The following is a 230,686-nucleotide window of genomic DNA, read 5'->3' as shown; positions in this document are numbered from 1 at the left end:
GGACTGTTCTGGGAACTGGGGCCTTACCTGAAGGATTATAAAAACCTATCTGCCCAATCCGAAGCTTATTTTAACAATATCAAAATTGAAGGCAAGGTCTACGGTATTCCGAACTTCCGGGATATTGGACGGACTGCGATCGTATATCGCAAGGACTGGTTTGATACATTGAAGCTGGATATACCCAAAACGCTGGATGAGTGGTATGAAGTGATGCGCTCTATTCGTAAGGATGACCCTGACGGGAATGGGAAGGAAGATACGTACGGTGCACTGCTCTTCAAAAAGTATAATGAGGGTGTCTCTTCCCCACTGACGCGGATTGCTGTAAGTATTGGCGGCGTCAACAAATGGGGTGTGGATGAAGCAGGGAAACTGACCCCGGAGTTCTTGACCACCGAATACGTGGACACAATGAAGCTCTTCAAGCGTCTGTTTAGCGAGGGACTGATTAACAGTGATTTCCCAGCTCTTGACCCTTCTGATGCGGACAAAAAAATGGATTCCGGCCTGGTTGGCATGAAGCTTAACGGTGTGGCCCAGAACGGAAAGTCCTCTCAGCAGCGGCTTACACCTAACGCTCCGGATGGAGAGATTGACGTGGCTCCGTTCCAAGGAACCGATGGTATTCGCATCGCCGGAGAGCCTGGGAACTACGGAATGCTGGTCATTCCGAAAGCATCCGTTACGGATGAGGAGCAATTGAAGAAGGTTCTTACCTTCCTGGATCAGTTGATGGATGAGGAATTGAGCACGTTGCAGCTCCGTGGATTGCTCGATGTGCACTATACCAAGACTGCGGATGGCAAAACCGAACTCAAAGATTTCGACGCTTATCAGCGTGAAGTGAAGCCATATCGGGATAATTTGTTAAGCATTGAAGGTTATAACGTGGCTGAACTGGTCGATGTTCCCATTGGTATGAAAGGTACAAAGATGGCGCGTGAGAATGAGCAGTACGCCATTGCCAATCCGGCACTCACCTTGTCTTCGGCGATCTATACCGAGCGTGGTCAGGAGCTGGATCAGATGATATGGGATGCGCAGACCAAGTACATTATGGGTAAAATCGATGATGCAGGTTGGGAGCAGGAAATCGCAAGCTGGAGAAAAGCCGGTGGTGATCAATTGATCACGGAATTGGAAGCATCCTATAAGGAATTGAACGGAAAATAAAGCTGGATGAAATAAAAAAAGGTTGATCAAATGGAATGATATGGTTTATTCTATGAGTGAGTTCATTTTCCAATATCATAAGAAAGACCACACCCTTAAAGCATAAGGCTATGAATCTGCGGATTCATGGCCTTTTTTTGTGTTTTAAGCGAATGAAGTGGGTCTATGGAAGGAGCGTTGCACGCCTTGAAGTGATGGGGATGGACGAAAAATAATACCAATAGCCTAGTACAACATGGTAGAATATTGATTATTATGGCAAATTTAGGTTTTGGTTATGAAGAGAAGTGACTAGGTTGACCAAGTAAAGCATCCCCATACTAAGGTACATAGGAGCGTGAGTAGATTGAAGAAACAAATTGAAGGTCATGAGAAGAAGAAAAAACGGATTGTTTGGATCGTTGGATTGTTAACGACAGCTGTATTGGCAACAACACTATTACCGATTGGCCCCGTACATTTGACGTCAACAGCGAATGCGGAGTCGGTAACAAGTGATACTGCCCTTAGCAAGTTCAAGGATATCAAGGGGCATTGGGCTCAAGCAACAATTGCCAAAGCTTATGAAAAAAATCTGATCTCTGGTTACCAAGACGGAACGTTTCGTCCCAATGGCAAAATCACACGTGGGGAATATGCGACAATACTTGCCCGTGCGACTGGACTGGAAAAGGTACAGGTGCAGAATCCCTTTGCTGATCTCAAGGGGCATTGGTCTGAAGCAGCAGTTAGCCAGCTTGTAGGACAAGGATTCATTAATGCTGGTGATTACGCCAAAGGTTTCAATCCGAATGCGGAGCTAACGCGTTACGAGATGATGAAATGGATTGCCAATGGACTGATCAAGTCCGGAGCCAGCTTCCAGGATGCTTTTAAGGATACGACAAATACGCTACTTCCCACACCGGAAGTGAACCGCGGCACCATTCGTGCCGAGCAGATTCCGTATCTTGCCCTTGTTCGTGGGACAGGCATTGTCGGTGGATTCCAGGATGGCACATTAAAGCCTGCCGATTCTACCACTCGTTCAGAAGTATCGGCCATTTTGCTGCGTTATATGGACGTAGAGGGCACGGATGCCGGGAAGTATAGTGACTTGAATGAGATGAGAGAGGTCGGCACGACGGGTACGAATTTAACGACAATTAGTAATTATAAGTATAGTTCAGGTTCGATCATGATATCCGATTTATCCAAAGGAAATATAAATTTAAGCAATAAATCTGGTGTATTAAAAATTCATCGGTTTATCGTTGTAGACGCTACTCAAAATAAGCCGAGGGGTATTTACGCGAAGCTTTTTCTTCCGGATAAGTATGCAAGTGGCTCCTATAGAACTTTTGCAGATGTGTCATTTACATCTAATCTAGAAACCTCGAATTTAATTACATTTAACCAAGGTCTTTCGGATTCGTTAATACAATTCAATCGTCTTGATTTAGACTTAGCTAAGAAACAAAGTATTGTGACAATTCCTATGGATTCAGGAGAACTTATAAAAAAAGGATTACAGAAAAGATTTTGGACTACATCGACTTTAAGGAATAAATCCTGGTCTTATTTTTTGAAATCAGATACAGAAGGAGAATTTAGAATTCAAAGGTAGTCTTATCAGGATGGTGAGCAAGTTGTAATGAAAAAGCTTAATTATTTTTCAGCTAGTATTTTAGTGTGTATCTTTATTTCACAAATATTATTATTTTTCGTATTTTACTTTCCTATGAACGTTGTTCATGCTGCTACAGATGAGTATGGACCTAAATCTATGAAAAACCCTCGGAAGGTTACAATACTAGCCACTCCTACTGTAGGGAGGCCAGGAGTATATTGGTACCAAGTTGATAGTGGACAATTTAGAGCTGACCATGCTGGGGGACCAACTTATGCGAATAATGCAGGGAGCTGCTCCAGTCCATTCCCTGCTGCTGCAGAAGTTCCGGATAGTGTAGATTTCAGTAGATGGCCTGCAGAAAACTGGCCTGATTATAATTCTAGACGAGTTGAAGCCTCAAGCATCCTTAATGTCCGGATCCATGATGTTAATTATCAGGGGAGAGCAGATCAAGATTCATATACCGGTGTGGGAGACCCTGCCCCACCTTTTCCTTCAACAATTGTTGCAATAAGAACGATTACTGGAGGATACCACATACCAACAGACAAGAGTCCATTTGCAAATGGTGGGCAAACAACGGCGGGCTGTCCTAAATACAATGTTTCTTATTTTACGCCCATGGATATCATCTGGGAAGGAGATTTGGAAGAAGAAAAAGAAATCGATGTAACCCCAGATTCAACCCTCACAATAGGGCAAACCCAGCAGATGGAAGCCTTGGTGAAGACGAAGGGCTATGGTGCGGTAGCTTTTGGTGAGGGCATCGACGTATCCCGAAGAGAAGCAGAGATCAAATGGTTTTCTTCTGACGAGACAATTGCGAGTGTCGAGTTGAAAACAGGCATGTTAACGGCCGAAAGTCCAGGCACGGTTACTGTGCGTGCGATCTGGAACAATGGTACATACCTGATCTCCGATACTGCGACCATAACAGTCACGTCTGAGACAGGACTCGTTGTGAATCTGCCGAATGCTTGTAAAGCCAATACGACACCTCTACAGGCAGAAGCAGTTCTAACCAAACCGGATCGCACTGTTCATAAACTGACAGCTCATCCCAAATTGACGTGGCAGAGCTCGAATCCAACAATAGCCACGATCGGTGCTGATGGCAAAATTACGACAAAAGGGATCGTGGGCAGCACTACGATAAAAGCCCATTTTCTTGATTCTGCCCAGCAACTGGATGAACAAGGGACTCAGGTGCTTGAGGTGAAGGACTGCACGAATAATGGAGAAGGTGGTAATGATGGCGATCCGGGGGGCGATCCTGTGAACGCTTGCTCTGTGACCATCAGCCCACCTAGTAGAGGCACGGTTATTGAAGCATCGGTTATGGACCCGTCTGTTCGGGGTGTGTTGAAAGCAGACGATCGGGGATCTGAGAAGTTCGATGTTACCCGTGGTATTCCGACTTCGGAAGATCTCTATGCCAATGTCTTGACCAAGGAATATCTGTTTCAGCACCGTTGGGTTAACATGACAGGAACGGTGACTTACACGGTTCCTGTGAAAAGGGTTTATCATAAAACCTGGACGATTCCGGGAAGAGCGTCTAGTGGTGAGGGGGATCCAGGAACACCTCCTGAGCCCAGAGAAATTGATGTGCCTGGGGATAAGTCTATGCAAGTAACAAGGACATATAGCTATTGGCAGATCGATAACCTGGAGGTATACAAGTTAAATGAGGCCAAAGTATCTAACTATGCACTAGGCGGTTATGGTGACACCGTGACCCTGATGCCCAATGCATATACACCGCCGACTTTGCAATCGGCTATGGATACTACGGTTACCAATCATGTGAAACCTGCGCCATGTCAAGAAATTGATCTTGGCATCAGAGGGGTTCCGGGTGGTTCGGCTGAACCGCCTACGCCGGATGAAACGTCATTGTTTCAATCTGAAGCTGAAGCGAAGGTTAGAGAGAACACTGTTAATAACGACAAGGTGACCTTTAATAGAGCGACAATTATGGATCCTGCCCCATTGGAGAAAACCGCTCCAAGACCTGGGACGATCCCGCAACCTGGCATGATTGGAGATGATGTTCTGTACCAGAACCGTCTGACGATCAAGAACACATTGATGAACAAAGCTAACCAGTCGACCACGGGTGAGATTACGTATGGACTGCTCCCTGGCAATGTTAACGGAGGGCAGGATCAGAAGTTCCCCATCCAAGGTATCAACTCGGTGACAGTACATACTCCAGTTGTGAACTATGCTTGGGTGTCAGATGATCAGCCGCATAATCAGAAGACTACACCCGATCCGACCAGAGCTGCACTTATTCTAGAGCGTCCATTCATTGTGCGTATACCGACCTCAGGACAACATTTGGATGTGGCGAGTTACCCTGGTTATGGAAACCGTGATTATGCGAAATATTTCCGGATCAAACAGGTTCGTTTTCCATTCGATGTGTATAACGCTGCCAGAAGCCAGTTCATCCCGGCTCTGACATGGGTAGATATTCCGGTAAATCAGTTGGACACCCCTTTTTATCTTCCTGTATGGGTAGATGAAGGACATTATCAGATTGAGTTTCGTAATATTGCCGAGAATGCACCTGTAAACTTGACAGAACAACAGGATGCCAACACAAATCTGACCCATCATGTCGCAGCAGATACCGTTGCTGTAGAGGTTATCGGACGGTTGTATGATTTTCACATCACGGATATTTCAGACTACAACTGGGAAAATGTGTTCCGCAAGCGGATGGGCAGCCCCGAACCAACGGGTGTGAGCTACTGGACCGGTGGAAACAGTATCGACAGAGATCCCCGAGGTAATTTGGCTCCCTATGTCCTGCCTATTCGTCCCGGCAGTCATCCGGTACAGGGTTTCCGAAATGCAGCGGTGAAGACGGGTTACCATTTCAAGTTTGATCTGAAGACCAAAGGTAATATGTTTGGGAAACAGGACGGTATCCGAGTCACGCCAACGTTCTCTTTTGTGAGTAAAGATGGCACCACCCGACAAGAAGTAGATCTATACTACCATCGGGGACAGGAACGACTCATTCGTATTGGATCAGCACAAGATTTAGAAAAACGTTTTGTTGTCCTGAACTCACGGTTGCGGAATGTACCTGGTACAGAGTTAGGTGATACAGCTCGCTACCAGTATACTTATGAACTGACGGAAGAGGAACGCAATCAGAGTACAGTGGCTGAGCATATGGTTCGTTTCGTGGATCAGACCTCTCATCATAAAACGTGGGTAGGTCGTTATGACTGGATGATTCTTCCTTCACAGATCCGCACACTCATTGGCCCAAAAACAGATATTCCCTCCAGTGTTAATGTGGATCGGGCGAATGCAGCGATTCAGCGTTGGTATGGGGAATATAGCTTGCCAGCGGATGTATATGCAGTGCCCAAAGGAACCGATCTCGAATCACTTGCCAGACAAAACCGTTTGGATGACAAGGCAAAGGTATTTCTGAGGGAAGGTTACATTGCAGTCAACTTCAATATCGAAACTTTGCGCAGTGGCAATACGAATGCACCCCATCTGCAATATATTCATGCACCGTTGATGAATCAATGGCAAATGGAAGGTTTTGATTACAGTTCGATAGATAGTCAGGGGAGAAGCTGGCCGATGCAAGATGGGGACGTGGTCTTGTACCACGCCGATCAATCCAGTCGGAATGATTTCCAATCCCAGGTACCACATTAGAGAGAAGTCGTTTTACCCATAAAGAAGGCAGGCGTTATGTGAATCTACATGACGTTTGTCTTCTTTTGTGTAATTCGGATTATGGTTGGGCAGCAGAACGGGTATAAAGGGTAAGGAGCACTCGTTCCAGCCATATTCATTAATTTTCTCAACGAGAGGGGAACAACCACATGATTGAAGAGGGTAAGCAGGAACTATTGATTTTAGAAGATACATACAAAGGAAGAGATTTAGGTGTCACATTAGAAGCACAAGTCTGTCGCTTCAAAGTCTGGTCACCGTTAGCCGTTCAGATGGAACTACTTCTGTATCCACCTTTGACAGGGGGGACCCCGGAGGATGAGCCCAATCAACGGAAACAGCAGGCGTTACCTATGCAAAAGAAAGAAGAAGGCATCTGGGTCCTGGAACTGGAGGGCGATTTAAGCGGCTACCGTTACATGTACATGCCTACTTTCGAAGATGGACATTCAACCCAGGCAGTAGATCCCTACGCACGAGCCGTGACCATGAATGGAGAAATGGGTGTCATTGTCAGAATGGAGCAGACACATCCGAACGGATGGAGTGAGGATATTCGCCCCGAATTGACCAGTCCTGTAGATGCAGTCCTGTACGAACTGCATGTCCGTGATTTCTCCATTCATCCTTCGTCGGGAATAACGAATAAAGGCAAGTACTTGGCTTTTACCGAGACGGGTCTGCTTGATTCGAGGGGCAACACATTGGGAATCGATCATTTGGTTGAACTCGGGATTACCCATTTGCATCTGCTACCCGTATTTGATTTTGCGACGGTGGATGAATCCAGAGTAGATGGTGATACGACGGATGCCTCCAACTATAACTGGGGATATGATCCGCTCCATTATAATGTCCCGGAAGGTTCCTATGCATCACGTGCAGACGACCCGGAGACACGAATTCGTGAATTCAAATCCATGGTGCTTGCCCTTCATAACAAGGGAATAGGTGTCATTATGGATGTGGTATATAATCATACGTTTGATACGGCAGGCAGCTCTTTTGAAAAACTGGTACCAGGGTACTACTATCGTCAAAACGCCGATGGGACCTATAGCAATGGTTCAGGTACAGGCAATGAGGTGGCTACTGAACGCGCCATGGTTCGCAAGTTTATCATCGACTCGGTCCGTTACTGGGCAGAGGAGTACCATGTGGACGGTTTTCGCTTTGATCTGATGGGCCTGATCGACACTACTACGATGAAACAGCTTGCAGCGGAATTGCATACTGAAGTGTCACCTTCCATATTGTTATATGGTGAACCATGGGGCGCACTGGATTCGCCACTTGGGGATGATATGACCCTAAAAGGAACGCAACGCGGGGCGGGTTTTGCTGTATTTAACGATAATTTCCGCGGAGTGATCAAGGGAGACAGCGATGGCATGGGTACGGGATTTGCGACGGGGGCGGACGGGAAAGAAGACGAATTGTGGACTGGCGTCCGGGGAGCCGTTCAGGACTTTACGGATGGTCCATCCGAGACGATCAACTATGTAACGGTGCACGATAATCTCAATCTGTGGGACAAAGTCGCACGTACACAAGGACTCCACGATACATTGAATTTCCTCACCTATGACGATGATGGACGTATTCGAGGTTGCGAAAGTGTGGAAGAGGCTGTAGGGAAGGCTAAGCCTTACCTGCAGATTGATCCGGAACACATTCTGGGGAATGAGACCGTTAGGCGTTGTCTGCTTGCCAATAGTATTGTTCTTACCTCCCAGGGTGTTCCCCTGATCGCGGCTGGAGATGAGCTGCTTCGCAGCAAATATGGGGATGCCAACAGCCACCAAAGTGGAGACGCAGTCAATGCCATTCATTGGGAGCAAAAACAGCTGTTCAAGCCGGTATTTGACTATTATCGTGGGCTGATTCTTCTTCGGCGAGAGCACCCAGTATTTCGGTTTCGTACACGGGAAGAGATTGAGAAGCATGTTCGTCTAATCGAAAAAGGTAATGGGCTGCTGGCGTATGAACTGAACGGTACAGCAGCCAAAGATTCGTGGGATCGCATTGTTGTGATCTATAACGCGGCAAAGGAAAACCGTGACATCCTTATTCCCACAGGGACATGGAATGTGATTGTAGAGAAAGGACAAGCAGGCGTTGATACGATATGCACCGTACAGGACGGACAGGTACATGTGAGTGCACTATCCATAACGGTGATGTATTCCAATTCCTGATCGCGATCCTACTTGCCAGGCAAGGAAATGTAGTGTACTCGTAAGAGAAAGAGTGCTTACAAGGGCATGTCCAATTTCCTATAGCTTGGATGAAAAATGAAAATGAGTCGCCCTTCCAATTGGAAGGGCGATTTTTTGTCGAGTTAAAGAGCGATGGCTCGACCATAGCAGGAGTTTGTTATACTCGGAAGAACTAGAACGTCCATCAGTTCAATGCGTAGCTAAGTATAGCTTTGTTTAAAAGCAAATGACATCCCGCTGCAATATATTCTTGAATTTTTTGAATTTTTTTTGTCAGGACAGGTACAAATGCTGTCAATCTATGGCGCATGTTTTCATATCTATATTTTGAAAGCGATTGCTAATTGAATACGCAAATTGAACCGATATGATGAGTACAGACAACCCCGGGTTGACAAATCACGTCCCGCTCCGTAACATCGGGACAACACGAAAACAATGGATATAAAGGCGGTGGGAACGATGCCGGAATGGACTTCTTTTCGTTACGAAGGCAACGATCTTGGCTTAACATATACTCGTGCTGCAAGTACTTTTAAATTGTGGGCACCTACGGCACAACAGGTTGATATATTGATTTTTGAAGATGAAGGGCATTACAACGAGGAAGGTAAGGTGCAAGATCATAAGGGTGGAAGGGAACATTCCTTGACACGTGATGCGGACGGAATATGGACTTTAGAGCTTTCAGGCGATTGGGCAGGACATTATTATATGTACCGAATTATCCATGATGCTCAGCGGATTGAAGTCGTTGTTGATCCTTACGCCAGAGCGGTAACGGCTAATGGGCAACGAACGGCTATTATAGATCCTGAGACCACCAATCCGGTCGATTGGGACCTGGATGTCAAACCTGCTTTTCTGCGTCCTGTCGATGCCGTGTTATATGAGTTGCATGTCCGTGATTTCTCCTCTGACCCACATGCAGATATTCCGTATAAGGGAAAATATCTGGCATTCACAGCATCCGGTCTGACGGATCAAGTAGGCAATAGCATTGGCGTAGACCATCTTGCCGAACTGGGAGTCACTCATGTACATCTTCTGCCTGTGGCGGATTATCAGACGGTGAATGAACTCGCTACAGCGGATGTTGGTTCGAATGTCAGAGCACCATACAACTGGGGATATGATCCGCAACATTATAACGTTCCCGAAGGTTCCTACGCTACCGATCCTCGTGATCCGGCAGTTCGAATTCGGGAACTCAAATTACTCGTACAATCGCTGCACAGACAAGGCATTCGTGTTGTACTTGATGTTGTCTATAATCATACGTACAGCGTGGAAGAAGGACCTTTTGAACGGATTGTACCAGGCTATTATTACCGTTATCGGGAGGATGGCACCCTCAGTGATGGTTCCGGTGTAGGCAATGAATTGGCGACAGAGCGTCCAATGGTGCAAAAATATATTCTGGATTCTCTCCGATATTGGGCAGAAGAATATCATGTGGACGGATTTCGATTTGACCTTATGGCCCTGATCGATACGGAAACGATGAACGAATTGACACGCGAATTGCGGGAGCAGATCGATCCGGCATTTCTGATCTATGGGGAACCTTGGACGGGTGGAGATTCACCTTTGGACCGCAAAACATTAAAAGGAACCCAGCGTGGTCAGGGATTTGCAGTATTTAATGATCATTTTCGCAGCGCAATCAAGGGGGATAGTGATGGAAGTGGCAGAGGGTTTGTCACGGGTGCCGGAGGACAGGAATATGAGATTCTCAGAGGATTGGCAGGAGCACTGGATGATTTCACCTCTTCACCTGTGGAGGTTGTCAATTATGTAACTGCCCATGACAATCTCAATCTGTGGGATAAAATTGCGACAACCATGAATCTAAGACATGAATTAGGATTTCCCGTATGGAAGGACGGACAGCCCGTGGGTGGTGGGAGTGCTGAGTCCGCTGTAAAAGCAGCAGATCCTTATCGGTATGTGGATGCAGATGATGTTTTGGATCATGAGATGGTTCGTCGCTCGTTACTGTCTTCCGGCATTCTGCTTACTTCTCAAGGAATTCCGTTTCTGCATTCAGGGGATGAGATGCTCAGATCCAAAGCCGGTGACCATAACAGTTATCGGAGCGGGGATGCGGTGAACGCCATCACATGGGCCAACAAATCACGCTTCAGACCGGTGTTCGACTACTATTGTGGTCTTATTCATCTGCGTCGCACACATCCCGCTTTTCGCATGATTGATGCTGAACAGGTACGAAATCACCTTCGTGTAATTCGTGCGGATGGCAATGTAGTTGCCTTTATACTTCAGGATGGTGCGAATCAGGACACCTGGAATCAGATTATGGTCATTTATAACGGAACGGAACATGAGCAGCATGTGGACCTGGGGGAAGGGGACTGGCATGTCGTAGTCAATGATCATCAGGCAGGTACAGATCTGATCGAGACGGTTCGTGGTACTGTGCAGATAGAACGATGGTCATTAATGGTACTGTATGACACAGAGCGTGCTGGAGGCGCTGAGCCGTCAACAGTGGAGATTAGTTTTCCTCGCCAGGTATATAGTCCGAAGGAGACCACTCAACTGCGAGCGATCGTACGGGACAGCATTGGCAATGTGGTAGAAAAAGCTCCGGTTACCTGGACTTCTTCTGATCCGGATATTATTCAGATCCAGCCTGATGGAACAATCCATGCACTGGAAAAAGGGGAAGCTTCGATTACAGTCCACTGTGGGGACATAACGGCAAGCTGTATGTTACAAGTGGATTATCGTCATGCTGAACGAATCGAAATTGTGGGCGAACCAGTCATGTACATGACTCGAATCAGTCGCTTCCGTGCCTTGGTCCTTGATCAATTTGGTCAGCCGCTTCAGGATTCGAATGTACGGTGGAGCTCTTCTCATCCAGAACTTGCAGCGGTGAGTGCAGCAGGGATCGTACGTGCGATGACACCTGGAGTAACCCATATTATTGCTGAAGCTGGAGGAATTCGGGCAACTCTTGCCGTGACGATTCATAGACAGATTTCGCGAACTGTCACGCTTCGATACGAACGGGAAGACCAGCATTATGAAGGTTGGGATGTCTGGGTGTGGGGCACCGGTATGGAGGACGGAGCAGTACAGCTGGAACGAGTCGGAAATGCCGCTGAAGCCCGCTTCCGCGTTGCTCCGGGTCTGCATCATCTGGGATTGATCATTCGATTGAACGAATGGGAAGCTAAAGATACGTGCGGAGACCGTTACGTGGACATTGTACCTGAAGATGGGGATGTGCACATTATTGTCCGTAGCGGATCAGACGAGATGCAGATCATCCGCGAAAGCGAAAAAACGGAGGATCGTGATAGCGCATAGTTTCTTTATTTATAACTTCGAACGTAGTTCGTCAAAACCTTGATAAACCAGCAGTTGGAAGAGATTCCGACTGCTTTTTTTGGTCTGATTATACGAAGCATAGCTTAGCCAAAAATAAAAAATTGTCCTGTTTCGTGTTTGAGATCCTCTATCATTGGGGTAAATATAGATATGGCCCACGATTCGGCCAAAGGAAAAAAGACCATTATGGTCTATAAGCGAAGCTCTAGCGCTTTCCAACAAATATAATGTAGTGATCCCTTGAAGGAGGATGTTCAATCATGAAATCCAACGGAAAAATGGCTCAACTTACAGCAACGCCAAGAACGGAAAAGAAAGGTGCAGCACTGCGCTTGTTAAGACAAGGCGGACGAGTTCCTGCAGTCGTTTACGGCCCAGGACTTGAAGGTGCTTCAATACATGTAGATGAAAAAGAGATGCTGAAAGTGGCACGCACAGGCCGCTCCGAAATGTTCAACCTGAATGTTGAGGGTGGTAAAACGATTCCCGTACTGATCAAAGATCAGCAGGAGCGTAATGGACGTTTGCTGCATGTAGACTTCCTGCAAATTTCCAAGAACAAGCCGATCAGCGTAAGTGTATCGATCGACTTCCAGGGTACAGCGGCTGGCTCAAAAGCTGGCGGTGTATTCCAGACACAGGAGACACAGTTGGAAGTAGAAGGATTGCCTGCGGATCTGCCAACGTCCATTGAAGTTGATGTTAGCGGATTGGATATTGGTGATCGCTTGACTGCTGCGGATATCAAACTGGATAAAGGTTTGACACTCGTAACATCACCTGATTCGATCATCGCGTCCGTCATGCCGCCACAAGCGGCTGAGGAAGAGCCAACGGCTTCTGCTGAGGATGCTGAACCAGCAACTGAAGAAAAAGCTGCAGAAGAATAAGCCAAGCTTAGGGATCTCAGCAGATCCCATGCTTAGCCGAAGCCCAGTCCTAGTGACTGGGCTTTTTATATTTCCAGGACAAACATCTGGAAGTGAAAAATATGTGAAAAATATTGTAACACCCCAGCCACCAATCCACGAACTAACTGATTGGAAGCGTCATGTCAATTAGCGTTCCCCAGCCGGGCTTGCTCTTGATGCGAAGCTCACTTTTATGACCGTAAGCAAGCTGAATTCTTCTCTGTGTATTAATAAGGCCGATGTGGTTTGCATCCGTCGAATCACTAAACAACCTCGTGCGAAGCTCGACCATTCGCTCCTCCGATATACCGTTGCCGTTGTCAATGATGGCCAAGCGGAGGGAATTGCCACAACGCTGAATCTTGATCTTGACTGCCAGCTTCTGATCCGAACGACTCAATCCATGCTGTAGGCTGTTCTCGATCAGTGGCTGGAAGATCAGCTTGGGCACATGGTACTTCTCTAGCTCCGCGTCATACTCCCACCAAATGTAAAATCGCTCCCCATATCTTGTTTTCTGTATCGCTGTGTAGCTCTTCGTATTGGCGATCTCCACGTTAAGCGGCACAAGTCCATTTTGCCCGTCCAGGGAGTACCGCAGAATATCGGACAAATGCTCCACGATGCTCGTTAGCTCATTCGGCCCTTCTGTATAACCTGCTGCCTTCCAATGTATCGTCTCCAGCGTATTATAGAGAAAATGAGGGTTGAGCTGCGATTGTAGGGCGGCGAACTGGGCGGCTTGCGTTTTATACTGGCTCTCTGAAAGTTGAACGCGCATATAGTTGTGCTCGATAAAATTTTGAAGCAAGCTGCGGATGATTTGGCTGTGAACGCTGTTACCCTTTGTGCGGTGTAGAGGGAGTGGCTTGCCTTGTTCTGCTGCGCCGAGAATGGACATGATGATCTTAAGGTCCAAATAATTCTTCTTCGTCAAATGAAAGGCTAGCAGAAGCGCTGCGAGCAACGCCATGATCATCAGCACAGCCCCAATGCGAAGCAGGCGATTAAGCGCGGTGTACAGAGTTTGCTTTGGAGTGACGGAGATGAATACCCAGTCATAGGTCTTGGAGTAAATCATATTGATCAAGGCCTCGTCATTCGGAGTTTGTGTCGTAATAAAGTTGCTTTTACTTGAAATGACCTGTTCCAATTCCTCGGGACTTAGCTCGTACCGGGCGTTATTGCGGAATATAACAAAGCCCTGTTGATCGACAACGGCGAGCAGCTGCCCTTTTGCTGTAGAGAGATCGTTCAATCTGCGTTCAATATACTCCCGTTTGATATTAAGGACGATAACACCGCGAGTGTCATCTGACACCTTGAAATTGCGGTACATGGTAATGACATCTGCATATTCAATCTCTTCGTTCAGATTATAGCGCGGAACCGCCCGACTTTCCGTCCAAATTGCTTCGTGATGTTCATGCTTTAGATAGCTGTCGTACCATAAGTGGTCTGGATCCTCTCCAAGCTCGATGAAGCCTCCGGTAACGGAGGAAATGTAGCGCTGGTTGTCGTTATTTAGAAAAATATAGATGGAATCAATATAGGGGCTGGCAATGGAGGGTGAATCGATAAAATTTTTTAAGACCGCCAGTTGTTGGTAATCCTCTGCCGATGGCAGGGGCTTGTTCAGCATACCCTTGAGGTTCATGAACTGGGTCGTGCTGGCGATGATATGCAGGTTCAGGGAGTTCTGTTCATTGAACAGAAGTTCAATGTTCTCCTTGGTCTGCTTAAGCATGTTCATGTTGTTGTTGTTAATTCCGTGAACGACGTACTGCTGGATCAGGAAGGCGGACAGAGCACCGAGAACGAGGAGAGGGATCAGCATGGGCAAAAGGAAGGTCAACAGGTTCTTGATGAAAAAGCGGACGGTGGTCGTGATCATAAGTTATTCCTCGTTCCGATATTCTCTCGGAGTCATGCCGAAAAAGCTCCGGAACATTCGCGTGAAATTCTTTGCGTTACTGTACCCGACGATTTCGCTGATCTCGTATGTCTTGCAGTAGGTAGTCTTCAGAAGTACGGCCGCATGTTGCATGCGAAGCTTCGTCACATAATCCGAGAAGTTCTCACCGGTCTTGGTCTTGAAGTATTTGCTTAAATAGAAGGGGTTAAGAAAAACATGCTTTGCGGCGTTCTCCAGGGTGGCGGCGGACAAGTTATCCTGCAAGTAAATCTTAACCTTCTCGATGGTCTGGTCCGCCAGGCCGCTCTCTGCGGTTGATGCAGAGAGGGGAGGGGCAGGCATTTTTGCATTGTCCATTTCGCTTCGGAGATGTCCGAACACTTCGGCGATTTCCGTGTATTTAGTAGGTTTTGTCAAATATCTCTTGACTCCATACTGTACGGCCAACTGCGCGTATTCGAATTCCTTGAAGCCGCTTAGAAGAACAACCTTGACCTCCGAGCCTTGTCGGTATAGCCGTTCTGCTACATCAATGCCCGACAAGGAGGGCATGCGGATGTCACAGAGAAGCACATCCACAGGCTGCTCCTGGATAAAGGCGAGTGTAGCCTCACCGTCGCACGCTTGCCCGACAACTTGATAACCGAATTCATGCCATGGGAAATAGTTACTTAGACCGTTGCGAATTTCGCTCTCGTCATCGGTGATTAGAAGATTGTACACGGCCCACACTCCCTTCTTTTTTATTAATTCTTAAAATTTGATACCTTTCTGGTCTTACGGAGGCATGGATGCCAAGAAATGATTCCAAAAGCTAATGTAAAGTGTCTTTAATTAATCGTCATATTGACGTTAAATAAAGTTACAAGAAGAGAGACATGATTGAAATGTTAGGGGGCGTTCGCAAGAAAATGAATCTTATATTTGAAATATAGCATAAGTGTCCTATGAAAAATATGTAGTTTTCCCCAAGAAAAAAGAGAAAAAAGTGTGGGATTTCACAGGTGCCTTCATAATAGGGTTTTAGGATGTTCTTTCAAATGTTAATAAACATAACATAAAACTGCTTATCGGCATACCAAATATTGAGGCAAAGGAGGGGTTGCGCATGCTACTAGAGCTTAAGGACGTAAGGACCGTTTTCAAAACGGAAAAAGGGGAAGTCACTTCGGTGGACCGGGTCAGCCTTAAGCTGGAGAAGGGGGAAACCATCGGTATCGTCGGCGAATCGGGCTGCGGTAAGAGTGTCACTTCTCTCTCGATCATGAGGCTGCTCGGCAAGAACGGCAGCATCAGGGAGGGGGAAATACGGTTCATGGACAAGGATCTCGCGAAGCTGCCTGAGGCCGAGTTGCGCCTGATTCGCGGCGGAGATATTGCGATGATCTTTCAGGAACCGATGACCTCACTCAATCCGGTGTTCACTATTGGAAATCAATTGACGGAAGCCATCCGGCTACATACCGAATTGAGAGGCAAGGCTGCTGAAAGATACGCAGTCGAAATGCTTGAAAAGGTCGGCATTCCCCGTCCTGAAGCGATTATGAAGAGCTACCCACACTCTCTATCCGGGGGAATGAGACAGCGGGTGATGATCGCAATGGCACTTTCCTGTAAGCCGAAGCTACTCATCGCCGATGAGCCTACGACCGCACTGGACGTGACGATTCAGGCACAGATTCTGAATCTGATGAAGGAGCTCCGCGAAGAGATGGGTGCCTCGATCATGCTCATCACCCATGATCTCGGCGTTGTTGCGGAGATGGCGGACAAGGTTGTGGTCATGTACGCCGGTCAGGTGGTCGAGGAAACGGACGTGTTTACCCTGTTTGAGAAGCCGCTTCATCCTTACACGCAAGGATTGATGAGGTCCATTCCCCACATTGAAACTGATGCCGATGAGATGCTGACCTCCATCCCGGGTGCGGTGCCTCCACTTACCAACATGCCGAAGGGCTGCCGATTCCATACTCGCTGCGAGTTTGCCGCAGGGAAATGTCTTTCCGAAGCGCCGAAGCTGCTTCCGGTTCAGGAGGGACATCAAGTGCGCTGCTGGATGTCACAGGATCCCGGTGCCTGGAAGACGCGAGAGGAGGGGGGCATATGACGCTTGCGGAACGCAGAGTGGCCCAAGAACCTCTGCTTAAAATCGAAGGCTTAAAGACGTACTACCCCATCAAACGAGGATTGTTATCCCGTACAGTCGGGAATGTCAAAGCAGTGGACGACATTTCGCTGGAGCTGTACCAAGGAGAGACGCTAGGACTTGTTGGTGAGTCGGGCTGTGGCAAGTCGACCATCGGCCGGAGCATCATTCGACTCGAGAATCCAACGGCCGGCCGAATCTGGTTCGAAGGGCAAGAAATTACGACAAGCAAAATGTCGGACCTCCGCGAGGAACGAACGAAAATGCAAATGATTTTTCAGGACCCCTACTCCTCTCTTAATCCCCGGATGCGGGTGCAGGAGCTGCTGGCCGAGCCGTTGCGGGTGCATGGCTTGGCCAGTGGAGCAGAGCTAGAGGCAAGAATAGATACCCTTCTGGATACGGTTGGCATTCCCCACAGCTACAAGCAGAGATTCCCTCATGAATTCTCAGGCGGCCAGCGGCAACGCATCGGCATCGCCCGCGCACTCTCCATGAACCCGAAACTTATTGTGTGCGATGAGCCAGTATCCGCGCTCGACGTCTCCATTCAGGCACAGATCTTGAACCTGTTGAAGGAGCTGCAGCGGGAGCTCGGACTCACCTATTTGTTCATCGCTCATGGTCTAGGGGCGGTTAAGTACATCAGTACCCGCATCGCTGTTATGTACCTTGGCAAGGTGGTTGAGATCGGAACGAAGGAACGGATCTTTGCGAGTCCGCGCCATCCGTATACCCAAGCTTTGCTCAATGCTTATCCGGTACCGGATCCCCGCAAGCGTGGACAGGAGCGAATCGTTCTTCAGGGAGATGTGCCAAGTCCCGCTAGTCCGCCGTCAGGCTGCCGGTTTCATACCCGTTGTCCGTTCGTTCAAGCAAAGTGCAAGGAGGAGGAGCCTCTTCTGCAAGGAGGAGAACACGCAGCGGCTTGTCATTATCCATTGACTACAGGATAAATCGCAAGAGAGGAGAGAGAGCATGTTTACTTACGTCATTCGCCGCATTCTGATTGCGATTCCCGTCTTGTTTGGCATTACGATTATCAACTTTGTCATCATCAACCTTGCGCCGGGTAACCCGATCGACATGTACATGACACCGGACACACCTCCGGAGCTGCTTGAGTTGCGTAAGGAGCAGCTTGGATTGAACGATCCGATCATCATTCAATATTTCAAATGGCTAGGGCAACTGCTGTCCGGCAATCTCGGATACTCTTTCAGCACAAGCGAATCCGTTATTTCGCTCATCGGTGAGCGTCTGGGGCAGACGGTGCTGCTCGGCATCTGTGCTCTGCTTATTGGCCTTTTGATCGCGCTACCGATCGGTATTATGAGCGCTGTCCGGCAAAACTCGAAATTTGACTACCTCATGACTGGACTATCGTTTGTCGGAACCTCGATTCCCCAGTTTTTCCTTGGTCTCGTGTGCATTTATATTTTCGCTGTTCAACTGGGCTGGCTTCCCGTCGGCGGAACGGAGGATCTTGGTGGAGGAGGAGGGTTAGGCGACCGAATCAGTCATTTAGTGCTTCCTTCCATAGCACTAGCCGTCGGTATTGCGGGACGCAAAGTGCGTTATATTCGGGCCAGCATGCTGGATGTACTGAAGCAGGATTACCTGCGAACAGCGCGAGCCAAGGGGCTCAAAGAGTTTTATGTTACCAACAAGCATGCGCTACGCAACGCTCTGATTCCGATCATTACCGTCGTCGGAATGGAAATCCCGATGCTCTTCGGGGGAGCCGTCATTGTTGAGCAGTTGTTTCAATGGCCGGGCATCGGTCAGTTGACCATTCAATCGATCATGTCCCGCGACTATTCCACCATCATGGGCCTTAATCTGGTCGCTGCCATCATTGTGCTGGCCGCCAATCTGCTCACGGATATTTTCTACTCGGTAGCCGATCCTCGCATCCAATATCATTAAATTAAGGCTTATTACTGTGAAACGAACACGAATGAGAGGAGGCGGACTCGATGTCTGCTGTACAAACCCCAGTCGCCGGAGGAGTCATTCTTCCCATTCAACAAGAAGAGCCCGAGGGTGTCTTCCGGCAAATGGCCCGGCGTTTCCTGAAACATCGGCTGGCCGTCGCCGGTCTTGTCGTTACCTTGCTGCTTATCCTCATCGCCATCTTTGCCCCGTGGCTCTCCCCGCATAGCCCTTATGCGGTAACCGCCGAATTTTCTGCCGCGCCTTCATCTTCCCATTGGCTTGGAACTGACCAGGTGGGAAGGGACGTGCTGTCCCGTCTGCTATACGCGACGAGAGTCGCTGTCACGGTTGGGTTCGGAACGGTCGCTCTGTATGTGGCGTTCGGAACGATCATCGGTCTTTGGTCTGCTTATGTTGGTGGCTGGGTCGACATGATGGTCATGAGAATTACCGATATGTTTATGGCATTCCCCTACATGATGGTTATTCTCGTTGTCGTCAGTGTGCTTGGACCAACGCTTTGGACGCTCGTACTTGTTCTTGCTCTGTTTTCCTGGCCGTCCATCGCCCGACTTGTCCGGGGGAGTGTATTGACGCTCAAGCAAATGGATTACATTAAAGCTGGAGTCGCCCTGGGGCTCAGCACGCCGCGCATTGTCTTCCGTCACATCCTGCCGAACGCGCTGGCACCGATCATCGTAAATGCGACCTTTGGTGTTGCGGCGGCAATCATGGCGGAGTCAGGGCTGAGTTTCCTAGGCATGGGCGTACAGCCGCCGACCGCCAGTTGGGGCAATATGCTGACGGACGCTCAATCCATTAGCGTCATGACCGACCAGCCCTGGCTTTGGCTGCCTCCCGGAATCATGATTCTGGTGACGGTGCTCGCCATCAACTTCGTAGGTGACGGGCTGCGCGACGCACTCGACCCTAAACAATAAACCACAATGCATCTCTCAAATATGGCATTCAAAAAGATAATCAGGTGGAGGAGATCAGATGAAAAGGGTGCGTAAAGTTTGGATTTGCGGAGTACTGACATTATTAATGGTATTGGTCTCGGCCTGCGGTTCGAATTCTGGCAGCAATAAAACAACGTCTCCGGGATCGGATGGCGAGAGCGCTTCTGCTTCTGGAGGCTCCGGTCAGCCTCTTTATATCGGTCTTGTGAATCCGGTGACAACATTCGATGTCTTCAATCTGGATAATGCAGGTGTTTTCGTTAACTCGTTGATGAGCGATACGCTTGTTGCGATGAACAGCAAATATGGATTCGATCCGAAGCTTGCTGAATCAATCGAAACGACGGACAACCGGAACTTCACCATCAAGCTGAACAAGAATGCTAAGTGGAGTGACGGGGAATCGTTCACGGCGGACGACGTTGAGTTCACATTCCGGATGTTCACGGACGTTAACGTGAAGACACTCCTCAACATGACGTTTGTCACTGGACTGAACGAAGCCGGTAAGAGAGAGGAGGGGCAAACGGAGCTGGGATTTTATGAGAAGGTTGATGATTACACTTTTGTTATCAAAACGAAAAACCCGATGGAGACGAATCAATTCAAGAGTCAATTCGGCACGTACTTCCGCTTTTTGCCAGAGCATATGTTGAAAGATGTAGCCCCGGTGGACCTGAACAAAAATGAATTTATGATGAATCCTACGGTCACCAACGGGGCCTACAAGTTCGTCAAATTCGCCAAGGACCAGTACGTTCAGCTGACCGCGAACGAGCAATATTACGAAGGTGCGCCAAATATCAAGAATATTTACATCAAGATGATGCCGGCGACAAATCTGGCAGCGCAGCTCCAGACAGGGGACATACAGTTGACTTCTCCGGGTGTAGGTCTTATTCCAGTGCAGGATTTTGACAAGGTAGCCAATATGGCGAATGTGACTACGGGCTACGGCGATGCGAACAATCCGAACATTATGTTCATCAATTCGAAGAAGTTCCCGGATTCAAAAGTACGGCAAGCAATCGCTTATGCCATGAACCGCCAGCTTATTGTAGATCAATTGCTCAAAGGACAAGGCGAACTCGTGGATGGCATGCTCGGCCAAAACCACCCTTACTACAATAAGGAAATACCACTGTATGGCTACGATCCGGAGAAAGCGAAAGCACTGTTGGAGGAAGCGGGCTGGGACTTCAATCAGATGATTGAATTCGTCGTTCCGACAGGTAACAAGATCCGTGAACAAGCTTCTGACATCATTGCGGAGAATCTGAAAGCAGTCGGTCTGAAGGTACAAGTGACAAAGCTTGATTTTCCGACAACCTATCAAAGAGCACTTAAGCACGATTACGACTTGACGATAATTAATCTCGGATTCATTCTCGATCCGAACTCCGTGCTAGGGCTGTTCAAGACAGGAGTCAGCTTCAATATCGCAGACTATTCGAGCACCGAAGTCGACGAGCTGCTGGTCCAAGGAGCGGAGGAGCTGGAGCCATCCAAGCGTTTTGAGATTTATAAGCAGGTTCAGCAAATCCTGCACGACGATGTTCCGGTTATCGCTCTGTTCGCTGACAAGCAAATGTATGCTGCGGCCAAAAATCTAGACCTTGGCAAAGGCCTTGAGACCAGTACAGTCGGCCTGACGAACAATGTCGCCAAGTGGACGTTCAACCCATGATCGAATAACGACTAGCTTCGGTTCAGGGAGGAGCTGTAGATGCCAGGTTTGAAAAAGGAGAGACCACCTTTGCTAAGCGTAGAAAGTCTCAAGACGTATTATCCGATCCGGCAGGGCATTTTCTCTCAGGTCACAGAATACGTCAAGGCGGTCGACGGAGTCAGCTTCTCGATTCGCGAAGGAGAAACGCTCGGTCTCGTCGGAGAATCGGGCTGTGGTAAGTCGAGTGTCGGTCGCACGCTGCTTCAACTAGAGACTCCTTATGAAGGAAGGGTTCTCTATGCCGGCCGGGAATTGGCAGAACTTAGCAAGAGGGAACTTCGCCGAACCCGGGCGAGCATAGGGGTGATTTTCCAAGACCCATACTCCTCGCTTAACCCCCAGATGAGGATCAGTGATATTCTGGCAGAGCCTCTGCTAGCGCACCGACTCGAGAGTCGTTCGTCTGTTCGGGATCGGGTGGATATGCTGCTTGAAACAGTCGGAATTTCGAAAGAAGACAAAAGTCGTTATCCTTATGAATTTTCAGGAGGACAGCGACAGCGAATTGGCATAGCGAGAGCTTTGTCCCTAAACCCCAGGCTGATCGTGTGTGACGAGCCTGTTTCCGCTCTTGACGTCTCTATCCAGGCACAGATTCTGAATCTCCTGAAAAAGCTCCAGAAGGAGGAGGGTCTCGCTTATCTATTCATCGGACACGGTCTCGGCGCCGTCCGCTATATCAGTGATCGAATAGCGGTTATGTATCTGGGAAAGATCGTGGAGATTGCGAGCCGGGAGAAGCTGTTCAGGGTGCCGAAGCATCCCTATACGAACGCCTTGATTAGTGCAAATCCGGTAACAGATCCCAGGCTTCGTTCGCAGAAGCGGATTATCATCCAAGGGGATGTGCCAAATCCGGTTCGCCCGCCAGGTGGCTGTCGTTTCCATACGCGCTGTCCGATCGCCAAAGCAATCTGTCGCGAATTTGAGCCGGAGCTCAAAGGTCACGATCATGCCGTTGCCTGCTTCGCATTTGATTGACCGATAGCCGGTACTCAAAGTATTTGCTGCATCTGTTGCATCCTTTGCCTGTGAATAATGAAGATTAGCCAAAATGAAGGAGAGAGGTGTTTAGGATGAATGAGAAGATCATTGAAGAGGTTACTGCGTATATCGAAGGGAAGAGAGATTTATTTATTGATGTAAGTGACTCGATCTGGGGTTTCGCTGAGACGCGATTCGAAGAGTTTGAGTCAGCAGATTTGCTCTGCAAGGAACTGGAACGTGAAGGGTTTTCCGTTGAGAGAGGTGTTGCCGGACTCGCCACTGGCTTTATAGGCAGCTTCGGGAACGGTTCCCCGATCATTGCAATTCTTGGTGAGTTTGACGCCTTGGCCAGTCTTAGCCAGCAAGCGGGGGCAGCGGTATTCAATCCTGTTGTGCCAGGGACAAATGGACATGGATGCGGGCATAATTTGCTCGGAGCAGGATCTCTTGCGGCTGCCTTTGCGGTCAAGAATTATTTGCAGGAGCATCAAATCTCCGGCACGGTTCGCTACTATGGCTGTCCGGCTGAAGAGAGTGGATCCGGTAAAGCCTACATGGCCAGATCAGGCTTGTTTCAGGATGTCGACGTCGCTTTTTGCTGGCATCCTGCCACGATGAATGTTGTCATGCATATGTCCTCTCTTGCCAATCTACATGTGCACTTCAAATTCGCAGGCCGCAGTGCCCACGCGGCAGCCGCGCCCCATCTCGGACGAAGCGCGCTGGACGCGGTCGAGCTGATGAACGTGGGAGTGAACTACTTGCGTGAGCATATGATTTCGGATGCCCGAATCCACTATGCCGTGACGAATACAGGCGGCTTCGCACCCAATGTTGTTCAGGCGGAAGCAGAAGTGAATTATTTGGTTAGGGCGCCGAAGTCCTCCCAGGTGGCTGACCTGTTCGAACGGGTTCTCGATGTTGCTCGTGGAGCGGCTCTGATGACGGGAACCAAGATGTCATATCACTATGAAGGTGGAGCGTCCAATCTCATTCCGAATGCGACCCTGGAAGGCAAAATGCACGAGTTCCTTAGTGGGCTGGAGCTTCCCATTTATACGGAGGATGAATTGGCCTTTGCCCAAGAGATCTTTGCTGTGATCCCGGATGAGGATAAGGCGAGTGCATCGCGGCAAAATGGCAAGGGGGTTCATGACATGCTTTCGGCTCGCCCTCTTGCGAGCTTCGTTGCTCCACTTATGGAGACAATGCGCGTTATGCCGGCGTCGACGGACGTTGGAGACGTCAGTTGGAATGTGCCAACTGCGCAATGCGGCACGGCGACCTGGGCTTACGCGACGCCAATCCATGCCTGGCAGACCGTTGCGCAGGGCAAAAGCGGCTATGCCCACAAAGGCATGCTGCTCGCGGGGAAAGCGATGGCGTGTACTGCCATTGCAGCGCTGCTCGATCCTGTGCTCATCGAGATGGCAAAGGCTGAACTGACGGAAAGGCTGGACGGAGAGTCATACGTTAGTCCGTTCCCCGATGAGGTGATGCCTCCGAATCTTTCATTTTCTCAAAGTACTGGCGAAGCAGCAACTGAACAAACAACGATGAATGTGTAATTCCCATCCAAATGAATATAGAGAATGACAATGGCAGAGAAAGACCATCGAAGCAAAATAAAGCTTCGGGCACCGAAGGAGTAAGTCAGCGGCTGGCCAGCCGCTGGTTAAACCGAAGCTAAACGTACTGCCATCCGACGCAACTCTGGAGAGAGCGAATAATCCAACAGAGGGGTAACAACGGTCGGAGCTGCTGGACGCTGCGGAAAAAGTGCATGGAAAGTGAGAATATACTACAATAAACCTGAACATAGGCTTGATCAAGTGATGAGAACCAGTGCAGATGAAGTCAAAGGAAAAGAAAGTGGGTTTATTTCAATGTTTGATCCAACGGTGTATGACAATCTGAAAGTCGGGTTTGAGAATTATCTCTATGATATGGATAACCTGGATGAACGTGTTCAGATTACGGGGCGTAAAGATCAGCTGGAGATGGCTGTGATGTCCAGAGAGTTCACATTACAGTTCTGTCTCAGAGATCGTCCGGAAGTAACAGGAGAGGTCATATTAAGCAGTTCCCTTGAGGAGCTTGCAGCGGAGATACTGGAGACGCCTGGGGCACATCCGGGTTGCCGTTTGGAGATACGGTTTCGTATGGTTGTGAAGGAGCCTGAGACGCAGTGCCCGGTTATTCATTCGATTTTGCAGACGAGCTGGCCTGAGCAGAGGATGTGCCTGAACATCCGCTATATCTTTGATGAACAGCCGATCACATACAACGTCACGGCTCATGTATGTTTTGACCGCAGTGTGAATGAAGACCAGATGGGTGATATTCCTGAACTATGTGAGCATATGGTGAATGTGATGAATCAATTATTAAAGTTACATAACCAGTAATTCCAAGAAAGCCTTGTCTCTTTGAAGAGATTAGGTTTTTTTTATTTTTTTTTAAAAGTTTATGTAGGCTTTCAGGCTTAGGTTTAAGGCCTTTTAGGTTAATGTTTTACGCAAGCAAGTAAGAGAATGTATATTAAAGGGGGGTAAGAGTGCAATTGGACTATACAAAAATGGTGAAATTGCGAAAATAACATTGGGACTAAAGATTTAGTTCTGTACTAAAGGAACTAGTTTTCCTTGCCGATAAAATATCGAAGGGGAGAAACTACATGACAGAGAAATTAATTCGTCTGCTGCGTATACTTCAGGCTATACAAGCAAATCCTGGAATTTCGGCCAAGGAATTGGCACTGAAATGCGGTACGACTGTACGCACGATTTATCGTGATCTCCGGATTTTGGATAGGGTCGCCCCAATTATGAATGAAGGATACGGCAAAGGTTACCGATTTATTGGTGAGTTTGCGATGTATCCATTAGATTTTACTGAACAGGAAGCAATGGTTTTCTCCTTGCTCCCGTCCGTAGTTGATACCTCCAAGTTACCTGCTGAGTTTGATTCAGCTTTTGACAAGGTTATGTCGGCTCATACCAAACTAAAATCAAGAAACAGTGACATTGTAGAGAATATTGCGGGAATTATTCGGATGGGCACACCAGCTTATCGTGAGGAAGGAAAGGACCCTAATTTGCTGATTCCCATCATCGAAGCTATTCTAAGCCAGCAAACCATTCGTACTCAATATCATACGCTGACAAGAAATGAGATCACAGTTCGTGATATCGATCCCTATTATCTCATTCCACGTGATCAACGTTTTTATTTGATTGGATACTGTCATTTGCTGCAAAAAGTTCGATTGTTTCGAATTAGCCGTTTTTTGGATGTGACACGAACAAATACCGGTTTCGACATGGGTGATTTCAACATAACGCAGTATATGAAGAACACATGGTCTATTGACCGTGGCGACGAACATATCCATTTCAAGGTGAGATTCTCTGAGAAAGTGGCCCCCTACATAAAAGAAGAAGAAATGTTTGTTCGCCCGCGAATGACAAATATGTCGGATGGGGGATTGTTATTTGAAGTGACACTGAATAGCAGCAGAGAATTTTTGAAATGGTTGTATCAGTTTGGGCCTGAGGCTGAGGTACTTGAACCTCTTGAGTTTCGTCGAGAGATACGCAGGCAACTTGTGGAGTGGATGAAACATTATGAAACGGATGTACCAATGATAAAATTTTAATTATGGAGAAATACCGGAAAAGGAGCAGGTGATATGAGTACCAAATTATTCGCAGCTATGTATGGGATGGACCATTTCCATGGCGTGCAAGCTTTACATGTGGGGGATACCGTGTATCTCGTCAAAGATCCAGATAATCGTTTGGATCATCAAGCGATTAAGGTTGTTATTCCACCGATTGGAGCCGTAGGTTATATCGTTAATGATCCGCTTGTCGTACCTCATGGATGTTGGACCGGGACGGCATTCTACGATGTTTTTCATCAACTAACATGTGCCAAAGTACGATTCATGATGAGAGATATGGTTATTATGGAGTTAATTGAGCTGAGTCACATTCCTGTCCCGCAGATGGATTCTTTGATTACGGGATGGCAATTTCGTGAAAAAGCTTGATCATCCTAAAGAGCAGGGTTTACATGGGTCAAAAAGATCCTCTTAACAGAAGAAGGCTCATTTACGGATGAGCCTGGTATAGGTGGCTTCCAGATGCATGGCTGTTCTGGCCCAACTGAAATGTGCCCTTGCGCTGTCTCGGCCAGCCTTCCCTAACGTCTCGGCGAATGTGGGATTGCTTGCAAGTTTGTACAGGCAAGAGGCAAAACGTTGGGGACGCTTATAAGCGGTGACAAGGTATCCATTGATACCTGATTCAATAATCTCACGAATGCCTCCGTTATCCGAAGCAATGACGGGTAATCCTGAAGCCATCGCCTCAACATTAACCAGGCCAAAAGCTTCATGTTCTTGAGATGGACAGACCAGACAATCGACGGCCCGATACAACTGATCGATATGCTCATGGTTTATCTGACCACGGAAGGAAACATGGATTTTTTGTTTATGGGCAAGCTCGCGAAGTTTACGCATGTAATGCGGAGGGCCTTTGCCCGCGATTACCAGTTGGACAGGCATCTGTCGCTGAAGAAGGGCAGTCGCACGAATTAATACGTCTACGCCTTTTCCAGGGATGAGCCTTCCGACATACAGAATTGAGAATGGTTTAGTCACTCCAAATTGTGTACGCAGATGAATCTGTTCTTCGCTGGATTCAGCAGGTCTGAAGCGGCTTAGATCTGCACCCAATGGAACCACACTCATCCGGCGTTTTACCAACGGAAATCTGCGGCCAAGCCTTTGTCTCAGGGATTGGCTGTTGACGGCAATCCAATCCGCTTTTTTCATCAATATGAGTCTGGAAGTTCCAGGCTGAGCAAATGTTAACGAGTGAAGATAGAGTACAACGGGAGTGCGTGGAAAAGCTCGTTTGATGGTAGCCATACTTCGTGGCCTGTTGTCCACTTGAATTACATCGTAGGGTTGTTTGGATAACAGACGTATGACGGCTTTGGTGTACCTGAGAGGACTCGATGCAGGGACACGTTGAATGGTGATGCCATCGATCTGTTCTGTGGTAGCTAGACCTTCCATTTGACGAGTGATGATGGTCACCTGATGGCGGTGTGCAAGTTCACGGGCGATCCCCAGTATACAGATTTCCACGGAACCATTACCTGGTAAAGGTAATTTCTCGGGTGCAACCATAGCAATTTTCATTAACTAGCTCCTCCTTGTCCGACATCGGTAACAATCTTCGTCGTATATCTTATGAGAAGATGAGACGTTTGGCTCCTGCAAAAAGGTAGGTGAAACACCCATATGAGCGTGCAGGAATAATCTGCTGCATGGAATGAAGCGGAGATATCCGGCTTTTGTGATATACTGTACGGGAACAATTGAATTCGTTACATGTATAGAAGCAGGAGGAAAATAATGTTACATTCTATGCTGGGGCGCTTCCGGCTGATGTTGTGGTTGCAGGGCATTTCGTATGTGTTGTTACTGTTTGTTGCTTTTCCGTTGAGAGATGCCGGGGTTATGCCGCAGGCTGTCACATGGTTTGGAAATTTGTATGGTTTTTTATTTTTAATGTACTTGTTATTTATGGTGAGTATGTACACCTCACAGAAGTGGCGTTTGCGTCGTCCAATTGCTCTGTTCTTCGTTTCTTTCATTCCACTGGGGAATATGATCTACGATCTTGTCGTATTCCGTAAGTTGTACCGTCAACGAAATAAAGCTTGACTTTATTTAATGTTATGAAATATGATGGGTACAGGTTTAACAACCCGTTCCAACTAAAACTACATATTCCTGTTAAAGGGGAGTAGCTTTTACAGTAAAGTCGTCAATTCGGGATCGTATCCCCGGCTTTATTGGCAGCAAATTTGTTGTTAGCGAGACCTTTACCAAGTTTTCATGCTCGGTAAAGGTCTCTTTTTGTGGATATAAAAGGACCTTACCAGCGATGGTAAAGGTCCTTTTTTTTGTACATCATAAGGATATTAAGGAGGAGTCAACGTTGGAAGTTTCATTATTATTGGAATATGGGTGGGTGCTGGCTGTCTTAGTAGTTCTAGAAGGACTACTTGCAGCAGATAATGCGTTGGTACTTGCAATTATGGTTAAACATCTACCCGAAGAGAAACGCAAAAAAGCGTTGTTCTACGGTCTGATGGGTGCATTTGTTTTCCGTTTAGGTTCATTGTTCCTGATCTCATTCCTCGTCGATGTGTGGCAAGTACAAGCGATCGGTGCCTTGTATCTCCTGTACATTTCGATTAACCACATCGTTAAAAAGATACTGGGTAATCGGAATAAAACAGATGAAGCTGCTGATTCGACGCCAAAGAAACCGAAAAAACAATCTGGTTTCTGGATGACCGTATTCAAAGTCGAAGTAGCTGATATCGCATTCGCAGTCGATTCCATTCTGGCTGCAGTTGCCTTGGCTGTAGCGTTGCCACCAAGTGGATTGCCTGCAATTGGTGGACTTGACGGAGGACAGTTTATCGTAATCTTCCTCGGTGGATTCATCGGGCTTGTGATTATGCGTTTTGCAGCCTCATACTTTGTGAAATTGCTTCATTCCCGCCCAGGGCTTGAAGTTGCGGCTTTTGTGATTGTAGGTTGGGTAGGGGTTAAACTGGCAGTTATTACACTCGCACACCCTTCATTGGGTGTTCTGGATGAGCATTTCCCGGAAAATAAAATTTGGAAATTCGGATTCTATATTGTACTGATCACCATTGCGGTATGTGGTTGGTTCCTGTCTTCCAAAGTTCCTGAAAAAGAAGACGAAAATCCGGTTGAAGAGTTGGAAAAACAAGCAGGACTGTAATAATCATGTTACGCTAACAACATCATTATTATTAAGAAAAGAGGGGACTGTCCTAGGACGGTCCCCTCTTTTTGTTTACACATAAAAATCTGCACCATGGACCAATTTCCAAGAAAAGGGTTGACACATGAATTTCAGTCCCTTTATTATAAGACTTAACATTAACGAAGGGAGGCCGAGAGACATGATGTTTGCTTATGATCTGAATCAAACAGCGCGTAAGGTAGATACAACTGCATATCAGGCTCATCGTCTCATTGGCCTCATACGGTCGACATAGGGGATAGGCATATCGTTTAGCGGGTTTTATAATCGATATGCGTTCTCGCTTATATTATAGCGATGGATGACAGACACACAGCATGTTTAAGCTGTTCTGTTCTCCGTTATTGTCATTCAGTAGAAGTCATGGGCGACTAGCCTATGGCTTTTTTTAGTTTTATTTTATAGATGAATCAGCAAACCGAATTTGCTGAACGTACAGGAAGGATAATACACTTTTATGAATACAGACTTAAATTTATTTACTAATCAAAATGAAATCGCAGGTGGCTACCGCCATGAAGTGAAATTGCCTGCAGGCGACCTAACCGTATATGCAGCGCAACAACTCTTTTCCTCGCTCGATTACAAGGTATTCGAGATGGCGAACAATAATCTGCAGATTCCGGGAATCTCTTATATGAGTTACACGCCAGACGTACACGTCGGTGTAGGTACATGCATTGGAACGACAGCCGTGTGGGATGCACAGAGCGGATACGTTTCTCCCTCCATCGTTGGCAGTGACATTGGCTGTGGCATGCGAGTGCATATGACAAACTTGCACAAGGACGAATTGAAAGACATCAAGCTTCGCCGTAAACTCGTCAAAGCCATTGAGAAAGTATTGCCAATGGAGGCGAACCAACGAGGTCATTACTCGGATATAAGACTGGAGCATATTGTTCGTAAAGGGCTGCATGGTTTACCCAAAAAGTATATCCCTGACAGCTATACACCGAAAAAATCAACCTCGATGACCCATGTGGAAAGCAGCAAATTCAGTTACGATGAGGATGTGTTAAATCACGTTCCTGATATGACGTGGCATCGTTCGCATCGTCAGCTCGGTACACTGGGCGGAGGGAACCATTTTGCCGAGATCCAGGCGATTGAGATCGCTGAAGAGAATCGTGAAATCGCCGAAGCTTGGGGATTGTACGATGGACAAATCGTGGTCATGATTCATTCCGGCTCGCGTGCATGGGGCGGATATGTAAGTCAGACGAGTTCTTCAGCGATTGCCAAAGTCATGCAGCGCCTTAACCTGGGCACATCCGATCCAAGACTGGTATTTGCGCCGCTGGAGCATGCAGAAGGTCGTCATTATGTGAACATGATGTATTCTGCATTGAATTATGCGGTTGTCAATCGTCACCTGATTGCGTATGCTATTCGCGAAGCATTCCGGGATGTGTTTGGCCCCAAATGTGAATTTCGTACGTTATACGACCTGATGCACAACTACGCCTGGGAGGAATCCCATGCAGACCAAGATTCCGTTTTTGTACATCGAAAAGGAGCGACACGTGCGTTGCCGGCAGGTCACCAGGACAATCCCAAGCCTTATCTGGCAACTGGACATCCAGCGCTTATTCCCGGTTCGATGGGAACTGCTTCATATATCATGGTCGGTCAGCCACAGGGCGCTGATAATTATTATTCAATATGTCACGGCGCGGGTCGCATACGTTCACGAACAGCAACGAAACGATTGGTTACTGTAGAAGATTTTGCTACGGCTCTTGGCGTCGGCACAGAAGATGAGATCGTGGTAAACCAGCGCTCACTTGAATCCATTATTGATGAATCACCACAGGCTTATAAAAATGTAGATGAAATCATAGACAGTGTAACCGGCGCAGGCCTGGCTCAAGTTGTAGCCAAATGCAAACCGCTTGCTGCGGTAAAGGGAGCGAAATAATGACAATACACGAACAACAAGTAGATCCTACCCGGGCAATCTATAGCTACGACGAACAACATGATACCCGTATTCGAGTAGAAGGGTACGCCATCTATTCAAGGCTGATTCGTGGAATCAGTGAGGCACTCCATCAGCGATATGGGGTTGAATACAAGCTGTATGCCAGTTCTGACCCGAACAATGAATATTGGGAGTTACTCCGGGAAGACTTGCAAAATGGCAGTGCCGAAGTGGAATTGGTAGCCCGCATATTCGAGGATCTGGAGCTTCAGACGTTGCATTACGATGATGATGGTGATGTGCCTACTTATGGTGTGCATTACTCCATTCGCAACAACGTATTTGCCTATCCGAAATGGGGCGTTGCACTTGTGCGTGTTCCATTTTTCAGAGAGAACGGGATCTATAGCGAAGACTTCGTATTTGCTGTCGGGGACGAGGAGATGAAGCAATTTCTGGGAAGTGTCCGGGAACGTGAACGTCAGCAAAATATGAAAAAAGTGACGGTGTATACCGATGCCCGCAATGGCAGCGATCGTCATGTTGAATCCATTACTCGCTCCGTAGGAAGAGAGGATGTTGTTCTCTCGGCACAGATCAAGCAGGATATTTTCCGCTCGCTGGATCAGTTCTTCGAAGCGGATCGTTCCTTTTACAGAGATTATGATATCCCGTACAAACGGGGCATTCTATTGTATGGACACCCCGGAAACGGTAAGACCACATTGGTGAAATCCATTGCAGGAAGTATTCCGGGACCGGCTGCCTATTGGCAGATAACGGAGTATACCAACAGTGAATCAGTGCGTGAAGTGTTCGAAGCTGCCAAGCGGCTCGCACCGATGGTACTGATCATTGAGGACATCGATTCGATGCCGGATGAAGTCCGTTCCTTTTTCCTGAATACACTGGATGGAGCTACGTCCAAAGAAGGCATTTTCCTGATCGGTACAACGAATTATCCGGAGAAAATAGATCCTGGCCTTATGAACCGTGCTGGACGGTTTGACCGGGCTTACGAAATTCCGTTGCCAGATGAAGCGCTGCGCCTGCAATATTTACGCCAACGAGGCTTCACAGTATTCGCGGGTGAAGAGGGCACGATAGAAGCAGCTCGTTTGACCGACACGTTTTCTCTTGCACAGCTAGGTGAGTTGTATGTGAGCGCTGCGCTGGAATGGCATCAGAATGGACAGACAGACATTGTAAAAGTCATTCAGTCGATGCGTGGCGAGCTGGACAAGAGTCACAAACATACGTGGCTGGCGCAGCCAGGTAAGGGCCGTGCAGGCTTTTATTGATCAAATCTAACCCATCCATCCTATAATATGACGCAATTTTATAAATAATCCTACCTCAATTGGTGATACTAACCTTGTCTGCTCTAACATACAATGACTTTCGGGAGGTACATAACGCAGCCCTGAGCTGGTGAGATGCCGGAAAGTAACGCGATCTGTTTCCATACCTGACTATGGCTTGTTTTGCAGAGAAAGATGCATCGGGACAAAAGGTAATATGCAAAAATTTTTATGCCAATTGTTTAAATGCTTCTGTAGCGGTTAATAGTAGACAGACAACAACAAAAACTTTAATTAGAGGTGAATGATATGGGTTGGTTATGGTCATTAATTATCGGTGGTATCATTGGTTGGTTGGCAGGTTTGATCGTTGGTCGTGACATTCCAGGTGGTGTTATCGGTAACATCATTGCGGGTTTCATCGGTGGATGGTTAGGTGGAGTAATCTTGGGCGATATGGGTCCTGAGATGGGCGGATTCCACATTGTGCCTGCATTGATTGGTGCGATCGTTCTTGTAGCCATCGTAAGCTTGATCTTCCGTTCGATGGGACGTAGTCGCGGGTAACTTAATCAAGATAATTTCTTGAATTAGTTGTCAGCTATATGTATTACCAATGAAGAGGTTGATTGAGAGCCATAACCATGGCTTTCAATCAACCTCTTGTTGTTTTAGAATATATAAAGATATGCGTATTAAGCTATCTATATATATTGGACTAAACATTTACACAAGAACGTAGAGGACAGAAATAACCTGAAGAAGCAGAGCGTTCGCCTTTATCACCAGATTTTCTCCTTGTAAAGCCAAATATAAAAAATCTGGGGATAACAGCGATCAGAAGGTTGTTCTGTCATCGGAGTGGTAAGTGTAAAAGGTAGTTAGATAAGAGGGGATGAACGGAATGGAAAAAGCTACATTCGCTGGCGGATGTTTCTGGTGCATGGTTACACCGTTTGAAGAACAACCGGGCATTCATGGCATTATATCGGGTTATACTGGCGGTCACGTCGAGAATCCAACATATGAGCAGGTCAAAACAGGGGAGACCGGTCATGTCGAAGTGGTCGAAATTACATTTGATCCGGATGTATTTCCTTATGAACGACTGCTGGAGCTATACTGGCCTCAGATTGACCCGACAGATGACGGAGGACAGTTCCAGGATCGGGGAACACAGTATCGTACGGCAATCTTTGTGCATAATGAACGTCAACGTGAGCTTGCTGAACAGTCCAAGCAGGAACTTGCAGCCAGCGGACGATTCAGTCAACCGATTGTTACGGAAATTCGTGATGCAGCTGTGTTCTATCCGGCTGAAGACTATCACCAGGATTACCACAAGAAAAACGAGAAACATTATAAGGAAGACCGTGCATTATCCGGACGGGACGAATTTATAGACGAGAATTGGAAATAGGATGATTCTATCCTGCCAATGCAAAAAGCCGGGCGAGCTCCTTATGGAACTCGCCCGGCTTTTTGGCTGTATGGCGGCTGAAATCAGCCATAACGGTTATCTAATTGTTCGTTCCCACCAGTATTTCTACGTCAATGGTAATCTTCGACAAGGAAGCTTGAATGCCCATCCGGGATATTCCCGACAGATGCCAGGAAAGTGGTGTCATATGAACGAGTGAATCCAGCATGTTTGCGGTGACGGGCAGCGTGTAGGTCAGCGGAATGCTGGCGATGAGATGATGATGTTTGCGGAATCGGTCCAGCGTAAGTTCCCGGCCGTCTGCTCGATCAGGTCGATTCAGGAACAGCATTTCTCTCAGTTCAATTAAATATCGTTCACGGGGGATGACTTTGATGATCCATCCCCCGTCTTTCAGAATTCGTCCAAACTCTTCATAGTTGGAAGGAGAAAGTATATTCAGGATGATGTCCAGCTGACCTTCTGCAAACGGACTGCATGCCAGATCACCGACAAACCAAATTTGCTGGTTGTAGGCAGAGGAAGCCATGGCAATGCCTTCTTTGGCAATGTCGATGCCCCAGCCAACGGCTGGAGTATTCTGCGTAATCTGCTGCAGAAATGTTCCCTCTCCTGTGCCTGCATCCAGAATATGCACGGGACAGCTGATGTCAACGGAATAACGTGCAATCCACCTGCGTAGTACTTCGGTCAAAGGAGCATAAATACCGGTTTCCGATAAGATATTCCTTTTGGCTGTAAATAAACGTTTGTCATAGTTGCCCTTGAAAAAACGTGTCATGAAATTGATATAGCCTTGTCTTGCAAGATCAAAGCTATGCCTGGACACACATTGAATGCTCCCTGAGTTAATGGTTGCCATAGGGCTATGACAAATGGGACAGTTCAACATATGGATGTATAGATTAATAAACGCAGCGCTACGTTCTCTGCGATGGACTGACATGGAAAAACACCCCATTCATTCAGATTTGGATAACTGAAGAAAAGGGCATAACAAATAAACCTCTGCACAAAATTCAAAAAAAGAGGTTTATGGCTATGCCCCAAGTTATCTGTATCGAATGAACTGAATAATCATAGGAAGGTTAAGCTCCTTTGGCCTATCAAGATTAGGGTGAAGCAAGAGAACGTTACCAGTATAACAGGATGAGAAGAAATGACAAGTAAGGGGAGCCAGGCTGATTTGAAATAAAAGAGCGCCCTGTCAACCGTTTAGGCGGTCATACAGAAGCGCTCTGTTCATTATTTTGCAGCAACCTTTAATGCATATTTGGACAATGTCTCATCTTTTATCGAATAGATGACATCATCCACATAGGTAGAGATACCTTCTAATGAAGGAACGGAGGCACTGGTCGTGTAGATATGCACGTCTTCCAGTGTCTGCGGATCAAGAATGTATCCTTTTTTGGCAAAATCAAGTTGGTACTGACCATCCTGTGTCTGGTCGACATGCATCAATGCAGGCTGTGCGTCCTTGAATGTACGCTCGGTTACTTTGCCTTTCATCGTGTACAATTCCAGCTTCTGCCCTGTAAAGACGGTATAACCGTTGCCAGCTGTCTGAATGTAGGCATCCCCAGCAATGGCACGGCCCCAAGCAAGCTTGCCATCGATGCCAAAGCCGATCAAACGGTTACCCGTGTTCTCAAAATTGGCACGCATAATAATGGAACCATCGTCCAGAATGGCCAGCGATTCACCACCGCCATCTCCGAGTGTATTTGCATTGGCAGGGAATTGGTAGAAGGACAGACGATTCAATGTACGATCATAGATCTCCACTTTGGGATTCGTAGCTTGCTGCCAGAAGTTGCCTACCTTGGTTTGTTTGCTGGCATCCACTACAATTCGACCATGATCAGCCTTGAGCACGTTGCCGTTAATGGTCTTTTCGGTAATCAATTTGCCCTTTTTGTCATATAACGAGATGGCTGAGCGAACGGAACCATTCGATTGCACGCCCTGACTTGAAGCAACCATCAGCGTATCATTATCCAATAGGGATATGCTAGCAGGTGAGTTCACGGATTTGATCCAGTTGGTCTTACCGGATGTATTGAATGAGTACAACTTTTTGGTTTTGTCCGAATATTCCATATACACATAAGCTGTACCGTTGCTGGCATATACCGAATCAGAGTAGGTGGTATAAGGACCACTTTTCTCATGGAATATCGTATTCCACTTTAATTGTCCAGTTGTAGCATCGAATGCTTGGAGAGAGTCCAGTTGCCAGTCCAATGTTGTTTTGCTGCTTGTTTTCGTTACGGGCTGGGAGGCATGCACATATACAAGATTTTTGGATGGTACGGCATGGATTGCCTTGATCAGGACATCTTTCTCTGTATTGGCCTCAGATAACATCAGGGAAGATGATGTCCACGCCGGTTTGGGCATGGATTCGGTTGAGGCAGCGGCGTAACCTGTTGTATTCATGGTGAAGAGGAGCATGCCGCTAAAAATGAGGGCAGCCCATGTTTTGGACTTGTGTTTGGTCAATGTATGCAAGTGATAAACCACCTTTCTTCTTCGGTTCAAAAGAGAACCGATTGTTGAATTTTACCATTGATGTCACATTGAATTCAACCGAACGCACTGTAACCTTTTATCATTGGTTTGTCGGAATAACTATGTTTGGAGAAGTGTTGAGGTTACAGGGAATTCATCTTCTTTCGATGAAGGTGGAAGTCTGATATATTTAGTGCGGTGATAAGCCATATCTGCGTAAGATGTTGGATAGAACATAGGTAAAAGAACAAGGAGAAGAGCTATGAACTGGAGTGAAAATATGACCCTATGGGTCATAGGAATTATTGTCATATTACTACTGCTGGCCTGGATTATTCGGCGTGTTATCGGGCGCGGGCAGCGGATACGAAGTGAAGCCAATCCCAGGAAGATTACGATAAAGGACATCGACAAGATGGAGGATGGTTCGGAATTTGAATTATATCTCTATCATCTATTCGAAGAACTCGGGTACGATGAGGTTCATAAGACAACGAGCAGCCGGGATTTTGGGGCAGATCTGGTGTTTGTTGATAGACTCGGCAGACGAAGTGTTATACAAGCGAAGCGATATGGTGCGAACCATCCGGTAGGTTTGAGTGCAGTGCAGGAGATCTATACATCCATGCGTTATTATGAAGCCGACCGGTCAATTGTCTTAACGTCGGCCCGTTACACCGAAGCTTGCCGGACGCTTGCAGCAGTCAATGGAGTGAAGCTGCTTGACCGGGAAGACCTGATGGAATTAATCCTTTTATTCAAGGCGAGAAGAGTGGAAGAAGCATTGGAACTGATCGAAGAAGATGATCATGAACCAATCGAGACGTGGCAGTCCCGGCGAAAGCGGCAATCCCGCTAGGTTGCTTTGTATGACTACGACAGATGCAGATTGTAAAACGATAATAACCAATCGCTAGTTAGATACAGGCGACTGGTTATTTTTCTAGGTAGGTATTTCGAGCTCCGTTTGTTCATCACTTAGTTGTAGCATTTTGAATATTTGATTCAACCCCTCTGGTATCGACAATGTTCACCTCAAGGCCGTGACATTTAAAATTGTGGTTAGGATTTTTCCTAACCTCATCTTTTTGAAGTTCATACATAGCTAATTTATAATTTATTTCTTCCATATGTTTCAAACTTTCTTCGATTTTCTTTTGTAATTCATTTTTATGTTTCTTTAACATTTCCTCTCTTTCTAAATAGGTGGAGTTCCCCATCTCATAGGATTCCTTGTAGTCTTTAATTTTAGAAAGCGGCATTCCTGTTTCTTTGAGACAAAGAATAAAAGAAATCCAATCGATTTGTTGTTCGGTATAAACTCTATTCCCTTTTTCGTCGCGTGAAATATTCGGTAATATCCCTTGCTCTTCATAAAATCGAAGTGTCTTTGCAGTTATATTATAATTCTCCACCACATATTTCATTGAAAAAAACATCTGATCGCCTCCATGGTTACAGTTACTGTAACTATTATTTTATCACATAGATTATTATTAAAAGTAAATCGTTTTAAAATACGTGTCAATTCCTACTTTACTTCCCCTTAGGTTAACCTGATATTCTTGTGTAGAACTTGTAATTGGGATGGATGAGATAAGGTTATCTTCATCTGTTCCATGAATAAGCACTTAGAAATCAAAATATGAAGGAGAACGTACAATGAGTAAATTTAATAACCTGTTTGAACCTTTTACATTCAATAAAGGGATTACCTTAAAGAATCGAGTGGTTATGTCTCCGATGACGACATGGTCAAGTAATGATGATTACACGATTTCCGATGAGGAAGTTGCATATTATAAAAAAAGAGTGAATGGTGTAGGTTTAGTTATCACCGGCTGTACTCCTGTCCTACCCAATGGTATTGGATTTACACATGAATTTGCCGGATATAATGATTCATTTATCCCTAGTCTAAAAAAATTAGCAGATGCTGCTAAGAGTGGAGGAGCTCCAGCAATTCTCCAATTGTTCCATGCTGGAGATAAAGCGATTGCTGAATTAGTTCCTAATGGTGATGTGGTAAGTCCGAGCGGTGTTGCTCTGACTGAAGCTGTATCCCCTAGAGAGCTTAATCATGAAGAAATTCTGGAAATTATTCATGCGTTCGGCGAAACTACAAGACGTGCAATTGAAGCTGGTTTTGATGGTGTTGAACTCCATGGAGCCCACGGTTTTTTACTTCAAAGCTTTTTATCTCCATTCTTCAACAAACGTCAAGACCAGTGGGGGGGATCACTGGAAAGACGTCTGAGTTTTCCACTTGCTGTTATTCGAGAGGTTAAAAGAGCTATTGAAAAATATTCGACAAAACCTTTTATTTTGGGTTACCGCATTTCCCCAGAAGAACATCAACAAGATGCCCTTAGAATGAAAGATACCTACGCACTGATTGATAAACTGATTGAAGAAAATGTTGATTATGTTCATGGTTCCTTGGTACAAGCCCTTACGTCAAAACCAAAATATAACCAAGATAACAAAAAAACGTATCTTGAACTGATTGTTGAACATGCCAACAATCGAATTTCAGTAATTGCAGCCGGTTCCTTGGAGAGCCCAGAGGATGTCTCTGAAAGCTTGGAGAAAGGACTTTCGTTAGCGGTAGTTGGACGTGTATTAATCTCCGATCCAGAGTGGATTGAAAAAGTTCAACAAGGAAGAGAGTCGGAAATTCAAAGCGTGATTAAATCATCTAACGTTAAAGATCTTGTGTTGCCAGCGAAACTATGGGGTGTCATACAAAATGCAGGTCCATGGTTTAAACTTGAACAATAAAGAAGATGAAAGTTCAAAACAAGGTCGCTGATAATAGCGGCCTTATTTGATTTCAAGAACAGTTGTATTAATTTATCCGCTTCAACAAAAAAGCTTCACCTTCACTTGCGTAGCTGCACATGATATATTGAGAGTATATCAACCAAAGGAGTGTGTAACTCATTATGGCACGTACACAAACACAAAAAGCATTACGCAAAGCAGAGCGGTCAGGCAAGTGGTGCTCGGAACAGAGCCGAAGAGTTAACGGAGATTATGGTGCGTTATCCCAGCATGTACGGCTCATGCCTACGAAGCAGGAAAAATTGCAAAAGGTCAAACACAAGAAGCAGATCAGCCAGGATGGTGGTGCTTCTTTTTATTTTGTCCATAAGGACCGGATTGCTGGATAAGTAAGACATTGAATTCTTTCTTTGGTTGGAAAGTAATGATGTGGACTGTTAAAATCAATCTTATAAGTTGGACTACGATTCTTGTATATTTAATGAAGGGAAGAACCTATACATATGACAACAGCGCTGCACATGAATAAAAAAATCGTTCGGCGTTTTTTGCTGCAAACGCAAGCTTTGCTAGAACGTTGGCCCGCAGTTTCCTTACCATCGGGACCCGATCAAGTTTTGAGTTTGATTCGCTCCCTTGGTTGCGTGCAGATCGATCCTGTGGCTGCTGTAACCGGGAACCAGCATCTGGTGCTGGGTGCTCGTGACCCGGGTTATACGGCTGACAGCTTAAATTCGCTGCTGAGTGATCATAAGGTGTTTGAATATTTTGCAAATGCTGCCTGTGTCATTCCAATCGAAGATTATGCTCTCTTTGAACCTGTGCGTGCCCGATTAAGAGATCGTCTGGCTCCATCTTTGCAAGGTTTGGAGAAAACAGTGCAGCATGTGTTACAGCGTTTGAAGGAGGAAGGACCTTTACCTTCAAGAGCCTTCCGTGCTGTTGAACGGGTAAGTGGTTATTGGGACAGTGCAGATGTGCCAAAGACGAAGGATACCACACTTGCTCTGAATCTACTGTTAGACTCTGCTGTGATTCGTGTGGTGGCGAGGCAGGGGAATGAACGTTATTTTCATATTACCGAATCCGGATTGCAGCAACAGGGACTTCCGGTGAAAGAAGATATGGATGTGTTGGCCCAGAGGCAGGCTCTGCTGGATAAATACATTCATGCGTATCGTGTCGTAGATGCCCGTGATCCCCGTCTGGGTTGGCTAAAATCTACAGCGGCTGAACGACGCGCCGATATGGCTGCCCGTGTGTCAGATGGGAGAATGATCCCGCTTAATGTGGAGGACGTGGCGACGCCTTATTATATTCGAGCTGAAGATGAGGATATGCTATTGCACATGGAGAGGGAAGAGCCACACTATGATCCATCAGGCCCGGTACGTTTCCTGCCGCCACTGGACAACCTGTTATGGAGAAGAGAACGGATTGTCGATTTATTCGATTTTCATTATAAATGGGAGATATATACGCCAGAGGTGAAAAGAACCTACGGTTATTATGCCATGCCGATTCTTCACGGTGATCGGTTGATCGGACGTATGGACCCGCGACTTGATCGTAAAACTGGAGTACTTACCGTTCGTTTGTTATCAATGGAAGAGACTGCTCCACCTGTGGAGGAATGGCTTACGGATTTTCGGGAGGGGCTTCAATTCTTTGCGTCCATGCATGGAGCGCGTTCGATCACTATCGAGAAGACGGTACCGAAAGAGCTGAAAAAGCTGCTTAAATCGATTTGATTAGGGGATGGACATGAAAGCATGAAGAGGTACAGAAACTGGAATTGATAAAGGGAATGGAGACGGACTAAGAAGTAATAAAAAGCACAAAAAGAGGAGCCAATGGCTCCTCCCTCATTGATAGTACAATCAGATCTTTAGCATGACATCAGAAGTGCTAACGAAAAACCTAAGTTTACATCCACGCCAAAACTTCTTTAGTTCACCAGATGGGGCACTTCAACGTTTGGATCAACGTCTGCTTCATAATCCACACCATCGGTTTCAAAACCAAACAGTTGGAAGAATTCGCGACGATAACCTTCCAGATCGGACAGATCGTAGATGTTCTCTGTGGTCAATTCATTCCAGAGCTTAGCCACTTCTTCCTGAACATCAGCTCTCATCTCCCAATCGTCAATGCGAATGCGTCCTTCTGCATCGGTTGGAACTTCTCCCCCCGCATACAGGCGATCAGCGAACAAACGTTGCAATTGCTCGATGCATCCCTCATGCAAGCCTTTTTCTTTCATGACTTTGTACAATGCTGAGATGTACAGCGGCACCACTGGAATCGCGGAGCTGGATTGAGTCACCAGCGCTTTGGCTACAGTTACGTAAGCACGTCCGCCTTTGGCACTTAGACGATCATTCAGCTTGAGTGCAGTCGCTTCCAGATGATTCTTGGCCTGACCGATGGAACCATCACGATAGATGGCATGGGTAAGTTCAGGACCGATGTAGGAGAAAGCAATCGTTGTTGCATCATCCGCAAGTACGCCGCCTTGTTGCAAGGCATCCATCCACAGTTCCCAATCGTCTCCACCCATAACCGTTACCGTCTGACGAATTTCTTCTTCGGTTGCCGGGTCCAGCGTAACGGAACTGATTTCACCTGTGTGGAAGTTTACTGTTTTATTTGTGTAGGATTGTCCGATAGGCTTCAGCACAGAGTTGAATACTTCACCCGTGTTTGGATCGGTACGGCGTGCTGAGGCTACGCTGTATACGACCAGATCCACTTGACCGAGTTCACTGCGAATCAGTTCAACGGCTTTGTCTCGTGTTTCGTTTGCGAATGCATCACCTGTGATGCTATACGATTTGAGGCCTGCTTCTTCAGCGGCTTTTTCGAATGCAGCAGAGTTGTACCAGCCTGCTGAAGCTGTACGTTTTTCTGTAGAACTGCTGGGACGGTAGATTCCGATCGTATTCGCTCCCGCTCCAAAAGCAGAGACAACGCGTGACGCCAATCCGTATCCGGTGGAAGCACCGATCACGAGCACATTACGCGGTCCTTTCAGTTCCGGCTGTGATTTTACATAATCAATCTGTTCCTGCACTTGCGCAGCGCAACCTACAGGGTGGGAAGTGGTACAAATAAAACCACGTGTTCTTGGTTTAATAATCATTTATTTGCATCCTTTCATATTCAGCTCATGTTTCAGCATTTCGATAAAATGCTCGTATACATACCTCCTTATTGTAAAACAATTACCTCGGAAACGGAAACCGTTTCGTTTGATTTCGCCGGAAGGGTGGCGTTATATCTCTAATTTTGCGATGATGTGAATAGAATGTACTCGCTTGTTAGGATAGAAAGGACAGGGATACCATGCTGAAGGAACGCATTGAACTGCTAAGCAAAAGAAAACAAATCTCCCGTAAAGACCTAGTGGATGGTCTGGTCACGCAGGCCCACTTTGCAAATATTCTGGCGGATCGTTATCCGCTTCCTGAGGATTTGGCAGAAGCTATCGCCGGGCGTCTTGGGGTATCCCCTTCCTATATTATGAAGGCTGCGGCTCAGGACGAGGAAACACTCGAACGAGCAGAGGTCATCTTCGAACAAATGTCTGTTCCAGCGTCAGCGATATCCGAAGATACGGTGCATGCACTGGCAGATCGAGATGACACGCTGACTGTAGAGCTGACAACGGCCTTGATGAAGGCAGTCTATTATCAGCAGTTAAACGATGCAACGGCACATGAATATATACATACGTCCTACCTTAATTTTTACCTGGAGAAGTATGGTCGCCCAGACGATATTGATCTGCCGCGCCCGTTAGTCAAGGCACTTTTATTCTATAAAATACAATATTATCGCTCCAAAATGGCCTTTGTAGATGTACTAACTCACGCAACCAGGCTCAGTGAGCTGGCGCTTCCTGGCAGTGAATTCTGGCTGTCTGTGCAAAATATCAAGATGGAAGCCTACATCCAGGTTAAACAGTATGAAGAGGCGAAACAGGTATTTGAGCTTACGATGCGGCATGTATATGATCAACGGATGTTTCATCGGTTGTCCGGGCTATATGTGGCATATAGTGGCTATTGCTTCGCAATGGGGCTGGTTCAGGAGGCACTCTCGGCATTAACCATGGCAGAGGCAAACCTCGTGTATGCCGGCAACCAGGGAGATCTGGTGACGGCGATTGCCAACAATCGGATTGTCATGTTAACGATGACAGGTGAACTGGATCAGGCACAGGCTGAGATTGAACGATTTGAGTCGCTATTGCAGCAGGAAACCGAAGAAACACAGCTCGCGATGCGGCCGCTCGTCAATGTATATCAATGCGAAGTGGCTCTGGCGCGGAAGAACTGGGGCGTGCTCGCGCAAAGTGTAGATCAACTCTTGAAATGTGCAACAACACAGGATCAGCAGATGAGCGCAGCCTTCTACCAGAGCCATCTGGCTCTTGCGCATGGAGATCGCGAAGTTTTCATGGAGCGGGCGCTTGCCTGTCTGCCTTATTTTGAATCCGCACAGCATGTCATGCGACTTGAACCGTTATATGAGGGGATGGCCGTAGTATCCGAGGATCAGCGGAAATACAAGGAAGCAGCCATGTATTATCGGAAGCTGGTGTATCTGTTACGCAAAAAATAGAGCGGAAAAGAGCATGAAACTTCCTAAGTGAGGCATTATTTTGTCTACTGCCTACGTATTTTCCACAAAATATAGCTGCCAATCATGAAATGAAGATCGGTTAAGCAGATCTTTTTTTGTGAAATAAGTATAAGACTTTACCAAAGAAACGATTATCCGGTCATTCAATTACCGGATTTTTCGTTTTTTTTGTATGCCGCCAGAAGGGTATTCAAGGACAAGCCGCGGTGTTTATAATTTAACTATAAATTAAAATAAAACAAATGAGGTGTTTACTATGGGATGGTTCGGTAAAAAGAACAAACAGGAAGATGCGATTGCTAAAGCGGATAAAATGATGAATAAAGGACTCACTGGCATGATGATGAAAGGTTTCGTATCCAAGGAACATCGGGAGGCAATCAACCAAAGTCTGGATTCGGCAAAGCAGGCACAATTGGCCGCGAGTGGTTCGCTTCCATTAACGGCAACAGCAACGGTGGTGACAATCACCGATACAGGCAAACTGATCAATTTTGATCCGATTGTTGTGCTTGTATTGGATGTGACAGAGACCAACGGTAACCAGTATCAGCGAACCTTGGAGACACTGGTGTCCAAAATGCAGATTCCACGAGTTGGAGATCGGGTGGGATTGGGTCAGAATCCAGCGAATCCGTCCGAACTGATCTATATGGGACTAGTGTCCATTTAGAAGGTCTTTGCTTATAAGACAGTGATATCCCATGCGTATAATACGTATAACAACGATTAATAGATACATGAAACTAAAGGTATGGATAGAGATAGTAAGAGAAGGATTAAGAGAGGGTGGATCATATGGTAGGTTTCCTGAGATTCATTGGCGTATTAACTGTGTTCGGAGTGGGGTTCTCCCCATTTCTGGCACAGAAGATGTGGGATGATCCGTTTATGATTATGCAGGCATGGTGGTATACTCCGGCGATCTTTGCCGGGTTTGCACTGATCTTTGTTCCTGCGATTTTGAGCAATATTTTCGGCGTAGGTCGAGTCAAGACAGGTTTACCGGCAGTGGGGGTCATTAAGAGCGTACAACAGACAGGCACGTATATTAATGAACAACCGGAGGTTCGATTGGGTCTGACAGTTTCGCGTAAGGGGCGCGAGAAATACGATACGGAGATGAAAACCGTTATTCCACTGACCTCCATGGCGCAGTTCCAGCCAGGCAATTTCATTCCGTTAGTGGTCTCTGTGAAAGATGAGCGCAAGGTAGGGCTTGATATGAATGGGCAATTATCACAGGAGGATATGCAGCAATTGCTGGATGAAAAGATGGTACAGCAAGGGGTATCCCCTGAGATGATGGATATCGCAAGAACAGGCGAAAAAGCGATAGCCAAGATCCTCGATGTCACTCCACTTGGCAGTGGAGGCAGTAATAAGATCAAGCTTCAACTCAAACTCAGCATAACAAAGACAAATGGTGAAACGTTCAATGTGACAACGCAAAAAGAAATTTTGTCATCTGCACTGCCGCAGGTGCAGCAAGGCCATATCATTAACGTCATTTATTCAAGACAAGACCCGACAAAATTGGTGTTGGCATTGAATGTACAGGAGCGACAATTAAGTGACTTATTCTCTTCCTGATGAAATAGACAATAGGGAGGTCGTACACGTCATAACCATGACATGTACGACCTCCTTTTGGCATTTGGTATGTAGGAGAGATGCAAGCAACGTACTACTTTCAGACAATACCGAGGCGCATGCGATAAGAAAAGAGGACTCTTCTGGATTCTCCATCAAATATACGATTAGCCAGCGCTCTGAACTCGTCAGCAGCTTTTAAAAGATCATCCGCTCCGAGCTTCAACGCCGTTTGCAGGCCGCCTTGGCTTAGGGCGAGATTGACGTATCGATCGGCTGTGAATGTCTCGTGGTGATGAAACACGATTTCCCGAACATATCGGAATAGCCCGGACTGCTGAATCTGCTGCAAATGCCCATCCTTGCTCCATTTGTGTGCCTGACTATCCTGGGGAGCCAGACTCGCTGCTCGATGATCTGCTTCCTTATTGAGCTGCAGATAGGCTTGTTCCAACTGCCAGTCTAACATTGGCGGCCAGTCGCAATCGTAGGCTGCAAATATGCCCCCTGTACGAAGTACACGTGCAAACTCGTGTAGCGTGGGTTGCGGCTCCATCCAGTGAAACGATTGCGAGCAGGTCAGCACATCCACACTGCCATCGGGAAGTCCGAGGTCATGAGACAAGCCGGACACAAATCGGAGGTTATCCGGTTTCCCGGCAGCTTCCCACTTGGATTCTGCTACAGACCTCATGTCATCACTGGGTTCGAAGCCGATGATGCGTTCTGCCTCATTAAGCCAGATCCACGAAGATAAGCCGGTGCCACAGCCAACATCTGCGACCATGCGCGGTGTGCTGCCAAGATATGTCGTTAGAATATCCACCACTTCAGTTGGAGCAGCTGGTCGGTTCTGATCGTATAACGTACCAAAACCTTTGAAACGTTCCACATTGTTGCGTCTAATGTCTTGCATGGATAAACCTCCTTCGGTCAGATGGATGATGGAGAGTCAGCTGTGATCAAAATTTGTATAGGCCTATATTATATCATTCATTGTTGGGTAGTTTGTTCATGACGTTCTGCAAATGTTCAACGGCTCGGATATGACGTCTGAGCAATTCCTGTCCAACATGAACAGGCTCAATTACGGTCAGCTCCGAACCAAACGACAGCAGGAAAGAGTAGAGCCATTCCCCTACATTCAGTTCGAGAGACACACGAAGCCTGCCATCAGGCTCTTTTTTAATGAGGGATGGTTCGAAAAAATCATACACCCGGTATGCAATATTGTTGGAGAATGAGAGTGTCAGAGGAGTCAGGACAGGAGCTGCCTCTAATTCAGGATGTGTTGACCCCACATCAACAGGGTGATCGAGTTTTCTCGTTAGAAAGGTCAATTGGGTGATCCGTTTCATCTTGAATGTCTCGAATTCTCTCCGATCAGGATCATCATGGATATATCCTTTGAAGTACCATGTACTGTTTTTGAATATAAGCTTCCGTGGCTCCACCGTTGGAATGCTCTTCTCTCCATCCGAATTAACATAGTGGAACGTAATCAGTTGATTCGTTAAAATGGCTTGTTTCACTTGATTAAAAAGTTCTCTCTCTTGCAGGGGGATGCTGCCCCATGGTGAGAAATTGAATTCGATCCAATCCAGCTTATGATCAAACAGGGCGGTCAGCCGTTGCAGCATATGAGCACTATTAAGGTGTGGGATTGCACTGATGCTGTATAGTCCCATCAAAATTTCGTTCTGGTCTTCTTCCGACAACAGGGACTTGTCCATGACATAGTTGTCCATCAGATGAATACCGCCATGCTTTCCGGTCGTGGTATAGACGGGGATGCCTGCAGCGCTTAGCCGGTCGATATCACGGTACACCGTACGTACAGAAATCTCGAACATACGGGCGAGTTCGGGTGCAGTGGCCTTCTTTTTCTCCAATAACAAAAGCAACATTCGAAATAATCGGTTATTTTCCATGCTCTGATTATACCATGACAATAGGTGTCAGGGTATGGGTGGTACACTGGTTACATAGTCTTGTTGAGATATGAAGGAGGAACTGGTCATGACAATGAAAGAAGGATTTTACTGGGGGGGCGCAACGGCTGCCAATCAATTCGAGGGTGGATGGAACCAGGGCGGCAAAGGGCCAAGCACATCTGACATGATGACTGGGGGAACCCACACGATTCCACGCCGGATTACACCTGTATTGGAAGAGGGCACGTATTATCCAAGCCACGAAGCGGTTGATTTTTACGGGCACTACAAAGAAGATATTGCCATGATGGCAGAGATGGGTTTCAAAATGTTCCGCATGTCCATCAACTGGTCCCGAATCTATCCGAACGGTTACGATCTGGAGCCAAACGAAGAGGGATTGCAGTTCTACGATAATGTCTTTGCCGAGTTGAAAAAGTACAATATTGAGCCGCTCGTAACGATCTCCCATTATGAAACGCCATTCGGTCTGACACAGAAGTATAACGGCTGGGCTTCCCGTGAAGTCATCGACTGTTATATCCGTTATTGTACAACTCTCTTCAACCGCTACAAAGATCAAGTGAAATACTGGCTGACATTTAACGAGATCAACTGTCTGACGATGCCAATGGGTGCTTATATGGCTGCAGGTATTCTGTTTGAAGGCAAAGAAACGCTGGTCGATGGAGTGGATGATCCACAGACTCGTTTCCAGGCACTACATCACCAATTCGTTGCTAGTGCCAAAGCGGTGAAGCTGGGACACGAGATCAACCCTGATTTCCAGATCGGCTGTATGGTTGCGTTCATGACCACATATCCAAACACATGTAACCCGGACGACATGTTGCTTGCACAGAAGAAAGACCAAATTTCCAACATGATCTGTGGTGATGTACAGGTTCGCGGTGCGTACCCTGGATTCGCTAAACGTTTCTTCGCCGAAGAGGGCATTAAAATTGAAATGCAACCAGGAGACGAGCAGACACTGCGTGAAGGCTGCGTAGACTTCTACTCCTTCAGTTATTACATGTCTTTGGTTGAAAGTGCAGATGAGTCCCTGGAGAGAGCTGAAGGCAATCTGCTAGGGGGTATCAAAAATCCATATCTCGAAGCTTCCGATTGGGGATGGCAGATCGATCCAAAAGGACTGCGTTACACGCTGAATCATTTGTATGATCGTTACCAGATTCCACTGATGGTCGTTGAGAATGGCCTGGGTGCTGTCGATGTGGTTGAGGAAGATGGCTCCATTCAAGATGACTATCGCATTGATTATCTGAAAGGTCACATTGAACAGATGAAAGAAGCGGTAGCGGATGGCGTAGACCTCATTGCCTACACGATGTGGGGATGTATCGACCTGGTTAGTGCATCCACTGGAGAGATGAAGAAGCGTTATGGCTTCATTCATGTCAACAAGGACAACGACGGTAACGGAGATTTGAGCAGAACACCGAAGAAGAGCTTCCACTGGTACAAAAAAGTTATCGAATCCAATGGTGAAGAGTTGTAATTTGGTATAAAAATCAAGACCCGTCTGTTCCTTGAAATAGGACAGGCGGGTTCTTATAGGTTCTGAACTCGTTCAGGATGGATTAAGGATCAAATATAAGAATATAAAAATACCCGGCAATCCTTCAGTTAAGGAAAGCCGGGTATTTCTATGTGCGTGGGCTGTCGGAGATTATGCCAGCCTTCTGCTTTGCAGTTGGGACATGCGCTCCAAATGCCGACGATAAAACCATATGCATGTGGAGAGCCAGCATCCACTTAAGAAGTATCCGCCAACGATATCACTTGGATAATGAACACCCAAGTAGATACGACTTATACCAATGGTCAGTATAAAGACGGCACTGGCAATGATCATCAGTACACGTCCGGTGACGGTGGGTACATGTTTCCAGATGAGAAAGGCCAGTCCGCCATACAGGCTAAATGCGGCCATGGAATGTCCACTGGGGAAGCTATATCCGCTCACTTCAATAATTCGGTTAATGGTAGGTCTGGCACGTTGGAATACCAGCTTGAGCAAAGCATTTAACAGGGTTGAACCGGCGAGCACACAAGCGAGGAAGAGTAGTTCGCGTTTGTGTCGCAGCCAAACGTATAACACAATCATGGCAATGATTGTAATGAAAACTACAGGCATTTCACTGCCGATCCAGGTGAAAAACTGCATGAATTTCGTCATGCCGTGGGATTCCAACCCCTGAATCCAGCCGATCAGCGTATCATCAAATCGATGAATCTGGTTATCGCTGATGGATAGGGCGATGCTTATAAAAGCGATCATGCATAACGCTGCAACGAGCAGCGGGAATGAGATGTTCTTTTTCCAGTTGTGCATCAAATGTTGAGATCCTCCGTGATCGTTAATTTCGTTTGTTGTCTCCTTGCTTATGTTGGACATAACGATATTTGTATTGTGCTATAATTTTACAATAAATATAGCACCAATAAAAATATGTAACCTTTACAACGTTTGTTCAAGCAGAGCATGTAGGAGGGGCGGTCGGAATGAAACGACGGTTGGTGATGTTTATGTCGATCTTATTGTTGGTTACGTCTGGATTAGCTCTATTTCCCGGAGAGAAAGTGTATGCTTGCAGTTGTGTGGAGAGTGATGCTCAAAAGAGATTGGAAACGTATACCACGGTATTTACAGGAGAAGTGGTGAAGAAAGGCGGATCGCAGATATACCGGTATAATGGGGTAAGAGAGTATACCTTTGATGTAGATTCTGCATGGAAGGGAGTCAGTGCCAAAAAGATGAAAATTGTGGGGAAGGGCGGAGGGTCTGACTCCTGTGGCATCGAATTTGAACAGAATCAGTCTTACCTGATCTTTGCTAGTCTGGATGAACGAGACAACAGGCTACATACGAATCTGTGCAGTGGCAATGTTCCAATTGAACAAGCTGGAGACGATCTGAAACTGCTGGGTGCGGGAAAGGTTGTAAGTAAAGAAGATTTTGGAGAAACCAATGATGGTGATGGGCGAACTGGGCCTTTCTATCTTATCTTATACAGTGCAATCATTTTATTAGCAGCATTGGCAGTACTGTGGCTCTGGAGACGAAAGAAAAGAATCTGATTGCCCAACGAAAAAAGAAGCCAATCCCCGTACAGAGCGTTAAGATCTATTGGCGTTCCATACGGGGATTTTTAGGAGTGGCGTCAAAATTGTATCCATTTGGAGTCGAGATTATCGATCTTATGAAACTAGTTTAACTGCAACATGTATTCATAAGCTGTGACACCAAATACCCGTTTGAAATGCCGGTTCAGATGGGTCAGATCAACGAATCCGCAATCGGCAACAGCAGCGTAGACGTCCTTCTGCTTTTCGATGGATTGACGGGCACGCTCCACCTTGCAGTTTAAGAAAAACTGGTAGGGGGAAATACCTGCTTGTGACTTGAATTCACGGATAAATTGAAACTTGGACATGCCAAATTCGGCGCTCAGGTTGTCCAGCTTGAGCACATCTTCGGTGCTGCAGGACATCATTTCCTTAGCTTTTCGAACCAGGCTGTCCTGAGGCACCCAGAGCTTGGGATGCATCTCCTTCTGAGCCAAAAGGTGAACCAGATCGAAGACTCTTTCGCTGCACTCCGCTTCGTCCTGTCTGTGCTGAACGGCATCGTTCAGCATCAGGATCTTCCGTGCAAGCTCGGGATCATAGACGATTGGACTTCCAAAACGCAATTCCTTTTTGCCTATAATCTCCTCTACCAAATCCGGCTTCAGATACAGCATCACGTAATCAATGCCTTCTCTATCATAGGAGCTACCATCATGGGACTGCTCACGATTGAACAACATGACACCATTTTGGTGAGATGCCTGATATTGTCCATCCAGGTTGTATTGTTGAATGCCACGCAGGGTTACGCCAACCGCATACTCTTCGTGGCAATGTTTTTTGTATGCAAAATCAGTAAAGCTGGCGGATAGTGCCAGCACGTCTTGTGACTTTTTATAGTTGAACCGTTCCATGCAGCACACCTCCCAAGCTTTAGATCAATCCGGATACTATAATGGCTGAGTATAACAAAAAAAGGGCCATGAGAATACTCAGTAATTTTTGGTGCCGATTCAGCAACGTTCTGAAAACCGTGCCAAACACAACCCAACTGGAGTAGGCCAGAAAACCTATGAAGGTAATGAGCAATACGAACAGGAACGATGAAAATGAGCTTTGGTAAAAGGGAAATACATAGCTTGGAAGGACTGTGAAGGTGAACAAGACCACCTTGGGATTGACAAATTGCATGATAAAACCGTTCCCAAATCCGGTAACTTGTGTCGGTGCATCCTCAGTGGTACCCATCTTGTAGATCTGATACGCCAGATATACCATATAGATGCCGCCGACAATCTGCATCACCTTCAGAATTCCGGGCAACACGTCGGCAAGAAGATGATTAAGGAAAGCTGATGCGGTAAGCAGCAGACCAAATGCCAGCGTGGCTCCCCATACATAGTTCATCGTTTTTCGCGCGCCTACCTTCTGAGTGGACGATAGAATGACGATATTGCTAGGCCCGGGGGTAAAGGTAACGACGATGCAATAGATTAAAAAAGATGCAATATTCATGACGAAGCGCTCCTCTGGTTGTAGTCTAGTTCCATGATCATACGTCCAGAGGGAAAAACCATATAGTACATTATTGCAGCAGGTACACGGATAGCAGCAGGGCTCCGTTTAAAAGATAAGGAGTAGTTTTCTTTTTTTATGATTGCGTTTACAATTTAAACGGAGCACAATACGATCAGACCACTTGAGGAAGTGAACGTAATGAAGAAAATGCTGCTAGTCTATATTTTGCTAATCTCGGCATTTGCGCTGTATGTGTTGAGATTCGAATATACCAGTCAGGTTAACAGTTCATGGGAGGACCGGGGGCTGCGCGGTGATATCGGAGAGACGTATATCATGATTACATTCCAGTCCGGGCTGGAGTATTGGAAGAGCCCGCTTAAAGGCTTCGAGGATGCTGCGGATGCGCTTGGTGTGACCGTAGAATATCGCGGAGCTACCCGGTATGATGCGAAGGAGCAGACGATGGTAATCGAGCAGGCCATCGCTCGCAAACCGGCGGGCATTGCCATATCTGCAATCGATCCACAATCGTTAGTTCCAGCGATTAACAAGGCAGTCGATGCAGATATCCCTGTTGTATTATTTGATGCGGATGCACCGGATAGCCAGGCCTATTCTTTTCTGGGGACAGATAATTACAAGTCGGGTGTAATGGCCGCTGATAAAATGGCTGAACTGCTGGGGCGTGAAGGAGAGGTTGCGGTATTAACCTTGCCTGGACAACAGAATCATGAAGAGCGAACGAAAGGCTTCCGCGATACGATCGAGGCGAGATATCCTTCCATGCAGGTCGTTGAAGTTGCAGATGGGCACGGTGATGCGATGGTGTCCAGAGACGAAACACTGAGAATGATGAAGGAACGTCCGGAGCTGGCGGGTATTTTTGTGACTGAAGCCACCGGAGGAGCAGGATCGGGAGAAGCCGTTCAAACTGCCGGTGACAGACATCCTTTGCAGATTATTTCATTTGATACGAATAAGGCTACATTGGATATGATCAAGAACGGGACGATCTCGGCTACAATTGCACAGGGAACCTGGAATATGGGGTATTGGTCACTCCAATATTTGTTCCATCTGCATCACCAGTTGACGGTTCCTGCTCCATCGTCATCCGGTGAAAATGCACCGCTTCCCGTGATGGTGGACACGGGGATCTCCGTCGTGACACGTTCAAATGTGGATGATTACTATGCCAAATAACAAGGAGCATTTTAAGCGTCAGAGGCCTTGGAGCAGAATAGAGATTCTCTCCACTTTCAAGAACGGGATTCGGCGTTTGCGCTTGCGTAATATGCCCCTTCGCTATCAGCTAATGCTGCTTTTTTTGCTATTCGCCATTGTACCCTCTGTAGGACTCGGCTTGCTTGTGAACTGGACGGTGGAGCGGGTTGTTGAGCGACAGGTTGAAGGGCATACCATGCAACTGATTGGCAAAGTGAATGAAGCCCTGAACAGTAAGATGGAGAATCTGCAAAATATGACGTATCTGATTGCTTTTGACCCGGATATTGATGCTTTTATGAACGACAACATGCCGTTGAATGATGATGATGATGCAGACAGTGAACCGATGAACATGGACACCAATGCTGAAACGGAGCAAAATCGGTTATATGGCATCAAGCAAACCTTACAGGGGTTCACAACGTTGTATCCTGAAATAGCCGGAATTGTTCTCGTCAATGGAAGCGGTGACTATATTAGCAACGAGATGTATCCCCGAGCAGAGCAGAGCCTGATCCAGGAAAATTGGTACCAAGAAGCCGCGGCCAATCCGGGCATATTCATGGTATTGGGTCAGCCAAAAGAGCGTAATCTCACGACACATGTACGGTACAAGGATGATGAGATTGTATCGGTTGCGCGTTCCATAACGGATGAAGCGTCAGGACGTGTGCGGGGCGTTATTATGATTGATCTTAAACTAAGGTCCGTCTCTCAGGCTGCCCGTAATGTAACCTTGGGGAAATCCGGTTATGTGATGGTGACGGATGCAGAGGGTCAAAGTGTATACAAGCCGGAGCACCCGCTAATAGAACACATTCCCACAGACTGGTTCCCCTCTGGTGAGAGTGGAACATTTACCGCCGATACAGAAGGTGGAACGTTATTATTCATGTATCAGTCGTCCACCTTTACGGGGTGGAGAACGGTAGGGGTATTTCCCACAAGAGACTCGATATCCGAAGTACGCCAAATCCAGTTTTATGTGGTTAGCTTTGTATTTGTGGTGTGTTTATTCGGACTTAGCGCCTCTTTATGGTTCTCGCGTTCCATTGCCCAGCCGATTTTCCGGCTCATGTCCTATATGCGCAGGGCGGAGACGGGTAATCTCAGACCAGGCCGGTGGAGCGATCGGGCGGATGAGATTGGTATGCTTGGCAACAGTTATAACCGAATGCTGGCACAGATTCGAGAACTGATATCGCTGAATGAATTGCGAGAACGGCAGAAGCGAGATGCTGAAATGCGAAGTTTGCAGGAGCATATCAAACCTCACTTTTTGTACAATACCCTGGATACAATTCATTGGATGGCACGCAAAGAGGGTGCAGACGATGTATCCGGCATGGTTGGCGCGTTATCTCGATTATTTCGGATCGGGCTTAGTAAAGGACAGGATTACATTCCGCTGCACTCTGAGCTTGAGCATATGACCAGTTATCTGCAAATTCAGCAGACACGGTATCGCGATCGTCTTCAGTATACATTGAATATTCCAGAGGAACTGCGGGACCTTTTTGTGTTAAAGCTGCTGCTTCAACCCCTGATAGAGAATGCAATCTATCATGGAATCAAGGGCAGGCGTGGGCCGGGACACATTCGGGTGGAGGCCAGATTGGAACATAGCAGACTGCTGCTGACTGTTCAGGATGATGGAGCCGGGATGTCCAACGAACGGCTTGCCGAGATGTTGCATCTGCTCGAAGCTCCTTTGGCAAGTCTGGAAGCGTCTTCGCCTGGGATCACAGGCAAAAGTTATGGGATGTTGAACGTGCAAGCCCGTCTCCGGCTGTCCTTTGGCGATGAGTACGGTATTGTGCTGGAGAGCGAGGAGGGTCAAGGAACGAGTGTGACCATCATTCATCCGTTGATGCGAGAGCTGCCACCAATCCAACAAATCAATATCAAAGAGAGGCAGGAGAATGAATGGGAAAATTCATGAAATCGACCCCGACAACTTCCGCTGAAACGGACGAGACATCTGCATCGAACACGGTAATGGAGATTACGTCGGATAGCCACGTCGCGAAGAAGTATCGCGTGCTCATCGCTGATGATGAACCGATCATTCGTGAGGGAATTCGGGATGCAATTGACTGGACAACTCTCGGGATGGAGGTTGTAGGTGAAGCGGAAGACGGTGAGGAAGCGCTGGAACGGGCGGCTGACTTGGGTGTGGATATTGTTCTCGTTGATATGAATATGCCATTCCTGAACGGAATCGAACTAATCCGTGCCCTTCAGCAGAAGTGCCCAGGCTGTCGTTACCTGATCATCTCCGGACATGATGAATTTGCATATGCGCAGGAGGCGGTTCGTCTAGGCGTAGAGGATTACATCTTAAAGCCTGTACAAGCAGAACAATTACATGCTGCGCTTGAGCGATTACATCGGCGACTTACGGAAGAGCACCAGAGGACGGTCTATGTCCAACAGGCAGCTCATCAGATTGAACGGAATATCCCGCTGCTTCGCCAGCGATTTATGCTGGAGTGGCTGGAAGGTCAGGCTGCAGGGAAGGTTCTGACGGAACAGCTTGAGTTTTTGCGTCTGCCCGCAGTTCCACCTATGCAGATAGGGATTGTGCGGTGGCCTGCCGCTGAGGCACGTCAGACGATACTGAGAGAGAATGATCGTCAGTTGTTTCTGTTTGCAGTGGAAAATATAATCAGTGAACTGCTGGCTGACCTGCCACATGTTCTGTTTCGGGACGTAAGCGGGTTGATCGGCATGTGTCTGTGGCAGGAAGCTCCCGAAGACATAGAGTCCCTTCTGGAACAGCAGGTCAGTTCATGCCTGAATATTGCCATTCATGCTCATCTGGAGACACATGCAGGGACACTGGAAGAAACGCCGGATACGTACCGTCATTGCCGTGAACGGGTATACGAAGAAGTGCAGTTGTCCCCTCTGGTTCGCCGGGCAAAACAACTAATTCAAGAAGAGTATGCCGAGCGGGAACTAACGTTGGAATCGCTCGCTTCCCGCCTGCAAGTATCTGCCGTATATCTTAGTCGTGTGCTGAAGAAAGAGCTGAATGATTCTTTCGTCACGCTTGTCACGCATGCTCGCATTCGCAAAGCCATACAGCTGTTGGACTCCACAACACTGCCGATGCACACCATAGCCGAGCGTGTAGGTTACGACACCCAGCATTATTTCAGCACCGCGTTCAAAAAAACAATGGGCATTTCACCAGTACAGTATCGAAAGAACGGAGGAACGGCTTATCGTCCTTCGGCGAATTGATTATCGTAGTACAGTTGTTCATTCAGCCATGTGGTACGTGAGATGGATGTGTTCTACTTCGTGTGAAGCGAAGCGGAGCATGTCCTTTTTTTGATCCTAAACTGATTCTTTATGGACCAGGCTCACAACGGACAATTCCATCAAAAGTTAAATTTTTATAAAAAAGGTTCAAAACGTGCAAAGACCTTGGGGCTCCTGCAATGCTACCATTGATCTCAGACAGGGACAGCAAGGAACAGGATGCACTACATGTATTGTAAGCGTTATCTTATAACTCATTTAGAACCGTATGACGTGAGGAAAGGGGAACTTCATATGAAAAAAGGAGCAATGCTCATCTGGCTTCTGGTGATGACTCTGATGCTCTCGGCCTGCAATCTGGCAGAGAGTGGTCCAGGCAGCAAGGAAAAGGGATATGTCGGTATATCGATGCCGACCAAATCATCAGAGCGATGGGTGGGAGATGGGGAGAATATGGTCCGTCTCTTCCAGGAGCAGGGGTACAAAACCGATCTCCAGTATGCTGAGGATGTAGTCGAGAATCAGATTTCACAGATTGAGAACATGATCACCAAAGGTGTGGATGTGATGGTCATCGCGTCTGTGGATGGCAACACACTGACAGATGTAATCAAGAAGGCGCATGATGAAGGGATCCAGGTGATCTCGTATGATCGACTCATTCGCAATACGCCTTATTTGACCTATTATGCCACGTTCGACAATTTTAAGGTGGGTGTGCTTCAAGCCTCCTACATTGAACAAAAGCTTGGACTCAAGGATGGAAAAGGACCGTATAACATTGAGTTGTTTGGCGGCTCCCCAGATGATAATAATGCCTATTTCTTCTTCGACGGCGCGATGTCTGTGCTTAAGCCGTACATTGAATCCGGCAAACTGGTCGTACGCAGCAAGCAGATGACGATGTCTCAGATTGCGACCTTGCGCTGGGACGGTGCACTGGCCCAGTCACGGATGGATAACCTTCTGAGTGCCTATTACTCAGGTGATCATCTGGATGCCGTGTTATCTCCTTATGATGGAATCAGTATTGGTATCATCTCATCTTTGAAAGGGATCGGTTACGGTACTTCGAACAAGCCACTTCCTGTTATTACAGGACAGGATGCCGAACTTGCCTCGATCAAGTCGATTGTGGCCGGGGAACAGACGCAGACCGTGTTCAAGGATACGCGGAAGCTAGCGGAGAAGACGGTGGAGATGGCCAATAGTATTTTGCAAGGGAAACAGGCGGAAGTTAATGATGAAAAATCATATAACAACGGAATTAAGATTGTTCCAGCGTATCTCCTAGATCCTATCTCCGTGGATCGTACCAATGTGGAACAGGATATCGTGGGTACCCAGTATTACACGAAAGAAGAAATCGGACTGAAATAATAAATGAAAGGAGCACATCCCATGGCCGGAATCATTCTGGAAATGAAGAACATCACCAAGACCTTTCCTGGCGTTAAAGCGCTGGAAAATGTCAATCTGAAAGTCCGTGAAGGCGAAATTCATTCGATATGTGGTGAGAATGGTGCAGGTAAATCTACGTTGATGAAAGTGTTGAGTGGAGTATATCCACATGGCACGTATGAAGGCGACATTTTATTCCAGGGCAAAAAATGTGAGTTCAAGGATATCAAGCAGAGCGAGGATCTGGGAATTGTCATTATACATCAGGAGTTGGCCCTGATTCCCTACCTTTCGATCGCGGAAAATATATATCTGGGCAATGAACGTGCCCACAGAGGCATTGTGGACTGGAAAGAGACATTTGTGGGTACACGGGAGCTGCTCTCGAAGGTGGGGCTGAGCGAAAATCCGAATACACTCGTATCCAATATCGGGGTAGGCAAACAGCAACTGGTCGAAATTGCGAAAGCGCTCTCCAAGAAGGTAAGACTGCTCATCCTGGATGAGCCAACCGCTGCGCTGAACGAGGACGATAGTGAAAATCTGCTGCAATTGATGTTGGAATTCAAGAAGCAGGGCATCGCCTGTATCCTGATCTCGCACAAGCTGAATGAGGTATCCAAGGTGTCTGATTCCGTGACCATTTTACGGGACGGCAAGACGATTGAGACGTTGGATATGAAGAAGGAGAAAGTGACGGAGGACCGGATTATTAGCGGGATGGTAGGACGTGATCTCACCAGTCGTTACCCGGAGCGTCATGCCACCATAGGTGAAATTATCCTTGAGGTGAAGGACTGGACGGTATATCACGAACATCATGCCGAGCGGAAAGTACTGGATCAGATCCATATGAATATCCGACGTGGTGAGATTGTCGGGATTGCCGGGCTGATGGGGGCTGGGCGTACCGAGCTGGCCATGAGTATCTTTGGCAAATCCTATGGCCGGAATATTACGGGACAGCTCATCAAGAATGGTAAACCCATTCAAAACAATACGGTCACGGAGGCCATTCAGAATGGATTCGCTTATGTGACAGAAGACCGTAAGGAATACGGACTCATTCTGATGGATGACATCAAGCGCAACATCTCCTTAACGGGTCTCGGCAAGCTGACGCGAAACGCGGTAGTGAACGAGCGCGAAGAAGTGCTGGTAGCGGAAGAGATGAAGAAAAGCATGAACATCAAAGCCCCAAGTATTTTGCAGAAGACCGGTAATCTGAGTGGTGGTAACCAGCAAAAAGTGGTGCTCAGCAAATGGATTTTTGCGGGACCGGATATTCTTATTCTGGATGAACCTACACGCGGGATTGATGTGGGAGCGAAATTCGAAATCTATACCATCATTCATCGGCTTGCTGCGGAGGGCAAGGGCGTACTGGTAATCTCATCCGAGCTTCCGGAGGTTCTTGGCCTGTGTGACCGGATCTACGTAATGAATGCCGGACGAATTACCGGTGAAGTCAGCCGGGAGCAAGCATCGCAGGAAACGTTGATGAGATATATGACCAAGTCTGGAGGCGGCAAGCATGGAAATGATAACTAAACTGTTCAAAAATAATATCCGTCAATACGGCATGATAATTGCCCTGGTAGTGATTATGCTCTTGTTCGAGGTACTGACAGGCGGGCTGTTGCTCAAGCCGATTAATATAACGAATCTGATCTTGCAGAACAGCTACATTTTGGTGCTGGCGATCGGGATGGTGCTGGTCATCATTACCGGACATATTGACTTGTCTGTTGGTTCCATTGCAGCATTTGTTGGTGCTGTTGCCGCAATTATGATGGTAGATTGGCAGCTTCCGGCCTGGCTTGCGGTCATCGCATCCTTGCTGGTAGGCGCTTTGATCGGTGCATGGCAAGGCTTCTGGATTGCATATGTACGAATTCCGGCATTTATCGTGACGCTGGCAGGGATGCTTCTGTTCCGCGGTTTGACGATGATTGTGCTGGAGGGACAGTCGATCTCTCCTTTTCCGGGTGGATTCCAGAAAATAAGCTCGGGTTTCCTGCCGGACATTCACTTCTCAGGCTTTGGTCTGGTATCCATTATTGTGGGTCTTGTACTCACCGTCTGGTACATTGTCAATGAACTGCGGGAACGCCGTTCCCAGCGAAAATATGGCTTCGAGGTTGTGTCACAGGGACTATTTCTGCTCAAGTTGATTGTGGTGGCTGCCGTGACAAATCTGTTTACATTTGTACTCGCGAGTTACGCGGGGATTCCGAATATTTTGGTCCTGCTGTTTGTCCTGATCATCGTATACTCCTTTGTGATGAACCGTACCGTTATGGGACGGCATGTGTATGCACTTGGAGGTAATGAGAAGGCCGCGGGACTGTCCGGAGTGAAAACAAAAAAAGTAACCTTCTGGGTTTTCGTGAACATGGGTACGCTTGCCGCGGTATCCGGGTTGATCTTCGCCGCACGTCTGAATGCCGCTACGCCAAGAGCGGGTACCAACTTTGAACTGGATGCCATTGCAGCCTGCTTCATCGGAGGTGCTTCCGCTTCAGGGGGCATAGGTACAGTATTTGGTGCCATCATCGGTGGTTTGGTTATGGGTGTGCTGAATAACGGGATGTCCTTGATTGGTCTCGGTATTGACTGGCAGCAGGGAATTAAGGGATTGGTCCTGCTGCTCGCTGTAGCGTTTGATATCTATAATAAAAATAAAAGATCGGCGTAACACTGGACAAAATGAAAAAACAGACCTTGATCTCAGGATCAGGTCTGTTTTGCTGTATGCACAACTTATTTACATTAAGGCATCGAGAAAACGTGTGGCGATTCCAAAATAGATAAACAGGGACAAGATATCATTTAATGTGGTGATTAATGGGCCAGAGGCAACAGCCGGGTCGACTTTGAAACGACTAAGCAGAAGCGGGATGCAGGTACCGGTCAGTGTACCAATGACAAGAGTGAAGAACAGAGACACCCCAATAATGGCGCCAAGCAGCCAGTCCCCTTGCCAGACATAAGCAATGACGGTGATCAGCAATCCACAGACCAATCCAATCATGATGCCCACTTTGATCTCCCGACCAATCAGTGCGAGTACGGTGGCCTTGTCGAGTTTGCGTCCGATTAGTCCTCGTACCACGACAGCCAGAGATTGTGTACCTGTATTACCGGTCATACCCGCGATCATCGGCATAAAGAATGCCAGTGCGACAACCTGATTCAGTGTATCCTCGAAAAAATCCACGATGCTTCCCGAGATTAGGCCAATCAGCAGCAATAGAATGAGCCAAGGGAGTCTGCGTCTGACGGCAACGAGTGGTTTGGTATCAAAGTCAATATCCTTGCCGCCCCCACCCATCTTGGCCAAATCTTCACTGGCTTCATCCATAATAATATCGATGACATCATCCATTTGGATAATACCGCATAACCTGTGATTCTCATCTACCACTGGAAGCGCCATAAACTCATAGCGTTGCAGAAGCTGTGCTGCTTCTTCCTGGTCCATATCAACCGTTGCGTGGATTACCCGTCGGGTCATCAGTTCTTCAACCTGGGTCTTGTCGTCAGCCAAGGCAAGGGATCGATAACTCACAACGCCGACCAGTTTACCTTCATTATCGGTCACATAGAGGTAACTGGAGGCCGAGATATGCATGGTGCCTTGCGATTGACGTAAGGCTTCCCTGGCTGTCTCATGGGCGAGCAAGGTCCGATATCGGTCCGTCATGATGCGTCCAGCCGTCTCCGGCGGATAATTAAGCAGGGACCGAATAATGGCAGAGTGGTCCAGATTCATGGTGGACAGCAATTCTTCTCTGCGTTTGGCAGGCAAATCGTGCATGAACCGGATCAGATCACTTTTGTCCATCTGCTGCATGACTTCAAGCGTTCGTTCCGGCCCGAGTCGTTCAAACAGTTGAATCTGTTCGTGCAGCTTCAGGGTCTCGGCGAGATCCGCCAGAGCATCCGGTTTGAACAGGAGAAGAAAGCGATTGGTTTCTTCTTCAGGAAACTTTTTATATACGAGTGAGAGGTCGTAGGGATGCAGTTCTTTCACCAATTTATAGAAATCGGGAAGGTTCCGGGATTGCACATGTTGCACGAGTTGTTCTGTGATCTCCTCCACGGAGAAATCTTTCTTGGTATGAGATCCGTTCATCTCGACACTCCTTTCTAAACGGTCAGCTTCATATTTTTAAACGAAATGGGTTGGCGGTTAAACAAATGGAGGGAAAAGAGCGCACCCAAAATGATATTGTAATCTTGCTCAAACATTCGATATGGGCTTACAAACAGCCGCTGCAAGGATATACTTGTTGTACAGCAACAGACGAGGAGGACGTGAGCTAGTGGAAGTAGATATCAGAACACAATTGCTCAGCATGGTTGAGCCGGAGTATCAGAAATTCTCGGCTGCGCTTATTCCCAACATCACGAATGTACTAGGTGTAAGATTGCCAGCCTTACGAAAGATTGCCAAGCAGATTGCTGCCGGGGATTGGCGCACGTATCTGGAAACGGCAGAGGATAAATATTTTGAAGAAGTGATGTTGCAAGCCATGGTCATTGGACATGTACAGGCTGATCTGGACGAGCTGTTAAAGGCTATTGAAACATTTGTACCGAAGATTGACAACTGGTCGGTGTGCGACAGCTTCTGTGCGGGACTGAAATATACGAAGGTCCATTCGGAGCCCATGTGGGCGTTCTTGCAGCCCTATCTGAGATCAGATCAGGAATATGAAATCCGGTTTGGTGTGGTTATGCTGTTGAATTTTTATCTGAATGAGAGATATATCGATCAGGTTCTATCCGCATTCGATCAGATTAGGCACGAGGCGTATTATGTGAAAATGGCAGTTGCTTGGGCCATCTCAATGGCTTATGTGAAACAACCTGAAGTGACCATGCGTTATCTAAAGCATAATACCTTGGACGATTTTACGTATAATAAGGCACTTCAGAAAATCACGGAATCTTATCGCGTTGATCCAGAGAGCAAGCAGATGATCCGCAGTATGAAACGTAAGGTGAAAAAGCAGATTACCTCCTAGTTCTAGCATTAAGCATTCCACCGGGGAGAGGGCGGTAAACGAATGAGAAAAAAGTTGATGTACACCACGATGCAGTTGGACGGTCGTCCATGGGTGCTGCTCGCTACGGAACAGGGATTGTGCCGAGTGGTTATGCCCAACGAAACACTGGAAGATTGGAACGGCTGGATACAGAAAGTTGCACCTGGCGTGGAACTGGAAGAGAACGAACATGCGCTGAAACAAACAGGCATGATGGACTGGTTACAGTCCTATTTTGCAGGAGAACCGATGGCTTATACAGATGCAATCCCACTGGACTTGATCGGAACGAACTTCCAGCAGGAGGTATGGAGAGAGCTAGGGCGTGTGCCTTATGGTGAAATTCGTACCTATGGTGATATAGCTGCTGCGGTTGGAAGACCTTCGGCTGTGCGAGCGGTTGGGGCTGCCAATGGGGCCAATCCGATTCCGGTTCTATTACCCTGCCACCGCATTATCGGGGCCAATCGCAAGCTGACCGGGTTCCGTGGAGGTCTGGAGATGAAGCGCAGGCTGCTGGATATCGAACAGATTGAAGGTGTGACCGATGGAGGGCATGCGCGGTTTCATTTTTAATAGACTCGCGTAATCGAGAAGATTACGGTGATTGGACAGGGCAGGCACTTTATTGTGCCTGTTTTTTTGCATGTATTAAGGTAGCGTAATACAAACGTTCCGCATATGGAACGCCAACGTTTTACGTATTTTTGCCCGGTGAAACCGTATGGTACCATGGATCATAGATCAATCGGTATCCGGGGGACGAATGCCGGGTAAGAAAGAGGGATGATATGATGAAACAGGCTTATTGGTTAACAAACGTGACTGTGGAGCGGGGTTATGTTCGGGAGGGAGAACAGGTGACGGGGACACGGACAAGCCCCGCTCATCTTCGGATTGAAGATGGACGGATTGCCGCGATTGTAGAAGGAAACGACCCGCTGTCTATCGATCTGCCACAAGTAGATGGCAAGGGACTGCTACTGCTGCCTTCGTTCGAGGAGGCACATATTCATCTGGATAAAACGTACTACGATGGGCCGTGGACAGCGGTTAAACGTATCTACAGTATTTTCGAACGTATTGAAGAAGAGAAGGTTCTGTTGCCCAAGCTGCTACCAGATGCGAAGCGTCAAGCGGAGAGTATTCTGACCTTGATTCAGGGGCACGGCTCCACTCATGTGCGTAGTCATTGCAATATTGAACCCGTCAGTGGCTTGAAAAGACTGGAAGCTACACGGCAGGCTCTGGAATCATTTTCGGGCAAAATCTCTTCGGAGATCGTGGCTTTCCCGCAGCATGGACTGCTTCGCTCCCATTCAGTGGAGCTTATGGGCCAAGCGATGCAGGAAGGTGCAACACATGTGGGTGGGCTCGATCCCCATACCGTGGACGAAGACATCGAGAAATCACTGAATGCCATGGTCGAACTGGCTGTTCAGCACCAGGCGGGCATTGACATACATCTGCATGATGGAGGGCAGGCCGGCAAACAAACGCTGTTGGAACTCGTCAATTTGACCGAAGCAGCAGGGCTTCAGGGCAAAGTTACCGTGAGTCATGCGTTTTGGTTCGCCCGCGCAGAACAGCAGGAAGCGGAAGATATGGCGCAGCGAATGGCTTCGCTTGGGATGAGCATTGCTTCCACGGTGCCCATTGGCAGAACGATGATGCCTCTTCCCATGCTCCATCGTATGGGCGTGAACGTGAAGCTGGCCACAGACAGCCTGACAGATCATTGGTCTCCTTTTGGCAATGGGGATCTGCTTGAGAAAGCGGGACGCTTCGCAGAACTGTACGGATATAGTGATGAATTGTCCTTGTCTCAATCTTTGGCGTTCGTAACAGGGGGTGTGACACCGCTGGATTCACAAGGGGAACAAGTCTGGCCGAAGGTGGGAGACACAGCGAGTTTTGTGTTGGTCCACGCAAGTTGTTCGGCGGAAGCCGTTGCGCGGCGATCTGCGCGGCAGGCCGTATGGTACAAGGGGCAATTGGTGAGCGGATCAACAGCGGATTGAGGAAAATAGAGCGGGTAAAACCACGGGAAACCGTGGTTTTTTGGCATGGAAAAAAAAGAGGAAAGAACTGTTCGCAACTACCACATTTTGGGTTATGATGGACGTAGTTAATGAAGGGAGCACTACGAATGAAGATTGAATATGCAACGGAAGCTGACTACGACTATATCATGGATAGAGATCGGCATATCCATCATGCAATTGTGAAAACGAAGATCAATGAGAAAGAAATATTCATCCTATGGGACGAGGACGAGGGATCAAGAGTTGGATGGATGAGGTACGGTTACTTTTGGGACAACCTTCCCTTCATGAATATGATCTGGATAGATGAACCCTACCGAAACGGCGGATATGGCAAAAAAGTGGTGCATCACTGGGAAAGTCTAATGAAGCAACAAGGCTTTGATACCGTGATGACTTCAACGCAATCAGACGAGCATGCCCAACATTTCTATCGAAAGCTGGGGTATGTTGATGCAGGGGCTCTGTTGCTGGATACACAACCCTTGGAGATTATATTGATCAAGAAAATCTAGTGAATTAGCCTGCAAGGAGAGAGGATTGTGGGTATGGAACAAGTGACGTTACGACCTATAACCAAAGAAAATGAACTTGAGTGCATCCACCTTAAGCCCCGGGAAGATCAGCTAGATTTGGTAGCTAGCAATGCGGATTCATTGATTCATGCAACGAAGGAAATTACGTCCAAGCCATACGGCATTTTGGCAGAGGATCAGATGGTCGGTTTTATTTTATTTGACAACGAGATTTACAATGACGGGTATTACTGGATTCTGCGCTTCATGATTGATGAGAAGTACCAGGGGAAGGGTTACGGGAAACTTGCTATTCAAGAAGTGGTTCGTATGTTGCAAGAGAGAAGTGACTGCCAGCAAATCAGGGTATCCCATGTTCCACATAACATGGCGGCAAATGCGCTGTATAAGCGTTGCGGATTTCAGGACACGGGTGAATTCGAGGACAACGGTGATATCATTTTAAGTTATCAAGTGAAATAACAGGGAGGGGAAGCTTGATGATAAGAGAAGCAGAAGCTAGGGATGCAGCGGTTATCGAAAGACTGTATACAGAATTATTGCCAAACAACTTAAACACGAAGGTACTGGCAGAACGGATTGAAGAGGTTCGGAATAACCCAAACAGTTTCTTGTTTGTGTATGAACTGGGTGATCAGGTGATCGGCACGGCTCATTTACATATTTGTCTGGATGCTTTGGTGGAAAATAGACCATTTGGCGTAGTTGAGCGGGTTATCATTACGGAACATGTGCAGAGCAAGGGATATGGATCTGAATTGATGAAACATATAGAGCATGTATGTGTGCAGAAAAATTGTGTGAAGGTGTTTCTTACGAGCGGATCATCCAGAAACGAAGCACACCACTTTTACACGAAATTGGGGTACAACGGAGAATCCAGCAAGGTATTTAAAAAGTATTTATAACTTATAACATCATCAAAGAAAAGGACGTAGAAGCAAAGAAATGAAAGATAACAAACATCCGGTGCAAGATCCCCGACTCATCGTTACTTTGCTCGTGGCTACTCTTTGTTGTTTAGGTGTTGTGATGTATTTACGGGCCCAAACAGATACGAATATGTATCGCTTTTTAAGTTGGGATATGTTCCTGGCATGGGTGCCATTCATTATCTCATCCTGCATTAGATACATATTTCATAAGAAAGTAACCACAACGAGCGTTATATGTATGTGGTTGATGTGTGCAGTATGGCTCTTTTTTCTGCCCAATGCGGCCTACCTTTTTACGGAGATTCTGCATTCATTCCGATATTTTGATGCTCAAGGAGAGGTTAGATTTTGGGTTAATATTGATTTTTGGTATGGACTCACCCTGACGTTTGCCGTAGCGAACATCGGATTGCTGCTCTCGACTTGTTCGATTATTCAAATCCACGGCATGTTAAACCAATTAGTTAATAAGTACATTAGTATGATGGTTATCGGTGTTATTTTGCTATTGAGCAGTATCGGGGTCTACATTGGCAGATTTAATCGGTGGAATTCGTGGGATGTATTATCCAGGCCCGGGAGGATATTCGAGGATATTGTGAATGATTTTAATGCAGCGAACAGCATGATGGTTGAGTTTGTTGCCATTGTATTTACGGTTCAACTTTTTGGATACGTTATCGTATCTTTGCTAACCGCAAGGTCTAGAAGTTAATCTTCATTTGAAAGGGTAAAGGATCTGAAATGATGAAATCAATAACAAAGGAAATTACGGAAGAATTGTTGGCTGTGATGGATATGTACCAAAGAATCGCGCGGCAATTAATCGATCAATTGATATTGGAAACCGATCAGCCTGATCGCGAGGAAATTCTCGCAGGGGCGTATCATCTGCTGTCCAATGCGGATGTTATCCATGGTGAAGAAGAATTAACAGGAAATTGGTATTTTGATGTTCATGGCGAGCACTGTATGTTCAAGAATACCGAAACAGGGCAGACATTGGAGGTTTTCCTTGGTAGTCCAGCGGATGTGGGCAACATGGACCCCTACTTTTTTTACAATTTTATAAAAACAACGCCAGAGCTTGCCCACCTGACTTCGTATTTCGAGAATCCATTTAAGGACATGTTGGATTTCTTCGAACGTATGGAGGCACAGCATGTGTTAATTCATGTTCACGGGGTGGCGTATAGAAAGGTTCTTTGATTGCTGTACATGTAATTAGAATTGAGGAGGAATGACGTATGAGTTTAACGGAGTGGTCCACAGATATACTTCAATATGATCTGTCGGATGAATACTCGATTCGCAGAGCTGATTTTGCCGAATGGGGATTATATTGTACGGTTTATTATGATATGCGTTATGTCGGATTTTTCAGGGAGGAAGAGTTCAGTTCTTCCAAGATCAGTGCCTACTGGATTTACAAAGGGGAAAGCAAAATAGGTGGCGTGAGAATGGAGCCTAACCGGATGTATCATTTGTTTTTTATCCCGCCATTCCAGCAGTGCTTTGAGGTATTGAAACTTCTGAAGTATACATTAGTACAGTGGTCGGATCGCACCAAACGCATTCTGACCTTTGAGATCCTTCCGGACCAAGTCGATCTGTTCGCCCGAGCTGGGTTCTGGCCAGTGGAGTTCAGATGTCGCTGGATGCAGCGGCCTACAGATCACTTTGACATCGAATGGGACAGCAGGGTAACCGTGAAGAGTCCAGAGATTATCGAGAGCGAAACCGGCAACAGAAGATATGTGAATGAAGATGAGATTGCCAGATGTGACCTGGAGAGTTTTGCAGGAAGTCTTGAAGCTACACGAAGAAAACATACAACGCTTGCAGATTTTATTCCAAGCGATGACCCTAATTATACGAATGAGATTCTAACTCAGGCCTCTACACTTGTATACGATAAAGAGACGGGGCAGCTTATTGCCAACTGTCGTCTTTGTCTGCAGGATAATCAGGCTGCCGTATATAGCATAGGGGTTCGGCCGGCATATAGAGGCAGAGGGCTTGCTACACTGATGTTACAGAGAGCTTTGAATGAACTTAAGGGTAAATATCCCGTGCTGCGATTGTATGTGATGCAAGGGAATGATGCGGAGTCCGTATATCTGAATCTGGGCTTTATTCCAGGCGTACAGGAGATTCAGACGATGTATATCCCAGAGGAGGAGTCTCAATGAAGGTTGCTATCTTAACCGATATTCATGGGAATGTTCCTGCGCTTCAAGCGGTACTGGCTGATATGGATTCCAGAGGAGACATTGCGCACATATTTTGTTTGGGGGATATGATCGGTATTGGCCCTTACTCCAATGAAGTGATAGAGATGTTGTACAGCCGTAATAATATGATAGCGATTTCGGGGAATCACGAAGAGGCCGTATTGAGTTTGCTGCAACATAAGGGTCCATTAGAAGGGCATAAAGGCATGGCTGAACACCACGAATGGATAGGTCAACATTTGAGTGCGGAATCGATCAAGAGAATACAAGCTCTACCGAAATTTGTTGAAAAAGAGGTAGAAGGACGTCAGTTCCTTTTGACTCACTATCATATGAACAACGACAAGCTGGATGTTATCGATAAAGAACCATCCGGGACCAAATTGGACGCAAGGTATCAGGGAACGGCTCATGATTTGGTTTGTTTTGGTCATCATCACATTCTTCATTATTATAGGACAGATCAACGAATCTATATGAACCCGGGAGCTTTAGGCTGTAATGATCTCGCCATTGCCAGATACGGAATCGTGGATCTCCAAGAGGGGAAAATCGATGTGAAATTCATTGGCGTTCCATATGACAACAGAGAGTATCTGCAGTCGTATGAACGGTTGAACGTTCCGGATCGAGCTTTTATTTTGAAGGCATTTCATGGGAATCAGTTGGAGAGAGAGTACGGTGGAGAGTGATTCTCGTAACAGCGTTTTGTTTTTTTGGAAGGAGAAATACACATGGGAATGATCATTATGTTGGTGGTTTATCTGTTCCTCGGTATTTATGTTGTGAAAGTTGGAATAGATAACTCAAAAAATAGTAAGCACACAAAAGAAATATTATCAGAGTTAAGGGAAATAAAAGACTTATTGAAAGAGCGAAGGTAAAGGAGGAGTGATGACTATGATTCACGACCTACAAGGGGAAGCCAATATGGCACCTGTTGTGGGGATGTTATTATCCGCTGTAACAGAGAATAGTGAGCGACTTAAATCAATTACAGAAGGTATGTCGCAAGAAGAGGTAGATTACAAAGGGAGACGGAACCAGTTTAATAGTACAGCTCAATTAATCCGACATATTACGTTCGTTGATATGAATTGGATTTATAGAATAAAGGGAGTTGTCCTTCCGCAGCCATTAATAGAGCAATATGGTCCTATGATCGATGAAAATAATAGATTTCCCCTGGTTCAAGGTGTGTCACGTGACACACTTATCTCTCAATATGAGGGTGTATTAACCCTTCTAAAAGAGACATGCACACATTTAGCGGATGCTGATCTAGGTCGAGTCGTTACTTTTGGACATCAGAACGAAAAGCAAGCTACGATACGTTGGGGATTATGGCACATGGCTGACCATAACCGTTATCATCAAGCTCATATTAATCAGTTAAGAAGATGGTTCCAAACATAAACTGATTACCAATACGTTCTTTACCGATCCTCATCGACAGGTCATTCTTCTAATGTATTTGTGTAGAACTAAAGATCATCAAGTGAATCTTTCAGAAGAACATAGTGAATACAAGTTGGCAACCAGATCTGAATTATATCATTACCTGCCCTATGCAATTACTTCAGATCTGGAGAAAAATAATGTTTTTGAGAAAATCAAGTTAATCGATTAGGTGAAAAAATTAACCCAATACACGAATAACAATATCCTGATCATGATTACCAAAACCGGCACCATAGATCGTTAAACCTCCTACGTTGGGGCTTGTCTCGTCAACCGTAAATCGAAGCGTCCAGAACGGTTCGTCTAGTTTGACATCTTTGAGCGTAATGTCTGACATCCGCTCACCATCCATGTAAGTACCGGAGGTATCAATGCGGATGGTCTTTAATAATCCGTATTGATTCACATTGCGATGCCACCATTCTGGCGTATACTTGCCGCGCGCTGCCCTGCCGAAGTCGGCAGGGCTTGTCCATGTTCCAAGCGGAATACCGTTAAAGGTGAATTGAATATCTGAAGGCCAATGATCCCGCAATCCCGGAGCTTCAGAGGCTAGTTCCATCGAAATTTCGATAGCATCGGTAGTCTGATCCGGTAGTACAAAGTTAGGTGTTTTATATTCAACATAACCTTTCCCAAACCACAGAATTGCAGCGTGTACCCGCTCGGGATCAAGGAAGTAACGCGGATCATCCCAGACGCCGATTTCTTTCTCAAGTGTGCCTAGCCCACAGGTAGGGTGAATATCAAAAGCAGTATAGTGTCCGACAGATATTGTCTGTTCTCTGGTTCGTGAAGTTTGGCTTGCGGATGGCAGCTCGATCTCAATCTGATTTTGCTTGAGGTAACATAATTTGTGTGTTCCCCCGTTGATCCGAACTCGTCTGCTCCCAATTAGACCCGCATCCTCCAGTTTGCGAATATGCATCGTGACAATGGAGGGGCTAAGCTCTAATACTGCGGCAATATCCTTCACATTCATTTCGCGATCTGCAATCATATCCATGATTCTCCATCTGACTTCGCTTGCAAGTGCCTCATATAAAGAAAGGAACTGGGGATCCCCATTTGCTTTGATCATCTGTACAACTCCCTACCCTCAATTTTCTAAAATCACATATATATTAATTTAATGAAATTAACTCGAAGATGCAATCCAGATTCATTGCAAGTTAATCGCCAATAGTGTTTAATTTTTTTAGTTGATACGAAGTTAAATTCTTATATTTGTGAATTCTGAAATAAGAGATGGAGTGGAGTAATGAAATACAATAATCCTGTTGTAAAAGGTTTCTATCCAGACCCTAGCGTGATTAAAGTCAACGATACCTACTATATGGTGTGCAGTTCTTTTCAATACTTTCCGGGCGTGCCGCTCTTTGAAAGCAAGGATTTGTTGAATTGGAAGCAGATTGGTCATTGCCTCACTCGTAAAAGCCAGATTCAGCTCGAGACGGTGAATAGCTCCGGAGGCGTATTTGCTCCAACGATCAGGCATAATGACGGGCGTTTTTATATGGTCACAACGAACGATACGACGCATCAGAATTTCTATGTATGGACGGACGATATCTACGGAGAGTGGTCTGAGCCTATTTATGTGGATCAAGGCGGGATTGATCCCGATCTGTATTTTGAAGATGGAAAGACCTTGTTTATGAGTAACGGGGTTGATGATCAAGGCGTTGGCGGAATTGTACAGTGTGAGATTGAGATCGAAACCGGCCGCAAATTAACCCCAGGACGGACCATCTGGAACGGGACAGGTGGACGATATCTGGAAAGTCCGCATCTGTATAAAATGAACGGTTATTATTACCTGCTTGCAGCTGAAGGTGGCACCGAATATGGCCACATGGTTACGTATGCGCGGGGAACATCTTCTTCAGGTCCATTCGAGGCTTATGCGCACAATCCGGTTCTAACCAATCGTAATCTGGGTGGATATGAACTGCAGGGTGTGGGGCATGGTGATCTGGTTCAGGATGATCGGGGGAACTGGTGGCTCTTTCACCTGGGATTCCGACAGATTGGCAGATGGGCTACGTACCATCATCTGGGCCGAGAAGTATTTCTGACTCCGATTACGTTTGGTGAAGACGGATGGTTTACAGCCGGGCATGAAGGCACGACACTGACGAGTTTTGAGACTAATCGTATTCCTGAAACGGTGATCCAGCAGGATAAGAAGCATTATACGTTTGAAAATACAAACTGGAACCTCGACTGGTGTTACCTTCGTCATCCGAACACAGAGCATTATCAGCTTGAATCAGATAAGCTTACGCTAACAGGAACTGATGTAACGCTGGACGTTCCGGCATCCCCAACGTTCATTGGGCTACGTCAAAAAGACTTTAATGCAACAATTTCAGTGAATGTTAGTCTGACGAGTGGAGAAGCCGGGATCACGATCTACATGGACGAGAATCATCATTATGAAGTGGCTATTCGTGGGCAGCAGGATGGTTATAAGGTGATTGAGCGTCTAAATATCGGTGATATCAAATCGATAGAACATGAAGTGAATCTGGGAAATAAAAAGCATGCAACGCTGGTAATCCGCTCAAGCCAGGAACGCTACAGCTTCCTGTTTCAAGTAGATGGTGAAGAGGTTCTGCTGGGCACGGCACAGACGAGATACCTATCCTCGGAGGTGGCAGGAGGTTTTACAGGCGTACTTATTGGGTTATACGCGAGCGGGCAAGATAATTCAGCTGAGTTTACAAATTTCAAGTGTGATTATCATTGAGAAGTTATGAGGAGGGCCTAAGGGTCCTTCTCTTTTTTTTAATTTGTGGCAAAATATAGATATATTAATAAATGCCAATAGAAGAGAGGTATGCAAACGTGGAAGTACATTATAAAATGCCAGAATCCTTAGAAGGCATCGTTCGAATAGATAAGGAATTACGTAAACAACATGATGGGACCCTTCAGGATTATATGGGGTTTTATATTAGTTTTAACAATGATGATGATAGATACTATTGTACGCCAGATGATGCCATCATATTTGGAAGAACAGGGGCAGATGGTGACCATTTTGCTTTTTTCACTTTTAACAGATCCATTAGTGATTTGGAAGAAGCTCCGGTTATCTTTATTCAACCTACGGCGTTTGGTAATCAAGTAACTTTAGTGGCCAGAAATCTTAAGGATTTTGTAGCATTATTTATTAATCTTAAGGAAGTGTATGTTCTGGAAAGATTTCGATTTTATAAGAACAAATTAGATTTTATGAACGACTATAACGATAACTATATGGAAGATATAAAGATGCGAGAGAGTGATAATCAATTAATTATTGAACTGTTAAAAGAGAATATTAAAGGGATAACAGAAATTGATGATGTATACGAATACATGATTGAATCCAAAAAACAAATAGAACTAGGGATAAACAATGATGATTTTGCATGATATCTATATGGCATCACTAAATAATCTACATGTAACAAAAGGTTAAAAGAACGTGTTATTTAATTATATAGCTTGATTGGATACCAAGGAGGAGTTGTATGGAGGATCAATGGAGAATTGAAAAGTATGATCCGGCATGGCGTGATTTGTTTCTCGAAACGGGTTCGAAATTAAGAGAAGCGTTGGGAGAAAAGGCCGTGCAGATTGATCATGTCGGGTCCACTTCCATTGTGGGAATAGACGCCAAACCTATCATAGATATACAAATATCTGTTTCTAATTATGAGAATCTGTTGGACTACAAACGTGAGATCGAAACCGTCGGATTTGTATTCAGAGCAGAAAATCCGGATAAGACCAAACGTTACTTTCGTGAAGAACCCGGAAGCAGAAGGATACATATACACGTTAGACAGGCAGGCAGTTTCTCTGAGCAGATGACCTTGCTGTTCAGAGACTATTTAAGGGAGCATCCAGAAGATTGTTTGAACTATGCAGAAGAAAAGCACAGACTCATGTCATTGTATAAAGATCAGCGTCCCAAATATGTTGAAGGAAAAGGGCCAATGGTGTGGAGCATAATACAGAGAGCACATCGTTGGTCTCAAGATATCGGATGGCAGCCGGCAAAATCTGACGCATGAGCACATCCAATGAATAGAGATAACTTGTATTGGAGTGATGAAATGAGATGAACATGGGAAGAAAGCTGATAACAACCGTTCTAACCATCATTTGTTTTACTTTGGCTGCAAGTCTCATATCGATGAATGAATCCTACAGTTTTGATTTTTATATTCTTATTTATCTGGTATACGCGACTCCCTTGATCCTGTTGATTGGGCTACCTTTATCGATATTGCTAGACTATCTGCTCAGCCGAATACAATTCCCTAATCATGTGTTGTATCTAAGTACGAGGATATTAGGCTATGCATGTGCTGGAGTTCTAGGTATGTATATTTATTATGCGGTCATGGGCGCAGGAGAAGCAATCTTGGATTTCAAAGAGACGTTAGTTCTGACCTTATTTGGCGTCCTTGCTGCTATTCTATTTGTACTGATTGATATGGGATTGGAAGTTTTGTTAAAGATGCGAAGCAGAAAGAGCTGAATTAAATTGATTCGTCAGGAGGAGAGGTATTGGCGATTAACAAAAGAATAATGAATCTATCCGCCTGGCTTGCTGTATTAGCCATCATATGTATTCCTGGAACTTTACATACTGAGGATGGACCGCTCCGAACAGAGTATGGTTTCCCGATCCGATTCTTTACGGATTATCATGATGCCAACTCGGACGGAACAATCTGGTTTATATCTGGCATCTCTTTAAATGTACTTCTATATTTGTTCAATGTGCTGTTTATTTATGCAGGTATTCATGTAATCTTATATATTAAAAAGAGATTAACTAGAACGTAAAGATGGAGTGATGACGATGAAACAATTTCCAGTAGAATGGAAGTCAGACAGGCTCATGATTTCAGACGTGAAAGAGTCCGACATTCCTGAACTTCAGTCGATTTATGATACCAGTCGATACATGCATCAATGGGATGGACAAGAGCATGATCTGAATTATGTGAAGAAATGTGTTGAAGAAGGTCACCTTCCACCGGGAGGCAGGCTGGAGAATTATCGAATTCAATCCATTCGCACGCATGAAGATGATCGCTATATTGGGTTGTTAAGTGTGTACCATGGGTATCCCTCGGAGGATTCGATTTATCTTGAATTTCTATATATCCAGAGCGAGATCCAGAAGAAGGGGTACGGACGAGAATTAATTCAGGCACTTACACTCCAGTGTTCCGAGCTTGGTTACAAGGAAATTCGAATTAACGTGGCACTCAAAAATTGGCCTGCATTACGCTTCTGGATCAAATCCGGATTCAATCAGATTAGCGGAATGTATGGTGATCTTGAACATTCGGAGGATACCTTTGCCAATACAGAATTGATCAAATCTCTCTGAAAAAATAGCCGATAAAGGGGAATATACCGATGGAAACCTTCTTTCGTTATAACTGGATGGTGCGTGAGCAATGGTATGCGTGGTGTGAGGATATATCGCTTGAAGAATTGCTTCGGCCTCGCACGGGCGGAGTAGGCAACATATTACAAACGTTATTTCATATCATTGATGTAGAGTGGAGCTGGCTTCAGTTGCTTCAGGGTAAACCGGATGATGCCGAAAATTTTGCAAACTACCAGAATCTTGAGGCAGTAAGACGATTCGATCGCAAGTTACGTCCGGATGTGGAGGCATTTGTAACAGCATGGGAGCCGAGTATGGAAAAAAGAGCTTATATTGATCATCGCTCAGGTGGCAATGTCGCTACAGATTCATGGGGAGAAGTCATGCGACATGTGATCGCCCATGAGATTCACCATATGGGACAGCTATCGGTATGGGCCAGAGAATTGGGCAAGCAGCCAGTATCCGCCAATGTCATTGGCAAAGGACTTATTCTACCTGACTAAATGGAGAGATCGCCAGGAGATGGAAGGATGGAGGGGAACGATGATTACCGGACTCAGCCAGATAGATTGGATACAACTGGATGATCGTGTCCAGCAGGTGATTGAACAGGAGGTTCAGATCATTCCGTTGTCACCTGGACTGGAAGCTAGTGTAATGAGAATTGAAATGGGTGAGCAGCGGTACGTATTGAAGGTCTGGGACAAGGATTCCAAGCCGGATATCGCCAAACAATATCGATTATTATCCAAGCTCTATCAAAGTGGAATTGGTGTTTCTCAGCCCTGCGGTTGGGGATTTGACGACCAACAGAATCAGGTGTTGTTAACGAGCTATGATGGAGAGCCGGTTACCCTAGTAACACAACCCAAACTGACACAGTTGGCTGAGCGATTAATGGAGGTTCATCGTTATCCGGTGAATAGAGTGGGTGTTGGAGAAGATGAAGCATACATATCCAGGTACGATTTTGTTGAATACTTTTTTCCTCAGATTGAGTCGCATGGAGGTATAAATGATCTTCTAGCAAACTTGATCCAACATGTCCAGATCAGGCAGGAATGTTTGATTCATGGTGATTATAACCTGGGAAACATTCTTGAAATGGACGGTCATTACACCATTATCGATTGGACGAATGGGCAATACGGTGATCCAAGGTACGATATAGCATGGTCTGTTTTTCTGATCACCATCTATAATGGGGAACGTTACGGCGAGGTGTATCGCGCTCAATTTGCACGTTCTGCAAGTTATGTGTACACGCTGGAAGAGGAACAGATTTTTGGAGCAATAGCTTGCCTGCGCTGGATTCTGTTAAGGCGCGTTGGGCATGTACCCATGGGGCCAGATGTAATGGAAAGAGTTCACAGCATAGCTGTACATAATCCATATTTGAATGAACACCTGCTGTAATCCTAGTCACGGAATATCAATGACGACAGGATATGATTGAATGAGAGTGAGACCGCATGTGTGTGAATAAAATTAACAGCCAGTCCTAAACTAGCGATCCTCGCATACCTATGTTATAGAGGAGCGTGATCGATATGGAGCAGAAAGTTCAATCCTATTTTGAATTGAAGCAGCAGCAAAAAGATATTGAGCAGCAGTTGTCTGTACTACGAGACGAGATTGTTGCGTATTGTGCAGAACAAGGAGTTTATGAGACGCAGGTTGGTGGTTACACGGTGAAAACGGTGCTTCAGCACCGGAAGGAATACGATGATCAGAAGCTGTATGCTTCTCTTCCAGACCCGGACATCTGGCGATTGTTGTCCAAGGTAGACAGCCATAAGCTGAAAAGTCTCATCAAGCTGAACATTCTGTCCGAGGAGCAAATTAATCCGGCATGCACAGTGAAACAGGTAACCTTGTTACAGGTAGACAAGCTGTAACGTTTCATACCCTCTTTGTACATGAGTTAAATTTAACTGAACATCACAATCACAAAACACCTACCAAGAAATGTTCTGTTGCGATGAGCAGTGGCACAAACAGGGAGGTGTTTTTGTTGTGCCAACAGGGCTCGGGATTATAAATAGTTAAATATGAGGGGGAAGAAGTATAATTTGTTCATTGTAAGCGTATTCAACAAACGATATGATGAATAAAAAATGGGCAGGGAGGAATTGTAAATGCCAACCGAAATTCCATCACTACATGCTGCGTACGCTAATACGTTCAAAATAGGTGCTGCTGTACATACCAGAATGTTGCAGTCCGAAGGGAATTTCATCGCCAAACACTTCAATAGTATCACAGCTGAAAATCAGATGAAATTCGAAGAAATTCACCCGGAAGAGGATCGTTATACATTTGAGGCGGCGGATCAAATTGTTGATTTTGCCGTTGCCCAAGGGATTGCGGTTCGCGGGCATACACTGGTCTGGCATAATCAAACATCGAAATGGGTTTTCGAGGATACTTCGGGTGCTCCCGCTTCCAGAGAACTGTTATTGTCCCGCTTGAAGCAACATATTGATACAGTGGTAGGTCGATATAAAGGGCAAATATATGCATGGGATGTCGTCAATGAAGCGATTGAAGATAAGACCGACCTATTCATGCGGGACACGAAGTGGCTACAGCTAGTGGGAGAAGACTATTTGTTGCAAGCATTCAGCATGGCTCATGAAGCAGATCCCAATGCCCTTCTTTTCTATAATGACTACAATGAGACGGATCCGGTCAAACGGGAGAAAATATACAATCTGGTTCGGTCTTTGCTGGACAAGGGAGCACCTGTACATGGAATAGGCATGCAGGGACATTGGAATATTCATGGTCCTTCAATTGAGGAGATCCGAATGGCTATTGAGCGTTATGCTTCACTCGATGTACAGTTGCATGTTACAGAGCTGGATATGTCGGTGTTCCGTTATGAGGATCGTCGAACCGATCTTACTGCACCCACTCCAGAGATGGCTGAATTACAGGAACGTCGTTATGAAGAAATCTTCAATTTGTTCCGTGAGTACAAATCATCCATTACCTCTGTAACATTCTGGGGAGTAGCGGACAATTATACCTGGTTGGACCATTTCCCGGTACGTGGACGCAAAAATTGGCCTTTTGTTTTTGATCAACAGTTGCAGCCAAAGGAATCATTTTGGCGTATAATTAATCCTATGTCCTGAACATCAGGTAAGTGGAGAGAATCGGTCACGATGTGGCCGATTTTTTGCTGTACTCAATATAGATTATACAGTAAGGCTATCTCGTGCGTGATTGAATACTACGCTTGTATGTGTGTATGTATATGGATTTTTATGGAAAATTGTGATAGGGTAAAAGAAAGGAAATCTCGAAATAATATTCTTTTTCCGAAATGAGTTGAGAAGATGGATCGCACCCGCAATTATCTGTTAATATTTGCAGGAAACTTGGTCGCTGCCTATTATATTTTTGAAGAAGGTACTTTTGCCAAACCGCTGATGTTTGCTACATTCATGCTGTTGCTGATCTTGACAATCGATTACATGAAAAGTAGAAACAAATATACATTGGATTAGGGTATGTCCATGTTTTTAAACGATTCTGGAGCATAGGGTCGTTTTTTTATTGCAGATAGAACAGCTTCCATTTACATCAAGACCATTGTTCATTACACTTGATGAGTAGTACCTTTTTAACTCAGTTTTCGTTAACTCAATTCAGATCATCAGGAGGATATCATTATGCATCAATCCGCACATATTCAGGAAGCAAGAGATTACATATTAAACCGAATCCATACCAAACCTGCCGTAGGCATGATTCTGGGTTCGGGACTGGGAGCGCTCGCGGACGAGATTGAAAATGCGACCGTTATTCCGTATACAGATATTCCGTATTTCGCGCAATCGGAAGCCATCGGTCATGCCAATGAATTGGTTATTGGTGAACTGATGGGCAAAACGGTTGTAGCGATGAAAGGCCGCCTTCATTACTATGAAGGATTTACATTGGACGAAGTGACTTTCCCGGTTCGCATCATGAAGGCGCTGGGTGTCGAGCAATTGCTTATCACCAATGCCTGCGGAGCCATCAACACAAGCTTTGAGCCGGGACAACTGATGCTGATTACAGATCATATTAACCTGGTGGGCAACAACCCGTTGATGGGACCGAATAATGCTGAACTAGGTGTGCGCTTCCCGGACGTATCACAGGTATACAATCGCGAACTGCGCAGCATTGCCCTTAAGGTTGCAGAAGAGCAGAATGTTGGCCTGCAGCAAGGTGTTTATGCATGGTGGAGTGGCCCGGCATATGAGACACCAGCGGAGATTCGCATGATTCGTACGATGGGTGCGGATGCAGTGGGGATGTCTACGGTACCTGAAGCGATTGTTGCCATCCATGGCGGTATGAAGGTACTGGGCATTTCCTGTCTGACCAATATGGCCTGTGGCATTCTGGATCAGCCGTTAAGTCATGACGAAGTCATTGAAGTGGCTGCCCAAGTGAAAACAACCTTTATTGGTTTGGTAAAAGGTATCTTGAAAGAAATCTAATCGCGTGAATTATTTCTATTCTAGGCCGCGATGGATGGGATAAAGTTTCCATCCAGACAAGTCGAAACCACAAAAAAACGTATGCTTCACGAGTTGTTACTCGTGAGACATACGTTTTTTTATTTTGCCGAACCATGAACCATCTGAGCATGATCGGCCATGATTGCTGGTGTGGACTCCCTGATGATGGGTTTGGTCACAATGTGGGAGACCTGATACGGCTGTGTCGGGCTATTAATCCGGGATAACAGCATCTCCGCAGCTTTGATGCCCATCTCATTGCTGTAAATATGAACTGTCGTTAATGCAGGCTCAATAATTCGGGATTGGGGTGCATTATCGAATCCGCATATCGCAACATCCTGCGGAACGGAAACGCCTCTGGTTTTCAAAGCCCTGATCAGATCGACTGCTAAAAAATCATTAGCGCATACGTATGCGGAAGGTATGGAAGTTAGCTCTGCCACCCGCTGGTTCAACCATCCTGGCTTGGAGAAGCATAGGCGATCATTATCTAGGATGCAGTGGGATAGGTCGACCTGCAACCCCGATTCGAGCATAGCCCGGTGATATCCAACCCATCGTTCATTAAAGCTCTTACAGTGATTGTAGTCTCCAACAAATCCGATACTTGTGTAGCCGCTCTCAATTAATTTTGTGGTTATCTGATAGATGCTGTGTTCATTCTCCATAAGGAGCAAATCTGCATGGAATTCGGGATAACATATGTTGGAAGCGCAATCGATAAAGATCGTGGGGATGCCCAGATCGGTAATCAGCTGAGTGTACTCCAGATCAAATAATTCAATGCAAATGATGCCGTCTACTTTGGCAATATCAAAATTGTTGGGAAGTGTAAGCGCATCTTGATCTTCTTCACGCACGATATGAATCGAGAGATTGTATCCCTCCGCACTGATTCTTTTCTCCAAACCGCTGATTAACAACGAACCAAAGTGAGATGTATTAGGCAGGTTTTCAGTTAACAAGGCGATATTGCCCGGGGCCTTGGTTAAAACATGCTCATTTTCCATATAGGCAAACTGTTTATATTTGAGTTCAATTGCTTTTTTGATTACACGGTTTCTAGTCTCATCCGGGATGTTTCCGCTATCGTTCAATGCTTTGGAAGCCGTATTCCTGGAGATCCCCAAAGCATCAGCGATGTCTTGTATCGTGACTTTTTCCTTTGCCATCTCATGCTTCACCTCTAATCATCAATAGTCATCCATATTCTTCTCTAAGTCAAATGTATAATAGAACGGGACAAATAGCAATCTCTGTTTTACAAATGCACAATTGTGTTTACATTTACATGGGCGAATTCTATTTTCATAATTGTTCCAGAAGTTTCGTTAATTAGTGTAACAATGATGATCTATTACAATAATGATATAGAAATATCTATGCTGTTATTAACGATTCAGTGTTGTATATATGCAAATTTAATCCTCTTTAGTTACATTGATGCAAAGATAAAATGATCAAATGCACAAATATTTTTTTACAAAACGTATTGACTAAATCCGTTGAAACCTGATAAATTGTAAATTATTAAATAGGCAATTGTAAATATTGAAAGCCCTTACTGAAAACAATTGTCAACTTCTAGAATGAACGGGGGTATCGTGTTGGATAACATAGCCGACAGCAAAAAGGGCGAAGGAAGGGTACTGAAAGTGAGGACGACAAGCGGTCATAGGTTGCAGCAGCTCAAAAAAAATTACTTTTTATATATGTTGCTTGCACCAGCCTTAATCTTGACCCTTATCTTCAAGTACATTCCGATGTACGGAGCCATCATTGCGTTTAAGGATTTCAGTCCGATCAAAGGCATCATGGGAAGTGATTGGGTGGGACTGAAGCATTTTGAGAAATTTATAGCTTCACCCAATTTCGATATCATTTTAATGAATACGCTTAAACTCAGCTTTTTGGGATTGATATTCAGTTTCCCGGTGCCCATTTTACTGGCACTCATGCTGAATCAGGTACGCAAAGCTGGCATCAAGAAAAATATCCAATTGTTTCTGTACGCACCCAATTTCATCTCGGTTGTTGTGGTTGTGGGTATGCTGTTCATCTTCCTCTCACCGACAGGGCCAATTAATCAATTAGCCACATGGATTACAGGTCAGCCGATCATGTTCATGTCTGAACCGGAATATTTCCGCTGGATCTACATTTTGTCCGATATCTGGACCGGAGCCGGCTGGGCTTCCATCATATACGTTGCGGCTTTGGCCAATGTTGATCCGGAGCTTCATAATGCGGCTAATCTGGATGGAGCCAACCTCCTTCAGCGTATTCGCCACATTGACCTTCCAACGATTCGTCCAATTATGGCTATCGTCTTTATCCTTGCAGCGGGTGGCATTATGTCCATTGGATTTGAGAAGGCCTATCTGATGCAGACGTCCATGAACCTGCCTTCCTCCGAGATTATTGCCACGTATGTCTACAAGGTGGGGCTGCAGTCTGGAGATTACGCTTATTCTGCGGCAGTGGGATTGTTCAACTCAGTTATCAATGTGATTCTGCTGGTGACGGTGAATCTGATTGTGAAGAAATTGAATGAAGGCGAAGGCCTCTATTAGGAAAGGAGTATTATCCATGGTTGTTAAACACACGGGAATGGATCGATTGATCCTCACACTCAATGCCATCTTTCTCACCTGTGCTGTACTGGTTGTGGTTGTTCCCCTGATTTATATTGTTATCGCCTCATTCATGGACCCCACGGTGTTACTGAATCGTGGACTGTCCTTTAATGTATCGGACTGGAGTCTGGACGGATATCAGATGATTTTGTCCAATCCAGCCATGATCCGAGGGTTTGCAAATGCGGTATTGTACTCGGTTTCTTTTGCACTGATCACCGTGACCGTATCCATATTTGCAGGTTATGCATTGTCGGATGATAGGCTCGCGGGACGTGGATTTTTCATGATTATCTTTATCATTACGATGTTCTTCGGCGGGGGATTAATCCCTACTTATCTACTCATACGTAATCTCGGCATGCTGGATACGGTGTGGGCCATCATCATCCCTGGAGCCGTTAACGTCTGGAACATTATCCTTTCCAGAACCTTTTTCAAAGGAGTCCCTCGGGAACTGAAAGAAGCAGCGAATGTGGATGGTGCCTCCGAAATGAAGATTTTCTTCCAGATCGTCATTCCGTTGTCGAAACCGATCATTTTTGTACTCGCACTTTATGCGTTCGTTGGGCAATGGAATTCCTATTTTGATGCAATGATCTATCTCGATAACCCGAATCTGCATCCGTTACAGCTCGTTCTGCGTTCCATTCTGATTCAGAATCAGGCTGCACCGGGCATGATCAGTGATCAGCTCGCGATGGCAGAACTGAAACGGCTCTCCGAGATGATTAAATACTCAGCGATTGTCATTTCGAGTCTGCCACTCATCATCATGTATCCGTTCTTCCAGAAGTATTTCGAAAAAGGTGTCATGGTCGGTTCCCTCAAATAGTGAACAGCCTGCGATACAGTAAGTTGATCCAATCCAACTCATGGAGGTCATTATTATGAAAAAAGTGAACAAATCCAGAAAAGCCGTTACAACGGCGTCCATTTCCATGTTATCTGCAATGCTCTTTTTAACCGCCTGTGGCGGGGGTGGAGGCGGCGCGGCAAGTGAGGCGCAATCACCTGATGGCAAGGTGACATTGAATTTTATCACGCAGAGTTCTCCGCTGGCTCCCGCTGATCCCAACGACAAGCTGATTAATAAGCGACTCGAAGAGAAAACCAATGTGCATATCAACTGGAAGAACTATACGAGTGATGTATTTGCAGAAAAAAGAAATCTGGCGGTCGCCAGCGGTGATTTGCCGGATGCTATTTTTGATGCAGGTTACGGGGATTATGATCTCCTGAAACTGGCGAAGGACGGGGCGATCATTCCACTTGAGGACATGATTGAACAACAGATGCCCAATCTGAAAAAGGTGCTGGAGGAAGCTCCCGAATACAAGAGCATGATCACGGCTCCAGACGGACATATCTATTCATTCCCATGGATTGAAGAACTCGGAAGTGGCAAACAACGGATTCAGGCAGTAGATAACTTGCCTTGGATTAATGTGGAATGGCTGAACAAGCTTGGACTGAAGATGCCAACGACAACCGAAGAACTGAAAGAAGTATTGATTGCGTTCAAAACCCAAGATCCTAACGGCAACGGTAAGGCAGACGAAATTCCGTTATCTTTCATTAACAAACCGGGCGGAGAAGATCTAACATTCCTCTTTGCGGCATTTGGACTCGGAGAGAACTGGGATCATACCGTGGTAACCAATGATGGGAAAGTGGTCTTCACGGCAGCTGATGAAGGCTACAAAGAAGCGGTTAAATACATTCATGAGCTGGTTCAGGAAGGTCTCGTCGATGTTGAGTCGTATCAGCAGGATTGGAACACTTATCTTGCGAAAGGCAAGGACAACAAGTACGGCATGTACTTCACTTGGGATAAGGCTAACATTACAGGCATGAATGATACGTATGATGTTCTGCCTCCGGTTGCTGGACCTAACGGCGAAGTTAATGTCACAAGAACAAACGGGATTGGGCTTGATCGTGGTCGCATGGTCATCACCAGCAGCAATAAAAACCTGGAATCCACAGCGAAGTGGGTAGACCAATTGTACGATCCGCTCCAATCCGTACAGAACAACTGGGGTACCTATGGAGATGATAGTCAGCAAAATATTTTTGAATTCGATGAAGCCAAAGGCATGCTGAAGCATCTTCCGCTGGAAGGCTCTGCACCAGTTGAACTTAGACAAAAAACCAGTATCGCAGGACCATTGGCCATTCTCGACAGTTATTATGACAAATACACAACCAAACCGGAAGATGCGGCTTGGCGGATGGAACTTCTCGACAAGGTTATGGTTCCGCATATGAAAGCGGAGAACGTATATCCAAGTGTGTTCTTCTCCATTGATGAACTGGATCGATTGTCCACGATCGAGACCGATCTCTTTGCCTACGTGTTACGTCTGCGTACAGAATGGTATCAGAACGGGAAAATAGATCAGGAATGGGATGCTTACTTGAAAGAGCTGGATCGCCTTGGATTGCAAGAATGGCTACAGATTAAACAAGCGGGATATGACCGTAATAACAAATAAAGAAAAGTACGGAGGAGAGAAACCATAATGTCGACAATTCTTAAACAAGATTACAGAAATGAATACCATTTTTCACCGAAAGAGAAGTGGATGAACGACCCGAACGGCATGGTGTTTTTCAATGGGGAGTATCACTTGTTCTACCAGTATCATCCGTTTGGTACTACATGGGGACCGATGCATTGGGGTCACGCGGTAACCCGAGATCTCGTCACTTGGGAGGAACTTCCTGTAGCTCTGGCACCGGATGAACATGGCATGATCTTCTCCGGCAGTGCGGTGGTGGACTGGAACAATACTTCCGGATTTTTCGAAGATGAGCCGGGGTTGGTAGCCATTTTTACACATCATCTGGAAGTACCAAATGATCATCCTGTTCAGCGTCAGAGTCTAGCGTATAGCAAAGACAGTGGCAGAACCTGGACCAAGTACGAGGGGAATCCGGTATTAACGCACGAATCCTTTGTAGATTTCCGTGATCCCAAAGTGTTCTGGCATGAACAGACCAAGGAATGGATTATGATTATCGCTTGTGGTCAAACGGTATGTCTGTATCGTTCTCCCAATCTGAAGGATTGGAAACTAGGAAGTGAATTCGGCGAAGGGATCGGTTCACACGCTGGTGTGTGGGAATGTCCGGACCTGTTCCCACTTGCAGTGGATGGAGAATCAGGGCAGGAGAAATGGGTAATGCTCGTTAGCATCGGTGCAGATCCTGCTTGTATAGAAGGCTCCAGAACGCAATATTTCACCGGGGATTTTGATGGAAGTACATTTGTCCCAGATGAGGCCTCCCACACGATTCGCTGGATTGACCATGGTCGGGATAACTACGCAGGAGTTAGTTGGTCCGACATTCCGGCTGAAGATGGCAGACGCTTGTTTATGGGTTGGATGAGCAACTGGATGTATGCCAACCAGACGCCAACAGAAGATTACCGTGGAGCCATGACCATTGCCCGGGAGCTTACACTTGAGACAAGAGCAGGAGAAGTAAGACTGATTCAACGTCCTGCGCGTGAGCTTGAACAAGCCCGAACCGCAGTATTATCCCTACAGGATGTTTCGATTGAGCAAATGAGTGAGCAGTTGAACGCTTTGCAACTAGTGAACTATGAGATCCATGCAGAGTGGACTCCAAATCAGTCGTTCCATTTTGCACTAAGAAGCGGCGCAGATCACGAGACGGTCGTTGGTGTAGACGCCAATCGAGGTGAAGTATATATTGATCGTACTCGATCGGGCATCGGCAATTTTCATGAACTTTTCCTGAGCCGTCATACAGCTGAGTTAAAGGCGCCGAGTGCGAATCAAAGTTTGCGTATCTTGGTAGATCATTCATCTGTGGAGGTATTTGCAAATGACGGTCAGGCCGTTATTACGGATCTGATCTATCCGGATGTGGACTCCAAGGGCATCTCTGCTCATGCCGAAAATACCGATCTGGTATTCTCTTCACTTCATATCTATGAGATATCATCGCCCCAGGCTAAAGGTTAATTGTAATGAAGGGAAGGAGTGCAGAACGATGCGTATTGGAGCCATAGAAGCGGGCGGAACGAAGTTTGTATGTGGTGTAGGGAATGAGCATGGACACATAGAAGATTGGATCAGCTTTCCAACAGAACACCCTGAGACAACTCTGGCCAAGGTAATCGACTATTTTAGGGATAATGGTGTGGAAGCCATGGGGATTGGCTCCTTTGGTCCGATTGATCTGCAACCGGATAGTCCCACCTATGGTTATATTACAACAACACCTAAGCCAGGTTGGGAGAACTGTAATGTGGTTGGAACCTTGAAGCATGAATTTCCGGTTCCTATCGGATGGGATACGGATGTGAATGCTGCCGCGCTGGGTGAAGTGACGTGGGGAGCAGCGCAAGGACTGGACAATTGTGTATATTACACGATTGGCACAGGCGTTGGTGTCGGAATTGTGGCAGGGGGCCAACGAGTACATGGATTGTTACATCCCGAGGGTGGACATATTCGGACAAGACGCCATCCGGACGATCACTTTGCCGGATTATGCCCGTATCATGGCGATTGCCTGGAGGGAATGGCAGCAGGGCCAGCCATTGAAGCTCGATGGCAGATCCCTGGTAGTGAACTTCCAGCAGATCATCCGTCGTGGGAGATCGAATCCTTTTACATTGCGGAGTCGATCACCACGGCCATCCTGCTTCATTCGCCGCAGAAGATCATCTTGGGTGGCGGTGTGATGCAGCAAGATCATCTGTTTCCTCTGATCCGGGAGAGGGTTGTACGGAATCTCAATGGTTACGTGAATGCTGCTCCAATCACGCAACATATTGACCAATATATCGTCCAGCCCGGATTGGGCCAGCATGCAGGTCTATGTGGTGCGCTCGCATTGGGTCTGGAAGCATTGCAACATGCGGCACAAGTTTCACATGCTTCGTAGTTTTATTAAATAATGACATCCCGGAAGGGACGGCTGCGGGTTCGCTTATTTTGTTAAGCTATACAAGTTGAACTAAAGATTATTTACACGGACACTACGATGACAGAATAACCTTCCAATCGCTGTTATCCCCAGATTTTTTGATCCCCTTTTCTTAAGGGGAAATCCGGTGATAAAGGCGAACGCTTCGCTTTTTCAGGTTTTTTCTGTCCTCTCCGTTATTGTGTAAATGATTAGTTCAACTTATATAGCCTTTACTGTCCTTTTACTTTTTGGATGGAGGATCTAGCTGGAAAATATAATACGTTCTTAAATCCGATGTTGCTCAAGTCAGCTGCCAAAGGTATGATTTTGAGTGTCTATCTCTATCGTGCAATAAAACATTCAAAATTTATCGTGTCTTCAATGGAAAGGAATCCAATCAATGAACCAAATAACAATGCGTCAAGCTGTGCAGGCAGACCAAGAGCAACTCGCTGATTTGCGAGCGTTGGTATTATACGATGATCTAACCAGGTTGGGAAGGTACGATGATGTGAAAGTGCGTGAACGTTTCCGAAATACGTTCGACCCTGTTCATACGAGGATTATTGAAGTGGAGGGTTCAATGGTAGGTTGTGTAGCATTGAAGCCCAAGGCTGAGGTATATCTATTGGAACATTTCTACATACATCCCGATTATCAGGGTCAGAGAATAGGAACTCAGGTGCTGAACATGCTGTTGAAACAGGATGAAGTTCAGGGGAAACAGGTTGTTTTAAATGTGTTGCAGGGAAGTCCTGCGCGGCGATTGTATGAACGATTTGGATTTATATTGGACAGTGAAGATGAGGTCGATGTATTTATGTCGGTTCAATTGCAGTAATTTTACTGTACATCTATATAAGTTGAACTATTCTTTTACACAGAAACGGAGAGGGCAGAAAAAAATCTGGGGATTACAACTTATATAACAGACCCATTCATTTAATTCTTGAATGGGTCTATTGAACTTTTCTATTATACTTTCTGATGACGGTACCTTAACATGGATAATAACCTACTTTTTATATAGGAATTATATAGTATGGAGAATGCCAAGATGCCACAATGGAAGCGAAATCTGTATATTCTGTGGTTCGGCCTGTTTTTCAATCATATGGCGTACTCGCTGTCCGTTCCGTTCTTTCCCATATTTCTGCAAAACGATCTCGGTATCCAAAGCGGCCTGGAAGCTTGGTCCGGTATTTCGATTTCCATCAGCTTTCTGATCAGTGGATTATGCGCACCCTTCTGGGGATCCCTGGCTGATCGATATGGAAGCAAACTGATGCTGGTTCGTTCAGGAGTTGGGCTAGGCGTTGCACATCTGGCTAACTTCTTTGTTTACGATCCATATACGTTTATCGCAGTGAGGGTCTTTCAGGGTCTCATGGCTGGATTTCATCCCGCCTCGATCACACTGATCGGCACCAATACTCCGGAGAAACAGGTGGGTTATGCACTCGGCGTGATCTCCACGGCCAGCGCTGCGGGCGGAATTCTTGGTCCTCTTGCCGGTGGTGTGTTGAGTCACTGGATTGGACTGCGGGGGTGTTTCATTGCATCGGCTGTGATTACATTGATCGCGGCTCTGATGGTCTTAGGTGTTAAGGAATCACGGCAAGCTCGTACGGTGGTTCCAACAAGGATCATAGAGGACTTGAAAAGAGCGGTTTCCACACCCGGGTTGATGCGGATCTACGGTCTGATTCTGCTGGTTTCAACGTCTGTACTCATCATTGAACCGGTGCTGACACTCTATGTCGTCCAGATTGGCGGAGATATCGGTAGTGCAACACTTAGTGCAGGTATTGTCTTCTCGGCGATTGGTGTGGCAACTGTCATTATGGGACCGCGATGGGGGAAGATTGGTGGCAGGATCGGATACGAGAAAACCCTGTTTATCGGTCTGATTGGCGGCGGAATTGGCAGTCTGCTGCAAATGACAGCAACGAATCTGATTTATTTTGGCAGCCTGCGATTTGTCTATGGTCTGTTCTTTGCCGCGGTTTATCCGGCGCTTAATGCGCTGATCATCAAGTATGCTGATCACGACTTTCGTGGGAGGGCTGTCAGTCTGAGTCAGACGGCGAGTCAGTTCGGTATTGTACTCGGACCGTTAATCGGTGGTTTGCTCGGTGGATGGATCGGCATTCCGTTTATTTTTCTATTCACAGGGATTGTATTGCTGGGAGCGGCTTGGGCAGTCAGAGTTAGTGATGTGAAACAGGCGGATAAACGCGGATTAGGTATGGCAGCAGCAGAAGCTGGCGGAAACAGTATAAAGAAATGATGAAATGACGAAACAACTCTCAGAGATAAAAGGATATTCGAACTGAATGGTCATCACCACAACATAGGGAGGAATATATATGTCACAACGGCAATTGAAGTTGGGAGCCAATCTGAACGGAGTGGGGAACAGCATTTCCTTTTGGCGTCACCCGGATATTCCCATTAACGCGAGCGTTAGTCTGGAGTTCTACAAAAAGCAGGTGCGTATCGCGGAAAAAGGCAAGTTTGATCTGCTCTTTATTGCAGATGGCCTCTTCATCAACGAGAAGTCCAATCCTCATTTTCTCAATCGCTTCGAACCATTGACGCTTCTGTCCGCACTCGCCGGGGCAACTTCCCACATCGGGCTGGTTGCTACATTGTCTACTTCCTATAGTGAACCCTTCACGGTTGCGCGGCAATTCGCCTCGTTGGATCAATTAAGCGGTGGGAGAGCCGGATGGAATGTGGTTACTTCACCTCTGGAAGGATCGGCCCTTAACTTTGGCAAAGGCGAACATCCGAACCATGCGCTGCGCTACGAAATTGCAGAAGAACATCTCAATGTGGTCAAAGGTCTCTGGGATTCTTGGGAGGAAGATGCCTTTGTCGGAGACAAGGAACAGGGCGTATTCTTCGATCCTGCCAAATTACATACACTGAATCACAAGGGAAAGCACTTCTCGGTGCAGGGTCCACTTAATGTGGGGCGTTCGAAACAGGGTCATCCGGTGATTTTCCAGGCGGGCTCATCTGAATCTGGTAAAGATCTGGCCGCCCGATCGGCGGATGCCGTCTACACAGGACATGAGACGTTGCAGGAAGCAAGGGAGTTCTACCGGGATGTGAAGGCAAGAGCGGTGGCATATGGACGTCAGGCAGAGGATATCCTAATATTCCCGGGCATCGGCCCAATTGTGGGTAGAACCGCGGAAGAGGCGGAGCAGAAGTATCAGGAAATTGCCGAACTGGTGAGTATTGATCAAGCGTTGAACTATCTGGGGCGGTACTTCGATCATTATGACTTCTCCCAGTACGCGCTGGACGAACCTTTCCCCGAGATTGGGGAGATTGGCAGCAACAGCTTCCGCAGTACAACAGACAAGATTAAGCAGCAGGCACGGGAACAGGGGCTGACCCTGCGCCAAGTCGCGTTGTTGGCATCCACTCCACGTACATCGTTCATTGGTACACCGGATCAGATCGCAGATCAGATTCAGGCGTGGTTTGAAGGCGAAGCGGCAGACGGATTCAATGTTCGTACTGTGGTGCCCAATGGATTGGAAGATTTCGTGGAGCTCGTTGTTCCGGTTCTGCAAGAACGAGGGCTGTTCCGTACAGAGTATGAACATGAGACGCTAAGGGAGAATCTGGGTCTTGAGATTCCGCGAAACCGGTATACGTTAGAGACGGTAAAATAAATAAAATCACAATGATGGTGCAATCGAACTTGCTTCCAGTTCAGAATGCTTTATAAGCGATCCAGAAAGCTCTTATCCTAACGATCGACACGAAGAAACCAGCAGGTCGCCCATCATATGGGAACTTGCTGGTTTCTTCGGTTAAGCTGCTGCAGTTATAGGATTATACTCTCAGATCAATCTCAAACGTCTTGATTTCATAAGGTCGCTTTGGCTTCAACTTCAATCCTGATCCGGTGAAGACGGAAGTAGCTTCCATCTCCGCCATCGTGAAAGAATTCTACTCATCCATCATGACGGGGGCTGTTGACCCGGATGAGCATCTGCCAAAAGCAATACGATGAATGGAAAGGTGCAAATCCGAAATAAACCTGAAATAAAGAAGACACGGAAACGTCTGTCCGGTTTGGTGGGCGTTTCTTTTCCCCTTGTGGATTGTAGTTATGTATAGCTGTGAAATTAGCAAAAGAGGAACCATGCGGCCGATCCGGTTTCAACTACGTCTGGATATCCCTGAAGTAGCTCGTCTTCTAATGAGTGTATCGCATTGTATCAGACTACGAGCGAATGGGATCGAATATGAGGCTCACAGATCATTGGATCTTGTGAGTCTTTATACGTTTCTGCTGGATTCGGTTGCAAAGGTTTTCAAATCGTTGTTTTAGATAAAAAATCGGTTCTTCAATCAAAGACAATGCCAATGAGAAGTCTTAATATTGTAGTTAAAAAGATAAGAAGGGAGTGAAAACATGAATAATAGAAAGATCATGTTTGCTCGTCCGCTGCAAGTTGAAGCGGTAGAAGAGGATTTTATTTTGCCAGCCCTAGGGGAGAAGGAAGTATTGGTGAAATTGATCTATTCCCTCATCAGTCCGGGAACGGAGCTGGCCATGTTATCGGGAAAAGAAGAGTGGGCCAAGCTTCCCTTATGTCCGGGGTATGCGAGTGTAAGTAAAGTGATCGAGGTGGGACAGGGTGTACACCATGTTCAGCCAGGGGACGCTGTATTTCATTATGGTCAACATGCTGAATATCAAGTGGTATCCACAGATCATGTTTTCATCAAGGTACCTGAGCACTTGGATTTGAAGTGGGTTCCCTTCACCCGTATGGCAACCGTGGCATTCACCTCCATTCGTGTATCCAATATTGAACTTGGGGATGTTGTTGGCGTGACGGGGCTTGGATTGGTAGGGAATTTGGCCGCTCAATTGGCACGCCTTCAAGGTGCAACTGTGATTGGCGTGGACCTGTCACCAGAACGAATCCAAACTGCCCAGACCTGTGGGGTTGACTATACGCTTCATGGCGGAGAAGATAAAGTAAAAGAAAAGATACATGCCATAACGAATGGAGCAGGTGTATCTACTCATATTGAGGCGACGGGTGTACCTAGTGTAGGTGTTCAGAGTCTGGAGTGGATTGGGAAGTTGGGAGAGATTATTTTCCTGGGCAGTCCACGAGGCGAATATAACACGGATGTCACCGATATATTGAACTACTGCCACCTGTATGGACGAGGCTGCATTACGTTTAAGGGGGCACATGAATGGCGCTTCCCGGTTCAGCCGAACGAATTCGTGAAGCATTCCCTGGTGAGGAATTCGAACATTGTATTTGAACTGATGTTAAAGAACAAGCTGCATATCGAACCATTGATCAGTCATGTGATGAAGCCGGATCAAGCGCAAGAAGCTTACGAGGGACTGAGATTGAATAAAGACCAGTATAACGGTGTGCTGTTTGACTGGTCCTAGGAGGAGATTGGGATGATTAGAGGGTTAACAACTGCAGGCTTAGGGAACATCAAGTCCAATGAACAATATATTACGAATGCTGCAAAATACGGATTTCAGTCTGTAGATTTGAATCCGCTCTCATTGATTGAAGAAGTGGGCAAGGAACAAGCTATACACCTGCTGGAAAGCAATCATGTGATTATCGGTTCATCCGGTCTGACCGTAGACTGGAGAACCACAGATGAACAGTTTCGTGAAGGACTTCAATCGCTGGTACAAATGGCAGAAGCCTCTGCTGCATTGAACTGTTACAACTGTTGCACCTATATTTTACCTTCAACGGATCAGCCAGCAGCATCATTTATGGCGGCAGCTACCAAACGATTGAGATTGTGTGCAGATATTCTGGACGCCTATGGAATAAGGCTGGGCCTGGAGTTTGTGGGTTGCCATCATCTGCGTACTCAATGGAAGAATCCATTTATTTGGAGTGTGGAGGATACGCTTGACTGGATCGAAACAATCCATGCTCCGAATGTAGGTTTATTGGTGGATTCCTATCATTGGCATACGAATGGATTAAAGATCGAAGAGGTGTTGGATCTTAAGAAGGAACAGATTGTCCATGTTCACATCAATGATGCTTATGATCTGCCCATTGAAGAGTTGCTGGATCATGAGCGCTTATACCCTGGCGAAGGAGTAATCGATCTGCAAGGTTTCTTGAAGAACCTGAAGGCGATTGGTTACACGGGCGTCGTATCTCAAGAGGTGTTGGCTCCAACGCCAACCCTTGATTCAAGTGAATTGTTTGCCAAGTCCAAGGCAGGCTTCGATAAAGTGTTTGCGACAATATAACCGGATCAGTGAGAAGGCAGCGGGGAGGAATACATGTGTATGAGGCATGGATGAACAACATTTCGCCATTCGTAAGAGCGGCAAGAGTCACGGAATCATTTTCTTTGGCAGGGGAATGGATAGACCACGATCATGTGTATACCTACATCGAGCAAGGGGAAGCGGAGTTCTTCTTGAGTGGTGTGAAATACCTGGTCAAAGAAGGCGACATTGTGCTGATGCATCCATTCATGCCTCATATCATTCGGTCCACCTCCACGCAGCCATTGATTCAGTATATTTTTCATTTTGATCTGTACTATGAGGAAGAGCGTAGTTTATTGAAGAATACGAGTGCAGCTCATCGTGAAAGTCCCGATCTGGCGGATAGGGAAATGAAGCTGGCATCCATACGCCCCATCTCTCATTTGCAGTTAGCCGATCGAATCGAATGGAAAAAGAGATTTGCGCTCATGCATAAGGAGTTTCAGGAAAAGCGGGGAGGATCTTCGTTAATCACGAAATCCATATGTTTGGAGTTGCTGCATCTGTTTTTCAAAAATCAATCCGAAAATCAAGACCAAGAGGGGAATATGACCAAGGGATGGGCATTCATTGAAAAATCGATTCGTTATATTCATGAATGTTACGCTGACCCTCAATTAAATAATGTTGCTATCAGTAGACATGTCGGTGTGTCGACGAACCATTTATCACATTTGTTCAAAAGCAAGCTGGGGATAACCCTTCACAAATATGTGACACATATCCGAATAGAGCAGTCCCAGAAAAGAATTATGGAAGGAACACATAATTTAACCCGGATTGCCGAGGAGGTTGGCTTTTCGAGTATTCATCTGTTCAGTCGGTCTTTCAAGGCTGCTGTAGGTATCACTCCCAGTAAATATGCAGCGATGAAATCAAGGGTAGAGTGGAAATAGGCTGCTAGTTGCTAACTAGACATAAAAGATATATAGTATATTTAGACAAGAAATAGTTAGGATGAATCAAATGGCATACTCTACAGCCTTATCACAGGGAATCTCTATTCTTCTATATATCCACGCTTTATCCGAGGAGAACTGTTCGAATTATTTATCCACCAAGTTAATATCGGAGCAATTAAATATTCCGGTTCCGACGACGGTAAAAGTCATTCGCAACCTGAATAATGCCAAACTGACAATGGCCAAAGAGGGGGCCAAGGGCGGCATCTTGCTTGCTCAGCCGTTATCGGAAATCACGATGTTGGATGTATTCCTGGCGGTTGAACCCGGCAAAGACTTGTTTAAAGTTCATACCGATGTAACACTCCAGGGACAAGACGTGGATGACGTGAAACAAAAAGTCGTTCATCATCTTGAAGGCGCGGAGATCGCCATGCAGAATTATTTAAAAGACATACGGTTAACCGATCTGTTCCATGAAGAGAAGAAGGGTTAACCCCTTTTTTTGGCTTTAACTAGATATAATATATATCAAGTATATTACGATTTTTTTTTTGAGAGGAGTAGTCAAAATGAATTTGCATACTAAAGTGGTTGAAGCCAGAAACGGAGTTTCTATTCCTCAACTGGGATTCGGGGTTTACAAAATAACAAAAGAAGCAGAATTTGCAACAGCGACTCGGGAGGCCATTCAGGTTGGGTACCGACATTTTGATACTGCCCGAATCTATGGGAATGAGAAAGCGTTGGGAACAGAAATCCGGAATAGTCCAATTCCGCGTGAGCAATTCTTCATCACGTCGAAGGTCTGGAATACAGATCATGGCTATGAAGCGACCAAGAAAGCTTTCCAGAAAACGATAAACAAGCTGGGTGTTAATTACCTCGACATGTATTTAATCCATTTTGCTTCGCCAAAGTATATCGAAACATGGAAAGCCATGGAGGAATTATATGAGGAAGGCAAGATCAGAGTCATTGGGGTCGCGAACTTTGAGATTCAGCATCTGGAAGAATTAAGGAAGCACGCAAAAATCTTGCCGATGATCAACCAGATCGAGACGCACCCGGAATTTCCGCAGAATGAACTACGAGCCTATATGGACAAACATCAGATTTTACATGAGGCGTGGGGTCCGTTAGGTCAGGGGAATAAAGTATTATTGCAGCATCCGGTATTGAAGGAAATCGCGGATCATCATCGTAAGACGGGGCTCAAGTGATATTGCGATGGCATCTGGAACGGGGCGTTATCCTGATTCCCAAATCATCTAATCCAAAGCGGATCAGAGAGAATAGTGAGATCTTTGATTTTGAGCTGTCCGCTGAGGAAATGGAGAAGATCAATCGTCTGAACTCGAGTAAAAGGTATTCAATCCATCCGACAGGTTATATTGTAAATCCGATTTTTAATGCCTTGATGAAACTTTTCATTCGGTAGAACGAAGCAATCAATCAGTTTGCATTGGAATATCTAATTTTTATGAATAAATCATTAACGCTAGCTAGGGATGTCCCATACGTCATGAATATGACAAAGGGCATCCCTTGTTAGCGTACTGCATAACGGCAAGAAGGCAGCAGAAGCAGCAGAACGTGCCATGCTGCATTCCCCTTATGAAGAAGAAGCGTATCGTTGTGCCATGCAAGCATACTTGTCCATGGGTAATCATGACCATGTCTTACGTATCTATCGCGATCTTGAAGAACGCTTAAGTGAGTTGCATATTCGTCCTTCTTCAGTGAACACACGATTATATGAGCAGATTAAAGCTTGAACGGTAAGGAGTAGTAGCAATGATTCAACGTATGCATGATGATCTGAAATTCCCAAAAAACGTGTCTTGGAGAATGCCTTCCAGCACACGTTTTTTGTTTATATGAAAACATTGACAATGCGCTAACAATTCCAGGATTTCCCGTTTACAATTCGCTCCTATAATTACAAACGTAATAGGTCATTTTTACTATGAACGTGGAAGTTTGGGGGGATGAGGCAGACAAGCTCTCATATGGATGATACATGCAGCATACCAGACAGCAGGGCACGGCATACAAGGCAAATTATATGGAGAAAAGAAGGGTGACCAAAGCCAATGTCAATGAAAAAGGTGTTAGTAGTGTCCATGGTAGCCACAGTGTTAACCACTTCTGTGGTCAGTGCAGTATCAGCTGCTCCAGCAGTGAAACCTGCGGCTAGTACAGCTCAGGTGCAAAACTCCACGTTTACAATAAACGGAAGTAGCGTTATCGTTCGTTCCATCGTGAAGAATGGCGAGACACTTGTATCGCTTCGTGATGTGACCAAGGCCATCGGTGCGCAGGCGGAAGTACATAGTGGAACAACGGTGATCAAACTAAATGGTCACACGGTGACACTCCAGAATAATGCCAAACAACTCCTGGTTAATGGCAACAAAGTCAATTTGAATCAACCGGTTACGATCATTGGAGGTACAAGCTACGTTGCGCTCCGACCATTGGTATCCAGCGTTGGCGGTACAATCGTCAAGAAAAGTGGAATGCTTGAGGTTAGCACGGTAGCATTGCTCGAAGGTGCGGAGAATCCCCGTTTTGCCGGAGCGGACAAGCTGATCGTTTCCAAGAGTGATGACAATGGCCGAACCGATTATCTTGTGAATACCACTAGTGGTAAATATGAGCTGTTGTTAACGACAGATGGCGGATCGGATCTGGTCGTTTCTCCGAGTGGCGGTCAAGCGGCGTATACGAATGCGGAAGGGGCTGTCTACGTTATCGATCTGAAGACAAAGGCTTCGAGATTGGTCACAAGTGACACGAGTATCAAACCGGAATTGGTATGGTCTGCGGACGAAAGTGCAATTTATTTCCTGCAAGGAGATAAAGGGTCGGTGATTGCGAGTCTGAATCTGTCTGATGGCGCGATTAAGAAACTGGTTGAAGATAAAGTGGATTACAAAGAAAACCTGAATGTGTCTGCGGATGGCAAAAGATTCATTTACACGGTGACGACACTTGGCAAGGTAACCTCCGATGCTACCAATGTAGATGAAGACAACGTGTCTATCGACTTTTCAGCCAATCAACAGCATATATTTTCGTATAACAACGGTATATCGAAGCCTGAAGCGACGCAATTAACGACTTCAACCGATGACAAAGTGTTTGTATGGTCCGTTGACGGGCAGAAAGCCTACTACGTAAGTGTACCGTCCGAGGACGGCAATGCTTCGCTGCAATTGGTGGATTCATCCCAGGAGGCAACAACGGTGTATGGCGTTCACGATGTAGAGCAAGCGATTCTGTCGGGTGGCGTCGTGTACGTACTGGCTGCGCAGGATGACAGCAACAGCGTCATTATTTCCATCGACACGGTAACAGGAAAACAAACCAAACTGTATACCGTATCTTCCGATGTATCCTCCATTACCGTTGCTGGATCACAAATCGCCGTGATTGAAAACGACCGGGTTTTGGTTCAAGCGGGTGGTAGCTGGAGAGCCATTACGAAGTGATTTTTTTGATCCATGAGTGATAAGTACGTGTTGAAATTAAATAATGATTTATAATTTGAGAGGAGTTTCAACGAACATGAAAAAATGGATCAAACCCTTCACGGCCATGCTTATGGCTGTATCGCTAATTGGTGGACTTGGAGGCGCAACGACGGCATCTGCTGCCAAGAGCACGGAGAAAGGTAAAATTGTCATCAACGGTTCCTCGGCATTGCTTCCTTTAACGCTTCAAGCTGCGAGTGAGTTCAAGAAAGATCATCCCAAAGTCAAAATCTCGGCTTCCGCCGCGGGTTCCATTACAGGTCCTCAATCTGTACGTAAAGGGATTGCCGACATCGGTGCTGTGGACTGGGACGCATCCAAGGATGTGCCTGGCTTCAAGAAATTCGATGGAATGGTTGCTAATCCAGTAGCAGTGACAGTATTTACGGCAGTGGTTAACACGAATGTGGGTGTAAGCAGTCTGACCACGAAACAATTGCAGGACATCTTCTCTGGCAAAGTGACCAACTGGAAAGACGTCGGCGGTGCTAATGCCAACATCGTTGTTGTTAACCGCAAGTTCGGTTCTGGCACACGGGTCAACTTCCAGCAAAAAGCGCTCGACGGTAAAGATTTCATGAGCAAAGGCGACAACTACAAAGAAGTTGGCTCCAGCGGCGATATGAAAACAACCATTGAAACGACACCGAATGCGATTGGATATATTGACCTTCCTTATGTAACTAGCAAAATGAAGGCTGTATCCATCAATGGCGTTGCACCAACAGAGAAAAACGTATTGAACAAAACCTACAAAGTATGGGGTATCGGATATTACATGACCAAAGGTCAACCAACCGGTGCAACCAAAGCATTCATCGATTACATCCAAAGCAGCAAGTTCCAGAACGGTTCCCTGAAAAAGCTGAAATTCATTCCGCTTGCGGCTGTAAAATAACGGAGCTTCAAACGTTCGTCATTCTCACATTTCATAAGAAAAGGGATAGCCAGCTTCTGCGCACGGTCGCAAGCTGGCTTCTCTATGTGAAAGGAAGAGCACTTCATGATCGATTTGAATCCATCCCCGAACAGCCCAGCCCCCAGTGAGCTTGGTACGAGCATTGGTAAGGCCGCTAAATCGGGTACGCGGTTTAACCGTAAGACGCGTTTAAGGTGGTCCAATAACCTTTTTCGCATGGTATGTATCGGCAGTACGATCTTTGTATGTCTGGTTCTCTTATGTATCTTAATTCTCATGCTTCGTACGGGTGTGCTCACCTTTACGGATGTGTCGCTGCGTGAATTCTTTTTCTCCACCAACTGGGACCCGGAAAATGAACATTATGGTGCTCTGACCTTCATCCTCGGCACACTGGCTCTTACGGGTCTCACCATGTTGTTCGCCATTCCGCTCTCTGTCATCATTGCTGTGTTTCTGGCTGAAATGACACCCAAATGGCTTCGCCATATTTTGCGTCCTGTATTGGATCTACTGGTGGGTATTCCTTCTGTGGTATACGGTTTTCTGGGGCTGACGATCCTCATCCCTTGGCTAAGGGATATCAGTGGTCGTGATCTGGCTGACGGATTGCTCGCAGCGTCCATTGTACTGACTATTATGGTACTTCCCACGATTAGCCGGATTAGCGATGATGCCATATCTGCTGTGCCGAACAAATACCGTGATGCGGCCTATGCACTTGGTACGAACCGATTCCAGACCGTGACTCGTGTGGTCTTACCTGCTGCAAAAGGCGGGATTATGTACGCCGTCATTCTTGGCATGACTCGTGCGATCGGTGAGACGATGGCGGTGGTGATGGTCATTGGTAATACAGCACAACTCGCGAATAGTCTGTTCACGCCAACAGCCGTGCTTACGAGTAATATCGTCATGCAGATCTCCAGCGTTGAATTCGACTCCACCTGGAATCATGGTCTGTACATGATGGGCTTTATCCTACTCGCAATTTCGATTCTGATGATTGTTATCGTAAGACTGCTTCAGAAGAGAGGAGACCGCAACGTATGAGTGTGAAGAAGCAGGCGAACGCTATCATACCATCGTATTCTTTTGGCAAACGGAGAAGTTCATCCATGGTGATGGATCGGCTCTTTACAGGCATGGTATGGGGCGTTGGCATCGTCGTCATTTTGTTTATTGTGGGACTGTTATTTTTGCTGCTCAACAAAGGATTGCCTCTGCTAAGCTGGGATTTTCTCTATGGTGTTCCTAGTGAGATTGAAGAAGGGGGAGGGATCGGCCCGGCGCTATTCAACTCGTTCTATGTGTTGATTCTGTCCCTGCTCATCTCTATCCCTATTGGCATGGCGGCAGGCATATATCTCGCAGAGTTTGCACCAAACAATAAGCTGATCGAGACCGTTCGTATTTGCGTGGAGGGATTGTCCTCTGTGCCATCCATCATCTTTGGATTGTTCGGCATTGCCCTGTTTGTGGAGTTTTTCGAAATAGGTCTTACCATTCTGGGCGCAGCCGTCAGCCTTGCTTTCCTGAACCTGCCTGTGCTTACCAGGGTAACAGAGGAATCCGTCAGGGCGGTTCCGGTGGAACTTCGGAATGGATCGTTCGCACTGGGCTCAACGCATCTCCAGACGATCCGCCAAGTGTTGTTGCCGGTGGCTATCAACGGGATCATGACGGGGATTTGCCTGACGGCAGGCCGAGCATTTGGTGAGAGTGCTGTTATTATTCTGACCGCTGGAGTGTCCACCTCCGGGGAGATGTGGGACTTTAATTTGTTATCGCCGGGAGGAACCCTTGCGGTACATCTCTGGTACATTCAATCGGAAGCCATTGTACCGGATGCGCAGGAAATTGCGCAGAAAACAACAGCGGTGCTGATCTTTGTAGCGTTGCTCATTAATGTGCTGTTCCGTGTGCCCCTGTGGCTGAAAGCACGCAAAAATCAAGCACGATGAAAAGAGGATACTGTTATTCGGTATCGTCTCTGGATCAACGCCAACTGTCTAAGCTGAATCTGCAAAACAATCCATTTCAACCCGGGAGGGCACCTTGTGCAACCTATTATTGAGATCAACAAACTGAATTTGTACTACGGTCAGTTTCAAGCGCTGAAGGAGGTTTCCATTGAAATTCCTGAGCGGGCCATTACTGCTTTTATCGGACCATCAGGTTGTGGCAAATCAACCCTGTTGCGTACACTGAACCGCATGAATGACCGAATACCCGGCACACGGATTGAGGGTAAAGTGGCCGTAGGAGGAACCGACATCTACAGTGGTGAAGTTCATGTCGAGACCCTTCGCAAGAAGATCGGCATGGTCTTCCAGCAACCAAACCCTTTTCCCAAATCCATCTATGACAACGTGGCCTTCGGTCCCAAACAGCACGGTATTCATGGCAAGAAGAAGCTGGATGAGATTGTAGAGCAGAGCCTGCGTTCCGCAGTCCTGTGGGATGAGGTAAAGGACAACCTGAAGCGCTCTGCACTAAGCCTATCCGGAGGACAACAGCAACGTCTCTGTATTGCGCGTGCGCTGGCGGTGGAGCCGGATATTCTGCTGATGGATGAAGCGACTGCTTCGCTTGATCCCGTCTCAACCTTCAAGATTGAGGAGCTGACGCATGAATTGAAGGAGCGTTATACCATTGTGATGGTGACGCATAACATGCAGCAAGCCGCTCGCGTGTCCCAGCAGACCGTGTTCTTCCTGAACGGTGAAGTGGTGGAGTATTCCGCTACCCAAAGCATGTTCGCAGAGCCGGTCGATGTGCGTACACAGGATTATATTAGTGGCCGGTTTGGTTGATTGTTTTATTGTTGAGAAGTGTGAAAGTCTTTCAGATCTGATCTGAAAGACTTTTTTGCTGTTTGCAATTATTCCAGTAACCCCCGTTGTTCCAACAACTGTGTCGTAACCATCCACAGTTTGTTTTGCATGGCCTCATCTCCGCCAGGATGTATAGGAATAATAGATTCTCCATTTCCCACATTAAAATACCCTCCCGAAACTTCGCCATACTTCGATTCCACAGCCAACCGAGTTATGATATCCGCACCCCGTCGTGGGTCGCCAATGTGCAAAAAGGTTAACATGCGCTCAAGCACACTTGCAAACCATAGTTCTCGTCCAAGACCTGTCACATTAAAGCCTGGATTCAAGGCATTTACACATATCCCGGTTCCACGCCAATGTCTGGCTAGTTCACCAGTAAACATAATGTTGAGCAGTTTGGTTTTGCCATAGATTGCAGAGGAACCGCGTGCAGTAAAAGGTGTGATATCTGTTAAGTCATTTGGCAGCACCAGTGTGCCATGATTCCGTGAAGCTTCAGATGCAACATTGACGACTCGGGCTTGGCCCGACTGAATCAGGGAAGATTGTAATGTGTGCGTTAACAGCCAAGGTGCCAAATAGTTCACGGCAATCATCTCGGCATATCCTTCGGACGTGACTCTCTGTTCAAAAGCATGAAGTCCGGCATTATTCAAAAGTACGTCTATACGCGGATAAGCGGCTGCAATCTCAAGCCCCACACGTTTTACATCACTAAGTAAGGACAAGTCCCCATAGAAAAATTCGATGTTGGCAGAAGGCACGGTTTCCTTGATTTTGTACCTGGTAGCGTCTGCACGTTCCTTGCTTCGGGCTGTGAGTATAAGGTGTGCACCGCGTTTCGCGAGTTCGATTGCAGCAAGCTGCCCTAAACCGCTTGTTGCTCCGGTGATGACAATAAAGGGTTGTGTTGTTTCCATAATGTAGTCTCCTTTTGACACGAATAGAGTTAGAATATATAATGGACATAAATCAACTATAAATATTAATTGATATTTGTCAACTATATTCCGGGAGTTTACTTTCGTGTATTGAGGAGAGGAAATTAACAGTAATGAGTGAAAATCCAATCAAAACCAAAGACAGAGCAACCCTGGAGCTAGCGCTGGGTGAACAGATTCATGCACTGATCAGTGCTTCCCATGCGCTTAACGTTCGGTCTGCCGAGCGTTTTGATGCGAACCTGCAACCTGCCGCATTTCACCTGGTCCGGTGGCTTTACTCCTATGGCCCAACAAGCGCCGCTGCTTTGGCAGACGCTACTGCGATGGACCGCAGTTCGGTCAGCCGGTTAATCAAACAACTCGAAAAGTCGGGATATGTAAGCAAAGAGCCAGATCCCGAAGATCGGCGTGGGGTTCTACTCTCTCTTACAGAACTTGGTCAACAATCGACGATTGGTGCGCTCAAGGAGAAGGAATCAGCTTTTTATGACCGTATATCCAGATGGGATGATAAGGAACTGGAGCGTTTTACCACCATGCTTCGGCAGTTTAACGGATTGGATGGTTAGTGAGAGTTCTATGGTGGATTGTATTCGATACGCGAACTAAGTGGGATATGTCACCATTGAGCGAGAAAGGCTATAAAATCATAGCAAAAGCGGACATCTTGTGATGTCCGCTCGCGATTGTAAATCAAATTTAAATCATTTTATAGTTCCAAGGGAGCTGAGGGACCATATAACGGTATCCCTGATTGTTTTCTTTTCTCACATATACCCAAGGTGGTGGGACAGGGGTGCCTTGTGCTTTATACAAAACCGTCCCTTCATCGCTTAGAGAATATTCTTCGATACTACTTTGGATTTCCTCCCAATGAATCTTACCTTGGTAAGACAGTGTCTGCCCTTGAACGATAACATGAGGTGCACCTGAAATAACTCTCTGCGTTATGTTGAGAACCCCAACCTTCCCTGAGTACAACATCACGAATTCGCTCATGAAAAGGATGATAATCAAAATGACGATGCTAACAATCCATCGCTTTTTTCTCATTTTGTGACCTCCACTACCTAGGGATCATTCCCTCATAGTTAATGTCTTTTAATGACATAATCTCGTCAGAGATGGTATTGATTTTGACTGAATAGGGCTTAATAGCTTGCAGGAATTCATTTATGATTTTCTTGCGATCTTTATCAAAGGCTGTAGATGTTATGAGATTCTCCTTTAATACGTTATCGTTCATTATGACTTGTTTAGAATAACTAACTGAATTACTATAATCGATTAGATGCGTAACCCCCGTGAATTTGCCACTAGTTAATGTACCTTTGGAGAATTCGGATGGTTTAATCCCAATATATTTTTCAGAAGAACCGTGTTTCTTTTTATAATTGATAATCGTGTCAAAAAAGTCCTTATCCCCGGTTAACTTCTCGTTGAAATAATCATTTTTGAGAGCAATCGTAGTCGTATGATCAGTATATCCTAGTGAGACAGTATCTGAAGAGTGGATTGCGTAATATCCCTGAGACATCTTGCCCTGATTGAATGTTCCATCGTTAATGGTGTTGTTGTAACGGTCATGTACAGGGTAAACCTTGCCATCAGAAGTAAGATACTGTACTTCTAACCATTGCGTAATTTCTTTTCCTTTACCATGATATGTATCATTAATCCATGATCCGGTGTAGGTTTTTGTAGTGAATTCACCTGTTCCATGGCCCATATTAGATTCATTGTAATCCTCAAAGGGGACACCTCCACCTTCAACTAATGTATATGTATACTTGCCTTTTCCTTGCCGCGTACCACTCACCCAATCTCCAGAGTAAACTTCGGTTTCTCCCCATCTTGCGGTTCCTTTACCATGAGGTTTCCCGTTTAAAACTTCACCATAGTACGTCGCTCCATCTGACAATTTTAAGTTTACTTTCTTCGATGCTGCTTCTGTTGGAGTAGAGCTTGATAATAGTCCAATGATAATGGTGATCGTTAATCCAAAACCTAGATAGAATCTTTTCAAAAGTGTGCAACTCCTTCAATGAATAATGATCTTTGCGTTGTTAGCCATCTTCAACATTATCGGTTTATGTATCGTATTTTTCCAGTTTAAATATAAAGTGGAGATCGGTCTGATTTCACAAACAACTCGTCCTCAGTTCACAAAAGTAAAAATGTAAAGGCTGAAACAAAATCCCGCTCAACCTTAAGTACCTGCGGCTTCAAGGTGCATTATGCCTGTAGTTTGTGGGTGCTTTTTTCTATACTCAGCGTATACGCAACTCTGATCTTTTTACAAAACCTACTATGTTCTCGGTTTCAACATTCCTCCTACGCGTGTTCTCCTCCTAATGATCCACAGCAGTGGTGGGATTTTCCTGAATCGTGAACAATCTTTGAATTTTTATATCATCCTCTAGTGCCTTTATTATCCCTGGATTCACTATCCCAATATGGAGCAGCGCAGAGTATGACTCTGTTAGAAAAAGCTTGAGAAACCTTTAACGGAGTATGAAAGAATGCAGCTATATGTAAAATTTTAAATACACGCTCCCAGGTCGTTGACCCTGCCCCCAAAAGTCTCTTATATTTACTCCCGACACAACAACTCAGAACGGGTGGTGGGACGATTTTGTTCACTAATAAACGCAAGAAGATACTCGCTATGCTTACACTTATACCCTTGGCTACAGGGATGGTCATGGGAGCTTTCCCTGCTGCAATAACGTATGCAGATGCAGGAGAGAACACACCGACCAACAGCCTGGCAACAGGTTCTTGGCAAACGGGAGATTTGCATGTACATACGTTTGAGTCCGATGACGCACAGGTATCACTGGAGAACGTGCTCGATGCGGGTTTAACCAAATATGGGCTGGACTGGATCGCGCTTACGGATCATTTGCGGTTATCCAAGCGAGATCACAACGGGAACGACATTTCGGGTGGACCAATACCCATGTCCCAAGGAATGAATGAATATCAGGTACCACAGATCAAGGCACTTCAGGATGCAGGCAAATATGCAGGTAAAACGATCTTCTCCGGTTTCGAATGGGACATGCCAACACATGAACACGTTGGGGTGGGGATTCTTACAGATGAGCCGAACTCAACCGAAGCGCTGAACGCTGCCAAGGAATTCGAGTACCGTTTCACGAATCGCGCAGCGAACCTGTTTAATGCGGCAGACGTAGCGAATTGGGATCAGGACGGAGGGCGTGCCTACACGACTCATCAGGATGCGCTAACCGCCATCAATTGGCTCGCAACGAACTATCCAATGACAAGTTATGCGATGATCAATCATCCTTCACGCGGGAAAAACAAATATACGGTCGCAGACTTCCGTGAGTTCAACGATCTGGCTCCGCAAGTTGTATTCGGTATCGAAGGCATGCTGGGTAACCAGATGGAACCGGATCGTGGAGGGTACAACACAAGCTACAATGTAGCTAATCCGACCGCTGATGATGGATACAAATATCGTACATACGGCGGTGTAGACTATATGGTCGCCAAGGTTGGCGGACTATGGGATGCATTGCTTGGAGAAGGACGTCACTTCTGGAACTATGGCAATTCGGATTACCACTTCAAGACGATTGGCACGAATTCCAGTGGTTATTTCCCGGGCGAATATGCCAAGACGTATTCCTGGGTTGAGGGTACAGGTATGCAGGCTGTTCTGGATGGACTGCGTTCGGGGAAATCATTTTCCGTATTCGGTGACCTGATCAACGCACTGGACTTCACAGCTTCCGGAGCGGGTGCTCAGGTTGAGATGGGTGGAGACCTTAATGTGACCCAAGGCGATGAAGTAGAGCTGAAGATTCGTTTCAAGAGTCCAACGACGAGCAACAACTATGAAAATCCAATCAACAGTGGTACGTCCGCTGGACAAGTACCCGTGGTGGATCACGTCGATCTCATCGCTGGGGATGTGACAGCTAAAGCCCAGAAGGGTACAGCCGCTTATACCAAAGACACCAACGACTCTACCAAAGTACTGGCTACCTTCACATCCAACGATTGGACGACAGATGCCGAAGGCTATAATGTCATCACGTACAAGATCAAAGCTACAGACCAGGACAAGTATTTCCGCCTGCGCGGTACGAATCTGGGCATGAACGTGACAGGTGAGATTGTCAATGGTGAACCGCAGCTTGATCCGAAAAATACGACAGCCGATGCAACGACCCGTTTTAATCAAATTAACGATAGCAACTATCGCGATCTGTGGTTCTATTCCAACCCAATTTTCGTGAGTGCCACACCGTACAGTGACGCACAGGCGGTAACCGATACGCTTCAAGCAATCGATCTGGGCGATCTGAACGCGGTCCATTCCGATCTTACCCTTCCTGTTGAGGGGAAGCATGGTGCAACGATTAGCTGGTCCAGCTCTAACCCGGAACTAATGAATAACGAGGGCAAGCTACTAGCCCAACCTGACAATAATGAGCGATTGGAACTGACGGCAATCGTGCAACGTGGCACGGAATCTCAACTCAAAACGTTCACTGTCATTGTGGAAGGCACGAATAATCAGGCGCTAGTGTTGAAAAGTAACATGACTACCGCTGACGGCCAGCCGTATCACACGGATACATGGACGAACCAGTCCGTAACGGTCAGTGTAACCGCCGCAGTATACGCGCCTGCTACTTCTGCAATCATTGAGTTGTCCCGTAATGGAGGGCAGACATACGAGCCATATACAGAGAATACACCTTTGGAGATAACGGAGCCGGGGGAGCACAACCTTTTATTCCGAGCAACCGATGATCTTGAACAAACGTATACTCTACCTCTGGTCATTAAAATAGACCGTGAGATTCCCGTCATCACCCTGCAAGGTAGCAGCCAGATGACGCTGAATGTGGGAGACGCGTACAATGAGCCTGGAGCACAGGCTTCTGATAATGTGGGCATCCGTGGTTCCGTGCAGGTGGATGGCACGGTGAACACACAAGCAGCAGGAATCTACACCCTTCGGTATAACGTGAAGGATATCGCTGGTAATGCAGCACAGGAAGTTATCCGTACCGTGACTGTACAAGCCCGCTCGGGCAATGGTGGCGGGGGTTCAGGTGGAGGTAATGGAGGCAACTCTGGTGGGAATTCAGGGGGGAGTACACCAAGTGTGCCAACAACGCCTACCGTTCCAACCACACCAACGAACCCTGAAACGGGATCAGACTCATCCACTGAAGTGAAGGTTGAGGTGGAAGCGAATCAGCCGGTGCAAACGGGATTGAAAGACATCGTACAATTCAACGCTCCAGCGGGAGCCATTGGTTCCAAGGATACGTTGCAAGTGTCCGTGGTTGCCAAGGACAAGTTGCAGAATACAGCTTCCCTGTATGTACTTGGACAAGCTGTACAGATCAGCCGCAGTGGCGGAAGAACGTTGAATGATCAGGCGGTATTGAGCTTGAAAGTGGATTCGGCAGATCTGCCGAATGGCACTCAACCTGCAATCTACTATTATAACGAAGCTCGTCAGAGCTGGGTGTTTATCGGTGGCAAGACGAATGCAGCAGGAAGCATAACGGCCAATGTGAATCATCTGGGTACATTTGTTGTGTCAAGCTATGTACCAATGAATCTGTCTGACCTGAATGGACACTGGGCTTCCGACTACGCAGATCGTTTGCTGGGCATGAACGTGATTCAAGGGTACACAGATGGAACATTCCAACCTTCCAAGAAGATTACCCGGGCAGAGTTTGTTACGTTGCTTAGTAAGGCGCTGGCATTGAAGTCCGTGGAGTCGGATACAACGTTTGCGGATCAAGGTAATCTGCCAGACTGGGCGAAAGGCGACATTGCCGCAGCTGTGCAAGCCGGAATCGTGAAAGGGTACGGCGATAACACATTTAAGCCCGATCGGACCATTACCCGTGCCGAGATGGCAGTCATGATGGCGAATGCGCTGAAAGCAAGTTCAGATGCACAAGCCGGCATGTCAGGCGATACATCCGTTAAACCAAGTTTCACGGATGCATCGCAGACGCCTTCTTGGGCACAGGAAGCACTGAATGCAGCGGTACAGGCTAAGATTGTGAGCGGATATACGGACCATACGGTTCGTGCAGGAAGTGAAACGACCCGAGCGGAAGCTGCGACGATGATCTACAACTTGTTGCTCGCCATGTACGTGTAAGAAGTAACAAAGAGAATTAACCGTATTTACAGCAGATATAAAGTAGATAAAAAACTGATATCCTTTTAGGGTATCAGTTTTTTTGAGATTAAGACTTGCTCATCTTCGGGGGTGGCATGTAAGAAGGTCCATTGCTGTAATTCACGAGATGAAAGGGCAAGTTACTGTGATAGAATGAGTTAGGTTAGGATGATGAAACGGTGGGGGCTAGAAAATGAACAAAACGGAGCGGCAGCTTGCGATTACGCTTGAATTGCAGCGAAGAAAGATGTTAAGAGCAGAAGATTTAGCGGCTCAATTGGAGACAAGTGTACGTACAATATATCGAGATATTCAGGCATTAAGTGAGGCTGGTGTTCCGATTTTGGGAGCGCCGGGTCATGGGTATTCCCTCATGGAAGGATATTTTCTGCCCCCGGTAAGCTTCACCGCAGAAGAAGCCGTGTCCCTGCTCATGGGAGCTGATTTTATCGAACAGAGGTTGGATACAGAATACGCGATGGAGGCTAAGTCGGCTCAGCGGAAAATTGAAGCGATTTTACCAGAATCCGTTCGTAATGAATCCAGGCGTGTTCGAGAAACGATGCGACTGCTTCATACGGTTGAGCCTTTAACCCGAGCGCGGGTGAAAACATACCTTAACCAGATACGTAGTGCCATTCTGGAGAAACGTAAGATCAGCTTTATGTACCTGAAGAAAATGGCGGGATCGGATGGCAATCGGTATAACATGCGTGAGGTTTCACCCTATGGACTCTCACTTGTTCAAGAGAATTGGGTATTAATTGCACGTTGTGATCTAAGGCAAGACATTCGTCATTTTCGTTTGTCACGCATGACTGAACTCTCAGAGCTTGAGGATCACTTCACTTTACCGCCGGATTTTGATCTGAACAGTTATCGACCTCCTGACAACCGTAACGAACAGGTATTAATTCGGGCTAAACCTGAGATTGCTGACAAAATTATGGAAGCCCTTCATTTCTATATGGATGAATTTGAGGAGCAACAGAAAGGTGTGATTTTTCATTTTCGTGTCCGCTATCCGGAGGAAATATTGCATTATTTGCTTGGCTGGGGTGGGGATATCGAGGTTTTGGAGCCGGAGGCTTTACGCTTTCGAATGAAGGAAGTCGCCAAAAACATCTTAAAACACTACTGACATACACCTGTCAGTAGTGTTTTTTTATACTTGGATATATCACAGATCAAGAGGAATTGGAGTTGGTTGAAGGATGAGAAGTACAACGGAAGTATTGGAATCATTGGAAACGAGTGTAGAGAGATATTTGGCAGAACTAAGAAAATTGGATATGGATAGCTTACATAGAAAACAGAGTGAGGAGGAATGGTCCATTGGACAGATGTATGTACATTTGATTCAATCAGCGCTTTTCTTGCAACTGCATAATATTGAGCAGTGTTTGAGCAGTGAGGATTCGACGTTAAACTCGGGGGAGGAAAAAACAGAACTGGGTAGGCAAGTATTTGAATTAGGACAATTCCCTCCCGTGCCTGTTAAAGTACCTGCATCCCCGCAGTATACCCCGCAACCACCCGAGAGCAAGGATTCGTTGATCGATGGTCTTCACATGGTCGTGGAGCGGATGAGGAGTACAGAACCCCTTTTACACCAAGCATTGGTAAACAACAAAATACGTCATCCAAGGCTTGGCGCTCTAAACGCACAGGAGTGGTTTTTGTTGATAGAGATGCACTACAGACATCATTTTTTACAATTAGATCGATTGATATCGAATCTGGAGATGTATACGAGAGAAGGGGATGGGATGTATCTATGAAACCAAATCAGGCCAGTAGATATTGGATTGGTGTTGTATCAGCTTCTCATGTGAATGTAGCCGTAGAGGGAGGGTTTGCGCAGTTGTGCCATGGCAAGTCCGCACTGTTGTGCCAGATGTCCCCGGGTGATTGGATGATATACTATTCTCCACGTACAGAGATATCAACAGGGAAGCCACTTCAGGCGTTTACCGCTATTGGTCAGATTATCGACGACAGGGTTTACCAATATCAGATGTCGGAATCATTTGTACCCTTTCGCCGAGATCTCCGTTATCTTCCATGTCGAGAAGTAAAGATCGCAACGTTGTTAGACCAACTCAGTTTTACGCGCGGGAATCGCAATTGGGGGTTTCCATTTCGTAAAGGTCATTTTGAGATTGGGGCTGAAGACTTTATGATGATAGCTTCTGCGATGTTGGAAGATGAGACGCAGTTACTAATGGATAATAGTTTAAACCAGACATGTTAACCAAACGAAAAGGCCCATAGATTCTCTATGGACCTTTTGGCTTTATGGATAATCATACCCTCCACCGTGGATATTACATTTCCGAAGACGCTGGTCTTTGTTGCTATTAAGGTTTAAATTCAAGTGGAAAAGTCAATAAAAGCTCTGTAAGCAACGCTGTACAATCCACTGAAAACCAGTACAATTGAACCTATAAGAACATGAGATAAAGAGAGGTACTTCTCCATGACAGAAACAAGTGGAAATCGCAAAGTTGACGGCTATCTAAAGAAACTTAAAACGTGGAAGGAAGAGTCCGCGAAGCTGAGAGAGATTATTCGAGATTTTGACCTGACAGAGGATATGAAATGGATGCATCCTTGTTACATGCTCGATGGGAAAAACATTGTTCTAATTCATGGATTCAAAGAATACGTGGCCATTCTGTTTTTCAAAGGTGCTCTGCTTAAGGATACGTATGGCATTTTGGTGCAGCAAACAGAAAATGTACAGGCAGAGCGCCAGCTTCGCTTCACCAGTCTGGAGCAGATTGTGGAGCAGGAGGCTATGATCAAAGCCTATATTCAGCAAGCGATTGAAGTGGAACAAGCCGGATTGCAAGTGGAGATGAAAAAGACTGCCGAATATAGCGTTCCCGAGGAACTTCAGCAGCAGTTCGATGAGAATCCTGCTTTCCGAGATGCATTTGAAGCACTGACACCCGGACGGCAACGGGCATATCTCTATTATTTCTCACAACCAAAGCAATCCAAAACAAAAGTGTCACGAATCGAGAAGTACATGCAGCCGATCCTGGAAGGTAAAGGGTTGAATGATTGATCTAATAACAATATATTTGAGGGAAATTAAGAGTAAAAACGAGTTGAAAGCCTTTCAGATATAATCCGAAAGGCTTTTTGCCGTTTTTGCTAAAAGTATAGATAACAGGAGAGTGTCCCATATGAATCGAACTTACCAATACTACGCAATTTTTAATTTTGCTGAGGATGGAATTAATGTTACATTTCCTGATCTGCCTGGATGTATCACCTGTGGCGATTCAGTTGAAGAAGCATTGGTGATGGCGAAAGAAGCACTAGAATTATTTTTGGATGGAGAACCTGTTGAAGATATTCAGCCTCCTCAAAGCATAATGCCTGAATTATTGAACTCTAAAGAAAAAGCGTATTTAATTGAAGCCAATATTACGTATTACTGATCGACTCTATGTTTATATATCTGAATTCACCAAACTGAGATTAGAACATCGTCGACTTCTTTGATTCTTGTGACAGATGGTGTTTGAATTAGATTTCCTTTGACCATGACCATAGAGATATCCGACAAGGCCTCAATATGTTCCAGCGGATTTTGCTCCATGACAATCAGATCAGCATGTTTCCCGATATCCACCGTCCCTGTAACATCGTCAACACCGAGGATCTTCGCATTAGTTCGAGTCACCATGTCAATGACCTGTTTGTTGTTCAGGTTGGCCTGTCTCATGTAGTGGTCCATCTCTCTCCACATATCATAGTGAGTCACGTAAGGCATGGCGGCGTCGGTGCCGATCCCGATGGTGATGTCGTTTTCGATTGCTTGCTTGACGCCCTTGAGCATGGAATCATAGACCAGTCTGGAATTCTCTTTTACCGTTGCACTTACCTTCGTTACGCTGGTATCCAGTGAAGCGGAGGGATAGGCGGCTTGCAGGGTGGGGATGAGTGCGGTGTAGCCATGCAGGGCATTGGGATTATTTTTGTACAAATGAATGATTTCGTCGTCCATCTCCGAACCATGCTCAATCGTATCAACGCCACCTTGTAACGCAACGCGCACACCTTCCGTGCTCTCCACATGCGCTGCCACCCGCAAACCAATCTTATGCGCTTCATCACAGATCGCCGCAACTTCCCCCACTGTCATCTGTAAACGACCAGCTTCGCCAACCATTTTCGCATCCGTCACGCCTCCCGTCACACAGATTTTGATCAGATCCACGCCGTGTTTCACATTGATCCGTACATTCTTTCGTGCTTCCCACGGAGAGTCGCCCACCAGAGCGAGAAATGGAGCACCATGTCCGCCCGTTACACTTAGGAAAAACCCGGAGACAAGCAGATTAGGGCCGACAAAGTCGCCGTTATTAATCTCATCCCGCAGCTGGACGTCGGTGTAAAAGAATTCCCCCACACTGCGCATCGTGGTCACACCCGCATGAAGTGCGGTCAGCGCGTTACGTTTCATTCGTTTTTTCAAAACGTTTCTGCCGAACTTCGTGTTCAATATCCGATCATAGGCAAACTGCAACAAACCTTCACTGACCGAAAGACTGAATGGTTTACCATCTGCAAAGAGATGCACGTGGGCGTTGATCAGTCCTGGCATTACGTATTTTCCTGAGAGGTCGATTGTTGTGTAGTGACTTGGGATATTGAGTTCATGATCTCGGCCGATATCCTGAATAAGACCTTGTTCATTGACGAGAAGGGTCATGTTTTTTTGCAGATTGCGGCTTGAGTCGCCGTGGATCAGATTGACGTTTTTTAATGCGTAAGCGGTGTTCATGTTGTGTTCCTCCTTAGAGTGTGGGTGAAGCTATATAAGTTGAATGATGGGTATATACACTTATCACTCCGATGACAGAACAACCTCCGAATCGCTGTTATCCACAGATTTTTTTGATACCCTCTTATTAGGGGGAAATCCGGTGATAGCGTATGCTTCCGATGTAGCCTTCTTTCAGAAAGCTTTTAGGCGAACGCTTCGCTTCCTCTGGTTATTTCTGTCCTCTCCGTTATCGTGTAAATGTAGGTTCAACTTAAATAGTTTGGTAAATGGTAAATATCCAACTTAAAAATGAATTGTTAATTCGTTTTTGGGTCAAAAAAATAGAGCGACTTAATGTTAGATGTTTTTTTGCGTGCAAACCAAGTGAAGTTGATCTGATCTGCACGCTTTGTCTATCCGGCATAAGTGATGAGATGGAGCGTTATTCGTTGAGACTCTTCATACCGTACAGTCTGTATACATACAACGCTTCGAATATTTGCTTCCGGCTGTCCTCGCTCATATCCCGCTTCAATAGATCCAGGTTCATATCAATCACGTTGTGCGCGAGAATGTTTAGCAAGATCAGGTTCTCCTCAGTGCCAATCTCATATCGTTTATATTGGTTCTTCAGATAGGCCTTCTTAGTTTCGATCATCAGCTCAACAAGTTCATTTTTGGCGTTGGTGTAAATAGTACCTTTATTCTTTTCAAAGATGATTACAATCTGATTCCGGTATTTCCGTAATACGTCCACCTGCTCCTGCAACAGCGCCGACTTTCGCTCGCTATCCGTTTCCTCGAACAAGGTCTGGTTATCAAAGTGGATTGTCTCCACCAACACATTCTTTAAATAATCCACCAGATCCGGCGGGACGACAGCGTAGAATAGTTCTTTCTTATTCTTAAAATAAGTATAGATATTGCCCACGGAAATATTGATCTCATCCGCGATATCGCTCATCTTGGCATCCACATAGCCTTTTTCAAAAAAGACCTTGAGCGCCGCGTATTCAATCTCTTTCCTGACTTCGTCTTTCTTGGCTTGCGCCATTGGGAACGACTCCTTAATAGTGAATGGTTAGTTCGTTATTAGGTTATTCTTATTTTTTGGGTTTGTCAATGGGGAGGGGAGAAAGATAGGTAGTAGGATTAGGAGTTCGATCAGGAGACGGTTGCAGAGCTGTTATATAGGTAAACTAACAAAATGTCTTATAAAGTGAAGGATATTAATGGTAAGCGAGTAAAGAGAAATTTGGTACAGCAGCCGGTTCTGCTGGTGGTTTTGAAGTGTGTTACGAAGACAATACCTTTAAAGTCCATTCGAACCATTGTCTATCCGAGATGGCGGTGATGATGGCGAATACGCTGAAATTGAGTAATGTGGGTGCACAAGGAGGGAGTGGGGAGGCAATAGAAGCAAGCTTTATTGATGCACCGCTAACATACAGGAAGAGATAAATGTTCGTTAAGGAGAAGATCGTGAACCGGTAAACGAATAATATGGATCGGGTGGGGAGCATAGGATCTATCGGAAGCCGCGAGGATGATTTAAAAATTGTTATTGGACTTCAATGTGTAAATTAGACAAGAATAACAAAAAAAGATGTACCTCTGAAGACGCATCTTATTTATGTAAGAAACCAATACTCTCTAAAAGTATCTGGGAATTGGAGAAGATTGAGAAGATCTAGAATAAAATAGTTGCGTTAATTTCGGGTGTTCAATCTTACGTATTATGCTATTTCGAAACTAATTATCTGAATAATAAAAAAGACATGAACCAACAGCATTCGACAAATGAGATGAGATATAATGAATAAGTAATTAGGCCTATATTAATGGGTATAATAGCTTTCTTATTTGATGATCAATAGGTCTTATTCAATGAATTTATTGCTTTTTCTATGTAGGTTATGAATGAATTTTTGTATTAAGAGTTAGCTTCTATATATGATTTAACAGATGGAAAAAACAAAAAATATGAAAGTGAATTGGAACTCAATGAAATTAATAGAAAACGAGATGAATTTCTAGGAGTTTATGAATGATTTAATACCAAAAAACATATCTACAACATTAATCTAGGGAATGGAGTGAACAGTAGTATGAGTGTTATTCTAATACATCCTAATCTTACAATTGGCAACGATACTGTCGCTGAATCATTTTACCACGTGCTACGCACTGAATTAGAGGAGCACACAGATGTCAGAGGTCTCAAAACTGCGATGCATCTACATTCAGTTTCAATTCAATCTGATGAAGTACTTATTATTTTCAATAAACAAACTGAAGATTATTCACAGAATGTCTTGTACGTTTTAAGGCAAGCATTAGAAACGAATTGTACTATTATTCCAGTATCCTTGTATCAACAAACACGCAGTCCTGCCGATATGATTGGACATATTCAGAGTTTTGATGTTGTTGATCAACTTCGACAAAGAAGGCTAACAGAAAAGAATAGAGATACAGTAGCTTTTTCTCTAACTCGGTTGATTATGTCAAAAGTTCAGCCAACAATGTCAGTCGAGCGAATGGATCTATTTATAAGTCATCGTCGGGCAGATGGTGAAGAAATTGCCGCGGAATTCTACAATGAATTTAGAAAACGTGTCAATGAAGTAGAGACTTTTAGGGATTTAATTAGTATAAAAGTGGGACAAAATGCACAAGAGGAGATAGAGAAGAGTCTGTATAAAAGTGATGCTGTTATATTTATTGATACGCCTCTATGTGGTGAATCAATTTGGGTAGAAAAAGAACTTCAAATTGCTCTGGGGTTAAATCTCCCTATAATTTGGGTTAAAGTAGGTGCTGCTGAGAATAGAGTGGAGCTTAAAGTGATTCCTGGGGGGAGCCCTCACTATAAAATTGAAAATTCAGAAATAAACGATTTAGAATCATCGAATTTAATTGACGATATAATTCACAAGGCGTTCCAATTAAGCAGAACGAATGCTATGACTGTTATTGATCATTTTAATAGAATTCAACAACTTGCAAGTTCTAAACAAATAAATTTGATCCCTATCAACAAAAAAAATATGATTTATCGTGTTGAAATTCCTAGAGTTATTAAAGGATTAAATTATTATCAACGCCCCTTGAGTCATGTTTTTCAACTTTTCGGGAGAAATCCTAAAGATGAGGATAGAAACAGTTTCGAACCATTAATTTCGGATCTTGGTTTCCTACTTCATCCGGATTTGGGTTATCACTTTGATTCAGGGCTTTTGTTAGGTCCAAGTGCATCTTTGAGTACAGTTCCTCCCACACAACCTATTTGTATAGATTCAGTGGATGAATATGTAACCTCACTTCAAAAATATTTATCTTCTGATAAAAATAAGACTCCGAAAAAAGGAATAATTATATCTGGTGCTTTCCCAGATTATGAACCAGAGTTTCAGCAACAATTGACAGATGCTGTTTTCTCTTTTTCAAAAGCAGTATTGGATAAAGGAGGAATTGTTATTTTTGGAAGTCACCCAACTTTTCAACATTTGATTCTTGATTTAGCTAGAAGACAACGTCCAGATGATTACATAAATGCTGTTCATATGTATATTTCAAAATACTTTGTTACTCAAGCAACGATAAACGAATTGACTAACAAGGCAACTATATATGCAACAGATAATATTAAAGATAATCGAGCAGAGAGTTTGACCTCTATGCGCAAGGCGATGATCTCAGACGAAGAAGTAGCTGGTATAGTTTTGCTTGGAGGAAAGCAACATGTTGATATAAAGCCAGGCATTGATGAGGAGTTGGAACTGGCTAAACATAAAGGCATTCCAGCCTTTATTATTGGATCTGTGGGAGGACGTTCTTCAGAATTAGCACAAGAAATGATTGAAAGTGGTGGTAAATCTATTAATACGTTAACTAAGGAACAGAATCACAAATTATTAACAAGTTTAGATTACAGATCTTTAGCAGATGAAATTCTGCAAACTTTGGGTTTCTAATCTAATCTAATATTTAAACTAAACTGGAATATCGTAATATTCAACAAAGGGGAAAAAACGTGGCATATAAAACATTTATCTCGTATAAATATTCTGAGGCTAAAGAACTTAGAGATCGTATTGTGGGGGCTTTAAAAGATGATGCAAGATATTATCAAGGAGAAACAAGTGAATCTCCAGATATGTCGGATCGAACTACCGAATATATTAAAGAAAAGTTAAAGGATATGATCTACTCGACTTCAGTAACTATTGTTGTTATTTCTCCAAATATAAGAAAGAGCAATTGGATTGACTGGGAAATCGAATATTCACTAGAGCAAATTAAGCGAGGAGATAAAACTTCTGGTACCAATGGTGTTCTGGGAATTGTTATGAAATACAACGGAGGATATGAGTGGTTAAGGACGTCTATAACTAATCAGGATGGACATACTTCAACACAAACAAATAACAGTTATCTGTACAACATTATCATTAACAATCGTTTAAATCAGGAGCCGAAAGAGTATTTCTGTGAAATGTGTAAAACAGTAGATTCACTTCAGGGGTCATACCTTTCATTGGTAGATGAAGAGGCCTTCCTTAAGAATCCTAACCGATATATTGAGAACGCTTATGATAAAAGCAAAAAACTTAACCATTATAAGATTAATAAATCAAGGTAGAATTTGATAATTCTAATTTTTTTAGCAGTGAAATCAAGCTTCATTTGAAAGGAAAGATATGGATGAACCAGTTGAGATATGATATTACAAGGTATCTTTGTGCAGCAGCAGAAATTAGTCCGAGATTCCGCACTAAAGTATTCAAACAAATTATCGATAGTAGCGTACGATTCGTTGCTCCCTCATATGGTGTTGATGTTCCTCTCGTTGCTAGGCATTGTTTAAAAGGACAGATACGAGATTTTATCGTTGAAGCTGCGTTATCTGTCCTGTTGATTTGGTCACTAATTTCTTCACTTAATTCTTTTGGTGTTTTATTTGGAATATTTCAGTTTGTATTATCTTTGTTTACATACCCTTGGTTAATGGCAATCCTTCTAAGATGGTCTAATTTGTACATAGGTTACCAAATTGTTACGAAAGATTTAAAAAAAATACAAAATTCAGATTCCAATAAATCACTAATAGAATTGCAGTATGAAAAGCGAATTAATGAGTTGGAAAAACTACAGGATGGCAATGTTGTATATTACAGTGGCTACAATCCATTTGTAGGCTCGGGAATTCGTGTTGATGGTTGGTCATTTGTATGTAGTATTGAGAAAAAAGGAGAAGCACAGACTCAAGAAGATATTATTTCTTTATGTGATTTGTACGAATATGTTGATGGAAATATGAAATCCTTACAAATTCCAAAATTAACTGTTAAAGATATGCTTTATGTTAAGGGAAGTGAAGTACGGGGGGACATTCGTTTCCTTCCAGACGTACACCTTACTCCAATTTCGGTTGTGCCGGATTCATTACTTAATGAGTACAAAGAAAAGCAAGAGGAGAATGTACGATATTTTCAAACAGTACAAGTTGTTGGATGGCAAGGAAATGTTATTTTTTCTTCTTTTTTTAGAGTGAGTAAAAACGATAAACATTTATTCGTAGAGGCAAACTATTATGCGTTACCACCACTGAAATCTGAGTTCTATTTGATTGATGAACTTAATTCTCCAATTAAATTAGGAAGTATTTTGAAAATGGGGTTTTCTTCAATATTACCAGCTATTGTACTCTTACCTCTATCTCCTATTCGTGCTTATAAAAGTGGAATGGCATTCTTTGCTGGAGTTAAAGATAAGAAGGCTTTAATCAAGCAAGTAGATGAGAATCAAAAGTTTGATTATGGGGCTTCAGAAAGCATAAGAGAAATGGCGGCAAGCGATAGGTTACAGAATTTCTTTCAAAAGTCGGATTTAGATATGTATAGAAAACAAATTGAACGTTGTTTTACAGATAGTGTTATTGATTATTTAGAAGAACAGGGAGTGGACATTTCTGAATTTGTTCAACGTAAAGAATCGATCGTCAATCAAGGAATCACGATAAATGGTGGAGAGATTCACGGAGATGTAGTGTCAGTAGGAAGTCAAACAAACAAAATTATAAATCAAGCAAAAAATGTTCTTCAAAAAAGTTCAATTTAAAAGGAGAAATAAATGACTTCTATTTATAATAATGGAATAGTTATTAATGGTGGAAAGATCAATGGGAACGTAGTTTCCGTAGCTAAAATGAATGTTTATAAGGAGGAACAAGCTTTGGATAATGAAAGAGATATTGCGCAATATGAATATGATGTTGCACTATCCTTTGCTGGAGAAGATAGGGGCTACGTTGAAATTATTGCAAAGGAATTGGAATCAACAGGTATTAAAGTGTTCTATGATAAATTTGAAGAAGCTACTTTATGGGGGAAAGACCTACACCAGTACCTCGATTATTTGTTTGGTAAAGGTGCCGCTTTTTGTGTGATGTTTATCTCGGAAATGTACATAAAGAAATCATGGTGTAATCTGGAGCGAAATAGTGCTATACAGCGACAAAATGATGGTGGCGAATATATATTGCCGGTGTGCTTAGACCTGACAAGAATTGAGGGGATAACAGATAGATTTGGATATTTAGAAGCTAGAAATTACAGCCCTGTTCAACTGGTGGAAACAATTATCAATAAAATAAATACAAGAAAAGATGAGGAGAGGCCTCAATTTCAAAAAAAAATACAAAAAAAACCCGAAGGTCCGTTTTTTGTCTTTCACGCAAATAACCAACATCCGCGTTTTGGTAGAATATGGCATGAACTTTTAGGTGGGTCTTATAAACACACCTTTTTGAAGACAGAATTGAGCAAGGCGGCTATTAAGAGGCTTTTTAGAGCCAAAGAGAATAATGCTTTAAAAGATTTACTAGTAATAGGTCTATATTATAACGATGAAGTAGCCCCGTTGGATGGAGTTATTATAGAAATCACAGATTTTTTGGTAACTTCTGAAAAAGTGGAGTTTTCCTTTGAATTGGTTGAAAAAACTAATATTCCGAGTGGTTTAATCTTAAAATTGTTAGGAGACAGATATTCACATATTGTAAGAGAAGGCTATCACAAAAATCCTCCAATACCGCAATTTATTGTTTATTCAGACAAGAAGTTTGAAGAATTAATAAATGGTTGCATGAAAAATTTAGATGAATACAATATGATTTTGGAAAGAAATAAAATATTGAGTGCAAACTCTAATAATTACTGGAGATGAAATCTTAATTGATGAAATTTAAGTTTCAACTTGATTTAGGCAGGTATGTTACCATCTTTTGAATTATGATATATATGGTATATTATGGATTTGATCCGCTTTCACGTACCACATCCACTCTATAGATGTGTTAACCTCTTCCTTAATAAACAAAGGAGAGATTAACATGACAAGTACCAACAGCAAGGACCTTGCTTCGCAGTACGCACAACTAGTCCAACAGGAAGACGATTACGTCAACCAACTCATTACATGTAACAAACTCATCCAAGACGCTATGAACATCATCGCGAAGCAGGCAGGTGTGCTAGACATGGATACCGTGAAACAAGCAGCATATCACCTACATGCCATGGAACAGGATCTAAACCGAAAGTTATTTAAAGTCCGACTGGAGAAGAGCATCTTGGCAAATCAAATGGGCCAGTCTACATAAAACCACCTTAACCAAAGGACAGTGCAGGATCACACAAGATGATCTTGAACTGTCTTTTTGTCTTTCCATCCAAACGATTCCCGCTTCCAATTAAGCATTGACTTTCCCCACAAATCCCCCTACACTTCAATTATTAAAATACTTTTAAAAACTTTCATTGAATGGTTCGAAATGAACGGAAGGAGGCATATAACTAACGATGTTACCAACATCACACAACACTCAACAGGTGAAGCGCATCAACGTTGAACTTGTGAAGAATACGCTACGCTCCATGGGAGTGGGCACCAAGGCTTCCATTGCGAACCTGACCAAACTCAGCGTAGCGACATGCGGAACCATCCTTAATGAATTACTCCAAACTGGTGAGATTATCGATCTGGGTCCAGACGAATCGAGTGGGGGAAGACCGGCGAGTCGATATCAATTCAATGCGGACTACGCCAGCGTACTGTGTCTGATTATTCGAACAGAGGGCGGCATTCACTCGATCACACATACATATGCCAATCTGAACGGAGAGATGGCGGATGAACACACACTCATTTTGGATGAGATTAATGTCACGGTGGTAGAGGAACTGATTGCAAACCTGATCGAACAACACCACAATGTGCAGGCCATCGGAATTGGCATACCTGGGGTGGCGCACAACGGCGTGATTGGAATTTGCGATGTACCGGAGCTGATGTATCATCCGCTTGGGCCAAGGCTTAAGGAACAATATGAAGATGTGGAAGTAGTCATTGGCAACGACATGAACCTGACAGTTTACGGACTTTACAACCAGCAGCAATTTGAGGAAGAGAAGAACTTCGCGGTGGTGACGTTTCCGGAGAACCATTTTCCGGGTGCAGGCTTTATCATTGATGGTCGTCCGCTGACGGGGAATACGCAATTTGGGGGCGAGGTGTCCTTCTTACCTTTTGGAGTGTCACGGGAAGAGCAATTGCGCATGTTGAAAACGACAGAGGGTTTGCAGGAACTGGTGGTACAGACGCTGGTATCCATCATCGCGATCATTAACCCAGCTACGATTGTGGTTACAGGCGATACGATGGACCCGGCGATGCGGGATGGCCTGGCGCAAGGCTGTCTGGATCACCTGATCCCACAGGAGCATATGCCGGAGTTGATCATCCAAAGAGACACTCGGCGCGAATATGTGACTGGGCTGGTCGCAGTGACGCTGGAGAGCCTGACCTACCGCATTCAGGTGGTTGAGAAGCAGTGGTAAAGGGATATTGATCAGAAGGATGATCTCTCATCAGAACGGATAAGTTGTAGTAGACCTTTTATATAAAATGAACTATTTCATTAAACAGGTAACGGAGAGGACAGAAAAAACCTGAAAAAGCGAAGCGGTCGCCTTTATCACCGGATTTCCCCTTTGGAGAAGGGAATGAAAAAAATCTGGGGATAACAGCGATTGGAAGGTTATTCTGTCATCGGAGTGTCCAAGTTAATGACCCTTGTTTCAACTTATATAGACACAATGGAGGAACTTATTTTGAATCAGCAAGCAGGTACACAAGGCAACAAACGAAAGTTCAACAAGCTGTACGCCATGCAACTTGCAACGATCTTTCTGGGATTTATCGTATTTGGCATATCGGAAAATATTAAGGGGCCGGCTATTCCGCGCATTCAATTCGACTTTAATCTGGATGAGAAGCAGCTCGGAACGTTACTATCCCTGAATGCACTGGGGTACCTAATCGCCTGCTCCTTCACGGCTATTCTGGTTCGCAAATGGGGTATCAAGGCGGTTAGCATCATATCGTTTGCATCGATGATCTTATCGGGTGTGTTCATTTACATGTCTCATAACTATCCTCTCTTTGCTTCATCATACTTCTTCATGTACATCGGTAACGGCATGTTGGAGATTGCCCTGGCGATTCTGGGTGCAAGGATTTTTGTAAGAAACACAGGTACGATGATGAACCTGTCCCATTTTTTCTATGGGTTGAGTTCAACGGTGGCGCCTTTGCTGGCGACAGGTGTGATGTCCTTGAGCGTGTTCGGACACGTACTGGACTGGCGCGGCATGTATTTGGTGATGTTGTCGCTCTGTCTGCTGCCGATTATTGCGGCACTGCGCAGCAAGTTTCCGGGGGATGATCTTCCTCATGAAGATCGGACTTCACTCAGGACGTTAACACGTGATCCAGCCATCTGGCTGATGGTGCTCATTCTTTCTTTTGGCGTGGTATCGGAACTGGCGGTTGGGGGTTGGCTCGTTAACTTTCTGGAGAAAGCCTACACGTGGGACACCGTGAAAGCTTCGGGGCTACTGTCAGCATTCTTCCTCACGTTCTCGCTTGGACGTTTGCTGCTGGGTCCTCTAACAGACCGGATCGGATTTGTACTGTCGCTGATAATCTTCTCTGCGTTCTCGGCCATTTGTACGTTTATTGCGCTTGCCGGAGGAGAGGGTCTCGCCATCTTTTTTGCCATCTCGGGTGCGGGTATAGCGATGATCTATCCAACCGTTATGGCGTTTATCGCACGCAGATATCCAAACGGCAGTGACACGGCGATTACGTTCACAGTTACCCTGATGGGGGTCGGCAGTGTCATCGGTAACTATGTGATTGGCTGGGTCATTGAAGGTGTGAAGAATATATACGGTTCAACGACTCAGTTGGGACTGCTGCGCGGGCTTCAGGCGGGATATGGATTCATTGGATTATGTGCGGTGATCTGTGCGGCATCTGGTGTAGTGTTGTATGTGTATTTGAGAAAAAAGCAGGAACTGATTTAGAAATCAATTGCAAAGATAAAAGCCCCATTGATCGCCATGATCGGTGGGGCTTTGCATATGAATATACGAGTAGATTAGTACGGTATATCATCTATCAATAGCATTTTACCAAATCATAACCACAGGCCATGTAGAGTAAAAGAAGTTTTTCATCATATACAAGCTACTCTACTATACAGTCCGCATTCCCTCAGCAAGCCTATGACTCGCTTTGAGCCGTTCTTCTTTTCCAACGTTTCAAAAGCACATACAATCCAAAAGCACCTAAGAAAACAACCGCTGCCGGAACGATATAAGGTTTAACTATCTCGTCCACGTGCTCCCATTGAGAGCCTAGTTTAAATCCTAAGTAAATGTACAATGAGGTGATCGGAAGCATGGCCAAGAATGTAAAGATACTGAATTTAAACACATTCATCTTCGCCATACCGCATGGGATGGAGATCACGGTCCGAATGCCGGGTACAAAACGTCCAATGAAAGCTACCCCGCTGCCATATTTCTCGAAGAACTTATCGGAAGCGTCCAGATGGTGGGGGCGAATCAAGAAATACTTGCCGAATTTTTCGACCATCGGCCTGCCGCCGTATCGTCCCAGGGCATACAATGTCAGAGGTCCAAACGTTCCGCCTACGGTACCCGCCAGAATCGCCAGCCAAAGCTTCATATCTCCAAGATACACCCAATATCCCGCCATGGGCAGTACAAGTTCAGCAGGTACGAATTCAAACGACAAGGCAATAACGAGACCTGTGTATGACAAATCTTTAAAAAAGAGTATAAATTGCGTGATCCATTCTGTCATGCTTTCCCTCCATGAATCTATCTTTTTTATATATAAAAGAAACACTCCTGTACAAAGAGTAACAATAGCGAATAGAGCTTGTCAAAGTTCACATGAAAGGCCATTTCAGGACACACTGTGGCAATATGTTTACCCGTACATAAGGCATGGATTCATTGACACTTAATACAGAAGTGGATACCAGACAATGATATAATCATATGAAAACGCTTCCGATTATAGCGTGTTAAAACTATCACTAGCTTCTTCACCATCCTGTACATAAAGAGAAGGAGATCAGAACATGACCAAAACTTCGATTATCGACCAGATCCATATTATGGTTGAATACAATGTATCCTTTTATTGTTTCATGTATATCATATAGATATACAAACTTTAGGGAGGTGAGGTATAATTGGAGCATCAATCAAACGAAAGGCGTGGGATTGCCATGACTACAGCCACACTTAGCAAATGGGGAAATAGCAGTGCAATTCGCATTCCTAACCAATTGCTTAAGCGTCTTAATCTGGAAGAAGGCTCGGAAATCGAGATTTTGGTGACAGAAGATAATGAATTGTTGTTGCGTCCAAAAACCAAGCCTGTAGAGTCCAATGAGGAACTACGTAACCATCTAAAGACTCTGCTCTCTAAAGTGAAACAGGATACAAGACATGAAGAAATAGACTTTGGCACTGAAGGGAACGAGTTACTTTGATTATTCCCAAGCGAGGCGATCTGATATGGCTTGACTTTGATCCTCAAGCGGGTCACGAGCAAGCCGGGAGACGACCGGCTATTGTTCTATCGGAACTTGAATTCAATGAAATAACGGGTTTTGCCGTTGTATGTCCCATAACGAGCCAAGCCAAGGATTATCCTTTTGAAGTTACACTACCAGAAGAGCTGCCATTTTCAGGTGTTGTTTTGACGGATCAGTTGAAGAGTCTTGATGTGCGGCAACGACGTATCCAAATTGCGGGGCATGCCGAACCAACCTCTGAATTTATGAAATCAGTTCTACGCAATGTCCGTTCTATATTGGCATAATTGAAAATTAGTAGCTGATCATATTCCTAAATCCACGTCTAACTAAAAGACGTGGATTTTTTCTTTCATATCTAAATAGCTTCGTCCATCCTTGACGCTTCGAATAAGAGCTTCCGAAAGGCACTTATAAGTTGATAACAAAGTTTTTTAATCCTCTGAAAATGCTTCCAATTATAGTATGATAAGACTATCACTAGCTTCTTCACCATCCTATACATACAGAGAAGGAGATCCGAACATGACCGTAACTTCGATTATCGACCAGATCCATATTATTGAATACGATCCCTCTTACGCTGCCGCACTCGCGGATATGTGGAACCGTAGTAATGAGAGCTGGGGAGGCGGCACCAACCTTAGAACAGAGGAAACGGTTCGCCGCGAGATGGAGAGTTCGTCCAATCTTCATGCATTTCTAGCCGTTCATGAGAAAGAGGTTGTTGGCTTCTGCAGTTTTGCTCATTACCGCTATGATGAGAGAGCGTTATATGTACCGTTGCTTAACGTACGCCCCGACTATCACGGGTATAAGGTCGGACGCAACCTGATCCTGAATGCTGTGCGCAAGACCGTAGAGGCCGGATGGCCCCGTCTGGATCTGTTCACATGGGCAGGCAATACGAAGGCTGTACCGATGTACAAGAAGTGCGGATTCTTCTGGGAGAAAAAAGATGAGAATGTGCATCTGATGAATTTCATCCCCACCATCTTGCAGACCGAAGCACTCGCTCCTTATTTTGAGGAGTTGGATTGGTATGCAGACAGCACGCGTGAACTCGTTATCGAGCCGGATGGCCGACGGGAGCGTGGTTTTGATTTCTTTGACTATACGTGGAAAAAGGGAGAGGTCTCCCTGCGGGCTGAGTTTGAAAAGTCGGGTCGCGGGCTGACTGCCCTCGAAACACCGGATTACGAAATCGCTACAGAGGTCGATGATCATGATCTGGTTTTCGGTTCCAGCTATAAGGTTCGCTATCGCATCAAAAACACTTCTGCGTCTGAACTGGCGGTTGAAATCAAGGGTCAGGATAACAAAAACATTCGATTTGCGTTAGACGTTGCACGAGCAGTTGCACCGGGAGAAACCATTACCGTGGAAGGTGAGTTTCACCTTGATCCGATCACAGAGGAACAGAATAACAATAAGACCCATCCCGTTGTTGCCAGCACATGGTTGATCGGTGGTAAGAAAGCGGAGTTCAGGTTAGGTATTGCCCCGAAATTCCCGGCCAAGATCAAGACCGTTTTGCCCGTGAAAGAGCTCTATCCAGGCATCCCGTCGGAGTTGATTCTCAATGTGGAAAATAATGTCGATGCCGAAACGGAGTTCAGCTTGAACCTGCCTGAGGATGAATTCCTTGAATGGGCGGAGCGTTCGATACGCTTTACGGTCCCTGCCAAAGGCAAAGTGTCTGTGCCAGTACCCTTCACTTTGCGTTCATATGGTCTATATTTCCAAGAAGTAGAAGTGACGGCTGTCCCCGTGGGGAACCATGCGATCTCTTTTACAAGCAAAATTTCTGTCCTGATGAAGGGGATCGAGGGCAAATATGGCGGGCAAATAGAGGATCAATGGGTGGCCGTCAATGGCGCATTCTCGCTCCATATGAACAAGCATGATAACGTCATGTGGATTGAATACCCGGGCTCCCGTCATTCATTCTGGTGGACTTATCCGAAGCTGGGTAAGCCGTTTGCCGAAGAGTTATCCAAGAAACAAGCCAAAGAAGTGAATATTTATCCCGAAGGGGAGCGTCAGGTTCTTGAAGCATGGTATGACTCGGAGGACTTCCCGGGCTTGCAGATTAAGTCCGTGGTCAAGCTGTCTGCGAATGGAATCGCCGAATTCTACCACGAGGTTGAAAATACACGAGATACCGCCTGGGAAGAGGAACTGTATCTAATGAATAACTTCGGGTTCTATGGTAACAGGTTGATCCTTCCTTATCAGGGGCGCTTCGTGGACATGGGCGATGATTATGCGGGTGATCCGAACCATTGGAATAGCTCACAGATTACGGAGAACTGGCTGTTCTGCAAAGAAGAGTATGGGGCGTGTGGCATCTATTGGGACCCTTCCCTGAAGCTGCTTCGTCCGGAATACACGCTGGGGTTGCAGCATGAACTGGGACGTTTGGAGGCAGGGGCTGTAGCACGAACCAGAGAAACGGTGTTTGCTCTGAACACGTTCGCCAAATGGCATGATTTCCGTGCGTTTGCCCGGAAACAGCGTAACCCGGTCATTCCTTTGCTGGACAGTCATCTGGATCTGACACTGAGTGAGGGGAATCCATTTGCCCCGGATGTGCTGCAAGCAACCTTGACTGAACATAAACTGGTTCCGCTTGCGGGCAAGCTGGAGCTGTATGTGCAGCAGGGTAGCGAAACGGAGGTTATGGCAAAAGCGAAGGAATTCAATTCGGAGCAGAACCTAAACTCCGCCAAGCTGACATTTTCACCAGACGAAGTGGACCGCCACCAGCACGTGAGTGGTTGGAAAGTTCGTGGGCTGTACCGCGGCGAAGATCGGATTCAGGAGCGAACGGCTCTTTGGTTCCCGCAGAGCGGAACAGAGGTGAAGCAGAAGATTGAAGAAGGTTCTTCGGGACCTGTATACACGGTAGACAATGGCGTATTGTCGATCACCGTTGCTCCAGAATTCGGCAGTGTAGTACACTCACTGAAAGTTGCAGGCGAAGAATGGCTGGACAGCTCTTACCCTGAACCGGCTCCACGCTCGTGGTGGAATCCGTGGTACGGCGGGTTGGGAGTGGGAGTTCCGGGCATGAATGGTTTCAGCCGCCAGTTAGAACAGAGAGTCGCTTCCTGGACAGAGCAGAAGGATCAATACGGCAACGTCTGGAAGGGTATTAAGCTGACTACCCGGATTGAGAAGCATGAAGCGAATCGGGGAATCACGATCCAACAGCATTATCTGATGCTGCCGGGTGTTCCCGTGCTCTGCACGCTGCTTTCTGTGACAAACGAAAGTGGCCTGACGCTGACGGATTACTCGCTTGCGGAGGAACGTTTCCTCCAGCCTTCGTCTGTATTTGCGGAAGGTTGGATAGAGCAACCGGGTAAAGATCGATTCCCTCTAGGAAAGGTGGATGTGGGTCTGCCACTAGAAGACCTTTTGCGAGTAGGATCGGTTTCGCGCGAGAACATGCTGCATGCGGTCCATCGTTACCCGAATCAGAGTGCATGGGCTTTTGCTAATAATCAGGTGACGGGTCTGAACGTGAATCATCATCTGACAATCTATCAGGGGGAGACGGTCTGGACGGAGCCGACCTATCTTGTCCTGGGACCAATCCCGCTGAGTTCAGCGGATGTGCATGACCTTCTGAAACTGAATTTTGCAACTTCTACCGATGAAAAGGAGGCTTCACATGTCGATCATTGATATTCACATTCATCTGTCGGACATCGACAGCTTTCACCGAACAGCGATCGATCTGTCCAAAGTGGATTACTCAGCCGCAGGTCTTAAAGCGGAATTCGATAAAAACGACGTCATTATGGGGATCGGGATGGGGGTTACGGAGCAGACGAAGGGAGCGTTCCCGGATTCCAGTTCCCCCAACCCGATGGGGCTTGATTTGGAGGAAAAGGTTCCGTCATTTCTCATGGAATGCGTGGGTATTAATCCTAATGCGTTGGATGGAAAAAATGCTCAGGACGAGCTTGACCGGATTGAAGCTAGACTGCAATCCCCTGAGGTAGCCGGAATCAAACTCTATGCCGGATACTATCATCACTATGTGTATGACAAAATCTATACCCCGGTCTATGAACTCGCAGCCAAGTATAACTTGCCAGTTGTCATTCATACGGGAGACACGTACTCCATGAACGGGTTGCTCAAGTATTCGCATCCACTGACGGTGGATGAATTGGCCTTTCAGCAGCGCGGTGTGAACTTCATGATCTGTCATCTGGGTGATCCCTGGGTGATGGATGCAGCTGAAGTGGTGGCGAAGAATCCTAATGTGTATGCGGATCTGTCTGGTCTTGTGGTGGGGGATCGGCCTCATTTTGAACGCTTCATGAACGAGCCTTTGTTCATGGATCATTTCCGCCGGGCCTTGGTCTATTCGGATCATTACGAGAAAATGCTGTTTGGCACGGACTGGCCGCTTGCCCCTATCGACCTGTATGCCGAATTTGTCCGTCGACTTGTACCGGAGCAGCATCATGATAAGGTGTTCTACGAGAATGCTTTTGGGCTGTTTCCGCGTATTGGACAGCGGATTGCCGATCTGGTGTAGAACGTAAATAATGAAACTTTAATATTTGAGGGAATATCATCCGTGTAGGTCATTCAAGAAAGCATGCGATGTTCACGCTGAATTCCTGCCGTATAAGCTCCTGCCACCTTGCTGGCAGGAGCTTTTTGGGTTCAGGATGACAGTGAATTCATCTTACGTCTAATCTGAAATGAAGTGATCAGGAGAACAAAGGTTCAGTCACCATTTTCATATACTTTTTTAAGTCGTTTTTGGCTTGGGGGGAGTGTTGCCAAACTCCAAGGTTCCAACTCATATAACGAATTCCAAGATATCGGGATGCCGAGGAGAAGTACTTTTCAAATTGATTTTGTGGAATATCGTATCCTTGAGAACTAAGAGCCTCACGATAGATCTCAACTTGTCTCATATGTGCACAGCGCAGAGGGATATCGAAGAACAGGGAGCCATACCTTGCTTCCTCCCAATCAATAAAATAAACGTCCTCATTGTTGTGTACCAATACATTGCCGGGATTCAGATCATTATGAATCAGCGTATGCGTATGTTCGTCCTCGATAAGAGTTTCAAGATCATTTACGATGCTACTTGCTACAGCTTCAATCTCTCCAATGAGCGTTGATCCAAATTCCTCAATGAATGGTGGACTTTCTATGGCGTTTTTCCAAGAAGGTCTCCAACGAGTTTCTATCATATCAACGATATGAGATCGATCCACATTAGATATCCAGGGCAATTCTTTTTTTGCCCCCATATTCGTTCCGTGTATGTAAGCCAATGCTCGTAATTCTTTATTCTGAAGCAGATTTATATCCAAATGACTATAATCGGTTTGGTAGTCCACATCCTGGATACAGATCAGGCTGCGATCCTTGTTATGAGGTTCATTTGTTAGACTATAAGGTACATTTGCTCCTTGTAAAAATAATCTGGACAAGGCAGAGCGTTCAATAAACGTGGCCTTCTTGGTCACGAGAGAAATATCCCTGTTTACTCCATTTACAAGTAATTCAATATAATGTCGAAGCAATTCAACGGCTTGAAATCCCGTACCGACAGGGTTACTTTTGATACTTCGAATGTGAACATCCGAGGATACATATTGATGAATGGTTTGTTTTATTAGTTGTTGTAATGTGGTAGACTCCATACTCATCTGTTATCTCCTTTTTGGCTGTATTTGTTTTTACGAATAAAGAGAACTATAATGGTGGATGCACAAAATTTCAGACTTCTTTGGAGGAACATACGTAATGAGATCTTTTCAGTTTTATAATCCGACCCGGCTGATTTTTGGCAAAGGGCAACTTCAAGCACTACAAACCGAAGTTCCAAAATACGGAAATCGTATTTTGCTTGTATATGGTGGTGGAAGCATCAAGCGCAGCGGCCTGTACGATCAGGTGATCAGCCAGTTGAATGAGATTGGAGCAGAGGTGACGGAACTCGCTGGTGTAGAACCGAACCCTCGTCTGTCTACTGTTCATAAAGGTGTAGAGTTATGCAGAACACATAATATTGATCTCGTTCTTGCGGTTGGCGGCGGCAGTGTACTTGACTGTGGTAAAGCCATCGCAGTAGGGGCCAAATACGATGGAGACATGTGGGATGTTGTTGTGCGCGAAGCAACTCCGCAAGGCGGACTTCCACTGGGTACAATTCTGACAATGGCAGCGACAGGTTCCGAGATGAATAACGGTTCAGTGATCACGAATCAGGATACGCAGGAGAAATGGGCATGGTTCAGCGAGTATTCATTCCCAGCGTTCTCCATTCTTGATCCGGAGTTCACATACACCGTACCTTTGGATCAGACGGTATACGGCATGGTGGACATGATGTCGCATGTGTTTGAACATTATTTCCATCTGGATACGAATACACCGGTTCAGCTTGGATTCTGTGAGACGATTCTTCGTACGGTCATCGATACCGCTCCTCGCCTGATCAAAGATCCGGAAAACTATGAACTGCGCGAAACCATCCTTTACTGCGGAACAATGGCGCTTAATGATGTTCTGAATATGGGGCTTGCTGGAGACTGGGCATCTCACAATATTGAACATGCTGTGTCGGCCGTGTATGACATTCCTCATGGGGGTGGCCTTGCCATTCTGTTCCCACACTGGATGAAGCATAATCTGGATGTGGATGTAGATCGATTCAAACGTTTGGCTGTTAATGTATTTGATATCAATCCTACTGGAAAGTCGGACAAACAAGTTGCTGAAGAAGGCATTGAAGCGCTGCGCAAATTCTGGACTTCGATTGGTGCCCCTAGCCGTTTGGCGGACTATGACATCGACGACAGTCAGATTGATGTGATGGCTGATAAAGCGATGCGCTTTGGTCCGTTCGGATTCTTCAAAAACTTGCAGCGTGAAGATGTAGTACAAATTTATCAAGCTGCACTGTAATTGGAGATTCACTTATATAGTGAATGTAATAAACAAGGACCTTCCTGTACGACTGAGGAAAGTCCTTGTTTTTATTTTAACATCATCTATTGTACCTTCAACGGTATATTCCAGATTCATATCTTGCGAGCACTTTAAGATTGTTCAACCGCTTCATCATTGCCACCAGTATACATCCGTTTCAGATACAACTTGCTTGGACGGTGCAAGAGCACGATGAGCAGGGCGAAGAGATGAATCAGGATAAACAGGTTACTTTCATTGGGAATAGCAACAAGTAGCGCCAAACTTAGAAATGTGACGGTGAGCTTGAACTTTCTCTTGGTAATGAATATAACGGCGAGCAAGCTTGGTCCAATCATAAACAACATTCTGCCTACGATTACGCCAGAGGCGTAAGCCAGATCATCTCCTTTGCGTGAGAAAGCAAGATAAGCCTCCATGTTCTGGTTAAAATCGATGAGGAACACAATAAAGGACACAATCACGTAGATCAATTTTACACTCAATAAAATGCGCACGACATTTAAAAGTGTGGGTAAAGCTGTTTTTACCATACCACTTCTCCTCTTCTACTTCGAACCTATAACCTCAGATTCTCCTGGTTGTCATCTCGCGAAGGACCTTCCTGCTTAAGATACACCTTGCTGGGCTTGTGGAGCAACAGACAGAGCAACATGAAGATGTGAAACAAGACAAGGAAATTCTGAAAGAACACAATGTCAAACAATAGAGCCAGGCTCATAAACGTTATGGTTAGCTTATAGCTTCGTCTTGAAATCCATACGATGATCAGAATCGGGGACGATATGTATACAGCATTAATCGATGTTGATGTCATATTTTGTATTAACCCAAAGTCTATATTTTCCAATCGTCAACACCGATCTTGAACCTACAGTTATCCGCTTCCAAAGAATAAGGAAAATATTTTTGAAAGCGTTTTCTGTACTGGACGTTTATTTAATAACAACCGATATAAAGTTATCCCATATTATATGGGTCCCAACAAGAATGAGGATGGATGGTGAATGTATTCATGTTATTTGCAAAAGCGAGGCAACGCTTGACCAACATGTCTTTTCGGTTCAAATTGCCGATGATGATCAGTATTCTGGTCTGCATCGTACTGGCCGTGACGGCTGTGCTGTGTTACAAAGTGGCAGAAGAGATCACACTGGACAAAAGCAAGGATGAGATCCAGTCAACTTCTGACCGGATTGGAGCAGGTTTATTTACTTCACTAAGTCTGGAGGAGCAGTCCGCGTTTCTAATTACAACACATCGGACCTTCCAAGATTTGCTGGAGATTCGAGATACAGCAGGACAGAGTGATGATGCGTTTTTTTCGGAAAATAGCGAACTGGTGAACAAGGCCAATGGCATATTGGCAGACAGCCTGACAGGAATGGAGGGCAGTAGCGTTATCATTCTCCTGGATCGTGAAGGCGTTGTGGTTGCAGCAAACAATCCCGAAGTGGTCGGTGGGGAACGTGCCACACGCACGTATTTTCAGCAGGCACTTCAAGGGCACAACTATGTCAGCGAAGGTGTAATCTCTGAATCTCTGGGAACGCTGGGGACCGTCTTTGCGATGCCGATCTACGGTGATAACAAAGAAGTGAAAGGCGTGCTTGCGACGACTGCCTCGACTTCATTTTTCGTCAACCAGTTACAGAACGTCAAGATCAACGAAGAGGGAAAAGTTATTATTCTGGATCGTTTAGGCCTGGTTATTTTTAATTCAGCAGATGAGAAAATGATTGGTCAGAAGATGGATTCCTCTGAGTATCAGTCGCTGATTGATCTGCCTGCCAATGAGCAGTTGCAACAAGGGGAGGCGAGCACGGAGGAAAAAGTGGTTTTCTACTCCAAAATTCCGAAATCCGATTGGACTGTCATTGTGGAGGATACGTATGAAGATGTGAAAAGGCCGCTGACAGGGATGGCGAATCAAATGTACATTGTTCTGTTCAGCGCTATTGCGGTGTCGGTCATCGCAGGTATCCTAATCTCGCAACTGGTAACTAGACCGATTAGCCGAATCACACTGTTGTTCAAACAGTTGGCTGGAGGAGATCTTACTGTACAGGCACAAGGGAAGTATAGTGGGGAATTTAAAGTATTGGCAGACAGCTTCAATACCATGGCCGAGGGGAACAAACAACTGATCTCCAGCATGAACCATTCCATCGGCATCCTGAAAACAAGTACATCCGAGCTGGAAAAGTCCACTCAGCAAACCTCGACCACTATTGCCGAAACAACGACAACAGCATTTGAGATTTCACGAGCTATGGAGTCCCAGGCGAACGATACCGAATCCATTGTTGATAAATTCATGAATGTCGGTAACAAGATTGAGAACGTGAATGAGATGTCGCAGTCCGTTATGCTCAAGGCAGATGAAATTACAGATGCATTCAAAAATAATCATGAAGTTATTGATGCGCTCATTGCGGTGAACGGGCAGAACGAGATCGAAGTTGGCAACATCTCCAAAATTACAGTGCAACTCGCTGAAAGCTCCTCGGGCATTCACCAGATTACAGGTACCATTGCCGAAATTGCGAATCAGACGAAATTACTTGCGTTGAATGCTTCCATTGAGGCTGCAAGAGCGGGTGAGCAAGGGCGCGGCTTCGCCGTGGTTGCTTCCGAGATTCGCAAGCTGGCAGAGCAGACGACAGCGCAATCGGAGGATATCAACCGAATTGTCATGCAGACAATTAATCACGTGGAGCAGAATAACAGAAGTGTTCAGGCTATTGAGGATATTGCGGAACAGCATAAGAGCAGTGTGAGCCAGACCAAGGAGACATTCAATTTTGTCACCGAGAATATGAATGAGATGATGAGCCAGGTTCAGGCCATTGCCACTGAGATCCAATCCATTGAACGTGATAAGGATGACGTCATTGGAGCTGCACAGAATCTGTCCGCTTCCGGTGAAGAAGTATCCGCGTCTGTGGAAGAAGTCACAGCGACGATGCAGGAGCAGTCCGGTATGACAGAACATTTGGCGGATATGGTGCAGAGAATTGATGGGCTGACCAAACAACTTGCCGAGGAATCATCCCGATTCAAAATAAAGTAGGAATACGAAAGAAACCCGTTTCTCAAAAGAGAACCGGGCTTTTCCGACAATGTGAGCATCTGTACCTATCGTAGGGTACAGATGCTTTTTTTGTGTGATGTGCTACTCTCCACGAACGGATGGTGCATAAGCTAGCACTTCCATTTCAATTAAATAAGGGCCTAACCCGCTGAATACGGTAATACGGGCGGGATAGGGTTGTTTAATCATTCGCGCATATACCTCGTTGTATTCGGGCTGATCCTCCACTCGTGCCAGATGAGTCGTTGCCTTCACGATATGATCCAGTGTAAGTCCGGCTTCTTGCAGGATAACCTCAATATTGCGAATGCACTGCTCAGTCTGCTCTTTAATGCCGCCGATAGGCTCAAGTGTCTGTGGATCAACGCCTACTTGACCTGCGACGTAGACCATATCTCCTGCACGGACAGCGTGGGAGAAAGGAAGTGGGAACTTGGGTGCTGTACTGGCATGTATGATGGTAGACATAGAAGTTATCATTCCTTTCCTAGTGAGGGTGTATATTGGGTGTTAACTGATGCCAGTTCGTAGTCTTCTGATAATGATGGGCGATGGACAACAAGCGGTCTTCTCGCATGAGTGGACCAGCAAGTTGCATGCCGATTGGTAGTTGCTTCCCTGAGGAAGTATCGAATCCGATGGGAACGGTAATGGATGGTAGCCCTGTATTGGTAAATGGTCCGTTGAAAATGGGACTACCCGTCTTGTAGCCATAAGGGGCCACATACGGCGTTGATGGAGTCAATAACACATCCACTTCATCGAAAAGCATCATCATCTCGCTGCGGAATATCGTTCGAATGCGCTGTGCCTGCAAATAATCAACAGCACTCGTCCGGTAGCCGAGCTCAAGCTGTTCCCGCATTGTGTGGCCGTAACGATCAGAGGCTTCCGCGAAGCGTTCCTGATGGAAGGCGGCAGCTTCCGCTCGCATAACCGTACGATGAGCAGCAATGGTTTCTTCCATATAAGAAGGCAGGTCAACTTTCTTCCATTGCATGCCCAGCTTCTCAAGCACAGCGATTGCCGACTCTACTGCTAACAAAATCGCCGGTTCATCGGTCTGGAAGAAGTTGCTCGGTAGCCCGATCACCATTCCTGAAATAGGATGCTCAAGAGCACTTGTTAAGTCTGGCTTGCCATAAGGAAGCGTGAAGGAGTCCAGCTCATCTTGCCCGGCCATCGCTTCCAGAACGATTGCGTTATCTTGTGCAGATCGAGTGAAGGCGCCAATATGATCCAGGCTCCAACTGGCTGTGATGACACCATTACGGCTAACCCTGCCGTAAGTTGGCTTCATACAGGTTAATCCGTTGTAAGCTGCGGGTCTAAGCAGAGATCCAAAGGTCTGTGTTCCGAGTGTGAAGGAGGCCATGCCAGCCGCTACAGCAGCGGCGGAGCCTGAACTGGAACCGCCTGGGGTATGTTCTAGATTCCACGGGTTGCGGGTTGGCGGCTCTCCTCCCTGAAACGCATACTCCGTTGTTGTTGTCTTACCTAGGAGGATAGCGCCGGCAGCCTGCAACTTATCAATGACAGTAGCATTCGTCTCTGGTATGAAGTCAGGATAGGTACTAGATCCAGCCGAGGTGCGTATGCCAGCGGTATGGATAATGTCTTTCGCTCCATAGGGAATGCCATGCAGAGGGCCGAGATAGTTGCCATTCATTAGCTTACGCTCAGACTCTTTTGCGGCCTGCAAGGCTTGTTCCGCAGTGACTGTAACGAAGGCTTGCACAGCAGGCTCTAGATTCTCAATTCGTTTCAAATAGGACTCTGTAAGCTCAACAGGAGATATCGTCTTGTTTTTAATCAATGTTGCGGCTTCAGCAATGGTCAGCTCGTTCAGTGGTTTCGTAATCATCGCCGAGGCACCCTCCTATGCGGAGCATTGGGACCGACTTCTTCTGGCAACTTGAAACCTCGAATCAGCTCCAAGTCGGCTGTAAATAGAGCAAGCTCCTCGCTCGTAATAACTCCGTTCGTGTATTTCGCATTTTCCGTACGGCGGTGTGTGAGATAGTCGTCCTGTTTCAGAGTAATCACCCTTTCTCTCTCTATTTGGTGAAGCTTGAATCGATAATATCTTCGTAAGCGAGTTCTTCCTTCAGATTGCCGATGAAGCGCTGCATATCGATTGCGGTGTTAAAAGCTGATTCGTTGATGAGCCCCTCAGCAGGGTATACCTTGCTGTCAATCATACGTTGTACGGCTTGTTCCACGACTTCTTTGTCCAGATTGGGGAACTCCTTCACAGCGACTGCTTTGGCACCATCAGGATTCGATTGAATATAGTCCAGGGCTTGCTCGATGGAGGTGACGAAGCGCTGGGTGAGGTCAGGATTCTCCTCAATGAAGCTTGCGGTTGTATTCATCGTTGCAAAGGCGAAGTCAGGATAATCCTTCGTGAAATCATGGACGATATGCAGCCCCTCTGCGACGCCTTGATCCAGTTGGGGTTCGTAAACGATAGCAATATCGGCTTTGCCGGCTAATACAGCACCAAGCTCGGAGCCATTCTGAACCTCGGTGATCGTCACGTCTGTGTCGATATCAATGTTGTTGTCAGCGAAAAGCTTCCGCAGTAAGCTGTTGGAGCTTGTAGGTGCCAAACCTACAACAATGGTTTTACCTTTGAAATCCTCTGTTGTGTCCACCGTTACTCCTTCTCGTGCAACCGCCCATACAGGAGCACTGCCGGACAGAAGGACCAATGAGCGAGCATCGCCGCCCTTTGCATTCGCGAATGCGACATGCTCAGGACCGTGGAAGGAGAATGCAGACTCGCCTGAGATGACCGAAGACAATGCTGTTGGTCCACTTCCGGCAGCGCGGATGGAGGATAGCTCAATGCGATTCTCCTTTAGAAATCCTTGGTTATTCGCTACATAGAGCGGAAGGTAGAGCAGATTGTGATACACCTCGGACACCATGATTTTATCCACCTTCGCAGCATCTTGCCCCTCACTACTGGATGTACCTCCGCCACTCGCAGGTGTTGTAGCATTGCTTCCGCATGCACTGAGTAGTGTGGTCAATATCACCGTCATCGTTGCTAGGATAGCTATCTTTTTGAATGTACGCATTAGTCATCAGGCCCCTTTAATGGTCGTAGTTAAGTTAGTCGTTGTGGGTCAGCTTAGACAGATGTGGTTTTGCTGCTGGTCTTGTTATCGTTCCATGGAAGAAGTCGGGATTCAATATAACCGACACAGGTATAGAGGAGCATTGCGACAAGCATTAGCATGAACACGCCGACCCATACGGCTGGAAGGTTGAACAGGTTGCCTTCGACGAATACCATGTGTCCGAGTCCTTTGTCAGAAGAGATGAATTCTCCGCCTACAACAGATACCAGTGCCAGACCGATATTGATCCGGAAGGCCGAGATAATCCATGGCAGAGAGGAGGGGACGATAATTTTGCGGAAAATCTGTGATTTCTTAGCACCGAAGGATTTCATCAGATTAATCTGGGATTCGTCGATCTGATGCGTCGCTTGGTAGGCGGATAATAGCGCTACGATAAACGTTGCGACAGAGGCGAGAGCAATCTTGGAGAAGATGCCTGAACCGAACCAGATAATAATCATGGGGGCAAGGGCAATTTTCGGGATACCGTTCATGGCTACAATGAAGGGATCGAGTACACGGGCAATGGATTTGGAGTACCACATGAGCAATCCTGCCAACGAGCCGATTAAGCTTCCGGCTACGAAGCCGATAACGGTGGCATTCACCGTTGCGAACGCATCTGTCAACAGTTGTCCTGAGCTGGCCATCGTGATGGCAGCATCGAGAATGGCGCTCGGTGACCCCATAAGGAATCCGTTAACGAGCTTCAAACGAACAGCCGATTCCCAAATGACCAGGATGACTGCAACAATAATGGATCGCCACAGCATCGTGAGCAGCCATTCTTTGGAGAAGGTGGATTGTCTACGTTTGCTCTTGTTCTTCGTAACTCCGGCAGACTTCCCGGCAAGGGCGATTTTAGGTGATGTGCTCTTCATTAGCTGATCCTCCCCATTTGGATATCAAGCTCTGCCCAGATCGATTCAAAATACTGTTTAAACTTCTGGTCGGAGCGGGCTTTCAGTGCTGAACCGTATTGCGAGGCGAGACCAATGTCATACACCTGCTTCACGGTCGTTGGTCGTTTACTCATAACGGCAATACGGTCGGAGATGGCGATGGCTTCCTCAATGTCATGTGTGATAAGCACGCCTGTCTTGCCCTCGGATTTGAGAATGGATAAGATTTCATCTTCCAGAATGAGTCTGGTCTGATAATCAAGTGCGGAGAAGGGTTCGTCCAGTAATATAATATCGGGCTGGGTAACGAGGGTACGTATGAGGGCTACACGTTGGCGCATACCGCCTGATAGTGTGGAAGGATAGGCTTCTGCGAATGAAGCCAGGCCATAACGATCCAAGTAATCCATGGCAATATCGCTGCGATCCTTTTTGGACATGCCCTTCACTTCCAAGCCTAACGTGACATTGTCCAGGATGCTTCTCCAAGGAAGTAACAGGTCCTTCTGCATCATATAACCGACATGTCCGGTGGTCTGATCGATCTCTTCGCCACAGACGATAACCTTGCCATTTGTTGGCTTAAGCAGACCTGCGATAATGTTGAAAATCGTGCTCTTGCCGCAACCGCTCGGTCCCACGATACTGAAGAATTCCTGTTTCTTGATTTGCATCGAAACCTCAGCCAGGACCTGAATATCTTCTCCGGTTGCACTGACAAATGATTTGGATACGCCTTGTATCTGTATAGCCATGATAGGTAGCCCCTTTCCTACAGCCTGATGGTAGTTCGTTTCTTGATGTGAATTGATGTTAATTAACGTGACATTTATGAATATATTCCTAATCATATAGACTGTGGGTTCTGTTGTCATTAGTTACTTTGAACATAAAAATACAATTAAATCAGTTAAAATGAACAATTGAAGATTGGATATGAAAAGAAAAACAAAAGAACGTGTTATTATATATGACACGTTCTAGGTTCAAGACGTATGATTAACTTCACTGGGAGGTGAATTAAGCTTCAGAAGGGACTCAAGTGCAAAGGCAAGTCGAAAGCGCAGGCTCTCCATCGGGTCCTTGATGTTCCGGCCGGTTAGTTTCTCGCATTTTTCCAACCGATAGATCACTGTATTGCGATGTACAAACAGCTCTTTCGCTGTATCGACGATCTGGCAATGATTCTCATAGAAAGAGGACAAGGTCTTCATAAGTTCGCTGCGCTCGTTTGGATCTCGGCCTTCGAAGGGTTTAAAGGTTTCTTGGTGGAACTGCAACATTTCATCGTAGGGAATCATACGCAGCAGGCGACTTATATCCATCGTCTGATAGGAATGGGCGAAGCGGGTCTTTCGCATCTGATAGCCGGATTGAAGCGCCTTGACTGCTTCCTTATAGGAGAGTCCGATATCCAATACATTCGTATAGGGATTGCCTATTCCGAAGGATAAGCTGAGCTGCGACTCCGTATACAGATTGCTTGCGATTCGCTCAAGTTGCTGAGTAACGGTGTGTTCGTCCCAAGACGATTCGTTCAAAAAGACGAGTATACCAAACTGGTCGTTTTTGGTGAACATGACGAAGGAGATATCCAGTCTGGCGAACTCCTGCTTAATCAACTCGTAATTAGCGTCTCGTTCCGAGATGAATCGCTCTTCTCCTGAGGGAGTGAGAATGTGATTAGGTTTGTTCGGTAAAGGTTCATCCATCTTGGCGATGATGAGAACGGAACTTCCTTTTGCATGCAGCCCGTATTTCTTGCCGCGATGCAACGCTTCTTGTTCCGAACGAATGAAGCCTTGAATGAGATCGGAGAAATATTCATTTTTGTAACGGCGGGAGCGTTCCTTGACGGCTTGCTTCTTGGTTAACTCCAGACCGATTACATTGACGGCTTGTTCCAGTGCCAGAGTGGAGAGCTTGGAGCTTGCGGAACTGTCGTATCGTGCGATCAAATAGCCCTCGTGCCGATCCGTGAAGATGGGATGAAGCTCGGCGTGTCGATATGTATCAGCAGTAAGCAGGCAGATCGAGATTGCGGTATGGAAGGAAGGGTGCTCATCTATAAATGACAGTAAGGGCCCTGCGAGAGACTGGTCATCCATCTGTTGTGCATAATGGGAGCTTGCCGTAATCTGTTTCTTGGAACCAAGCAGAAGAACGGGTGAAGAGAGTAACTGAGACAACGTATCTACGATGTTGGGTATACCTTTTCCTTGCATAATCATCGTGGAAAATTGTTTGTGAATAGATAAGGCGTAGTGAAGCTCATGGGTTTTGTTCTGAAGGATGGCGCTAATCGATTGTTGAAATATTTCACCGAGTGTATTGTCGATCTCAGACAGTTCGATGATCGGAAAGCCCAACCTGTCGGCTGTTTCAAGCAGTTGCGGGGATAATTCAAGAGAGAAACGCTGTGTCTTGACAGCAAGCGCCGCACAACCAATCGTATGCATGTCTGTAATGAATCCAAGATGAGCATCTGGGCGGTCTTTCAGGATATAACCGTTCGTCAGCAACATATCTCCGGGCTTCAGGAATTGTACAATATCTGGGGCGTCCATAATATTAATCGATTGCACCAAGCGATCAAGGCCACGATGCCCGGCAATAACCTTTGCTTTGGAGAGAATGGGGATAGTCAATAACTGTTGCAGATCCATCTTCAACCCACTCGCTTTCATAATGATATGTTATAAAATCTAACATTAAGTGGGGTGGGCGTAAAGAAGAGTTTGGATAAAGAGGCTGAAAGATAGATGTAAACAAATTTCCCATAAATATAAAAACTTTCCAATAATTCAATGCGTTATACTAAGTAGGTCTATATAAAATTTGATCATTATTACTAACTCGAACACTAAAAAGGAGTTCTCAATCCATGAAACGAAAAGGATTAGTATCGCTTTTACTTGCCAGTGTTGTTGCTAGTTCTATTTTAGTAGCATCGACTACAACTGCGGAAAGAGTCGTAGCCCAAACTCCGATGGAAGCAGCAACGGAGTATTTTCAGGCTTACATTGCTAAGGATGTAGAGGGAATGATGTTCTATTCTAATGATACCAATTATTTGGATGAGAAAAGTCGTGAAGAAGGATATGTAAAGGATCTTAAAACTAATCCAACTACAGGGTATGAAATTGTGGAAACCAAACAAATCAACACGGATGAAGTTCAATTTTATGTAGTTCAAAAGTATGCAGGACAAGGATACGAACAGTCACCACCACTCCCGTATAAAATTTTCAAAAGCGAAAATGGATGGAAGGTTTTAGTAGAGCCACTAGAAATCAATACATTGACAGGTGAAGTCACTAAAGGTACACCGATTCACGCTTGGCAGTATACAGATCATTAGTTGTTTTAACTGGTTTCAACTAAAACACAGTTCTAGTTGAACTAGAGGGCGATGGATTTATGAATGCAACTATAGAAACGATTGAGGAGTGACCTCCAATGAAAAAATTCTTTATCAGTACGGCATTAATAATGACTGTTTCGGCAGTGACTGCTTTAAGTATTTATGCGAGTAATTATTATGATGATGCTAAAGCGGATAACCCAAACTATCCGGATTTTGGTCCTGCAGTACAATTATCAGAAGAGGAAATTAATAGAGCTCTAGAAAATGTAAGTAGTATAACGACATCTTTTGGAACATTTAATAGGGTACCCGAGAAAGACGCCTTCATTTCCGAGAAGGAAACGGTGGATAACTTAGATCATTTAACTGCTGATACCAAACAGATTCTTTCTCACGGTAATTATTTTGTGAAAAGCGAATCAGAGGAATAATTTTGTCATAAAAGGAAGCTAGGAAAGGCGGTGTAAAAATGCCAGATACTTGGACATTTAGTGCAAATAGGACAAGAGACATTAACCCTTTTTAGAAACAATCTTAAACAAAGGGATGGTTGTACAATGAAAATTTCAGACCGACTATTAAGACAATATTTAGATCACGTTTATTGGATATGTGGAGGCCCTTGCGGCGGAAAAAGCACGATGACAAAGTTGCTTTCTTCAAAATGGAATATGAATTATTATTCTTCAGATGACCACACGTTCGATTATCAAAAAAAGGCTAATCCGCAGGATCATCCCGCCATATTACGACATTTCATTGATTGGGAATGGTTCTTTTTAGGACGAGGGAATGATAGAAGTCACTGGTTAAATTCCGTGTTTGAAGAGAGTGTGGAATTTATCATCTTGGATTTGTTACAGAAGGGGAAAGAGAAGCCGATCGTAGTAGATACTTTTATGGAACCTGTTTATCTAAGGGAGATTGCTGACCCCAACCGAATTATTTATATGTTTGCAGAAGATGACCTCATTCGAGCAGATTATCTGGATCGAGATCATCTGAGAGGCATGGAGGGTTTGTTTCCTAGTTTATCAGATCCACAACGTGCACGGGACGAAACGTTAAACACGGTGGTTAGAGCATCGAATCATTACCTGCAACAAGCGGAGCAGTATCAATTAAAATGGTTTATGAGAACATCTCAATCCAATAAAGATCAGATGTTAATGGAAGTTGAGAAGCACTTCGGTTTTTCGAGAGACTGACGGGTTAAATTATATCAGTCGTCGTTACACTTAAGGAATACGATAGGTCAATAAACCACAGAAAGCAGCTGATCCATGTGATCAGCTGCTTTTTTTCAAATGGGCAGGTTAATTTATATAGAATGCAAAGTTAACTTGACACAAAATGCAAAGTGAACTATGCTAAAAATGCAAAGTAAACATTGCAAGGACGTGATTACATGAAGACAAGAATTGCAGAACTGCGTAAGCAGCATAGACTGTCACAGGAAGAATTGGGACAAATTGTTGGCGTTACCCGGCAAACCATCACTTCTCTAGAAAGGGGAAAGTATACGGCTTCCCTTATTCTTGCTTACAAAATTTCTAATTTTTTTGGACTCGCTATTGAAGATGTTTTTGATTTCAGCGAAGTGGAGGAGATATAAGTGGACAAGTACAAGATTAAAGTAGAAACTCGCAAAAACGCACTGTCCCTGGTAGCTGTTGTTACGATATTGATCTATGTAGGACTTATATTTTATAGAGGTGGACTACCCGATCTGCCTAGTTTTATAAAAGGATTTCATACTGGAGCTTTTATCGGGGTTGAAGTGGTCATCACTTATTTTCTCGTCAGGTATATAAAAGCCAGCAAAAATGAAGCCGAGCTGAAGAAGCAGTTTATTGAGGAGAATGACGAGCGGAGTGTTACAATACTCCAGAGTGCCGGCACACTCAGCGTAGCAATCATTCTTATTAGTCTGGGTATTGCCTCCGTGATTGCCGGTTTCTTCAATCCCATGATATTCTACACCTTACTAACTTGTTTGTTATTTGTTTTAATCGTATTTTTGGCACTATGGATGTATTACGTGAGAAAAATCTAAGGGTAGGTTCATGATAAAATAGAGTATCTTACTAAATTTGGAGGTGGTGGCGAGATGGCTGAAATTCTTGACAAAGGTCCTTTTTATCATGGGACACGAGCAGATTTGCAGATTGGGGACTTGCTCACAGCTGGCTTTCGCTCGAATTACAATCCGGATGTTGTGATGAATCACATTTATTTTACAGCGTTGCGTGATGGGGCTGGGTTAGCTGCAGAGTTGGCAAAAAGCGGTGGTGAACCGCGCGTGTATCTCGTTGAGCCGACAGGCGAATGGGAAAATGACCCAAATGTGACGGATAAGAAATTTCCAGGTAATCCGACGCGATCATATCGCAGCAAAGCCCCACTAAAAATTGTTGGCGAAGTGAAAGATTGGGTGCGACAAACGCCTGAACAACTCGCAGTTTGGCATAAACGCTTGGCGAAAATAGATAAAGGCGAGATTCTAAATTAGTCTAACAATTGAATGATCGTTACATCTATCAATACACTAGTGAACAAGATGAATTGACTTAGGCTAGACAGGGGTTAAATTCATATAAATAAAAAGACGAAACCACTTACGGCTTCGTCTTTTGTAGGTTTGCAACCTTTTTAATCCGATAATAAGGATCTTTTTACAGCTGCACTATTGCACAGAAAGTACAGTCTCTAGCTCAGGGATGTATTTCTTGACCATACTTTTGTCTTCCCACTGTCCTATAACCCCAGTTGGGGCTTGACCTTCGGATACGACTAAGTACGGTTTGATGGTTACGGTACGCGGTAGCGTCTTGAAGGGTTCAAAGCGAATATTATAAGATTCGCTAATGGGGTGAGAACCGATGGGCTTCAGTTGAACGCCATGTTCATCCACAATATCATATTGAAGAGTGATGATGCCCCCGTTAGCACCCTTGTATTGCGAAGGGATAGATGCGAGCATCTTTTCTATGCTCTGGCCCGGTTTGGTTTTGTACTCAATGGATAACTGCGTTGTGATAGGGGTGATTTCCAACTTACTGATCTGCAAGTTAATGTTATCATGATGCTTGGTCTCCTCTGAAGTCAGAACGGTAACGGGCGTAGTTTTGGTAACAGGCAGAACGAATTGGAACGGGACATCGTATCCCTTTAACTTTACATTTACACTCAAGTCAAACTGATCAGGGAACTGGACATTCTGATTTATGCCAGTAGTATTGGTAACCTGAACGATTAAGCTGGAAGCATTCTTACCGTCCATAAAATCGGAATTCCAGCTCAGAGGCTGGCCTTTATAGAGGACCTCTAACGTATCCACTGCCCCTCTATTGGCATCAGAAGACAGTGAATTGGGCTCTGAACTCAGGCGATTTCCAGGAGTGGTTACGTTCATAAGAATTCGAGTTCCGTCAAATAACAACGTTGGAATATTCATAGTCACGTTGCCATGGGTCACGCTTTGATTTACGTTTGTGACGAAATCCTCCGCTTGTTGAAGACCGGGATCTAAGTTGTTTTTTCCCCATAATGAATAGATTTGTCCTAGGACCGGAATTTGCTTGAGTGCATCAGCCATTGCGGGCGATACAAAGCCGGAAGCAATGAGTGTCACTCCAAGGATTGTAGCGGCTGCAGTGGAAACCCACCATTTATTAAAAGTTCTTGAACCCTTTGTTTTTCTCTCAATCGAGGAAACGGAATTATCGGTTTCTCTGATAATTTGGTAAGTCTCATTCATCTTGGAGCGTGCAACATCCGATAACTGATTGGGAAGTAGGCTTTGGCAGCTCTTTAATTGTTCTTCTAACTTAGTGTTCACGATGTCGCAACTCCTTTTTCTTGATTGATTTGAGATGAATGTTTTAGCTTTTTACGGGCGCGATGCAGCCGGGTCTTCACGGCTACCTTAGAAATTTCGAGAATGTCGGAAATTTGGCTGATCGGCATGTCCTGTAGGTAATGAAGGAGAATCACAGTCCGTAGATTCTCCTCCAGATGTTGAACGGCATCCCACAATTCGATTTTCTCATAATCCTTGGAAGTGGAAGTGACGTCGGGAAGCTCTCCGTAAGGAAGCGTTCTGGAGCTGCTTTTGACCATTCTGTTGCATTCATTAATCAGAATCCGGAAGATCCATGTTTTGAAAAAAGCGGGATCTCTGAGTGTGTGGATGGACTTAAAGGCTTTAAGCATCGTCTCCTGCAGGGCATCTGCACAATCTTCGTCTTTGTTAACGATGGACCTTGCAGTTCTATATAAAGGTAACTCCATCTCTAGCATCAACTGCATGAATGCTTCAGGATCCCCGGCTTTGGCTTTGACGACAATAGCATCTGTATGCAAGGGTTCACCTGCTTTCTTGACTAAAAGTATTAGAATGTTCGTAACGTTACTTATATATTAGATCGGGTAGGTAGCTAAAAGGTTACATGAAAAAACGTATTCTAGTAATTCATCCCGTTTATGAGACAGGTACCGAACAAGGGCTAGACAAAAAATTACGTTAGGTCTAAAAGCTTCCCATAAGCATGCTGTGATGCGGAGACTGACGGTGGAGGCTTGAGTTTCGTATAGATGGATCTGAATAAATACCCTGCGCTAAATGTACAAGCGCAGGGTATTTGCTAGACACTCTTTTTATTTGTAAGGAAAAGACTTGGGATGAAGATTACCGCTAGAGCAATAGCGGATAATAAAAAAGCGGAATGATAACCCTTTAAATTATTTGCAATAGTTGGATGCAATCCTTGTAGGGTAGCTGCGACGACGGTTGCGATAACAGCTGAACCAAAGCTTGAGCCCAAGTTCTCTATAATATTAATCCCAACACCTGCTTCAGGAAGTTGTTTGCTTTCAAGTCCTGTATATGCATCACTTGTCAAAGGAAGACTGATTCCTCCAACACTGGCACCGCGGATGAACAATATAATGGAAATCCAAGTCATACTGGTTTTATCGGTGATAAAGATAAGCGGAACTGACCCGACAAGTGCAACTACCAAGCTGACCATAACCACGTATTTCGCCCCGATCTTGTCAATCAATACTCCTATCAAAGGTCTGGTCACAAGCATCCCAACCCCTTGAGGAATTAACGCAAGGGCAGCTTCGGTCGCCGTGAAATGACGGAAGTTCTGAAAGTACAATGGAAGAATGAACATAGGTCCCATGATAGCGGCATTTGTCAAGAATAATCCGATGCTGGAGGCTGTGAAGCTTTTATGTGCGAATAAATTCAATGGCAGTACGGTTTGATTTTTTCTTACGAGATTATATACGAAATAGATGACGGCTAAAACGAGACCAACGCCAACCCAAAACATAGTTTCGCTATTGTTAAATGAAGCATGTTCCGCGGCTTTTGTAATTCCATAAATTAATACCGCACTCATTAATGACAAATCGATAATCCCAAATAGATCGAGTCTACTATCTTTGTTGAACGGTTCAAAATTGGGCACCTTTTTTATCATTAGCGGGGCAGCAATTAAAACGATGAATACGTTTATAAAGAAAATCCACCGCCAGGATGCCCCTTGAATAATGAATCCCCCAAGAACAGGTCCTAAGATGGGACCAAAGATCATTGGGGTACTGACAATTGCCATCACTCTGCCCAAATTTTCTTGGCCGGCTGTTTTAACTAAAAGGGTGAACATTAGCGTGGTAATTACTCCGGCGCTAAAACCTTGAAGCAGACGGAAAAAGATGAAACTGGAGATGTTCCAGCTAACTCCTACTAAAACAGAAATTACACCAAAAGCAATTATGGCTCCAACGAAAATTTTCTTGCCGTTAAATTTGTTCATAAGCCAGCCGGATACGGGAACTGCAACAGCGAGAGCTAAAACATAACCAGTAATAGCCCATTGAATGATATCCAATGTTGTGTTGAAGTCCTTTGTCAGTTTGTTGATGGCGATATTCACCATCGTGGAGTCAAGCATAGGAGCAATAGCTCCGAGTGCAATAGCCCAGGCAGCCATAAGGACTTCTTTGGGCAAACCTATTTTCTTTACTTTATTTTCTGGCATTTTGTATTCTCCTCTTTAAAAGTTAAAGCATGTTTAGTTTCCTTGTCAACGAAATGATAAGGTGTTTTGGTTTCCTTGTCAACAAAATTTTATCCATAAAAAAGCAGCCATCTAAAAAAGATCTTGGCTGCCAGTGGTTTTTATTTTTAATATCAAACTCTTCAAGCTTAATTGATTCCTATACCCCGTTTCTTTATTTCCTCATCCAGATGCTGACTATACTTTTTCATGAAGCTAAGCATACTTTCGTATTGTTCCTGGGTTACTTGTTCAAATATGACTTTATCCCGCTCTTGAAACTCATGGTGCAGATCCTCGTGGATATCATAAATTTCCTTCCCTTTTTCAGTAAGCCTAAAATAGATTTCTTTTTTATTATCAGGCTTTTGGTAGCATTCAATGAGGCCTTTATCCATAAGCTTTTTTGTTAGTTTACTTATGGCACCTTTGGTCATGTATAGGGATTCGGCAAGCTTTGTAACATTCGGATCTACATTTTTTTCAATGTATTCCATACAATGAACTTCTGAAGGCTTATGACCTTTAAGACTGTCTTCCAACTTATTTTTATTGAGCCAAACCATCTTGTTAAATAAGTCCCTGAATTCCATCATGACTAGTTCCTGTTTGTTCATGGCTGTCTTTCCTCCCGCCCTTCGAGACACTACAATGATTATAATTATTTTTTGTTTCTGCTTCAACAATAGCGGCTTAGGATGAGTGGACATCTACTGACAAAAATTATAGATAAATAAAATCCTGTGTTATGAACGCGCAGGACTTAGGTCTAGCGTGTTTTTTTATTTTTGTTACACAAGAAATGGAGGAATGTAAATGGCAATCATGACAGATTCAAGAGGTAACATTTTTCTGGAATTCATTCGTATCGAGTACGATAAGGTCATTACAGGTAAACTGGATGCTCCACTAACACATGCTCTAATTGTGGTGAAGTACCAAGGAAAGTATCTATTCATGCATAATAAGTGGAGAAAAAAATGGGAACTACCAGGGGGGATTATTGAAGCAGGAGAGAATGCGGAGCAATGTGTAATTAGAGAATTGTTTGAGGAAACCAATCAAATTCTGGATACAGCTGAATTCAAAGGGCTAATGAAGTTTAGACTCCAGCCAAGTTTCCATGGACCGGAACGGACAGAGTATGGAGCTCTGTTCATGGGTGAACTGTACCGACTTGATGATTTTGTTGAAAACGATGAAGCTTCTTCAATAATTCTTTGGGATGGTACATCCCAGATTGGTGATATCGCAGAAATAGATAGGAAGTTAATTGAATTCGTGTGATACATGATTGAACTAAGGGAAACGATATTTCAGGGAAATCAATGAATGAATTGAGCAACACTCTCCATATATCATTCGTTAGAGTATGAGAGAGGTGATTACTATTAATAAAATGAGTTATAGCATCTTAATGTTGATATCAGTGGTGTTCATGATGTTATCTGGTTGTTCATCAACAGATAAAATTGAAGATACAGTTACTGAACGTGTAGTCGCATCTAACTTTGTTCTCGAAGTCACAACACCAACTGTTATAGGCACGGGTGAGACAATGAAAGTAAAAGGGACTTTAACATATACAGGCATTAAACCCGTTGAAGTTACCCATGGAAAACCAATCGTTCGTTTTTTCTTTTCCGGTAGTGACGAGGAGCGTAGTTATACGGATGTGGGATATGTAACTGAATTTAAATCAGGTCAAGTGGTTGAGGTTGAAGATGAATTTTTGTTATCCAAAAAAGGGGCACAAAATCTCTATGTGAATATGACCGCGGATATCGCATTAACCATGGATCCCATTGAAATTCTTGTGAAGTAAAATTGGTAATCTTGAATGGACTGAAAACGTTAGCTCAAAACGAAATGGCTACGAAAATAGTGGCATATTTGAAATTCGAAATTTATAAAAAAACCTCCCGTCCCACGAAGAATCTGGGATTGGGAGGTTTTAATTATAGTGCTAATTCAACATTTATCGTACAAACCATCCAGTGGGCTGAGGGGCAATGTCTGCGGTATCTCGTAAATCATGGACTTTGACATTACTGCCATAGATCATGGAATCGCTACTCAGTCGGAACGAAGGGAAGCTGTGCTCAGATTGCAGACGCAGACAGGGCTCGAAGTAAATCTGCTGCTGTTTGTTAATTACAAATGGAAGCGAACCCGCTTCTACTGTAACATCGTCGCTATCCGGTTCGTTTAAGATCAGAAGTACCGCAATTCCGTCACAACCGCATCCATCGGTATCATAAAACAATTTGAAATAGCCTGGTCGATCTCCCAGCTTTTCAGTAAGTCTTGCTTCTGCCAGCGGACTGACTTGAATGATCATGACGTTGTTCACACTCCTCTAATCTCCAATGAATTCGCTTACAATTTAATATATGGACCATAAACGCAGATTAGAAGGGGAAATAAAGAAAAGCAAACATGTCCTGTAAAGAAATTGATGCTAATGCGTAATGCAACGAACCATCCACATATGAATGTCATATCCGGAACTTCTATTGGTCCAGTGTGAAATCATTCGCCCGTCAATGAAACCCATTTCATTGGCAATCCTTATCTGGTATGATAAGCAGGGAAAATAGGGAAAATTAGAGAAAAAGGAAGGTTCCGCTATGACACCGATCACCATATACGACATCGCCAAGGAAGCAAATGTATCTGTAGCGACGGTCTCCCGGGTACTGAATGATACGGCACCTGTGCGTGCAAGCACCCGAGAGAAGATTATGTCCATCATCGAAAAACACCAGTTTCAGCCCAACGCGCAGGCGCGCAGTCTGATCAAGAAAGAGACGGGCACCATTGCCATCATCCTGCCGGACATTACGAATCCTTTCTTCCCGGAAGTCTTCTGGGGCGCGGAGAATGAGGCTCGCGGATTAGGGTATACCTTCTTTCTGTGCAATACGGCAGGGGACTACAACAGGGAATCTGAATATTTGTCCATCCTGCGAGAGAAGCGGGTAGACGGGATTATTTTTCTTGGCGGGCGAATTAACATGCAGGTCTGTCCGGATGACATGGCGCAGGAATTGATTGATATGGGCAAACGCATGCCGATTGTGCTGGTCAATGGCAATATTGCCAAAGGCGGGTTCCACCGGGTATACACCGATGAAGGAGCAGGGGCGGCTCTTGCAGCTGAGCATTTGCTTGATCTGGGACATCGCGATATCGCCTTTGTCGGCGGACTAAAAGAGTTATCCACCACCATGGTCAAGGTCAGAGCTGTGCAGAAGAAACTTCGGGAGCATGGGCTCGAAATACCGAAAGAACGGCAGCTGCTCGGAAGTTTCTCCATCGACGATGGCAAACGGGAAATGTCCAAACTGCTGGATCGGGACAATCCGCCAACTGCGGTCATATGTGTGAATGACAACACGGCCATTGGTGCGATCAAGTCGACGATTGAGCATGGACTCTCGATTCCGCAGGATATATCCATTGTGGGTTTTGATGATACACCTCTCGCCAGTGCCGTTATACCGGAACTGACAACCGTATCCCAGAACACATACCAGCTTGGCAAACAGGCTGTGGACGTGCTGCATGAGCTGATTAACCAAGGCAAACCGAAGAAGCAGATTATTCTGCAACCGGAGCTGATTGTGCGTCAAAGTACAGGACCTGCTGCAAGATAAGGGGGCCTGTAATTGGAAAAGAAAGCGTTGACATTTCCTCGAAGGGTGAAATATAATGAGTGCGTGAATGAAACCCCTTTCATAAAGTGGAACGGGTTTTATGTTTCAGCTTAATGAAACCCATTTCATGAAACGGGTTTCAGTATGGTCATCCATTCATTAGTTCAAGGGGGCGTAACGTATGAGAAGAAGTTTAAAGGTCATTTCGTTATTGATGCTGGTCATGGTAATGGGTCTGACAGCCTGCAGCAGCGGGAGTAAAAGTGGTTCCTCCGGCGAGTCCGGTGGCAAGGTTGATTTGAGCATGACGATCTGGGGCTCGGAGGATGAGAAGAAAATTTATCAGGAGCGACTCGACATCGTGAAGCAGACGTATCCCGATATTAATGTGAAACTCAACGTGGTTGCAGGAGATTATGACCAGAAGGTACAGACCATGATCGCCGGAGGAACAGCACCGGACATCATGATGATTGCCGAGAACTATCAGGCCTACGCCTCCAAGAATCAGATTATACCGCTGGATGACATGATTAAGGCGAACAATGTGAACATGTCTGAGCGTTATTCCGATGATATTGCGAACCTGATGAAGTATGATGGCAAGCAATTCGGGTTGCCGGATCGGGCAGGCGCGATGGTCCTCTTTTATAACAAAGATCTGTTTGACAAAGCCGGGGTGGAATACCCAACCAAAGATTGGACGCAGGACGATCTGATGGCGGCAGCTCAGAAGCTGACGGTGAAGGAGAATGGCAAAACAGTACAATGGGGCTACTATCCGGGTAGCTGGTGGCCACAATGGATGCAGCTCATCTACCAAAACGGTGGCTCATTGTTTGATGAGAGTGGCAAACCAACTTTCGATACGGAGCCTGTGCGTAAAGCATTGCAATTCATGAATGATCTGACCTTCACCCATGGTGCAGGACCAACGCCAACCGAGATTGCCGACATGGGAAATATCGGAGCCGATCCGCTGTTTGCGCAAGGCAAGATCGCCATGGAAACAACCGGTTTCTGGAACATTGGTTCGCTTGCTAAGGTCGAAGGCATCAACTGGGATATCTCTCCGGTATGGGGCGAAACGAACGCATTCTTTAACGGTTTAACGATTACCAACGCTTCCAAACACAAGGAAGAGGCATTCAAAGTGATTGAAGCAATGACGACACCAGAAGCGCAGATGCCAATGGTCAAAGCCGGTCAGGATGCTCCCGCAACCAAAGCAGGTCTGTCCAGTGATGAATTCCTGAATGCCGAATATGGCGGCAAAAAAATCAACATGGCTGCGTTCAGTGAATCGACGATCTATGCAGAACCGTTCAACCCGCAATGGAATGAAATGATGAAGCTCATTAACGATAAGCTGGGTGTGTACTTCAACAACAAAGCCTCGCTTGATGATACCGTAACCGAAATTCAGAGTGGACTGGAAAGACTCTACAAATAGAGGATTTTTCTGAACATGCACAAATAGCAGCGACAGCAGGACAGGTGGAATCGGCGTGAATGCGGGTTCCATCTGCTCTCTGCGTCATGGGAGGGCTTAACGTGAGAAAAAAGGACGGGAAATGGTTCTACATCTTCATCTCGCCTTGGCTGATCGGGTTCCTGGGGCTGACCCTGGGTCCGATCCTGTTTTCCATCTATATGAGCTTCACGAATTGGGATCTGTTCCAGTCCCCTGAATTCATCGGTATCGACAATTACAAAACGTTGCTGACCGATGATCCGATCTTCTGGAAATCCGTCGGCAATACCTTCTTCTATGCGCTGATATCCATTCCGCTGGGCATGTCGATCTCGCTCTGGATTGCATATTACCTGAATAAGAAGATCAAAGGAATTACCTTCTTCCGGATTCTGTTCTACCTGCCTTCCGTCGTTCCGGTGGTTGCAAGTTCATTGCTCTTCATTCACTTGCTTGCACCGACGGAAGGATTGATCAACCAAGCACTCGCAATCTTTGGTATTGAGGGTCCTGCCTGGCTTCTTGATCCCAACTGGGTTAAGCCTGCATTGATTCTCATGTCCTTATGGGGTGTAGGTGGCGGGGTGGTATTGCTGCTTGCAGGGATGAAAGGCATTCCGCAGGAACTGTACGAGGCCGCTGCCATCGATGGAGCGAAGAGTACGCAATCGTTCTTCCATATTACATTCCCGATGCTGACTCCTGTCATTTTCTTCAATCTGGTGACCGGTATGATCGGAGCGCTCCAGACCTTCGCGCAGGTCTTCATCGTCACTGCCGGCGGACCTGATAATGCAAGTCAGATGGTCGTTCCCTACTTGTTCCAGAATGCGTTCCAGTTCTACAAAATGGGATATGCATCAGCGATTGCCTGGGTACTATTCATCATCATCATGGCGTTGACACTGGTTGTATTCCGTTCATCGGCGCTATGGGTGCACTACGAGGAGGGAAAAGCCAATGAGTAATCCATCGACTGTGGAGAAGACGATATCCTATATTTTTCTGATTCTGGTCGGGGTGCTGCTTGCTTCGCCTTTCCTGTACATGATCTCCATTGCACTGGCCAGTGACGCAACAACCGTCAAATCAGCTTTTACCTTCGTTCCAATGGAGTTCCAATGGTCCAACTTTTATACGATTTTCACGAATAATAATCTCGGAACATATCTCAAAAACTCCGTCATCATTACCATCTTTACGATTGTTGGATCGGTATTGTCAGCTTCAATCGTATCCTACGGCTTTGCCCGAATCAAGGCGAAAGGCAGTCGTTTCCTGTTTATCGTGTTGCTCAGTACGATGATGATTCCGGGTGAGGTGACGATGGTACCGCAGTTCATCATCTTCCGTCATCTGGACTGGATTAATACATTTTACCCGCTGATCGTACCGAGTTTCTTCGCCGGAGCGTTCAACGTATTCCTGATTCGGCAGTTCGTCATGAGTATCCCCAAATCACTGGATGAAGCCGCCATGATCGATGGTATGGGACACCCGGGAATCTACTGGAAGATTATCATGCCACTGACTTATCCGATTCTGGCCGCTATTGCCATTTTCTCGTTTTCCTATAACTGGGGGAACTTCATGGGGCCGCTCATCTACATCAATGATCCGGAGAAAATGCCGCTTGCACTCGGGGTGCAGTTGTTGACTACGGTAGGGGGCGGACAGATGCCGCCATGGAACCTTGTGATGATTGCTTCTCTGTTCCTCACCATTCCGATGGTACTGGTATATCTGTTCGGACAACGTTATGTCTATGAAGCGAACATTAGCGGCGGAAGCAGCGGAATCAAGTAACAGAAGGTGTGTAGTGTGTGTATGTATTGAACCTGTTGTTCAAGGCCAATGAAGTCATTAACGTACATGGAGAAAGGATTGTTTAGCCCATGGCGCATAAAGAACAACGCAGCAGGAGTAAACGGAGTTACATCCTGATGGGTGTGGCCCTCGTTGCCCTGCTGGCAGGAGGAGGAATTGTTATCAATCATTTTGCCAATGAATCATCCAAAACACTTGTATTCCAAGAGGAACCGGTACGTTTGAAACTGGATCAGTCCTATGATCATTTTGAAGGCTGGGGCACGTCACTTGCCTGGTGGGCCAACGATCTTGGCTTATGGAAGGATCAGGCGAAGGTGAGTGAAGTGATGGATCTGGTCTTTGATCCGGAGAAAGGATTAGGTCTGAACATCGTTCGTTACAATATTGGCGGTGAGGAAAATCCGGAGATGCAAGCCCTCCGTCCCGGTGGGGATGTACCTGGCTTTCAGCCTGAACCTGGAGAGTGGGATTGGAATGCCGATGCAGGCCAGCGTGCTGTATTACAGGGCTCGATGGAGCGCGGCGTGAACATTGCCGAAGCTTTCTCCAATTCACCACCCTACTGGATGACGATTAGTGGATCGGTCACTGGAGCCGTGGATGGCGGCAATAACCTGCGTGACGACCAGTATGATGCGTTTGCCGATTATCTGACGGAAGTTGTGAAGCATTATCGGGACGAGTGGGGGATCACCTTCCGCACCCTGAATCCGCTCAATGAACCTTCCTCCGACTGGTGGAAGAAAGGCAATATGCAGGAAGGCAGTCATTTTACGAATGAGAAGCAGGCCGAGATTATCAAAAAAGTTGCTGCATCGTTGAAGAGCAAAGGACTGGATGGAACCGTCATTAGTGCCGCAGATGATAACAGCATTGATGAGACGGTGTTCAATTTCAATCTCTATGACCAGGACACACTGGACGTGATTCAGCAGATCAATACCCACTCTTATAATGGTAGCAAAATGGAAGAGCTGCGCACGTTGGCAGAACGCCATGGCAAGAAGTTGTGGATGTCCGAGTACGGAACAGGCGGCAGCGAGCCGCACAGTCATGAGGATATGACCTCGGTACAAGAGTTGGCGGAGCGAATCATGTTTGATCTGAAAATCATGCAGCCTTCCGCCTGGGTATACTGGCAGGCCGTTGAAGATGAAGGCGCCAATAATAATTGGGGCTTCATTCACGCCAATTTTAACGGAGAAGAGCAGTACGAGATGACCAAACAGTATTACGGTATGGCCCAGTTTACGAAGTTCATTCGTCCTGGCGCAACGATTATTCCAACGGATGATGGTCGCACGTTGGCTGCCTATGACGAGGAACGTCAACGACTGGTGCTGGTGATTCGTAATGAATTGTCGGCTGGAACAACGGCGTTTGAACTGGAAGGGTACACGTACGGAAAATCATCCACCGCGCAGGTGTATCAGACTTCACCAGAGCGAAATATGGAGCAGCTTGAAGACATTCCGGTGTATGCCAACGGACTTGAAGTGCCTACGGCAGACAATTCCATCACAACGGTTGTACTGGAAGGCGTAACGTTGCAGGCGAACTGATAGCAGCGATTGGAAGGATTCTGTCATCGTAGTTTCCGTATGAATATGAACAATATCATTTTGAACTAATCATTTACACAGAAACGAAGAGGACAGAAATAACTTGAAAAAGCGAAGCGGTCGCCTACAAGCTTTCTGCAAGAAAGCTACATCGGAAGCATACGCTATCCCCGGATTTTTCCTTTGAGAAAAGGGAATCAAAAAATCTGGGGATAACAGCGATCGGAAGGTTGTTCTGTCATCGGAGTGCCAGTGTAAATAATTTTAGTTCAATTTATATCAATAAAGAGAAGGAGGGGATATCTTTGACAGAGAAAGCATCCCTTTTGCTGCAGGAACAGGAGAAGAACATCGCCAGGGCTGAGAATGGTGTTCAATCCGAATTAACGTACGATGCACGCAGTTTTTTCCTGAACGGAGAGCGTGTATTTCTGAACAGTGCCACGATCCATTATTTCCGTATGCCGAAGGAGGAATGGCGTGAGGTTCTGCTGAAGGCGAAGCTGGCAGGCATGAACTGCATCGACACCTACTTTGCGTGGAATGTGCATGAACCGGAAGAAGGACAGTGGTCCTTCGAAGGGGACAACGATTGTGGCGCGTTTCTTGATCTGTGCGCAGAACTGGGCATGTGGGTCATCGCACGTCCGGGTCCGTTTATCTGTGCAGAATGGGATTTTGGCGGTTTTCCATACTGGCTTGGTACGAAGGACGGCGTGAAGTTCCGGGAGAATAATGAGACGTATCTGCACTATGTGAACCTGTACTTTGACCGGATTGTGCCGATCATTCGGGAGCGTCAGTTATCTGCCGGGGGCACGGTCATTCTCGTTCAGGTGGAGAATGAGTATGAGTACCTGATGGATGACGCCGCGGCAAGTGAACATATGAATACGCTGAGGGATGGATTGTTGCAACGTGGCATTGACGCTACGCTGATCACATGCGTTGGCGGGGCGGAAGGCACGATCGAAGGGGCTAATTTCTGGTCAGGTGCTGACGGGCATTATGAGAAACTTCGAGCCAAACAGCCAGACACCCCGAAGATGGTCACGGAATTCTGGACCGGATGGTTCGAGAATTGGGGAGGACCTTCGGCTATTCAGAAGACGGCGCCTTTGCTGGAGAGACGCATCATGGAGATTCTGCGTGCCGGGTATACCGGAATCAGCCATTACATGTTCTACGGCGGCACCAATTTTGGTGGTTATGGTGGCAGAACGATGGGTAGCAGTGACATCTTCATGATTACGTCTTATGACTATGATGCACCACTAAACGAATATGGTCGGGTTACACCGAAATATGCGGTAACCAAGAATCTGTCTTACTTCGTCCATGCTTTCGGGGCCTTTCTGATGGAAACAGAGGAAATTCCAGAAGAACAGATCGTTGTACGTCATCCTGAAGGCATATCTGTACGAGGCAGACAGGCAGACAACCAGAAAATGTGGTTCCTAGAGAGTCACAAGGATGAACGCGAGACGATGCACATTACGCTTGAAGAAGGGCGTACTCTTCCCGTATCGCTGAATCCGGGTCAGATTGTTCCCTTGCTGGATCGAGTAGCGATTGCTGAAAATGTATACCTGACTGCGGGTACGATGATTACGGGCAATGAAATGATCAATGGAGAATTGACCCTGTTCATCGTGGCCCCAGCAGGGCAGCGTTCCATAGTTGAACTGGAAGCCGTGGACTTGAACGTCATGGACAGTTCGGTGCAAGTGCTGGTCGAGCATGATTCGGCAAGGAACGTACACCGCTTCGACCTGTTCCATTTCCAGGAGCCGGGAATGATCCAACTGGATGCAAACGGCACACCGATCCGTTTCGTCATTCTGGATCAAGAGATGATGAATCGAACATGGCGATTGGAAGCAACAGATCAGAAGGGACTACGTTATGTGATCGGCTTCGATGACGTGGACGTGATGTCATCTGGTCAGGTCAAGGGCATGATCACAGATCCGGATCGCACGATTACGCTGCTTGGTGACTGGACCGATGGAGAACGGACGTTAACAGGTCACGAATTCTTTGCCAGCGAGGAGTCTATTGCAGGTATACAGAAGCAGCGTCCATGGACATCACCTAGTGCGCCGACGTTATCTGCTTCTCCTGAGCTGTCTCGTATTACGTTAACTGCGAAGCAACGCTCGGCGAGTGGACAACCGGAAGACTTTTCTCGGTATGGACAAGATTTTGGTTATCTATTGTACGAATGTGATTTCGAGAGTGCAACCGAAGGGATGACCAGTCTCATTTTGCCAGATATTCAGGATACCGCCAGGATTGTTGTCAATGGAGTACAACAGGTACTGGTTCGTCAGGTAGGTGCCGCAGGAGTTCAGTTACAAGTAGTCCAGGGGAGGAACACACTTCAGATTCTGGTGCAGAATATGGGCAGATTGAACTTCTCTCCGTATTTGGGTGAGAGCAAAGGTCTGGCTGGTGCTGTGTATCTGGATGGCCAAGTTCAGGATATTCGTCGGGATTGGCTTACGGAGAGTGGACTTGTGCATCTCGATGAGGTGAACTCTCTCCAAGGATCGCCACTTCTGAGCAGAAGCTTTACGCTGGATCGTATGGATCGGGCGATTCTGGTAGGTGCCTTGAGTAAAGGCCTCCGTATCAATGGCATCGAAGTTCCGATGGAAGGATATCAAGATTGGTTTGCTTTCCAGACGCTAGACATTTCCTTGTATATCAAGCCTGGAGAGACGAATACACTGGAAATGCCGTATAGCCAATCCTCACTGAATCGACTGGAACTGATTACATATCCGAGTCAGGGAGAACTGAAGGATTGGCGTATGGCAGGAACGGATGCTTTACTCCCGGAACATTGGGAGAGTACCGAGACAGGGCAAGAACTGGCTCAACGTAGCGTACAGGGGTCAATCCAGCGTACGGCACAGCCTGGTGTCGCCAAAAGTGGCAATTGGAATGCCAACCCAGTGACCGATACCTCAGACGGTGGAGGCTCACGTGCTGCGGTGAGCGAGAAGTCTAAACCCACATCTAATGCTCTTCAAGCACAAGGCTCGCACGGTCAGCCTGTCTGGTACCGCTGGCATTTTACCAAGCCTGTAGTATCCGAGCATCATAAGTTGAACTTGATGCTTCGCCTGACCGGTATGAGCAAAGGAACCATTCACCTGAATGGACATCATCTGGGTCGTTACTGGCAAATTGGTCCACAAGAGGATTATAAGATTCCGGTATCGTGGCTACAGGATGATAATGAATTACTTTTGTTCGATGAAGAAGGCAGAACGCCAGAACGCGTACGTTTCCTTTTAGATGCGCCATCCCGTTATCCGTGGGTTGTGGTGGAGTAGTTCATGTATGAGTCGGTAGCTGTCTTACCAATATCCAACTATGGTTCGGAACGATAATTGAACCGGGAGAGTTCAAGTTGGAGCATTTTTTTGAAGAAATAGATTAGGACTAGAAATCAGCATCACATACCGCATAAGTTTACCTTTTATCGCAAGCCATAACACCTCATTTTCTTAGCCAAATTGACCTGGGTTTGTGAGTCATCTGATTCAGTCCTTTGAGTGAGCTAGGCTAAGGGAATGGGGAAACTATGGTCATCAGGTTTTTACAATAAGCATAGGGAACATTTGTAGCAATGTTTTTTGTAACCGTTTACATAAAAGTTGATTGTTCATCCATGATCTGTGAAGGGAGTGATGCTTCATGTAATTGGAATTTGATCAGGTAGTCGTAAGGTGTGCTTATAGAGGGATGACTCCAAGATAACGTTTAAATCGGCTGTAAGGTATGTTAAGTCTAATTCATTATTCCTTTCAACCCTGGATAAGGAGATGACCTGATGTTAACGAAGAGGAAAGACAGCGCAAGAGGACTCAGCGGTTTCAAGGCCGGAATGATCCTGCTGCTCGGAACATTGCTTCTATTAACCATGGTATTCCCCAATACAGCCAGAGCAGCGACAAGTGTCTATACGATATCCGCCTTCACGAACACAAGTGAGTCCAATATGTACATCTATGAATCGTATAATGCGACACACTATGGTTTGCTAAAAGGGCCAGCCTATACACCTCCGGCCGATCTGATCCGCGATCCCAGCATCATGAAGCACACAGATGGTTTATATTACGTCGTCTACACCACGAACTGGTCGGGTAACACCATCGGCATCGCCTCAAGTCCGGATAAGGTAAACTGGACATTTGTCCGTAACATTACATTATCCACACCTACCACAATCGCACACACCTGGGCACCGGAATGGTTCAAAGACAGCAACGGCAGTCTGAACATTATCGTGTCCCTCTCACCAGGCAACTATGAGAATTTCAAACCTTATGTCATTACCGCTTCAGGTAGCAATCTGGCTTCATGGTCTGCACCTACTGAACTGGCAGGCATTGCTCCCAATTATATCGACACTTTTATTGTGAAGACAGGCTCAACCTATCATGCGTTTACCAAGAACGAAACCACCAAATACATCGAATATGCGACAGCCACTTCGCTAAAGGGTCCTTATACCTTCAAAGGTACAGGAGATTGGGCAGGTTGGGGATCCTGGGTAGAAGGTCCGGCGCTTGTTCAGCTGGATAATGGTTCATGGCGAATCTACTTTGACGGCTATGCGACACAAAAATATTATTACAGCGACTCTGCTGACAACTTCCAGACCTGGGGTGCCAAACAAGAGATTGCGGGTCTTACCGGACTGGTCCGGCATATGACCGTATTGAAAGAGTCCGGACAGCCGGGTGATATCCGCAAGCTGGAGTCATTCAATGTGCCGGGCAGCTTCATTCGTCACTACAACTATCAGGCACGGATCGATGCCAGTGTTAGTCCGGCGGAGGATGCACAATTCCGTATCGTTCCCGGGCTGTCGAATGCAACAGGCATTTCGTTTGAGTCCATGAATTATCCGGGTTATTTCCTGCGCAATAATAATGGCAACATTACACTTGTGAAAAATGACGGCAGCGCTACGTTCCGAAATGACGCCACGTTCAGACGTGTCAATGGACTTGCTAACACCAGTTGGACATCGTATGCCTCGTTTAGTAACCCAAACCTGTATCTGAGACATTACAACAATGTGCTGAAATTGGAAGCTGTAGTTACCGCACTTGATAAGTCAGACGCGACCTTCCTAGAGGTTGCACCATAATGGGTGTTTTTTTTCTAAGTTAAACTATACATTTACACGATAACGGAGAGGTCAGAAATAACTTGAAGAAGCGAAGCGTGCGCTTAAAAGCTTTCTGAAAGAAAGCTGCATCGGAAGCATACGCTATCCCCGGATTTTCCCCTTTTAAAGAATAATTTAAAATCTGGGGATAACAGTGATCGGAAAGTTGTTCTGACATCGGAGTGCAAGTGTAAATCATAAGGAGTGAAGCGGATGAAGTGGTTAAAACGAATGAGCTCGCTGCTGCTGGCAGGAAGTCTGCTAACAGGCGGTTTGGGTCTGGGCACAGAGGTATCTGCTGCAGGAGCATACACGGCAGTTGCCGATCCATCCAAGCAATATCAGACGATGGAAGGCTGGGGAACATCCCTCGCGTGGTGGGGCAAAGTGGTTGGAGAATATTCCAATCGGGATGAGTATGTGGAGAAAATGTTCAATGCAAATACCGGACTGGGGCTGAACATCCTGCGGTACAACATTGGAGGCGGGGATAATCCATCATCCAATGTCCTTGAATATCGCAAAGCCGTTCCTGGTTACCAGCCTTCTCCAGGCGTGTATGATTGGAATGCAGATGCAAACCAACGATATATGCTGCAGGCTGCCAAAGCTCAAGGCGTGAATATCATCGAAGCTTTTGCGAATTCCGCACCTTACTGGATGACGATCAGTGGCAATGTATCCGGTTCGGCCAATGGAGGTAATAACCTCAAGCCTGATTACTACGATGATTTTGCCGATTATTTAACCGAGGTTGTGAAGCATTTTCGGGATAACTGGGGGATCACATTTGATAGTGTAACTCCGCTCAATGAACCGATCTCGACGTGGTGGAAACAGGGGAATGATCAGGAGGGTATGCACTTCGACCGGGCGGATCAGAACACCATTCTGAGTCAGGTACAAGCTTCGTTGAATACGAAGGGCCTGTCCACGAAGCTGAGCGCACCGGAAGAATACAGTATTGATGATACCAATGTGTCGTTTAACAGCTACAGCAATGCGGTTAAATCAGCGATCACTCAGATCAACACCCATACGTATGGCGGAAGCAATCGTACTGCTTTACGCAACACAGCGACGTCTGCGGGCAAACATCTGTGGACCTCGGAATATGGCGATGGGGATGCAAGTGGACTTACGATGTCACGTACCATTCTCAAGGATATTCGCAATATGGGCGCAAGTGGATGGGTGTATTGGCAAGCCGTGGATAGTGCCGACGGATGGGGATTTTTCAAGAACGTGTTGAACAATACGCAGACGTCCAGTTACACCGTGAACCAAAAATATTATGTCATGGGCAATTACAGCAAATTTATACGTCCTGGATACAAGATTATCGGCATGAGTGATGCCAATACCCTTGCAGCCTATGATGCAGCTTCTGGCAAAGTGGTACTGGTTACAACCAATTCGGAATCGACGGATACAACGGTAACCTATGATCTCAGTCGTTTTACGAACACAGGCACATCTGCTCAAGTACATCGGACCTCTTCAACGGAGAAGTTGCAGCAACTGACCAATATTTCCGTGCAAAATAAAACCTTTACCGCTACAGCCAAGGCCAACTCGGTCACAACCTACGTCATTTCCGGTGCAACTTACAATGGTAGCACGGGGTATGAAGCCGGGGCCATCTACAAATTAATCAACCGTAACAGTGGACTTGCACTTGATGTTAACGGTGCTTCTTCTACGGGCGGGGCAACAATCATTCAATGGAATGATAATGGAGCAGCCAACCAGCAGTGGAAGCTGGAGTCTACAGGCAACGGATATTACAACATCCGCAATGTAGGCAGTGGCCTTTTATTAGACGTGAATTCGGGTTCTACACAAGGCGGAGCCGCTCTGATTCAGTGGCAGGATAACGGGGGCAACAATCAGCAATGGCTGCCAATTGATGTGGGAGGATATGTGGTACTTGCGAATCGGAACAGTGGTCTGACGGTTGACATCAATCAAGGTTCTCTGACCGCGGGCGCCTCCACCATTCAGTGGGCCGACAATGGCGGAGCCAATCAGCAATGGAGGTTAGTCAAAGTTAATTAGTGTGTGTACGCATGAATTAAACGTCATTGCGTGTCCTTCTTTCTTGGAGGTGCAGTGCTCTAAGCAACACTGCACCCTCAAGGAAAGTAGCTATTTTAGACATACATATAATCATCCACCCGGCTGTTACTTAACGAAAACGGGATAGGGCGAACCTGCTAATATCCTGATCCGTGTGCCCCGATTGCACCAATTCGGATAGAATCTGTCCAATGGCACTTGCGAACTTGAAGCCGTGACCGGAGAAACCGCCTGCGAGCCATACACGTTCATGGGCAGGGTGTCGGTCGATAATAAAATCTTCATCCGAAGTGAATTCATACTTGCACACACTACCACGTTTCAATTCTCCAGCTGCCTGAGGCATATGAAGTTCGAGCAGCCTGCGCAGATCACCCTCGTCCGTTTCTTCCGTACCAAAAGGAGCCATTGTACTTCCTGGTGTCCACACCTGGCCTGTATCATGACGACCCATCTTTAGACCTGATCCGCCAATGCTTGGAAATCCATAATATGTACCTTCTTTTCCTGCCAATGTAAAACCGGGGAAATGTGCCTTGCCATACAACTCTTCTGGTGCATCAAACCATCCAACCGTTTTACGCACTGCCTGAATCGGGAGATCCACAAAAGGTTTCAACGTCTGAAACCAGGCACCAGCGCTTAGAATGATTTGATTCGCGTAGTATGTCTCACCGCCTGAAGTCTGAACTGCCACGGAATGTGGCCCGTATTCGATATGCTCCACACGAGTGTTAGTTAACAAGGTGGCGCCATGAGCCTCGGCTGCTTTGCGAAAGGCACGAATACAGGGTTCACTATACAGATAACCCGCATCAGGTTCATACATGCCCTCGTAATGTTCAGGTACTGTAATACCTGGCCAGCGTTTCATCACCTCGGCTGCGTGCAAGGTTTCATAACGAATGCCTGCATCATCTGCATGGCTCAATCGGTTGCGGAAGGAATGAATTTCCGGATCGACCACATTCAATACACCAGAAGGAACAAAAAGTTGGTCTCCAGTCGTTTCCTCCAGCTCGTGCCATAACTTCTGCGCAAGCAGTGCCATGGCAATATAGTCAGGCCCACCACTGTACACATGGCGCATTAGTCTGGTATCTCCGTGATGACTTCCTTCCGTATGCGGAGGATCAAAGGCATCAATTAATAAAGTTTTGCATCCACTGCGCGATAGATAATACCCAGCACTCATACCCATGGAGCCGGCTCCAACGATAATAACGTCATATGATTGTGTGATAATAGCACGTCCTCTCCTATGTACCCTTTTATACAGTAATGCCTTAATAGAACATATTAATAGTAAAAGCTTGATGAAGGCAAGTGTAGTAAAATGGACTTCTATAATGAATGTTGCAGAGGAGACCAAGCATGAGTGAGCAATTTACATTTGATTTATTTCCATTAATTCATACAGAACGATTCATCCTCCGGTCGGCAGAGACTGAGGACAGCCATGATCTGGTGGCGTTATATTCCGATGAAGCTGTGGTTCAATATATGCCATTCACTCCCTTTGAATCCGTGGAGGATGCACAGGGTGAGATGAACTGGTATACGAAGATTTTCAAGGAACACACAGGTTTACGCTGGATGATTGAAGACCGTGAAACTCGTAAAGTGATCGGAACCTGTGGGTTCCTGAACTATGAAGATGTACATAACCGTGCTGAGATCGGATACGACTTGCGTTCGGCTTTCTGGGGCCGCGGTGTGATGACGGAAGTGGCCCATGCTGTGCTGCATTTTGGATTCATGAGCTTGCAGCTCAATAAGATCGAAGCGAAGGTCGAACCTGAGAACAAGGCGTCAATTCGCCTGTTACACAAGCTGGGTTTTCAGAAGGAAGGCGTACTTCGACAGCATGAGTTCGAGAAAGGCAGATATATTGACCTTGCGGTGTTCTCCAAGTTACGAAGCGAAATATAGGCGAACTTCATCTCATTTCCAGGTCGTGAACCTTGTCCCCTCGAATTCGTCCGTGCTATATTGGAGAGATGTGAGGAGATGAGGATATGAAGCTGGTGTCCTGGAATGTGAATGGCTTAAGGGCATGTGTGACGAAAGGATTCATGGATTATTATCAGGAGAGTCAGGCGGATATTTTCTGCCTTCAGGAGACCAAATTACAAGCTGGACAGATTGAGATGGACCTGGGGGAAGATGTTTATCAATATTGGAATTATGCGATCAAAAAAGGATATTCCGGGACGGCTGTATTTAGCCGAATCAAGCCTGTATCCGTTCGTTACGGGATGGAGGAGGACAGCGAGCCGGAAGGGCGGATGATTACGCTGGAGTACGATGAGTTTTATCTGGTGAACGTGTATACACCAAATGCCAAGCGGGATCTCACCCGGCTGCCCTACCGTCTGGAATGGGAGGACCGATTCCGGGCTTATATTCTGCAACTGGAGCAAACCAAGCCGGTTATCGTCTGTGGTGACCTGAATGTGGCTCATCAGGAGATCGATCTGAAGAATCCGAAGCCCAATCTGGGCAATTCCGGCTTTACCCTTGAAGAGCGTGGCAAGATGACCGATTTGCTTGCTTCCGGGTATGTGGACAGCTTCCGCCATCTGTATCCGGATCGTACGGATGTGTACAGCTGGTGGTCTTATATGCCGAAAGTCAGAGAACGGAACGTGGGCTGGCGCATTGATTATTTTCTCGTATCCAATCAATTGGCACCTAGGGTGGCTGATGCACATATCGACTGCCATGTGATGGGCAGTGATCATTGCCCGGTGGGTCTTACATTGCAACTATAGGTAAGGATCAGCGTGAGATAGATTGTGTTATGAAGCCTAGAATACAAAGTATAGATGAACTGCAAGTTTCCTGAAGGGGAGATTTGCAGTTTTTTTGCGTCACGGGTAGGGGAATGAGACTGGACTTTGGTTGGGGAAAGGACTGGACTCGGGATTGTTTCAATCCCGCTATTTCTTGGGTACGATTGAAGCATACATATATAGATGAACCTTGGGAATAAGGGGTAGAGAAGATGAAGAAGGGGTTACGGAGAGGGTTAAAGGTGCTGGGAGGCATGATGTTTGCCACAGGACTTTTGCTGCTGGCAGGTACAGCGTATGAAGCGTATCAATCCACGCAGGATATGAAGTCCTATCCCCCGCCGGGCAAGTATTATGAAGTGAGTGGTCGCAACATGCATCTCTACACCGCTGGCAGAGGAGAAGTTACGGTGGTTTTTGCCTCAGGCTGGGGTACACCCAATCCGTACGTGGATTTCAGTCCGTTGTATGACAAGTTGAAATCAAAGGTGAAAATTGCGGTATACGATCGATTTGGTTACGGATACAGCGACTATACGGATGAACCTCGTGATGTCGATACCATCTCGGATGAGATCCACCAATTGCTGCGAACATCCGGGCAACGTCCACCATACATCATGGTTGCTCACTCTCTGGGTTCGCTGGAGACACTCCGGTTTGCGCAAAGGTATCCTGATGAGGTGGCTGGCATAGTCATGATCGATGGAGGCAGTCCTGAATATTACAGTACGGTGGAGATGGATACGCCCGAATGGTATTTTGCTTCAGCTCGATTCCTGGTGAAAACAGGCGTAGCGCGTACACTGCTTCATTCGGATCGGATGATGGCAACGCTGGTCATCGACCCGAAGTTGGTTTCTACGCCAATGAAAAAAGCCGCCACTATCTCTACATTGAAGCATGCTTACAATGATAACGTAATGGATGAGATGCGTCACTCCAAGATCAATGCATCACGTGTGCTGGAGAACAAAAAGCAGTTTTCTTTTCCTCTGACAATCCTGACGGCCGGATCAGATCAACCAAGTGAGGGGAGTCGGGCATGGCAAGCAGATCAAGCAAAATTTGCTTCATGGTCAAAACAAGGAAACCAGCAACTTGTTCCTGACGCCGAGCATTATATTCATAACAGTCAGCCGGATATTGTCGCTGCCGAAATCATGAAATTAGTGCCAACGTCGAGTGACCTATGAGTAAGATGATCCCACAAACACATGATGAACAGGATGAGGAGGAGGGCTGGATGAAAAAGTTTAGAGTGATCACCCGATTCCTGTCCATACTGGTAGCCAGCTGTCTATTGTCTTTAAGTGTATTATCTGTATCTGTGATATGGGTCAAGAATAACGTTCATGCGGTGCCTGTAATCCAGTCGTTTGAACGTGATTAGCACATAAAACGAAGAAGAAGGAGTGGTAATGGATGGTGAAGAAAAGGAATTATGTATTAGCCTGTGCAGCACCGGTGATGATGGCGGTCTTCCCAAAAAGTTGACGGATGCGGGACAGGAAGGCGTCATTGAACTGACGTTGACCTGGACAGAATCATAAGCACGAGATAAGGGCTATTGTTGGTTCCTGCTTTCTTTCTTCCTAAAATAATGAATGAACGCCATAATACCTTGCATACGGAGCCGCATTATTGCTGCACCGCTGCAAGGTATTTTTATTTCGAACTGGAAACCTGACAGGTTACATGGTATGTTATATCTTTATAATAGAGTAATAGACAACTATAGAAGAAGACAGGAGAGGATTGAACATGATTAGAGTGGGTATTGTTGGTTACGGTAACTTGGGTAAAGGTGTAGAGAAAGCCATTTCCCAGAACGAGGATCTTGAACTGATTGCTGTGTTTACACGTCGTAATCCGGAGCAGATGGTCGCTGAAAGCACAGAAGTTCGTTTTGAGCATATCTCTGCAGCGGAGCAATACATAGGCAAGATCGATGTTATGATCCTCTGTGGTGGCTCGGCAACGGACCTTCCGGAGCAGACACCAGCCATCGCCAAGTTGTTCAATACGGTAGACAGCTTCGATACACATGCCAAGATTCCTGAATTCTATAAGGAAGTGAATGCTGCGGCAGAGCAAGGCGGTCATGTAAGTGTCATTTCCACAGGTTGGGACCCAGGCTTGTTCTCGATGAACCGTCTTCTTGCACAGTCCATTCTGCCAGAAGGAAAAGAGTACACGTTCTGGGGCAAAGGTGTGAGCCAAGGTCACTCGGATGCGATTCGTCGTGTTCCAGGTGTTAAAGCGGGTGTGCAGTATACGGTTCCTGTTGAAGAGGTTATCAACCGCATTCGTGCAGGAGAAACACCAGAGCTGTCTACACGTGAGAAACATCTTCGTCAATGTTATGTGGTAGCTGAAGATGGTGCTAATCAGGATGAGATCCGTGAGACGATTGTGTCGATGCCTAACTACTTTGCAGATTACGATACAACTGTAACGTTCATTACCGAAGAAGAATTGAAATCCGAGCATGAAGGTATGCCGCATGGTGGATTTGTAATTCGCAGTGGGGTTACAGGTGCCGGTCAAAAGCAAATTATTGAATTCGGTCTGAAACTCGACAGCAATCCTGAATTTACAGCGAGTGTACTTGTAGCGTATGCGAGAGCCGCACAACGTTTGAGCGTGGAAGGACATAAGGGTGCAAAAACGGTATTTGATATTCCGCTGGGTCACCTGTCCCCGAAATCGGCTGAAGATCTTCGTCGCGACTTGTTATAATTCTGCTTCGTTCCTGTAGTTCGTTTCAATAACAAACAGCTCGTCCCTGGATATCCAGGCCGAGCTGTTTTTTTTGTTTTTGCTACACCCAGTGTGAGGGAATGTTGAGATGATCAGGTAACTTGGTATTCACATTACCTTTGGCTGCATTAATCTGCGATTGCGTCAGGAAGATGCCACCTCTCAGGTCTGCACCGCCCAGATCCGTATCCCGCAAGTCTGCACCGATCCAATCAGCATTTCGTATATCTGCATTTTGGAGATTGGCTGCGATCATTAAAGCCCCCCGGAAGCTTGCGCTCCGCAGGTCAGCTCCTTTTAAGTTGGCACCAAAAAAGTCACTTCCGCTACGTTTTTTACTCTTCTTCGACTTCCCTTGTCCATGAGCCGCGGGTGGCACATTCGCGCGTACCATTTCACTGGCCTGAACCAAGAGTTGATTCACCGAGGAACGATAATGGGTGATGTCCAGACGGAGGAGGGCAGCAGGCTCCAGATTGCTCAAGCGTTCGATCTCCTCATATAACTCACCAAATGCCGAGTGAAGGGATGACGTCTCCGGTCTCATCATCATTTCCTTTATATAACTGAGCAACTCGTGAAGTTGTCGCAAGGCAGGCAGACAATCAAACATCTCCTTTGCAGACTCCGGATGATCACGCCAATCCTTACCCGCGTAGGTCACTTGGGACAGCTTCTGTCCAGCTCCGAAACAGTCGTATACGGTACAGCCTTTGAACCCTTTCTGCCGAAGCTGGGTATGGATACCGCAGCGATTGTCCGTGCGCAGATTGGGACAGGGTGTGCCGCTGGCCTTATCAAAAGCAAAGTCAGATGACTTGCCGTATGGTAAGGCAACACAGCACAGGCCAAAACATTGCTCGCAGTCTGCGCTCAGATGAGGACTCGCAGTGCTGGCAAATGGTTGGTTAGACAATGTAAACACTTCCTTTAATAGTACAAAAAGATGAAATTACGTCAGTACCACTTTACCATTGCCCTGCGATTAGAGCAATTAAAGACAATGAAAAAAAGGCGTTTCCCAAATAAGAATAAGATGGGAACGCCTTTTAATCGTGGAGAATCACGTATTCAAATTAAACTACACCTTGAGCGATCATGGAATCGGCTACCTTAAGGAAACCAGCGATATTCGCTCCGGCTACGAGGTTGCCTTCACAGCCATACTCTTCAGCAGCTTCTACACAACTGTTGTAGATGTTCTTCATGATGTCATGAAGCTTGGCGTCTACTTCTTCAAATGACCAGGACAACCGCATGCTGTTCTGTGACATTTCAAGAGCAGACACGGCTACACCACCAGCATTAGCCGCTTTGGCTGGACCAAACAGCACGCCTGCGCCGTGGAAGACGTCAATCGCAGCCAGGGTGGAAGGCATATTTGCACCTTCGCCAATGGCCTTCACGCCACCTTTGACCAGAAGGGCAGCAGCTTCTTCATCGATCTCATTTTGCGTCGCACATGGAAGAGCGATATCACAAGGGATAGACCAGATTCCTTCACAGCCTTCGGTATATGTAGCATGCGGATGTTCTTTGATGTATTCGCTGATGCGAAGACGATCAACCTCTTTCAGACGTTTCACGGTATCCAGGTTGATGCCTTGTGGATCGTGTATGTAGCCACCTGAGTCACTGCATGCCACGACTTTGGCTCCAAGCTCCTGGGCTTTCTGAATAGCATAGATGGATACATTACCAGAGCCAGAGACAACGACTGTGCTGTCTTGGAAGCTGAGGTCTTTGGATTGCAGCATCTCCTTCACGAAGTACACACAGCCGAAGCCAGTGGCTTCCTTGCGTGCCAAGCTTCCTCCGTACAGCAGACCTTTTCCTGTCAAGACGCCTGCTTCATGCCCACCATGGATACGTTTGTATTGGCCGAACATGTAACCGATTTCCCTTGCGCCTACACCAATGTCACCTGCCGGTACATCGGTATCGGAACCGATATATTTGTACAGTTCTGTCATGAAGCTTTGCGTGAAACGCATAACTTCCAGATCCGATTTTCCTTTGGGATCGAAGTCAGAACCGCCTTTACCACCGCCAATAGGCAGACCGGTCAACGCATTTTTGAAGATCTGTTCGAAGCCAAGGAACTTGATGATGCCCGAGTATACAGAAGGGTGGAAGCGAAGTCCGCCTTTGTAAGGACCGATGGCACTGTTGAATTGCACCCGGAATCCACGGTTAACCTGAACTTTGCCCTGATCATCTACCCATGGGACACGGAATGTGATTACACGCTCGGGTTCGACCAGCTGTTCCAGCAGACTATGGTTCCGATATTTCGGGTGTGCTTCAATAACAGGAATAAGGGAATCCAGAATTTCTTTGACAGCTTGATGGAACTCATCTTCGTGCGGATTTCTGGCGACAACCGACTCATAGACGGAATGAACATATTCTGCGGCAGTAACTTGAACGGACTCTGTAGTTTCTTTTGTTATCGTGGACACTTTTTCGATGCACTCCTTTATTGTGTTAAAGTCTGTAGATGCTTATTTGCATAAATTGAATAAAAGTTTGTAGTTAAATATACAGTAAAGCAAATAAAAATACGAGATAAAAAACCATAAAATGTTTTTTATGCAGTAATTAAAATGTTCTATGGATCTACCACATGATGTGAAGAATTAAGTTATTAAATGGAAGATATGACCACAAATGATAATATAAAAGCAAGTTAGACGAATATACTGGATTAAAATATTAGTTTTGGTAAGATGGTAAGAAGGTCTCGTATCCCGGGGCCTTTTAACAATCAGAAGGAGGACAACAAGATGATGAAGAGAAACATGCCAATCAACATGGAGAACAAGGCTTGTATAGGGGGTGAAATCTATTATGAACCATAGGACTTCCCGCCATAATTGCAGAGAGAAGCTGGTGAGCCAGCTATTTACATTCGGTGAAGAGAAAAGAACATTTCTCGACGCCTATTTCGACGTGCGTGATCCAGAGCGAATACAAATGGAAAAACAACTGCTGGCTTATACAGAGTATGTAGAAAAACTGCTCCTGGGTCCTGATGAAGATCTGGACTCGGCTGTATTGATCGGCAGTCATATTGATTTCGAATATATCGATTTTCATACGTCAGATTCATTCATGATTGTCATGCCAGAAGATACGGATCCGGATGAAGGTCGTATTTCCTTCCTCTCTCCAGTAGGGAGTCAATTACTGCTTGGTAGTAAAGGGGAAGTTAGGTCTGTTCATACACCATCAGGTTCCATGAGGATACGCATCACCGGGATTGAACTGCGGGGCGAAACCTTGAACGAGTCGGCTTTAGGAGGTGCAGATCATGCACTTTAAAGAAACAGACTTACCAGGGATTGGACGTAAATACTGGCTGCATACCCGTAGTGGTGAGCACTTGGTCATTGTGATTCATAACGACGAAAGGCGTGACCTGTTCCATATGGAGTCAGGGGATACACCTGAAGAGGTGGGTGATATGGTATCTCTTGTCACTCTGGACGATGATGAAGCCCGGGCGGTAGCCGCCATCGTTGGTGGTATGACCTATAAACCGAAGTTTCAAGATGAGCGTGAAGTGATGCTTGAAGGGTTGTTAATCGAATGGCTACGAATTGAACCTCACGCAGCAAGCGTAGGCATGACGATTGGTGAACTGGATATCCGTCAGGCTACGGGCGCTGTTATTCTTGCTGTGGTGACCAAGGATAAGGAGAAGCATTTTAATCCAGGTCCGGATTATGCTTTTACCGCGGGAGCTACAATTGTCGTTGCCGGTGAACGGAATCAGATTAAACACCTCAAACAATTGTTGACTGATGGACGGACTTAGCCTATGGATATGCTCATATTCGAAGTGGGAATTGCCGTTGCGCTGATTACACTTACTGGGCTGATATCTTCACGATTACGATTTTCGGTCATTCCTTTCTATATTCTGATTGGTATGGCTGTTGGACCACATGCACCACAGATTGGCATAGTGGACTTGCGTTTTATCGAAAGTTCGACCTTTATTGAATTTATGGGCAGGCTTGGAATTTTGTTTTTGCTATTTTACCTGGGTCTGGAGTTCTCGGTCTCCCGTCTATTAAAGTCTGGTAAAGCCATTCTGACCGGAGGCATGTTCTATGTAGGGCTTAATTTTGTCTCTGGATTACTGTTGGGGTGGTTCATGGATCTGCCCCTTCAGGAGACTCTCGTTGTCTGTGGGATCATGACGAGCTCTTCTACAGCCATTGTAGCCAAAGTGCTCGTTGATCTGAAACGCACAGCAAACCCTGAAACAGAGATTATTATGGGCATGATCATGTTCGATGACTTGTTCATCGCGATTCATATCTCCATCCTGACCGGGCTTGTGCTCAGCGGGGCAACTTCATTCTTAAGTGTTCTGCTGGTATCGCTGTCTGCCCTGCTGTTTATTGTGCTGTTCCTGATTATTGGCAGGAAAAGCATCAAATATATTGATAAGGCACTGAATATCAAGTCATCAGAGTTGTTCCTGCTTACCGTCATGACACTGCTCTTCCTGGTGGCTGGTTTCTCGGAGACATTGCATGTAGCGGAAGCCATTGGAGCATTGATGATGGGTCTTGTGCTGGGCGAATCAAGACATGTCAGTCGGATTGAGCACCAGATCATGCCTTTCAAAGATTTTTTTGGTGCCATTTTCTTCTTCAGTTTTGGTCTGACCATCGAGCCTTCTTCACTTGGCGGAGCGATTGGCATGACGATCATTGCCGTTATTCTGACGATCGCCAGTAATTATGGTGCAGGCATGATCGCTGGCAGATTGGCTGGAATGAGCCCTAAGGCCTCGTTGAATGTGGGCTTTACCCTGGTCTCCCGGGGCGAATTCTCCATTATCATGGCGAATATTGGCAAGGCCGGAGGGCTGATGGCATCCATCCAATCGTTTGCCGTATTGTATGTGTTAATTCTGGCTGTGCTGGGGCCTATCTTGACAAAAGAATCTCCGCGGATTTACGCATCGTATGAGCGACTAAGGAAGCGGATGAAACGAAGGGAAACGGGTTGAGTCAAACGCTGGCTGTCCTTGGAGAGACCGGGTATTCTGACCGTAGTGTTTAATAGGCGTCACACCATTCGGAGAGCGAAATTACTCCGGGGTGTGGCGTTTTTTATTACTGGGAACCCATCATTACAGCCTTGTTATTATACCTCTTCCATCAATTTATGGTATGTATCCATATCTTGTGCGTGGTCATGAATGTTCAAGTCCACAGGCAGGACTTTGGATGCGATTTGGCTGAAATGGATTGAAAATAAAAAGTTATTATGTAAAATAATGTTATATTTAAATCTAGCAGTTGAACGTACTTTTAAACTGAGAACGTAGAGGGGGAATAGCTCATGAACAAGAAAAGTAGATTTCAACGGTTAAAATGGGCCAGTACAGGGATTTTGCTCAGTCTCGTATTATTTGCTCTACCTGCATCTGCTGCGTGGAACGATACATATCAGGGTTACGCGACGTATACGGGCTCAGGTTACTCAGGAGGTGCGGTGTTGCTTGATCCCATCCCGGCGGACATGAAGATTACTGCACTTAATCCGTTCCAACTCAATTATAACGGTGTCAAAGCCGCTTTAGCGGGAGCCTATCTCGAGGTGCAGGGTCCTAAAGGCAAAACAACCGTCTATGTAACAGACCTCTATCCAGAGGGCGCCAGCGGAGCGCTGGATCTCTCACCGAATGCTTTTAACCTGATCGGTGACCCAAAGGCAGGCAAAATCAATATCAGCTGGAACGTGGTCAGAGCCCCAATTCAAGGCAACGTCTCCTATCGGATCAAGGAAGGCAGCAGTCAGTGGTGGGCAGCCATTCAGGTCCGCAACCATAAGTATCCGGTGTTGAAGTTCGAAGTGAAACAGAAGGATGGTACGTGGCTCAATCTTGAAAAGCAGGACTATAATCATTTCCTCGGAACCGGATTGGGCAAAGAAAAACTAAACGTTCGTATTACCGATATTCGCGGTCAGGTATTAAATGACACGATCCCGGCTCTGCCTAATGATGGGTCAGGTGGTGCATACATCGTACCGGGAAATGTACAGTTTCCCGATTGACAGATATATGGAAGGTGTTATAAAAAGAAGTATGTTTATTGACGTATTCTTAACGAAAAGTCGTACACTGTACGGCTTTTTTTGTATACGAAAAGAGGAGAATGTACCGTATGAAAAAAAGTTTGCCTTCATATCAGACAACACATCCCTATTGGAAACAGTATCAGGCCTTTTTCCCGGAAGAAGTGAGGTTAGGGGAGCATAGAGCTCCTGAGGAAGAATGGTGGGAGTCAAATGGGGTTCATCTGCATATCGATCGTTTACCTGCGCCGGAGTCTTCAATCAAAATTCTATTCATTCATGGTGCGGGAGGCAATGGCAGGTTGCTCGCTCCGTATGCTCGTATGTTGCAGCGACATGGATACGAGGTGGTATCGCCAGATCTTCCGCCGTATGGATTAAGTTACGCAAAGTCTGGTACACGTATTAACTACGAACTTTGGATAGAGTTACTTGTTTCACTCATCGAACGGGAACACAAAAAAGATGGCAAGCCCATCGTTGTATTGGGAAGTAGCATCGGAGGGATGCTTGCCTATCACACCAGTGCACGCAGCAAGCGTGTTAAGGGTTTGATCGCAACTACATTTGTAGACACGAGTAATCAAGAAATGCGTGATCAGCTTGCACCGAATCGTCTGGTGAGCCGGGCGGGAAAACGGATGATGGATCTGTTCCCTGGTCTGCTGGATCATGTACGTATTTCGGTCAAACAGGTATCCCGAATGAAACTGATTACTAATAACAAGGACTTAACCCGGCTTATTATGGATGATCCACAAGCGGCAGCTACACGTATTCCGTTGGAATTATTAAGAACATTCCTTAATAAAAAACCGGAGGTAAGCCCGGAACAGTTCAACCAGTGTCCGGTCCTGTTAGTTCACCCTGAACTGGACCCCATGACACCAATCAGGTTCAGCCAATCTTTTTTTGATCGACTGGTGGTCGATAAGGAATGCATCATTTTGGAGGGTGCAGGGCATTTTCCTATAGAGCAGCCAGGACTGAACCAGTTGGAGGTAGCGGTATTACGATTTTTACAACAAATTCAATGATGACCACAAGCCAGGCTACTACGCTGCTTCGCATAAGATAGTTTACATATCCTAAGTACGGAAAACACCTCCCATTAAGGGAGGTGAATTTGAATGTTTTTGATATGAATTGCACGGCCTCCAACCTGAATCTGTGTAATTTCATTGGAGCTGTCCAAAGTTAATCTGGCTCGGATTTCGGAGGGGCGGTTCATGGTGTACCCTTGTCTGATCGTATACGTGAGATGATGAGGATCTGTAAGCTGGTTGTAATGGTGTAAATAACAGAGCATGGCACCATTGGAGGTACCCGTTGCACTCTCTTCCGGTATATCATACAGTGGTGCAAAATTACGACATTCGGTCAGAACGTCCATAACATCTGATTCGAGTGTAAACACGTGATAACCTATGGCATGATGAGCCTTGCTTATTTCCGTGATACGCTGGAAGTCAGGATCGATTTTGGTCAGAACATCAACATCTTTAACGGCTATCATGATATCGGGTAGCCCGGTAGACACAATCTGTACAGGTAGCTCGGGATGCAAATCCTCCATAGAAATACGTAACGAATCAGCAACCTGCTGTCGATCCACGATCTCGCCAAACTCCGGCAACGTTTGAGACAGATAGACTTCTCCATTGACTGCGATATCGACTTTAAGAATTCCGGCCAGTGTCTCCAGTGTATATGTACCAACATTAACGAGCTGCTGTGTCTTCATTAGATAAAATAAAGCAATTGTGGCATGTCCACATAGATCGACTTCATTATTTGGGGTGAAATAACGCACTTTGAAATCAGCCTGATCCGACGGCATAACAAATGCAGTCTCTGAAAAACCGACTTGTCTGGCAATCTCCTGCATCTGAGATTCAGACAAATGCGCTGCATGTAAAACAACACCTGCGGGATTTCCGCCAAGAGCCTTGTCCGAAAATGCATGTAATGTACTCACTTCAACTTCCATATCGTTACCTCGCTTGTTCAAGTATTGGATTAGGTATTGGATTAAGGTATAACATAATCGATAATCGACATTATATCACGATTGTTGAACTGGATAGTGAATCCCAGATTGCTGTGATTTTTTGAATGAATAGGTCAAGTGAATGCTGGGAAAGGGTAATGAAGGGAGAGAGAGTATAACGATAATGCAATGGAAAGGCTGGGATCTCTAATGAAAGCAATTGTGATTGAGGAATTTGGTGGAGCGGAACAATTGAAGGAACAAGAAGTAGCCAAGCCAGCATGTGGAGTGAATCAGGTGCTGATCCGAACCCATGCCACGTCGGTCAATCCGGTGGATTTCAAAATCAGACAAGGTGATATGAAAGAAGCAGCAGGGAATTTTCCGTTAATTCTGGGCGGCGATGTTGCGGGGACTGTGGCTGAAGTAGGCTCGAATGTCACGCGGTTCAGAGAAGGTGACCGGGTATTTGCACGTCCGCGCCAATTCGGAACTTATGCAGAATATGTTGCCGTCGATGCAGACATTATTGCCCGTATACCGGAGAGTTTGAGCTTCGAGGAAGCAGCCGCAATCCCGCTGGCTGCGATGACGGCTTGGCAAGCCCTTGTGGATCATGGACGTTTAGCCAAAGGGCAGAAGGTACTCATCCATGCTGGTGCAGGTGGTGTGGGAACGTATGCCATTCAGATTGCCAAGTCCCTCGGCGCTGAAGTGGCTTCAACGTCCAGTGATTCAAACGAGGGGTTACTTCGCTCGTTGGGTGTGGATCATTTTATCAACTATAAAAAAGAAGATTTCTCAGAGATTCTCTCCGGTTATGATGTTGTATTGGACACCATGGGTGGTGATATTCAGCGCGGCAGCTTCAAGGTGTTGAAGTCCGGCGGGCATCTGGTATCCTTGGTGGAACAACCGGATGAGAAGCTTGCCAAGGAAGCTGGAGTAACGGCCAATGTTTTCATGATGGAGCCCAAAGGGGATCAACTGGATCAGTTGGCTGAACTGGCTGCGGAAGGCAAACTCAAATCGGTTATTGATGGAACCTACCCGTTAACTGAGCAGGGAGTAAGGGAAGCACATGAGAAAAGCGAAACCCATCATACGCGTGGGAAACTCGTCATTCAGGTGCAATAGAGTTCATTAACTCATAGAAGTATGTTGACTCTTGAGTCCGATACAGATTGTACCAGGCCTGTAATGTTTCTGGTGCGAAGACATCTAGCTTCTTCAGTACATGCATCGTGAATTCTAACGGAGCTATTCCAGATGCAGTAACTACATTTCCATCGGTTACTGCTGGCTCCGTTTGATAATATGTTTCTCCGGTATAATCTGGACATATCATCTTCAGGTATTCCAGATCATTGCTTGTATGCTGTATGGAGTCCAGTAACCCGATCTTTGCGAGTCTAACTGTGGCACCACAAATTGCTGCGACAACCGTACCTTTTTCTATAGCGTCAGTAACTTTTTTCAATAGGGGATCATGGATGGTGTCCATCCAGGTGTTTCCTCCTGGAAGAATGATGACGTCGTTACCTTTCAACGTACATTCATCAATAGAAATATGGGGAAGGATATTCAATCCGCCCATGGTAGTTACCGGATGTTTATCCACACCTACAGTCACGACCTGTAAAGGCTCAATATCTTTTTTAAAATATCTTCCCGAGTTCAGTTCAGCAGTTAAATAACCTACCTCCCAGTCTGACATCGTATTAAATACATAAAGATATATGTTCTTCTTTTGCATCATACACACCCCTTTTGTTATTCATGATTGAATGGATTACTCTTGTATTATAAAAAAACTTCACTGACATTTACCGTCAGTAAAGTTTTTAAACTTGATAATAATCAATGAGGTCATGCAGAACTTCCACCATTCTTTGCTTCAAACTTATAGGTTCAATGACTTGAACAGATCTGCCATAGGGTAAAAGCAGGATAGGAACATATTGAAGGATGTCTTCTTTGTCGAGTGAGAATGTTGCTTTTTCAGTAGTCCGTTCTTGGAGATGATGTCCCAAAAACCAATGCAGGCACAGGCCATCCAGTGTGCTTGATTTACCTGTAAGCACCAGAGGAATAAATGATGTCGGATTTTGTGCTTCTGGAAGGAGGCTGCTCCTAAAAAATTCACTTGCCGAAAAAAGTGGTGGTCGGTTGAACGTCATTTCTGTCTGGTTAGCACGAATGATTCGATCCACTCTAAAACTGCGAATTTCATTCCGAAAATGACAAAAGGCTATAACATACCAATGATGATTCCAATAGATCATTCCATAGGGGTCCACGATTCTACACTTGGATTGCTCTTCGTGACTGGTTAGGTAATCGATTTCTACAGACGACTTTTGGAGTACACTTTGCTCTAATGTCTTTAATATGATCTCAGTACTGGGCTCTATTCTTGGCTTCCCAAGGGAACCGATCACTTCAACCCCTTCAAATTGTTGCTTAATCATATTCTCCTGTTCTTGATTGGAGTGCATCATAAGCTTTGAAGTTGCGCTATCTAATGCCTCTCCTAAAAAATACCCAGCTTCTTTGGCGAATATGGCAGCATGAAGTAATGTCGTTTTCTCTCCTACATCCAAAAGAAGAGGACTTTTAATGAATTGATTCAAGAGAGTATACCCGCCATGATGACCCGTGTCAGATATTATCGGTACACCACTGGCGCAAAGTGCATCCATATAACGGTAAACGGTTCGTACATTCATTTCTAATTTTTCAGATATTTGATTGGCTGTAATTTTTCGGCCTGAGTTAAGCAGCCATAGGATGGCCAACATGTTATCCAGCTTAGACATTAATTTCACCTCAGAGATTAATCTATCATTTATTTTCTGGTGCAATAGGATATAATAGGAGAAATTTATTCCATTCTGTGCATGAGGTGATATGGATGTCCAACGAACTCATTCAAGCTATTCAATTGTTAAAAGAAAAGAAGTGGGTGGATCTGACCCATACATTTGGACCGGAATCTCCACATTTCTCAGCTTTTGAAGAAGCCCAATTTGATACGCTGTTTAATCACGATCAAGGTTTCTTTGCTCAGAGCTTCAAGTTCCCCGGTCAATACGGTACACATCTTGATGCGCCGATTCACTTTGTTCGGGATACCCGGTATCTGGATGAACTAGGTTTGAAGGAACTTGTGCTCCCGCTTATCGTCATTGACCAGTCAGCCGAAGTGGCGAATAACCCAGATTTTACACTGGATGTAGAGCATATTCATGAATTTGAAAGAGAACATGGCATGATTGAAGCAGGAAGCTTCGTAGCTTTACGTACGGATTGGAGCAAACGTTGGCCGAGTCATGAAGCATTTGATAACAAGGATGATGAGGGCAACAGTCATGCACCTGGATGGTCGGTGAGTGCACTTATGTTCTTATTTGAGGAACGAAAAATAAAGGCTATTGGGCACGAAACCTTTGACACAGATTCAGCCGTAGATTATCAGAAGAATGGGGCACTCCTGGCAGAATATTATGTGCTTGCTCAGGATACATACCAGGTTGAGCTGTTAACGAATCTGGATCAGGTGCCAGCTAAAGGCGCGGTCATCTTCAATATTGTACCCAAGGCGGAGAAAGCCTCCGGCTTCCCGGTTCGATCCTTTGCCATTCTGCCGTGAAACGGGGTAGATCCAAGCATCATTCCATCTTCTTGGTATTGAAAACCGACCGTTTTGAACGCGCACTAATAGATCAATCAGGTACTAACTAGATTAACTGATCCACATATGTAAGTAGCATGGGAGGCGTAATACGCCTCCTTTTTTATGTTGTTACTTTTGATCCGAGTGAGGATCTTGATTAAATCTTTGAGAGATTTTCTTCTCCGTTTTCTTACGCCGTATCCAGCGTTTGAGTACACCTTCTTCTTTGCGTTCTTGAAGTGTCTCCTTCAAACCTTGAATCATAAATTCCGATCTTCGTCTGTCATCCCGACTAATCTCGCGTAATTCTTTAATAAATTTGTCGTCCATATCTGCCTCTCGCTTATTCAGGATAACTCCATTATACCGAACGTACGTTCTTTTATCAAGTTTTACCATTATGAGTGATTTTCGAGACCAATATAGTGAAAAGAAGCACAGGAACAATGCACGGCATGTGTGAGAATGGTACTAGAGGGTTTGATCATCATCCTTCTATGAATGACTGTATGAGGTTGAGAAACGAGAGGAAGAAAGGAGAAATTCATGATGAAGCAGAGTGAAGGCAGATCGTGGTTACTCATTTTGATGCATGGAATTCTGGGAATTGGGGCGATCGTTGGAGGAAGCATTTTAATCATCGACCCAACTGGAAATATGGTGAATTTGCCTGAATCTTTGTTGCTGAATTCTCCGTTTTCCAGTTTTTTGTTTCCGGGAATCATCCTATTGCTGGTTCTTGGTGTGATGCCTATAATGATTGCTATTGCACTCATCCGCTATACACCTTGGGCGCCGGGTGAGAGGTTGAATCTCTATCCTGACCGCTACTGGGCTTGGACTTTTTCCTTGTACACGGGGTTTGCCCTCATCATCTGGATTATGGCGCAGGTGTATTGGATTCAGGATGTCTCTATCATTCACTTGGTCTATTTTGCATGGGGAGTGGGTATTCAAGTTGTGACTTTATTGCCTGCTGTACAGCGAACATATTCGAAATAAACTACTTGTATATGGAACAAACAGCTGCCGAAAGAATCGTTGAATGATTCTTTCGGCGGCTATTTGTTATGGGCATTGAGCGGAAACGTGTTGTTGTAGTTGACAAAGAACTGATATCCTTGCATACTTACGTAATAAACTTTATAAAGTGTATTTATTAATAAGGAATAAGCATATGTATGAGTATCGCAAAGTCATAATTTGCAGGAAACAGGGAGGTGTGCATGGATGGTATACGTTATTATGGCAATTATAATTTGGGCTGGTACCTATGCAAATATGGCCTTGTCAAAACAGCCAATTGAAGTGAAGCCTGTGAAATCGATGGATGATTTGTTTGAGTGAACAGAGCTGCTCTTCTGATTTCGATCCGTCCCGGCACGATGGAACTCATGTGTTCGAGTAAGGTATTATGTTGTGCTATGATATGGAGTGAAATGACATCCATACCATTGCTTTGGCTCCATTGAACCAGAGTGGAAACGAGAGGGTTATGAAAAAAGCCAATGCTACAATGATGAAATACATCAATTTGAATAATGTGCGTGAAGTCATGCAGCAGATCGAGACGGCAACCAAACCGCAATTAGCTAAATTAACTAATCTTAGTGTGGTTACCATCAATGCGTTGATCCAGGAATTATGTGATGGCGGAGAGTTGTTCCAGGATAAAGTGGTTCCCTCGAATGGCGGTCGTCCTGCTCAGGCATATCGATATAATTATAATTTCAAGCTTGCTTTGGTTCTTTACATCAAAGAGATGAAAGGCCAGGAGTTGATTTCGGCAACGGTCATGAATCTGGAGAATAAGGTTGTGTTGAAGGAAGAGAGCATCCTGCCTGCTTTTGATAAACAACATGTGCTGCAACTTATTGCACGTTTCGTTGCGGAGTACCCCTCCATTGATATGATTGGCATCGGAATTCCAGGACAAGCCGTGGACGGGGACATCACGGTGAGCAGTCATGAAGAGCTTATCCATTCCCATCTGATACGGGAGATCGAGAGCAAGTTCCAGCTGAAAGTTCTCGTGGAGAATGATGTGAATGCAGCGATTAGCGGGTACTGTGCACAACATGCTGATCTGAAGGAACAGAGTGTAGCAGGAATTTATTTTCCGAACCGATACCCGCCGGGTATGGGCATGATGTTGAATGGACAGATGATCCGCGGGAAAAACGGGATGTTTGGTGAGGTTAAGTATCTTCCTTATTCACCAGATTGGAAACGTGACATGAGCAAAGACGACTTTGTAGTGCAGGTATGTCATATTCTGCAAACGATCAATGCCGTCTTTGCCCCGCACCAGATTGTCATTTATCAGGAACGTGTGGAGAGAGAAGAACTGGACTTGGCGTGGAAACAGTACTTGGAGCAGCATCCCATGCCGTCATTGCCCGAGATCGTACATCAGGACTCGTTTCAACATGATTTTGATGCTGGGTTAAGGGGAATGGTTCTTCAGGCGTTGAAATCAAGCATTCTATCAGAAGCTGTATAACCTCACAGGCCATGTCTGTGGCTTTTATTTGATAAGCTAACTCGTGTTGAGGAGGATTCATGATGCGTGAAGAAGAGAGAATCATGAAGGGCATATTGTTTAGTCCAAGTGATTCGGAATTAAAGACCATCAAAAGGCGGGCCCATAATCTCAGTCAGCGTTACAGTCAGACCTTTGAGGAACAGACGGAGGAAAGGGATCAGATATTGCAACAGCTGCTGGGGCAGATCGGTGAAGGTGGATTCCTGCAAGGCCCCATCTTCTTTCATTATGGTGTGCATACCCGGATAGGCGATCACTTCTTCGGTAATTACAATCTGACGATACAAGACGATGCGCAAGTGACGATTGGGGACTATACCAGTTTTGGACCCAACGTTACGATTGTCACTCCTGTTCACCCCATGATTGCCCGTGAGCGGAGACAGATGGTGGATCAGAACGGTGATGTGAAGTCGCTATGTTATGCCAAACCTGTCACGATTGGAAACGATGTATGGATCTCGGCGAACGTCACGGTGTGCGGAGGCGTAACCATTGGAGATGGATGTGTCATTGGAGCAGGGAGTGTCGTGACTCGTGATATTCCACCGCATTCATTTGCAGCAGGCGTACCGTGCAGAGTTATTCGCAAAATCACAGAAGCGGACAGCATGCGAAATTACCCCGATGTTCTGGCAGATTGCCGTGTGCTGGAAGAATAAAAAGGCTGTCACCAGGATCGGTAGATGATCCAGTGACAGCCTTTTTGGTATACGTTTATTTGGAGGCGTTATAGTTGCTCAAGAATTCTTTTACTTTTGCAGGATCAGCTTTCAATTCATTCCCGGTCGGAACGAGCGGGCTTACTGTGGAGTATGCTTTGAGTTTGTTATTCTTGTAGAAACTCAAAATTTCATCCTGATTAATGGAGTACAGTACGGCTTTTCTCAAATCACTATTCTTGGCCACATCACGGTTGGCCGTGTTGAACAAGAGATAAGAAACGGCGTTGCTCGGAATGCTTTGCAGATGCAATTTGCTGTCATTTTTGATGATGTCATACTTGGTTTCAGGCACACCGTAGTATAAATGAATTTCACTGCTGCGAAGAGCAGAGAGGGCGCTGTCTGCATCCGCGATGAACCGGACATTGACCTGAGCAATTTTCGGTGCATATTCAGTGCCTTTGCGGTATCCCGGATTTTGCAAGAATACAGCTTCATAGTCATTTTTATAAGATAAAATATAAGGTCCGCTAGTATACAGCGTGTTATTGTATGATGCGCCTTCAGTCACCGTGTTCTGATCACCGTAAGGAATATCTTTGTTGACGTCAAAGGAAGCTACATCATAAGTGTTGATGCTCTCCACCTGTTTTTTGGACACGATCCCGGCAGATTGGTGAGCCAGGTAGTTCAGTACTTGTGGGAAAGGTTCCGTTGTTGTCAGTTTAACGACCTGATATTTACCTGCACTATTATCTGCTTTGGTTTTGTCAGTTACGAGTTCTGTAATTTTGCTGCCCAGTCCTTGTTCTAATGCTTCGAGGATTGTGCCGTTACCACTGGATTGTTTAATGGATTGCAATGCACTCAGATCCGTTACAACTTCAGCTTCTTTGATGTGTTCATGCAGACTGTATGTCCGGTGATCTGGAACGGAATCTTTGTTTTTCGCACGATCCAGGGAGAAGATGACATCATCTGCACCCACACGTTCGCCTGTATCTACCGCTTTTTTGTTATCAATCTTCGCAAAGTTGATGTCGTCTCTGAGAATGAAGTAATAGTCCGAATTACCTTCAGCAATGCTGAAATTATGGGACAGTGATCCTTCTGCTGTCAGCTGATCGTCATCCGTCAGGTTAACGAGACGTACATACATATTGGTGTTCAACTGGTTGATGGAACCGTCGTTTCCTTTGATTGGATCAAGGGAAGTCAGTACGGATGCGCTTTGCGTCAGAATCAACGGATCTTTGGCATTTTTGGAGCTGTCCTTGAACTCAATTGGTTCCCAAGCCATCGCGCGGGATTTGGAGAGACGGACGGTTTCGACATTCAGAATGTCTTTGTTCACAGCCTGACTTTTCAGGGAAATATACAGAGGTGCGATATAAGCCTGATCCGTTACCAAGCGATCTTCCAATTGTTTGTACGTGTCTTTGTATTCGTCTGGTGTTTGGGTAGCTGCCTGATCGATGAGCTTATCAATCTCCCCATCTGCGAGGATACTGTAATCTCCACCTGTTTTGAAAAGAGAACGTACGGCATAATCGGGATTTCCCGTTACCGTTGTCCAGCTGGACAAGGCAATGTCATAATTTCCTGCATCCTGCTGGGATTTGAAGCTGCCGTAATCTGGTTGCAGGTTCAGCTTCACATTGAAGCCGTTTTTGGTCAGCTGGTCGCGGATAATATTCACGTCATTTTCGGAAGAACTCATGGCAAGTAGCTCAATGTCTGCCGGTTTTTGTGCAGTTTCTGTTGTGTCTGATGGTGCGGTCTCCGCCTGTGATTCGGTTTTCGTTTTTACACTGCAGCCGGAAATCACAATGACGAGAATTAATAACAATGAGATCAGTGTACGTTTTTTCATGGGATTACCCTCCATATCTTGAATGTGTGATGTGTGATTTTATTTTTCTATATCATTCATTTCAACGAATCGTTTAGGCCTTTTCCAGCTTGGGATCGAGCGCATCACGCAGACCATCACCGAGAAAGTTAAAAGAAAGAACCAGCAGAATAATAGCCAAGCCTGGATAAATCGCCAGATAAGAGTGAGTTTCCAGGTATGTACTGCCCAGCTTCAGAATGTTACCCCATTCCGGAATATGCGGCTCCACGCCGAGTCCCAGATAACTCAAACTGCTGGTAGCAATAACGGCTCCACCAATCGTGAGTGTAGACTTGATGATCATGGGCGCAAGGGAGTTGGGAATAATGTGTTTGAAAATAATCGTACGATTGTTGTACCCCAGTGCACGTGCAGCTTCCACAAATTCAAAAGTAGATACATAGAGTACACTGGCTCTCATGGTACGGGCGTACGTTGGGATGGAACCCAGACTCAGCGCCAGAATGAGATTGACCGTATTCGCTCCGAACGCTGCAATAATGGCAATGGCGAGCAGAATTCCCGGAATGGCATAGAGAATATCAAGCAGCCGCATGATGATGTTATCCGTATGCCTGCCGTAGAAGCCGGAGAGCGCTCCGAGGATTCCACCAATCAATACAGGAATGATTGTCGACATGCAGCCTACGATCAAGGAGATCCGGGCACCGAATACAATCCGGGAAAATAAACATCGTCCGAAGTCATCCGTTCCCAAGGGATACGCGAGGGAAGGGGATTGAAGCAGAGCCGAATAGTTATTTTCCACAGCCATGCTGTAGTCAAAGGTAAAGAAGCTGCAGATCGATATCGAGAACAGAAAAATGATAAAAAACAAACCGGACATTGCAGTCATATTCGGAGCAAGGCGCTCCCACAGATCGTTCCAGAAGTTTGATTTTTGTTTCCCCTGTCTGCGAATGCGTCCAATAATGGAAATGCCGAGCAATAGTGCGAATACATTACCTGTGATCGAGGTCAGAATCAGTACCACACTGACACCGATCATCCAACGAGGGAGGGTAGTGGTCGCGTTATATCGGGATACGATAATCAGAACGACCAAGTCGATGACCAGAATAAAGATCAGCACCGCCATGGATGGCAGAAAGTTGTCAGCCACATAAGGTTTGAAGATATTTAACGCGGATACACCGATTACGAACAGCTGGGTTAACAGCATGTACACCGCAAAGGTATACTCCACGTTCCTGGATTTTCGAATCAGATGAAAGGCTGCCGTTACGATAAATATATTGCCTGAAATGATAGCAAGTAGCTGAACCCAGGCTAACCTGCGAGTCAGAGCAGAGACTGTACCGGTACGGATCAGGTCTTTTCGAATCCGAATGGTGATGACACTTTGGACCAGTGTGAAGAATAAGTAGATGCCAAGGATCGTTAGCAGAAATGGTTTGAACGTCCGCTCGCTCCAGTCATAACTGTTGAACAGCAACAATGCAGTCAAGAGAAGGGACGTAACCCAGGCAAAGCTGGCCTGACTGTACTCTCGAGAAGACTTAAGCCGAAAACGCATTTCTTGTGTTAAAGACGAGTTTGTCATAGTACACCTGCTTTAATATTGTTTCATCTTGGAGCGCACTCTTGGATCAATAAAAGCATACAGCAGATCAACCGCTACATTAATAATGGAGATCGTTATGGCTGTGTAGATTACTCCGCCCATGATACTCGGAATATCGGGGATGAATTGTTTATCCACAATGTAACTGCCGAGACCGCTGATATTAAACACTTTCTCCGTTACTGCTGCTCCGCCCAACATGGCTCCGAATTGAAGTCCAACCACCGTTACGATCGGGATCAATGCATTTCGTACTGCGTGTTTCAGCATGACTTGGCGTTCACTTAATCCCTTGGCACGGGCGGTCATCACATAATCCTCATGAATGACTTCCAGTGTGGAAGAACGGGTCATCCGAGCCACCGCAGCCGTGAGTCCCGTACCCAGCACAATGGTTGGCATAATGATCGACAGCCAGTTCTGCGGGTTGAAGGTGGCGGGAAGCCACTGCATTTTGATCGAGAAGTTCAGAATGAAAATAAGTCCTTGCCAGAAATTCGGGATCGATAATCCAATCAGAGCAATAAACATGAAGGTGTAGTCGAACCACGAATTAGGCTTAATTGCTGAGATAATGCCAATGGGTAATGCAATGACAAGTGCTAACAGCAGGGAAATGACCGCAAGCGTCAAGGTAATGGGAAACTTCCTTGCAATCGTGGCTGTTACGTCTTCATTTCCTGCAAAAGATTTGCCAAGATCGAAGAAGGCGACGCCCTTGATATTGTTCCAGAGCTGTGTAAGATAAGGCTGATCCAAGCCATACACCTGATTGAATGCGGCAATCTGTTCCTGCGTTGCTGTCTCTCCCAGAATGTTAGCTGCCGGGTTGAACGGAGACAGATACAAAATTGTAAATACGAGTGTAGCTACGCCCAGAATGACAAATACCGTCATCAGTATTCTTTCAAATATGTACTTTAGATAAGGATTACCATACAAAAACAGGATGCTATACATGAGACAGCCTGGAATAATGGATATCGCCAAGAACCATGGTTTGTCAATCAGTGAGTGGAACGTATCGGCCATTGTAAGACGTTGATTTCCTTGTTCCTGAAGTATGCGGGATGTCCGCTCCTTCAACTCTGTCTGAACACTTTCCTCCACCCATTCCTCGGTCTGACGTTTGAATTCTCCATCACTCACCTGCTGCTGGAAAAAACGATGTTTGCGGCGCAGTTGTTCTTCCACTTCCAACTTCAGACTGTTCCGGTAGGAAGAAGCGAGCAGTTCTTGCTCAGCCGCCTGTCTGGCAACTACCCAACCGTCATTTTTTCGATGTGAACGCCATATTAGAAACACGACCAGATTGATCGGTAATCCAAGAATGAACAAAACATATCGGTAGGAAGGATGAAGCAGCATTTTGCCATAAATAAAGCTTAAATTGTGTACCAACCGTGAGATTCTACTGCCTTCTGCAAGATTCAAACCAAGCGTGCCTCCCTTCATTCAGGTTTAAATTGCATTATTCCGATTGATATAGTATATATTATTTAGGGTCTAAACAATTGTCAAGGAATTAAATGGTATACATATGAGATGAGTGAATGTGAAAAAACGGATGAGAGCTGGTGATGACATGGAACCTTTACTGAAAGTTAATGATCTATCTGTCTCTTTTCACTCAGGAGAGAGTGAGTTTCAGGCAGTGCGAGAAGTGAGTTTTGAAGTGCGCAAAGGTGAGACGCTGGGCATTGTAGGAGAATCGGGAAGTGGAAAGAGTGTTACCGCACGTTCCATTATGAGGCTGCTTGCCTCCCCACCTTCTCAGATGAAGAATGGAGAGATTCTATTTAAGGGTGTCGACCTGGCCAATAAAACGCAGAAAGAGATGGAGAGCATCCGTGGACGTGATATTGGAATGATCTTTCAGGACCCGATGAGTTCTCTTAATCCGACAATTAAAGTGGGGAAACAGATCTCCGAGAGTCTGATCAAACACCAGAAGGTGTCCAAGAGGGAAGCCAAGAAACAGGCGATTGCCATGATGGAGCGGGTGGGGATAACTCGCAGCGAAATACGCTACAACCAGTATCCGCACGAATTCTCTGGAGGCATGCGTCAGCGTGTCATGATCGGTATTGCGCTCGCTTGTCGTCCTGAATTGCTCATTGCGGATGAGCCAACGACCGCTCTGGACGTTACGATTCAGGCACAGATTCTTCATTTGATGAAAGATATGCAGGATCAACTGGGCACATCGATTATCCTGATCACGCATGATTTGGGCGTAGTAGCAGGCATGTGTGATCGGGTTGTTGTTATGAAAGAAGGACAGATTGTGGAGACCGGGACGACGGCAGAGATTTTTGCTAATCCCAAACATCCCTATACGATCAGGCTTCTGAATGCATTACCACGTCTGGATCAGAAGAAAAAGCCAAAACCGGTATCCCTGGTCCCGAGAGATCTGGAAGACGATCAGCCATTGCTTGAGGTGAAGTCGCTCAAACAACATTTTAATCTGGGTAAAGGCAACACCTTAAAGGCTGTGAATGATATCAGTTTCCATATTCGGCAAGGAGAGACACTCGGCGTTGTAGGAGAATCCGGTAGTGGTAAATCGACCACGGGGCGTGCCATTCTGAGATTGCATGAGCCAACAGGCGGGGATGTGCTGTTTAAGGGAGTTCCTCTTAATCGTCTTTCTCCTTCGGAGATGAAAACGATGCGCAGACATATGCAGATTATTTTCCAGGACCCCTATGCATCTCTGAATCCCAAAATGAGAATTATGGATATCATTGGAGAAGCGCTTGATATCCATCAGCTTGCAGGTAATGCCGCTCAGCGGGAGAAGCGGGTGGAGGAACTGCTGGAGATGGTAGGTCTTGATCCTACCCATGCGCAGCGTTATCCACATGAATTCTCGGGTGGACAGAGACAGCGGATCGGTATAGCGCGAGCTCTGGCTGTGGAGCCGGAATTCATCGTATGTGACGAACCATTGTCTGCACTGGATGTATCGATACAGGCTCAGATCGTACAATTGCTTGAAGAGTTGCAGCAGCGACTCGGATTGACGTATCTCTTCATCGCACATGACTTGTCCATGGTTAAACATATCAGTGATCGAGTGGCTGTGATGTATAACGGGAAAATTGTGGAGCTTGCAGAGAGTGAAGAACTGTATTCCAACCCGCAACATGACTATACCAAGGCATTGCTGTCAGCTATTCCTGTGCCTGATCCGGCGGTAGAAGCGAAGAAAAAGAGACATGTTGTAAAAGAAACACCTGTTGAAGTAGAAGACCGTTATAATCTGGAACATTCCAAGTGGGTAGAAGTTACGGAAGGACACTGGGTGGCCATATCAAGCTAAAGTGATGTACTCATTCTTAGTTAAAAAGAACCCCGACAATGATCTCTATAGATCGTTGTCGGGGTTGTGTTAGATGTGCTTGATATTATTAATATGATGGCAATATTCAAAAGCGATTATTTGAATTGAACGGATTTCTTGATGGTATCAATTTCAGCTTTGGTCTTATCATCCATGTAAGTGAAGATGAAGTTGAAAGCATATCCTTCAATAATCGTGCTGTAGTAGTCCTGAGTAATCGTTGAACCGTCACCTGCATCCATCGTAATTTGCATCAGATCCATCTCTTTACCGCCGATGGTTTCCGTTGTCATTTCTTTATAATCATAAGGGAACTGGCTATCCATCATGAATTTTTTGGTTGCTTCCAGGTAGTCTTTACCTGTACGAATGCCTTGCAACAAGCTTACTTTCTCAGCAATGGCCATAGCGGAAGGACCAACTTGACCTCCGTCCAGTGGATACTGTGAAGCCATAAGCAGATTCAATGTTTTGGTTTGAGACAGTTCAATTTGTTTTTTCTTCGTTTCATCATCACCAGCAATCGCTTCGGATGATGCGCTTGTCAGTTCATTCATACCTGCAGCATCCTGGAACTCCCAAGCTTCCGGGAATTTCAAAGATACGCCGAAATAGTCGTTGGTGTAAGAGCCTTTTTGCGTAGTTCCCAGCTCAACGTCTTGGGAATTATCGGTTTCCTTGGACTCTTCGCTTGCTGGTTCAGTGTTCTCTGTTTCTTCTGTATTCGCTGTCTCAGAATCAGTGCCAGTCGTTGTTTCTGTCGCGGCAGGCTCTTTTGTTGCGGCTGTGTTATCTGCCTTGTCACCGCAAGCGGCTGCAACCAGCATAATCATAATGAGCATGGCGAATAAAGAAGTCTTCTTTGGAATTGTCATATTACCCTCCTGAAATGTGTGTGTTTTCTCTCTCTACATCTTGCTTGTTTCCTAAATTGTAGCACAAACGTTCTCATTTACTACCTATAGGAATCTATAGGGGTCCTTTATAAATAAGACAATCGGCTGGCAATTGAAACAGCTTCCGTGCTGGATTGCACACCTAATTTGTTGAAAATCACTTTTTTATGATGATTCACAGTGCATTCCTTGATTTTCAATTTCAAAGCAATAGCTTTCACAGTGAACCCTTTCGCGATCATTTCCAGAATGGTTAACTGACGCGCTGTGAACTCCACCGCTGATTTGTCACAAGGTTCAGCAACCTGCTGATTCTGGTAACTGTTCTGCATATATGCAGGAATCAGCTTGGCAATAGCAATAAGCTCGCCCTGCATATCCGCGTTGATGGTGGACACATCCAGATAACCGAAATGCTGCGATCCCATGGACAGAGGGGCAGCGTAGCAATGCCAACTTTGAAAATAGGGACTTTCATGTTGCTCGGGCAACAGAAGCACAGGTTCATTGCTGTCCATCGTTACAGAAATGGCGTTTACTCCACAGCTCTGTGCGGTGAAGATCATGCCCGGACGGATAGGCGAACCTTCTACGACAGTTTCCAGATCTGGACTATAATCCATGGAGAGAAGCACACCGTCCATATCTGTGAGTAGAAAAAGATAAGTGCCCGTTAAATTATCTTTAATATCCGAGAGGCTGTTCTGGAATGCATGAATCAGGAAATGATTGATTTTACGAAGCCTGTCCAGTTGAGATTTTGGTAAATAGTCGAAAGGAGCCGTTTCTGTTACGTGCTTGCAAATGGCGGACTCCTTGTGCCGTGAGGCAAGTGTAGCAGGCATGTTGATTCCTCCTTCCTGCACAGTCAGTTGTAAGCGTAGTATCTCGTTGCATCTGAGGGTGCGTCATCCAATCGTTTTGATGACTTGCCCTTCCTGGTTTTTAATTTCTGTTTTAACAATCTGAACGAGCATATGCTCCAGTGAAGTTATCTCGAATGTTCCTTCAATGGGTTGAAGGTTTTCTGCAAGCTCCTCAACAATTTGTTCGTTCACCGTCAGGGTAACTTGTCTATCCGATTCCAATACTGCAGGATGTTCTCCGGCTTCGAACAGAATAGTAGTATCAGGTCCGATCAAGGATAGAGAGGCGCCTTTTGAAATTCGGCTACGAAGGATGGTGCCGACCAATACAGCCTGTTTGGCTCCAAGCTGGAGTTTGCCCGGAACGGTCTTTATCAGCATTTTTTTACGAGGGGACTCCCAGGCCAGTTGTTGTATGAATAAAAACGCTGTGCTTGATCCGTCCTGTTCCATTCCATGCTTAACCGCTTGTACAACAGAAGGAATATCTGCGTACGAATTTCTCATCAGATCGGTCACGTATTTGGGCATGAAATTGGAGCAGGCCGAGAGGAAGCCGCGCGCATTCCACGTTTGAATCATTTCCAGCTCCCGACCTGTAATACCAACCATCTGAATAAACTGCACTGAACCGTTAGGTGTAGTGTTCGCCGGTAGATCCGGGTCTTCAATAAATGAGAGAGCAGTCAACAAAGTATCGGACTCCAGGCAGATGGGGCCATTTGCGTCCATGTAATCTCCTGGCTGAAAGATATTTCCGCTAGTGAACACGTAACGTCCTACATTTTGAAGCAGATTCAGCGCCCAGGCTGGCGGATCAGTCTCTCCTTCACTGCGTGTAAGACGAAATGTGAGTTCAAAACCATACCCGCTTTTGGATGCATCCTGCATCTCTTTTTCATATAATTCAGAGAAACCATATGTGACAAAATGCCAGTGGGGCATGGGTGTATTCACTGCATAAACACTGATGCCATCGAGTGGGTCCGGACCTCCGAGCATGTAAGGAATGGATGTTCCATAATGGTGCGGCTCCTGTTCACCGTATAGCTCACCGATGGCTTTATCAATCGCATCCCAACCTGATGTGTTTTCTTCATAAGTCATTTGTTGAATCCTCCTGTACTAGTCTTTCCCCCGAAAAACATTTAAAATTAAGTCTACCTGTTACAGAAACGGATTCAAGCGGCTTAAGGATGAATTGTGTCAGATAGGACTTCGGTGTTATTAATTGCAATCCAGGGAGTGAATTTACATGAGTATGAAAGATATGTATTTCGGAGAGTTTAATCAGGCAAGCTGGGACTCATTTTCCGAACTGTTTGAAGAACTTGAACAGAAGGTGGATCCCGCGTGGGCAGAGCGTGCACAACGACAAGGTATTCCGGCGGACATAAGTCGGGTACTTTTGTGTGAAATGGGAGAGTACACTTTTGAATGGATCATGAAAGATATCCCGGCTTTAGGGGACCAAAGTCCTGCTACGTACCTGGAAACTGAGGAGGGAGCGCAGGCATTAAGGGCAGCCATTTTGCATATGCCGCGTTAATTTTTCTTATGGAGTGTATGTGCGAACGATCCTATGATCCAGTGAAGTTGATTTTGCAAAATAGATATGTTACGCTTACATTACAAGAGCAAACACAACAGAATACGCAATAACATCTTTTGATGGATTGTAACTGTGAAGACAGGCAAAACCTAAACTGATGGTGAAATGAAGGCCCCTTTTTTTGGTGCTATTTTACCTTGAGTTTAGGTTTTTCTTGTTTTCTGCTCTACATCACACCATTTTTACCTGGAAAAACCAAAATAAATTTCGAAAAGAGGTTGTTGTTTATGACCACGGCAAAAAAAGGATTCCCCGAAAACTTCCTATGGGGTGGCGCTACAGCTGCCAATCAATTGGAGGGTGCATTCGATAAGGACGGCAAAGGCCTCTCCACAGCGGACATGATTGCTCATGTTCCGAAAGAGAAGCGTACAGGCGGACATGCCATGGAAATTTCCTCTTCCCGAATTGAAGAGATTCTCTCTGGCAAAATTGAAGAACGTTTCCCAAAACGTTTTGGTATTGATTTCTACCATCACTTTAAAGAAGATATTGCATTGTTCGCTGAGATGGGCTTCAAAGTATTCCGCTTGTCCATTCACTGGGCACGTATTTTCCCGAACGGTTATGATCAAGAGCCGAATGAAGCAGGTTTGAAATTCTACGATGAAGTATTCGACGAATTGTTGAAATACGGTATCGAACCGCTCGTTACATTGTCTCACTACGAGACTCCGCTTGGCTTGACGCAAAAATATAATGGCTGGGCTGGCCGTGAAGTAATTCAGCACTATGTTAGATATGCAGAAACGGTGTTCAACCGTTATAAAAATAAAGTGAAATACTGGCTGACGTTCAATGAGATTAACGTAATGTTGTTCAGCCCGTACACTGGTGGCGGCATTCTGATCGATAAAGTGGACAACAAGTTGCAAACGACGTATCAAGCTCTTCATCATCAGTTTGTAGCAAGTGCCATGGTAACGAAGCTTGCACACGAAATTATCCCTGGTTCCCAAGTCGGCTGTATGCTTGCTCGTATGGAAACTTATGCAGCAACATGTAATCCGGTAGATGTTCGTCTGGCTCAGCACGAGAATCAGATTAACCTCTTCTTCACAGACATGCATGCTCGTGGTAAGTACCCGAACTACATGGCTCGTTATTTTGAAGAAAACAACATTGTCATCCAAAAAGAAGCTGGCGATGATGAAATCCTGCTCAACAATACGGTTGATTTCATCTCCTTCAGTTATTATATGTCCGTAACCAAATCGGCATCTGCCAGCGAGGAAGAAACCACAGGTAACCTGACTGGTGGCGTGAAAAACCCTTATCTGGAAGCGTCCGACTGGGGCTGGGAGATCGATCCGATCGGTCTGCGCGTAACGCTGAACAACTTCTGGGATCGTTATCAGAAACCATTGTTCATCGTAGAAAATGGCCTGGGAGCGTATGACCGTGTTGAAGAAGATGGTTCAATCCATGACTCCTATCGTGTGGATTATCTGAAGAAACACATCGAACAAATGAAAGAAGCCATCAAAGACGGTGTGGATCTGATTGGATTCACAGCATGGGGCCCGATTGACCTTGTAAGCATGTCCACTTCCGAAATGTCCAAACGTTATGGTTTCATCTACGTGGATCTGGATGACGAAGGTAACGGAACACTGAAACGTTCCAAAAAAGATTCATTCGACTGGTACAAAAACGTAATCTCCAGCAATGGTGAGCAACTGTAATTCTCTCGTTCACAGGATTGTTACCGCACAGAAAGCGGGCAAAACCTAACACGAAAGTTGGCAAGCAGGGAATCTAATGTCCCTGTCGGCCCTTTTGGTTGGAGATTGTCCGCTTTTTCCTGTCGGAAAAGGATAGAGGTAAGCATTTAAACAAAGAATGAAAATACCGTTACTTAGAGAGGAATGATTGACATGACAACACCATTTCCGAAGGATTTCCTATGGGGCGGCGCTGTAGCAGCCAACCAGCTTGAAGGAGCTTATAATACAGATGGCAAAGGCCTGTCTGTTCAAGATGTAATGCCACACGGGATTACAACGCCCAGAACGGAAGCACCTACAGAAGATAACCTGAAACTGATCGGAATTGACTTTTATAATCGTTACAAAGAAGATGTTAAACTGTTTGCTGAAATGGGCTTCAAAGTGTTCCGTACATCTATCGCGTGGTCCCGTATCTTCCCTAAAGGTGATGAACTGGAGCCAAACGAGAAAGGTCTGCAATTCTATGATGACCTGTTCGATGAGTGCCATAAGTACGGTATTGAACCACTCGTAACCATCTCTCACTATGAGACACCGCTGCATTTGTCCAAAACATATGATGGCTGGGTTAATCGTAAAATGATCGAGTTCTACGAGCGTTATGTAACGGTGTTGTTCAACCGCTTCAAAGGCAAAGTGAAATACTGGCTGACGTTTAATGAAATCAACTCCATTCTGGAGGAGCCATTCATGAGCGGCGGGATCTATACACCAAAAGCAGAACTGTCCAAACAGGATCTGTACCAAGCAATCCATCATGAATTGGTAGCCAGTGCGTTAGCAGTGAAACTGGGACATGAAATTATGCCTGAAGCCAAAATTGGCTGTATGGTACTGAGCATGCCTACGTATCCGCTGACTCCGAATCCGGATGATGTGGTTGCAGCGATGCATGCTGAACAGCGTAATGATATCTTTGCTGATATCCATGCACGTGGTTACTATCCGAAATACATTAATCGTTATTTCAAAGCAAATAATATCAATATCAAGTTTGAAGACGGCGATGCTGAAATTCTGAAGCATACCGTAGACTTTATCTCGTTCAGTTATTATGTAAGTATCTGTGAGACAGGTGATCCCGAGAAACGTATCGAAGGAAAAGGAAACCTGTTCGCAGGGGTACAAAACCCTTATCTCCAAGCGAGCGAGTGGGGCTGGCAGATCGATCCGCAAGGACTGCGCGTAACCTTGAACAAATACTGGGACCGTTATCAAAAACCATTGTTTATTGTCGAAAATGGTCTGGGTGCAGTAGATGAGCTGATTACCGACGAAAATGGCAATAAAACGGTCAATGATGATTACCGTATTCAGTACTTGAATGACCACTTGGTACAAGTGGGTGAAGCTCTTGAGGATGGCGTGGAAGTGATGGGTTATACGTCATGGGGCTGTATTGACCTGGTGAGTGCTTCAACAGCAGAGATGAAGAAACGATATGGTTTCATCTATGTAGACCGCAACAACGACGGTTCGGGAACATTGGATCGTTACAAGAAAAAATCATTCCACTGGTACAAAGAAGTTATTGGTACAAATGGCGCAAGTCTTAAACGTAACAATAAGTAAATACTAGTTCTTCAGGCATAGTTGTTATGCACCTTCTTATGTCATATTAACGCACATTAACCGCTTTCACAAAAACATTGTCATATGGATAATTATATGGTAAGATGGGCCTAAGGCTAATGAATACTGGATTGTTACTGTTCAATCAGGCAAAACCAGAAGCGGGGCATATTTCGTGACCTGCTTTGGTTTTGCCTTTTACTACTTTGACGGTGCAAGGTGATGTGAAGAAATGAAAATTGAGAAGGTGCTGAACAACAACGTAGTCACTGTAATTGATCCGGGAGGAAACGAACTGGTCGTTATGGGACGTGGAATTGCCTTCAAAAAGCATACTGGTGAATCGATAGACGAGAGTCTCGTCGAAAAAATATTCTCGCTTGAAAGTAAGGAAGTATCACAGAAACTAAAAACGCTTCTGTCTGATATCCCGGTTGAATATGTCGAGTGCTCGGATGAGATTATCCGTTATGCCGAGACGGTGTTAGGTGAGAAGCTGCATGAAAGCATCTACATTTCACTGACGGATCATATTCATTTTGCCATTGATCGACATCGTCAAGGATTGCAGATTCGTAACGCATTGTTCTGGGAGATCAAGCGCATGTACCGGAAGGAATATGCCATTGGACTCAAGGCGCTACAGATTATCGAGGAAACGTTAGGTGTCCTGCTTCCCGAAGACGAATGCGCATTCATTGCGATGCATCTGGTTAATGCCCAGATGAACGGTGAGATGAGGGAAACGATCAGTATTACGAATATCGTTAAGGACATTCTTAATATCGTAAGACGTAGCTTTGTGATTGAACTTGATGAAGATTCGTTGAGTTATTATCGATTTTTAACTCATCTGAAGTTCTTTGCCCAACGTGTGTTGCAAGGAACGGCGATTGAAGATAAAGAAGAAGATAATCCGCTTCATGACTTGGTGAGCAAGCAGTATCCTGAAGCACATGCATGTGCAGTAAGGATCAGTGACTATACGCGTAAGATCTATAATCGGGTGTTGTCCAAGGAAGAAATACTGTATCTGACCATTCATATTGAACGAATTGTCAGAAATGAACAAACAATTGAATAAAATTAGGATTGTTACTGCTAAAAGGGCAAAACCTAAACGTTGAATAATGATAAGCTTTTCTGCTTTGTCATTATTCAGTGTTTAGGTTTTTTTTTAACCTTCATTACACATAAAAGGAGCAAAACACAATGGATAAACAACAATTGTCCAAGGATATTTTGAAGCTTGTTGGTGGCGAAGAGAATATTGATCAAGTCACTCACTGTATGACAAGACTCAGATTTAACCTGAATGACAACCAAAAAGCGGACAAAGCGACGCTGAAAAATACACCAGGCGTTATGGGCGTGATGGAGAACGGTGGACAGTTCCAGGTTATCATCGGTAACGATGTACCTGTCGTGTATAACGCACTCGTTGGCAACATGTCCAAATCACCAAACGCAGAAAATGCCTCATCAAGTGCTTCCACTGGAGAAAAGAAAAAAAGAAATCCAATAAGTGCGCTGTTCGACTTCATCTCAGGTATGTTTACACCAATCCTGCCTGCGATTACGGGTGCAGGTATGATCAAAGGGATCGTGGCCATTCTTGTCGCACTTGGATGGTTGTCTGATACAAGCTCAACCTATATCATTTTGTCAGCAATTGGTGACGGTGCGTTCTACTTCCTGCCGATCATTCTGGCAATCAGTGCTGCACGTAAATTGGGTAGCAATATGTATATTGCCGCAGCGCTCGCAGCGGGCATTATGCATCCGAGCATTACAGCATTGCTGGCCGATGGTCACAATTCATCTTTCATGGGGATTACAGTCATAGCAGCAACGTATTCTTCTACAGTTATTCCAATTGTTCTTGCAGTTTGGATCGCTTCATATGTTGAGAAAGCCGTTGATCGTGTAACGCATGCTTCACTTAAACTCTTGGTTGTTCCAACAGTGACCCTGTTGATTATGGTTCCACTGACATTGATGACAGTAGGTCCATTGGGTACAGTTCTTGGTAATGGTTTGTCCGGTGGTATTTCATGGTTGTTCGATAACATGTCCATCTTCGCAAGTATTCTGATTGGTGGTACGATGTCACTGCTAATCATTACAGGTATGCACTATGCGTTGCTGCCAATCGTTGTTGGTTCAATGACAACACTGGGTTACGACTTTATCATTCCATTGATGTTTGCAGCTAACTTGGCTCAAGGTGGCGCGGCATTTGGTGTAGGTCTTAGATCGAGAAATGGCAAAACTAAATCCCTTGCTTATTCCACAGGTCTTACAGCTATCATGGGGATTACAGAACCAGCGATGTACGGTATCAACATGAAGTTCAAAAAACCGTTTATTGCAGCCCTTATCGGGGGAGCGGTTGCCGGTGGATTCATGGGTATCTTCAATGTTAAATCGTACGTTATTACAGGACTTGCAGGTCTGCCGAGTGTGGCAGCATTTATCAGTCCGGCAATTAGCACATTGCTCTATGCGTTGGCCGGCGGTTTGATTGCCATCGTCGTTGCGGCAATCATTACGTATATCTTGGGCTTCCAAGAAGAAAGTGAATCCCAACCGGTAGCACCAGCAGCAGAGCCTGCACCAGCAGCAACAACAACTTCTGCTGTTGTAACGGAAGAAGCAAAAGCACAAGATGAGCAAATCTTCAGCCCAATCACAGGTGAAGTTAAACCGCTGAGCGAAGTGCCGGACCCTGCGTTCTCTGAAGAGATTATGGGTAAAGGATTTGCGATTCAACCATCGGAAGGACGTGTGGTTTCTCCAATTAACGGTACTGTGTTCTCGTTATCGAAGAGCGGACATGCTATTGGTCTGGTAAGTGATACAGGCGCAGAGATGTTGATTCATATCGGAATTGATACCGTGAAGCTGAAAGGTCAATTCTTCTCTCCTAAAGTTCAAGCAGGTGCGAAGGTTGCTGTAGGTGATGTCCTGATGGAGTTCGACCGGGAACAGATCGAAAAAGCCGGTTATACAACGATTACACCCGTCATTATTACAAACATGCATCAGTATGAGTCCATTGAGTCTGCTGGTCGTACTACGATCAAAGAAAAAGATTTGTTGTTCACAGCAAAAGCTTAATCAAAAGAATAAAGCAGCAACTTTACCGGATTCAAAGCCGGGAAGTTGCTGCTTTTTTTTTGTTCTACTTGTGTTACACCACAGGAAGCATACCCTGTACCAATTGCACAAAGTGTTGTGCAGGCTTGGACAGATAACGGTTCTGCAGCCAGACCAGCGCCGAGCCGACAGTTGAATGCTGATCCTGAAGGCGGTATACGTGGAAGGGGTGCTCTTGGTATAACTGCAGTACCGTATGAGGCACGATGGAACTGGCGAAGCCGAGTCGGACCAGCTCCAGCAACATATTAATGTCTGAGCACTCGCCCATGATGGAGGGGGTGACCTGATGCTCACGGAATTTGTCCAAAATTAGCTCGAACATACCGAGTCCTTCTGTACTTGGAAGTAGTAGAGGGATGCCTGTAAGCTGCTCAAAATAGGTCCCCATCTCCGCTCCTGGGATCATCTCTGTTGGGCTATCCAGTGGAGTGGAAGAAATATAGAAAAGGGGCTCCTGTGGCAGGTGCAGCACCTCATAGCGTTCGGTCTGGACAGGCATGCGTACACAGGCAAGTTCAATTTTGCCATCTTCCAGCAGTCGGCATAATTGCGCCGATTCATTTTGTTGAATTTTATAGGTCACCTGTGGATGGGTGGTACGGAACTGCTGTAGTGCTTGCGGGATCAGACGATCCGATATGGTATTGATGCCGATGGCGAGTTTGCCACGTATGCCGTGACGGAAACTTTGCATCTCCATGACAGCTTCCTCCATATATTTGGTCAAGGTGACCGCATAATCATAGAAGCTGCGACCAGCCTGTGTTAGTTCCATCATGCGTCCTTTGCGTTCAAACAACATCACGCCAAGCTCTTCTTCCATTAACTTAAGCTGCTGGCTTAAGGGTGGCTGAGCCATGTGAAGTCTTCGGGCTGCTGCTGTAATCTGTTTCTCCTCAGCAATGGCAATGAAATAGCGACATTGTTTGATATCCAAGTGGTTGTCTCCTTTGCCTTCAATCTATATGTAATTCGTATGGAAAGCCAACAAAACATGTATTTTTAATATACTACGTTCTTATGTTAACATACATTAGATTTGCATACCTGACTAAAAGCGCTTGGTTTCTCTATGAAAGTTACTGCATGAGAAGACGTTGAATTGGAGGATGAAGTAACGTGGTTAGAACAATACATGACGCCGCTCGAGCAGGACATACCGATGAGGTCATTCGGTTTATCACCCAGGGTAGCCAGTTGAATGAACGGGATGCATTGGGGCGAACACCTCTGATGGCTGCCGTGCACGGTAAGAAGATGGACACGGCAAGAATGCTAGTGGACGCCGGAGCAGACATTAATCTCCAGGACAAACGATTGGATAATCCGCTGTTATACGCGAGTGCCGAGGGCATGTATGACATGGTTGAACTGGCCATTGAAGCAGGTGCAGATACAAGGTTAACGAATCGTTTTGGCGGTACAGCCCTTATTCCAGCAGCTGATCGGGGGCATGTGGACATTGTAGAGCTTCTGCTGACACGCAGTGATGTGGATGTGAACCATATCAACAATCTGGGGTGGACAGCCTTGCTGGAAGCAGTCATTTTGGGAGATGGCGGTCCACGGCATCAGCAGATTGTTGCCTTGCTTTTGCAATATGGTGCAGAACCACAGATCGCGGATCGGGACGGAATTACACCGCTCGTACATGCGCGTCAGCATCAATACGCGGAGATGGAACGGTTATTAACCGAAGTCTAAAAGCACTTATGCGTTTATGATACAGAAGAGTGAAAGGATATTGCTAACAAATGAATAGACATCAAGAGCATTTTTCACAAAAGAATATGAAAGACGTATCTTCAATGATTTTAGCGGGCATACAGTGGTTTTTCTTCCTGTTTACCAATACTGTTGTGGTTCCGTTATCTATCGGACATAATTTTCATCTGTCCCCGGATGCCATTGCTGCCTCCATGCAGCACGCATTTATCCTTACCGGAGCGGTGTGTATTCTTCAAGCAGTATTTGGTCACCGCTATGCAGTCATGGATGGTCCTTCAGGACTATGGTGGGGATTGACGCTGAGCTTGACTGTATCTGCTTCATCGGCAGGTATGAGTCTGGAGCGCATTGGTGGTGGCCTGGCTGCAGGTTTTCTGTTAGCGGGGCTGACGATGATGATATTGGGCTGGCTAGGCGCGGCGCAAGTGCTCCAGAAACTGTTTACGCCGATGGTGAAGAGTGCCATGCTGTTTCTGATGACGATTCAATTAACCATGAACTTTTTTAAAGGCATGATTGGATATACGGAGTTTGGTCGCTTCGATCTGCCGGTTGCCGCGCTATCCGTTGTCATTGCATTTCTGGTGGCATGGATTCAATTAAAGGGTAAGGGGAAACTGGGGAACTACGCGATCTTAATTGGAATTGTGGCAGGCTGGATTGCCTATAGTCTATTGTTTCCTGGACAACATGGTGGACAGCCAAATCACACATCAACAGGCCTAACGCTGTTTCCATGGGGAGCACCAAGATGGGAACCGGGAATCGTCATTACTGCATTTTTTGTGGGACTGGTGAATATGACGAATTCGATCACCACATTAAGCACGGTAGAGAAACTTTATCAGGCAGAGACGACCCGTCAGCAATATCAACGCTCATACGTGTTAACGGGTCTTTTCTCGATGTTGTCGGCCTGTGTAGGTGTGCTGCCATTTGGTTTATTTGCATCATCGATCGGCTTCCTGGAGAGCACTCGCATTCTGCGTCGTGCTGCCTTTATTATTGGAGCGGGGTTGTTATGTATGATGGGGCTTACACCTTCGGTTACAGCCTTTTTTGCACAAATACCACCAAGCGTAGGCAGTGCCGTTCTGTTTGTAGCCTATCTGCAGATGTTCGGTACAGCATTAAGAACGCTTGAGGGCACGACGTTTAATTCTAAAACGATCTATCGTGTAGCGTTGCCGGTACTCACTGGAGTTGCTGTAATGAATATTCCTGCTGAAGCCTTTCAAAACTTGCCCATGTATCTTGTTCCGATTATAAGCAATGGTCTCGTTATTGGCGTATTGGTATCATTACTTCTCGAAAAAACCGTGAACTGGTCCAAAATGGAACAACCAGCGACAGTCAGTAAAGCGGCATAATGTGTTTCATCTCGTCACAGTCCAATTTGATTGGGCTGTTTTTTTTGTTTTTTGTTTTGGTTACCAACCTATATGGCCACTCGCTATTTCACAATAATTTTGCCTTGTCCTGCAAGCATTCGCATCTCTCGGGAGAGGCGGTCCTGGTTACCGTCCTGCATTTCGAGTTGGACACCGTAGTGCCATGAGGTATTTTTTTCTTGACCCCAGCGGAGAGTACCTTCCATATATAGAGGGTCTTCGAAGAGCAGCATATTCATTCCAATCCGAATATCGTTATTCTCGACAGGAAGGGATAGCGGAAATGATAGCTGACAGCCGGACCGACTGATATCACATAACTCAGCCTGAATGGGTTTAGGTGGTGCATTGACCCCGTTGATGCTGAGAATATAGATCTCAAAGTTAATTGGTTCCTTCAATGTGTAGCGAAAGGGTTCTTTTCTATTATTCATTGACATGGCTTGGCTTCCTCCATCAAGTTCAAAAAAGTCAGTTATGCTTATATCGACCGTTTGGAGCGAGAAATGAAGAGTTGCGAAAGCAGAGATGGTTCAAGTGTTCCTTTTACACGTGAATTAGGCTTGATATAATGATGAAATATATTTCTGAGGTCAGACCTGAATCTGACAGGAAGGGACGGGGGAATATGAGAGGAACATTTCAAATGGTTACAGATACGGCAACATTGTGCCTGTATGATCTGGCAGCGTTAAAGCACCGTTTCGAGGATACTTCGGATTGGTGGTCCATTCCGGAAGATGAGCTGACTGAGGTGAATGCAGGCCATTGTCTGTTCCTGAATCTGGGTGCGGATGGAGTATATGAGGTGGAATGGAGCTTGGAGGATGCAGAGGTGGAATCAGATTCAGATGACGTAGCGAAACGGGAAAAGGTATATCATCTGCAAGTTCCGTCTGGGCACGTCTATCTGGGAGCGGCTGATGATGTTACTGGCGGTGAACTGGAGCCTGATGAGACGTGTGAAGGGGTCCTGTTTCAGCTAAAGCCCGGAAACTATGCGTGTATCATCTACAGAGAAGCCAGTCGGATCGCAATTGTCATGACACCAAGTACTCAGGGAAATAACACGCTGGATGGATTAATTCGAATTTAGTGTACATAGGTGAACAGGAGGGATTCATATGCAGGTTTGGAACGAGACAACGATGATGAATGCAGATGCCCTGCGTAAACGGATGAGAATACTTGCCGCACTGGATATCATATTTTCGGAGGAAGACTGGCTGCGTGTACATCATTATGAAGAAGAACTTCAGCCAGGAGTGGCATGGGGAAGCATCGATAACGGCGCAGGTGATCATCTGCATGTATTATTTACGAATTCAGGCACGTTGATCAAGGGATTCGATCATGAGTCACCTTTAAGTCCGCATGCTCGTGAGGATGGTGAGATCTACCCGGGCATGTACGATGAAGTGCCGAAGACATTGATGGCTGTTCTGCGGGATCATGAGGAGACATTGGATCTGGAGAATGTGACTTTTTGCCTATGGCAGGAAGGGAATGGCTTGTCATGGAAGGTTGGTAACTGGATTCAGATGGCGATGGCCGAGGAAGGTGAAGCGGACGCCAGAGGTGGTGCAGAATTTTTGCTGGAGTACTTGAATAAAGACTCGGAAGATTACGTGGATTGGGCCAAAGGGTACTACGATATCCAGGATGTGCCGTTGGAAGCTGTAGCTGAGATATATGAAGAAAAACCGGTGACCATGAACTTGATTAAGCAATTATGTCCTGAGCGAGATGCAGCAGCCGCACTGGATGAGTTGCAGCAACGCGGATATGCCGTGGAACAAACGTGATGAAGTGGCAAAGGAGGGAAGTAGGCCATGTACACTGAACAATTAGAACGTATGCGAGAAAAGTTGATCACTCTCCAAAGTCTGGACTCGGATCTGGACCTGTTCGGCGCAGAGAACCATGAATATGAAATGGCATCTGTGTGGACGCAGAAGGATATTGCTCAATTTGAACAGAAATGGCAAATTGAGTTGCCAGAGGACTATAAGGTATGGCTTCTTCATATGGGTACGAGTGGTGCAGGGCCTTATTATGGTCTGGAGAACCCGGATGATGGTGTATACGCTGTGCTTGGTTATGATGATGAGCTGAATGCGATCTCAGACCCTTTTCAATTCACGGAAGCATGGAACTGGAACTATGACTGGTTCGATGACAGCAAGGAAGAAGAGGAATGGGAAGCGTTGGAACATGAATATTTTGATCCGAAATGGTCAGCAGGCATGCTGCGCATCAGTGATTTTGGGTGTGGCATTTCCATGAATCTGATCGTTAACGGAGCTTCCTACGGAGAAATCTGGGTGGATGACCGGGCTAACCGAAATGGAATTTATCCTGATCAGTATTGGGGCAATACGAATCGGCTGCATTTTCTGGACTGGTATGAGTTGTGGTTGGATCGTTCGATCGATCAAATGCACGAACAAAAGCAACAATCTGGAGCGAACGAAGTCTGAAGGAGGTTGTACATATGGGCTGGGAATATGGGATTAGAACAACAGAGCCTGCGATTTTACCCGAAGTTGTGGAACGTCTGGCAGGTGCATTAACGTTTACCGAAGTGTATAGTTTGGAACACCAAGCCAACGGCTTTGTATTAAAACGTGAAGATCCATCCTGGCCGAGAGCCCTTGAAGTGTGGGTAGAAGAGGCTTCCGGGTTAGAAGAGGTTGTGGATGGGGAGTCGTATATCTACTGTTTGTTTCATATGTGGGGCCAAGAGGCACGGAGCTGGATGCAACAGATGGAGCGAGAAACCAGGCAGGTAGATGGCGGTTTAACCTGGTTTGAACTCTGATTAGTAGTGAAATTGCATGAACAGGAGTGAACGGGATCGAAGTTATCGGTAATTTGTAAAAGGGTTAATCTTGTTTGGATTGTTCATGTGTGTACGTCATTCGGTATTTTGGCGATGAAACTCTTATGTAAAAAGCTCCCTCAGGTGATGGCGGGGCTTTTTTTGATGAGCCAATAATAAAACCGTTTGCTTCACTCACCCGTCTTATACCACAGAAAGAGAGAGAAGGAGGGATGCGGGGTGGAAACAAAAGCAGAGCTGAACCAGAGGATCTATGTACAGACCGAAGATGAGACGGTATTTGTGCAATCCATTATGGAACATCAAGATACGCTCATTTCCATTGCCTACAGTTACCTGCGTAATCGGCAAGATGCGCTGGAAGCTGTGCAGGAGATGACGTGCCGGGCTTGGATCAAACGTCGTACGCTGAACCATGAGAAGGCGTTCAAGTCGTGGATCATTCGGATTCTGATCTATGTCTGCATCGATGAACAGAGACGTCGCAAGCGGGCGACACCTCTGGCAAAGGAAGACATAGAGAACAGCATTCCGGCGTCTTGGATGATCAGCGTTGATGATAATCGAATTGCGATGGAATCTCTTTTGCAAAAGGTGAAACCGAAATATCGCCATGTATTATTGCTGAAATATTATAACGACATGACACTGACGGATATTGCCTCGATCCTCGGCAAACCGGAAGGTACGATCAAGACCTGGCAGCACAAGGGACTCCAGCAGTTGCGCAAATTGATGAAGAACAGGAGGGATTGGCATGACCACTAACCCGGAGGAGAAAGCACTTCTTGCAGACGCATATCAGGTGAAAAGAGAGAAGCAGCACTGGAATCCGGCGGACACGACTGCTGCAATTCAACGTGGTCTCGCAAAGGGCAGAACAAAACGATCAGGTAGGACCTTTCGTGTCAAATGGATCACGGCAGTGCTGGTCACGGTTCTGGCTGCAGGTTGGTTTCTTATAGGCCCGATTGGAAACTATGGGCAACAACCGGCAACATATACTGAGCCTGTAACCCATTGGGGAGTTCTAGAGCCCTTCCGTGGCCTGCTAACTTCGGATATGGACCGTGCTACGATTACTTCAACGCTCAATAATGGTTATGTACAACTCGTGGATCGGACGGTTACATCGGGCATATATCAGTTTACCGTGAATGCGGTTCTGGCAGATGAGAACAGGATAACGGTATTGTATACCGCTAGAACGGATGCTTCGCAAGAGATTTATTCGATAGTCAATACCAAGATGACGGATGCAAGAACAGGTTATGTCCTTGATAACGGAAATATAGGAGGTATGCATTTTTCGAAGGATAAGCATACCATTTATGGCCGGAATACAATTGAGCGTAATCGAAATAAACCGCTCCCTGAGCAAGTGAATCTTCAGTTCCAGCTTTCTTCCGTTGTTCCAGATGTGGTGGGAAATTCAGAAAAAGGGGAAAAGGAACGGAAATATAAATATTCCAAAAAAATGAATCTTTCTTTTGCACTGGATCCCAAATTCTCTATCCCCAAAACGGAAATCATCAACGTTAATCAGACCTTTACCCTTGGAGGTTATGAGGTCATGTTGTCCGAGGTTGAGGTATCTCCTCTTGTAACTCGGGTCAGGCTTGTTTATGAGCCAGATCAAGAGATTGATTACAAAACGAAGTTGTCGCTCAACGAGATCGTTCGGCCTATCGAGATCATTTCGACCTCCCGTAATGGGAAGCAGACCAAGTTATCCATGGTAGGTGGGAGTGGAACGGAAGACAGAATGATGTATTCTTTCAGCAGCAATCAGTTGGACCATCCGGAGTCCATGATATTAAAACTTCATGGTAAACCAGATAAGGTCTATGATGATTTGCAGGAAGCCAAGAAGGATGAATTGGACATCAAAATTAAATAAAACTAGGATCGATGGTTGAGATGAAGACATGGCAATAGCTGTGGCTTGATCTCATTTTTTTGTTTTTTCACTATATCTGATCTGCTGTTGCGAAAAAGATAATATTGTTGTCTTTTTGCAATTTTTGTGTTGTCACAGCCAGAGTTACACGATATAATCGAGTTGTCTTTGAGGATAATATTATAAAGGATGGTGAAATTTTGAAGAAATTCTCTATGCTTTTACTTGCGGTAACTCTATTGTTATTAACGATCTCAACGGCTCCTTCTACCTATGGCGCGGCTAGTTATCCAAACACGGGTACGAACGGGTTGACCGGTTTTGCAGGCAGTGCTAAGAATGAAAGTGGTGTATCCAAATCAGCTACGACAGGTGGCAAAAATGGTCAGGTGGTTTATGTTAGTAATCTCAATGACCTGAGAACACATATGGCGGGCTCTACGGCCAAAATTGTCGTCGTTGAACAGAATATTTCTTCCTCTACGTTGCAAAAGGTTGAGTTTGGAGCGAACAAGACACTGGTAGGTTCCTTTGACAAACATACATTAACGAACATTCATTTCAGATCCACTAGCAGTTCAAGCAATGTGATTTTTCAGAATCTGACTTTTGAACACGCTTCCAATATTAATGCCAATGATGATATCCAGATGTATATCACTTCAGGCTCCAATTACTGGATCGACCATGTGACATTTGCTGGCCATAGCTACAGCTCTGGCGGTAGTGATTTGGACAAACTGCTGTATATTGGCGATCGCGCCGATTATATTACGATTAGCAATTCCAAATTTGCTAACCATAAGTATGGCGTTATCCTCGGTCATCCGAATGATGGTAACAGCAGTTACAATGGCGTCCCTCATGTGACGATGTCCAACAATTACTTTGAAAATTTATATGTACGTGGTCCTGGACTTTTAAGATATGGTTACTTCCATCTCAAAAACAACTATGCAAACAACTTTAATCAGGCCATCACCATTGGTGAAAAAGCACGGATTTATTCCGAAAACAACTACTTTGGTGCAGGTGCTGAAAAGGGCGGCATCTTGGATGACAAAGGAAAAGGTGAGTTTACGGATACGGGCAGTACACCGGCCCTGAATAGCCCGACTTCTCCTAAAACGAACTGGAGACCAAGCTCCAATTACAGTTATCAGGTAGAGAGTGCCAGCTACGCGCGTGAGTTCGTCACCAAGTATGCAGGTTCCTCCAATACGACACTTGTGTTCGGTAAATAAGAGCTTGTATTCATGATTATTAGCGCTTAACCAAGAAGCCTTTCTTGTACGTAACAGCGTATAAGAGAGGCTTTTTATGTTTTTTTATACGGGAGTGTATTAATTAAAAGTTAATATTTAAATTTGTATACGGAATACCGATATACATAATGTAGCGCTGCTTTCATGTTTGTGAAGTAACATTGTACTATGACGGTGGCCTGAGCGTTGCGTTGAAATATGCACGGAAGCAAACCATAAAGAGGCCGATGTGAGTGCGAGTATGCCCTACAATCGTAAATTTATTTTATCTAAAGGACGGGGTATGCATGAATCGTATTGACGAAATTATATGGAAACGGAACAAGATCATCAGCATCATTTTATGGGTTGTGTTAATTGTAGGATTTTCTGTAGCTTTAATTGAGCCCAAATTATTTATTTCCAATGGTATTGTGATCTTGTATGGAATCTGGCTCGCTTATGCAAACGCCAAAAAGAAGCACATCCATCTCATTCCTTGGGTGAACACCGTGCTAATCTCGTTGTGTGGGGTATTCGCCGGATGGGGAAGTGTCGAACCCCTGCTTGCCATTCTCATCTCTTCGATCCTACTGATTTATCCGAACAAAAAATGGTTTATCATCGGATTTTCGGTTATGCTCGCGAACAACATTCTTCAACTTGTGATTATTCCTACAACGACTCAGGACCAGTTTGTAACGAATGCAATCAATGTAGGACTGTTCACCGTTACGGGCGGAATCTTGTTCATGGTATCCTATCTGAACCAAAAGCTCTTTCATGAAAGTGAAAAAAGATGGAGCGAGGTCGAAGCGTCGCGGACCCGGATGGAAACGATGCTTGAACGAGTCAAGGAGTCTGTTGGCGGGCTGTCTCGTTATACAGATCAATTGAAGCAAAAAGTGGATGCGACTGGCTCTATTACCAATGAGGTGACGCTTGGGTTCAGTGAGGTTGCGAAAGGTGTTGAGTTCCAAGCGACCAGTGTAGCCGAGATCTCGGAATCCTTGTCTGTATCGGATCAGCATATTAAGGACGTTGCGTTGTATTCCCAACAGATGAAAGAGTTGTCCGCAAGTATGGCAACGAGCACGCGAACTGGAAGCACACAGATGGACCAACTGAATAGTCAGATGCAAGAGTTATATGAAACGATCAATACAACTGCTAATGACATGCGGAAGTTCAATGAGGAAAGTGAATCCATGACGCTTATGCTGAACAGCATAGCGGATATTGCAACTCAGACCAACCTACTTGCGCTCAATGCTGCCATTGAAGCGGCTCGTGCGGGTGAGCATGGACGCGGGTTTGCCGTTGTATCCGAGGAAGTCCGCAAGTTGGCAGAGAACTCGGGTCAGTCCGCAAGTGATATTGCAACCATCCTGTCTCGATTAAAAGGACAAACGCAGGCACTGACGGATCGATTCGAACGTATTCGTCTTTCGTTACAACAAGGAAGAGACAGTGTGCAAACGGCAGAGGAAGTATTCCGCACGATTAACAGTAACTCTCAGCATGTATTGAATCAAGCGACCGATATCGAGACTAGTTCGGCGACCATGAAGGAATCTTCCACCAGAGTAGTGAATGAGGTTTCCGAGATTTCGAGTGTAACGGAGCAATCCAGTGCAGCGACAGAAGAGATTCTGGCGAGCATGGAAGAACAACGTAACCTGACACAGAAGATGGTGGAAAGTTTCGGAGAACTGGAACAACTGATTGTGAACCTGAACGACTTAGTCTCGGATCACCAGGCTTCTTCCGTTGAGAATAAACTTTAATATTATATCGTTGAAAGTTCGTCTGTGCGTATTTATCGTGCTGGACGGACTTTTTTTTCATATGCAGTACAGCTTGATGCCGACATTTTTTTCCTATACAGTGTGTGTAGAGTATGTAGAGAGTAGAACTGTAAACTGTAGATGGTAGTAAAAGAAGATGTTATCTCATGGGGGAATAAAAGGTTGAGGAATAAAGTAGGGGAAGACAGATCGAGTTACGAAGACCATACATATGAGCATAGGAATGATAAATGCATTGAACGCGTGCGTCTTTATGATCAGCATTCGCTCAAAGACATGGACTGGCCCGATACGGAGGATGGCGAATATGCCAGAGCTTATCTGGAACCCATGATGCAGCAAGGGTCCCGGAGCTATATGTCCAACGTGGAAACGATATTGCTGCTCGCCAGGATCGATGATCTCGTTATTCCACTGACGGTGAATGATACGGAGTATGATAATGCTTACGTCTGTTCGCCATATACGCATTACGTGAGTTACGCCAAACAGGAATTGAGCATGTTGCAGAAGCCCATGTTGGAAAAAGTTCTTTCTGTGCTGCTCAGTCTAATCGGTTGGGGAATGAAGCAATCGCAGATCAACAAAGTGGTGCATGTGAACAACTGGCTGTTGTCCACCAATCTCTATCCAGCCATGTCGGGTGAACAGGCAGAATGTTTGCTTACAGCGGTACAAGAGCGCTACCCAGAGCATGTCATTGTGTTTCGCTCCTTGTGTCCGGGACTTCATCCCGATCTGACGACGAGGCTAACCGAAGTGGGGTGTCGACTGATTCCGAGCCGACAAATCTATCTGTACCAAGCGCATGATCCGAATTTTGGCAACTCGAAGTCACGCTGGCTGCTGAAGCGGGATTACGAATTGTTGGCCAAGCACGAGTATGAAGTCGTTTCCGAATCAGATATGACAGATGCAGATATTCCGCGAATCGTGGAGTTGTACAAGCTGTTATACCTTGAAAAATACTCCTATCACAATCCCCAGTTCACCGAACAGTTCATTGCTGCTGCGATGGCATCAGGAACACTCAGGCTGTATGGACTGCGGAAGGAGGGACGCTTGGACGCGGTTATGGGTTATTTCTGCCGAAATGGAATCATGACCACGCCGTTGTTCGGTTACGATACAGCGGTGTCCCAGTCCGTCGGACTATACCGCATGTTATCCGCTTGTCTGATCGGACAGGCCCGCGAGAACGGCCATCTGTTGCATGAGAGCGCGGGGGCAGCGCAGTTTAAGCGCAATCGGGGCGCTGTGGCGGATTTTGAGTATTCGGCTGTGTATGAGCGCCACCTTCCATGGGGCAGACGCTGGTGCTGGCTGCTGCTTGATCGGTTGCTGAATCGCATAGGTGTGCCGCTGATGCGCCGTATGAAGCTGTAAACAGACATAATAACGTTTTTACACTGGCCTAGGCGGGGTTGTACGTGCAGGTTTGACTCAACCCATTCAGACACAACGAGTTATCTTGATACGCCAAGTGCGGTCGCCTAATTAAACATGCTCTGCGAGTTGTACCTCGAAGCCGTCTGGATCTGTAATGTATATAAACCGCAGGTGCGGATTGGGCTGGATGGGGCCGCGTACAATTGGAATATTCAGCTCTGCCAGTCGTTCCATGGCTTCATCCAGCGAGTTCACCTCATAACCGATCGACACGCCGGCCTCTGGTTTAAGAATGGATTCACTGCCCTCAATCAGTTCCAGCTTGGCTTCATTCTCCATGCCGAGCATGGCAATCTGCCGTCCGCGGCTTTCGAATCTGCGCTGAATTGGAAGTCCAAGCATGTCGTGATAGAACTCAAGCGAAGCTTCCAAACTACTGACTCTCAGCGTGATCCAGTTTAATTTGATCAACATGGTTGATTCTCTCCTTTGTTGTATCCTATTCATCATCATTACGTTCATTATACGATAAGCGGGGACAGGCACCTACTCCTTATCAGTAAACAATAAAATAGCTGCCGAAATATTCGGCAGCCAATTCGTGTAATCTCCGGTCTTTCCGGTAGTTGTAATGAATGAGTTATTGAATGAGATCCACTGCACCTTGTGGAACAAATGCCTCTACACCGTTATAGACAATGACACCTTCCAAGGCTGTCTTTTTGCCGTTCACCAGTGCAATATTTTTATAGATTTGCAGTTCCAGCTTGGTGTTGCCTTTGGTAACGAGGATCTTCGGATTTTTGGCGTCAGTGAGATCCAGTTTGTATGTTGCGCCTTTGGCTGTAAATGCCTGTTTGGCAGGAACAAACAATTGTTTGTTCACGCTGTCCAGATCGAGATTCAGTACACGTGCCATATATTTGGCGACATCCGTGTTGTCGATTACCCCGAATGGACGGTCATTGTTGGGAGCATACGTGTACAGCACAACATCTCCACCTGTATGACCACCGGTTGTCCAACCAATCCCTGCGCGTTTGCTGATCATTGGACCGATTGCATAGTTAAGACTACCCGGCTCAGCCGTTTTAATGGTGGCAATCTCCTCAGAAGTCAGATCGGTGATGCCATAGTATTGTTTCATCACTGCTTTGATGTTCGTACGCTTGGCATTCAGCTTCGCTTCAACACCCTCACCTGTCAGCTTGGCTTTTTTCAAAGGTCCGATAAATGTGGACAACGGTTCTTTATCATATGTGCCAGTTGTGGAGGCATTACCAATCGTGAGTCCACCGTTCTGATGGTCAGTTACAGCGACAACGGCAGTCTCTCCATCTGCTTTGGCAAAATCCATGGCTACTTTTACGGCATCATCAAAAGCCAGCACATCACTGATAATACCAATTGGATCATTGGCATGAGCTGCCCAGTCTACTTTGCTGCCTTCAACCATCAGGAAGAATCCATCTTCGTCTTTGGACAGAACTTCAATGGCTTTGGATGTCATCTCAGCAAGACTTGGTTGCTTCGCAGGATCACGGTCCATATTGTAAGCCATGCCCGCTGGTGCGAACATACCCCACAGCTTGTTCGAATCCGATGCTTTCATTGCCGCTGGTGTAGTGACGTAATCGTAACCTAGTGCTTTGATAGACGAAACTAAATTCTCGCCGTCTTTACGTCCGGCTGGCTCAAGGTATTTGCTACCTCCACCCAACACAACATCCATGCCATTATAGACTTGTTGTTTACTGAGGGCATCATAGTTTTTACGGTCCGGATAGTGAGAGGAGAAGTCGGCGGGTGTGGCGTGCATAATCTCGGATGTGGCTATAATACCTGTTGCTTTTCCCGCCAGTTTGGATGCTTCAAGCACGGAAGCAACAGGTTTTCTTTCGTCTCCAGGCGCAATGGCCTTTTGCCCAGGCATTGTAGCCTTGTCCGGCAGTACACCGACGAATCCGGTATGCGATTTGTACCCTGTTGCAAAAGCGGTTCCAGCAGGGGCCGAGTCCGCAATCGGCGCATCTGCGGAGTGTGTACGAACCATGCCGCTTGCCATGGAGTCCAGCGTCAGGGACGAGCCCTTATACCAACGAGCCAGAGCAGTGGCATCGTTAGCCATGCCGTCGGGAATAAGGATAATCACATTTTTAATCGGTGATGCAGATGTCGCTGAGGTGGTGTCTTCCACAGCCCACGCTGCACTGCTTCCTCCGAGTGTAGCCGTAACAATTGTTGTCACCGCGAGCATCATTTTGGCTGCACGGACATTAAAACGGTTTAACATGAATGCATCCTCCTAGAATATATGTATAGTTTGTTTTGTATCCTGAACCCAGTGTATACAACCAATGCTAAACCAATGTATGAAATGGATTAACTATATGTAAAATTTACGATTAAATGAAAAATGATAGACTTCAAGCAAACTGACAGGAATAGAGACCCATTTATTCAATAAGTGTGGTGCTTGCTAAGTCATGTGATAAGCAGTGCTGGTCGTAGATGAATCACCTGTGATCTGTTTTGTTATATCGTCAGTTCTGTATATAATTAAAACTTATAACCCACGGAACATTCGGAGCGATATGATCTATGTTGAATTGTGGAGTGAGTGAAGGAGGGGTGTAGATGTATCGGATCGGAATCGTAGGGCCAAGGCCATCCATTGAGCGAACCATGCGTGCGTTGCAAGGACACAATCTGGGGGCGAGCTACGAGCCATATGCCTATGAACATGCAAGAGAAACGGGAGACATCATTAGACGAAATCGGGAGAATGTACACGGATGGGTATTTACGGGACCGATTCCTTATCTGAGTGCCCAAGCTGAACTTTCGGAAAAAGAACACGCGATATACTGCCCTCCTACTGGGGCCAGCTTGTATAAGGCGATGCTTCAGGCCGTCTACACCTTGGACAGTCCGGTGAAAGATATCTCCATTGATATGACGGACAACGAGAGCTGGGGATTGATGGACAGTCTGGAAGAGCTGAATATCTCACAGGAGCAATTACGTAAATACGTGTTTTCCATCGATTACGATGTGGAAGAAATGATCGGGTTCCACGTGCGGCATTGGCAAGAGGGGATTACCAAAGCAGCGATTACCTGTCTGTATGCGGTGTATGAAGGTCTGGTGGAACGCGGGGTACCCGTCTTCAAAATTGATTCAACCAAGCAGGAAACGGTACAAGCCGTACGTATGCTGATTGAACAGATTCGCAGTTCCGCGTTCAAGGACAGTCAGATTGGTGTGCTCATGATCGAGATTGATCGATTGCATGAAGCGGGAGAACTGTCGACCGAGCGTTATCAGTTGCAGTATATGGAGCTGAAGATCAAGGGAGTGCTGCTGCGACACTGTGAACAAATCGATGGATCACTTCATCAGGACGGCACCGGAAGATACCTGATGTATGGTTCGAGAGGTGTGATGGCTCGTAATATGGACTCACTGCATTCGACCATGCATCAGTTGGAGCTGGATACAGACTTGCCTTCCTTTGCCGGGATCGGGTTCGGGGAGACGGCGTTTGATGCCGAACGCCATGCACGTAAAGCTATTCAGTATGCCAAGGATGATGAGGCTGGACAGATCATTATCTATGAGACGGATGGAACCATTGTCGAGGCGGCAGGAGAAGACCACGAATTATCCTACGAAACTTATTCAAGTGATATTGAATTGCTGGAACAATTGAACAAGGCAGGCGTGAGTATTCGTACATTCCAGAAAATAAAGGCATACATACGCCGGATGGGCAAAGAAGAATTTACAGCCGGTGAGCTGGCTTCCGGGCTCTCCATGACCATCAGGCACGTACAACGTATTATGGGCAGCCTTACTGCTTTTGCGCTGGCCGAAATTGCTGGCAATGAGCTGAATACAAGGCGGGGAAGGCCTAGTAACCGTTATCGTCTCTTGCGTTAGGTTAACGAACATAGTATAAAATTATAAAACCGATGATGCGACCTTATGTCTCATGTCCGTGTGGGAAGGACAAGATGACAAGGACAGCTCAGCGGTTTTTTTATTTCCAGTGTTAAAATACATAACACAGGTATTGAACTATGTGCGGAGATAATTATATAATGTCCTAAAATTACGACATTTTCGTTAAATGTACGTTAATGATCTGCTAACGGGGACAAGACCTTCATCAGACTTGTTCAGTCTATCCAGAGGCAGTTCCATCACAGTCAGGGGGTTGTTTGCATGGTCAAAGCGGACAGACAGGAGAACACAGGACTTTTTGGTTGGGTAGAGAAAGTAGGGAACAAGCTTCCCAATCCGTTTTTATTGTTTATCTATCTCATTGTCGCCCTGATGGTTGCCACACTGGTGTTATCGCTCTTTAATGCGACGGCACATAACCCGATTGATGGGGAACAGGTACATGTCAAGAACTTGCTGAGCAGGGAGGGAATTCAGTGGCTGTTGCCGAATGTGGTCAAGAACTTTGCTGATTTCAAACCACTGGCTTCCATCCTGGCACTGGTGCTGGGCATTGGTCTGGCGGAGAAGGTGGGTCTTCTCGAAGTGGTTATGCGTAAAATGGCTGTTCGGGTACCTGCGCGTTACGCCAGTTATCTCGTCATTTTCATCGCTTTTTTCAGCCATGTGTCCTCGGATGCAGCGCTTGTAATCATGCCTCCGCTTGGAGCGCTGATCTTTCTTGCGGTAGGCAGACATCCGGTTGCCGGATTGATTGCCGCCATTGCAGGGGTTGGGGCAGGTTTTACAGCCAATATGCTCATTGTGACCACCGATGTATTGCTGTCAGGCATTAGTACTGAGATTGCGACCTCTGTAGATCCCAATGTGGGCGTTACGGTTCTGGATAACTGGTACTTTATGTCCGCTTCGGTTATTGTGCTGACTCTCGTTGCCGGGTTCATGACGGACAGATTCCTAGAACCACGTCTGGGCCGTTACGAAGGGGAGCGGGTGTATAAGCTCGAAGCACCTACGCCTGAAGAAAACCGGGCACTACGTGCATCGGGGATTGCTGCATTGCTTTTTATCGCAGTCATTTCATTCATGGTGATCCCTTCGAATGGCGTGCTTCGTAACCCGGAAACGGGAAGTGTCATGGGTTCGCCTTTCCTGGCCGGGATTGTTCCTGTCATTTTACTGTTCTTCTTTACCGTAGCGCTGACTTACGGCATTAAACTGAAAGTGATCCAAAATCAGAACGATCTGCCGAAACTGCTCATTGAACCGATCAAAACGATGGCTGGCTTTATCGTGATGGTGTTCCCGTTGTCCCAATTTGTGGCGATGTTCAACTGGAGCAACATGGGCAAATTTCTGGCACTTACAATTACCGATTTGCTGGAAAAGACAGGCATTAACGGTATTCCGGTAGTGATCGGATTGATTTTCCTGTCGGCATTGCTGACGATGTTTATCGCAAGTGGATCAGCAATCTGGTCCATTCTTGCCCCGGTATTTATTCCAATGATGATGCTGCTCGGATTCCATCCGGCATTCACTCAGGTTATTTTCCGGGTATCGGATTCGGTCGTTATTCCATTGGCTCCGGTATCGCCTTTTGTACCACTGTTCGTAGGATTTCTGCAGGAGTATCGTAAAGATGCGAAGCTGGGAACGTATTATTCACTGATTTTGCCATATTCGATTGCGTTCTTCTCGGTGTGGGTGGTTATGGTGATTTTATGGTACGCCTTCAACTTGCCACTTGGTCCGGGAGTAAACGCAAGATTGTAGGAGATCAGCAGGAGCAAGTTTAGTATAACGTTGAATGAGTCGTGTAGGACTGAATACATGATCAAATAGATAGAGGTTGGAGAGAGGGGAAAAAACATGATGGATATTATCGCGCTTCGCCGGGACCTGCATGCACATCCTGAATTGGGATTTACGGAATTTCGTACCGCGACCAAAGTGGTGCAGATCCTGACAGAGCTGGGGTATAGCGTCACTTACGGAAAAGATGCAATTGATGACACATCACGGCGGGGGCTGCCGAAGCCCGAAGTCTTGGAAGATGCATATCAGCGTGCCCTCCGTGAAGGTGCAGATCCGGTGATCGTGGAGCAGATGCGAGGAGGATTCACCGCCGTTGTCGCTGAAATTCAAGGGGAGCAGGAGGGGCCAACGACGGCGTTCCGCTTCGATATGGATGCATTGCCGATCCGTGAGAGCAAGTTGGAACAACATGCGCCGCAAGCGGGACAATTTCGTTCCCTCCATGAAGGCGTTATGCACGCCTGTGCACACGATGGGCATACAACGATTGGACTAGCGCTTGCAGAACGGTTGAGTAACCGGAAGTTCGCCGGCAAGATCCGGCTGTTATTCCAGCCTGCCGAAGAAGGTGTGCGCGGAGCATATGCCATGGTCGAAAAAGGAATGCTGGAACAGGTGGATCGCCTGTTCTGTATGCACTTGGGTACCGGTGTGCCATCCGGCCATATTAGAGGTGCGTCTGCCGGATTCCTGGCAACGACCAAGCTTGAAGCACATTTCACCGGTGTATCTTCCCATGCAGGGGCTACACCGGAGGAAGGACGGAACGCGCTACTGGGGGCAGCGACCGCCATGCTCAACATTCATGCACTTCCCCGGTTCAGCTCGGCAGATACCCGGATTAATGTAGGCATTCTGGAAGGCGGAACAGGGGCCAATATTATTGCTGAGCATGCCCGCATGATTATTGAGACACGTTCAACCAGTGAAGAAACGAATCGAGAGCTGGAGCGCCGCGTGCGGAACATCATTGAGCATAGCGCAGCCATGCACGAACTAACCGCTACCGTTGAGGTGGTCGGAAGTGCTATTCCGATTCGATGTGACATGGAACTTGCAGAGCTTGCGGTTCAGCAAGCGGAAGGCATCGCTGGGTTCACCGATGCGGAGGCCATTTCGGATAGTGCTGCTCTCGGCAGCGAGGATGCCAGCTATATGATCCGGCGAGTCCAGGAGCAAGGCGGCAAAGCCACGTATATGATTGTTGGCAGCGAGTTACCTGCCCCGCATCATCATCCTGAATTTGATATTGATGAAGCGGTATTGGCCCCTGCGGTGGAACTGCTGGAGAAGTTGGCACGTACGCTGTAAATAACAGATTTATAGGATGGTCGATATCCATGATTAAGAGTTAGCAGTCTGGATCATCATGATGGAAGTTAAGTTCAGGCCCGCATGAAAATGCGGGTTTTCTGGTTAACCCCTTCATGTAGATATGATGATGATTTTTTAAAAAAATGTATTGCGAACGCTTACATTATGTGCTAACATCACCATAACAACAGGGTTGTAACCGTGTTAAGGGCAATACCTGTGTCAGTTCATTCGTTGGTTCTTTGTTCATCAGATGAATGATTGCGTTTACATTTTCATATGGAATGAGCCTCATTCCTCAGGGTTGTTACTGATTGCAGGCAAAACCTGAATTGAGGGCAGCAGATCACGCTAAAGCGATGTCTGTTTGCCTTCGGTTCAGGTTTTTTTATATAAAAAAATGCCTGATCGCATGACCGCAAGCGCCGTAGCAAATATTTCGAGCAGAGAGGAGCGCAGCAGATTTAAGTTTTCCTAAATAGAGAAATAGACTCATCCAGACATTGGAATACTGATTCAAAGATGCACATTTCCGATGCAATTATCCCATCACACACTATTTGACAGCGAGGAGATTTATGACATGAAAAGCATTAAACGTTCGATTGCCATTGCAACAATTCTTGGGTTATGTGTATCCGGGTTACCGGCATATGCAGCAGGCAATACAGCAACCTCTTCTTCAGCAGCGATGGACAAGCTGATCCAATCGAAGCTTATTCGCGGCAGCGGTCAAGGTGTTAATGCGGCTTATCTGAATAAAAAAGCTACACGCATTCAAGCCGCAGTACTGTACTTACGTTTGTCCGGATTGGAGAAAGAAGCACTCGCCTATCAGGGATCGGTAACGTATGACGATGCGGCTCAGGCAGGCAAAGTATTGCAGCCGGTCGTTGGCTACTTGAAGCAGCATCCGTATGTGGCTGAGATCATAACCGGAACGGAGAAGTTTGGACCTAATGCACCACTTACAGCAGAAGCTTATGCCGAGATGCTGCTGAAAGTGCTTGGATATGATGCGGGAACGGATTATGAGCAAGGAGCGGCTTCCACGTATGCGGCTGGGAAAGGAATCAAGGCGCTTCAAGGAGAGGGAGCGAGTCAACTTACCAATCGCCTGATGGCCGAGGCAACCGCACAGGCTTTGCAGACGCAGCTCAAAAATGGCAGTGGAACCTTGGAACAGAACTGGTTGAAACATAAAGAAGCTGGTGCGTTCCAACCTCAAACGGTGCAACAAACCAAATATGGTGCGATTGAGGGGAAAACCTATGAGCAATATGGCACGCTCGGCTGGCTTGGTGTTCCATACGCCGCACCTCCGGTAGGTGAACTGCGTTGGAAAGCCCCACAAGAACCAGAAGCTTGGACAGGAACGAGATCGGCTAAGGAATTTGCAGCGAACAGCTTGCAGATCTCTGGCAAGAATACAGCAGGCAGCGAGGATTCACTGTACCTCAATATCTGGCGTCCTGACACAACCAGTTCGAAACTTCCGGTGATGGTGTTCCTGCACGGCGGCGGGAATATGACCGGTTCAGGCAAAGATTTTCAAGGTGAACAGCTTGCACGGAGCACCAACAGTATCATCATCTCCGTGAACTACCGTCTGGGAGCCCTTGGATTCTTCCAGAATGCAGCGTTGAAAACAGGCAATGCCCTGGATGACTCAGGTAACTATGGTCTGCTCGACGCATTCCGTGCATTAGAGTGGGTGCAGGATAATATCGAAGGGTTTGGCGGAGATACTGGTAATGTTACGTTAGCAGGACAATCTGCTGGTGCACGTGATGTGCTGGCAACCCTGATCTCTCCACTTAGCAAAGGACTGTATCAAAAAGCAGTTGCTTTCAGCGGAGGATTGACGACAGCATCACCGGAAGAAGGTGAGCAAAAATCTCAGGATGTACTCGTGAAGCTACTCGTACAAGAGGGGAAAGCGGCTAATGCAGAAGAAGCCAATGCGTGGATAAGCAAGCAATCTCCGGCACAGCTGGAGAGTTACCTGCGTGCACTGCCTGCGGACAAGCTGGTCACTGCGTTTGGTGCAACTGCAATCCGTATGGAGCCATTCCCGCATCTGTTCCGGGATGGTACAGTGATTCCAAAAGAAGGATTTGATGCCATCCATAACGGCAATTACAAGAAAGTACCTGTATTGCTGGGCAGCCTGGAAACGGAGTTCTCCGGATTTGCCTTCGGTGATCCAAACTTCGCTCCAGCTATTGCGGATGGAACCCTGTTCACCGATAAAACCAAGGCGGAGCAATATGCTGCTGCTCTGAAATACGGTAGCGAAGCTTATGCAGGCTTTAATGCAGAGCGTGTAGCGGAGCAATTGACCAGTGAAGCAGGTCAGCCGCCGGTATATGCTTATCGTTTTGCTTGGGGAACACAACCTGGGGTCATCTCTGAGCGTTTGCTCACGTTACTGGGCGCACCACATGGTGCGGATATGGACTTCTATACAGGACACGCGGACGGAATTGCTGCCTATTTCCCTGAGGGGTACTTTAGCGAGACAAACAAACCAGGACGTGATGTGTTGTCCACCGCGATGGCAGCATACCTGAAACAGTTCCTGTACACAGGCAATCCAGGTACGGGTGGTTCCCCTGATCTTGCGGCATGGACACCTTGGACGAAAGATGCACAAGCACCGATCATGCGTCTGGATGCAAGCAATACAACTGCAGAGATTGGCATGTCCACACAATATAATCAAGGCAAAGAAGCCGTAATGGCGAAGATGAAAAAAGAATTGCCTGAAGAAACATACAAACTGTTGACGGAAAAAGTGTTCGCAGGCCGTTTCTTCTGGGAATAAGGATCACCGGATAGGAAGGTATATATAGATAAAAGGTATATAGATAAATTGAAAGCCAAGGGAGCATATTCTCTTGGCTTTTGTACTGTTCGTCATGCTTAAATATGGTATTGTTGTAAATATAAATTAATAACATAGAGAGGGGAGCGTGTACATAATGAGTAGCTCTTATGGAATTGCGGGGATTATAACTCTATTGATTTTCTTCATCATGATGGGTCTCGTATTATATCTGGTGTTCTATCTTGGGATGAAGAGGTCTGGCGTCAAAGAGGAAGTATCTGCATTAAGGATGGAAGTACGAGTATTGCAAGAGGAGGTAGAGCGGAACAGGCGGGCATTGGAGAATATAAAGTCTCGTTAACCGTCTGTACATACCATATGTGGATACGTGGAATAGCATGTTCAACAGTATGAGAGGACAGGGGCTCTTCGCCCCTTCCTCCTCAATACAGCCTGAAACTGTTTATTTCAGCCTTTGCTGGCCATGGACACGTCATCTATTTCTTGGCAAAAAAACTAAGTGTTCCGGTGCTTTCATCAGCACTAACAAACAGGCTACGTCCGTTAACCCGATGGATTCCTTCTGGTGATTCTCCGGCTGTAGGAATCAGACCCAGGTAGTTCGGATTGACCGGATCAGCAAGATCAAAGAACAGAATGGCATCTGCCCGTTCGGAAGCTACCGCTGCATACGTTGTGCCGTCCACAGTGGCAACGGTCAGATTCTCCACTTCGCTGCCTTTGTTGGGACTGCGATCATCCGGGTACAAGCCAACCATGGCGGTTGCCGTGTCAATGAGGTTCTGGCTATCGTACATCCGCTTGCCTTGCAGATCCCAGACAGCAATATTGCGTCCGCCTGCTTTTACCCCATCCTCAAATTCATTCTTGCCCAAGTCTCCTTCATTAGCTGTCAGCAGGTATTTACCATCTGCCGAGAAAGCAATCCCATCCGGTTCATAACGAGCTGTCAATGTCTCTTTGAACTGAACCATACCGTCATCTTTCAGATCCGCTTGATGTGAGGTGGTACCGAGAGCGAAGATGGAGCTGATCTTTTTGGTCTCCAAATCTACGATGGCAACAACGTTGTTCTCCTGTAGCGTGATGGCTGCTGTTTTGCTATCCGGACTAATGGCAACATACTCCGGTTGTGGATCATGCGGATAGATTGCACCTTCAACATGGTCCAGAGATACCGGCAAGTTCGTGATTTCACCCTCCAATACGTTCCCGCCAGCAAAAGATACAACCATAATGCTACCCGGGCGTTTGGCATTGGCATAGTCAATTTCATCGGCAGCTTTATTCAGTTCTTCGTCTTCTATGGCAATCACCGCATGGAGACCATCAGGTGAAAGTGCAATCGAGTCAGGACCAATACCGAGTTCATATGTTTTTGCAGTTTTGTAGGTTGTCAGATCCACTATGGCAAGCAATCCTTTGTTTGCTTCACTGTCCGTATCCCCTGTACGAATAACAGCCAGACCGTATTTGCCGTCTTTGGACACGGTTACACTGGTGACTTCAGCTTTGGCGGAGAGGTCATGGAAGCTGACTGTTTTCAATACGTTGATGTTTTTCAAGTCAGCAATGTCCAATACGGAGATGCTGCCATTGTCTGCTTCGGTGACGAGCAGGCGCTGTCCATCTGGCGTAGAGGCTGATATTTCTGCTTTGCCACCGGGCATCTGAAACGATGCGGTCCGTTCAAAACCGGTTTTATTTTGTTTCAGGATCAGTTGATCCGTGATTAATTTTAGCGTTTGGGAAGATACATACGTTGTTCCTTTGGTGATGTAGCTCTTACTGTCCAAAGGCGTTTTTACACCGTTGATGGTTGCTGAGGACGTTCCTATAGGAAGTTGAACTTTAGTATCTGCGATCTGGATATCAACACTGCGACTATTTCCGTTCCATGTGACCGTACCTTGCATATTTTGGATGGCTGTACGCAGTGCAACTTGATCGTTGGCAGGTTTAGTTGCGTCAGCGGCATGAATCATTGATGTGTAGCTGGTTGCTCCTGCGCTAAGAATGGCGGTCATCGACAGAACGGCAAGCCATTGATTTCTCTTTTTCAATGTTCCAGATCCCCTTTATCGTTTCGTGTGTGATGGTGTGTGCAATTGTTTTAGTATAGATATGAAATGTTAAAAAGAAATAAGAGAAGCCAGCAAGTTATGTAAAACATTCATTCGTTATAGTCAGACAAAGTCAGAAAGTCAAAAAAGGTCAAAATAAAAGAAAAAAGGATCTATTTTAAAATAGTGAACCATGGTGAAAGAAAATCGTTTTTTTTCGTCTTTTACGGACTTTGAGCCTTATTTGCACGAGTATTATAATAATCCATGTAAGCAACACCAATAAAAACCAACCACACAAAAGGAGATGATTTTCATGTTTGATCTGATTCCGTTTCGTAAACGAAATGAAGACCCGTTCGGACACATGTTGAAATCCTTCAATGACATGGTTGAGAACTCATTCCTCTCCCCTTTTGGGACTGGCTCCCAGCCATTTCGCACCGACATTCGTGAGGAAGAAGACAAATATTGGGTAGAAGCCGAGCTTCCGGGCATTGCCAAAGAGGATATAGACATTCAAGTTGAAGGTAAAGAATTGATTATTCGTGCCAAACGTAATGAGGTGCTGGAACAGAAGGATGACTCCAATCGGATCATTCGGCAGGAGCGTCGTTCAGGCGAATTTATCCGGCGTTTCTATGTAGATCATATTGATGAAGAGCATATCAAGGCCAGATTGGAAGATGGTGTGCTGAAGCTTGAGATTCCAAAACGCCCTGGTGACGATCAATCTCGCAGACGCATTCAAATTGACTAAACCATAGGGAATGGAAATCAATTGTTTCCTTATATGGTGAAAAACATGCAGGAGACATCCATAAGGATGTTTTCTGCATGTTTTAATTTAGACTGAATTGGAAGAGGGATCGTTGAATATTAGATTGAATATCCATTTTGCTGACATTTATTTCTCGGCTGCTGTCTGCATGAGTGCATATATCTTACGTGTGGTATTCACGTTTCTTACGGTCATATAAGCATAGACTTTGGAACCCACAAGCTTGTTCATGCCACTTTTGGATGCATCCTCTCTGCTGACTGAATACAAAATGGCTCCGGGAACATAAATCAGTGTGCCGATTTCGGGTTTGATGGGCAGTTGATCCAGCACGGAGGGCTCGTTGATCTCGTCCCAGAGGAACATCACATCACTTTTGGCCGTATCGTCATTAACCCATTCCGCTGGGAGCGCTTCGATAACGCTTTGGATTTCATCCATATTCCGCACCATCACCCTGATCTGTAAGCCGAAATCAGCGGCGATGGCCTGTTCTAAAACAAGGGATATCTCCCTATTCGCATCGGCACGTTCTTGATGATCAGCAAAAATAATATTGCCAGAGTTGATGTATGTAACGACATCCAACATGCCTGCTTGTTCAAACGTTTCTTTCAATTGCTTCATATTTATTTTGTTGTTCCCGCCTACATTAATGCCTCGCAGCAAGGCTACATAGATCATAGGGATGCCCCTCCAATTTCCTCAATTCAACGGTTTAACAAAATGACAGATACTCGAAGAGATGAGCAGTATATTCTTCTCCCAACAGATCATTCATTAGCGGTTCCACATGCTCCAGAACCTCGGGTTTTGTCTCATAGGTTTCTTCATCTTTCAAATCTCCGGCATAGCTCCGTGCCGCTTCAATCAGGATGGCTAGTGCACTGAAAAAGTCTGACAGCGAATCAGCAACACGGTTGGGCTCTCCCCCTGTAAAAGCGGCATATACGGGAGAGTTCGGGGCTTCCACATCCACAATTAACGGATCATCATTAAAGTTTGCGATGACGACGTGGTTTGTTGGCCAAGTGGAGGACTCCTCATAAGGTTCATTCATACCAATCCAGCGGTAACCCAATTGCTGACGGTGCAGATGTTCAGGTGCGACAAAGAAGATCAATGCGGCATCACCAATCTCGACGGCGGCATTTTTCATTTTGAGAGTACCTTCAGCGTCTGCATCCATCATTTCATAATGACTGTACAGGTATTGAAGTTCCGGTGAAAGCGGTATTCGTGTATCTACTTCCGGCTGGTGATGGTGTTTGCGCGGACGAAGATCATGATTTTTGAAAAGCCCGTAAGCTTCATTATATAAATCCTGCTGTTCCACAAAACGGCTTAAGGCCGCATCCAGTTGTTGCATGTTGTCTGATTCCTCCTACTTGTGTAGTCTCATCGTATCCATTGGTTAGCGCTGGATACCTGACCAGAAGACATTCCAGGTGATCGCCAAAGCTTGTTCATAGGATTGCCGTGTCTCATACACGAGCTGTACGTCCAATCCATCCATCACGGTAACAAAGGCTACGGTGGCTTCTTCCGGACTCAGGCGTATATCGGGATGTTTGGTAAAGACGGCTGCTAACTCTTCCTTCAGTGTCCCGAGGTACGTTCGATATTGGGCCAACACAAAATCATGCACCTCCAGTGGTGTGATAAATGACAGGATATACATAAAAGCAACGTTCGGATGGGTCAGGAAACGATTTTTGTGTTCATGCAAAAAGGTATACAGTTGCTGATCCAGAGTTTGGGTATCAGACTCACTGAAAAATTGGCGTACAAACTGCTGTTCCTCCTGCACAACTTCCTCGTATAACTCCAGCAATAACGCTTTTTTGGATGAATAATGATAAGCCAGAGATTGCTTGCGAATACCTGCTTCTTCGGCAATCTGCGCCATCTTGGTCCCCTCGTAACCCAGACGATTAAAATGTTGAATGGCAATTTCCTTGATTCGTTTTTTACTCAATGTCTACCTCCAGTTGGCGAGCGGTATACCTCTGCTGTTTTTGGGAGTATACCAAATATAACAAGATATATACCACAAAAATGCCTATAGAGATAGCATACACCACCGTATAGGAAAATGCAGAAGCCACCACGCCCAGGATCAACGAACCACCGCCAATCCCGAGGTCAAAAAAATTAAAGAAGGAAGCCATCGCATTTTCATGTTCATGTTCCTCGACAAGATTCACACACCAGGTCTGGATAGCCGGGAATATGGCACCAAAGCCAAAGCCGTATAACGCGCCAGCGATCAGGAATTGCACATCATTCCGGGCGATCGTCAGAACGAGTAGTCCTGCGATTGCAAACACGGCAGAAGGCAACAACACGGAGCCTGGCCCCAATCGATCAAACATTTTCCCGGAGAACAATCGAACGGCGAAGCTGGCGATAGCGACGATAAAGAAAAACCAAGCGATATTGTTGAACTCTCTCTCGGCAGCAAATAAAGCCACAAAGGACATGATGGAGCCGGCTGCAATGCCAACCAGCATGATCAACAACGAAGGGAACAGTACTTTCTTTTCGATCAACTTGACGGTTGCAGCAGGAAGTTCAGCGTTTTCGTTATCAGGTAACCCCTTGGGCTTTCTGGATACAAACACTGCCATCAGGAGAGC

Annotated in this window: 212 protein-coding genes and 1 pseudogene (2 of these 213 cut by a window edge); 156 read left to right on the top strand and 57 right to left on the bottom strand. The window is 45.7% G+C overall.

Annotated elements, in window-relative coordinates:
* The 6 genes from NKT06_RS24145 to NKT06_RS24120 form a co-directional block, all read left to right on the top strand.
* On the top strand, positions 1 to 1,176 hold the 3' portion of the coding sequence (locus tag NKT06_RS24145) for an extracellular solute-binding protein (RefSeq protein WP_253440081.1). It extends 336 nt beyond the left edge of the window; only the last 1,176 of its 1,512 coding nucleotides appear in the window; the start codon falls outside the window, past its left edge; the stop codon is at positions 1,174 to 1,176.
* A 346-nt stretch (positions 1,177 to 1,522) separates the two neighbouring features.
* A complete protein-coding gene (locus NKT06_RS24140) occupies positions 1,523 to 2,782 on the top strand; it encodes an S-layer homology domain-containing protein (RefSeq protein WP_253440078.1) in 1,260 nt (419 codons plus the stop codon).
* Positions 2,783 to 2,896: 114 nt separating this feature from the next.
* The gene (locus NKT06_RS24135; RefSeq protein WP_483311594.1) at positions 2,897 to 6,481 is read left to right on the top strand and encodes a DUF5704 domain-containing protein; all 3,585 of its coding nucleotides are present in this window, start codon (positions 2,897 to 2,899) and stop codon (positions 6,479 to 6,481) included.
* Positions 6,482 to 6,651: 170 nt separating this feature from the next.
* Entirely contained in the window at positions 6,652 to 8,700 is a 2,049-nt protein-coding gene (gene pulA, locus NKT06_RS24130; RefSeq protein WP_253440072.1) for a type I pullulanase, read from the top strand.
* Between the two features lie 483 nt (positions 8,701 to 9,183).
* Positions 9,184 to 12,060 (top strand): type I pullulanase, encoded by a 2,877-nt coding sequence (gene pulA / locus NKT06_RS24125; RefSeq protein WP_253440069.1) that lies wholly within the window; start codon positions 9,184 to 9,186, stop codon positions 12,058 to 12,060.
* A 281-nt stretch (positions 12,061 to 12,341) separates the two neighbouring features.
* A complete protein-coding gene (locus tag NKT06_RS24120; RefSeq protein WP_253440066.1) occupies positions 12,342 to 12,971 on the top strand; it encodes a 50S ribosomal protein L25 in 630 nt (209 codons plus the stop codon).
* A 142-nt stretch (positions 12,972 to 13,113) separates the two neighbouring features.
* Here NKT06_RS24120 and NKT06_RS24115 read toward each other — a convergent pair whose 3' ends face one another.
* Positions 13,114 to 14,886, bottom strand: coding sequence for a cache domain-containing sensor histidine kinase (locus tag NKT06_RS24115; protein ID WP_253440063.1), 1,773 nt, complete (start codon positions 14,884 to 14,886; stop codon positions 13,114 to 13,116).
* A 3-nt stretch (positions 14,887 to 14,889) separates the two neighbouring features.
* A complete protein-coding gene (locus NKT06_RS31960) occupies positions 14,890 to 15,630 on the bottom strand; it encodes a response regulator transcription factor (protein WP_253440061.1) in 741 nt (246 codons plus the stop codon).
* Between the two features lie 379 nt (positions 15,631 to 16,009).
* Here NKT06_RS31960 and NKT06_RS24105 point away from each other — a divergent pair, with 379 nt between their 5' ends.
* The 10 genes from NKT06_RS24105 (at position 16,010) to NKT06_RS24060 (ending at position 26,723) form a co-directional block, all read left to right on the top strand.
* Complete coding sequence (locus NKT06_RS24105) at positions 16,010 to 17,014, top strand: ABC transporter ATP-binding protein (protein WP_253440059.1); 1,005 nt, start codon at positions 16,010 to 16,012, stop codon at positions 17,012 to 17,014.
* Positions 17,011 to 18,009 (top strand): ABC transporter ATP-binding protein, encoded by a 999-nt coding sequence (locus NKT06_RS24100; protein ID WP_253440057.1) that lies wholly within the window; start codon positions 17,011 to 17,013, stop codon positions 18,007 to 18,009. Before NKT06_RS24105 ends, NKT06_RS24100 begins: the two co-directional genes overlap by 4 nt.
* A gap of 22 nt (positions 18,010 to 18,031) precedes the next feature.
* On the top strand, positions 18,032 to 18,982 hold the full coding sequence (locus tag NKT06_RS24095) for an ABC transporter permease (RefSeq protein ID WP_253440055.1): 951 nt from the start codon (positions 18,032 to 18,034) through the stop codon (positions 18,980 to 18,982).
* 50 nt (positions 18,983 to 19,032) lie between these two features.
* Positions 19,033 to 19,932, top strand: coding sequence for an oligopeptide ABC transporter permease (gene opp4C / locus NKT06_RS24090; RefSeq protein WP_253440053.1), 900 nt, complete (start codon positions 19,033 to 19,035; stop codon positions 19,930 to 19,932).
* A gap of 58 nt (positions 19,933 to 19,990) precedes the next feature.
* Complete coding sequence (locus NKT06_RS24085; RefSeq protein ID WP_253440051.1) at positions 19,991 to 21,640, top strand: ABC transporter substrate-binding protein; 1,650 nt, start codon at positions 19,991 to 19,993, stop codon at positions 21,638 to 21,640.
* 39 nt (positions 21,641 to 21,679) lie between these two features.
* Entirely contained in the window at positions 21,680 to 22,663 is a 984-nt protein-coding gene (locus NKT06_RS24080; RefSeq protein WP_253440049.1) for an ABC transporter ATP-binding protein, read from the top strand.
* 95 nt (positions 22,664 to 22,758) lie between these two features.
* Entirely contained in the window at positions 22,759 to 24,237 is a 1,479-nt protein-coding gene (locus tag NKT06_RS24075; RefSeq protein WP_253440045.1) for a M20 family metallopeptidase, read from the top strand.
* Between the two features lie 267 nt (positions 24,238 to 24,504).
* Positions 24,505 to 25,077, top strand: coding sequence for a hypothetical protein (locus NKT06_RS24070; RefSeq protein ID WP_253440043.1), 573 nt, complete (start codon positions 24,505 to 24,507; stop codon positions 25,075 to 25,077).
* Positions 25,078 to 25,346: 269 nt separating this feature from the next.
* The gene (locus tag NKT06_RS24065) at positions 25,347 to 26,327 is read left to right on the top strand and encodes a helix-turn-helix transcriptional regulator (protein ID WP_253440041.1); all 981 of its coding nucleotides are present in this window, start codon (positions 25,347 to 25,349) and stop codon (positions 26,325 to 26,327) included.
* 33 nt (positions 26,328 to 26,360) lie between these two features.
* Entirely contained in the window at positions 26,361 to 26,723 is a 363-nt protein-coding gene (locus NKT06_RS24060) for an HIRAN domain-containing protein (protein WP_253440038.1), read from the top strand.
* 57 nt (positions 26,724 to 26,780) lie between these two features.
* Here NKT06_RS24060 and NKT06_RS24055 read toward each other — a convergent pair whose 3' ends face one another.
* Entirely contained in the window at positions 26,781 to 27,884 is a 1,104-nt protein-coding gene (locus NKT06_RS24055) for a glycosyltransferase family 4 protein (protein ID WP_253440035.1), read from the bottom strand.
* Positions 27,885 to 28,100: 216 nt separating this feature from the next.
* Here NKT06_RS24055 and NKT06_RS24050 point away from each other — a divergent pair, with 216 nt between their 5' ends.
* The 6 genes from NKT06_RS24050 (at position 28,101) to msrA (ending at position 34,198) form a co-directional block, all read left to right on the top strand.
* Positions 28,101 to 28,412 carry a DUF3817 domain-containing protein gene (locus NKT06_RS24050; protein WP_253440032.1) on the top strand — a complete coding sequence of 104 codons (312 nt, stop codon included), beginning with the start codon at positions 28,101 to 28,103 and terminating at the stop codon, positions 28,410 to 28,412.
* Between the two features lie 277 nt (positions 28,413 to 28,689).
* On the top strand, positions 28,690 to 29,508 hold the full coding sequence (locus NKT06_RS24045) for a TerC family protein (protein WP_253440029.1): 819 nt from the start codon (positions 28,690 to 28,692) through the stop codon (positions 29,506 to 29,508).
* 502 nt (positions 29,509 to 30,010) lie between these two features.
* Entirely contained in the window at positions 30,011 to 31,474 is a 1,464-nt protein-coding gene (locus NKT06_RS24040; protein WP_253440026.1) for an RtcB family protein, read from the top strand.
* Positions 31,474 to 32,778, top strand: coding sequence for an ATP-binding protein (locus tag NKT06_RS24035; RefSeq protein WP_253440023.1), 1,305 nt, complete (start codon positions 31,474 to 31,476; stop codon positions 32,776 to 32,778). Before NKT06_RS24040 ends, NKT06_RS24035 begins: the two co-directional genes overlap by 1 nt.
* A gap of 309 nt (positions 32,779 to 33,087) precedes the next feature.
* The gene (locus NKT06_RS24030; protein ID WP_062835823.1) at positions 33,088 to 33,345 is read left to right on the top strand and encodes a GlsB/YeaQ/YmgE family stress response membrane protein; all 258 of its coding nucleotides are present in this window, start codon (positions 33,088 to 33,090) and stop codon (positions 33,343 to 33,345) included.
* Between the two features lie 337 nt (positions 33,346 to 33,682).
* Complete coding sequence (gene msrA / locus NKT06_RS24025; protein ID WP_253440020.1) at positions 33,683 to 34,198, top strand: peptide-methionine (S)-S-oxide reductase MsrA; 516 nt, start codon at positions 33,683 to 33,685, stop codon at positions 34,196 to 34,198.
* Between the two features lie 100 nt (positions 34,199 to 34,298).
* Here msrA and NKT06_RS24020 read toward each other — a convergent pair whose 3' ends face one another.
* Together NKT06_RS24020 and NKT06_RS24015 are read right to left on the bottom strand one after the other, a co-directional pair.
* On the bottom strand, positions 34,299 to 35,111 hold the full coding sequence (locus NKT06_RS24020) for a putative RNA methyltransferase (protein WP_367399903.1): 813 nt from the start codon (positions 35,109 to 35,111) through the stop codon (positions 34,299 to 34,301).
* 353 nt (positions 35,112 to 35,464) lie between these two features.
* Positions 35,465 to 36,733, bottom strand: a complete 1,269-nt coding sequence (locus NKT06_RS24015; RefSeq protein ID WP_253440014.1) for a hypothetical protein — start codon at positions 36,731 to 36,733, stop codon at positions 35,465 to 35,467.
* Positions 36,734 to 36,995: 262 nt separating this feature from the next.
* Between NKT06_RS24015 and NKT06_RS24010 the strand changes: the two genes are divergently transcribed.
* Entirely contained in the window at positions 36,996 to 37,592 is a 597-nt protein-coding gene (locus tag NKT06_RS24010) for a restriction endonuclease (RefSeq protein WP_253440012.1), read from the top strand.
* Positions 37,593 to 37,707: 115 nt separating this feature from the next.
* On the opposite strand, the gene NKT06_RS24005 is transcribed toward NKT06_RS24010, so the two are convergent.
* Positions 37,708 to 38,172 carry a MerR family transcriptional regulator gene (locus NKT06_RS24005; RefSeq protein WP_253440008.1) on the bottom strand — a complete coding sequence of 155 codons (465 nt, stop codon included), beginning with the start codon at positions 38,170 to 38,172 and terminating at the stop codon, positions 37,708 to 37,710.
* 223 nt (positions 38,173 to 38,395) lie between these two features.
* On the opposite strand from NKT06_RS24005, the gene NKT06_RS24000 reads away from it, so the two are divergent.
* From NKT06_RS24000 to NKT06_RS23990, 3 genes are all read left to right on the top strand, one after another.
* Complete coding sequence (locus tag NKT06_RS24000) at positions 38,396 to 39,514, top strand: NADH-dependent flavin oxidoreductase (RefSeq protein WP_253440006.1); 1,119 nt, start codon at positions 38,396 to 38,398, stop codon at positions 39,512 to 39,514.
* 164 nt (positions 39,515 to 39,678) lie between these two features.
* Positions 39,679 to 39,906, top strand: a complete 228-nt coding sequence (locus NKT06_RS23995) for a hypothetical protein (RefSeq protein ID WP_253440004.1) — start codon at positions 39,679 to 39,681, stop codon at positions 39,904 to 39,906.
* 114 nt (positions 39,907 to 40,020) lie between these two features.
* A complete protein-coding gene (locus tag NKT06_RS23990; RefSeq protein ID WP_253440001.1) occupies positions 40,021 to 41,268 on the top strand; it encodes a DNA glycosylase AlkZ-like family protein in 1,248 nt (415 codons plus the stop codon).
* A gap of 197 nt (positions 41,269 to 41,465) precedes the next feature.
* Here NKT06_RS23990 and fabV read toward each other — a convergent pair whose 3' ends face one another.
* The gene (gene fabV, locus NKT06_RS23985; RefSeq protein ID WP_253439998.1) at positions 41,466 to 42,659 is read right to left on the bottom strand and encodes an enoyl-ACP reductase FabV; all 1,194 of its coding nucleotides are present in this window, start codon (positions 42,657 to 42,659) and stop codon (positions 41,466 to 41,468) included.
* 203 nt (positions 42,660 to 42,862) lie between these two features.
* Here fabV and NKT06_RS23980 point away from each other — a divergent pair, with 203 nt between their 5' ends.
* From NKT06_RS23980 to NKT06_RS23970, 3 genes are all read left to right on the top strand, one after another.
* Positions 42,863 to 44,143: an XRE family transcriptional regulator gene (locus NKT06_RS23980; RefSeq protein WP_253439993.1), complete on the top strand. Its 1,281-nt coding sequence runs from the start codon at positions 42,863 to 42,865 to the stop codon at positions 44,141 to 44,143.
* 277 nt (positions 44,144 to 44,420) lie between these two features.
* Positions 44,421 to 44,837, top strand: coding sequence for a hypothetical protein (locus NKT06_RS23975; protein ID WP_074096159.1), 417 nt, complete (start codon positions 44,421 to 44,423; stop codon positions 44,835 to 44,837).
* A 125-nt stretch (positions 44,838 to 44,962) separates the two neighbouring features.
* Positions 44,963 to 45,757, top strand: coding sequence for a hypothetical protein (locus NKT06_RS23970; protein WP_253442767.1), 795 nt, complete (start codon positions 44,963 to 44,965; stop codon positions 45,755 to 45,757).
* Positions 45,758 to 45,857: 100 nt separating this feature from the next.
* Here NKT06_RS23970 and NKT06_RS23965 read toward each other — a convergent pair whose 3' ends face one another.
* Together NKT06_RS23965 and NKT06_RS23960 are read right to left on the bottom strand one after the other, a co-directional pair.
* Complete coding sequence (locus NKT06_RS23965) at positions 45,858 to 46,673, bottom strand: class I SAM-dependent methyltransferase (RefSeq protein ID WP_253439990.1); 816 nt, start codon at positions 46,671 to 46,673, stop codon at positions 45,858 to 45,860.
* 73 nt (positions 46,674 to 46,746) lie between these two features.
* Positions 46,747 to 47,688 carry a helix-turn-helix transcriptional regulator gene (locus NKT06_RS23960; RefSeq protein ID WP_253439987.1) on the bottom strand — a complete coding sequence of 314 codons (942 nt, stop codon included), beginning with the start codon at positions 47,686 to 47,688 and terminating at the stop codon, positions 46,747 to 46,749.
* Positions 47,689 to 47,776: 88 nt separating this feature from the next.
* Between NKT06_RS23960 and NKT06_RS23955 the strand changes: the two genes are divergently transcribed.
* Positions 47,777 to 49,210, top strand: coding sequence for a glycoside hydrolase family 1 protein (locus tag NKT06_RS23955; RefSeq protein ID WP_301290117.1), 1,434 nt, complete (start codon positions 47,777 to 47,779; stop codon positions 49,208 to 49,210).
* A 171-nt stretch (positions 49,211 to 49,381) separates the two neighbouring features.
* Here the strand turns inward: NKT06_RS23955 and NKT06_RS23950 are convergent, their stop codons facing one another.
* Positions 49,382 to 50,047: a phosphatase PAP2 family protein gene (locus NKT06_RS23950; protein ID WP_253442764.1), complete on the bottom strand. Its 666-nt coding sequence runs from the start codon at positions 50,045 to 50,047 to the stop codon at positions 49,382 to 49,384.
* 170 nt (positions 50,048 to 50,217) lie between these two features.
* On the opposite strand from NKT06_RS23950, the gene NKT06_RS23945 reads away from it, so the two are divergent.
* Positions 50,218 to 50,793, top strand: a complete 576-nt coding sequence (locus NKT06_RS23945) for a hypothetical protein (protein WP_253439982.1) — start codon at positions 50,218 to 50,220, stop codon at positions 50,791 to 50,793.
* A gap of 128 nt (positions 50,794 to 50,921) precedes the next feature.
* Here NKT06_RS23945 and NKT06_RS23940 read toward each other — a convergent pair whose 3' ends face one another.
* Both NKT06_RS23940 and NKT06_RS23935 read right to left on the bottom strand, forming a co-directional pair.
* Positions 50,922 to 51,698 (bottom strand): AraC family transcriptional regulator, encoded by a 777-nt coding sequence (locus NKT06_RS23940; RefSeq protein ID WP_253439980.1) that lies wholly within the window; start codon positions 51,696 to 51,698, stop codon positions 50,922 to 50,924.
* Between the two features lie 19 nt (positions 51,699 to 51,717).
* The gene (locus tag NKT06_RS23935) at positions 51,718 to 52,299 is read right to left on the bottom strand and encodes a LysE family translocator (protein WP_253439977.1); all 582 of its coding nucleotides are present in this window, start codon (positions 52,297 to 52,299) and stop codon (positions 51,718 to 51,720) included.
* A gap of 201 nt (positions 52,300 to 52,500) precedes the next feature.
* Here NKT06_RS23935 and NKT06_RS23930 point away from each other — a divergent pair, with 201 nt between their 5' ends.
* The 6 genes from NKT06_RS23930 (at position 52,501) to mmsB (ending at position 60,901) form a co-directional block, all read left to right on the top strand.
* Positions 52,501 to 53,508 (top strand): substrate-binding domain-containing protein, encoded by a 1,008-nt coding sequence (locus tag NKT06_RS23930; protein ID WP_253439974.1) that lies wholly within the window; start codon positions 52,501 to 52,503, stop codon positions 53,506 to 53,508.
* Entirely contained in the window at positions 53,489 to 55,474 is a 1,986-nt protein-coding gene (locus NKT06_RS23925) for a cache domain-containing sensor histidine kinase (RefSeq protein ID WP_483311593.1), read from the top strand. The genes NKT06_RS23930 and NKT06_RS23925 overlap by 20 nt, the downstream gene beginning before the upstream one ends.
* Positions 55,459 to 56,781, top strand: coding sequence for a response regulator (locus NKT06_RS23920; protein WP_483311592.1), 1,323 nt, complete (start codon positions 55,459 to 55,461; stop codon positions 56,779 to 56,781). Before NKT06_RS23925 ends, NKT06_RS23920 begins: the two co-directional genes overlap by 16 nt.
* A gap of 315 nt (positions 56,782 to 57,096) precedes the next feature.
* Positions 57,097 to 58,182 carry a multiple monosaccharide ABC transporter substrate-binding protein gene (chvE, locus tag NKT06_RS23915; protein WP_301290116.1) on the top strand — a complete coding sequence of 362 codons (1,086 nt, stop codon included), beginning with the start codon at positions 57,097 to 57,099 and terminating at the stop codon, positions 58,180 to 58,182.
* A 21-nt stretch (positions 58,183 to 58,203) separates the two neighbouring features.
* Entirely contained in the window at positions 58,204 to 59,754 is a 1,551-nt protein-coding gene (gene mmsA / locus NKT06_RS23910; protein ID WP_253439971.1) for a multiple monosaccharide ABC transporter ATP-binding protein, read from the top strand.
* A complete protein-coding gene (mmsB, locus tag NKT06_RS23905; RefSeq protein ID WP_253439968.1) occupies positions 59,738 to 60,901 on the top strand; it encodes a multiple monosaccharide ABC transporter permease in 1,164 nt (387 codons plus the stop codon). The genes mmsA and mmsB overlap by 17 nt, the downstream gene beginning before the upstream one ends.
* A gap of 69 nt (positions 60,902 to 60,970) precedes the next feature.
* Here mmsB and mgtE read toward each other — a convergent pair whose 3' ends face one another.
* Positions 60,971 to 62,341: a magnesium transporter gene (gene mgtE / locus NKT06_RS23900; protein WP_253439965.1), complete on the bottom strand. Its 1,371-nt coding sequence runs from the start codon at positions 62,339 to 62,341 to the stop codon at positions 60,971 to 60,973.
* Positions 62,342 to 62,531: 190 nt separating this feature from the next.
* Here mgtE and NKT06_RS23895 point away from each other — a divergent pair, with 190 nt between their 5' ends.
* The 12 genes from NKT06_RS23895 (at position 62,532) to NKT06_RS23840 (ending at position 70,423) form a co-directional block, all read left to right on the top strand.
* Positions 62,532 to 63,236, top strand: coding sequence for a DNA alkylation repair protein (locus tag NKT06_RS23895; RefSeq protein ID WP_253439962.1), 705 nt, complete (start codon positions 62,532 to 62,534; stop codon positions 63,234 to 63,236).
* Positions 63,237 to 63,278: 42 nt separating this feature from the next.
* Positions 63,279 to 63,833 (top strand): methylated-DNA--[protein]-cysteine S-methyltransferase, encoded by a 555-nt coding sequence (locus NKT06_RS23890; RefSeq protein WP_253439959.1) that lies wholly within the window; start codon positions 63,279 to 63,281, stop codon positions 63,831 to 63,833.
* Between the two features lie 218 nt (positions 63,834 to 64,051).
* Positions 64,052 to 65,278: an amidohydrolase gene (locus NKT06_RS23885; protein ID WP_253442740.1), complete on the top strand. Its 1,227-nt coding sequence runs from the start codon at positions 64,052 to 64,054 to the stop codon at positions 65,276 to 65,278.
* 128 nt (positions 65,279 to 65,406) lie between these two features.
* The gene (locus NKT06_RS23880; protein ID WP_253439957.1) at positions 65,407 to 65,817 is read left to right on the top strand and encodes a GNAT family N-acetyltransferase; all 411 of its coding nucleotides are present in this window, start codon (positions 65,407 to 65,409) and stop codon (positions 65,815 to 65,817) included.
* 33 nt (positions 65,818 to 65,850) lie between these two features.
* Positions 65,851 to 66,300, top strand: a complete 450-nt coding sequence (locus tag NKT06_RS23875; RefSeq protein ID WP_253442738.1) for a GNAT family N-acetyltransferase — start codon at positions 65,851 to 65,853, stop codon at positions 66,298 to 66,300.
* Positions 66,301 to 66,317: 17 nt separating this feature from the next.
* Positions 66,318 to 66,746 (top strand): GNAT family N-acetyltransferase, encoded by a 429-nt coding sequence (locus NKT06_RS23870; RefSeq protein ID WP_253439954.1) that lies wholly within the window; start codon positions 66,318 to 66,320, stop codon positions 66,744 to 66,746.
* A gap of 40 nt (positions 66,747 to 66,786) precedes the next feature.
* On the top strand, positions 66,787 to 67,488 hold the full coding sequence (locus NKT06_RS23865) for a DUF1361 domain-containing protein (protein ID WP_367399874.1): 702 nt from the start codon (positions 66,787 to 66,789) through the stop codon (positions 67,486 to 67,488).
* A gap of 29 nt (positions 67,489 to 67,517) precedes the next feature.
* Complete coding sequence (locus NKT06_RS23860; protein WP_253439951.1) at positions 67,518 to 67,982, top strand: DUF6896 domain-containing protein; 465 nt, start codon at positions 67,518 to 67,520, stop codon at positions 67,980 to 67,982.
* Between the two features lie 38 nt (positions 67,983 to 68,020).
* Positions 68,021 to 68,965, top strand: a complete 945-nt coding sequence (locus NKT06_RS23855; RefSeq protein WP_253439948.1) for a GNAT family N-acetyltransferase — start codon at positions 68,021 to 68,023, stop codon at positions 68,963 to 68,965.
* Positions 68,962 to 69,699, top strand: coding sequence for a metallophosphoesterase family protein (locus tag NKT06_RS23850; protein ID WP_253439945.1), 738 nt, complete (start codon positions 68,962 to 68,964; stop codon positions 69,697 to 69,699). Before NKT06_RS23855 ends, NKT06_RS23850 begins: the two co-directional genes overlap by 4 nt.
* Positions 69,700 to 69,741: 42 nt before the next feature.
* Positions 69,742 to 69,891: a hypothetical protein gene (locus NKT06_RS23845; protein ID WP_253439943.1), complete on the top strand. Its 150-nt coding sequence runs from the start codon at positions 69,742 to 69,744 to the stop codon at positions 69,889 to 69,891.
* A 16-nt stretch (positions 69,892 to 69,907) separates the two neighbouring features.
* Positions 69,908 to 70,423, top strand: a complete 516-nt coding sequence (locus NKT06_RS23840; RefSeq protein WP_253439940.1) for a DinB family protein — start codon at positions 69,908 to 69,910, stop codon at positions 70,421 to 70,423.
* Between the two features lie 223 nt (positions 70,424 to 70,646).
* Here the strand turns inward: NKT06_RS23840 and NKT06_RS23835 are convergent, their stop codons facing one another.
* Entirely contained in the window at positions 70,647 to 71,549 is a 903-nt protein-coding gene (locus tag NKT06_RS23835; RefSeq protein WP_253439937.1) for an ArsR/SmtB family transcription factor, read from the bottom strand.
* A gap of 180 nt (positions 71,550 to 71,729) precedes the next feature.
* Between NKT06_RS23835 and NKT06_RS23830 the strand changes: the two genes are divergently transcribed.
* The 12 genes from NKT06_RS23830 to NKT06_RS23775 all read left to right on the top strand — a co-directional run bounded on the left by NKT06_RS23830 (position 71,730) and on the right by NKT06_RS23775 (position 80,374).
* Positions 71,730 to 73,220, top strand: coding sequence for a glycoside hydrolase family 43 protein (locus NKT06_RS23830; RefSeq protein ID WP_253439934.1), 1,491 nt, complete (start codon positions 71,730 to 71,732; stop codon positions 73,218 to 73,220).
* A 98-nt stretch (positions 73,221 to 73,318) separates the two neighbouring features.
* Positions 73,319 to 73,891: a hypothetical protein gene (locus NKT06_RS23825; protein WP_253439933.1), complete on the top strand. Its 573-nt coding sequence runs from the start codon at positions 73,319 to 73,321 to the stop codon at positions 73,889 to 73,891.
* 98 nt (positions 73,892 to 73,989) lie between these two features.
* Positions 73,990 to 74,535, top strand: a complete 546-nt coding sequence (locus tag NKT06_RS23820; protein WP_253439931.1) for a GrpB family protein — start codon at positions 73,990 to 73,992, stop codon at positions 74,533 to 74,535.
* Between the two features lie 47 nt (positions 74,536 to 74,582).
* Positions 74,583 to 75,005 carry a hypothetical protein gene (locus NKT06_RS23815; protein WP_253439927.1) on the top strand — a complete coding sequence of 141 codons (423 nt, stop codon included), beginning with the start codon at positions 74,583 to 74,585 and terminating at the stop codon, positions 75,003 to 75,005.
* A gap of 29 nt (positions 75,006 to 75,034) precedes the next feature.
* Positions 75,035 to 75,316, top strand: coding sequence for a hypothetical protein (locus NKT06_RS23810; protein WP_253439924.1), 282 nt, complete (start codon positions 75,035 to 75,037; stop codon positions 75,314 to 75,316).
* Positions 75,317 to 75,332: 16 nt separating this feature from the next.
* Entirely contained in the window at positions 75,333 to 75,869 is a 537-nt protein-coding gene (locus tag NKT06_RS23805) for a GNAT family N-acetyltransferase (RefSeq protein ID WP_253439921.1), read from the top strand.
* A gap of 29 nt (positions 75,870 to 75,898) precedes the next feature.
* A complete protein-coding gene (locus tag NKT06_RS23800) occupies positions 75,899 to 76,378 on the top strand; it encodes a DinB family protein (protein ID WP_253439918.1) in 480 nt (159 codons plus the stop codon).
* Positions 76,379 to 76,418: 40 nt separating this feature from the next.
* Positions 76,419 to 77,291 carry an aminoglycoside phosphotransferase family protein gene (locus NKT06_RS23795; protein WP_253439915.1) on the top strand — a complete coding sequence of 291 codons (873 nt, stop codon included), beginning with the start codon at positions 76,419 to 76,421 and terminating at the stop codon, positions 77,289 to 77,291.
* Positions 77,292 to 77,425: 134 nt separating this feature from the next.
* Positions 77,426 to 77,773, top strand: coding sequence for a hypothetical protein (locus NKT06_RS23790; RefSeq protein WP_253439912.1), 348 nt, complete (start codon positions 77,426 to 77,428; stop codon positions 77,771 to 77,773).
* A 240-nt stretch (positions 77,774 to 78,013) separates the two neighbouring features.
* Entirely contained in the window at positions 78,014 to 79,015 is a 1,002-nt protein-coding gene (locus NKT06_RS23785) for an endo-1,4-beta-xylanase (RefSeq protein ID WP_253439909.1), read from the top strand.
* A gap of 204 nt (positions 79,016 to 79,219) precedes the next feature.
* Positions 79,220 to 79,390, top strand: coding sequence for a hypothetical protein (locus tag NKT06_RS23780; protein WP_253439906.1), 171 nt, complete (start codon positions 79,220 to 79,222; stop codon positions 79,388 to 79,390).
* Positions 79,391 to 79,555: 165 nt separating this feature from the next.
* Positions 79,556 to 80,374: a purine-nucleoside phosphorylase gene (locus NKT06_RS23775; RefSeq protein WP_036617166.1), complete on the top strand. Its 819-nt coding sequence runs from the start codon at positions 79,556 to 79,558 to the stop codon at positions 80,372 to 80,374.
* 119 nt (positions 80,375 to 80,493) lie between these two features.
* Here NKT06_RS23775 and NKT06_RS23770 read toward each other — a convergent pair whose 3' ends face one another.
* On the bottom strand, positions 80,494 to 81,570 hold the full coding sequence (locus NKT06_RS23770; protein ID WP_253439903.1) for a LacI family DNA-binding transcriptional regulator: 1,077 nt from the start codon (positions 81,568 to 81,570) through the stop codon (positions 80,494 to 80,496).
* A gap of 540 nt (positions 81,571 to 82,110) precedes the next feature.
* On the opposite strand from NKT06_RS23770, the gene NKT06_RS23765 reads away from it, so the two are divergent.
* The 20 genes and pseudogenes from NKT06_RS23765 to pstB all read left to right on the top strand — a co-directional run bounded on the left by NKT06_RS23765 (position 82,111) and on the right by pstB (position 102,473).
* A complete protein-coding gene (locus NKT06_RS23765) occupies positions 82,111 to 82,971 on the top strand; it encodes an ABC transporter permease (protein ID WP_223200008.1) in 861 nt (286 codons plus the stop codon).
* A gap of 16 nt (positions 82,972 to 82,987) precedes the next feature.
* Complete coding sequence (locus tag NKT06_RS23760; protein WP_036617174.1) at positions 82,988 to 83,869, top strand: carbohydrate ABC transporter permease; 882 nt, start codon at positions 82,988 to 82,990, stop codon at positions 83,867 to 83,869.
* Between the two features lie 55 nt (positions 83,870 to 83,924).
* Positions 83,925 to 85,532 (top strand): ABC transporter substrate-binding protein, encoded by a 1,608-nt coding sequence (locus NKT06_RS23755; protein ID WP_253439900.1) that lies wholly within the window; start codon positions 83,925 to 83,927, stop codon positions 85,530 to 85,532.
* A gap of 27 nt (positions 85,533 to 85,559) precedes the next feature.
* Positions 85,560 to 87,032, top strand: coding sequence for a glycoside hydrolase family 32 protein (locus NKT06_RS23750; protein WP_253439897.1), 1,473 nt, complete (start codon positions 85,560 to 85,562; stop codon positions 87,030 to 87,032).
* 28 nt (positions 87,033 to 87,060) lie between these two features.
* Positions 87,061 to 87,960 (top strand): ROK family protein, encoded by a 900-nt coding sequence (locus NKT06_RS23745; RefSeq protein WP_253439894.1) that lies wholly within the window; start codon positions 87,061 to 87,063, stop codon positions 87,958 to 87,960.
* A 424-nt stretch (positions 87,961 to 88,384) separates the two neighbouring features.
* Complete coding sequence (locus NKT06_RS23740) at positions 88,385 to 88,825, top strand: GNAT family N-acetyltransferase (RefSeq protein ID WP_253439891.1); 441 nt, start codon at positions 88,385 to 88,387, stop codon at positions 88,823 to 88,825.
* 216 nt (positions 88,826 to 89,041) lie between these two features.
* Entirely contained in the window at positions 89,042 to 90,274 is a 1,233-nt protein-coding gene (locus NKT06_RS23735; RefSeq protein WP_253439888.1) for an MFS transporter, read from the top strand.
* Between the two features lie 79 nt (positions 90,275 to 90,353).
* Positions 90,354 to 91,676 carry an LLM class flavin-dependent oxidoreductase gene (locus NKT06_RS23730; RefSeq protein ID WP_253439886.1) on the top strand — a complete coding sequence of 441 codons (1,323 nt, stop codon included), beginning with the start codon at positions 90,354 to 90,356 and terminating at the stop codon, positions 91,674 to 91,676.
* A 236-nt stretch (positions 91,677 to 91,912) separates the two neighbouring features.
* Positions 91,913 to 92,020 carry a DUF3502 domain-containing protein gene (locus NKT06_RS31955; protein WP_483311591.1) on the top strand — a complete coding sequence of 36 codons (108 nt, stop codon included), beginning with the start codon at positions 91,913 to 91,915 and terminating at the stop codon, positions 92,018 to 92,020.
* 405 nt (positions 92,021 to 92,425) lie between these two features.
* Complete coding sequence (locus tag NKT06_RS23725) at positions 92,426 to 93,433, top strand: zinc-dependent alcohol dehydrogenase (RefSeq protein ID WP_253439883.1); 1,008 nt, start codon at positions 92,426 to 92,428, stop codon at positions 93,431 to 93,433.
* Between the two features lie 12 nt (positions 93,434 to 93,445).
* Entirely contained in the window at positions 93,446 to 94,273 is an 828-nt protein-coding gene (locus tag NKT06_RS23720; protein WP_253439881.1) for a sugar phosphate isomerase/epimerase family protein, read from the top strand.
* A 35-nt stretch (positions 94,274 to 94,308) separates the two neighbouring features.
* The gene (locus NKT06_RS23715) at positions 94,309 to 95,193 is read left to right on the top strand and encodes an AraC family transcriptional regulator (protein WP_253439878.1); all 885 of its coding nucleotides are present in this window, start codon (positions 94,309 to 94,311) and stop codon (positions 95,191 to 95,193) included.
* 70 nt (positions 95,194 to 95,263) lie between these two features.
* A complete protein-coding gene (locus tag NKT06_RS23710; protein ID WP_167434680.1) occupies positions 95,264 to 95,695 on the top strand; it encodes an RrF2 family transcriptional regulator in 432 nt (143 codons plus the stop codon).
* Between the two features lie 76 nt (positions 95,696 to 95,771).
* Positions 95,772 to 96,640: pseudogene (locus NKT06_RS23705) on the top strand (aldo/keto reductase).
* A 118-nt stretch (positions 96,641 to 96,758) separates the two neighbouring features.
* Complete coding sequence (locus NKT06_RS23700; RefSeq protein ID WP_301290435.1) at positions 96,759 to 96,977, top strand: bacterial transcriptional activator domain-containing protein; 219 nt, start codon at positions 96,759 to 96,761, stop codon at positions 96,975 to 96,977.
* Positions 96,978 to 97,295: 318 nt separating this feature from the next.
* Positions 97,296 to 98,696: a stalk domain-containing protein gene (locus NKT06_RS23695; protein WP_253439873.1), complete on the top strand. Its 1,401-nt coding sequence runs from the start codon at positions 97,296 to 97,298 to the stop codon at positions 98,694 to 98,696.
* Positions 98,697 to 98,772: 76 nt separating this feature from the next.
* Positions 98,773 to 99,636 carry a phosphate ABC transporter substrate-binding protein gene (locus NKT06_RS23690; protein WP_124115738.1) on the top strand — a complete coding sequence of 288 codons (864 nt, stop codon included), beginning with the start codon at positions 98,773 to 98,775 and terminating at the stop codon, positions 99,634 to 99,636.
* Between the two features lie 105 nt (positions 99,637 to 99,741).
* Positions 99,742 to 100,710: a phosphate ABC transporter permease subunit PstC gene (gene pstC / locus NKT06_RS23685; protein WP_253439871.1), complete on the top strand. Its 969-nt coding sequence runs from the start codon at positions 99,742 to 99,744 to the stop codon at positions 100,708 to 100,710.
* A complete protein-coding gene (pstA, locus tag NKT06_RS23680; RefSeq protein ID WP_253439868.1) occupies positions 100,707 to 101,621 on the top strand; it encodes a phosphate ABC transporter permease PstA in 915 nt (304 codons plus the stop codon). The genes pstC and pstA overlap by 4 nt, the downstream gene beginning before the upstream one ends.
* 96 nt (positions 101,622 to 101,717) lie before the next feature.
* Positions 101,718 to 102,473, top strand: coding sequence for a phosphate ABC transporter ATP-binding protein PstB (gene pstB / locus NKT06_RS23675; protein ID WP_253439865.1), 756 nt, complete (start codon positions 101,718 to 101,720; stop codon positions 102,471 to 102,473).
* A 68-nt stretch (positions 102,474 to 102,541) separates the two neighbouring features.
* Here the strand turns inward: pstB and NKT06_RS23670 are convergent, their stop codons facing one another.
* Entirely contained in the window at positions 102,542 to 103,420 is an 879-nt protein-coding gene (locus tag NKT06_RS23670) for an SDR family NAD(P)-dependent oxidoreductase (RefSeq protein ID WP_253439862.1), read from the bottom strand.
* Between the two features lie 134 nt (positions 103,421 to 103,554).
* Here NKT06_RS23670 and NKT06_RS23665 point away from each other — a divergent pair, with 134 nt between their 5' ends.
* A complete protein-coding gene (locus tag NKT06_RS23665; RefSeq protein ID WP_253439860.1) occupies positions 103,555 to 104,013 on the top strand; it encodes a MarR family winged helix-turn-helix transcriptional regulator in 459 nt (152 codons plus the stop codon).
* Positions 104,014 to 104,143: 130 nt separating this feature from the next.
* On the opposite strand, the gene NKT06_RS23660 is transcribed toward NKT06_RS23665, so the two are convergent.
* Both NKT06_RS23660 and NKT06_RS23655 read right to left on the bottom strand, forming a co-directional pair.
* The gene (locus tag NKT06_RS23660) at positions 104,144 to 104,497 is read right to left on the bottom strand and encodes a hypothetical protein (RefSeq protein WP_253439857.1); all 354 of its coding nucleotides are present in this window, start codon (positions 104,495 to 104,497) and stop codon (positions 104,144 to 104,146) included.
* 13 nt (positions 104,498 to 104,510) lie between these two features.
* Positions 104,511 to 105,470, bottom strand: a complete 960-nt coding sequence (locus tag NKT06_RS23655; RefSeq protein WP_253439854.1) for an MORN repeat-containing protein — start codon at positions 105,468 to 105,470, stop codon at positions 104,511 to 104,513.
* A 609-nt stretch (positions 105,471 to 106,079) separates the two neighbouring features.
* Here NKT06_RS23655 and NKT06_RS23650 point away from each other — a divergent pair.
* The 6 genes from NKT06_RS23650 to NKT06_RS23625 all read left to right on the top strand — a co-directional run bounded on the left by NKT06_RS23650 (position 106,080) and on the right by NKT06_RS23625 (position 113,092).
* Positions 106,080 to 109,619, top strand: a complete 3,540-nt coding sequence (locus tag NKT06_RS23650; protein ID WP_253439851.1) for an S-layer homology domain-containing protein — start codon at positions 106,080 to 106,082, stop codon at positions 109,617 to 109,619.
* A 214-nt stretch (positions 109,620 to 109,833) separates the two neighbouring features.
* Positions 109,834 to 110,781 (top strand): helix-turn-helix transcriptional regulator, encoded by a 948-nt coding sequence (locus NKT06_RS23645; RefSeq protein WP_253439848.1) that lies wholly within the window; start codon positions 109,834 to 109,836, stop codon positions 110,779 to 110,781.
* Positions 110,782 to 110,854: 73 nt separating this feature from the next.
* Positions 110,855 to 111,421 (top strand): DinB family protein, encoded by a 567-nt coding sequence (locus NKT06_RS23640; RefSeq protein ID WP_253439845.1) that lies wholly within the window; start codon positions 110,855 to 110,857, stop codon positions 111,419 to 111,421.
* Positions 111,418 to 111,894 carry an EVE domain-containing protein gene (locus tag NKT06_RS23635; protein ID WP_253439842.1) on the top strand — a complete coding sequence of 159 codons (477 nt, stop codon included), beginning with the start codon at positions 111,418 to 111,420 and terminating at the stop codon, positions 111,892 to 111,894. The genes NKT06_RS23640 and NKT06_RS23635 overlap by 4 nt, the downstream gene beginning before the upstream one ends.
* A 225-nt stretch (positions 111,895 to 112,119) precedes the next feature.
* Positions 112,120 to 112,713: a YdeI/OmpD-associated family protein gene (locus NKT06_RS23630; RefSeq protein WP_253439839.1), complete on the top strand. Its 594-nt coding sequence runs from the start codon at positions 112,120 to 112,122 to the stop codon at positions 112,711 to 112,713.
* A gap of 121 nt (positions 112,714 to 112,834) precedes the next feature.
* Positions 112,835 to 113,092, top strand: a complete 258-nt coding sequence (locus tag NKT06_RS23625; RefSeq protein WP_253439836.1) for a type II toxin-antitoxin system HicB family antitoxin — start codon at positions 112,835 to 112,837, stop codon at positions 113,090 to 113,092.
* 26 nt (positions 113,093 to 113,118) lie between these two features.
* Here the strand turns inward: NKT06_RS23625 and NKT06_RS23620 are convergent, their stop codons facing one another.
* Both NKT06_RS23620 and NKT06_RS23615 read right to left on the bottom strand, forming a co-directional pair.
* Positions 113,119 to 114,441 (bottom strand): amidohydrolase family protein, encoded by a 1,323-nt coding sequence (locus tag NKT06_RS23620; RefSeq protein ID WP_253439833.1) that lies wholly within the window; start codon positions 114,439 to 114,441, stop codon positions 113,119 to 113,121.
* A gap of 424 nt (positions 114,442 to 114,865) precedes the next feature.
* Complete coding sequence (locus NKT06_RS23615; RefSeq protein ID WP_253439830.1) at positions 114,866 to 115,477, bottom strand: TetR/AcrR family transcriptional regulator; 612 nt, start codon at positions 115,475 to 115,477, stop codon at positions 114,866 to 114,868.
* Between the two features lie 1,054 nt (positions 115,478 to 116,531).
* Between NKT06_RS23615 and NKT06_RS23610 the strand changes: the two genes are divergently transcribed.
* The 7 genes from NKT06_RS23610 (at position 116,532) to NKT06_RS23580 (ending at position 124,856) form a co-directional block, all read left to right on the top strand.
* Positions 116,532 to 118,400, top strand: a complete 1,869-nt coding sequence (locus tag NKT06_RS23610) for an SLOG domain-containing protein (RefSeq protein ID WP_253439827.1) — start codon at positions 116,532 to 116,534, stop codon at positions 118,398 to 118,400.
* Positions 118,401 to 118,459: 59 nt separating this feature from the next.
* A complete protein-coding gene (locus NKT06_RS23605; protein WP_253439825.1) occupies positions 118,460 to 119,068 on the top strand; it encodes a TIR domain-containing protein in 609 nt (202 codons plus the stop codon).
* 62 nt (positions 119,069 to 119,130) lie between these two features.
* Positions 119,131 to 120,546 (top strand): hypothetical protein, encoded by a 1,416-nt coding sequence (locus tag NKT06_RS23600; protein ID WP_253439823.1) that lies wholly within the window; start codon positions 119,131 to 119,133, stop codon positions 120,544 to 120,546.
* Between the two features lie 12 nt (positions 120,547 to 120,558).
* Positions 120,559 to 121,653: a TIR domain-containing protein gene (locus tag NKT06_RS23595; protein WP_253439820.1), complete on the top strand. Its 1,095-nt coding sequence runs from the start codon at positions 120,559 to 120,561 to the stop codon at positions 121,651 to 121,653.
* Between the two features lie 166 nt (positions 121,654 to 121,819).
* Positions 121,820 to 122,089 (top strand): hypothetical protein, encoded by a 270-nt coding sequence (locus NKT06_RS23590; RefSeq protein WP_253439817.1) that lies wholly within the window; start codon positions 121,820 to 121,822, stop codon positions 122,087 to 122,089.
* Positions 122,090 to 122,288: 199 nt separating this feature from the next.
* Positions 122,289 to 123,326, top strand: coding sequence for an ROK family protein (locus NKT06_RS23585; protein ID WP_253439814.1), 1,038 nt, complete (start codon positions 122,289 to 122,291; stop codon positions 123,324 to 123,326).
* 330 nt (positions 123,327 to 123,656) lie between these two features.
* Positions 123,657 to 124,856, top strand: coding sequence for an MFS transporter (locus NKT06_RS23580; RefSeq protein WP_253442734.1), 1,200 nt, complete (start codon positions 123,657 to 123,659; stop codon positions 124,854 to 124,856).
* A 199-nt stretch (positions 124,857 to 125,055) separates the two neighbouring features.
* On the opposite strand, the gene NKT06_RS23575 is transcribed toward NKT06_RS23580, so the two are convergent.
* Entirely contained in the window at positions 125,056 to 125,661 is a 606-nt protein-coding gene (locus tag NKT06_RS23575) for a DedA family protein (protein ID WP_253439811.1), read from the bottom strand.
* A 397-nt stretch (positions 125,662 to 126,058) separates the two neighbouring features.
* On the opposite strand from NKT06_RS23575, the gene NKT06_RS23570 reads away from it, so the two are divergent.
* The 4 genes from NKT06_RS23570 to NKT06_RS23555 all read left to right on the top strand — a co-directional run bounded on the left by NKT06_RS23570 (position 126,059) and on the right by NKT06_RS23555 (position 130,964).
* On the top strand, positions 126,059 to 126,361 hold the full coding sequence (locus NKT06_RS23570) for an AbrB/MazE/SpoVT family DNA-binding domain-containing protein (RefSeq protein WP_017687001.1): 303 nt from the start codon (positions 126,059 to 126,061) through the stop codon (positions 126,359 to 126,361).
* Positions 126,358 to 126,693, top strand: coding sequence for a type II toxin-antitoxin system PemK/MazF family toxin (locus NKT06_RS23565; protein ID WP_017687002.1), 336 nt, complete (start codon positions 126,358 to 126,360; stop codon positions 126,691 to 126,693). The genes NKT06_RS23570 and NKT06_RS23565 overlap by 4 nt, the downstream gene beginning before the upstream one ends.
* Positions 126,694 to 126,931: 238 nt before the next feature.
* Positions 126,932 to 130,099: a GNAT family N-acetyltransferase gene (locus NKT06_RS23560; protein WP_253439808.1), complete on the top strand. Its 3,168-nt coding sequence runs from the start codon at positions 126,932 to 126,934 to the stop codon at positions 130,097 to 130,099.
* Positions 130,086 to 130,964, top strand: coding sequence for an amidohydrolase family protein (locus tag NKT06_RS23555; RefSeq protein WP_253439806.1), 879 nt, complete (start codon positions 130,086 to 130,088; stop codon positions 130,962 to 130,964). The genes NKT06_RS23560 and NKT06_RS23555 overlap by 14 nt, the downstream gene beginning before the upstream one ends.
* A 178-nt stretch (positions 130,965 to 131,142) precedes the next feature.
* Here the strand turns inward: NKT06_RS23555 and NKT06_RS23550 are convergent, their stop codons facing one another.
* Positions 131,143 to 132,099, bottom strand: coding sequence for a phosphotransferase family protein (locus NKT06_RS23550; RefSeq protein ID WP_253439803.1), 957 nt, complete (start codon positions 132,097 to 132,099; stop codon positions 131,143 to 131,145).
* A gap of 97 nt (positions 132,100 to 132,196) precedes the next feature.
* On the opposite strand from NKT06_RS23550, the gene NKT06_RS23545 reads away from it, so the two are divergent.
* Positions 132,197 to 133,360 (top strand): iron-containing alcohol dehydrogenase, encoded by a 1,164-nt coding sequence (locus NKT06_RS23545; RefSeq protein WP_253439800.1) that lies wholly within the window; start codon positions 132,197 to 132,199, stop codon positions 133,358 to 133,360.
* A gap of 134 nt (positions 133,361 to 133,494) precedes the next feature.
* On the opposite strand, the gene NKT06_RS23540 is transcribed toward NKT06_RS23545, so the two are convergent.
* Positions 133,495 to 133,917: a hypothetical protein gene (locus NKT06_RS23540; RefSeq protein WP_253439797.1), complete on the bottom strand. Its 423-nt coding sequence runs from the start codon at positions 133,915 to 133,917 to the stop codon at positions 133,495 to 133,497.
* 482 nt (positions 133,918 to 134,399) lie between these two features.
* On the opposite strand from NKT06_RS23540, the gene NKT06_RS23535 reads away from it, so the two are divergent.
* On the top strand, positions 134,400 to 136,457 hold the full coding sequence (locus NKT06_RS23535; protein ID WP_253439794.1) for a methyl-accepting chemotaxis protein: 2,058 nt from the start codon (positions 134,400 to 134,402) through the stop codon (positions 136,455 to 136,457).
* Positions 136,458 to 136,559: 102 nt separating this feature from the next.
* On the opposite strand, the gene NKT06_RS23530 is transcribed toward NKT06_RS23535, so the two are convergent.
* The 7 genes from NKT06_RS23530 to NKT06_RS23500 all read right to left on the bottom strand — a co-directional run bounded on the left by NKT06_RS23530 (position 136,560) and on the right by NKT06_RS23500 (position 143,177).
* Positions 136,560 to 136,946 carry a RidA family protein gene (locus tag NKT06_RS23530; protein ID WP_253439791.1) on the bottom strand — a complete coding sequence of 129 codons (387 nt, stop codon included), beginning with the start codon at positions 136,944 to 136,946 and terminating at the stop codon, positions 136,560 to 136,562.
* 19 nt (positions 136,947 to 136,965) lie between these two features.
* On the bottom strand, positions 136,966 to 138,342 hold the full coding sequence (locus NKT06_RS23525; RefSeq protein ID WP_253439788.1) for an amidase: 1,377 nt from the start codon (positions 138,340 to 138,342) through the stop codon (positions 136,966 to 136,968).
* Positions 138,339 to 138,524, bottom strand: coding sequence for a hypothetical protein (locus NKT06_RS23520; protein ID WP_253439785.1), 186 nt, complete (start codon positions 138,522 to 138,524; stop codon positions 138,339 to 138,341). The genes NKT06_RS23525 and NKT06_RS23520 overlap by 4 nt, the downstream gene beginning before the upstream one ends.
* Before the next feature lie 11 nt (positions 138,525 to 138,535).
* Positions 138,536 to 139,564: an ABC transporter substrate-binding protein gene (locus NKT06_RS23515; protein WP_253439782.1), complete on the bottom strand. Its 1,029-nt coding sequence runs from the start codon at positions 139,562 to 139,564 to the stop codon at positions 138,536 to 138,538.
* A gap of 53 nt (positions 139,565 to 139,617) precedes the next feature.
* Complete coding sequence (locus tag NKT06_RS23510) at positions 139,618 to 140,490, bottom strand: ABC transporter permease (protein ID WP_253439779.1); 873 nt, start codon at positions 140,488 to 140,490, stop codon at positions 139,618 to 139,620.
* On the bottom strand, positions 140,490 to 141,266 hold the full coding sequence (locus NKT06_RS23505; protein ID WP_253439775.1) for an ABC transporter ATP-binding protein: 777 nt from the start codon (positions 141,264 to 141,266) through the stop codon (positions 140,490 to 140,492). The genes NKT06_RS23510 and NKT06_RS23505 overlap by 1 nt, the downstream gene beginning before the upstream one ends.
* Positions 141,267 to 141,497: 231 nt before the next feature.
* Complete coding sequence (locus NKT06_RS23500) at positions 141,498 to 143,177, bottom strand: PucR family transcriptional regulator (RefSeq protein ID WP_253439773.1); 1,680 nt, start codon at positions 143,175 to 143,177, stop codon at positions 141,498 to 141,500.
* Positions 143,178 to 143,395: 218 nt separating this feature from the next.
* Between NKT06_RS23500 and NKT06_RS23495 the strand changes: the two genes are divergently transcribed.
* The 6 genes from NKT06_RS23495 (at position 143,396) to arr (ending at position 146,390) form a co-directional block, all read left to right on the top strand.
* Complete coding sequence (locus NKT06_RS23495; protein WP_253439770.1) at positions 143,396 to 143,872, top strand: hypothetical protein; 477 nt, start codon at positions 143,396 to 143,398, stop codon at positions 143,870 to 143,872.
* A 98-nt stretch (positions 143,873 to 143,970) separates the two neighbouring features.
* Positions 143,971 to 144,309, top strand: coding sequence for a hypothetical protein (locus NKT06_RS23490; RefSeq protein ID WP_253439767.1), 339 nt, complete (start codon positions 143,971 to 143,973; stop codon positions 144,307 to 144,309).
* Positions 144,310 to 144,435: 126 nt separating this feature from the next.
* Entirely contained in the window at positions 144,436 to 145,086 is a 651-nt protein-coding gene (locus NKT06_RS23485; protein WP_253439766.1) for a hypothetical protein, read from the top strand.
* Between the two features lie 200 nt (positions 145,087 to 145,286).
* Positions 145,287 to 145,493 (top strand): helix-turn-helix transcriptional regulator, encoded by a 207-nt coding sequence (locus NKT06_RS23480; RefSeq protein ID WP_253439763.1) that lies wholly within the window; start codon positions 145,287 to 145,289, stop codon positions 145,491 to 145,493.
* Positions 145,494 to 145,934 (top strand): hypothetical protein, encoded by a 441-nt coding sequence (locus tag NKT06_RS23475; protein ID WP_253439760.1) that lies wholly within the window; start codon positions 145,494 to 145,496, stop codon positions 145,932 to 145,934. It abuts the gene before it with no gap.
* Positions 145,935 to 145,988: 54 nt separating this feature from the next.
* Complete coding sequence (arr, locus tag NKT06_RS23470) at positions 145,989 to 146,390, top strand: NAD(+)--rifampin ADP-ribosyltransferase (RefSeq protein ID WP_253439757.1); 402 nt, start codon at positions 145,989 to 145,991, stop codon at positions 146,388 to 146,390.
* A gap of 174 nt (positions 146,391 to 146,564) precedes the next feature.
* On the opposite strand, the gene NKT06_RS23465 is transcribed toward arr, so the two are convergent.
* From NKT06_RS23465 to NKT06_RS23450, 4 genes are all read right to left on the bottom strand, one after another.
* Complete coding sequence (locus tag NKT06_RS23465; protein ID WP_253439755.1) at positions 146,565 to 147,719, bottom strand: DUF4179 domain-containing protein; 1,155 nt, start codon at positions 147,717 to 147,719, stop codon at positions 146,565 to 146,567.
* Positions 147,716 to 148,243, bottom strand: a complete 528-nt coding sequence (locus NKT06_RS23460) for an RNA polymerase sigma factor (RefSeq protein ID WP_253439753.1) — start codon at positions 148,241 to 148,243, stop codon at positions 147,716 to 147,718. Before NKT06_RS23460 ends, NKT06_RS23465 begins: the two co-directional genes overlap by 4 nt.
* Before the next feature lie 281 nt (positions 148,244 to 148,524).
* Positions 148,525 to 149,934: an MDR family MFS transporter gene (locus NKT06_RS23455; RefSeq protein ID WP_253439751.1), complete on the bottom strand. Its 1,410-nt coding sequence runs from the start codon at positions 149,932 to 149,934 to the stop codon at positions 148,525 to 148,527.
* A gap of 167 nt (positions 149,935 to 150,101) precedes the next feature.
* Complete coding sequence (locus NKT06_RS23450) at positions 150,102 to 150,569, bottom strand: MarR family transcriptional regulator (protein ID WP_253439749.1); 468 nt, start codon at positions 150,567 to 150,569, stop codon at positions 150,102 to 150,104.
* 199 nt (positions 150,570 to 150,768) lie between these two features.
* Here NKT06_RS23450 and NKT06_RS23445 point away from each other — a divergent pair, with 199 nt between their 5' ends.
* Entirely contained in the window at positions 150,769 to 151,239 is a 471-nt protein-coding gene (locus tag NKT06_RS23445; protein WP_253439746.1) for an NUDIX domain-containing protein, read from the top strand.
* A 94-nt stretch (positions 151,240 to 151,333) separates the two neighbouring features.
* Positions 151,334 to 151,777, top strand: coding sequence for a putative periplasmic lipoprotein (locus tag NKT06_RS23440; RefSeq protein WP_253439744.1), 444 nt, complete (start codon positions 151,334 to 151,336; stop codon positions 151,775 to 151,777).
* 153 nt (positions 151,778 to 151,930) lie between these two features.
* Here the strand turns inward: NKT06_RS23440 and NKT06_RS23435 are convergent, their stop codons facing one another.
* Entirely contained in the window at positions 151,931 to 152,305 is a 375-nt protein-coding gene (locus NKT06_RS23435) for an iron-sulfur cluster biosynthesis family protein (protein WP_253439743.1), read from the bottom strand.
* Positions 152,306 to 152,582: 277 nt separating this feature from the next.
* Between NKT06_RS23435 and NKT06_RS23430 the strand changes: the two genes are divergently transcribed.
* From NKT06_RS23430 to NKT06_RS23395, 8 genes are all read left to right on the top strand, one after another.
* Positions 152,583 to 153,611 carry a LacI family DNA-binding transcriptional regulator gene (locus NKT06_RS23430; RefSeq protein WP_253439741.1) on the top strand — a complete coding sequence of 343 codons (1,029 nt, stop codon included), beginning with the start codon at positions 152,583 to 152,585 and terminating at the stop codon, positions 153,609 to 153,611.
* A gap of 181 nt (positions 153,612 to 153,792) precedes the next feature.
* The gene (locus NKT06_RS23425; RefSeq protein ID WP_253439739.1) at positions 153,793 to 155,064 is read left to right on the top strand and encodes an ABC transporter substrate-binding protein; all 1,272 of its coding nucleotides are present in this window, start codon (positions 153,793 to 153,795) and stop codon (positions 155,062 to 155,064) included.
* Positions 155,065 to 155,165: 101 nt separating this feature from the next.
* The gene (locus NKT06_RS23420) at positions 155,166 to 156,053 is read left to right on the top strand and encodes a carbohydrate ABC transporter permease (protein ID WP_253439737.1); all 888 of its coding nucleotides are present in this window, start codon (positions 155,166 to 155,168) and stop codon (positions 156,051 to 156,053) included.
* Positions 156,046 to 156,891, top strand: a complete 846-nt coding sequence (locus NKT06_RS23415) for a carbohydrate ABC transporter permease (RefSeq protein WP_036617294.1) — start codon at positions 156,046 to 156,048, stop codon at positions 156,889 to 156,891. Before NKT06_RS23420 ends, NKT06_RS23415 begins: the two co-directional genes overlap by 8 nt.
* 89 nt (positions 156,892 to 156,980) lie before the next feature.
* Positions 156,981 to 158,477 carry a glycoside hydrolase family 30 protein gene (locus tag NKT06_RS23410; protein WP_253439735.1) on the top strand — a complete coding sequence of 499 codons (1,497 nt, stop codon included), beginning with the start codon at positions 156,981 to 156,983 and terminating at the stop codon, positions 158,475 to 158,477.
* 305 nt (positions 158,478 to 158,782) lie between these two features.
* Entirely contained in the window at positions 158,783 to 161,821 is a 3,039-nt protein-coding gene (locus NKT06_RS23405) for a beta-galactosidase (protein WP_253439733.1), read from the top strand.
* Positions 161,822 to 162,321: 500 nt separating this feature from the next.
* The gene (locus NKT06_RS23400) at positions 162,322 to 163,650 is read left to right on the top strand and encodes a glycoside hydrolase family 43 protein (protein WP_253439731.1); all 1,329 of its coding nucleotides are present in this window, start codon (positions 162,322 to 162,324) and stop codon (positions 163,648 to 163,650) included.
* Positions 163,651 to 163,884: 234 nt separating this feature from the next.
* Positions 163,885 to 165,729 (top strand): RICIN domain-containing protein, encoded by a 1,845-nt coding sequence (locus tag NKT06_RS23395; protein ID WP_253439729.1) that lies wholly within the window; start codon positions 163,885 to 163,887, stop codon positions 165,727 to 165,729.
* 130 nt (positions 165,730 to 165,859) lie between these two features.
* Here NKT06_RS23395 and solA read toward each other — a convergent pair whose 3' ends face one another.
* Complete coding sequence (gene solA, locus NKT06_RS23390) at positions 165,860 to 166,993, bottom strand: N-methyl-L-tryptophan oxidase (protein WP_367399902.1); 1,134 nt, start codon at positions 166,991 to 166,993, stop codon at positions 165,860 to 165,862.
* A gap of 131 nt (positions 166,994 to 167,124) precedes the next feature.
* Here solA and NKT06_RS23385 point away from each other — a divergent pair, with 131 nt between their 5' ends.
* The 6 genes from NKT06_RS23385 to NKT06_RS23365 all read left to right on the top strand — a co-directional run bounded on the left by NKT06_RS23385 (position 167,125) and on the right by NKT06_RS23365 (position 171,287).
* Positions 167,125 to 167,682 (top strand): GNAT family N-acetyltransferase, encoded by a 558-nt coding sequence (locus NKT06_RS23385; RefSeq protein ID WP_253439725.1) that lies wholly within the window; start codon positions 167,125 to 167,127, stop codon positions 167,680 to 167,682.
* 86 nt (positions 167,683 to 167,768) lie between these two features.
* Positions 167,769 to 168,524: an exodeoxyribonuclease III gene (locus NKT06_RS23380; RefSeq protein ID WP_253439723.1), complete on the top strand. Its 756-nt coding sequence runs from the start codon at positions 167,769 to 167,771 to the stop codon at positions 168,522 to 168,524.
* A 233-nt stretch (positions 168,525 to 168,757) separates the two neighbouring features.
* On the top strand, positions 168,758 to 169,741 hold the full coding sequence (locus tag NKT06_RS23375; protein ID WP_253439721.1) for an alpha/beta hydrolase: 984 nt from the start codon (positions 168,758 to 168,760) through the stop codon (positions 169,739 to 169,741).
* Between the two features lie 50 nt (positions 169,742 to 169,791).
* Complete coding sequence (locus NKT06_RS23370) at positions 169,792 to 169,938, top strand: hypothetical protein (RefSeq protein WP_165980244.1); 147 nt, start codon at positions 169,792 to 169,794, stop codon at positions 169,936 to 169,938.
* Positions 169,939 to 169,966: 28 nt separating this feature from the next.
* Positions 169,967 to 170,098, top strand: coding sequence for a hypothetical protein (locus tag NKT06_RS31740; protein WP_301290109.1), 132 nt, complete (start codon positions 169,967 to 169,969; stop codon positions 170,096 to 170,098).
* A 211-nt stretch (positions 170,099 to 170,309) separates the two neighbouring features.
* On the top strand, positions 170,310 to 171,287 hold the full coding sequence (locus NKT06_RS23365; RefSeq protein ID WP_405170367.1) for a diaminopimelate dehydrogenase: 978 nt from the start codon (positions 170,310 to 170,312) through the stop codon (positions 171,285 to 171,287).
* An 82-nt stretch (positions 171,288 to 171,369) separates the two neighbouring features.
* Here NKT06_RS23365 and NKT06_RS23360 read toward each other — a convergent pair whose 3' ends face one another.
* Positions 171,370 to 172,224 (bottom strand): pentapeptide repeat-containing protein, encoded by an 855-nt coding sequence (locus tag NKT06_RS23360; protein ID WP_253439719.1) that lies wholly within the window; start codon positions 172,222 to 172,224, stop codon positions 171,370 to 171,372.
* Between the two features lie 160 nt (positions 172,225 to 172,384).
* On the bottom strand, positions 172,385 to 173,770 hold the full coding sequence (gdhA, locus tag NKT06_RS23355) for an NADP-specific glutamate dehydrogenase (protein WP_253439717.1): 1,386 nt from the start codon (positions 173,768 to 173,770) through the stop codon (positions 172,385 to 172,387).
* A gap of 388 nt (positions 173,771 to 174,158) precedes the next feature.
* Between gdhA and NKT06_RS23350 the strand changes: the two genes are divergently transcribed.
* From NKT06_RS23350 to NKT06_RS23330, 5 genes are all read left to right on the top strand, one after another.
* Positions 174,159 to 174,632, top strand: a complete 474-nt coding sequence (locus tag NKT06_RS23350) for a GreA/GreB family elongation factor (RefSeq protein ID WP_253439715.1) — start codon at positions 174,159 to 174,161, stop codon at positions 174,630 to 174,632.
* Positions 174,622 to 175,128 (top strand): cation:proton antiporter regulatory subunit, encoded by a 507-nt coding sequence (locus NKT06_RS23345; RefSeq protein WP_036617317.1) that lies wholly within the window; start codon positions 174,622 to 174,624, stop codon positions 175,126 to 175,128. Before NKT06_RS23350 ends, NKT06_RS23345 begins: the two co-directional genes overlap by 11 nt.
* 3 nt (positions 175,129 to 175,131) lie before the next feature.
* Complete coding sequence (locus tag NKT06_RS23340) at positions 175,132 to 176,337, top strand: cation:proton antiporter (protein ID WP_253439713.1); 1,206 nt, start codon at positions 175,132 to 175,134, stop codon at positions 176,335 to 176,337.
* A 335-nt stretch (positions 176,338 to 176,672) separates the two neighbouring features.
* On the top strand, positions 176,673 to 177,389 hold the full coding sequence (exlX, locus tag NKT06_RS23335; RefSeq protein ID WP_253439712.1) for an expansin ExlX: 717 nt from the start codon (positions 176,673 to 176,675) through the stop codon (positions 177,387 to 177,389).
* 110 nt (positions 177,390 to 177,499) lie between these two features.
* Entirely contained in the window at positions 177,500 to 178,447 is a 948-nt protein-coding gene (locus NKT06_RS23330) for an alpha/beta hydrolase (RefSeq protein WP_253439710.1), read from the top strand.
* Positions 178,448 to 178,521: 74 nt separating this feature from the next.
* On the opposite strand, the gene NKT06_RS23325 is transcribed toward NKT06_RS23330, so the two are convergent.
* Positions 178,522 to 179,400: a PhzF family phenazine biosynthesis protein gene (locus NKT06_RS23325; protein WP_253439708.1), complete on the bottom strand. Its 879-nt coding sequence runs from the start codon at positions 179,398 to 179,400 to the stop codon at positions 178,522 to 178,524.
* 210 nt (positions 179,401 to 179,610) lie between these two features.
* Between NKT06_RS23325 and NKT06_RS23320 the strand changes: the two genes are divergently transcribed.
* A complete protein-coding gene (locus tag NKT06_RS23320) occupies positions 179,611 to 180,537 on the top strand; it encodes an NADP-dependent oxidoreductase (RefSeq protein ID WP_253439706.1) in 927 nt (308 codons plus the stop codon).
* On the opposite strand, the gene NKT06_RS23315 is transcribed toward NKT06_RS23320, so the two are convergent.
* Positions 180,521 to 181,156 (bottom strand): type 1 glutamine amidotransferase family protein, encoded by a 636-nt coding sequence (locus NKT06_RS23315; RefSeq protein WP_253442733.1) that lies wholly within the window; start codon positions 181,154 to 181,156, stop codon positions 180,521 to 180,523. The two genes, NKT06_RS23320 and NKT06_RS23315, sit on opposite strands and share 17 nt — an antisense overlap.
* 88 nt (positions 181,157 to 181,244) lie before the next feature.
* The gene (locus NKT06_RS23310) at positions 181,245 to 182,219 is read right to left on the bottom strand and encodes a helix-turn-helix transcriptional regulator (protein ID WP_253439704.1); all 975 of its coding nucleotides are present in this window, start codon (positions 182,217 to 182,219) and stop codon (positions 181,245 to 181,247) included.
* Between the two features lie 95 nt (positions 182,220 to 182,314).
* Between NKT06_RS23310 and NKT06_RS23305 the strand changes: the two genes are divergently transcribed.
* Entirely contained in the window at positions 182,315 to 183,052 is a 738-nt protein-coding gene (locus NKT06_RS23305) for a cyclase family protein (RefSeq protein ID WP_253439702.1), read from the top strand.
* Between the two features lie 153 nt (positions 183,053 to 183,205).
* Here the strand turns inward: NKT06_RS23305 and NKT06_RS23300 are convergent, their stop codons facing one another.
* Positions 183,206 to 183,406: a hypothetical protein gene (locus NKT06_RS23300; protein WP_253439700.1), complete on the bottom strand. Its 201-nt coding sequence runs from the start codon at positions 183,404 to 183,406 to the stop codon at positions 183,206 to 183,208.
* A 216-nt stretch (positions 183,407 to 183,622) separates the two neighbouring features.
* Here NKT06_RS23300 and NKT06_RS23295 point away from each other — a divergent pair, with 216 nt between their 5' ends.
* The 3 genes from NKT06_RS23295 to NKT06_RS23285 all read left to right on the top strand — a co-directional run bounded on the left by NKT06_RS23295 (position 183,623) and on the right by NKT06_RS23285 (position 186,283).
* On the top strand, positions 183,623 to 184,078 hold the full coding sequence (locus NKT06_RS23295; RefSeq protein ID WP_253439698.1) for a hypothetical protein: 456 nt from the start codon (positions 183,623 to 183,625) through the stop codon (positions 184,076 to 184,078).
* 493 nt (positions 184,079 to 184,571) lie between these two features.
* The gene (locus tag NKT06_RS23290; protein WP_253439696.1) at positions 184,572 to 185,579 is read left to right on the top strand and encodes an ROK family protein; all 1,008 of its coding nucleotides are present in this window, start codon (positions 184,572 to 184,574) and stop codon (positions 185,577 to 185,579) included.
* Between the two features lie 59 nt (positions 185,580 to 185,638).
* Complete coding sequence (locus NKT06_RS23285) at positions 185,639 to 186,283, top strand: sugar O-acetyltransferase (RefSeq protein WP_253439694.1); 645 nt, start codon at positions 185,639 to 185,641, stop codon at positions 186,281 to 186,283.
* Positions 186,284 to 186,338: 55 nt separating this feature from the next.
* On the opposite strand, the gene NKT06_RS23280 is transcribed toward NKT06_RS23285, so the two are convergent.
* The 3 genes from NKT06_RS23280 to NKT06_RS23270 all read right to left on the bottom strand — a co-directional run bounded on the left by NKT06_RS23280 (position 186,339) and on the right by NKT06_RS23270 (position 191,199).
* Positions 186,339 to 188,159: an ABC transporter substrate-binding protein gene (locus tag NKT06_RS23280; RefSeq protein WP_253439692.1), complete on the bottom strand. Its 1,821-nt coding sequence runs from the start codon at positions 188,157 to 188,159 to the stop codon at positions 186,339 to 186,341.
* Between the two features lie 73 nt (positions 188,160 to 188,232).
* Entirely contained in the window at positions 188,233 to 189,744 is a 1,512-nt protein-coding gene (locus NKT06_RS23275; RefSeq protein WP_253439690.1) for an ABC transporter permease, read from the bottom strand.
* A gap of 12 nt (positions 189,745 to 189,756) precedes the next feature.
* Entirely contained in the window at positions 189,757 to 191,199 is a 1,443-nt protein-coding gene (locus NKT06_RS23270; RefSeq protein WP_483311590.1) for an ABC transporter permease, read from the bottom strand.
* A gap of 151 nt (positions 191,200 to 191,350) precedes the next feature.
* Between NKT06_RS23270 and NKT06_RS23265 the strand changes: the two genes are divergently transcribed.
* Complete coding sequence (locus NKT06_RS23265) at positions 191,351 to 193,093, top strand: ABC transporter ATP-binding protein (RefSeq protein ID WP_253442731.1); 1,743 nt, start codon at positions 191,351 to 191,353, stop codon at positions 193,091 to 193,093.
* A gap of 116 nt (positions 193,094 to 193,209) precedes the next feature.
* On the opposite strand, the gene NKT06_RS23260 is transcribed toward NKT06_RS23265, so the two are convergent.
* From NKT06_RS23260 to NKT06_RS23250, 3 genes are all read right to left on the bottom strand, one after another.
* Positions 193,210 to 193,989: a hypothetical protein gene (locus tag NKT06_RS23260; RefSeq protein ID WP_253439686.1), complete on the bottom strand. Its 780-nt coding sequence runs from the start codon at positions 193,987 to 193,989 to the stop codon at positions 193,210 to 193,212.
* 107 nt (positions 193,990 to 194,096) lie between these two features.
* Positions 194,097 to 194,855, bottom strand: a complete 759-nt coding sequence (locus NKT06_RS23255; protein ID WP_253439684.1) for a LuxR C-terminal-related transcriptional regulator — start codon at positions 194,853 to 194,855, stop codon at positions 194,097 to 194,099.
* 63 nt (positions 194,856 to 194,918) lie between these two features.
* On the bottom strand, positions 194,919 to 195,983 hold the full coding sequence (locus NKT06_RS23250; protein WP_253439682.1) for a suppressor of fused domain protein: 1,065 nt from the start codon (positions 195,981 to 195,983) through the stop codon (positions 194,919 to 194,921).
* A 148-nt stretch (positions 195,984 to 196,131) separates the two neighbouring features.
* Between NKT06_RS23250 and NKT06_RS23245 the strand changes: the two genes are divergently transcribed.
* The 5 genes from NKT06_RS23245 (at position 196,132) to NKT06_RS23225 (ending at position 202,910) form a co-directional block, all read left to right on the top strand.
* Positions 196,132 to 196,425 carry an antitoxin Xre/MbcA/ParS toxin-binding domain-containing protein gene (locus NKT06_RS23245; RefSeq protein WP_253439680.1) on the top strand — a complete coding sequence of 98 codons (294 nt, stop codon included), beginning with the start codon at positions 196,132 to 196,134 and terminating at the stop codon, positions 196,423 to 196,425.
* Between the two features lie 290 nt (positions 196,426 to 196,715).
* Positions 196,716 to 198,173, top strand: coding sequence for a glycoside hydrolase family 1 protein (locus tag NKT06_RS23240; RefSeq protein ID WP_253439678.1), 1,458 nt, complete (start codon positions 196,716 to 196,718; stop codon positions 198,171 to 198,173).
* A gap of 192 nt (positions 198,174 to 198,365) precedes the next feature.
* Entirely contained in the window at positions 198,366 to 199,790 is a 1,425-nt protein-coding gene (locus tag NKT06_RS23235; RefSeq protein WP_483311589.1) for a glycoside hydrolase family 1 protein, read from the top strand.
* 232 nt (positions 199,791 to 200,022) lie between these two features.
* Complete coding sequence (gene licT / locus NKT06_RS23230) at positions 200,023 to 200,874, top strand: BglG family transcription antiterminator LicT (protein WP_253439676.1); 852 nt, start codon at positions 200,023 to 200,025, stop codon at positions 200,872 to 200,874.
* Positions 200,875 to 201,002: 128 nt separating this feature from the next.
* The gene (locus tag NKT06_RS23225) at positions 201,003 to 202,910 is read left to right on the top strand and encodes a beta-glucoside-specific PTS transporter subunit IIABC (protein WP_253439674.1); all 1,908 of its coding nucleotides are present in this window, start codon (positions 201,003 to 201,005) and stop codon (positions 202,908 to 202,910) included.
* 73 nt (positions 202,911 to 202,983) lie between these two features.
* Here the strand turns inward: NKT06_RS23225 and NKT06_RS23220 are convergent, their stop codons facing one another.
* Entirely contained in the window at positions 202,984 to 203,889 is a 906-nt protein-coding gene (locus NKT06_RS23220; RefSeq protein ID WP_253439672.1) for a LysR family transcriptional regulator, read from the bottom strand.
* A gap of 182 nt (positions 203,890 to 204,071) precedes the next feature.
* On the opposite strand from NKT06_RS23220, the gene NKT06_RS31950 reads away from it, so the two are divergent.
* Both NKT06_RS31950 and NKT06_RS23210 read left to right on the top strand, forming a co-directional pair.
* Positions 204,072 to 204,656 carry an ankyrin repeat domain-containing protein gene (locus tag NKT06_RS31950; protein WP_253439670.1) on the top strand — a complete coding sequence of 195 codons (585 nt, stop codon included), beginning with the start codon at positions 204,072 to 204,074 and terminating at the stop codon, positions 204,654 to 204,656.
* A 50-nt stretch (positions 204,657 to 204,706) separates the two neighbouring features.
* On the top strand, positions 204,707 to 206,050 hold the full coding sequence (locus NKT06_RS23210) for a uracil/xanthine transporter (protein ID WP_253439668.1): 1,344 nt from the start codon (positions 204,707 to 204,709) through the stop codon (positions 206,048 to 206,050).
* A gap of 83 nt (positions 206,051 to 206,133) precedes the next feature.
* Here NKT06_RS23210 and NKT06_RS23205 read toward each other — a convergent pair whose 3' ends face one another.
* Positions 206,134 to 206,511 carry a PilZ domain-containing protein gene (locus NKT06_RS23205; protein ID WP_253439666.1) on the bottom strand — a complete coding sequence of 126 codons (378 nt, stop codon included), beginning with the start codon at positions 206,509 to 206,511 and terminating at the stop codon, positions 206,134 to 206,136.
* Between the two features lie 188 nt (positions 206,512 to 206,699).
* On the opposite strand from NKT06_RS23205, the gene NKT06_RS23200 reads away from it, so the two are divergent.
* From NKT06_RS23200 to NKT06_RS23160, 9 genes are all read left to right on the top strand, one after another.
* The gene (locus tag NKT06_RS23200; protein ID WP_253439664.1) at positions 206,700 to 207,167 is read left to right on the top strand and encodes a DUF6386 family protein; all 468 of its coding nucleotides are present in this window, start codon (positions 206,700 to 206,702) and stop codon (positions 207,165 to 207,167) included.
* A gap of 28 nt (positions 207,168 to 207,195) precedes the next feature.
* Positions 207,196 to 207,876 carry a hypothetical protein gene (locus tag NKT06_RS23195; protein ID WP_253439662.1) on the top strand — a complete coding sequence of 227 codons (681 nt, stop codon included), beginning with the start codon at positions 207,196 to 207,198 and terminating at the stop codon, positions 207,874 to 207,876.
* A gap of 27 nt (positions 207,877 to 207,903) precedes the next feature.
* Positions 207,904 to 208,551: an SMI1/KNR4 family protein gene (locus NKT06_RS23190; RefSeq protein WP_253439660.1), complete on the top strand. Its 648-nt coding sequence runs from the start codon at positions 207,904 to 207,906 to the stop codon at positions 208,549 to 208,551.
* A 14-nt stretch (positions 208,552 to 208,565) separates the two neighbouring features.
* Positions 208,566 to 208,892 (top strand): hypothetical protein, encoded by a 327-nt coding sequence (locus tag NKT06_RS23185; RefSeq protein ID WP_253439658.1) that lies wholly within the window; start codon positions 208,566 to 208,568, stop codon positions 208,890 to 208,892.
* A 315-nt stretch (positions 208,893 to 209,207) separates the two neighbouring features.
* Positions 209,208 to 209,681: a sigma-70 family RNA polymerase sigma factor gene (locus NKT06_RS23180; protein WP_483311632.1), complete on the top strand. Its 474-nt coding sequence runs from the start codon at positions 209,208 to 209,210 to the stop codon at positions 209,679 to 209,681.
* Positions 209,671 to 210,813, top strand: a complete 1,143-nt coding sequence (locus NKT06_RS23175) for a DUF4179 domain-containing protein (protein WP_253439654.1) — start codon at positions 209,671 to 209,673, stop codon at positions 210,811 to 210,813. Before NKT06_RS23180 ends, NKT06_RS23175 begins: the two co-directional genes overlap by 11 nt.
* Positions 210,814 to 211,013: 200 nt before the next feature.
* Entirely contained in the window at positions 211,014 to 212,057 is a 1,044-nt protein-coding gene (locus tag NKT06_RS23170) for a pectate lyase family protein (protein WP_483311588.1), read from the top strand.
* 308 nt (positions 212,058 to 212,365) lie between these two features.
* A complete protein-coding gene (locus tag NKT06_RS23165) occupies positions 212,366 to 213,844 on the top strand; it encodes a methyl-accepting chemotaxis protein (protein WP_253439652.1) in 1,479 nt (492 codons plus the stop codon).
* 183 nt (positions 213,845 to 214,027) lie between these two features.
* Complete coding sequence (locus NKT06_RS23160) at positions 214,028 to 215,251, top strand: GNAT family N-acetyltransferase (RefSeq protein ID WP_253439650.1); 1,224 nt, start codon at positions 214,028 to 214,030, stop codon at positions 215,249 to 215,251.
* A gap of 111 nt (positions 215,252 to 215,362) precedes the next feature.
* On the opposite strand, the gene NKT06_RS23155 is transcribed toward NKT06_RS23160, so the two are convergent.
* Together NKT06_RS23155 and NKT06_RS23150 are read right to left on the bottom strand one after the other, a co-directional pair.
* A complete protein-coding gene (locus NKT06_RS23155) occupies positions 215,363 to 215,728 on the bottom strand; it encodes a VOC family protein (RefSeq protein ID WP_253439649.1) in 366 nt (121 codons plus the stop codon).
* 166 nt (positions 215,729 to 215,894) lie between these two features.
* Positions 215,895 to 217,547 (bottom strand): alkaline phosphatase, encoded by a 1,653-nt coding sequence (locus NKT06_RS23150; protein WP_253439647.1) that lies wholly within the window; start codon positions 217,545 to 217,547, stop codon positions 215,895 to 215,897.
* Positions 217,548 to 217,891: 344 nt separating this feature from the next.
* Between NKT06_RS23150 and NKT06_RS23145 the strand changes: the two genes are divergently transcribed.
* From NKT06_RS23145 to NKT06_RS23125, 5 genes are all read left to right on the top strand, one after another.
* Positions 217,892 to 219,196 carry a hypothetical protein gene (locus tag NKT06_RS23145; protein WP_253439644.1) on the top strand — a complete coding sequence of 435 codons (1,305 nt, stop codon included), beginning with the start codon at positions 217,892 to 217,894 and terminating at the stop codon, positions 219,194 to 219,196.
* A gap of 285 nt (positions 219,197 to 219,481) precedes the next feature.
* Positions 219,482 to 220,996, top strand: coding sequence for an AbgT family transporter (locus tag NKT06_RS23140; protein ID WP_253439642.1), 1,515 nt, complete (start codon positions 219,482 to 219,484; stop codon positions 220,994 to 220,996).
* 96 nt (positions 220,997 to 221,092) lie between these two features.
* Positions 221,093 to 222,349: an amidohydrolase gene (locus NKT06_RS23135; protein ID WP_253439641.1), complete on the top strand. Its 1,257-nt coding sequence runs from the start codon at positions 221,093 to 221,095 to the stop codon at positions 222,347 to 222,349.
* Between the two features lie 586 nt (positions 222,350 to 222,935).
* Complete coding sequence (locus NKT06_RS23130; RefSeq protein WP_253439639.1) at positions 222,936 to 225,179, top strand: carboxylesterase/lipase family protein; 2,244 nt, start codon at positions 222,936 to 222,938, stop codon at positions 225,177 to 225,179.
* 157 nt (positions 225,180 to 225,336) lie between these two features.
* A complete protein-coding gene (locus tag NKT06_RS23125; RefSeq protein WP_253439637.1) occupies positions 225,337 to 225,543 on the top strand; it encodes a hypothetical protein in 207 nt (68 codons plus the stop codon).
* A 136-nt stretch (positions 225,544 to 225,679) separates the two neighbouring features.
* Here NKT06_RS23125 and NKT06_RS23120 read toward each other — a convergent pair whose 3' ends face one another.
* Positions 225,680 to 227,266 carry a choice-of-anchor I domain-containing protein gene (locus NKT06_RS23120; protein ID WP_253439635.1) on the bottom strand — a complete coding sequence of 529 codons (1,587 nt, stop codon included), beginning with the start codon at positions 227,264 to 227,266 and terminating at the stop codon, positions 225,680 to 225,682.
* A gap of 316 nt (positions 227,267 to 227,582) precedes the next feature.
* Here NKT06_RS23120 and NKT06_RS23115 point away from each other — a divergent pair, with 316 nt between their 5' ends.
* Positions 227,583 to 228,026, top strand: a complete 444-nt coding sequence (locus NKT06_RS23115; protein WP_253439633.1) for an Hsp20/alpha crystallin family protein — start codon at positions 227,583 to 227,585, stop codon at positions 228,024 to 228,026.
* Between the two features lie 147 nt (positions 228,027 to 228,173).
* On the opposite strand, the gene NKT06_RS23110 is transcribed toward NKT06_RS23115, so the two are convergent.
* The 4 genes in view from NKT06_RS23110 to NKT06_RS23095 are tightly spaced (at most 45 nt apart) and all read right to left on the bottom strand, a layout consistent with a single transcriptional unit that may run on beyond the window.
* On the bottom strand, positions 228,174 to 228,731 hold the full coding sequence (locus tag NKT06_RS23110) for a DUF1697 domain-containing protein (RefSeq protein WP_253439631.1): 558 nt from the start codon (positions 228,729 to 228,731) through the stop codon (positions 228,174 to 228,176).
* Positions 228,732 to 228,765: 34 nt separating this feature from the next.
* A complete protein-coding gene (locus tag NKT06_RS23105) occupies positions 228,766 to 229,416 on the bottom strand; it encodes a hypothetical protein (RefSeq protein ID WP_253439629.1) in 651 nt (216 codons plus the stop codon).
* A 45-nt stretch (positions 229,417 to 229,461) separates the two neighbouring features.
* The gene (locus NKT06_RS23100; protein ID WP_253439627.1) at positions 229,462 to 230,025 is read right to left on the bottom strand and encodes a TetR/AcrR family transcriptional regulator; all 564 of its coding nucleotides are present in this window, start codon (positions 230,023 to 230,025) and stop codon (positions 229,462 to 229,464) included.
* A protein-coding gene (locus tag NKT06_RS23095) for an MFS transporter (protein ID WP_253439625.1) crosses the window boundary here: on the bottom strand, positions 230,018 to 230,686 show its 3' portion. 546 nt of this gene lie beyond the right edge of the window; only the last 669 of its 1,215 coding nucleotides appear in the window; its start codon lies off the right edge, out of view; it ends in the stop codon at positions 230,018 to 230,020. Before NKT06_RS23095 ends, NKT06_RS23100 begins: the two co-directional genes overlap by 8 nt.

Source organism: Paenibacillus sp. 1781tsa1 (assembly GCF_024159265.1).
Taxonomy (GTDB): Bacteria; Bacillota; Bacilli; order Paenibacillales; family Paenibacillaceae; genus Paenibacillus.
The sequence above is the reverse complement of the archived record's forward strand: the minus strand, read 5'-3'. Positions and strand labels throughout refer to the sequence as shown.

Excerpts from the sequence above, each read along its gene's own strand:
- NKT06_RS24135 (WP_483311594.1), top strand. The coding sequence starts at position 2,897 with ATGAACGTTGTTCATGCTGCTACAGATGAGTATGGACCTAAATCTATG.
- pulA (WP_253440072.1), top strand. The coding sequence starts at position 6,652 with ATGATTGAAGAGGGTAAGCAGGAACTATTGATTTTAGAAGATACATAC.
- pulA (WP_253440069.1), top strand. The coding sequence starts at position 9,184 with ATGCCGGAATGGACTTCTTTTCGTTACGAAGGCAACGATCTTGGCTTA.
- NKT06_RS24120 (WP_253440066.1), top strand. The coding sequence starts at position 12,342 with ATGAAATCCAACGGAAAAATGGCTCAACTTACAGCAACGCCAAGAACG.
- NKT06_RS24115 (WP_253440063.1), bottom strand. The coding sequence starts at position 14,886 with ATGATCACGACCACCGTCCGCTTTTTCATCAAGAACCTGTTGACCTTC.
- NKT06_RS24100 (WP_253440057.1), top strand. The coding sequence starts at position 17,011 with ATGACGCTTGCGGAACGCAGAGTGGCCCAAGAACCTCTGCTTAAAATC.
- NKT06_RS24095 (WP_253440055.1), top strand. The coding sequence starts at position 18,032 with ATGTTTACTTACGTCATTCGCCGCATTCTGATTGCGATTCCCGTCTTG.
- opp4C (WP_253440053.1), top strand. The coding sequence starts at position 19,033 with ATGTCTGCTGTACAAACCCCAGTCGCCGGAGGAGTCATTCTTCCCATT.
- NKT06_RS24085 (WP_253440051.1), top strand. The coding sequence starts at position 19,991 with ATGAAAAGGGTGCGTAAAGTTTGGATTTGCGGAGTACTGACATTATTA.
- NKT06_RS24080 (WP_253440049.1), top strand. The coding sequence starts at position 21,680 with ATGCCAGGTTTGAAAAAGGAGAGACCACCTTTGCTAAGCGTAGAAAGT.
- NKT06_RS24075 (WP_253440045.1), top strand. The coding sequence starts at position 22,759 with ATGAATGAGAAGATCATTGAAGAGGTTACTGCGTATATCGAAGGGAAG.
- NKT06_RS24070 (WP_253440043.1), top strand. The coding sequence starts at position 24,505 with ATGAGAACCAGTGCAGATGAAGTCAAAGGAAAAGAAAGTGGGTTTATT.
- NKT06_RS24065 (WP_253440041.1), top strand. The coding sequence starts at position 25,347 with ATGACAGAGAAATTAATTCGTCTGCTGCGTATACTTCAGGCTATACAA.
- NKT06_RS24060 (WP_253440038.1), top strand. The coding sequence starts at position 26,361 with ATGAGTACCAAATTATTCGCAGCTATGTATGGGATGGACCATTTCCAT.
- NKT06_RS24055 (WP_253440035.1), bottom strand. The coding sequence starts at position 27,884 with ATGAAAATTGCTATGGTTGCACCCGAGAAATTACCTTTACCAGGTAAT.
- NKT06_RS24050 (WP_253440032.1), top strand. The coding sequence starts at position 28,101 with ATGTTACATTCTATGCTGGGGCGCTTCCGGCTGATGTTGTGGTTGCAG.
- NKT06_RS24040 (WP_253440026.1), top strand. The coding sequence starts at position 30,011 with ATGAATACAGACTTAAATTTATTTACTAATCAAAATGAAATCGCAGGT.
- NKT06_RS24035 (WP_253440023.1), top strand. The coding sequence starts at position 31,474 with ATGACAATACACGAACAACAAGTAGATCCTACCCGGGCAATCTATAGC.
- NKT06_RS24030 (WP_062835823.1), top strand. The coding sequence starts at position 33,088 with ATGGGTTGGTTATGGTCATTAATTATCGGTGGTATCATTGGTTGGTTG.
- msrA (WP_253440020.1), top strand. The coding sequence starts at position 33,683 with ATGGAAAAAGCTACATTCGCTGGCGGATGTTTCTGGTGCATGGTTACA.
- NKT06_RS24020 (WP_367399903.1), bottom strand. The coding sequence starts at position 35,111 with ATGTTGAACTGTCCCATTTGTCATAGCCCTATGGCAACCATTAACTCA.
- NKT06_RS24010 (WP_253440012.1), top strand. The coding sequence starts at position 36,996 with ATGAACTGGAGTGAAAATATGACCCTATGGGTCATAGGAATTATTGTC.
- NKT06_RS24005 (WP_253440008.1), bottom strand. The coding sequence starts at position 38,172 with ATGTTTTTTTCAATGAAATATGTGGTGGAGAATTATAATATAACTGCA.
- NKT06_RS24000 (WP_253440006.1), top strand. The coding sequence starts at position 38,396 with ATGAGTAAATTTAATAACCTGTTTGAACCTTTTACATTCAATAAAGGG.
- NKT06_RS23995 (WP_253440004.1), top strand. The coding sequence starts at position 39,679 with ATGGCACGTACACAAACACAAAAAGCATTACGCAAAGCAGAGCGGTCA.
- NKT06_RS23990 (WP_253440001.1), top strand. The coding sequence starts at position 40,021 with ATGACAACAGCGCTGCACATGAATAAAAAAATCGTTCGGCGTTTTTTG.
- fabV (WP_253439998.1), bottom strand. The coding sequence starts at position 42,659 with ATGATTATTAAACCAAGAACACGTGGTTTTATTTGTACCACTTCCCAC.
- NKT06_RS23980 (WP_253439993.1), top strand. The coding sequence starts at position 42,863 with ATGCTGAAGGAACGCATTGAACTGCTAAGCAAAAGAAAACAAATCTCC.
- NKT06_RS23975 (WP_074096159.1), top strand. The coding sequence starts at position 44,421 with ATGGGATGGTTCGGTAAAAAGAACAAACAGGAAGATGCGATTGCTAAA.
- NKT06_RS23970 (WP_253442767.1), top strand. The coding sequence starts at position 44,963 with ATGGTAGGTTTCCTGAGATTCATTGGCGTATTAACTGTGTTCGGAGTG.
- NKT06_RS23965 (WP_253439990.1), bottom strand. The coding sequence starts at position 46,673 with ATGCAAGACATTAGACGCAACAATGTGGAACGTTTCAAAGGTTTTGGT.
- NKT06_RS23960 (WP_253439987.1), bottom strand. The coding sequence starts at position 47,688 with ATGGAAAATAACCGATTATTTCGAATGTTGCTTTTGTTATTGGAGAAA.
- NKT06_RS23955 (WP_301290117.1), top strand. The coding sequence starts at position 47,777 with ATGACAATGAAAGAAGGATTTTACTGGGGGGGCGCAACGGCTGCCAAT.
- NKT06_RS23950 (WP_253442764.1), bottom strand. The coding sequence starts at position 50,047 with ATGCACAACTGGAAAAAGAACATCTCATTCCCGCTGCTCGTTGCAGCG.
- NKT06_RS23945 (WP_253439982.1), top strand. The coding sequence starts at position 50,218 with ATGAAACGACGGTTGGTGATGTTTATGTCGATCTTATTGTTGGTTACG.
- NKT06_RS23940 (WP_253439980.1), bottom strand. The coding sequence starts at position 51,698 with ATGGAACGGTTCAACTATAAAAAGTCACAAGACGTGCTGGCACTATCC.
- NKT06_RS23935 (WP_253439977.1), bottom strand. The coding sequence starts at position 52,299 with ATGAATATTGCATCTTTTTTAATCTATTGCATCGTCGTTACCTTTACC.
- NKT06_RS23930 (WP_253439974.1), top strand. The coding sequence starts at position 52,501 with ATGAAGAAAATGCTGCTAGTCTATATTTTGCTAATCTCGGCATTTGCG.
- NKT06_RS23925 (WP_483311593.1), top strand. The coding sequence starts at position 53,489 with ATGATTACTATGCCAAATAACAAGGAGCATTTTAAGCGTCAGAGGCCT.
- NKT06_RS23920 (WP_483311592.1), top strand. The coding sequence starts at position 55,459 with ATGGGAAAATTCATGAAATCGACCCCGACAACTTCCGCTGAAACGGAC.
- chvE (WP_301290116.1), top strand. The coding sequence starts at position 57,097 with ATGAAAAAAGGAGCAATGCTCATCTGGCTTCTGGTGATGACTCTGATG.
- mmsA (WP_253439971.1), top strand. The coding sequence starts at position 58,204 with ATGGCCGGAATCATTCTGGAAATGAAGAACATCACCAAGACCTTTCCT.
- mmsB (WP_253439968.1), top strand. The coding sequence starts at position 59,738 with ATGGAAATGATAACTAAACTGTTCAAAAATAATATCCGTCAATACGGC.
- mgtE (WP_253439965.1), bottom strand. The coding sequence starts at position 62,341 with ATGAACGGATCTCATACCAAGAAAGATTTCTCCGTGGAGGAGATCACA.
- NKT06_RS23890 (WP_253439959.1), top strand. The coding sequence starts at position 63,279 with ATGAGAAAAAAGTTGATGTACACCACGATGCAGTTGGACGGTCGTCCA.
- NKT06_RS23885 (WP_253442740.1), top strand. The coding sequence starts at position 64,052 with ATGAAACAGGCTTATTGGTTAACAAACGTGACTGTGGAGCGGGGTTAT.
- NKT06_RS23880 (WP_253439957.1), top strand. The coding sequence starts at position 65,407 with ATGAAGATTGAATATGCAACGGAAGCTGACTACGACTATATCATGGAT.
- NKT06_RS23875 (WP_253442738.1), top strand. The coding sequence starts at position 65,851 with ATGGAACAAGTGACGTTACGACCTATAACCAAAGAAAATGAACTTGAG.
- NKT06_RS23870 (WP_253439954.1), top strand. The coding sequence starts at position 66,318 with ATGATAAGAGAAGCAGAAGCTAGGGATGCAGCGGTTATCGAAAGACTG.
- NKT06_RS23865 (WP_367399874.1), top strand. The coding sequence starts at position 66,787 with ATGAAAGATAACAAACATCCGGTGCAAGATCCCCGACTCATCGTTACT.
- NKT06_RS23860 (WP_253439951.1), top strand. The coding sequence starts at position 67,518 with ATGATGAAATCAATAACAAAGGAAATTACGGAAGAATTGTTGGCTGTG.
- NKT06_RS23855 (WP_253439948.1), top strand. The coding sequence starts at position 68,021 with ATGAGTTTAACGGAGTGGTCCACAGATATACTTCAATATGATCTGTCG.
- NKT06_RS23850 (WP_253439945.1), top strand. The coding sequence starts at position 68,962 with ATGAAGGTTGCTATCTTAACCGATATTCATGGGAATGTTCCTGCGCTT.
- NKT06_RS23845 (WP_253439943.1), top strand. The coding sequence starts at position 69,742 with ATGGGAATGATCATTATGTTGGTGGTTTATCTGTTCCTCGGTATTTAT.
- NKT06_RS23840 (WP_253439940.1), top strand. The coding sequence starts at position 69,908 with ATGATTCACGACCTACAAGGGGAAGCCAATATGGCACCTGTTGTGGGG.
- NKT06_RS23835 (WP_253439937.1), bottom strand. The coding sequence starts at position 71,549 with ATGATCAAAGCAAATGGGGATCCCCAGTTCCTTTCTTTATATGAGGCA.
- NKT06_RS23830 (WP_253439934.1), top strand. The coding sequence starts at position 71,730 with ATGAAATACAATAATCCTGTTGTAAAAGGTTTCTATCCAGACCCTAGC.
- NKT06_RS23820 (WP_253439931.1), top strand. The coding sequence starts at position 73,990 with ATGGAGGATCAATGGAGAATTGAAAAGTATGATCCGGCATGGCGTGAT.
- NKT06_RS23815 (WP_253439927.1), top strand. The coding sequence starts at position 74,583 with ATGAACATGGGAAGAAAGCTGATAACAACCGTTCTAACCATCATTTGT.
- NKT06_RS23805 (WP_253439921.1), top strand. The coding sequence starts at position 75,333 with ATGAAACAATTTCCAGTAGAATGGAAGTCAGACAGGCTCATGATTTCA.
- NKT06_RS23800 (WP_253439918.1), top strand. The coding sequence starts at position 75,899 with ATGGAAACCTTCTTTCGTTATAACTGGATGGTGCGTGAGCAATGGTAT.
- NKT06_RS23795 (WP_253439915.1), top strand. The coding sequence starts at position 76,419 with ATGATTACCGGACTCAGCCAGATAGATTGGATACAACTGGATGATCGT.
- NKT06_RS23790 (WP_253439912.1), top strand. The coding sequence starts at position 77,426 with ATGGAGCAGAAAGTTCAATCCTATTTTGAATTGAAGCAGCAGCAAAAA.
- NKT06_RS23785 (WP_253439909.1), top strand. The coding sequence starts at position 78,014 with ATGCCAACCGAAATTCCATCACTACATGCTGCGTACGCTAATACGTTC.
- NKT06_RS23780 (WP_253439906.1), top strand. The coding sequence starts at position 79,220 with ATGGATCGCACCCGCAATTATCTGTTAATATTTGCAGGAAACTTGGTC.
- NKT06_RS23775 (WP_036617166.1), top strand. The coding sequence starts at position 79,556 with ATGCATCAATCCGCACATATTCAGGAAGCAAGAGATTACATATTAAAC.
- NKT06_RS23770 (WP_253439903.1), bottom strand. The coding sequence starts at position 81,570 with ATGGCAAAGGAAAAAGTCACGATACAAGACATCGCTGATGCTTTGGGG.
- NKT06_RS23765 (WP_223200008.1), top strand. The coding sequence starts at position 82,111 with ATGTTGCTTGCACCAGCCTTAATCTTGACCCTTATCTTCAAGTACATT.
- NKT06_RS23760 (WP_036617174.1), top strand. The coding sequence starts at position 82,988 with ATGGTTGTTAAACACACGGGAATGGATCGATTGATCCTCACACTCAAT.
- NKT06_RS23755 (WP_253439900.1), top strand. The coding sequence starts at position 83,925 with ATGAAAAAAGTGAACAAATCCAGAAAAGCCGTTACAACGGCGTCCATT.
- NKT06_RS23750 (WP_253439897.1), top strand. The coding sequence starts at position 85,560 with ATGTCGACAATTCTTAAACAAGATTACAGAAATGAATACCATTTTTCA.
- NKT06_RS23745 (WP_253439894.1), top strand. The coding sequence starts at position 87,061 with ATGCGTATTGGAGCCATAGAAGCGGGCGGAACGAAGTTTGTATGTGGT.
- NKT06_RS23740 (WP_253439891.1), top strand. The coding sequence starts at position 88,385 with ATGAACCAAATAACAATGCGTCAAGCTGTGCAGGCAGACCAAGAGCAA.
- NKT06_RS23735 (WP_253439888.1), top strand. The coding sequence starts at position 89,042 with ATGCCACAATGGAAGCGAAATCTGTATATTCTGTGGTTCGGCCTGTTT.
- NKT06_RS23730 (WP_253439886.1), top strand. The coding sequence starts at position 90,354 with ATGTCACAACGGCAATTGAAGTTGGGAGCCAATCTGAACGGAGTGGGG.
- NKT06_RS23725 (WP_253439883.1), top strand. The coding sequence starts at position 92,426 with ATGAATAATAGAAAGATCATGTTTGCTCGTCCGCTGCAAGTTGAAGCG.
- NKT06_RS23720 (WP_253439881.1), top strand. The coding sequence starts at position 93,446 with ATGATTAGAGGGTTAACAACTGCAGGCTTAGGGAACATCAAGTCCAAT.
- NKT06_RS23710 (WP_167434680.1), top strand. The coding sequence starts at position 95,264 with ATGGCATACTCTACAGCCTTATCACAGGGAATCTCTATTCTTCTATAT.
- NKT06_RS23695 (WP_253439873.1), top strand. The coding sequence starts at position 97,296 with ATGTCAATGAAAAAGGTGTTAGTAGTGTCCATGGTAGCCACAGTGTTA.
- NKT06_RS23690 (WP_124115738.1), top strand. The coding sequence starts at position 98,773 with ATGAAAAAATGGATCAAACCCTTCACGGCCATGCTTATGGCTGTATCG.
- pstC (WP_253439871.1), top strand. The coding sequence starts at position 99,742 with ATGATCGATTTGAATCCATCCCCGAACAGCCCAGCCCCCAGTGAGCTT.
- pstA (WP_253439868.1), top strand. The coding sequence starts at position 100,707 with ATGAGTGTGAAGAAGCAGGCGAACGCTATCATACCATCGTATTCTTTT.
- NKT06_RS23670 (WP_253439862.1), bottom strand. The coding sequence starts at position 103,420 with ATGGAAACAACACAACCCTTTATTGTCATCACCGGAGCAACAAGCGGT.
- NKT06_RS23665 (WP_253439860.1), top strand. The coding sequence starts at position 103,555 with ATGAGTGAAAATCCAATCAAAACCAAAGACAGAGCAACCCTGGAGCTA.
- NKT06_RS23660 (WP_253439857.1), bottom strand. The coding sequence starts at position 104,497 with ATGAGAAAAAAGCGATGGATTGTTAGCATCGTCATTTTGATTATCATC.
- NKT06_RS23645 (WP_253439848.1), top strand. The coding sequence starts at position 109,834 with ATGAACAAAACGGAGCGGCAGCTTGCGATTACGCTTGAATTGCAGCGA.
- NKT06_RS23640 (WP_253439845.1), top strand. The coding sequence starts at position 110,855 with ATGAGAAGTACAACGGAAGTATTGGAATCATTGGAAACGAGTGTAGAG.
- NKT06_RS23635 (WP_253439842.1), top strand. The coding sequence starts at position 111,418 with ATGAAACCAAATCAGGCCAGTAGATATTGGATTGGTGTTGTATCAGCT.
- NKT06_RS23630 (WP_253439839.1), top strand. The coding sequence starts at position 112,120 with ATGACAGAAACAAGTGGAAATCGCAAAGTTGACGGCTATCTAAAGAAA.
- NKT06_RS23625 (WP_253439836.1), top strand. The coding sequence starts at position 112,835 with ATGAATCGAACTTACCAATACTACGCAATTTTTAATTTTGCTGAGGAT.
- NKT06_RS23620 (WP_253439833.1), bottom strand. The coding sequence starts at position 114,441 with ATGAACACCGCTTACGCATTAAAAAACGTCAATCTGATCCACGGCGAC.
- NKT06_RS23615 (WP_253439830.1), bottom strand. The coding sequence starts at position 115,477 with ATGGCGCAAGCCAAGAAAGACGAAGTCAGGAAAGAGATTGAATACGCG.
- NKT06_RS23610 (WP_253439827.1), top strand. The coding sequence starts at position 116,532 with ATGAGTGTTATTCTAATACATCCTAATCTTACAATTGGCAACGATACT.
- NKT06_RS23600 (WP_253439823.1), top strand. The coding sequence starts at position 119,131 with ATGAACCAGTTGAGATATGATATTACAAGGTATCTTTGTGCAGCAGCA.
- NKT06_RS23595 (WP_253439820.1), top strand. The coding sequence starts at position 120,559 with ATGACTTCTATTTATAATAATGGAATAGTTATTAATGGTGGAAAGATC.
- NKT06_RS23590 (WP_253439817.1), top strand. The coding sequence starts at position 121,820 with ATGACAAGTACCAACAGCAAGGACCTTGCTTCGCAGTACGCACAACTA.
- NKT06_RS23585 (WP_253439814.1), top strand. The coding sequence starts at position 122,289 with ATGTTACCAACATCACACAACACTCAACAGGTGAAGCGCATCAACGTT.
- NKT06_RS23580 (WP_253442734.1), top strand. The coding sequence starts at position 123,657 with ATGCAACTTGCAACGATCTTTCTGGGATTTATCGTATTTGGCATATCG.
- NKT06_RS23575 (WP_253439811.1), bottom strand. The coding sequence starts at position 125,661 with ATGACAGAATGGATCACGCAATTTATACTCTTTTTTAAAGATTTGTCA.
- NKT06_RS23560 (WP_253439808.1), top strand. The coding sequence starts at position 126,932 with ATGACCGTAACTTCGATTATCGACCAGATCCATATTATTGAATACGAT.
- NKT06_RS23555 (WP_253439806.1), top strand. The coding sequence starts at position 130,086 with ATGTCGATCATTGATATTCACATTCATCTGTCGGACATCGACAGCTTT.
- NKT06_RS23550 (WP_253439803.1), bottom strand. The coding sequence starts at position 132,099 with ATGAGTATGGAGTCTACCACATTACAACAACTAATAAAACAAACCATT.
- NKT06_RS23545 (WP_253439800.1), top strand. The coding sequence starts at position 132,197 with ATGAGATCTTTTCAGTTTTATAATCCGACCCGGCTGATTTTTGGCAAA.
- NKT06_RS23540 (WP_253439797.1), bottom strand. The coding sequence starts at position 133,917 with ATGGTAAAAACAGCTTTACCCACACTTTTAAATGTCGTGCGCATTTTA.
- NKT06_RS23535 (WP_253439794.1), top strand. The coding sequence starts at position 134,400 with ATGTTATTTGCAAAAGCGAGGCAACGCTTGACCAACATGTCTTTTCGG.
- NKT06_RS23530 (WP_253439791.1), bottom strand. The coding sequence starts at position 136,946 with ATGTCTACCATCATACATGCCAGTACAGCACCCAAGTTCCCACTTCCT.
- NKT06_RS23525 (WP_253439788.1), bottom strand. The coding sequence starts at position 138,342 with ATGATTACGAAACCACTGAACGAGCTGACCATTGCTGAAGCCGCAACA.
- NKT06_RS23515 (WP_253439782.1), bottom strand. The coding sequence starts at position 139,564 with ATGCGTACATTCAAAAAGATAGCTATCCTAGCAACGATGACGGTGATA.
- NKT06_RS23510 (WP_253439779.1), bottom strand. The coding sequence starts at position 140,490 with ATGAAGAGCACATCACCTAAAATCGCCCTTGCCGGGAAGTCTGCCGGA.
- NKT06_RS23505 (WP_253439775.1), bottom strand. The coding sequence starts at position 141,266 with ATGGCTATACAGATACAAGGCGTATCCAAATCATTTGTCAGTGCAACC.
- NKT06_RS23500 (WP_253439773.1), bottom strand. The coding sequence starts at position 143,177 with ATGGATCTGCAACAGTTATTGACTATCCCCATTCTCTCCAAAGCAAAG.
- NKT06_RS23495 (WP_253439770.1), top strand. The coding sequence starts at position 143,396 with ATGAAACGAAAAGGATTAGTATCGCTTTTACTTGCCAGTGTTGTTGCT.
- NKT06_RS23490 (WP_253439767.1), top strand. The coding sequence starts at position 143,971 with ATGAAAAAATTCTTTATCAGTACGGCATTAATAATGACTGTTTCGGCA.
- NKT06_RS23485 (WP_253439766.1), top strand. The coding sequence starts at position 144,436 with ATGAAAATTTCAGACCGACTATTAAGACAATATTTAGATCACGTTTAT.
- NKT06_RS23480 (WP_253439763.1), top strand. The coding sequence starts at position 145,287 with ATGAAGACAAGAATTGCAGAACTGCGTAAGCAGCATAGACTGTCACAG.
- arr (WP_253439757.1), top strand. The coding sequence starts at position 145,989 with ATGGCTGAAATTCTTGACAAAGGTCCTTTTTATCATGGGACACGAGCA.
- NKT06_RS23455 (WP_253439751.1), bottom strand. The coding sequence starts at position 149,934 with ATGCCAGAAAATAAAGTAAAGAAAATAGGTTTGCCCAAAGAAGTCCTT.
- NKT06_RS23450 (WP_253439749.1), bottom strand. The coding sequence starts at position 150,569 with ATGAACAAACAGGAACTAGTCATGATGGAATTCAGGGACTTATTTAAC.
- NKT06_RS23445 (WP_253439746.1), top strand. The coding sequence starts at position 150,769 with ATGGCAATCATGACAGATTCAAGAGGTAACATTTTTCTGGAATTCATT.
- NKT06_RS23430 (WP_253439741.1), top strand. The coding sequence starts at position 152,583 with ATGACACCGATCACCATATACGACATCGCCAAGGAAGCAAATGTATCT.
- NKT06_RS23425 (WP_253439739.1), top strand. The coding sequence starts at position 153,793 with ATGAGAAGAAGTTTAAAGGTCATTTCGTTATTGATGCTGGTCATGGTA.
- NKT06_RS23415 (WP_036617294.1), top strand. The coding sequence starts at position 156,046 with ATGAGTAATCCATCGACTGTGGAGAAGACGATATCCTATATTTTTCTG.
- NKT06_RS23410 (WP_253439735.1), top strand. The coding sequence starts at position 156,981 with ATGGCGCATAAAGAACAACGCAGCAGGAGTAAACGGAGTTACATCCTG.
- NKT06_RS23400 (WP_253439731.1), top strand. The coding sequence starts at position 162,322 with ATGTTAACGAAGAGGAAAGACAGCGCAAGAGGACTCAGCGGTTTCAAG.
- NKT06_RS23395 (WP_253439729.1), top strand. The coding sequence starts at position 163,885 with ATGAAGTGGTTAAAACGAATGAGCTCGCTGCTGCTGGCAGGAAGTCTG.
- NKT06_RS23385 (WP_253439725.1), top strand. The coding sequence starts at position 167,125 with ATGAGTGAGCAATTTACATTTGATTTATTTCCATTAATTCATACAGAA.
- NKT06_RS23380 (WP_253439723.1), top strand. The coding sequence starts at position 167,769 with ATGAAGCTGGTGTCCTGGAATGTGAATGGCTTAAGGGCATGTGTGACG.
- NKT06_RS23375 (WP_253439721.1), top strand. The coding sequence starts at position 168,758 with ATGAAGAAGGGGTTACGGAGAGGGTTAAAGGTGCTGGGAGGCATGATG.
- NKT06_RS23370 (WP_165980244.1), top strand. The coding sequence starts at position 169,792 with ATGAAAAAGTTTAGAGTGATCACCCGATTCCTGTCCATACTGGTAGCC.
- NKT06_RS31740 (WP_301290109.1), top strand. The coding sequence starts at position 169,967 with ATGGATGGTGAAGAAAAGGAATTATGTATTAGCCTGTGCAGCACCGGT.
- NKT06_RS23365 (WP_405170367.1), top strand. The coding sequence starts at position 170,310 with ATGATTAGAGTGGGTATTGTTGGTTACGGTAACTTGGGTAAAGGTGTA.
- NKT06_RS23350 (WP_253439715.1), top strand. The coding sequence starts at position 174,159 with ATGAACCATAGGACTTCCCGCCATAATTGCAGAGAGAAGCTGGTGAGC.
- NKT06_RS23345 (WP_036617317.1), top strand. The coding sequence starts at position 174,622 with ATGCACTTTAAAGAAACAGACTTACCAGGGATTGGACGTAAATACTGG.
- NKT06_RS23340 (WP_253439713.1), top strand. The coding sequence starts at position 175,132 with ATGGATATGCTCATATTCGAAGTGGGAATTGCCGTTGCGCTGATTACA.
- exlX (WP_253439712.1), top strand. The coding sequence starts at position 176,673 with ATGAACAAGAAAAGTAGATTTCAACGGTTAAAATGGGCCAGTACAGGG.
- NKT06_RS23330 (WP_253439710.1), top strand. The coding sequence starts at position 177,500 with ATGAAAAAAAGTTTGCCTTCATATCAGACAACACATCCCTATTGGAAA.
- NKT06_RS23325 (WP_253439708.1), bottom strand. The coding sequence starts at position 179,400 with ATGGAAGTTGAAGTGAGTACATTACATGCATTTTCGGACAAGGCTCTT.
- NKT06_RS23320 (WP_253439706.1), top strand. The coding sequence starts at position 179,611 with ATGAAAGCAATTGTGATTGAGGAATTTGGTGGAGCGGAACAATTGAAG.
- NKT06_RS23315 (WP_253442733.1), bottom strand. The coding sequence starts at position 181,156 with ATGCAAAAGAAGAACATATATCTTTATGTATTTAATACGATGTCAGAC.
- NKT06_RS23310 (WP_253439704.1), bottom strand. The coding sequence starts at position 182,219 with ATGTCTAAGCTGGATAACATGTTGGCCATCCTATGGCTGCTTAACTCA.
- NKT06_RS23305 (WP_253439702.1), top strand. The coding sequence starts at position 182,315 with ATGTCCAACGAACTCATTCAAGCTATTCAATTGTTAAAAGAAAAGAAG.
- NKT06_RS23300 (WP_253439700.1), bottom strand. The coding sequence starts at position 183,406 with ATGGACGACAAATTTATTAAAGAATTACGCGAGATTAGTCGGGATGAC.
- NKT06_RS23295 (WP_253439698.1), top strand. The coding sequence starts at position 183,623 with ATGATGAAGCAGAGTGAAGGCAGATCGTGGTTACTCATTTTGATGCAT.
- NKT06_RS23290 (WP_253439696.1), top strand. The coding sequence starts at position 184,572 with ATGAAAAAAGCCAATGCTACAATGATGAAATACATCAATTTGAATAAT.
- NKT06_RS23285 (WP_253439694.1), top strand. The coding sequence starts at position 185,639 with ATGATGCGTGAAGAAGAGAGAATCATGAAGGGCATATTGTTTAGTCCA.
- NKT06_RS23280 (WP_253439692.1), bottom strand. The coding sequence starts at position 188,159 with ATGAAAAAACGTACACTGATCTCATTGTTATTAATTCTCGTCATTGTG.
- NKT06_RS23275 (WP_253439690.1), bottom strand. The coding sequence starts at position 189,744 with ATGACAAACTCGTCTTTAACACAAGAAATGCGTTTTCGGCTTAAGTCT.
- NKT06_RS23265 (WP_253442731.1), top strand. The coding sequence starts at position 191,351 with ATGGAACCTTTACTGAAAGTTAATGATCTATCTGTCTCTTTTCACTCA.
- NKT06_RS23260 (WP_253439686.1), bottom strand. The coding sequence starts at position 193,989 with ATGACAATTCCAAAGAAGACTTCTTTATTCGCCATGCTCATTATGATT.
- NKT06_RS23255 (WP_253439684.1), bottom strand. The coding sequence starts at position 194,855 with ATGCCTGCTACACTTGCCTCACGGCACAAGGAGTCCGCCATTTGCAAG.
- NKT06_RS23250 (WP_253439682.1), bottom strand. The coding sequence starts at position 195,983 with ATGACTTATGAAGAAAACACATCAGGTTGGGATGCGATTGATAAAGCC.
- NKT06_RS23245 (WP_253439680.1), top strand. The coding sequence starts at position 196,132 with ATGAGTATGAAAGATATGTATTTCGGAGAGTTTAATCAGGCAAGCTGG.
- NKT06_RS23240 (WP_253439678.1), top strand. The coding sequence starts at position 196,716 with ATGACCACGGCAAAAAAAGGATTCCCCGAAAACTTCCTATGGGGTGGC.
- NKT06_RS23235 (WP_483311589.1), top strand. The coding sequence starts at position 198,366 with ATGACAACACCATTTCCGAAGGATTTCCTATGGGGCGGCGCTGTAGCA.
- licT (WP_253439676.1), top strand. The coding sequence starts at position 200,023 with ATGAAAATTGAGAAGGTGCTGAACAACAACGTAGTCACTGTAATTGAT.
- NKT06_RS23225 (WP_253439674.1), top strand. The coding sequence starts at position 201,003 with ATGGATAAACAACAATTGTCCAAGGATATTTTGAAGCTTGTTGGTGGC.
- NKT06_RS23210 (WP_253439668.1), top strand. The coding sequence starts at position 204,707 with ATGAATAGACATCAAGAGCATTTTTCACAAAAGAATATGAAAGACGTA.
- NKT06_RS23205 (WP_253439666.1), bottom strand. The coding sequence starts at position 206,511 with ATGTCAATGAATAATAGAAAAGAACCCTTTCGCTACACATTGAAGGAA.
- NKT06_RS23200 (WP_253439664.1), top strand. The coding sequence starts at position 206,700 with ATGAGAGGAACATTTCAAATGGTTACAGATACGGCAACATTGTGCCTG.
- NKT06_RS23195 (WP_253439662.1), top strand. The coding sequence starts at position 207,196 with ATGCAGGTTTGGAACGAGACAACGATGATGAATGCAGATGCCCTGCGT.
- NKT06_RS23190 (WP_253439660.1), top strand. The coding sequence starts at position 207,904 with ATGTACACTGAACAATTAGAACGTATGCGAGAAAAGTTGATCACTCTC.
- NKT06_RS23185 (WP_253439658.1), top strand. The coding sequence starts at position 208,566 with ATGGGCTGGGAATATGGGATTAGAACAACAGAGCCTGCGATTTTACCC.
- NKT06_RS23180 (WP_483311632.1), top strand. The coding sequence starts at position 209,208 with ATGGAACATCAAGATACGCTCATTTCCATTGCCTACAGTTACCTGCGT.
- NKT06_RS23175 (WP_253439654.1), top strand. The coding sequence starts at position 209,671 with ATGACCACTAACCCGGAGGAGAAAGCACTTCTTGCAGACGCATATCAG.
- NKT06_RS23165 (WP_253439652.1), top strand. The coding sequence starts at position 212,366 with ATGAATCGTATTGACGAAATTATATGGAAACGGAACAAGATCATCAGC.
- NKT06_RS23155 (WP_253439649.1), bottom strand. The coding sequence starts at position 215,728 with ATGTTGATCAAATTAAACTGGATCACGCTGAGAGTCAGTAGTTTGGAA.
- NKT06_RS23150 (WP_253439647.1), bottom strand. The coding sequence starts at position 217,547 with ATGTTAAACCGTTTTAATGTCCGTGCAGCCAAAATGATGCTCGCGGTG.
- NKT06_RS23145 (WP_253439644.1), top strand. The coding sequence starts at position 217,892 with ATGTATCGGATCGGAATCGTAGGGCCAAGGCCATCCATTGAGCGAACC.
- NKT06_RS23140 (WP_253439642.1), top strand. The coding sequence starts at position 219,482 with ATGGTCAAAGCGGACAGACAGGAGAACACAGGACTTTTTGGTTGGGTA.
- NKT06_RS23135 (WP_253439641.1), top strand. The coding sequence starts at position 221,093 with ATGATGGATATTATCGCGCTTCGCCGGGACCTGCATGCACATCCTGAA.
- NKT06_RS23130 (WP_253439639.1), top strand. The coding sequence starts at position 222,936 with ATGAAAAGCATTAAACGTTCGATTGCCATTGCAACAATTCTTGGGTTA.
- NKT06_RS23125 (WP_253439637.1), top strand. The coding sequence starts at position 225,337 with ATGAGTAGCTCTTATGGAATTGCGGGGATTATAACTCTATTGATTTTC.
- NKT06_RS23115 (WP_253439633.1), top strand. The coding sequence starts at position 227,583 with ATGTTTGATCTGATTCCGTTTCGTAAACGAAATGAAGACCCGTTCGGA.
- NKT06_RS23110 (WP_253439631.1), bottom strand. The coding sequence starts at position 228,731 with ATGATCTATGTAGCCTTGCTGCGAGGCATTAATGTAGGCGGGAACAAC.
- NKT06_RS23105 (WP_253439629.1), bottom strand. The coding sequence starts at position 229,416 with ATGCAACAACTGGATGCGGCCTTAAGCCGTTTTGTGGAACAGCAGGAT.